This is a genomic window from Homoserinibacter gongjuensis (genome assembly GCF_030161875.1).
Lineage (GTDB): Bacteria > Actinomycetota > Actinomycetes > Actinomycetales > Microbacteriaceae > Homoserinibacter > Homoserinibacter gongjuensis.
In genome coordinates, this window is the sequence record NZ_BSVA01000001.1 from 2,364,524 (window position 1) to 2,595,209 (window position 230,686).

Annotated in this window: 189 protein-coding genes, 3 tRNA genes, 1 other RNA gene and 42 pseudogenes (2 of these 235 cut by a window edge); 154 read left to right on the top strand and 81 right to left on the bottom strand. The window is 70.4% G+C overall.

Annotation, left to right across the window (positions count from 1 at the left end):
* From thrB to prmC, 4 genes and pseudogenes are all read left to right on the top strand, one after another.
* A protein-coding gene (thrB, locus tag QQK29_RS12760) for a homoserine kinase (RefSeq protein WP_284300792.1) crosses the window boundary here: on the top strand, window positions 1-61 show its end. The gene continues 878 nt to the left of window position 1, outside the view; only the last 61 of its 939 coding nucleotides appear in the window; its start codon lies off the left edge, out of view; its stop codon occupies window positions 59-61.
* 54 nt (window positions 62-115) lie between these two features.
* Window positions 116-2,248 carry a transcription termination factor Rho gene (gene rho / locus QQK29_RS12765; RefSeq protein WP_431308697.1) on the top strand — a complete coding sequence of 711 codons (2,133 nt, stop codon included), beginning with the start codon at window positions 116-118 and terminating at the stop codon, window positions 2,246-2,248.
* A 3-nt stretch (window positions 2,249-2,251) separates the two neighbouring features.
* A pseudogene (prfA, locus tag QQK29_RS12770) lies at window positions 2,252-3,333 on the top strand (peptide chain release factor 1).
* A 39-nt stretch (window positions 3,334-3,372) separates the two neighbouring features.
* Window positions 3,373-4,220: pseudogene (gene prmC, locus QQK29_RS12775) on the top strand (peptide chain release factor N(5)-glutamine methyltransferase).
* Window positions 4,221-4,367: 147 nt separating this feature from the next.
* On the opposite strand, the pseudogene QQK29_RS18090 reads toward prmC, so the two are convergent.
* Window positions 4,368-4,841 (bottom strand): annotated as a pseudogene (locus QQK29_RS18090) (HAD family hydrolase); the annotation flags it as partial.
* Window positions 4,842-4,920: 79 nt separating this feature from the next.
* On the opposite strand from QQK29_RS18090, the pseudogene QQK29_RS12785 reads away from it, so the two are divergent.
* The 13 genes and pseudogenes from QQK29_RS12785 to QQK29_RS12845 all read left to right on the top strand — a co-directional run bounded on the left by QQK29_RS12785 (window position 4,921) and on the right by QQK29_RS12845 (window position 15,620).
* A pseudogene (locus QQK29_RS12785) lies at window positions 4,921-5,595 on the top strand (L-threonylcarbamoyladenylate synthase).
* The gene (locus tag QQK29_RS12790; protein ID WP_431308796.1) at window positions 5,592-6,893 is read left to right on the top strand and encodes an MraY family glycosyltransferase; all 1,302 of its coding nucleotides are present in this window, start codon (window positions 5,592-5,594) and stop codon (window positions 6,891-6,893) included. The pseudogene QQK29_RS12785 and the gene QQK29_RS12790 overlap by 4 nt, the downstream one beginning before the upstream one ends.
* Window positions 6,894-6,978: 85 nt before the next feature.
* Window positions 6,979-7,335 (top strand): Cg1360 family ATP-synthase-associated protein, encoded by a 357-nt coding sequence (locus QQK29_RS12795; protein WP_284300798.1) that lies wholly within the window; start codon window positions 6,979-6,981, stop codon window positions 7,333-7,335.
* 228 nt (window positions 7,336-7,563) lie between these two features.
* Window positions 7,564-8,256, top strand: coding sequence for a F0F1 ATP synthase subunit A (atpB, locus tag QQK29_RS12800; RefSeq protein WP_284300800.1), 693 nt, complete (start codon window positions 7,564-7,566; stop codon window positions 8,254-8,256).
* A gap of 62 nt (window positions 8,257-8,318) precedes the next feature.
* The gene (gene atpE / locus QQK29_RS12805; protein WP_284300801.1) at window positions 8,319-8,540 is read left to right on the top strand and encodes an ATP synthase F0 subunit C; all 222 of its coding nucleotides are present in this window, start codon (window positions 8,319-8,321) and stop codon (window positions 8,538-8,540) included.
* Between the two features lie 46 nt (window positions 8,541-8,586).
* On the top strand, window positions 8,587-9,141 hold the full coding sequence (locus QQK29_RS12810; RefSeq protein ID WP_284300802.1) for a F0F1 ATP synthase subunit B: 555 nt from the start codon (window positions 8,587-8,589) through the stop codon (window positions 9,139-9,141).
* Window positions 9,142-9,932: pseudogene (locus tag QQK29_RS12815) on the top strand (F0F1 ATP synthase subunit delta).
* Window positions 9,933-9,967: 35 nt separating this feature from the next.
* Window positions 9,968-11,599, top strand: a complete 1,632-nt coding sequence (gene atpA / locus QQK29_RS12820; RefSeq protein ID WP_284300804.1) for a F0F1 ATP synthase subunit alpha — start codon at window positions 9,968-9,970, stop codon at window positions 11,597-11,599.
* 53 nt (window positions 11,600-11,652) lie between these two features.
* Entirely contained in the window at window positions 11,653-12,552 is a 900-nt protein-coding gene (locus QQK29_RS12825; protein ID WP_284300806.1) for a F0F1 ATP synthase subunit gamma, read from the top strand.
* A gap of 20 nt (window positions 12,553-12,572) precedes the next feature.
* The gene (gene atpD / locus QQK29_RS12830) at window positions 12,573-14,039 is read left to right on the top strand and encodes a F0F1 ATP synthase subunit beta (protein WP_284300808.1); all 1,467 of its coding nucleotides are present in this window, start codon (window positions 12,573-12,575) and stop codon (window positions 14,037-14,039) included.
* Window positions 14,040-14,041: 2 nt separating this feature from the next.
* Window positions 14,042-14,298: pseudogene (locus QQK29_RS12835) on the top strand (F0F1 ATP synthase subunit epsilon).
* A 55-nt stretch (window positions 14,299-14,353) separates the two neighbouring features.
* Window positions 14,354-14,875 carry a P-loop nucleotide/nucleoside kinase family protein gene (locus tag QQK29_RS12840; RefSeq protein WP_284300810.1) on the top strand — a complete coding sequence of 174 codons (522 nt, stop codon included), beginning with the start codon at window positions 14,354-14,356 and terminating at the stop codon, window positions 14,873-14,875.
* A gap of 1 nt (window position 14,876) precedes the next feature.
* Window positions 14,877-15,620, top strand: a complete 744-nt coding sequence (locus QQK29_RS12845) for a YaaA family protein (RefSeq protein WP_284300812.1) — start codon at window positions 14,877-14,879, stop codon at window positions 15,618-15,620.
* Window positions 15,621-15,623: 3 nt separating this feature from the next.
* On the opposite strand, the pseudogene QQK29_RS12850 reads toward QQK29_RS12845, so the two are convergent.
* A pseudogene (locus QQK29_RS12850) lies at window positions 15,624-16,187 on the bottom strand (DNA-3-methyladenine glycosylase I); the annotation flags it as partial.
* A gap of 13 nt (window positions 16,188-16,200) precedes the next feature.
* Window positions 16,201-16,728 carry a methylated-DNA--[protein]-cysteine S-methyltransferase gene (locus QQK29_RS12855; RefSeq protein ID WP_284301973.1) on the bottom strand — a complete coding sequence of 176 codons (528 nt, stop codon included), beginning with the start codon at window positions 16,726-16,728 and terminating at the stop codon, window positions 16,201-16,203.
* A 149-nt stretch (window positions 16,729-16,877) separates the two neighbouring features.
* Here QQK29_RS12855 and QQK29_RS12860 point away from each other — a divergent pair.
* Window positions 16,878-17,839: pseudogene (locus QQK29_RS12860) on the top strand (aldo/keto reductase).
* A 6-nt stretch (window positions 17,840-17,845) separates the two neighbouring features.
* Here the strand turns inward: QQK29_RS12860 and QQK29_RS12865 are convergent.
* From QQK29_RS12865 to QQK29_RS12880, 4 genes are all read right to left on the bottom strand, one after another.
* The gene (locus QQK29_RS12865; protein WP_284300814.1) at window positions 17,846-18,397 is read right to left on the bottom strand and encodes a TspO/MBR family protein; all 552 of its coding nucleotides are present in this window, start codon (window positions 18,395-18,397) and stop codon (window positions 17,846-17,848) included.
* Window positions 18,398-18,471: 74 nt separating this feature from the next.
* Complete coding sequence (locus tag QQK29_RS12870) at window positions 18,472-19,839, bottom strand: NAD(P)/FAD-dependent oxidoreductase (protein ID WP_284300816.1); 1,368 nt, start codon at window positions 19,837-19,839, stop codon at window positions 18,472-18,474.
* Window positions 19,840-19,846: 7 nt separating this feature from the next.
* The gene (locus QQK29_RS12875; RefSeq protein ID WP_431308698.1) at window positions 19,847-21,244 is read right to left on the bottom strand and encodes an aspartate aminotransferase family protein; all 1,398 of its coding nucleotides are present in this window, start codon (window positions 21,242-21,244) and stop codon (window positions 19,847-19,849) included.
* A 13-nt stretch (window positions 21,245-21,257) separates the two neighbouring features.
* Window positions 21,258-21,725: an Lrp/AsnC family transcriptional regulator gene (locus QQK29_RS12880; RefSeq protein WP_284300819.1), complete on the bottom strand. Its 468-nt coding sequence runs from the start codon at window positions 21,723-21,725 to the stop codon at window positions 21,258-21,260.
* A 114-nt stretch (window positions 21,726-21,839) separates the two neighbouring features.
* Here QQK29_RS12880 and QQK29_RS12885 point away from each other — a divergent pair, with 114 nt between their 5' ends.
* From QQK29_RS12885 to QQK29_RS12945, 13 genes and pseudogenes are all read left to right on the top strand, one after another.
* The gene (locus QQK29_RS12885; RefSeq protein WP_284300821.1) at window positions 21,840-23,276 is read left to right on the top strand and encodes a gamma-aminobutyraldehyde dehydrogenase; all 1,437 of its coding nucleotides are present in this window, start codon (window positions 21,840-21,842) and stop codon (window positions 23,274-23,276) included.
* A gap of 207 nt (window positions 23,277-23,483) precedes the next feature.
* On the top strand, window positions 23,484-23,939 hold the full coding sequence (locus QQK29_RS12890) for a hypothetical protein (RefSeq protein WP_284300823.1): 456 nt from the start codon (window positions 23,484-23,486) through the stop codon (window positions 23,937-23,939).
* A gap of 174 nt (window positions 23,940-24,113) precedes the next feature.
* Window positions 24,114-25,007: a PP2C family protein-serine/threonine phosphatase gene (locus tag QQK29_RS12895; RefSeq protein WP_284300824.1), complete on the top strand. Its 894-nt coding sequence runs from the start codon at window positions 24,114-24,116 to the stop codon at window positions 25,005-25,007.
* The gene (locus QQK29_RS12900; RefSeq protein ID WP_284300827.1) at window positions 24,896-26,299 is read left to right on the top strand and encodes a serine/threonine-protein kinase; all 1,404 of its coding nucleotides are present in this window, start codon (window positions 24,896-24,898) and stop codon (window positions 26,297-26,299) included. Before QQK29_RS12895 ends, QQK29_RS12900 begins: the two co-directional genes overlap by 112 nt.
* 16 nt (window positions 26,300-26,315) lie before the next feature.
* On the top strand, window positions 26,316-30,029 hold the full coding sequence (locus tag QQK29_RS12905; RefSeq protein WP_284300829.1) for an Ig-like domain-containing protein: 3,714 nt from the start codon (window positions 26,316-26,318) through the stop codon (window positions 30,027-30,029).
* 309 nt (window positions 30,030-30,338) lie between these two features.
* Complete coding sequence (locus QQK29_RS12910; RefSeq protein ID WP_284300831.1) at window positions 30,339-31,742, top strand: fibronectin type III domain-containing protein; 1,404 nt, start codon at window positions 30,339-30,341, stop codon at window positions 31,740-31,742.
* Window positions 31,739-32,269, top strand: a complete 531-nt coding sequence (locus QQK29_RS12915) for a hypothetical protein (RefSeq protein ID WP_284300834.1) — start codon at window positions 31,739-31,741, stop codon at window positions 32,267-32,269. The genes QQK29_RS12910 and QQK29_RS12915 overlap by 4 nt, the downstream gene beginning before the upstream one ends.
* A 22-nt stretch (window positions 32,270-32,291) precedes the next feature.
* Window positions 32,292-33,262: pseudogene (locus QQK29_RS12920) on the top strand (AAA family ATPase).
* The gene (locus QQK29_RS12925) at window positions 33,259-34,638 is read left to right on the top strand and encodes a DUF58 domain-containing protein (RefSeq protein ID WP_284300836.1); all 1,380 of its coding nucleotides are present in this window, start codon (window positions 33,259-33,261) and stop codon (window positions 34,636-34,638) included. The pseudogene QQK29_RS12920 and the gene QQK29_RS12925 overlap by 4 nt, the downstream one beginning before the upstream one ends.
* Entirely contained in the window at window positions 34,635-35,486 is an 852-nt protein-coding gene (locus QQK29_RS12930) for a hypothetical protein (protein WP_284300838.1), read from the top strand. Before QQK29_RS12925 ends, QQK29_RS12930 begins: the two co-directional genes overlap by 4 nt.
* Entirely contained in the window at window positions 35,384-37,762 is a 2,379-nt protein-coding gene (locus tag QQK29_RS12935; RefSeq protein WP_284300840.1) for a transglutaminase domain-containing protein, read from the top strand. Before QQK29_RS12930 ends, QQK29_RS12935 begins: the two co-directional genes overlap by 103 nt.
* A 207-nt stretch (window positions 37,763-37,969) precedes the next feature.
* Entirely contained in the window at window positions 37,970-39,064 is a 1,095-nt protein-coding gene (locus tag QQK29_RS12940) for an FtsK/SpoIIIE domain-containing protein (protein WP_284300842.1), read from the top strand.
* Complete coding sequence (locus QQK29_RS12945) at window positions 39,048-40,589, top strand: FtsK/SpoIIIE domain-containing protein (protein ID WP_284300844.1); 1,542 nt, start codon at window positions 39,048-39,050, stop codon at window positions 40,587-40,589. The genes QQK29_RS12940 and QQK29_RS12945 overlap by 17 nt, the downstream gene beginning before the upstream one ends.
* Here the strand turns inward: QQK29_RS12945 and ald are convergent.
* A complete protein-coding gene (ald, locus tag QQK29_RS12950) occupies window positions 40,547-41,662 on the bottom strand; it encodes an alanine dehydrogenase (protein ID WP_284300846.1) in 1,116 nt (371 codons plus the stop codon). The genes QQK29_RS12945 and ald overlap by 43 nt on opposite strands.
* A 189-nt stretch (window positions 41,663-41,851) precedes the next feature.
* On the opposite strand from ald, the gene QQK29_RS12955 reads away from it, so the two are divergent.
* From QQK29_RS12955 to QQK29_RS12975, 5 genes and pseudogenes are all read left to right on the top strand, one after another.
* Window positions 41,852-43,060: an ABC transporter substrate-binding protein gene (locus QQK29_RS12955; protein ID WP_284300850.1), complete on the top strand. Its 1,209-nt coding sequence runs from the start codon at window positions 41,852-41,854 to the stop codon at window positions 43,058-43,060.
* A pseudogene (locus QQK29_RS12960) lies at window positions 43,060-44,255 on the top strand (ABC transporter ATP-binding protein). Before QQK29_RS12955 ends, QQK29_RS12960 begins: the two are co-directional and overlap by 1 nt.
* Before the next feature lies 1 nt (window position 44,256).
* The gene (locus tag QQK29_RS12965) at window positions 44,257-45,171 is read left to right on the top strand and encodes an ABC transporter permease (RefSeq protein ID WP_284300851.1); all 915 of its coding nucleotides are present in this window, start codon (window positions 44,257-44,259) and stop codon (window positions 45,169-45,171) included.
* Between the two features lie 5 nt (window positions 45,172-45,176).
* On the top strand, window positions 45,177-46,049 hold the full coding sequence (locus tag QQK29_RS12970; RefSeq protein ID WP_431308797.1) for an ABC transporter permease: 873 nt from the start codon (window positions 45,177-45,179) through the stop codon (window positions 46,047-46,049).
* A gap of 30 nt (window positions 46,050-46,079) precedes the next feature.
* Window positions 46,080-47,447 carry a transaminase gene (locus QQK29_RS12975; RefSeq protein WP_284300853.1) on the top strand — a complete coding sequence of 456 codons (1,368 nt, stop codon included), beginning with the start codon at window positions 46,080-46,082 and terminating at the stop codon, window positions 47,445-47,447.
* 7 nt (window positions 47,448-47,454) lie between these two features.
* Here QQK29_RS12975 and QQK29_RS12980 read toward each other — a convergent pair whose 3' ends face one another.
* Complete coding sequence (locus QQK29_RS12980) at window positions 47,455-48,378, bottom strand: asparaginase (RefSeq protein WP_284300855.1); 924 nt, start codon at window positions 48,376-48,378, stop codon at window positions 47,455-47,457.
* Complete coding sequence (gabT, locus tag QQK29_RS12985) at window positions 48,375-49,727, bottom strand: 4-aminobutyrate--2-oxoglutarate transaminase (protein WP_284300858.1); 1,353 nt, start codon at window positions 49,725-49,727, stop codon at window positions 48,375-48,377. The genes QQK29_RS12980 and gabT overlap by 4 nt, the downstream gene beginning before the upstream one ends.
* Before the next feature lie 80 nt (window positions 49,728-49,807).
* On the opposite strand from gabT, the gene QQK29_RS12990 reads away from it, so the two are divergent.
* On the top strand, window positions 49,808-50,296 hold the full coding sequence (locus tag QQK29_RS12990; RefSeq protein ID WP_284300860.1) for an OsmC family protein: 489 nt from the start codon (window positions 49,808-49,810) through the stop codon (window positions 50,294-50,296).
* Window positions 50,297-50,340: 44 nt separating this feature from the next.
* Here QQK29_RS12990 and QQK29_RS12995 read toward each other — a convergent pair whose 3' ends face one another.
* Both QQK29_RS12995 and QQK29_RS13000 read right to left on the bottom strand, forming a co-directional pair.
* Complete coding sequence (locus QQK29_RS12995) at window positions 50,341-51,414, bottom strand: coiled-coil domain-containing protein (RefSeq protein WP_284300862.1); 1,074 nt, start codon at window positions 51,412-51,414, stop codon at window positions 50,341-50,343.
* A 7-nt stretch (window positions 51,415-51,421) separates the two neighbouring features.
* Window positions 51,422-52,742, bottom strand: a pseudogene (locus QQK29_RS13000) (aminotransferase class III-fold pyridoxal phosphate-dependent enzyme).
* 141 nt (window positions 52,743-52,883) lie between these two features.
* On the opposite strand from QQK29_RS13000, the gene QQK29_RS13005 reads away from it, so the two are divergent.
* The 5 genes and pseudogenes from QQK29_RS13005 (at window position 52,884) to QQK29_RS13025 (ending at window position 58,034) form a co-directional block, all read left to right on the top strand.
* The gene (locus QQK29_RS13005) at window positions 52,884-53,834 is read left to right on the top strand and encodes an FKBP-type peptidyl-prolyl cis-trans isomerase (protein ID WP_284300864.1); all 951 of its coding nucleotides are present in this window, start codon (window positions 52,884-52,886) and stop codon (window positions 53,832-53,834) included.
* 41 nt (window positions 53,835-53,875) lie between these two features.
* Window positions 53,876-54,970, top strand: coding sequence for a 1-deoxy-D-xylulose-5-phosphate reductoisomerase (gene dxr / locus QQK29_RS13010; protein ID WP_284300866.1), 1,095 nt, complete (start codon window positions 53,876-53,878; stop codon window positions 54,968-54,970).
* Window positions 54,967-55,947, top strand: a complete 981-nt coding sequence (locus tag QQK29_RS13015) for a DUF2330 domain-containing protein (protein ID WP_284300868.1) — start codon at window positions 54,967-54,969, stop codon at window positions 55,945-55,947. Before dxr ends, QQK29_RS13015 begins: the two co-directional genes overlap by 4 nt.
* A 109-nt stretch (window positions 55,948-56,056) precedes the next feature.
* A pseudogene (locus QQK29_RS13020) lies at window positions 56,057-57,381 on the top strand (M50 family metallopeptidase).
* 41 nt (window positions 57,382-57,422) lie between these two features.
* Entirely contained in the window at window positions 57,423-58,034 is a 612-nt protein-coding gene (locus QQK29_RS13025) for a GNAT family N-acetyltransferase (RefSeq protein ID WP_284300870.1), read from the top strand.
* Here the strand turns inward: QQK29_RS13025 and QQK29_RS13030 are convergent.
* Genes QQK29_RS13030 through QQK29_RS13045 form a run of 4 tightly spaced genes read right to left on the bottom strand, consistent with a single transcriptional unit; the run spans window position 58,031 to window position 62,488 of the window.
* On the bottom strand, window positions 58,031-59,302 hold the full coding sequence (locus QQK29_RS13030) for a low temperature requirement protein A (protein WP_284300872.1): 1,272 nt from the start codon (window positions 59,300-59,302) through the stop codon (window positions 58,031-58,033). The two genes, QQK29_RS13025 and QQK29_RS13030, sit on opposite strands and share 4 nt — an antisense overlap.
* Window positions 59,299-61,248, bottom strand: coding sequence for a putative Ig domain-containing protein (locus tag QQK29_RS13035; protein WP_284300874.1), 1,950 nt, complete (start codon window positions 61,246-61,248; stop codon window positions 59,299-59,301). Before QQK29_RS13035 ends, QQK29_RS13030 begins: the two co-directional genes overlap by 4 nt.
* Complete coding sequence (locus tag QQK29_RS13040) at window positions 61,143-61,856, bottom strand: hypothetical protein (RefSeq protein ID WP_284300876.1); 714 nt, start codon at window positions 61,854-61,856, stop codon at window positions 61,143-61,145. The genes QQK29_RS13035 and QQK29_RS13040 overlap by 106 nt, the downstream gene beginning before the upstream one ends.
* Window positions 61,853-62,488 carry a hypothetical protein gene (locus QQK29_RS13045; protein WP_284300878.1) on the bottom strand — a complete coding sequence of 212 codons (636 nt, stop codon included), beginning with the start codon at window positions 62,486-62,488 and terminating at the stop codon, window positions 61,853-61,855. Before QQK29_RS13045 ends, QQK29_RS13040 begins: the two co-directional genes overlap by 4 nt.
* Window positions 62,489-62,558: 70 nt before the next feature.
* Between QQK29_RS13045 and ispG the strand changes: the two genes are divergently transcribed.
* The 6 genes and pseudogenes from ispG to QQK29_RS13070 all read left to right on the top strand — a co-directional run bounded on the left by ispG (window position 62,559) and on the right by QQK29_RS13070 (window position 69,485).
* Window positions 62,559-63,728: a flavodoxin-dependent (E)-4-hydroxy-3-methylbut-2-enyl-diphosphate synthase gene (gene ispG, locus QQK29_RS13050; protein ID WP_284300880.1), complete on the top strand. Its 1,170-nt coding sequence runs from the start codon at window positions 62,559-62,561 to the stop codon at window positions 63,726-63,728.
* A gap of 136 nt (window positions 63,729-63,864) precedes the next feature.
* Window positions 63,865-64,536 (top strand): acyl-CoA dehydrogenase, encoded by a 672-nt coding sequence (locus tag QQK29_RS13055; RefSeq protein WP_284300882.1) that lies wholly within the window; start codon window positions 63,865-63,867, stop codon window positions 64,534-64,536.
* A gap of 71 nt (window positions 64,537-64,607) precedes the next feature.
* The gene (locus tag QQK29_RS18755; protein WP_431308700.1) at window positions 64,608-65,285 is read left to right on the top strand and encodes a signal peptidase I; all 678 of its coding nucleotides are present in this window, start codon (window positions 64,608-64,610) and stop codon (window positions 65,283-65,285) included.
* A 560-nt stretch (window positions 65,286-65,845) separates the two neighbouring features.
* Complete coding sequence (locus QQK29_RS13060; protein WP_284300884.1) at window positions 65,846-66,874, top strand: choice-of-anchor G family protein; 1,029 nt, start codon at window positions 65,846-65,848, stop codon at window positions 66,872-66,874.
* On the top strand, window positions 66,802-67,665 hold the full coding sequence (locus QQK29_RS13065) for a hypothetical protein (RefSeq protein WP_284300886.1): 864 nt from the start codon (window positions 66,802-66,804) through the stop codon (window positions 67,663-67,665). Before QQK29_RS13060 ends, QQK29_RS13065 begins: the two co-directional genes overlap by 73 nt.
* 49 nt (window positions 67,666-67,714) lie before the next feature.
* Window positions 67,715-69,485 (top strand): annotated as a pseudogene (locus QQK29_RS13070) (proline--tRNA ligase).
* A 135-nt stretch (window positions 69,486-69,620) separates the two neighbouring features.
* On the opposite strand, the gene QQK29_RS13075 reads toward QQK29_RS13070, so the two are convergent.
* From QQK29_RS13075 to QQK29_RS13085, 3 genes are read right to left on the bottom strand one after another with little or no spacing between them, the layout of a single operon-like run.
* The gene (locus QQK29_RS13075; protein WP_284300888.1) at window positions 69,621-70,067 is read right to left on the bottom strand and encodes a hypothetical protein; all 447 of its coding nucleotides are present in this window, start codon (window positions 70,065-70,067) and stop codon (window positions 69,621-69,623) included.
* Window positions 70,064-71,062 carry a hypothetical protein gene (locus tag QQK29_RS13080; RefSeq protein WP_284300889.1) on the bottom strand — a complete coding sequence of 333 codons (999 nt, stop codon included), beginning with the start codon at window positions 71,060-71,062 and terminating at the stop codon, window positions 70,064-70,066. Before QQK29_RS13080 ends, QQK29_RS13075 begins: the two co-directional genes overlap by 4 nt.
* A 7-nt stretch (window positions 71,063-71,069) precedes the next feature.
* Window positions 71,070-71,621 carry an RNA polymerase sigma factor gene (locus QQK29_RS13085; protein ID WP_284300891.1) on the bottom strand — a complete coding sequence of 184 codons (552 nt, stop codon included), beginning with the start codon at window positions 71,619-71,621 and terminating at the stop codon, window positions 71,070-71,072.
* A 147-nt stretch (window positions 71,622-71,768) separates the two neighbouring features.
* On the opposite strand from QQK29_RS13085, the gene nusA reads away from it, so the two are divergent.
* From nusA to rbfA, 4 genes and pseudogenes are all read left to right on the top strand, one after another.
* Window positions 71,769-72,749, top strand: a complete 981-nt coding sequence (gene nusA, locus QQK29_RS13090; RefSeq protein WP_284300893.1) for a transcription termination factor NusA — start codon at window positions 71,769-71,771, stop codon at window positions 72,747-72,749.
* Window positions 72,750-72,818: 69 nt separating this feature from the next.
* Window positions 72,819-73,100 (top strand): YlxR family protein, encoded by a 282-nt coding sequence (locus QQK29_RS13095; protein WP_284300895.1) that lies wholly within the window; start codon window positions 72,819-72,821, stop codon window positions 73,098-73,100.
* A gap of 73 nt (window positions 73,101-73,173) precedes the next feature.
* Window positions 73,174-75,821, top strand: a pseudogene (gene infB, locus QQK29_RS13100) (translation initiation factor IF-2).
* A gap of 160 nt (window positions 75,822-75,981) precedes the next feature.
* The gene (rbfA, locus tag QQK29_RS13105) at window positions 75,982-76,425 is read left to right on the top strand and encodes a 30S ribosome-binding factor RbfA (protein ID WP_284300897.1); all 444 of its coding nucleotides are present in this window, start codon (window positions 75,982-75,984) and stop codon (window positions 76,423-76,425) included.
* A gap of 3 nt (window positions 76,426-76,428) precedes the next feature.
* On the opposite strand, the gene QQK29_RS13110 is transcribed toward rbfA, so the two are convergent.
* On the bottom strand, window positions 76,429-77,028 hold the full coding sequence (locus QQK29_RS13110; protein ID WP_284300898.1) for a sugar O-acetyltransferase: 600 nt from the start codon (window positions 77,026-77,028) through the stop codon (window positions 76,429-76,431).
* A 9-nt stretch (window positions 77,029-77,037) separates the two neighbouring features.
* Here QQK29_RS13110 and QQK29_RS13115 point away from each other — a divergent pair, with 9 nt between their 5' ends.
* Entirely contained in the window at window positions 77,038-78,150 is a 1,113-nt protein-coding gene (locus QQK29_RS13115; protein WP_431308701.1) for an LLM class flavin-dependent oxidoreductase, read from the top strand.
* A 29-nt stretch (window positions 78,151-78,179) separates the two neighbouring features.
* On the opposite strand, the gene QQK29_RS13120 is transcribed toward QQK29_RS13115, so the two are convergent.
* Both QQK29_RS13120 and QQK29_RS13125 read right to left on the bottom strand, forming a co-directional pair.
* Complete coding sequence (locus QQK29_RS13120; protein ID WP_284300902.1) at window positions 78,180-79,046, bottom strand: Fpg/Nei family DNA glycosylase; 867 nt, start codon at window positions 79,044-79,046, stop codon at window positions 78,180-78,182.
* A gap of 41 nt (window positions 79,047-79,087) precedes the next feature.
* Window positions 79,088-79,965: pseudogene (locus QQK29_RS13125) on the bottom strand (HhH-GPD family protein).
* A gap of 54 nt (window positions 79,966-80,019) precedes the next feature.
* Here QQK29_RS13125 and QQK29_RS13130 point away from each other — a divergent pair.
* A complete protein-coding gene (locus QQK29_RS13130; protein ID WP_284300905.1) occupies window positions 80,020-80,688 on the top strand; it encodes a nucleoside/nucleotide kinase family protein in 669 nt (222 codons plus the stop codon).
* Here QQK29_RS13130 and QQK29_RS13135 read toward each other — a convergent pair.
* Both QQK29_RS13135 and QQK29_RS18760 read right to left on the bottom strand, forming a co-directional pair.
* Window positions 80,592-81,272 (bottom strand): ketopantoate reductase family protein, encoded by a 681-nt coding sequence (locus QQK29_RS13135; protein WP_431308798.1) that lies wholly within the window; start codon window positions 81,270-81,272, stop codon window positions 80,592-80,594. The two genes, QQK29_RS13130 and QQK29_RS13135, sit on opposite strands and share 97 nt — an antisense overlap.
* A gap of 42 nt (window positions 81,273-81,314) precedes the next feature.
* Window positions 81,315-81,694 (bottom strand): annotated as a pseudogene (locus QQK29_RS18760) (2-dehydropantoate 2-reductase N-terminal domain-containing protein); the annotation flags it as partial.
* A gap of 96 nt (window positions 81,695-81,790) precedes the next feature.
* On the opposite strand from QQK29_RS18760, the gene QQK29_RS13145 reads away from it, so the two are divergent.
* The 7 genes from QQK29_RS13145 to QQK29_RS13175 all read left to right on the top strand — a co-directional run bounded on the left by QQK29_RS13145 (window position 81,791) and on the right by QQK29_RS13175 (window position 85,971).
* Window positions 81,791-82,189: a hypothetical protein gene (locus QQK29_RS13145; RefSeq protein WP_284300909.1), complete on the top strand. Its 399-nt coding sequence runs from the start codon at window positions 81,791-81,793 to the stop codon at window positions 82,187-82,189.
* A 58-nt stretch (window positions 82,190-82,247) separates the two neighbouring features.
* On the top strand, window positions 82,248-83,831 hold the full coding sequence (locus QQK29_RS13150) for a hypothetical protein (protein ID WP_284300911.1): 1,584 nt from the start codon (window positions 82,248-82,250) through the stop codon (window positions 83,829-83,831).
* Window positions 83,816-83,983, top strand: a complete 168-nt coding sequence (locus QQK29_RS13155; protein WP_284300913.1) for a response regulator transcription factor — start codon at window positions 83,816-83,818, stop codon at window positions 83,981-83,983. The genes QQK29_RS13150 and QQK29_RS13155 overlap by 16 nt, the downstream gene beginning before the upstream one ends.
* Window positions 83,984-84,144: 161 nt before the next feature.
* Window positions 84,145-84,348 carry a hypothetical protein gene (locus QQK29_RS13160; RefSeq protein WP_284300915.1) on the top strand — a complete coding sequence of 68 codons (204 nt, stop codon included), beginning with the start codon at window positions 84,145-84,147 and terminating at the stop codon, window positions 84,346-84,348.
* Window positions 84,324-85,325 (top strand): glycoside hydrolase family 18 protein, encoded by a 1,002-nt coding sequence (locus QQK29_RS13165; RefSeq protein WP_284300917.1) that lies wholly within the window; start codon window positions 84,324-84,326, stop codon window positions 85,323-85,325. The genes QQK29_RS13160 and QQK29_RS13165 overlap by 25 nt, the downstream gene beginning before the upstream one ends.
* Entirely contained in the window at window positions 85,259-85,780 is a 522-nt protein-coding gene (locus QQK29_RS13170) for a glycosyl hydrolase family 18 protein (protein WP_284300919.1), read from the top strand. Before QQK29_RS13165 ends, QQK29_RS13170 begins: the two co-directional genes overlap by 67 nt.
* Window positions 85,696-85,971 carry a carbohydrate-binding protein gene (locus QQK29_RS13175; RefSeq protein ID WP_284300922.1) on the top strand — a complete coding sequence of 92 codons (276 nt, stop codon included), beginning with the start codon at window positions 85,696-85,698 and terminating at the stop codon, window positions 85,969-85,971. Before QQK29_RS13170 ends, QQK29_RS13175 begins: the two co-directional genes overlap by 85 nt.
* Before the next feature lie 60 nt (window positions 85,972-86,031).
* Here the strand turns inward: QQK29_RS13175 and QQK29_RS13180 are convergent, their stop codons facing one another.
* The gene (locus QQK29_RS13180) at window positions 86,032-87,450 is read right to left on the bottom strand and encodes a DHA2 family efflux MFS transporter permease subunit (RefSeq protein ID WP_284300924.1); all 1,419 of its coding nucleotides are present in this window, start codon (window positions 87,448-87,450) and stop codon (window positions 86,032-86,034) included.
* Between the two features lie 141 nt (window positions 87,451-87,591).
* Between QQK29_RS13180 and QQK29_RS13185 the strand changes: the two genes are divergently transcribed.
* The 12 genes and pseudogenes from QQK29_RS13185 to QQK29_RS13240 form a co-directional block, all read left to right on the top strand.
* A complete protein-coding gene (locus tag QQK29_RS13185; RefSeq protein WP_284300926.1) occupies window positions 87,592-88,215 on the top strand; it encodes a TetR/AcrR family transcriptional regulator in 624 nt (207 codons plus the stop codon).
* Window positions 88,212-89,110: pseudogene (truB, locus tag QQK29_RS13190) on the top strand (tRNA pseudouridine(55) synthase TruB). The gene QQK29_RS13185 and the pseudogene truB overlap by 4 nt, the downstream one beginning before the upstream one ends.
* Window positions 89,107-89,475, top strand: coding sequence for a hypothetical protein (locus tag QQK29_RS13195; protein WP_284300928.1), 369 nt, complete (start codon window positions 89,107-89,109; stop codon window positions 89,473-89,475). Before truB ends, QQK29_RS13195 begins: the two are co-directional and overlap by 4 nt.
* A 64-nt stretch (window positions 89,476-89,539) precedes the next feature.
* Window positions 89,540-89,970 (top strand): annotated as a pseudogene (locus QQK29_RS13200) (hypothetical protein).
* Window positions 89,970-90,923 carry a bifunctional riboflavin kinase/FAD synthetase gene (locus QQK29_RS13205; protein ID WP_284300930.1) on the top strand — a complete coding sequence of 318 codons (954 nt, stop codon included), beginning with the start codon at window positions 89,970-89,972 and terminating at the stop codon, window positions 90,921-90,923. The pseudogene QQK29_RS13200 and the gene QQK29_RS13205 overlap by 1 nt, the downstream one beginning before the upstream one ends.
* A gap of 252 nt (window positions 90,924-91,175) precedes the next feature.
* Window positions 91,176-92,216 carry an MFS transporter gene (locus QQK29_RS13210; RefSeq protein ID WP_284300932.1) on the top strand — a complete coding sequence of 347 codons (1,041 nt, stop codon included), beginning with the start codon at window positions 91,176-91,178 and terminating at the stop codon, window positions 92,214-92,216.
* A gap of 47 nt (window positions 92,217-92,263) precedes the next feature.
* Window positions 92,264-92,704, top strand: a complete 441-nt coding sequence (locus tag QQK29_RS13215; RefSeq protein ID WP_284300934.1) for an SRPBCC family protein — start codon at window positions 92,264-92,266, stop codon at window positions 92,702-92,704.
* Window positions 92,705-92,806: 102 nt separating this feature from the next.
* On the top strand, window positions 92,807-93,745 hold the full coding sequence (locus tag QQK29_RS13220) for a sugar-binding transcriptional regulator (protein ID WP_284300936.1): 939 nt from the start codon (window positions 92,807-92,809) through the stop codon (window positions 93,743-93,745).
* Window positions 93,742-94,752 carry a deoxyribose-phosphate aldolase gene (deoC, locus tag QQK29_RS13225; RefSeq protein ID WP_284300938.1) on the top strand — a complete coding sequence of 337 codons (1,011 nt, stop codon included), beginning with the start codon at window positions 93,742-93,744 and terminating at the stop codon, window positions 94,750-94,752. Before QQK29_RS13220 ends, deoC begins: the two co-directional genes overlap by 4 nt.
* Before the next feature lie 65 nt (window positions 94,753-94,817).
* Entirely contained in the window at window positions 94,818-96,401 is a 1,584-nt protein-coding gene (locus QQK29_RS13230; protein WP_284300940.1) for an aldehyde dehydrogenase family protein, read from the top strand.
* Window positions 96,398-97,255, top strand: a complete 858-nt coding sequence (locus tag QQK29_RS13235; protein ID WP_284300944.1) for an aldehyde dehydrogenase family protein — start codon at window positions 96,398-96,400, stop codon at window positions 97,253-97,255. The genes QQK29_RS13230 and QQK29_RS13235 overlap by 4 nt, the downstream gene beginning before the upstream one ends.
* A gap of 343 nt (window positions 97,256-97,598) precedes the next feature.
* Window positions 97,599-98,315 (top strand): annotated as a pseudogene (locus tag QQK29_RS13240) (glycerophosphodiester phosphodiesterase); the annotation flags it as partial.
* A 33-nt stretch (window positions 98,316-98,348) separates the two neighbouring features.
* Here the strand turns inward: QQK29_RS13240 and QQK29_RS13245 are convergent.
* Both QQK29_RS13245 and QQK29_RS18100 read right to left on the bottom strand, forming a co-directional pair.
* Entirely contained in the window at window positions 98,349-99,170 is an 822-nt protein-coding gene (locus tag QQK29_RS13245; protein ID WP_348533872.1) for a peptidase dimerization domain-containing protein, read from the bottom strand.
* 11 nt (window positions 99,171-99,181) lie between these two features.
* Window positions 99,182-99,670: pseudogene (locus QQK29_RS18100) on the bottom strand (M20/M25/M40 family metallo-hydrolase); the annotation flags it as partial.
* An 86-nt stretch (window positions 99,671-99,756) separates the two neighbouring features.
* Here QQK29_RS18100 and QQK29_RS13255 point away from each other — a divergent pair.
* From QQK29_RS13255 to QQK29_RS13265, 3 genes are all read left to right on the top strand, one after another.
* A complete protein-coding gene (locus QQK29_RS13255) occupies window positions 99,757-100,122 on the top strand; it encodes a DUF6804 family protein (RefSeq protein WP_284300948.1) in 366 nt (121 codons plus the stop codon).
* Window positions 100,119-100,766: a hypothetical protein gene (locus QQK29_RS13260; RefSeq protein WP_284300950.1), complete on the top strand. Its 648-nt coding sequence runs from the start codon at window positions 100,119-100,121 to the stop codon at window positions 100,764-100,766. The genes QQK29_RS13255 and QQK29_RS13260 overlap by 4 nt, the downstream gene beginning before the upstream one ends.
* Window positions 100,767-101,315: 549 nt before the next feature.
* Window positions 101,316-101,870, top strand: a complete 555-nt coding sequence (locus QQK29_RS13265) for a hypothetical protein (protein ID WP_284300953.1) — start codon at window positions 101,316-101,318, stop codon at window positions 101,868-101,870.
* Here QQK29_RS13265 and QQK29_RS13270 read toward each other — a convergent pair.
* Window positions 101,824-102,909, bottom strand: coding sequence for a hypothetical protein (locus tag QQK29_RS13270; RefSeq protein WP_284300956.1), 1,086 nt, complete (start codon window positions 102,907-102,909; stop codon window positions 101,824-101,826). The two genes, QQK29_RS13265 and QQK29_RS13270, sit on opposite strands and share 47 nt — an antisense overlap.
* Before the next feature lie 407 nt (window positions 102,910-103,316).
* Here QQK29_RS13270 and QQK29_RS13275 point away from each other — a divergent pair, with 407 nt between their 5' ends.
* Window positions 103,317-105,443 (top strand): DEAD/DEAH box helicase, encoded by a 2,127-nt coding sequence (locus QQK29_RS13275; protein WP_284300958.1) that lies wholly within the window; start codon window positions 103,317-103,319, stop codon window positions 105,441-105,443.
* Window positions 105,444-106,353: 910 nt separating this feature from the next.
* On the opposite strand, the gene QQK29_RS13280 is transcribed toward QQK29_RS13275, so the two are convergent.
* Both QQK29_RS13280 and QQK29_RS13285 read right to left on the bottom strand, forming a co-directional pair.
* A complete protein-coding gene (locus QQK29_RS13280) occupies window positions 106,354-107,226 on the bottom strand; it encodes an aminodeoxychorismate lyase (RefSeq protein ID WP_284300960.1) in 873 nt (290 codons plus the stop codon).
* The gene (locus QQK29_RS13285; RefSeq protein WP_284300962.1) at window positions 107,223-107,549 is read right to left on the bottom strand and encodes a tryptophan synthase subunit alpha; all 327 of its coding nucleotides are present in this window, start codon (window positions 107,547-107,549) and stop codon (window positions 107,223-107,225) included. Before QQK29_RS13285 ends, QQK29_RS13280 begins: the two co-directional genes overlap by 4 nt.
* Before the next feature lie 56 nt (window positions 107,550-107,605).
* On the opposite strand from QQK29_RS13285, the gene QQK29_RS13290 reads away from it, so the two are divergent.
* From QQK29_RS13290 to QQK29_RS13300, 3 genes are read left to right on the top strand one after another with little or no spacing between them, the layout of a single operon-like run.
* Window positions 107,606-108,511 carry a DnaJ domain-containing protein gene (locus tag QQK29_RS13290; RefSeq protein WP_284300964.1) on the top strand — a complete coding sequence of 302 codons (906 nt, stop codon included), beginning with the start codon at window positions 107,606-107,608 and terminating at the stop codon, window positions 108,509-108,511.
* A gap of 48 nt (window positions 108,512-108,559) precedes the next feature.
* A complete protein-coding gene (locus QQK29_RS13295) occupies window positions 108,560-108,865 on the top strand; it encodes a hypothetical protein (RefSeq protein ID WP_284300966.1) in 306 nt (101 codons plus the stop codon).
* Window positions 108,808-109,464 (top strand): transglutaminase-like domain-containing protein, encoded by a 657-nt coding sequence (locus tag QQK29_RS13300; RefSeq protein ID WP_284300968.1) that lies wholly within the window; start codon window positions 108,808-108,810, stop codon window positions 109,462-109,464. The genes QQK29_RS13295 and QQK29_RS13300 overlap by 58 nt, the downstream gene beginning before the upstream one ends.
* Before the next feature lie 15 nt (window positions 109,465-109,479).
* Here QQK29_RS13300 and QQK29_RS13305 read toward each other — a convergent pair whose 3' ends face one another.
* A complete protein-coding gene (locus QQK29_RS13305) occupies window positions 109,480-109,638 on the bottom strand; it encodes a hypothetical protein (RefSeq protein WP_284300970.1) in 159 nt (52 codons plus the stop codon).
* A 484-nt stretch (window positions 109,639-110,122) separates the two neighbouring features.
* Between QQK29_RS13305 and QQK29_RS13310 the strand changes: the two genes are divergently transcribed.
* Window positions 110,123-110,353, top strand: coding sequence for a hypothetical protein (locus QQK29_RS13310; RefSeq protein WP_284302075.1), 231 nt, complete (start codon window positions 110,123-110,125; stop codon window positions 110,351-110,353).
* Between the two features lie 709 nt (window positions 110,354-111,062).
* On the opposite strand, the pseudogene QQK29_RS13315 reads toward QQK29_RS13310, so the two are convergent.
* The 4 genes and pseudogenes from QQK29_RS13315 to QQK29_RS13330 form a co-directional block, all read right to left on the bottom strand.
* A pseudogene (locus tag QQK29_RS13315) lies at window positions 111,063-111,170 on the bottom strand (DUF2510 domain-containing protein); the annotation flags it as partial.
* 118 nt (window positions 111,171-111,288) lie between these two features.
* Window positions 111,289-112,260 (bottom strand): DUF2510 domain-containing protein, encoded by a 972-nt coding sequence (locus QQK29_RS13320; RefSeq protein WP_284300971.1) that lies wholly within the window; start codon window positions 112,258-112,260, stop codon window positions 111,289-111,291.
* 140 nt (window positions 112,261-112,400) lie between these two features.
* Window positions 112,401-113,171 carry a DUF2510 domain-containing protein gene (locus tag QQK29_RS13325; protein WP_284300973.1) on the bottom strand — a complete coding sequence of 257 codons (771 nt, stop codon included), beginning with the start codon at window positions 113,169-113,171 and terminating at the stop codon, window positions 112,401-112,403.
* Between the two features lie 64 nt (window positions 113,172-113,235).
* Window positions 113,236-114,510: a DUF2510 domain-containing protein gene (locus QQK29_RS13330; protein ID WP_284300975.1), complete on the bottom strand. Its 1,275-nt coding sequence runs from the start codon at window positions 114,508-114,510 to the stop codon at window positions 113,236-113,238.
* 187 nt (window positions 114,511-114,697) lie between these two features.
* On the opposite strand from QQK29_RS13330, the pseudogene QQK29_RS13335 reads away from it, so the two are divergent.
* Window positions 114,698-117,245, top strand: a pseudogene (locus QQK29_RS13335) (DEAD/DEAH box helicase).
* Here the strand turns inward: QQK29_RS13335 and QQK29_RS13340 are convergent.
* Window positions 117,232-117,573, bottom strand: a complete 342-nt coding sequence (locus QQK29_RS13340; protein WP_284300977.1) for a hypothetical protein — start codon at window positions 117,571-117,573, stop codon at window positions 117,232-117,234. The pseudogene QQK29_RS13335 and the gene QQK29_RS13340 overlap by 14 nt on opposite strands.
* A 189-nt stretch (window positions 117,574-117,762) precedes the next feature.
* On the opposite strand from QQK29_RS13340, the gene QQK29_RS13345 reads away from it, so the two are divergent.
* The 3 genes from QQK29_RS13345 to QQK29_RS13355 all read left to right on the top strand — a co-directional run bounded on the left by QQK29_RS13345 (window position 117,763) and on the right by QQK29_RS13355 (window position 120,742).
* On the top strand, window positions 117,763-118,908 hold the full coding sequence (locus QQK29_RS13345; protein ID WP_284300978.1) for an inorganic phosphate transporter: 1,146 nt from the start codon (window positions 117,763-117,765) through the stop codon (window positions 118,906-118,908).
* Window positions 118,909-118,966: 58 nt separating this feature from the next.
* The gene (locus QQK29_RS13350) at window positions 118,967-119,122 is read left to right on the top strand and encodes a hypothetical protein (protein WP_284300979.1); all 156 of its coding nucleotides are present in this window, start codon (window positions 118,967-118,969) and stop codon (window positions 119,120-119,122) included.
* Between the two features lie 78 nt (window positions 119,123-119,200).
* Window positions 119,201-120,742 (top strand): aspartate ammonia-lyase, encoded by a 1,542-nt coding sequence (locus QQK29_RS13355; RefSeq protein WP_284300980.1) that lies wholly within the window; start codon window positions 119,201-119,203, stop codon window positions 120,740-120,742.
* A gap of 1 nt (window position 120,743) precedes the next feature.
* On the opposite strand, the gene QQK29_RS13360 is transcribed toward QQK29_RS13355, so the two are convergent.
* Window positions 120,744-120,905 carry a hypothetical protein gene (locus QQK29_RS13360; protein ID WP_284300981.1) on the bottom strand — a complete coding sequence of 54 codons (162 nt, stop codon included), beginning with the start codon at window positions 120,903-120,905 and terminating at the stop codon, window positions 120,744-120,746.
* 16 nt (window positions 120,906-120,921) lie between these two features.
* Window positions 120,922-123,328: pseudogene (locus tag QQK29_RS13365) on the bottom strand (ATP-dependent DNA ligase).
* A gap of 159 nt (window positions 123,329-123,487) precedes the next feature.
* On the opposite strand from QQK29_RS13365, the pseudogene ku reads away from it, so the two are divergent.
* Both ku and QQK29_RS13375 read left to right on the top strand, forming a co-directional pair.
* Window positions 123,488-124,395: pseudogene (ku, locus tag QQK29_RS13370) on the top strand (non-homologous end joining protein Ku).
* A 118-nt stretch (window positions 124,396-124,513) separates the two neighbouring features.
* Window positions 124,514-125,314 (top strand): CPBP family intramembrane glutamic endopeptidase, encoded by an 801-nt coding sequence (locus QQK29_RS13375; RefSeq protein ID WP_284300983.1) that lies wholly within the window; start codon window positions 124,514-124,516, stop codon window positions 125,312-125,314.
* A gap of 78 nt (window positions 125,315-125,392) precedes the next feature.
* On the opposite strand, the gene QQK29_RS13380 is transcribed toward QQK29_RS13375, so the two are convergent.
* From QQK29_RS13380 to QQK29_RS13390, 3 genes and pseudogenes are all read right to left on the bottom strand, one after another.
* Window positions 125,393-125,659 (bottom strand): DUF7218 family protein, encoded by a 267-nt coding sequence (locus QQK29_RS13380; RefSeq protein ID WP_284300985.1) that lies wholly within the window; start codon window positions 125,657-125,659, stop codon window positions 125,393-125,395.
* Window positions 125,659-126,542, bottom strand: a pseudogene (locus QQK29_RS13385) (SDR family oxidoreductase). Before QQK29_RS13385 ends, QQK29_RS13380 begins: the two are co-directional and overlap by 1 nt.
* 61 nt (window positions 126,543-126,603) lie before the next feature.
* Window positions 126,604-128,118: a DUF6328 family protein gene (locus QQK29_RS13390; RefSeq protein ID WP_284300987.1), complete on the bottom strand. Its 1,515-nt coding sequence runs from the start codon at window positions 128,116-128,118 to the stop codon at window positions 126,604-126,606.
* 43 nt (window positions 128,119-128,161) lie between these two features.
* Between QQK29_RS13390 and QQK29_RS13395 the strand changes: the two genes are divergently transcribed.
* Entirely contained in the window at window positions 128,162-129,052 is an 891-nt protein-coding gene (locus QQK29_RS13395; RefSeq protein WP_284300989.1) for an alpha/beta fold hydrolase, read from the top strand.
* A 6-nt stretch (window positions 129,053-129,058) separates the two neighbouring features.
* Here the strand turns inward: QQK29_RS13395 and QQK29_RS13400 are convergent, their stop codons facing one another.
* Together QQK29_RS13400 and QQK29_RS13405 are read right to left on the bottom strand one after the other, a co-directional pair.
* Complete coding sequence (locus QQK29_RS13400; protein WP_284300991.1) at window positions 129,059-129,826, bottom strand: glycosyltransferase family 2 protein; 768 nt, start codon at window positions 129,824-129,826, stop codon at window positions 129,059-129,061.
* Between the two features lie 11 nt (window positions 129,827-129,837).
* Window positions 129,838-131,294 (bottom strand): annotated as a pseudogene (locus tag QQK29_RS13405) (DNA-3-methyladenine glycosylase 2 family protein).
* Window positions 131,295-131,394: 100 nt separating this feature from the next.
* Between QQK29_RS13405 and QQK29_RS13410 the strand changes: the two are divergent.
* From QQK29_RS13410 to QQK29_RS13465, 12 genes and pseudogenes are all read left to right on the top strand, one after another.
* A pseudogene (locus QQK29_RS13410) lies at window positions 131,395-132,755 on the top strand (FAD-binding oxidoreductase).
* A 209-nt stretch (window positions 132,756-132,964) separates the two neighbouring features.
* Window positions 132,965-133,378, top strand: a complete 414-nt coding sequence (locus QQK29_RS13415) for a hypothetical protein (RefSeq protein WP_284300992.1) — start codon at window positions 132,965-132,967, stop codon at window positions 133,376-133,378.
* Window positions 133,379-133,412: 34 nt separating this feature from the next.
* On the top strand, window positions 133,413-133,952 hold the full coding sequence (locus QQK29_RS13420) for a hypothetical protein (RefSeq protein ID WP_284300994.1): 540 nt from the start codon (window positions 133,413-133,415) through the stop codon (window positions 133,950-133,952).
* 157 nt (window positions 133,953-134,109) lie between these two features.
* Window positions 134,110-134,796: an NUDIX hydrolase gene (locus QQK29_RS13425; RefSeq protein ID WP_284300996.1), complete on the top strand. Its 687-nt coding sequence runs from the start codon at window positions 134,110-134,112 to the stop codon at window positions 134,794-134,796.
* 38 nt (window positions 134,797-134,834) lie between these two features.
* The gene (gene nadA, locus QQK29_RS13430; RefSeq protein ID WP_284300998.1) at window positions 134,835-136,124 is read left to right on the top strand and encodes a quinolinate synthase NadA; all 1,290 of its coding nucleotides are present in this window, start codon (window positions 134,835-134,837) and stop codon (window positions 136,122-136,124) included.
* Window positions 136,124-137,704 carry an L-aspartate oxidase gene (gene nadB / locus QQK29_RS13435; protein ID WP_284301000.1) on the top strand — a complete coding sequence of 527 codons (1,581 nt, stop codon included), beginning with the start codon at window positions 136,124-136,126 and terminating at the stop codon, window positions 137,702-137,704. Before nadA ends, nadB begins: the two co-directional genes overlap by 1 nt.
* Window positions 137,701-138,548: pseudogene (gene nadC, locus QQK29_RS13440) on the top strand (carboxylating nicotinate-nucleotide diphosphorylase). Before nadB ends, nadC begins: the two are co-directional and overlap by 4 nt.
* Window positions 138,549-138,568: 20 nt before the next feature.
* A complete protein-coding gene (locus tag QQK29_RS13445) occupies window positions 138,569-139,711 on the top strand; it encodes a cysteine desulfurase family protein (protein ID WP_284301975.1) in 1,143 nt (380 codons plus the stop codon).
* A gap of 140 nt (window positions 139,712-139,851) precedes the next feature.
* Window positions 139,852-141,129, top strand: coding sequence for an ABC transporter substrate-binding protein (locus tag QQK29_RS13450; RefSeq protein ID WP_284301002.1), 1,278 nt, complete (start codon window positions 139,852-139,854; stop codon window positions 141,127-141,129).
* Between the two features lie 71 nt (window positions 141,130-141,200).
* A complete protein-coding gene (locus QQK29_RS13455) occupies window positions 141,201-142,085 on the top strand; it encodes a carbohydrate ABC transporter permease (RefSeq protein ID WP_284301004.1) in 885 nt (294 codons plus the stop codon).
* A 28-nt stretch (window positions 142,086-142,113) separates the two neighbouring features.
* On the top strand, window positions 142,114-142,473 hold the full coding sequence (locus tag QQK29_RS13460) for an ABC transporter permease family protein (protein WP_284301007.1): 360 nt from the start codon (window positions 142,114-142,116) through the stop codon (window positions 142,471-142,473).
* Window positions 142,458-142,934: a carbohydrate ABC transporter permease gene (locus QQK29_RS13465; RefSeq protein WP_284301009.1), complete on the top strand. Its 477-nt coding sequence runs from the start codon at window positions 142,458-142,460 to the stop codon at window positions 142,932-142,934. The genes QQK29_RS13460 and QQK29_RS13465 overlap by 16 nt, the downstream gene beginning before the upstream one ends.
* A gap of 14 nt (window positions 142,935-142,948) precedes the next feature.
* On the opposite strand, the gene QQK29_RS13470 is transcribed toward QQK29_RS13465, so the two are convergent.
* Entirely contained in the window at window positions 142,949-143,554 is a 606-nt protein-coding gene (locus QQK29_RS13470) for a GNAT family N-acetyltransferase (protein ID WP_284301011.1), read from the bottom strand.
* A gap of 23 nt (window positions 143,555-143,577) precedes the next feature.
* Here QQK29_RS13470 and QQK29_RS13475 point away from each other — a divergent pair, with 23 nt between their 5' ends.
* From QQK29_RS13475 to QQK29_RS13490, 4 genes and pseudogenes are all read left to right on the top strand, one after another.
* A complete protein-coding gene (locus QQK29_RS13475) occupies window positions 143,578-144,327 on the top strand; it encodes a BadF/BadG/BcrA/BcrD ATPase family protein (protein ID WP_284301012.1) in 750 nt (249 codons plus the stop codon).
* Window positions 144,328-144,407: 80 nt separating this feature from the next.
* Entirely contained in the window at window positions 144,408-144,539 is a 132-nt protein-coding gene (locus tag QQK29_RS13480; RefSeq protein ID WP_284301014.1) for a hypothetical protein, read from the top strand.
* Window positions 144,536-145,278 (top strand): annotated as a pseudogene (locus QQK29_RS13485) (sugar isomerase domain-containing protein). Before QQK29_RS13480 ends, QQK29_RS13485 begins: the two are co-directional and overlap by 4 nt.
* A complete protein-coding gene (locus QQK29_RS13490; RefSeq protein WP_284301015.1) occupies window positions 145,275-146,591 on the top strand; it encodes a protein O-GlcNAcase in 1,317 nt (438 codons plus the stop codon). The pseudogene QQK29_RS13485 and the gene QQK29_RS13490 overlap by 4 nt, the downstream one beginning before the upstream one ends.
* A gap of 9 nt (window positions 146,592-146,600) precedes the next feature.
* Here QQK29_RS13490 and QQK29_RS13495 read toward each other — a convergent pair whose 3' ends face one another.
* The 7 genes from QQK29_RS13495 to QQK29_RS13525 form a co-directional block, all read right to left on the bottom strand.
* The gene (locus QQK29_RS13495; RefSeq protein ID WP_284301017.1) at window positions 146,601-147,599 is read right to left on the bottom strand and encodes a Gfo/Idh/MocA family protein; all 999 of its coding nucleotides are present in this window, start codon (window positions 147,597-147,599) and stop codon (window positions 146,601-146,603) included.
* Window positions 147,596-148,591, bottom strand: coding sequence for a zinc-dependent alcohol dehydrogenase (locus QQK29_RS13500; protein ID WP_284301018.1), 996 nt, complete (start codon window positions 148,589-148,591; stop codon window positions 147,596-147,598). Before QQK29_RS13500 ends, QQK29_RS13495 begins: the two co-directional genes overlap by 4 nt.
* Window positions 148,588-149,472, bottom strand: a complete 885-nt coding sequence (locus QQK29_RS13505; RefSeq protein WP_284301019.1) for a Gfo/Idh/MocA family protein — start codon at window positions 149,470-149,472, stop codon at window positions 148,588-148,590. Before QQK29_RS13505 ends, QQK29_RS13500 begins: the two co-directional genes overlap by 4 nt.
* A complete protein-coding gene (locus tag QQK29_RS13510; protein WP_284301020.1) occupies window positions 149,469-150,485 on the bottom strand; it encodes an N-acetylglucosamine kinase in 1,017 nt (338 codons plus the stop codon). The genes QQK29_RS13505 and QQK29_RS13510 overlap by 4 nt, the downstream gene beginning before the upstream one ends.
* Window positions 150,473-151,762 carry a family 4 glycosyl hydrolase gene (locus tag QQK29_RS13515; RefSeq protein WP_284301021.1) on the bottom strand — a complete coding sequence of 430 codons (1,290 nt, stop codon included), beginning with the start codon at window positions 151,760-151,762 and terminating at the stop codon, window positions 150,473-150,475. The genes QQK29_RS13510 and QQK29_RS13515 overlap by 13 nt, the downstream gene beginning before the upstream one ends.
* A gap of 100 nt (window positions 151,763-151,862) precedes the next feature.
* A complete protein-coding gene (locus QQK29_RS13520) occupies window positions 151,863-152,942 on the bottom strand; it encodes an ROK family transcriptional regulator (protein ID WP_284301024.1) in 1,080 nt (359 codons plus the stop codon).
* Between the two features lie 64 nt (window positions 152,943-153,006).
* The gene (locus QQK29_RS13525; protein WP_284301026.1) at window positions 153,007-153,957 is read right to left on the bottom strand and encodes a LysR family transcriptional regulator; all 951 of its coding nucleotides are present in this window, start codon (window positions 153,955-153,957) and stop codon (window positions 153,007-153,009) included.
* A 75-nt stretch (window positions 153,958-154,032) separates the two neighbouring features.
* On the opposite strand from QQK29_RS13525, the gene QQK29_RS13530 reads away from it, so the two are divergent.
* From QQK29_RS13530 to QQK29_RS13545, 4 genes and pseudogenes are all read left to right on the top strand, one after another.
* Window positions 154,033-155,091 (top strand): aminotransferase class V-fold PLP-dependent enzyme, encoded by a 1,059-nt coding sequence (locus tag QQK29_RS13530; RefSeq protein ID WP_284301028.1) that lies wholly within the window; start codon window positions 154,033-154,035, stop codon window positions 155,089-155,091.
* A gap of 91 nt (window positions 155,092-155,182) precedes the next feature.
* Window positions 155,183-156,568 carry a glycine--tRNA ligase gene (locus QQK29_RS13535; RefSeq protein ID WP_284301030.1) on the top strand — a complete coding sequence of 462 codons (1,386 nt, stop codon included), beginning with the start codon at window positions 155,183-155,185 and terminating at the stop codon, window positions 156,566-156,568.
* Window positions 156,565-157,716, top strand: coding sequence for a CPBP family glutamic-type intramembrane protease (locus tag QQK29_RS13540; RefSeq protein ID WP_284301032.1), 1,152 nt, complete (start codon window positions 156,565-156,567; stop codon window positions 157,714-157,716). The genes QQK29_RS13535 and QQK29_RS13540 overlap by 4 nt, the downstream gene beginning before the upstream one ends.
* A 43-nt stretch (window positions 157,717-157,759) precedes the next feature.
* A pseudogene (locus QQK29_RS13545) lies at window positions 157,760-158,433 on the top strand (DsbA family oxidoreductase).
* Between the two features lie 207 nt (window positions 158,434-158,640).
* Here QQK29_RS13545 and QQK29_RS13550 read toward each other — a convergent pair.
* Window positions 158,641-159,132, bottom strand: a complete 492-nt coding sequence (locus tag QQK29_RS13550) for an aminoacyl-tRNA deacylase (RefSeq protein ID WP_284301034.1) — start codon at window positions 159,130-159,132, stop codon at window positions 158,641-158,643.
* 40 nt (window positions 159,133-159,172) lie between these two features.
* On the opposite strand from QQK29_RS13550, the pseudogene dusB reads away from it, so the two are divergent.
* From dusB to QQK29_RS13645, 17 genes and pseudogenes are all read left to right on the top strand, one after another.
* Window positions 159,173-160,330 (top strand): annotated as a pseudogene (dusB, locus tag QQK29_RS13555) (tRNA dihydrouridine synthase DusB).
* Between the two features lie 37 nt (window positions 160,331-160,367).
* Window positions 160,368-161,566: pseudogene (locus QQK29_RS13560) on the top strand (deoxyguanosinetriphosphate triphosphohydrolase).
* A 68-nt stretch (window positions 161,567-161,634) separates the two neighbouring features.
* Window positions 161,635-163,529 (top strand): annotated as a pseudogene (dnaG, locus tag QQK29_RS18765) (DNA primase).
* 200 nt (window positions 163,530-163,729) lie between these two features.
* The gene (locus QQK29_RS13580; RefSeq protein ID WP_284301036.1) at window positions 163,730-165,358 is read left to right on the top strand and encodes an ABC transporter substrate-binding protein; all 1,629 of its coding nucleotides are present in this window, start codon (window positions 163,730-163,732) and stop codon (window positions 165,356-165,358) included.
* A 145-nt stretch (window positions 165,359-165,503) separates the two neighbouring features.
* A complete protein-coding gene (locus tag QQK29_RS13585; protein WP_284301038.1) occupies window positions 165,504-166,532 on the top strand; it encodes an ABC transporter permease in 1,029 nt (342 codons plus the stop codon).
* On the top strand, window positions 166,532-167,551 hold the full coding sequence (locus tag QQK29_RS13590; protein WP_284301040.1) for an ABC transporter permease: 1,020 nt from the start codon (window positions 166,532-166,534) through the stop codon (window positions 167,549-167,551). The genes QQK29_RS13585 and QQK29_RS13590 overlap by 1 nt, the downstream gene beginning before the upstream one ends.
* Window positions 167,551-169,209, top strand: coding sequence for an ABC transporter ATP-binding protein (locus QQK29_RS13595; protein WP_284301042.1), 1,659 nt, complete (start codon window positions 167,551-167,553; stop codon window positions 169,207-169,209). The genes QQK29_RS13590 and QQK29_RS13595 overlap by 1 nt, the downstream gene beginning before the upstream one ends.
* Entirely contained in the window at window positions 169,206-170,003 is a 798-nt protein-coding gene (locus QQK29_RS13600) for an ATP-binding cassette domain-containing protein (RefSeq protein ID WP_284301044.1), read from the top strand. Before QQK29_RS13595 ends, QQK29_RS13600 begins: the two co-directional genes overlap by 4 nt.
* Window positions 170,000-170,983 (top strand): lactonase family protein, encoded by a 984-nt coding sequence (locus QQK29_RS13605; protein ID WP_284301046.1) that lies wholly within the window; start codon window positions 170,000-170,002, stop codon window positions 170,981-170,983. Before QQK29_RS13600 ends, QQK29_RS13605 begins: the two co-directional genes overlap by 4 nt.
* A 108-nt stretch (window positions 170,984-171,091) precedes the next feature.
* Window positions 171,092-171,167 (top strand) — tRNA-Asn (locus QQK29_RS13610).
* Between the two features lie 239 nt (window positions 171,168-171,406).
* Complete coding sequence (locus QQK29_RS13615) at window positions 171,407-172,183, top strand: histidine kinase dimerization/phosphoacceptor domain-containing protein (protein WP_284301048.1); 777 nt, start codon at window positions 171,407-171,409, stop codon at window positions 172,181-172,183.
* A gap of 13 nt (window positions 172,184-172,196) precedes the next feature.
* Window positions 172,197-172,472: a sensor histidine kinase gene (locus tag QQK29_RS13620; protein WP_284301050.1), complete on the top strand. Its 276-nt coding sequence runs from the start codon at window positions 172,197-172,199 to the stop codon at window positions 172,470-172,472.
* Window positions 172,469-173,140, top strand: coding sequence for a response regulator (locus QQK29_RS13625; protein ID WP_284301053.1), 672 nt, complete (start codon window positions 172,469-172,471; stop codon window positions 173,138-173,140). The genes QQK29_RS13620 and QQK29_RS13625 overlap by 4 nt, the downstream gene beginning before the upstream one ends.
* A 98-nt stretch (window positions 173,141-173,238) precedes the next feature.
* Window positions 173,239-173,568, top strand: a complete 330-nt coding sequence (locus QQK29_RS13630; protein ID WP_284301056.1) for an SHOCT domain-containing protein — start codon at window positions 173,239-173,241, stop codon at window positions 173,566-173,568.
* A 104-nt stretch (window positions 173,569-173,672) separates the two neighbouring features.
* Window positions 173,673-174,587, top strand: coding sequence for a sensor histidine kinase (locus QQK29_RS13635; RefSeq protein ID WP_284301057.1), 915 nt, complete (start codon window positions 173,673-173,675; stop codon window positions 174,585-174,587).
* Window positions 174,584-175,303: an AzlC family ABC transporter permease gene (locus tag QQK29_RS13640; RefSeq protein ID WP_431308703.1), complete on the top strand. Its 720-nt coding sequence runs from the start codon at window positions 174,584-174,586 to the stop codon at window positions 175,301-175,303. Before QQK29_RS13635 ends, QQK29_RS13640 begins: the two co-directional genes overlap by 4 nt.
* Window positions 175,300-175,614, top strand: coding sequence for an AzlD domain-containing protein (locus QQK29_RS13645; protein ID WP_284301059.1), 315 nt, complete (start codon window positions 175,300-175,302; stop codon window positions 175,612-175,614). Before QQK29_RS13640 ends, QQK29_RS13645 begins: the two co-directional genes overlap by 4 nt.
* 11 nt (window positions 175,615-175,625) lie before the next feature.
* Here the strand turns inward: QQK29_RS13645 and def are convergent, their stop codons facing one another.
* Window positions 175,626-176,192 (bottom strand): peptide deformylase, encoded by a 567-nt coding sequence (def, locus tag QQK29_RS13650; protein ID WP_284301061.1) that lies wholly within the window; start codon window positions 176,190-176,192, stop codon window positions 175,626-175,628.
* A gap of 231 nt (window positions 176,193-176,423) precedes the next feature.
* Between def and QQK29_RS13655 the strand changes: the two genes are divergently transcribed.
* The 5 genes from QQK29_RS13655 (at window position 176,424) to QQK29_RS13675 (ending at window position 180,526) form a co-directional block, all read left to right on the top strand.
* A complete protein-coding gene (locus tag QQK29_RS13655; protein ID WP_284301063.1) occupies window positions 176,424-177,227 on the top strand; it encodes a DMT family transporter in 804 nt (267 codons plus the stop codon).
* Window positions 177,228-177,303: 76 nt separating this feature from the next.
* Window positions 177,304-178,449, top strand: coding sequence for a glycosyltransferase (locus QQK29_RS13660; RefSeq protein ID WP_284301065.1), 1,146 nt, complete (start codon window positions 177,304-177,306; stop codon window positions 178,447-178,449).
* 62 nt (window positions 178,450-178,511) lie between these two features.
* Complete coding sequence (locus tag QQK29_RS13665; RefSeq protein ID WP_284301068.1) at window positions 178,512-179,732, top strand: hypothetical protein; 1,221 nt, start codon at window positions 178,512-178,514, stop codon at window positions 179,730-179,732.
* A gap of 61 nt (window positions 179,733-179,793) precedes the next feature.
* Window positions 179,794-180,462, top strand: a complete 669-nt coding sequence (locus QQK29_RS13670; protein ID WP_284301070.1) for a VOC family protein — start codon at window positions 179,794-179,796, stop codon at window positions 180,460-180,462.
* Window positions 180,453-180,526, top strand: a tRNA-Ile gene (locus tag QQK29_RS13675). Before QQK29_RS13670 ends, QQK29_RS13675 begins: the two co-directional genes overlap by 10 nt.
* A gap of 41 nt (window positions 180,527-180,567) precedes the next feature.
* Here QQK29_RS13675 and QQK29_RS13680 read toward each other — a convergent pair.
* A complete protein-coding gene (locus tag QQK29_RS13680) occupies window positions 180,568-180,822 on the bottom strand; it encodes a glutaredoxin family protein (RefSeq protein ID WP_284301071.1) in 255 nt (84 codons plus the stop codon).
* A gap of 156 nt (window positions 180,823-180,978) precedes the next feature.
* On the opposite strand from QQK29_RS13680, the gene QQK29_RS13685 reads away from it, so the two are divergent.
* From QQK29_RS13685 to QQK29_RS13695, 3 genes are all read left to right on the top strand, one after another.
* A complete protein-coding gene (locus QQK29_RS13685) occupies window positions 180,979-182,385 on the top strand; it encodes an RCC1 domain-containing protein (protein WP_284301073.1) in 1,407 nt (468 codons plus the stop codon).
* Entirely contained in the window at window positions 182,382-182,603 is a 222-nt protein-coding gene (locus QQK29_RS13690; protein ID WP_284301075.1) for a hypothetical protein, read from the top strand. The genes QQK29_RS13685 and QQK29_RS13690 overlap by 4 nt, the downstream gene beginning before the upstream one ends.
* Before the next feature lie 72 nt (window positions 182,604-182,675).
* A complete protein-coding gene (locus QQK29_RS13695) occupies window positions 182,676-183,515 on the top strand; it encodes a DUF1684 domain-containing protein (RefSeq protein WP_284301077.1) in 840 nt (279 codons plus the stop codon).
* Here the strand turns inward: QQK29_RS13695 and QQK29_RS13700 are convergent.
* Entirely contained in the window at window positions 183,487-183,927 is a 441-nt protein-coding gene (locus tag QQK29_RS13700) for a VanZ family protein (RefSeq protein ID WP_284301079.1), read from the bottom strand. The genes QQK29_RS13695 and QQK29_RS13700 overlap by 29 nt on opposite strands.
* A gap of 53 nt (window positions 183,928-183,980) precedes the next feature.
* Between QQK29_RS13700 and QQK29_RS13705 the strand changes: the two are divergent.
* From QQK29_RS13705 to QQK29_RS13715, 3 genes and pseudogenes are all read left to right on the top strand, one after another.
* Window positions 183,981-185,629, top strand: a pseudogene (locus tag QQK29_RS13705) (bifunctional 3'-5' exonuclease/DNA polymerase).
* 129 nt (window positions 185,630-185,758) lie between these two features.
* Window positions 185,759-186,249: pseudogene (locus QQK29_RS13710) on the top strand (DUF3145 domain-containing protein).
* Window positions 186,250-186,264: 15 nt separating this feature from the next.
* Window positions 186,265-186,423 carry a hypothetical protein gene (locus QQK29_RS13715; RefSeq protein WP_284301080.1) on the top strand — a complete coding sequence of 53 codons (159 nt, stop codon included), beginning with the start codon at window positions 186,265-186,267 and terminating at the stop codon, window positions 186,421-186,423.
* Here the strand turns inward: QQK29_RS13715 and fabF are convergent.
* The 6 genes and pseudogenes from fabF to aceE form a co-directional block, all read right to left on the bottom strand.
* Complete coding sequence (fabF, locus tag QQK29_RS13720; RefSeq protein WP_284301082.1) at window positions 186,420-187,655, bottom strand: beta-ketoacyl-ACP synthase II; 1,236 nt, start codon at window positions 187,653-187,655, stop codon at window positions 186,420-186,422. The two genes, QQK29_RS13715 and fabF, sit on opposite strands and share 4 nt — an antisense overlap.
* Window positions 187,656-187,743: 88 nt before the next feature.
* Entirely contained in the window at window positions 187,744-187,992 is a 249-nt protein-coding gene (locus tag QQK29_RS13725) for an acyl carrier protein (protein ID WP_284301084.1), read from the bottom strand.
* A gap of 41 nt (window positions 187,993-188,033) precedes the next feature.
* Window positions 188,034-189,050 carry a beta-ketoacyl-ACP synthase III gene (locus QQK29_RS13730; protein ID WP_431308799.1) on the bottom strand — a complete coding sequence of 339 codons (1,017 nt, stop codon included), beginning with the start codon at window positions 189,048-189,050 and terminating at the stop codon, window positions 188,034-188,036.
* A pseudogene (locus QQK29_RS13735) lies at window positions 189,031-189,958 on the bottom strand (ACP S-malonyltransferase). Before QQK29_RS13735 ends, QQK29_RS13730 begins: the two are co-directional and overlap by 20 nt.
* 198 nt (window positions 189,959-190,156) lie before the next feature.
* A pseudogene (locus tag QQK29_RS13740) lies at window positions 190,157-191,334 on the bottom strand (PucR family transcriptional regulator).
* 13 nt (window positions 191,335-191,347) lie between these two features.
* Window positions 191,348-194,069 (bottom strand): annotated as a pseudogene (gene aceE / locus QQK29_RS13745) (pyruvate dehydrogenase (acetyl-transferring), homodimeric type).
* A 121-nt stretch (window positions 194,070-194,190) separates the two neighbouring features.
* Between aceE and QQK29_RS13750 the strand changes: the two are divergent.
* Window positions 194,191-194,664: a peroxiredoxin gene (locus QQK29_RS13750; RefSeq protein WP_284301087.1), complete on the top strand. Its 474-nt coding sequence runs from the start codon at window positions 194,191-194,193 to the stop codon at window positions 194,662-194,664.
* Between the two features lie 27 nt (window positions 194,665-194,691).
* Here the strand turns inward: QQK29_RS13750 and QQK29_RS13755 are convergent, their stop codons facing one another.
* The gene (locus QQK29_RS13755; RefSeq protein ID WP_284301978.1) at window positions 194,692-195,270 is read right to left on the bottom strand and encodes an NAD(P)H-dependent oxidoreductase; all 579 of its coding nucleotides are present in this window, start codon (window positions 195,268-195,270) and stop codon (window positions 194,692-194,694) included.
* Window positions 195,271-195,313: 43 nt separating this feature from the next.
* A complete protein-coding gene (locus tag QQK29_RS13760) occupies window positions 195,314-196,402 on the bottom strand; it encodes an LLM class flavin-dependent oxidoreductase (protein WP_284301088.1) in 1,089 nt (362 codons plus the stop codon).
* A 242-nt stretch (window positions 196,403-196,644) separates the two neighbouring features.
* On the opposite strand from QQK29_RS13760, the gene QQK29_RS18770 reads away from it, so the two are divergent.
* The gene (locus QQK29_RS18770) at window positions 196,645-197,025 is read left to right on the top strand and encodes a MarR family winged helix-turn-helix transcriptional regulator (RefSeq protein WP_488803249.1); all 381 of its coding nucleotides are present in this window, start codon (window positions 196,645-196,647) and stop codon (window positions 197,023-197,025) included.
* Here the strand turns inward: QQK29_RS18770 and QQK29_RS13770 are convergent.
* Window positions 196,985-197,058: transfer RNA gene (locus QQK29_RS13770), tRNA-Val, on the bottom strand. The two genes, QQK29_RS18770 and QQK29_RS13770, sit on opposite strands and share 41 nt — an antisense overlap.
* Window positions 197,059-197,095: 37 nt before the next feature.
* On the opposite strand from QQK29_RS13770, the gene QQK29_RS13775 reads away from it, so the two are divergent.
* The 5 genes and pseudogenes from QQK29_RS13775 (at window position 197,096) to rnpB (ending at window position 202,878) form a co-directional block, all read left to right on the top strand.
* Window positions 197,096-198,013, top strand: coding sequence for a DMT family transporter (locus tag QQK29_RS13775; protein ID WP_284301093.1), 918 nt, complete (start codon window positions 197,096-197,098; stop codon window positions 198,011-198,013).
* Window positions 198,010-200,844 (top strand): purine-cytosine permease family protein, encoded by a 2,835-nt coding sequence (locus tag QQK29_RS13780; RefSeq protein ID WP_284301095.1) that lies wholly within the window; start codon window positions 198,010-198,012, stop codon window positions 200,842-200,844. The genes QQK29_RS13775 and QQK29_RS13780 overlap by 4 nt, the downstream gene beginning before the upstream one ends.
* A 4-nt stretch (window positions 200,845-200,848) precedes the next feature.
* Window positions 200,849-201,666: pseudogene (locus QQK29_RS13785) on the top strand (Nif3-like dinuclear metal center hexameric protein).
* Between the two features lie 37 nt (window positions 201,667-201,703).
* Window positions 201,704-202,444: a zinc ribbon domain-containing protein gene (locus tag QQK29_RS13790; protein WP_284301097.1), complete on the top strand. Its 741-nt coding sequence runs from the start codon at window positions 201,704-201,706 to the stop codon at window positions 202,442-202,444.
* A gap of 35 nt (window positions 202,445-202,479) precedes the next feature.
* Window positions 202,480-202,878, top strand: an RNA gene (rnpB, locus tag QQK29_RS13795) — RNase P RNA component class A.
* A 64-nt stretch (window positions 202,879-202,942) separates the two neighbouring features.
* Here the strand turns inward: rnpB and cspE are convergent.
* The 3 genes from cspE to map form a co-directional block, all read right to left on the bottom strand.
* Complete coding sequence (gene cspE / locus QQK29_RS13800) at window positions 202,943-203,146, bottom strand: transcription antiterminator/RNA stability regulator CspE (protein ID WP_284301098.1); 204 nt, start codon at window positions 203,144-203,146, stop codon at window positions 202,943-202,945.
* Window positions 203,147-203,242: 96 nt separating this feature from the next.
* Entirely contained in the window at window positions 203,243-204,022 is a 780-nt protein-coding gene (ppgK, locus tag QQK29_RS13805) for a polyphosphate--glucose phosphotransferase (protein ID WP_284301101.1), read from the bottom strand.
* A 25-nt stretch (window positions 204,023-204,047) separates the two neighbouring features.
* On the bottom strand, window positions 204,048-204,932 hold the full coding sequence (gene map, locus QQK29_RS13810; protein ID WP_284301102.1) for a type I methionyl aminopeptidase: 885 nt from the start codon (window positions 204,930-204,932) through the stop codon (window positions 204,048-204,050).
* 32 nt (window positions 204,933-204,964) lie between these two features.
* On the opposite strand from map, the gene QQK29_RS13815 reads away from it, so the two are divergent.
* From QQK29_RS13815 to QQK29_RS13830, 4 genes are all read left to right on the top strand, one after another.
* Window positions 204,965-205,135 carry a methionine aminopeptidase gene (locus tag QQK29_RS13815; protein WP_284301105.1) on the top strand — a complete coding sequence of 57 codons (171 nt, stop codon included), beginning with the start codon at window positions 204,965-204,967 and terminating at the stop codon, window positions 205,133-205,135.
* Window positions 205,136-205,340: 205 nt separating this feature from the next.
* Window positions 205,341-206,696: an extracellular solute-binding protein gene (locus tag QQK29_RS13820; protein ID WP_284301107.1), complete on the top strand. Its 1,356-nt coding sequence runs from the start codon at window positions 205,341-205,343 to the stop codon at window positions 206,694-206,696.
* Window positions 206,654-207,487 (top strand): carbohydrate ABC transporter permease, encoded by an 834-nt coding sequence (locus QQK29_RS13825; RefSeq protein WP_284301112.1) that lies wholly within the window; start codon window positions 206,654-206,656, stop codon window positions 207,485-207,487. Before QQK29_RS13820 ends, QQK29_RS13825 begins: the two co-directional genes overlap by 43 nt.
* 1 nt (window position 207,488) lies before the next feature.
* On the top strand, window positions 207,489-208,373 hold the full coding sequence (locus QQK29_RS13830) for a carbohydrate ABC transporter permease (RefSeq protein ID WP_284301114.1): 885 nt from the start codon (window positions 207,489-207,491) through the stop codon (window positions 208,371-208,373).
* Between the two features lie 538 nt (window positions 208,374-208,911).
* On the opposite strand, the gene QQK29_RS13835 is transcribed toward QQK29_RS13830, so the two are convergent.
* From QQK29_RS13835 to gdhA, 6 genes and pseudogenes are all read right to left on the bottom strand, one after another.
* Window positions 208,912-209,553, bottom strand: coding sequence for a GNAT family N-acetyltransferase (locus QQK29_RS13835; protein ID WP_284301116.1), 642 nt, complete (start codon window positions 209,551-209,553; stop codon window positions 208,912-208,914).
* Entirely contained in the window at window positions 209,519-209,893 is a 375-nt protein-coding gene (locus QQK29_RS18915) for a DUF72 domain-containing protein (protein ID WP_488803245.1), read from the bottom strand. Before QQK29_RS18915 ends, QQK29_RS13835 begins: the two co-directional genes overlap by 35 nt.
* A 140-nt stretch (window positions 209,894-210,033) precedes the next feature.
* A pseudogene (locus tag QQK29_RS18920) lies at window positions 210,034-210,333 on the bottom strand (DUF72 domain-containing protein); the annotation flags it as partial.
* A 49-nt stretch (window positions 210,334-210,382) separates the two neighbouring features.
* Window positions 210,383-211,197, bottom strand: a pseudogene (gene panB, locus QQK29_RS13845) (3-methyl-2-oxobutanoate hydroxymethyltransferase).
* Between the two features lie 9 nt (window positions 211,198-211,206).
* Window positions 211,207-211,887, bottom strand: coding sequence for a lysoplasmalogenase family protein (locus QQK29_RS13850; RefSeq protein ID WP_284301118.1), 681 nt, complete (start codon window positions 211,885-211,887; stop codon window positions 211,207-211,209).
* Window position 211,888: 1 nt separating this feature from the next.
* Window positions 211,889-213,232 carry an NADP-specific glutamate dehydrogenase gene (gene gdhA, locus QQK29_RS13855; protein WP_284301120.1) on the bottom strand — a complete coding sequence of 448 codons (1,344 nt, stop codon included), beginning with the start codon at window positions 213,230-213,232 and terminating at the stop codon, window positions 211,889-211,891.
* A gap of 247 nt (window positions 213,233-213,479) precedes the next feature.
* Between gdhA and QQK29_RS13860 the strand changes: the two are divergent.
* Both QQK29_RS13860 and QQK29_RS13865 read left to right on the top strand, forming a co-directional pair.
* Window positions 213,480-214,816 (top strand): annotated as a pseudogene (locus tag QQK29_RS13860) (glutamine synthetase family protein).
* A complete protein-coding gene (locus tag QQK29_RS13865) occupies window positions 214,813-217,728 on the top strand; it encodes a bifunctional [glutamine synthetase] adenylyltransferase/[glutamine synthetase]-adenylyl-L-tyrosine phosphorylase (RefSeq protein ID WP_284301979.1) in 2,916 nt (971 codons plus the stop codon). Before QQK29_RS13860 ends, QQK29_RS13865 begins: the two are co-directional and overlap by 4 nt.
* A gap of 60 nt (window positions 217,729-217,788) precedes the next feature.
* On the opposite strand, the gene glnA is transcribed toward QQK29_RS13865, so the two are convergent.
* The gene (gene glnA / locus QQK29_RS13870) at window positions 217,789-219,213 is read right to left on the bottom strand and encodes a type I glutamate--ammonia ligase (protein ID WP_284301980.1); all 1,425 of its coding nucleotides are present in this window, start codon (window positions 219,211-219,213) and stop codon (window positions 217,789-217,791) included.
* Window positions 219,214-219,355: 142 nt separating this feature from the next.
* Here glnA and QQK29_RS13875 point away from each other — a divergent pair, with 142 nt between their 5' ends.
* A complete protein-coding gene (locus QQK29_RS13875; protein WP_284301122.1) occupies window positions 219,356-219,778 on the top strand; it encodes an RDD family protein in 423 nt (140 codons plus the stop codon).
* Between the two features lie 184 nt (window positions 219,779-219,962).
* A complete protein-coding gene (locus QQK29_RS13880; protein ID WP_284301125.1) occupies window positions 219,963-220,835 on the top strand; it encodes a hypothetical protein in 873 nt (290 codons plus the stop codon).
* Window positions 220,836-220,841: 6 nt separating this feature from the next.
* Here QQK29_RS13880 and QQK29_RS13885 read toward each other — a convergent pair whose 3' ends face one another.
* From QQK29_RS13885 to QQK29_RS13900, 4 genes are all read right to left on the bottom strand, one after another.
* Window positions 220,842-221,540, bottom strand: a complete 699-nt coding sequence (locus tag QQK29_RS13885; RefSeq protein ID WP_284301127.1) for a DUF4191 domain-containing protein — start codon at window positions 221,538-221,540, stop codon at window positions 220,842-220,844.
* Window positions 221,541-221,560: 20 nt separating this feature from the next.
* Entirely contained in the window at window positions 221,561-222,550 is a 990-nt protein-coding gene (gene lipA / locus QQK29_RS13890; RefSeq protein WP_284301129.1) for a lipoyl synthase, read from the bottom strand.
* The gene (lipB, locus tag QQK29_RS13895; protein ID WP_284301131.1) at window positions 222,547-223,221 is read right to left on the bottom strand and encodes a lipoyl(octanoyl) transferase LipB; all 675 of its coding nucleotides are present in this window, start codon (window positions 223,219-223,221) and stop codon (window positions 222,547-222,549) included. Before lipB ends, lipA begins: the two co-directional genes overlap by 4 nt.
* Before the next feature lie 126 nt (window positions 223,222-223,347).
* Complete coding sequence (locus QQK29_RS13900) at window positions 223,348-223,710, bottom strand: hypothetical protein (protein WP_284301133.1); 363 nt, start codon at window positions 223,708-223,710, stop codon at window positions 223,348-223,350.
* 44 nt (window positions 223,711-223,754) lie between these two features.
* Here QQK29_RS13900 and QQK29_RS13905 point away from each other — a divergent pair, with 44 nt between their 5' ends.
* Window positions 223,755-224,720, top strand: a complete 966-nt coding sequence (locus tag QQK29_RS13905; RefSeq protein ID WP_284301135.1) for a hypothetical protein — start codon at window positions 223,755-223,757, stop codon at window positions 224,718-224,720.
* Here the strand turns inward: QQK29_RS13905 and sucB are convergent.
* The 3 genes from sucB to QQK29_RS13920 form a co-directional block, all read right to left on the bottom strand.
* Entirely contained in the window at window positions 224,717-226,297 is a 1,581-nt protein-coding gene (sucB, locus tag QQK29_RS13910; protein WP_284301138.1) for a 2-oxoglutarate dehydrogenase, E2 component, dihydrolipoamide succinyltransferase, read from the bottom strand. The genes QQK29_RS13905 and sucB overlap by 4 nt on opposite strands.
* A gap of 50 nt (window positions 226,298-226,347) precedes the next feature.
* A complete protein-coding gene (gene lpdA / locus QQK29_RS13915; RefSeq protein WP_284301142.1) occupies window positions 226,348-227,718 on the bottom strand; it encodes a dihydrolipoyl dehydrogenase in 1,371 nt (456 codons plus the stop codon).
* 98 nt (window positions 227,719-227,816) lie between these two features.
* Window positions 227,817-229,310 (bottom strand): leucyl aminopeptidase, encoded by a 1,494-nt coding sequence (locus tag QQK29_RS13920; protein WP_284301144.1) that lies wholly within the window; start codon window positions 229,308-229,310, stop codon window positions 227,817-227,819.
* Window positions 229,311-229,413: 103 nt separating this feature from the next.
* Between QQK29_RS13920 and QQK29_RS13925 the strand changes: the two genes are divergently transcribed.
* Both QQK29_RS13925 and QQK29_RS13930 read left to right on the top strand, forming a co-directional pair.
* Window positions 229,414-230,325 (top strand): proteasome assembly chaperone family protein, encoded by a 912-nt coding sequence (locus QQK29_RS13925; RefSeq protein ID WP_284301147.1) that lies wholly within the window; start codon window positions 229,414-229,416, stop codon window positions 230,323-230,325.
* A gap of 39 nt (window positions 230,326-230,364) precedes the next feature.
* Window positions 230,365-230,686, top strand: partial view of an MFS transporter gene (locus QQK29_RS13930; protein ID WP_284301149.1) — the start only. Its footprint extends 1,019 nt past the window's final position; the window shows 322 of its 1,341 coding nt (coding positions 1-322); its start codon is at window positions 230,365-230,367; its stop codon lies beyond the right edge, outside the window.

Here is a 230,686-nt window from a genome sequence, read left to right on the forward strand (position 1 = left end):
GCTCGCCGTCGACTTCCGGGGTGCTACAGTGGTGCTGCACTCAGACGACGCCGCAGCATAGCTGCCGCGAGGGTGCATTCCACTGGCACTCGCCGCTTGCGGTTTCCCGCATCTCATGCAACCCGAACCGCATCGCGCGGTGCCTCCAGCCCGGGAAGTTCTGTGCCCGGGGCGAAAGGACGATCCAGTCGTGACCGACACCACCATCCCCACCGACGCCGTGGGGGACCGCGCCGCTCTCAGCCGTCTGCGCCTTCCGGAGCTTCAGGCTCTCGCGAGCGCGCGCGGTATCAGCGGCGTTTCCCAGATGCGTAAAGGAGCTCTCGTGGACACTCTCTCCGAACTTCCTGCCACCGACGGCGACGCCGTGACCGATGCGGTCGACGCGCCCGCCAGCGAGCAGCCTGTCAGCGAGCAGCCTGCGGGCGAGCAGACCGCTGCGGCCGAGGCGGCCGATGCCGCGCCCGCCGAGCAGCCGAGCTCCGAACCCGCACCTGAGCAGCCGGAGCCCGAGCAGCGCGAGGTCGAGCAGCCGGCAGGTGAGCAGCCTGCGACGGAGCAGCCCGCTGCCCCCGAGCCCGCCGCCGAGCAGCCCGCTCGCGGCCGCCGCGGATCGCGCCGTGCAAGCGTTCCCTCCGCGGATGCCGCCGCCATCGCCGCCGCGCTCCCGGTTGCGGAGACCCCCGAGCAGCCGCAGCAGCGTCGCAGCGCCGCACAGCACGCCGCACAGGCCGAGCTCGGTCTCGAGCTCGACAAGCTCGTGCCCGCCGCCGAGAAGGAGGGCGAAGCCGAGACCGACGGCGAGACACAGCAGTCCGGTCGTCGCAACCGCAACCGCCGGGGTGGCCGTGGCGGTCAGAACGGCCAGCAGCAGAACGGCCAGCAGCAGGACGGCGGCGACGCCGAGGGCCAGGCTGGTCAGCAGCAGGGCGGCCAGCAGCAGGGCGGCCAGCAGCAGGGCGGCCAGCAGGGCAACCAGGAGCAGGGCGAGGGGCGTCGTGGGCGCAACCGTGACCGCAACCGGAACCGCCGCGGTGGCAACCTCGACGAGCTCGAGCCGGAGATCTCCGACGACGACGTGCTCATCCCGATCGCCGGCATCCTCGACGTGCTCGACAACTACGCGTTCGTGCGCACCACCGGCTACCTGCCCGGCCCCTCCGACGTCTACGTGTCGCTCGGCCAGGTCAAGAAGTACAACCTGCGCAAGGGCGACGCGGTCGTCGGCGCGATCCGTCAGCCGCGCGACGGCGATTCGGGCGGCGGACGCCAGAAGTACAACGCGATCGTCAAGATCGACTCCGTCAACGGGCAGAGCGTCGACGAGGCCGCGGGCCGCGTCGACTTCGGCAAGCTGACCCCGATCTACCCGAACGAGCGGCTGCGCCTCGAGACGACGCCCGAGAAGCTCTCGACGCGCATCATCGACCTCATCGCGCCCATCGGCAAGGGTCAGCGCGGCCTCATCGTCGCGCCGCCCAAGGCCGGCAAGACGCTCATCCTCCAGGCCATCGCCAAGGCGATCGCCGAGAACAACCCCGAGGTGCACATCATGGTGGTGCTCGTGGACGAGCGGCCCGAAGAGGTCACCGACATGCAGCGCTCGGTCAAGGGCGAGGTCATCGCGTCGACCTTCGATCGTCCCGCCGAAGACCACACGACGGTCGCGGAGCTCGCCATCGAGCGCGCCAAGCGCCTCGTCGAGCTCGGCAACGACGTCGTCGTGCTGCTCGATTCGATCACGCGTCTCGGCCGCGCGTACAACCTCGCCTCTCCGGCATCCGGACGCATCCTCTCGGGTGGCGTGGACGCATCCGCGCTCTACCCGCCGAAGCGCTTCTTCGGCGCCGCGCGCAACATCGAGGGCGGCGGCTCGCTGACGATCCTCGCGACCGCGCTCGTCGAGACCGGATCGAAGATGGACGAGGTGATCTTCGAGGAGTTCAAGGGCACCGGCAACATGGAGCTCCGGCTCTCGCGTGCCCTCGCCGACAAGCGCATCTTCCCGGCCGTCGACATCTACGCCTCGAGCACCCGACGCGAAGAGGAGCTGCTCTCGCCCGAGGAGGTCAAGATCACCTGGCGCCTGCGTCGTGCCCTCGCCGGTCTCGAACTGCAGCAGCAGCTCGAGGTCGTGCTCTCCAAGCTCAAGGAGACGGGCTCGAACGTCGAGTTCCTCGTGCAGATCCAGCAGTCGCTGCCGAGCGGCACGGGGAACGGCAACGGTCACGCGGCCCACAAGGGCTGATCGGTGTTCGAGTCGGTCCAGTCGCTGCTGGCCGAGCACGAGCAGCTCCAGCAGCAGCTCGCGGATCCTGCGATCCACGCGGATGCGGCGCGCGCGAAGAAGGTCAACCGGCGCTACGCCGAGCTGAGCCAGATCGTCGCGGCGCATACCGCGTGGCAGCAGGCGCAGTCCGACGCCTCGGCGGCGCGTGAGCTCGCGCGCGAGGACGACGCCTTCGCCGAGGAGGTTCCCGCCCTCGAGGATGCCGAGCACGCGGCCGAGGAGAAGCTGCGCCGCCTGCTCATCCCGCGCGATCCGGATGATGGCCGTGACGTGATCATGGAGATCAAGGGCGGCGAGGGCGGCGAGGAATCCGCCCTGTTCGCCGCGGATCTGCTGCGCATGTACCTGCACTATGCGGAGTCCCGCGGGTGGAAGACCGAGTTGCTCGAGCGCAACGAGTCCGACCTCGGGGGTACAAGGACGTTCAGGTGGCCATCAAGTCGAACGCCACCGATCCCGCCGACGGCGTGTGGGCGAGCCTCAAGTACGAGGGCGGCGTGCACCGCGTGCAGCGCGTGCCGGCGACTGAGTCGCAGGGCCGCATCCACACCTCCACGACGGGCGTGCTCGTGTTCCCCGAGGTCGACGCGCCCGAAGAGGTGCAGATCGACCCGAACGATCTGAAGATCGACGTGTACCGCTCGTCGGGTCCGGGCGGCCAGTCGGTCAACACGACCGATTCCGCCGTGCGCATCACCCACGTGCCCACGGGCATCGTCGTGTCGATGCAGAACGAGAAGTCGCAGCTGCAGAACCGGGAGGCCGGTATGCGCGTGCTGCGCGCGCGTCTGCTCGCCCGGCAGCAGGAGGAGCGGGATGCCGCTGCATCCGACCAGCGTCGCAGCCAGATCCGCTCCATGGACCGCTCCGAACGCATCCGCACCTACAACTTCCCCGAGAACCGGATCGCCGACCACCGCACGGGCTACAAGGCCTACAACCTCGACCAGGTGATGAACGGCGCCCTGCAGCCGATCCTCGACTCGTGCATCCAGATGGACGAAGAGGCGCGCCTCGCCGCCCTCGGTACCGAAGGTGGCTGAGGAAGCCGCGCCCCGCGCGACACGTCTCCGCACCCCACCATCGTCGAGCTCCGTGCCCTCGGCATCAACACGCTCGCCGACGCCGGCGTGCCGACGCCCGAGGTGGATGCCGAGCTGCTGCTCGCGCACGCGCTCGGGGTGAGCAGGGGGCAGCTGCAGGCCCGGGCCGTCACGGGCGCGACAGTGGCGGAGAGGGAGCGTGCCGCGTTCCTCACCGCCCTCGAGCGTCGCGCCGCCCGTGAGCCGCTGCAGCACATCACGGGGCTCGCGCCGTTCCGCTCGCTCGAGCTCGCGGTGGGCCCCGGGGTCTTCGTGCCGCGTCCCGAGACCGAGTTCGTCGCGCAGCTCGCCATCGACGCCCTGCTCGCGGTGCCGACGGCTCAGCCACTCGCCGTCGACCTCGGCACCGGCAGCGGCGCGATCGCCCTCGCTCTGGCGACGGAGGTGCCGCATGCGCAGGTCGTCGCCGTCGAGCGGTCGCCCGAGGCCCACGTCTGGGCGGAACGCAACGTACGAGCGTCGGGTGCCGACAACATCCGCCTCGTGCTCGGTGACCTCGCCGACGCCCTGCCCGAACTCGACGGCACGGTCGACGTCGTGGCCTCCAACCCGCCCTACATCCCCGACGAGGCCATCCCGCGCGATGTCGAGGTGCGGTTGCACGATCCCGCGGCCGCGCTCTACGGCGGCCCGGATGGACTCGACGTCGTGCGCGCCCTGTCGCGTCGCGCCCGTGCGCTGCTGAGGCCCGGGGAGCGCTCGTGATCGAACATGGCGAGCTGCAGGGCGCCGCGATGCGCGACCTGCTCACCTCCGATAGCTGGCGCGCCGTGGCGACGCACCGCGATCTGCTCGGTCGCGACCGGGTGACGACGGCCGTGCGCTGAGCTAGGCCGCCGCGCGCACCTCGGCGAACTCCTCGATCGCCGCGAGCAGTCCCTCGGCCGTGCCGTAGCGGTAGGTCGTGATGCCGAGGATGCCGCGGCCGCGACGTTCTCGGGCAGGTCGTCGACGAAGAAGGTGTCGGCGGCACTCGCGCCATAGTGCTCCAACACGCGCTCGAACACCACCGGATCGGGCTTCCGCGCCCCGTAGCGGCTCGTCGTGTAGAGGTGCTCGCCGAACAGCGGGGCGATCTCGGGCGCGATCTCCGCGAGGTTCTCCTCCAGCAACGGGCCGTTGTTGGTGAGCAGGCTCACCTGTCCGAGTTGCGCCGCCCGCCGCACCGCCTCGATCGCGTCCGGGCGGGCGCGCATCGCCGAGCGTCGGTTCGCCACCCAATCCTCGAGCGCGATCTCCCGCTCCAGGGCGGCGTTCTGCGCCGCGCGGTAGGCCGCGCCGTCCGCGAAGCCGCCCGCCTCGGCCGCCCCCTCTCCGCCCGCGTGCCACCAGCGGCGCCGCAGCTCGGCGAGGTCGTGCCCCGTGAGCTCGGTGAGACCGGCCATGCGGGCACGCCAGTCGTAGTCGTAGAGGACGTCGTCCATGTCGAAGAGGAAGAGCAGACTCATATCCCTCCATCCTCCCCGATGACGCGGTGAAAGCGCGGTGAGCCGTCTCTCGGCTCGACGCTCCTAGGATGGGAGGGCCATGGCGATCTACGACACCGGCGTCCCCGAACAACTTCTCACCGGGATGCGCCTCGCCCGCGGCGCCATCGGGCGCGGCGAGCTCGTCGTCATCCCCACCGACACGGTGTACGGTATCGCGGCGGATGCGTTCTCGCCCGAGGCCGTGCAGCGCCTGCTCGATGCCAAGGGGCGCGACCGCACGGCGCCGCCCCCGTGCTCGTGCCGGGCGCCCCGACGCTCGATGCGCTCGCCGACCCGGTCCCGGATGAGGTGCGGGCTCTCGTGGCCGAGTTCTGGCCGGGGGTCTCACCGTGATCCTCCGTGCGCGCGCCATGCTCGATTGGGATCTCGGGGAGACGCGCGGCACCGTCGCTTTGCGCATGCCGTCCGATCCGATCGCCCTCGAACTGCTCGCCGAGACCGGCCCACTCGCCGTATCGAGCGCCAACCGCACGGGGAGCCCGCCGCGCTGACGGCGGCCGACGCCGAAGCGATGCTCGGCGAGAGCGTCGCCGTCTATCTCGAGGCCGGAACCGCCGGAGGCGCGTACCCGGATGCCGCCGCGCACACGGGGTCGACGATCGTCGACGCGACGAACCTCGAGCATCCGGACGGCAAGCTGCGCATCGTGCGCCACGGGGTGATCCCCGACGCCGAGATCGTGCGCGTCGTCGGAGCCGATCGATGCGCCTGATCTTCTACATCGTGACCGCCGGCATCGCCGGGCTGGTCTCCTTCTCGTTCTCGCTCATCATCTGGAAACTCTCGACGCGGTTCCGGCTCTACCCGAAGATCCGGGCGCGCGACGTGCACACCCGTCCCACACCTCGGCTCGGCGGCGTCGCGATGTTCCTCGGGGTCGTGGTCGCGTTCGCGGTCGGCTCGTTCCTTCCGCCGCTCGCGATCGTCTACTCGCAGCCCGCGCACATCTGGGGCCTGCTGGGGTCGGCGCTCATGATCGTGCTGATCGGTGTCGCCGACGACATCTGGGACCTCGACTGGCTCACCAAGCTCGCGGGGCAGCTGCTCGCGGCGGCCCTGCTTGCCTGGAGCGGCATCCAGTTCCTGTCCTTCCCGCTGCCGAAGCTGTTCGGCGCCGGAGACGGATCGCGGTCGGTCATTGTGACGCTCGCGCCGTGGCAGTCGCTCGTCATCACCGTGATCGTCATCGTGCTCGTGATGAACGCCATCAACTTCATCGACGGGCTCGACGGTCTGGTCTCGGGCGTCGCGATCATCGCGAACGGCGTGTTCTCGGTGTACGTGTTCGCGATCTCGTCCGGACCCACCGGCCAGAGCGACTACTTCAACCTCGCGCAACTCATCTCGGCCGTGCTCATCGGTGCGTGCGTCGGGTTCCTGCCACTGAATTGGCATCCCGCCCGTCTCTTCATGGGTGACGCCGGCGCGCTGCTCGTGGGGTTGCTGATGGCCGCCTCGACGATCGCCGTGACAGGCCAGATCGACCCCAACCGCTTGGAGGAGACCGTCGGCAGCGCCCGTCAGCTCTTCCCGGCCCTCATCCCATTGCTGCTGCCGTTCGCGATCCTCGTGGTGCCGCTGCTCGACTTCGGCTTGGCCATCATCCGCCGCCTGCGCGCGGGCAAGTCGCCCTTCACCGCCGACCGCAAGCACCTGCACCACCGGCTGCTCGACATGGGCCACTCGCACCTGCACGCCGTGCTGATCCTGTACGCATGGACCGGCGCGGCCTCGATCGGCATGCTCCTGTTCCTGTTCATCGACACCTGGTGGGCCGCGCTCGCGACCGTTCTCGGCCTCGTGGTCTGCACGATCGTGACGCTCGCCCCGCTCAGCCGGCGCAAGGCCATCGAGTCGGTCGCGCAGAGCATGGACGCGGATGCCGCCGAGGCCGCCGTCGTCGCGCGTTTCGACCCGCTCGACGCCGCATCCGAACCGGATGCCGAACCGAGCGACAGCGCCGCCGCTGCCGCTCTCGACCTACTTCAGAAGAAGGAGGGCTCCGCATGAGCGCCCCTGCCCACAACCCGATCCTCGTCACCGCGCTGCGCTGGGGTGCCATCTTCGCGGCGGCTCTCGCGATCGTCGCCGGGGAGTGGGCCTCCTCGTGGGCGGCACGCCCGGCCTCTGGGGCGGCCTGCTCGGCTCGGTGCTCGCCTTCGCGTTCCTCGCCCTCACCGCAGGCAGCATGCTGCTCGGGCGGCGGCTCACCACCGACGATCCGAACAGCCCGTTGTTCTACGGGGTCGTGCTCGCGGTGTGGCTGGTCAAGCTCATCGTGTTCTTCCTCTTCATGTACTGGTTGCGCGATCAGCCGTGGCTGGATGCGTGGGTGTTCTTCTTCACGGTCATCGCCGCCGTCTTGGGCTCGCTCATCGTCGACGGCTTCGCGTTCGTGAAGGCCCGAACACCGATCGACGTCACGCTGCCCGACGACGAAAGTGCCGGGTAAGGACGTCCTGACCCGCCCCTCGGCCCTGATAGGCTGAGGGCAACCCCATTCACTCGCCGCGTGGTCGCACGCCCCGATCTTGGAGTCAGCGCTGCTAGCATCCGCCCTCACCCCCATGGCTCTCATCGACGACGACCATGGCAGCGGAGGCTTCCACGGACCGTCGCTGGGTGAGTTCTTCCCCCGGCGATCCTCTTCGAAGGCACGCCCTTCGAGCTCAACCGCATCATGCTCATCCGCATCGTCATCACGGTGCTGCTGATCGTCTGGCTTCTCATCGCCACCCGCCGGATGCGGATCGTCCCGTCGCGTGGTCAGGTCGCCAACGAGTTCATCCTCGGCTTCATCCGCAACAACATCGTGATCGAGACCCTCGGCGAGAAAGACGGCAAGCGGTTCATGGCGCCGCTGATGGCCATGTTCCTGCTCATCCTGGGTTTGAACCTCACGGGAACCGTGCCGTTCTTCAACATCGCGGGCACCTCGGTCATCGGTACCGCGCTCGTGCTCGCGATCGTCTCCTACGTGATGTTCATCTACGCGGGCATCAAGAAGTTCGGCATCAAGTACTTCAAGAACGCGTTGTTCCCGGCGGGTGTGCCGTGGCCGCTCTACGTGATCGTGACGCCCATCGAGTTCATCTCGACGTTCGTGCTCCGGCCGGTCACGCTCGTGTTGCGACTTCTCATGAACATGGTGGCCGGCCACCTGCTGCTCGTGCTGTGCTTCTCGGCGACCCACTTCTTCCTGCTCACGGTGCTGTTCACCGACGGCAACCTCCTCGGCCTGCTCGGTATCGGCACCTTCGCCTTCGGCGCCGCCTTCACCGTCTTCGAGATCCTGGTCGCTGTGCTGCAGGCCTATGTCTTCACCTTCCTCGCCGCCGTGTACATCCAGCTGTCGCTGGCGGAAGAGCACTGACCCGCCCCGCATCCGCCGGGCACAACCCTGCAAGATCCCTTCACAGAAAAGGAAAACATCCCGTGATCGTTGGATACCTCGCCCCTATCGCATTCGGCCTGGCCTCGATCGGCTCCGCCATCGGCGTGGGCATCGTCGTCGGCAAGACGATCGAGGCAGTCGCTCGTCAGCCTGAGCTGCAGGGTCGCCTGACCGGTCTGATGTTCCTCGGCATCGCGTTCACCGAGGCGCTCGCCTTCGTCGCGATCGCCACGGGCTTCATCCCGTTCACCGCCCCCGCCTGATCCGTCCGCATCTGCTGCTAGACAGCACTCACTGAAGGAGGTCGGGATGCTGCGTGCATTCTTCGACGTTCGTGCGGAGGAGCCACCCAACCCGCTCATCCCCGCGGATTACGACATCATCTACTCGTCGATCATCTTCGTCGCGCTGCTGATCGTCGTGGCGATCTTCGTCGTGCCGCGCATGAACCGCGCGCTCGACGCCCGCGCCGAGGCGATCGAGGGTGGTCTCAAGAAGGCTGAGGAGGCGCAGGCCGCTGCCAGCGCCGCCCGCGACGAGTACACCGCGCAGCTCGCGGAGGCGCGCGCCGAGGCGGCCCGTATCCGTGAGCAGGCGCGCACCGATGGGCAGGCGATCCTCGCCGAACTCAAGGAGCAGGCGCAGGCGGAGGCGGCGCGCATCGTCGCGAACGCCCAGACACAGATCGAGGCCGAGCGCTCCGCCGCTCTCGTCTCGCTGCGTTCGGAGGTCGGAAGCCTCGCGCTCGATCTCGCCTCCGGTGTCATCGGCGAGTCGCTCTCCGACGACAAGAAGGCCGCCGCCGTGGTCGACCGGTTCCTTGCGGATCTCGAGGCCGACGAGAAGGCGAAGGCGGGCAAGTAGATGGGATCGGCGTCACGCGAAGCACTCACGGCCGCGAAGCGCACGCTCGCGGCGGCTGGGGGCGTGTCCTCGCCACCGGTGAGCAGCTGCTCGCTGCGGGGCGGGCGATCGAGTCGTCGGGGCAGTTGCGCTCCGTGCTCGCCGACCCGGCCGTCGAGGCGGACCGCAAGGCGGGCCTGCTGAAGTCGATCTTCGGCACGCTCGACACGGCAGCCTCGCAGGTGCTCACGGGCGCCGTCTCGTCGCGCTGGTCGACGCCCGGTGAGCTCGTGGCCGGCATCGAGGAGCTCGGCATCCGCGCGATCGCGATCTCGGCCGGTCCTGATGCGGGCATCGAGAACGAGCTCTTCGCCTTCAGCAGCACGGTGTCGACCGATCACGAGCTCGAGCTCGCCGTCGGCAGCAAGCTCGGCGCTCCGGAGGCCAAGGCCGCCCTCGTCGACGCCCTGCTCGCCGGCAAGGTGCAGCCCGCGACCCTGGTGATCGTGCGGCACCTCGTGCAGAGCCCGCGCGGCCGCCGGATCGGGCAGCTGCTGTCCGGCGCGGCCGACATCGTCGCGGATGCCCAGGGCGCGATCGTGGCGACCGTCACGTCCGCCGTGCGGCCCGCACCCGCGCAACTGACGGCCCTCGAGAAGGCGCTGGCGACCCGCTACGGCCGCTCCTTGCGCATCAACCTCATCATCGACCCGACCATCGTCGGCGGCCTGCGCGTGCAGGTCGGCGACGACGTCATCGACGGAACCGTCGCGTCCCGCCTGGCCGACCTCCGCATCCGACTGGCCGGCTGACCCCGGCGCCCGACGCACCACTCCAAGGAAGAGACATGGCAGACATCACGATCAGCCCGGACGAGATCCGTTCCGCGCTCAAGGATTTCGTCGCCGGCTACGAGCCGGCCAAGACCACGACGACCGAGGTCGGCACCGTCATCGACGCGGCCGACGGCATCGCGCACGTCGAGGGGCTCCCGGGCGCCATGGCGAACGAGCTGCTCCGCTTCGACGACGGCACTCTCGGTCTCGCCCTCAACCTCGACGAGGACTCCATCGGTGTCATCGTGCTGGGTGAGTTCACGGGCATCGAAGAGGGCATGCCGGTCACCCGCACGGGCGAGGTGCTCTCCTCGCCGGTCGGTGACGGCTTCCTCGGTCGCGTCGTCGACCCGCTCGGCAACCCCATCGACGGTCTCGGTGAGATCGCGGCGGAGGGGCGTCGTGCCCTCGAGTTGCAGGCGCCCGGCGTGATGGCCCGCAAGTCGGTGCACGAGCCCATGCAGACCGGCATCAAGGCCATCGACGCGATGATCCCGATCGGCCGTGGCCAGCGTCAGCTCATCATCGGCGACCGCCAGACCGGCAAGACCGCGATCGCGATCGACACGATCATCAACCAGAAGGCCAACTGGGAGTCCGGCGACGTCGACAAGCAGGTGCGCTGCATCTACGTCGCGATCGGTCAGAAGGGCTCGACGATCGCGGCCGTGAAGGGCGCTCTCGAAGACGCCGGCGCGATGGAGTACACGACGATCGTCGCAGCTCCGGCATCCGACCCCGCGGGCTTCAAGTACCTCGCGCCCTACACCGGTTCGGCCATCGGCCAGCATTGGATGTACGGCGGCAAGCACGTGCTCATCATCTTCGACGACCTGTCGAAGCAGGCCGAGGCCTACCGCGCCGTGTCGCTGCTGCTGCGTCGCCCGCCGGGGCGCGAGGCCTACCCGGGCGACGTCTTCTACCTGCACTCGCGTCTGCTCGAGCGTTGCGCGAAGCTGTCGGACGAGCTCGGCGCCGGCTCGATGACGGGTCTGCCGATCATCGAGACCAAGGCGAACGACGTGTCGGCCTACATCCCGACCAACGTGATCTCGATCACCGACGGCCAGATCTTCCTGCAGTCCGACCTGTTCAACGCCAACCAGCGTCCCGCGGTCGACGTGGGCATCTCGGTGTCGCGCGTCGGCGGTGACGCCCAGGTCAAGTCGATCAAGAAGGTTTCGGGAACGCTCAAGCTCGAGCTGGCCCAGTACCGTGCGCTCGAGGCGTTCGCGCTCTTCGCATCCGACCTGGATGCCACGAGCCGTCGTCAGCTCGACCGCGGTGCGCGCCTGACCGAGCTGCTGCGCCAGCCGCAGTACTCGCCGTTCCCCGTCGAGCAGCAGGTCGTCTCGATCTGGGCCGGAACCAAGGGCAAGCTCGACACGATCCCCGTCGAAGACGTGCTGCGCTTCGAGGCGGAGCTGCTGGACCACCTCGGCCGCAACACGAAGATCCTCGACACCCTGCGTGAGACCAACGTGCTCGACGATGCCACCGAGGCGGAGCTCGAGAAGGCCGTGGACGCCTTCGTGCTCGAGTTCCAGCCCGGCGAGGGCGCTCCCGGTGTCGGCACCGAGGAGTTCGAGGCCACCGAGGTCGAGGACGTCAACCAGGAGCGCATCGTGAAGGGCAAGCGCTGATCCGCCTCGTCGGAACGCGCCCACAACGAACCCTCGACAGGAAGAGATAGGACATGGGAGCCCAGCTTCGGGTCTACCGGCAGAAGATCCGCTCTGCCCAGACGACCAAGAAGATCACCCGTGCCATGGAGCTGATCGCGGCGAGCCGCATCCAGAAGGCGCTCCAGCGCGTGTCGGCGTCCGCGCCGTACGCACGCGCCGTGACGCGTGCGGTCTCGGCGGTCGCGAGCTACTCCAACGTGGATCACGTGCTGACGACCGAGCCCGAGACGATCCGCCGCGCGGCGGTCGTCGTGTTCACCTCCGACCGCGGTCTCGCCGGTGCGTTCAACGCGAACGTGCTGCGCGAGAGCGAGGAGCTCACGACCCTGCTCACCGAGCAGGGCAAGGAGGTCGTGCACTACGTCGTCGGCCGCCGCGGAGTCGGGTACTTCAACTTCCGCCGGCGCACTCCGGAACGTTCGTGGATCGGCGACACCGATACGCCGAGCTTCGCGACCGCGCAGGAGATCGGCGAGGAGATCGTCGCGCGCTTCGTGCAGCCGACCGACGAGGGCGGGGTGGATGAGATCCACATCGTCTACAACCGCTTCGTCTCGATGCTCACGCAGGAGCCCGAGGTCGTGCGTCTCCTTCCGCTCGAGGTCGTGGAGGGCGTTGAGGACCCGGGTGACACCGAGATCTTCCCGCTCTACGAGTTCGAGCCTGAGCCCGAGGCGGTGCTCGACACGCTCCTGCCGGTGTACATCGAGTCGCGTATCTTCAACGCCCTCCTGCAGTCGGCCGCATCCAAGCAGGCCGCCACGCAGAAGGCGATGAAGTCCGCGAGCGACAACGCCGACAAGCTCATCCGCGACTACACCCGCCTCGCGAACAACGCGCGCCAGGCGGAGATCACCCAGCAGATTTCCGAGATCGTGGGCGGCGCAGACGCCCTCGGCTCGGCGAAGTAACGATCAAGAAAAGAGAGACCATGGCTACCGCTACCCAGAAGGCACAGGACACGTCGTCCGCCTCCGCCGGCGGCGTCGGGCGCATCGCACGCGTCACGGGCCCCGTCGTGGACATCGAGTTCCCGCACGACGCGCTCCCCGAGATCTACAACGCGCTCAAGACCGACATCACGATCGGCGACGAGACCACGACGATCACCCTCGAGGTCGCGCAGCACCTCGGTGACGACCTCGTGCGCGCCATCGCCCTCAAGCCCACCGACGGCCTCGTGCGTGGCCAGGAGGTGCGCGACACGGGCGCTGCGATCTCGGTTCCGGTCGGGGATGTCACCAAGGGTCGCGTCTTCAACGTCACGGGCGAGATCCTCAACGGCGAGCCCGGCGAGACGGTCGAGATCACCGAGCGCTGGCCCATCCACCGCAAGCCCCCGGCGTTCGACCAGCTCGAGTCGAAGACGCAGCTCTTCGAGACGGGCATCAAGGTCATCGACCTGCTGACCCCGTACGTGCAGGGTGGCAAGATCGGCCTCTTCGGCGGTGCGGGCGTCGGCAAGACGGTGCTGATCCAGGAGATGATCCAGCGCGTCGCCCAGGACCACGGCGGTGTGTCGGTGTTCGCCGGTGTCGGCGAGCGCACCCGTGAAGGCAACGACCTCATCCACGAGATGGAGGAGGCGGGCGTCTTCGACAAGACCGCCCTCGTCTTCGGTCAGATGGACGAGCCGCCGGGAACCCGCCTGCGTGTCGCGCTCTCGGCTCTCACGATGGCCGAGTACTTCCGCGACGTGCAGAAGCAGGACGTGCTGCTGTTCATCGACAACATCTTCCGCTTCACGCAGGCGGGCTCCGAGGTGTCGACGCTGCTCGGACGCATGCCCTCCGCGGTCGGCTACCAGCCGAACCTCGCCGACGAGATGGGCATCCTGCAGGAGCGCATCACCTCGACGCGTGGTCACTCGATCACCTCGCTGCAGGCGATCTACGTGCCCGCCGACGACTACACCGACCCGGCCCCGGCCACGACCTTCGCGCACCTCGACGCAACGACCGAGCTCTCGCGTGAGATCGCGTCGAAGGGTCTCTACCCGGCGGTTGACCCGCTGTCGTCGACCTCGCGCATCATGGACCCTCGCTACTTGGGTGAGGACCACTACCGGGTGGCCACCTCGGTGAAGGCGATCCTGCAGAAGAACAAGGAGCTCCAGGAGATCATCGCGATCCTCGGTGTCGACGAGCTCTCCGAGGAAGACAAGATCACCGTCTCGCGCGCCCGCCGCATCCAGCAGTTCCTGTCGCAGAACACCTACATGGCCAAGAAGTTCACGGGTGTCGAGGGTTCGACCGTGCCGCTGCGCGACACGATCGAGTCCTTCGACGCGATCGTGCGCGGCGACTTCGACCACGTCGCCGAGCAGGCGTTCTTCAACGTCGGGTCGATCTCGGATGTCGAGGAGCGCTGGGCTCAGCTGCAGAAGGAGAACGGCTGATCATGGCCCTCAACGTCGCCGTCGTGTCGGCGGAACGCGAGCTGTGGACGGGCGAGGCCACGCAGGTCATCGCCCGCACCACCGAGGGCGAGATCGGCATCCTGACCGGTCACGAGCCGGTGCTCGCGATCCTCGCGCCGGGGAGTCGCGGGTGACCGCGACCGACGGCACCGTCGTCACGGCGCGCGTCGGAGACGGTTTCCTCTCGGTGCAGGGCGACACGGTCACGATCGTCGCCGGTACCGCCGAACTGGTGTGAGCGCTTCCGTCGTCCGGGGGATGACCCCGGCGACGGAGCCTCGTAGAGTGGAGCCATGCTCATCGTGATGGCGGGGCTTCCCGCGGCAGGCAAGAGCACGATCGCCGAGGTCGTCGGCAACCGTATGGGCGTGCCCGTTGTGTCGGTCGACCCGATCGAGGCGGCCATCCTCTCGGCGGGGATCGACGCCGATCAGCCGACGGGACTCGCCGCCTACCTCGTGGCCGAGGCGTTCGCGGATGCGGTCATCTCGGGCGGAGCGAGCATCATCGTCGACGCCGTCAATGCGGTGGGACCTGCGCGCGAGCAGTGGCTCAAGCTCGCCGAGCGCCAGAAGGCCGAGATCCGCTTCATCGAGGTGATCTGCTCGGATGCGGAGCTCCACGAGAAGAGGCTCGCCGCACGTGCCGAACGGCTCGCAGCGGCGTCGCTTCCCGAGACCTTCGCGGTCGAGCAGAGTCTCGACGAGTGGGAGGACTGGACGGGTCCGAGCGGCGCGATCGCGCGCATCACCCTGGATTCGGTGGAACCGCTGGGCGTCAACGTGGAGCGCGCGCTCGCGTTCCTGCAACGCTGAGGTGCTGATCCTGCTGCCGCCCTCCGAGACCAAGCGGGAGGGCGGAACGGCCGACACACGGCTCGCGCTGCGTGAGCTCGGCTACCCGCAACTCACGTCCGCTCGCCGCACGGCGCTGGCAGCGCTCGAGGAACTGGCGCGGGATCCGGCGGCGTCTGCTGCGGCGCTCAAGCTCGGGCCGACGCAGGCGCACGAGGCGCAGCGCAACCGCCGCATCCGCCGGTCACCCGTTCTGCCCGCGCTCGATCGCTACGACGGCGTGTTGTACGACGCTCTCGATGCGCCGACTCTGACCCCCGCGGCACGTGCCTTCGCGCACGAGCATCTCGCGATCGCGTCGGCGCTGTTCGGTTTGACGCGCGCGCTCGATCCGATCCCCGCCTACCGGGTCTCGGCGGACTCGCGCCTTCCGGGCGTCGCCCTCAAGAAGTTGTGGTCACCCGCGGTGTCGGCGGTCGTGGCCCAGGAGACCGGCCTCGTGCTCGACCTGCGCTCGGAGGCGTACGCCGCCCTGGGGCCCGCGCCCGATCATCAACGGGCGGTGTTCGTGCGGGTCGTGAGCGAGGAGGGCGGCCGCAAGCGTGCCCTCAATCACTTCAACAAGGCAGGCAAGGGTCGTCTCACGCGCGCCCTGCTGCTCGCGGGCGTCGATCACCCGGATGTGGAGTCGTTGCTGTCGTGGGCGGAAGCCGCCGGCGTCCGTCTCGAGCGCGGCGCCCCGGGCGAACTCGATCTCGTGGTGTGACGCTCAGGCCGCGCGCCAGCATCCCACGACGTGGTCGTCGACAAGCCCCGCGGATTGCATGAGGGCGTACATCGTGGTCGGCCCCACGAAGCGGTAGCCGAGTTTCTTGAGTGCCGTGCTGAGCGCCGCGGCTTCGGCCGTGACCGCCGGGATATCGCCGAGCTCCGTCGGTCGCGCGCGGTGGCCCGACGGCGCGAACGACCAGATCACGCGATCGAGTTCGCCGGGGCGCTCGGCGAGCTGCTGCGTGACGCGGGCGTTCGAGATGGTCGCCTCGATCTTCGCCCGGTTGCGGATGATCCCCGTGTCGGCGAGCAGCCGTTCGATGTCCGCGTCGTCGAAGGATGCCACGGCGTCGATGTCGAAGTCGCGGAACGCCGCGCGGAAGGTCGGCCGGCGCCGGAGGATGGTGATCCAGGAGAGCCCCGCCTGAAACCCCTCGAGCGACAGCTTCTCGAAGAGCTCCCGATCGCCGTGCAGGGCATGCCCCCACTCCTCGTCGTGGTAGCGGCGGTACTCCGCGTCGTCGCCGACCCACCCGCAGCGTGCGGTGCCGTCGTCGCCGACGACGAGGAAGGCCTCACGCGGCGGGCTCCTCGCCCGGGATGTCGAGCGTCGGGTCGGGCCGCAGCCCGGTCGGCAGCTTGTGCGCGATGCCCTCGTGCTCGAGAAGCCACGACTTGGTGGGAATGCCCTCGCCCGCCGAATACCCGGTGATGACCCCTGCCGCGCCGAGCACCCGGTGGCACGGCACGATGATCGGCACCGGGTTCGCCCCGACGGCCCCGCCGATGGCGCGGCCGGCGTGCTCGCGCCCGGTGGCCATGCCGAGCTCGCCGTACGAGACGACCTCGCCCCATTGCAGCTCGACGAGCTGCTCCCAGACGGCCCGCTGGAACGGCGTACCCCGCTCGAGCGACACCGGCACGTCGAAGTCGCGGCGGTGGCCGGCGAAGTACTCCTCGAGCTGGCTCACCGCGCGATCGGTGACCGCGTCGGGGCGCTCGTCGAGCGCGTCGTGGGGCAGGGCGCCGTCGTGCTCGATCGCGAGCGACACGATCGCGGTGCCGTTGCCGACGACCTCGATGCGGCCGATGGGGCTCGGGATGCGGCGGAGCGCCGCGGGCTCGGGGAGAGGGGCGGAAGCGTCATGGCACGAGCGTAGCCCCGGCCCCCGACGCTCACCGGCGGGAATCGGACATTGCGAACCGAGGGGCCGCGGGCCGTGCTGTGCAGGACCGGACGTAGTCTCGAGGGATGGAGACGCGCACCCTGGGAACCTCGTCGTTGCGAGTATCGGTCGTCGGCCTCGGGTGCAACAACCTGGGTCGCCCCGGCACCCGCACGCAGACGCAGGATGGTGCGACCGAGGTCGTGCGGGCGGCCCTCGACGTGGGGGTCACCCTCTTCGACACGGCGGACATCTACGGCGCCGAATACGGCCTGAGCGAGCGGCTGCTCGGAGAGGCGCTGCGCGGGCGACGTGACGAGGCGATCATCGCCACGAAGTTCGGTCATCAGGACTACCCGTCGCCGTTCGCCGAGCTCGGTCCGCGTGGCGGTCGCCGCTACCTACGTGCCGCCGTCGACGCCTCGCTCTCACGCCTGCAGACCGACCACATCGACCTGTATCAATTGCACACCCCCGATCCGGAGACCCCGATCGGTGAGACGCTGCAGGCGCTCGACGAACTCGTGCGCGAGGGCAAGGTCCTCGCGATCGGCCACTCGAATCTCGACGCGACGCAACTGAGAGACGCCGACGACGCGGCCCACGACCTCGACACCGCACGGTTCGTCTCGGCGCAGAACGAGTACAGCCTGCTGGAACGCCAGGTGGAGGCCGAGCTGCTGCCCGCGGTGCGCGAGCGGGGCTCGGCTTCCTGCCCTACTTCCCGCTCGCGAACGGCCTGTTCACGGGCAAGTTCAGCCGGTCGGAGCGTCCCGCCGACACCCGCATCGCACGCCAGCGTCCGCACATCGCCGACAACGCGCCGTGGGACGCCATCGAGGCCTTCGAGCGCGTCGCGACCGCGCGCGGCATCGGCATCCTCGAGGCCACCTTCGGCTGGTTCCTCTCCCGACCCGAGCTCTCGAGTGTGATCGCCGGCGCGACGAGGCCCGAGCAGATCACCGCCAACGCGGCAGCCGGATCCGGATGGCGCCCCTCTGCCGAGGAGGTCGCCACGATCGACGCGCTGTTTCCGGGAGACGCTTGACAGCACTCAGGTCGCCGACGCCGCGACCCACACGTTGAGGCTCGAGGCGAAGATGAGCCAGGCGAGGTAGGGCACCAGCAGCACGGATGCCAGCCGGCTGATGGGCCAGAACCGCAAGATCGTGAAGATCACCGCGGCGATGAGCACGACGATGATGCTGAAGGCGAGCCACAGCGCGGTCACGCCGAGCACCGGGTAGAGCGCGAAGAAGACGGGTGTCCAGGCGGCGTTGAGGGCGAGCTGCACGATGTACGCCACGAGCGCCGGGCGCACCTCGCCGTCCTGCCGCCGACGCCAGACGAGCCACGCGGCGACCGCCATCATGAGGTACAGGGCCGTCCAGACCGGACCGAAGACGATGTCGGGCGGACTCCACGGAGCCGTGTCGGCATCCGCGTACCACCCCTCGACGTGCGACATCGTCGCAAGCGACCCGAGCAGGCCGATGCCCGTCGCGAAGGCGATGGAGGCCAGCAGCACGAAGATGGAGACCGCCGGGTGCGTGTTTCGACGGGCGTGGGCCCGGGGAGCGGTGTCGGTCGTCGTGGGGGCCGTCATGACTCCACGGTACGAAGCTGCCGCGCGGCCGAGCAGCCCCTTGACAGCGCCGCCCGGCGAGTTCGGCCGGGCTGTTAGTGCCCGATGAGCGGACCCATCGCACGCGCGACGAGCGAGCCGCGTCCGGTGAGACGCTGTTCGGCATCGGCGACGTTCATGGCTGCGAGACCGGCGTTCGCCCCGAGGAAGCGAAGCGGTTCGACCTCCCAGTCGGGCGATCGATGCCCCACCCACGGGAGGCGGGTCAGCTCGCTGTCGCCGCCGGTGAGCACATCGGCGAGCGTGCGGCCCGCGAGGTTCGTGGTGGAGAGGCCGTCGCCGACGTAGCCGCCTGCCCACGCGATGCGCGTCGCCGGGTCGTAGCGCACGGCGGCGTGCCAGTCGCGCGGCACCCCGAGCGGGCCGCCCCAGCGGTGGGTGACGGCGGCATCCCCGATCGCGGGAAACAGCTCGCCGAGCGTGCGCCGCAGATGCCTGAAGACGCGATCGACGCGGTCGTACTCGGCCCGGATGGCGCTGCCCCAGTGGTAGCGCGCGCCGCGACCGCCGAAGGCGAAACGGTCGTCTGCCGTGCGTTGACCGTAGACCAGCAGGTGGCGGTAGTCGCTGAAGGTGCGGCCGTGCGGAATGTCGACCTCGTCCCAGAAGGAGCTCGGCAACGGCTCGGTCGCGATCATGAGCGAGTACAGCGGCAGGATGCTGCGGTGCGTCTGGGGGAGTGCGGCGCCATAGCCTTCGATCGCGATGACAGCGCGATCGCACGTGACGACGCCGCGGTCGGTCTCGACGCGGCCCGGATCGACGCGCGTGACCGTCGTGCCCTCGGCGATGTGCACCCCGCGTGCCTCGAGCGCGCGGGCGAGACCGCGCACGAGCTTGGCGGGGTGCAGCCGCGCGCAGTTGGGGTCGAACACGGCGCCGTGAGAACCCGCTGCGGACGCGCGGTCCGGCTCCCACCATTCGAGCGGGTCGACGCCGTAGCTCTCGGCCTCGAGGAGGTCGGCGCGGGCGGCGCGCTCCTGCGCCGCCGAGCGCGCATAGACGACAGTGCCCGCACGCGCGTAGTCGCAGTCGATGCCCGCCTCGGCCGCCGCTCTGCCGACCTCGGCGACGGTATCGATCATCGCGCGCCGCATCGCGAGTGCGGCATCCCGGCCGTGCGCGGCCGCGAGCGAGGCCGTCGAGCGGGGGAACAGCGCACTGCACCACCCGCCATTGCGACCGGAGGCGCCGAAGCCCGCGGTCTCCTTCTCGAGCACGAGGATGCGCGCGCCGGGGTCGCGCTCGAGCAGGTACCAGGCCGTCCACAGGCCCGTCAGGCCGCCGCCGACGATCGCGACGTCGGCATCCGCGTCGCCCTCGAGAGGCGCCCGCTGAACGAGCGGGTCGCCCGCGCTCGCGACCGAGTCGTGCCAGTACGACAGCCCGCGGTAGTCGGTCACGCCGGTGCTACAGGCGCGTCCAGGCCTCGGTGAGTACCGAGCGCAAGGTGCCTTCGATCTCGTCGAACTCGGCCGGCCCGATCGTGAGCGGCGGTGCGAGCTGCACGACGGGGTCGCCTCGGTCGTCGGCGCGACAGTACAGCCCCGCGTCGAAGAGTGCCTTGGAGAGGAAGCCGCGGAGCAGTCGCTCGGACTCGTCGTCATCGAAGGTCTCGCGGGTCTTCTTGTCTTTCACGAGCTCGATGCCGAAGAAGTAGCCGTCCCCGCGCACGTCGCCGACGATCGGCAGATCGAGCAGCCGCTCGAGAGCCGCGCGGAACAGCGGCGAGTTCTGCTTGACGTGATCGGTGAGCCCCTCCTCCTCGAAGATCGCCAGGTTCTCGAGAGCGACGGCGCTCGAGACCGGGTGACCGCCGAAGGTGTAGCCGTGGTAGAACGCCGTCGAACCGTGACGGAAGGGCTCGTACAGCCGGTCGCTCACGATGCATGCGCCAATCGGCGAGTAGCCGCTCGTCATGCCCTTGGCGCACGTGATCATGTCGGGACGGATGTCGTACGTCGTCGAGGCGAACATGTCGCCGATGCGGCCGAATCCGGTGATGACCTCGTCGGCCACGAGCAGCACGTCGTACTTGTCGCAGATCTCGCGCACCCGCTGGAAGTATCCCGGCGGCGGCGGGAAGCATCCGCCGGAGTTCTGCACGGGCTCGAGGAAGACCGCGGCCACCGTCTCGGGGCCCTCGAAGTTGATCATCTCCTCGATGCGGTTCGCGGCCCACTGCCCGAATCCCTCGAGAGTCGTGCCTTCGTATCCGGCCTCAGCAGCGCGGTAGTAGTTGGTGTTCGGCACCCGGAAGCCACCCGGGGTCACGGGCTCGAACATCTCCTTCATCGCGGGGATGCCGGTGATCGCGAGGGCGCCCTGCGGGGTGCCGTGATAGGCGACGTAGCGCGAGATCACCTTGTGCTTGGTGCCGCGGCCCTGCAGCTTCCAGTAGTACTTGGCGAGCTTGAAGGCCGTCTCGACGGCCTCGCCGCCGCCGGTGGTGAAGAACACGCGGTTGAGGTCGCCCGGCGCGTAGTCGGCGAGGCGGTCGGCGAGCTCGATCGCCGAAGGGTGCGCGTACGACCACAGCGGGAAGAACGCGAGCTCTTCCGCCTGCCGCGCCGCGACCTCCGCGAGGCGGCGCCTGCCATGGCCCGCGTTGACGACGAAGAGCCCCGAGAGCCCGTCGAAGTACTGCTTGCCGTGCGAATCCCAGATGTGGTGGCCCTGGCCCCGCACGATGATCGGCGCGCCGTGCTCTTCGAGCACCGACTGGCGCGTGAAGTGCATCCACAGATGGTCTTTCGCCTTCTGCTGCAGCTCGGCCTCGCTCTGCGCGCTCAGCGCGCCTGCGGTCATGGTCATGATGCGATCACCTGGTTCCCCAGTTGTAGAGCTGCTTCTGCAGCTTCAGATAGACGAAGGTCTCGGTGGCCTCGACGCCGTCGATGCGGCGGATCCGCTCGTTGAGCAGCTCGATGAGCTCATCATCGTTCTCGCACACGATCTCGGCGAGGATGTCGAAGCTCCCCGCGGTGAGCACGACGTAGTCGACCGCCGTGATGTCGCTGAGCTTCTGCGCGATGACGCGGCTGTCGCCGGTGACGCGGATGCCGACCATGGCCTGGCGATAGAAACCCAGCTGCATCGGGTCGGTCACGGCGACGACCTGCATGACGCCCGCGTCGGTGAGCTTCTGCACCCGCTGGCGCACGGCCGCCTCCGACAGCCCGACGGCTTTGCCGATCTCGGCGTAGGAGCGGCGACCGTCTTCTTGCAGCTGTTCGATGATCGCCTTGGACACCTCGTCGAGGGCGATGGGGCGGCTGCGGGGCGTCATGCGCTCGATTCTCTCATCGAAGGCAGGTCTCGACAAGGGAATCCGCAATCTCGGGCGCGAATCGCGACGAAATCAGCAGTTCCGACCCTGCCGAGAAGAGGTTATGGTGGCCACATGGCCGAACGGATCCTGCGCAACTTCATCAATGGTGAGTACGTCGATGCCCGATCTGACGACAGCTTCGACGTCATCGACCCCGCGACCGAGCGGAGCTACGCGAGCTCGCCCGTGTCGGGAGAGGCGGATGTCGACGCCGCCTATGCCGCGGCATCCGCGGCCTTCGAGACGTGGGGTGAGTCGACCCCCGCCGAGCGCCAGCTGGCGCTGTTCCGCATCGCCGACAAGATGGAGGAGCGTGCCGAGGAGTTCGCCGACCTGGAGTCGCAGGACACCGGCAAACCGCGGGCGAGCCTCGTCGACGACGAGATCATGCTCTCGGTCGACCAGATCCGCTTCTTCGCGGGCGCCGCGCGCAACCTCGAGGGGCGGGCCACGGCCGAGTACATGGCCGACCACACGAGCTCGATCCGGCGCGAGCCGATCGGCGTCGTCGGCCAGGTGACGCCGTGGAACTACCCGCTCAACATGGCCGTGTGGAAGTTCGCGCCCGCGATCGCCGCCGGCAACACGAGCGTGCTCAAGCCCTCCGACACGACGCCCCAGTCGACGCTGCTGCTCGCCGAGATCGCGGCCGAGTTCCTGCCGCCCGGTGTGCTCAACGTCATCACGGGCGACCGCACCACGGGCGCGCGCATGATCGAGCATCCGACGCCGCAGATGGTGTCGATCACCGGCTCGGTGCGTGCTGGCATGGAGGTCGCGCGTGCGGCATCCTCCGACCTCAAGCGCGTGCATCTCGAGCTGGGCGGTAAGGCACCCGTCATCGTGTTCCCCGACGCCGACATGGCCAAGGCCGCGGAGGGCATCGCCGTCGCGGGCTACTTCAACGCCGGTCAGGACTGCACCGCCGCCACGCGCGTGCTCGTGCACCGCGACGCGCACGACGACTTCCTCGCAGCCATCACCGCGTACGTGAAGGAGAACGTGCGCACGGGCGCGCCGAGCGATCCCGACACCTTCTTCGGCCCCGTCAACAACTCCAACCAGCTCGAGCGCGTGCTGGGGATGCTGGGCTCGCTTCCCGCGCACGCCGAAGTCGTGACGGGCGGTGCGCGGCAGGACGGCGCCGGCTACTACATCCAGCCGACGATCGTCGACGCGCTGCGCCAGGACGACGACGCCATCCAGACCGAGATCTTCGGCCCGGTGATCACCGTGCAGACCTTCTCGGATGAGGCCGAGGCGCTCGCCTGGGCCAACGGCGTGCAGTACGGGCTCTCCTCGAGCGTGTGGACGCGTGACCACGCTCGTGCGATGCGCTTCGCGAAGCGGCTCGACTTCGGATGCGTGTGGATCAACACCCACATCCCGCTCGTGGCCGAGATGCCGCACGGCGGTTTCAAGCACTCCGGCTACGGCAAGGACCTGTCGATGTACGGCTTCGAGGACTACACGCGTGTGAAGCACGTCATGAGCTACATCGGCGAATAGCCGATGCAGCTCATGACCGGATGGTGCTGTATGAGCTACATCGGCGAATAGCCGATGCAGCTCATGACCGGATGGTGCTGTATGAGCTACATCGGCGAGTAGCCGAGCAGCCGAGTAGTCGGCTTTCTTCGCCTCACCCCCTCGGGGGATACGGGCTCCGCGCGTGGGCGCGGGAGAATGGACGTCCGACCGGGAGGGTGGACGCACGTGCACGACGATGCCGATGACACCATCCCGCACGCCGCGAAACCGTCGAGCGCTCGCACCGTCGTCGACGTCGACGAGGTCGAGGTCGCGCTCGGCGACACCGTCGTGCGCGAGAGCACCCCGCCGGTCAGGCGTCCCGTGGTGCCCGAGACCCCGCCGCTGCCGGCCGCGCTGCGGCCCCACCACCGGGTGCGGGTGGGCGCCGCCGACCCCATCGAACTCGATCGGCCCGTGCATATCGGCCGTCGTCCGCGGCCGGTGCGCGTGCCGGTGCCGGCCGCTCCGAGGCTCGTGACGGTTGCGAGCCCCGACGGCGGCATCTCCTCGACGCACCTCGAGTTGCGCGAGCAGGGGTCGCCGTCGTCGCGACCGATATGCGCACGCTCAACGGCAGTGAGGTACGCGTGCCCGGTTCGCCCGTGCGCACCCTGCTGCGCGGCGAATCGATCGTCGTGACACCGGGCACCCGCATCGACCTCGGCGAGGGTGTCGTCGTCGAGATCCTCGGGCCCGCGCGCCCGGTGCCGCGAGAGGAGCGCACGGCGTGACGCGGCATGGCGACGACGCCACGCGTCGCAGCTTCCCGGTTCCCGGCAGGCCGGGGAGCAGGTGACGCTCGCCTGGGCGGCCGTGAGCGATGTGGGCCGACGCCGGCAGGCGAATGAGGACAGCGTCATCGTGCAGCCTCCGGTCTTCGCGGTGGCCGATGGCATGGGCGGACATGCCGCGGGTGACCTCGCGAGCGCGGCCGTCGTCGACCGACTCCTCGCTCTCGCCGGACGCGACGACGTCGATCAGGGCGTCGTGGGCGATGTGCTGGTTCTCGCGGCGCACGACATCGACGATCTCGGGGAGCACCTGCCGCTCGGCGCCGGCACGACGGTGACCGGTGCGGTGCTCGACGTCGCCGGGGCCGAACCCGCGTTCGTGATCTTCAACGTGGGCGACAGCCGCGTCTACAGCTTCGTCGGCAATGAGCTCGCGCAGGTGACGCATGACCACTCGGTCGTGCAGGAGCTCGTCGACCAGGGGCTGCTCTCTGCCGCGGATGCCGAGACGCATCCGGAGTCCAACGTCGTGACGCGCGCCCTGGGTTTCCACGAGGCACCGCGCCCCGACTACTGGAGCGTGCCGCTGCGTGCCGGGATGCGGTTGCTGCTGTGCTCGGACGGCCTCACCAAGGAGCTGCCCGCCCCGCGCTTGCGACTGCACCTCGCCGCCCGGCTCTCGGCGGCCGAGACCGCATCCGCCCTCGTGGATGCCGCGTTGGCGGCGGGTGGCCGCGACAACATCACGGTCATCGTCATCGACGTGCTCGAGGCGCCGGGGCATACGGAGCGCTCTGTCTACAATGAAGACTCCACGGGGTCGAGGGGTAGGTCGTGGCACGACGTCTTCCCTCGCAACCCCCTGTGCTTCCGGGGTTCTCGTACGTGCACGTGCTGGGGTCGGGCGGCTTCGCCGACGTCTTCCTGTACGAGCAGAACATGCCCCGCCGTCAGGTCGCGGTCAAGGTCATGCTGAGCGAGGTCGTCAACGACCAGGTGCGCCAGATGTTCCAGGCCGAGGCGAACCTCATGGCGCAGCTGAGCGCGCATCCCTCGATCCTCACCGTCTATCAGGCGAGCGTGTCGAGCGACGGCCGGCCCTATCTCGTGATGGAGCTGTGCTCGGCCTCGCTCTCGGAGCGCTACCGCCGCGAGCCGATCCCGGTGCCCGAGGTGCTGCGCATCGCGATCAAGATCGGATCGGCCATCGAGACGGCGCACCGTGCGGGCGTCTTGCACCGCGACATCAAGCCCTCCAACATCCTGCAGACCGCCTACGGGCATCCGGTGCTCTCCGACTTCGGCATCGCGTCGACGCTGGGCTCCCAGAAGGACGAGAACTCGGTGGGGCTGTCGATCCCGTGGTCGGCGCCCGAGGTGCTGCTCGACGAGACGCCGGGTTCGATCGCGTCCGAGGTGTGGTCGCTCGCCGCCACGACCTACTCGCTGCTCGCGGGCCGCTCACCGTTCGAGGTGCCGGGCGGGGCGAACACCTCGAGCGATCTCATGGGACGCATCGCGCGCGCGAAGCCGCAGCCCATCGGGCGCCCGGATGTGCCGGCGAGCCTCGAGGCGGTGCTGCGCAAGGCGATGTCGCGTCGTCCGGAGCAGCGTCCGGCGAGCGCGCTCGAACTCGTGCGCGAACTGCAACTCGTCGAAGCCGAGCTCGGTCTACCGCAGACGGCGGCCGAGATCGCGATGGACGACTGGGCGCTCGGCACGGTCGCCGACCAGGAGGAACGCACGCGGCTGCGGCCGGTGAGCACCGGGTCCTCGCCCTCTCCGGTCGGCCGGCGTCGCCGTCGCCGTGCGGCGCGACCTGACGCGTATGCACCGGTCGGTACCGTGCGCGATCGCAGCGGACCCGACACCCCTTCTCGCACAGCACCCCCAAGGAGCCCACGACGGGCATCCGCCGCATCACCTGGATGCTCGCCGCCGCAGCCGGGCTCGTTACCGTGCTCGGCATCATCGCGCTCGTCGTGCTGCTGCGCACCGTGGGGGACGGCATCCCCGTGGTCACCGACATCCGCGCCGACGTCGGAGATCAGGGCCGGGTCGAGTTCAGCTGGCCCGACCCCGGCATCGCGGACGATGATCGGTACCAGCTCACGATCACCGAGGACGGCATCGCGTCGGTGCCGGCGCTGCAGGCCTCGACGCGCTTCGTGGTCGACGCCGATCCCGGCGACACAGTGTGTCTGTCGGTCGTGGTCAATCGCAACGGCACGGCGGGTGCGGCCAGCGCCGAGAAGTGCGTCGACGTGACCGGCGGGTGACACACATGCGCTCCTGGATCGCCTCCCACCGCTCGCTCGCCGCGACCGTCACGAGCAGTGTGCTCGTCGCGGCCCTCGTCGCCACCCTCGCGCTCGTGTCGTCGGGCTACACCGCGCAGCGGATGGACCTCACCGATCCCTCGGTGTGGGTGCTCGGCGGCGAGCATCAGGCGATCGGGCGCGCGAACACCCAGGTCTTCGAGCTCGACAGCGTGATCGAGGTCGATGCCGACGATCCCCGCATCGTGCAGTCGGGCTCGACCGTGCTGCTGGTCGACCAGGCGAGCGCGACTGTGCGCGACGTCGATCCGGCCACCGCGGTGCTCGGCGACGACATTGCCCTGCCGCCGCAACGTCCCCAATTGCTGTTGGCTGGTGACCGCATCGCGATCGTCGCGCAGGCGACGGGCGAGGTGTGGCTGCTGCCGCTGGCCGACCTCGGCTCCTTCGACGCCGCGACGCCTGCGACGCTGAGCCTCGGCGAGAACACCGTCGTGACCACCACCGAGACGGGCGCCCTGCTGGCCTACCTGCCCGAGGTCTCTCAGGTCTGGCGGGTGGAGCCCGACGCCGTCGAGGTCGGAGAGCGCTGGGATGTCGAGTGGGGTGCGGATGCCGCCTCCACGGATGCCGTGCAGCTCACCGCGGTCGGGGAGCGCTGGGCGGTGCTCGACACCACGACCCGTGAACTGGCCACGCCGTCCGGCGTGCGCGCGCTCGCCGGTGCGTTGGACGGCACCGGCGTGCGCCTGCAGGAGCCGGGGCCGGCGAACGCGCTTGTGCTCATCGCGCACTCCGCGGGTCTCGTCGGCGCCGACATGCTGGGCGGCGCTCCCGTGACGCTCGTCGACGACGCGGCGGGTGTCGCAGCCGCCCCCGTGGTGGTCGACGGATGCCGCTACGCGGCCTGGAGTTCGGGCGTCGGGTGGCGGGGCTGCAGCTCCGCCAGCCCCGTGCGGCTCGCGCTCCCGCAGATGCCCGGCAACCCGAACCTGCGTTTCGCCGCCAACGGCGGCCACGTCGCGCTGAACGACGTCGGTGGGGGATCCAGTTGGGCCGTCCAGGCCGACGGCGAGCTGATCGACAACTGGGACGACCTCATCACCGACGACGAGCAGCAGGTCGAACTGCCCGAGGCCGATGACGAGACGCCACCCGAGCTGGAGGAGCTGCAGAAGCCGCCGGTGGCCGTCGACGACCTCCTGGGCGCGCGCCCGGGACGGGCCACCGTGCTGCCGGTGCTGCTCAACGACTACGACCCGAACGGTGACGTGCTCGTCGTCACCCAGGTCGATGCGATCGATGAAGCGGTCGGGCGGGTCGACCTCGTCTCACGCAACCAACAGGTGCAGCTCACGCTGAGCGATACGGCATCCGGGGTCATCCGTTTCGGCTACACCATCAGCGACGGTCGGGGTGGCTCGGCGAGTGCCGTGATCACGGTCGAGGTGCGCAGCCCCGAGGAGAACTCGCCGCCGCGCCAGGTGCGCACTTCGACGGCGACGGTCGGGCAGGGTGACCGCGTCTCGACGCAGGTGAGCGGCGACTGGGTGGATCCCGACGGCGACGCGATCTACCTCACGGGAGCCGCCATCGCCGCACCCGACCAGGTGGCGTTCAAGCCCGACGGGGTCGTGGTGTTCGTCGACGGGGGCGAAGGCACGGGCATCAAGACGGTCGCCGTGACGATGTCCGACGGGCGCGACAGCACCAACGGCACGCTCCAGGTGACCGTCAAGCCCCGCGGTGAGGTGGAGATCCTCGTCGAGTCTTGGATCGCCCTCGCGAGCGCGGGCGAGGAGATCACCGTGCGCCCGCTGCAGCACGTGCGCGGCGGCAACGGACCCATCCGACTCGGCGGCGTGCCGCCCAAGGCGGGCACCTCGATCGTGGCGAGCTTCGAGGCGGGAACCTTCACCTTCCTCTCCGAGCAGGTCGGCACCCACTACGTCGAATTCACCGTGACGGATGGCACCCAGACCGCCACGGGCACCGTACGGATCGACGTCACCGCCCCGGCGGACGCCTCGACCCGGCCCATCACGGTGCCCAAGACGATATTCATGACGCCCAACAGCTCCCAGACGGTCGATCCGCCGTCGAGCGACATCGACCCCGCCGGCGGCGTGCTGGTCGTGACGGGGGTCATGAACATCCCGGCGACCTCCGGCATCCAGGCCGAGGTGCTCGATCAGCGTCGCGTGCGCGTGACGCTCACGCGACCGCTCGAGGATCCCGTCACCTTCAACTACCGCATCAGCAACGGACTCGCCGAGGCCGTCGGCACGATCACCGTCGTCGAGATCGCGACGCCGTTGCGCCTGCAGCCGCCGATCGCGACCGACGATCAGGTGACGGTGCGCGTGGGCGACGCTATCGACATCCCGGTGCTCGACAACGACGAGCAACCGGACGGCGAGGAGATCACGCTCGACCCCGAACTCGCCCAGCAGCTGCCCGCCGACGGGGGATTGCTCTTCGTCTCGGGCGACAGGTTGCGCTACCTGGCGCCCGAGACGGCGGGAAACTACACGGCGATCTACACGATCTCGGGAACCGACGGACAGCAGGCGCAGGCGCGGGTCGTGATCTCGGTGCGGGAACGCAACGCGGCGACCAACAACCCGCCGGTTCCGCGACCGGTGACGGCGCGCGTGCTCGCGGGGCAGACGGTGCGCATCGACATCCCCACGAGCGGGGTCGACCCGGACGGGGATGCCGTTCAGCTCGTCGGACAGGCGACGAACCCCGAGAAGGGCAACGTCGTCGAGGTGACGGGGAACACGATCGTCTACCGCGCGGGCGACTACTCCTCGGGCACCGACAGCTTCCAGTACATCGTGGTCGACGGCCTGGGCGCCCGCGCCACGGGAACCATTCGCGTCGGCATCTCGCCCGCGCTCGAGGGCGCGCGCAACCCCGTCGCCAACCTCGACTCGGTGCGGGTGCGTCCGGAGCGCACGGTATCCGTGCGCGCCCTGCTCAACGATTCGGATCCCGACGGCTCGCCCCTGCGCATCCGTCAGGTGGAGCCGAACGTGCCGGGGCTCGTGGCCGAGATCGTCGACGACGAGATCGTACGGATCACGCCGCCGTCCGAACCGGGCGACTACAGCGTGATCTACACGATCGAGAACCAGACCGGCGGAACGAGCTCCGCTTTCATCCGGGTGACCGTCGACCCGGCCGCCCCGCTGTCGCGGCCCACCGCGAGTGACGTCGTGCTGAGCGTCACCGACGTGCTCGACCGCACGACGATCGACGTCTCAGTGCTGGATCGGGTGTTCTTCGCCGACGGCGAGGTCGCCGACCTCGGCGTGCAACTGGTGCCCGGCTACGGCGACTCCGCCGAGGTGCTCCCGAACAAGCGGGTGCGGGTGACGATCGGCGACCGCAGCCAGATCATCCCGTTCGCCGTCGTGCACCCCGAGAACGCCGCGATCCGGGCCTACGCCTTCATCCGGGTGCCCGGCTACGACGACGCCCTCCCGCAGATCAACACGAAGGCGCCGCCGCTCAAGGTCGAGAGCGAGTCGACCCTGCGGATCGAACTCGCCGACTACGTCGTCGCACTGGGGGCTCGCGCGTACGGCTCACCGACTCGAGCACCGTGCGGGCGACGCATGCCAACGGGGCGAACCTCGTCGTCGACGAGGACACCCTGCAGTTCACCTCGGCCGACCGCTACTGGGGGCCGGCGTCCATCTCGTTCGAGGTGACGGATGGTGGAACGGCGGCCGACCCCGATGGGCACGTCACGACCCTCTCCTTGCCGATCGAGGTGACCGCGCGCGACAATCAACCCCCATCTTCACGGGAGGCATCATCGAGTTCGAGCCCGGTCAGGAGAAGGAGCTCGACCTCGTGAAGCTCACGAGGTATCCCTACGACGACGACATCGACGAGCTCGCGTACACCGTGCTCGACCCGCTTCCGTCCGGGTTCAGCTACCACGTGAACGGACAGCGCCTGCTGCTCAGGGCCGACCCGTCGGCCGTCAAGGAAGCTCCACGAGCATCACCCTCGCCGTGCGGGACGCGCTCAACGAAGGTCAGGCGGGGCGCGTCGAGCTGCGGGTCGTCCCCTCGACCAGGCCGCTCGCCCGGCCGGCGCCGGATGCCGCGATCGCCAAGCGCGGGCAGACCACCGTCGTGGACGTGCTCGCCAACGACGCCGCGACCAACCCGTTCCCGGAGGTGCCGCTGCGCGTCATGGCGATCCGCGGGCTCGAGGGCGGCGCCCTTCCTCCGGGCATCGCGATCTCGCCGAGCGCCGACCGCTCGCGGCTCTCGGTGACCGTCTCCGACACCGCGGAGCCCGTCGACGTGACGCTGCAATACCAGGTGGCTGACGCCACGGGCGACGTCGATCGCATGATGTGGGGCACCGTCACGCTCTCAGTGCAAGACGTGCCCGATCCCGTCACGGCGGTGCGGGTGACCGAGTTCGGCGACCGGATGCTGCGACTGGGCTGGGCGCCGGGGTTGTTCAACAACTCGCCCATCACCGAGTACCGGGTGACGCTGAGCGACACGGGCGGCACGATCCTGTCGACCACGAGCTGCACGATCACCGTGGGGTGCACGGTCACGACACCCGGCAACGGTCCGGACTTCGCCGTGCGGATCTCGGTGGTCGCGGTCAATGCAATCGGGGACTCCGACCCCGCGCAGTTGCCCGGAACCATCTGGTCGGATGTCATCCCGCCGCCGCCCGCCGGGGTCACCTCGACGCCGCTCGACCACGGTTTGCGCGTCGTGTGGCGCAAGCCCGCGACGACCTCCGGCACCCCGATCGACAGCTACGTCGTGTCGGTGGCCGGTCAGAGCGTGACCGTGACCGTCTCGGCCGACGACGCCGCAGGCACCGAGTACAGCAGGCAGATCACGAACGGCGCCATCGCCAACGGCACCGCTGTCGCCTATTCGGTGAGCGCCCGGAATAAGGCACCCAACTCCCTCGCCACCTGGAACGAGGCGGGCGGAAGCGGCACCCCGGCGGGCCCGCCGATCGTCACGGCCAGCCCGACGGCATCCGCATCCACGACCGATGGCACCACGGCGAGCGTCGCGTGGGCGGGTGCGTTCGCACCCAACGGCAAGGCGATCGGCACGTACTACGTCGCCCGTCACAACGGGAACGCGCCGAACTGCACCGTCTCTGGTGTCGAGTCCGGTTCGCCCGTCGTGTCGCCGCCGACCGGGCCGAACGTGCAGACGCTGCCGGCGAGCGCGACGAGCGCGACCTTCGGCGGCCTCTCGCCCAACACGAGCTACAACTTCACGGTCTACGCCTACAACGGGCAGGGGTGCACGGCGTCCGCGACCGTGACGGCGACCCCGCGGGCAGCGCCCGGTGTGGTGAGCGGTATCAACTTCGCCGGACCGCTGCCGAGCGGCGAGGAACCTGGGACTTCCGGCTCAACTCGATGACGATCGCCTCGGGCTCGGCCGACGCCGACGGGTTCCAGTACCGGCTCGCGGGCGGCACCACGGCGGGCTCGGAGTATTCGGGCACCCCGGGGATCGGCTTCCTCACCGCCGACGGCACGCACTACGGCAACGACATCGCGGTGCAGGTGAAGGCGTGCAAGCAGTATCCGGAGGTGCGTCTCTGCAGCCCCTCGTGGTCGTCGCCGTTCACGCTCGGACGGCCCGTGAGCGTGGAGCTCGTCGGGCTGCGCGCGGTCGAGGTGAGCCCGCCGCAGCTGCTGCCGCCGGCACCCGGCACCGGGTACTGGGTGTGGACCGGCGCGCCCGGGCAAGCCGCGGGCGGCGCGCCCGGCTACGACACCGTGTCGATCACGTGCGGGCCCGACGACGATCCCGCGACCACGACGCAGTGCGAAGTGGTCGGCGGTGGACTGCTCGGCGACCAGTACGCGGATCTCGTGGTCGTGGTGACCGCGAACGGTCAGAGCTATACGCGAACATACAACTGGGCAGACACCCCGCACTGACCCGACAGCGAAAGAGGAACTCATGACGATGACGCCCGAACAGGCGAGCGGCTTCCACGAGACGTTCGGCCGGCTCGTGTCCGGCGTCGAGCAGGTGCTGCTCGGGAAGACCTTCGTGGTGCGCCTCGGGTTCATCGCGCTGTTCAGCGAGGGCCACCTGCTTCTCGAGGACTTCCCGGGCACCGGCAAGACCTCGCTCGCGCGCGCGATCGCGCAGAGCGTCAAGGGCACGAGCAACCGCATCCAGTTCACGCCAGACCTGCTGCCCGGCGACATCACGGGCGTCAGCATCTTCGACCAGCGCTCGGGGCAGTTCGAGTTCCACGCGGGGCCGGTGTTCGCGAACGTCGTGCTCGCCGACGAGATCAACCGGGCGAGCCCGAAGACCCAGGCGGCGCTGCTGGAGGTCATGGAGGAAGGTCGCGTGACGGTCGACGGGTTCACGCACCCGGTCGATGCACCGTTCATGGTGATCGCGACGCAGAACCCCATCGAGCAGGCGGGCACCTATCGCCTCCCCGAGGCGCAGCTCGACCGCTTTCTGCTCAAGGCATCCATCGGGTACCCCGATCACGCGGCGACCGTGCGCATCCTCGAGGGCTCGGGGTGCGCGCGCACGACACCGTCATCCCGGCGGTCATCGACGCGGCGGAGGTGATCGAGCTCGCCGCGCTCGTGCGCACGGTGCACGTCGACCCCTCGATCAACGACTACGTGTCGCGCCTGGTCGAGGCCACGCGCTCGGCGGTCGAGGTGCGCCTCGGGGTGAGCGTTCGCGGTGCGCTCGCCCTCGTGCGGGCGGCCAAGACCCTCGCGGCGGCGAGCGGGCGGCACTACGTGGTGCCCGACGACATCAAGTCACTCGCCGAGCCCGTGCTCGCCCACCGCCTCGTGCTCGACCCCGAGGCCGAGTTCGAGGGCGTCACGCCGTCGAGCATCATCGCTCAACTGCTGCTCGAGACCCCGCCCCCGAGCGATCGGCAGGCCGTGTGAGCTCAGCCGGCCGTTCGACGCGCAGCGGGCGGGAGTCGTCCGCGCCCACCGACACCGCGGGCCTCGGGAGCACCCGGGCCCGCCTCGTCGGTGCGCGCACGGGCGTGCTCGCCGACGCGATCGTCGCGGTCGTGCGCGCGGCCCGCGCGGTGGGGCGTGCGTTCGGTCAGATCGCGGGCAGGCTCGGCAGCGTCATCACGCCGCTCGGCTGGGTCGTGATCGCGGCCATCCCGATCGCTCTCGCATCCGGGTACGCGCTCGGATGGCTCGAGCTCGTCGCGATCGGCTGGGGCGCGCTCGTGCTCTCGCTCGTCGCCGTGCTGTTCCTGCTCGGGCGGGCTCCGTACCGGATGTCGCTCGGGCTGCCGCATCGACGCGCGGTCGTGGGGCAGTCGGCGCGCGCGTCGCTCACGGTCGACAACGGGGGCCGACGCCGGATGCTGGGCGCCGTGCTCGAGGTGCCCGTCGGCGGCAGCATCGTCGAGCTCGCCCTTCCGGGACTGCGCCGTGGAGCGACGCATGAGGAGACGTTCTCGGTGCCGACCGAGCGCCGCGGCGTGATCCCGGTCGGCCCGGTGCGCACCGTGCGGGGAGATCCGCTCGGCCTCGTGCGTCGCGAACTCAGCTGGAGCGAACAACTCGAGCTCGTCGTGCACCCGCGCACCGTGAGCGTGCCGTCGACGAGCACGGGCCTCATCCGCGACCTCGAGGGTGCACCGACGCGTGATCTGACGGCGAGCGACGTCGCCTTCCATGCCCTGCGCGAGTACCAGACCGGCGACGACCGGCGCTACATCCACTGGAAGTCGACGGCGAAGACCGGCGTGCACATGGTGCGCCAGTTCGAGCAGACCCGCCGCAGCCACCTGGTGGTGGCTCTCAGCCTCTCGACGCACGACTTCGCGAGCGAGGCCGAGTTCGAGCTCGCGGTGAGCGTCACGGGGTCGCTCGGGGTGCGTGCCATTCGGGACGGGCGCACGGTGTCGGTCGTCGTGTCGACCATCACCCCCGAGTTCGCCAAGCGTCGCCTCTACGCCGTGCGACCGCTCGCGACCCACATGGCCGACCGCCTGCTCGACGACCTCGCCGTCGTCGACGCCTCGATCGGCGCATTGCCCCTGCGCGATATGGCACGCATCGTGTCGGATGGCACCCCCGGCATCTCTGTCGCGTTCCTGGTGTGCGGGTCGCGCACGCGCACGTCCGAGTTGCGGGCGGCTGCCGCGTCCTTCCCGCCGGATGTCGAGATCGTCGCGGTCGTCTGCGATCCGGATGCCGCTCCCGGCATGCGTCGCCTCGCGGGTCTCAACGTGCTCACGATCGGCTACCTCGAGGAGTTGCGCCTCGCTCTCTCGCGATCGGCGGCCGTCGCATGAGCACCCGCCGGCTGACCGCCTCGGCGCTCGGCGACATCGTGTCGCTGTGGATCATGATGGCCCTCGCGTCCGCGACCCTCTGGCCGATCTACCAGTCGAGTGCGTTCCTCGTGATGGCGGCATCCGCGGTGCTGCTGGGCACGCTCATCGCCGTGCTCGGCGCCGTGTTCCGCTGGCCGGCATGGGTCGTGCTGCTCGTGACCGTCGGTGCCTTCGCGCTCGTCGGGGTGCCGCTCGCGGTACCCGCCAAGGCGATCGGCGGCCTGCTGCCGAGCCTCGACGGCCTCGCCGACCTGTTCTCGGGCGTCGCGCTCGGATGGCGGCAGCTGCTCACCATCACCATCCCGGTGGGCGACTACCAGGCTCTCCTCGTGCCCGCGCTCGTACTCCTGCTCACCGCGACGGTCATCTCGGGCAGCATCGCCCTGCGGGTGCGCCTCGGCGAGCTCGCCGTGATCCCGCCGCTGGCCGTGTTCGTGCTCGGGATCATGTTCGGACCGCAACTCGTGCAGATGCCCGTTCCGCTCGGTATCGGGATCTTCGTCGCCACCGTCGGCTGGATCAGCTGGCGGCGATGGCGCCGCCGGCGCGCCGCAACCCGCACGCGGGAGCGGGATGCGGCATCCGCGGTACTCCGTCTCGGCGTCGGGACACGCACGTTCGTCGCCGCGGTGCTCGTCTTCGCGGTGGCCGGTGGGGCCTCGCTCGTGACAGCGACTGTGCTCACGCCGCGGGGGACCGCGAGGTGCTGCGCAACGTCGTGGCGCAGCCCTTCGACCCGCGCGACCATCCGAGTCCGCTCGCGGGCTTCCGACGCTACCTGCGCGATGACGAGGCCGACGAGGTGATGATGCGGATCACGGGACTCGCCTCGGGTGAGCGCGTGCGGATCGCGACCCTCGACAGCTACGACGGGGTCGTCTACTCCGTCGGAAGCGCCGCGGTGGACTCCGCCTCCGGCACCTTCGTGCGCGTTCCCTCACGGATCGACCAGTCGGCCGTGGGCAGCGAACGGGTCGAGCTCGACGTCGAGATCGTCGGTTACTCGGGCGTCTGGGTGCCGACCGTCGGCATGCTCGAGGAGATCCGCTTCGCGGGAGCAGATGCCACCGAGCTTGAAGACGGATTCGCCTTCAACGGCACGAGCGGCACGGCGGTCGAGCTGCACGGCATCCGTCCGGGCGACCGCTACCGCCTCGACGCCGTGCTGCCGGATGACCCGGGGCTCGACGCTCTCGCCGACGCGGTGCCCGGCTCGGCCGACGTGCCCCACATCGCCGACGCCCCCGAGGAGCTCGCGACGACGCTCGACGGGTACGTGCAGGGGATCCAGGGCGCCGGCGCCCAGCTCATCGCGGCCATCCAGGGTTTGCGGGCCGATGGCTACATCAGCCACGGGCTCGGGGAGGACGAGCCGCCGAGCCGATCCGGGCACTCGCTCGATCGCGTCGCCGAGCTCTTCGGCGACGGACGGATGATCGGCGACGCCGAGCAGTACGCCGTCGCCGGCGCGATCATGGCGACGCGGCTCGGGTTCCCGGCGCGCGTGGTGTTCGGCTTCGCGCCCGAAGCCGCGGGAGCGGGCGACGTGGTCGCGGTCCGGGGATCGGATGTGAGCGCCTGGATCGAGGTCGACACCGCGCAGTACGGTTGGGTCGCCGTCGATCCGGTTCCGCCCATCCGTCCGATCCCGGAGGAGGAGCCGCAGGACCCGACGCCGGTCTCCCGCCCGGAATCGATCGTGCCGCCGCCGCTGGACCGCCCGGAGACCCGAGAGGACCCGAGCGAGTCCGACACGAGCGCCGAGGAACCCGTCGTGCCCGACACGACCCTCGAGGTGCTGCTGCAGACGCTGCGCATCACGGGGCTCGTGCTGCTCGTGATCCTGCTCGCGCTCTCGCCGTTCCTGCTCGTCGTGGGCGCGAAGGCGCGTCGACGCTACCTGCGCCGCTCGGCCGACACGACGCGCGCGCGCATCCGCGGGGGCTGGGACGAGTTCAGCGATCTCGTGGTCGACCACGGGCTCGCGCCGCCGCCCGCGGCCACCCGCGCCGAGTTCGCCGCGGCCGTGGGTACGCTGCCCTCCCGCGTGCTCGCGGCGGTCGTCGACCGCGCCGTCTTCGCGCCCGATGCGCCGAGCGAGGCGGACGCCGAGCGCGTCTGGGTCGCGGTGGGCGAGCTGCGGCACTCCCTCGATGCGGGACGCACCCGCCGTGAGCGGCTGCGCTCGCTCATCTCGGTGCGATCGCTGGGGGTGGCGCGGTGCGCCAGCTCTTGCACCGTCCGAGGGGGCGCTCATGAACTGTCGCTACTGCGGGTCGCCGCTGCAGCCCGGGGCTCTGTTCTGCGTCGAGTGCGGACGCTCGGTCGCGGAGGCGCCCGCGCCGCCCTCGGCCCCGGTGCCCCCGCGCGCGCGACAGTCGCGCCCGGTGCTGCGCCCGCGACTGGGCCCGCCACGCCGGCGGGGCCCGCGCCTGCGCCGCCGTCGGTGGCCCCCGGTGCGTCACAGCCCGAGGTGTCCGCGTCCACGCACTGTCCGCAGTGCGGCGCGGCGATCGATCCGGTCGACATCTTCTGTGGCGAATGCGGCTTCGTGCTGTGCGCGATGACGGAGGTGGCAGAGCGTGGCGTGGCCAGCTCCGTCGCGGAGCCGCAGCCGCCGCCGGAGCCAGGGCCGATGCCCGAGTCGACGCCGCAGCCGCCGCAACCCTCCCCGCACGAGGTGCCCTCGGAATCCGCCGCCCGCCCGCCCGTGGAAGACATCGAGCGCACCCGGATGATGGCGTCGCGTGCGCGCGGCGAGCGGTACGTGCTGCAGTTCAGCACGGGGGAGAGCGTCGTGGTGGCGGGGAACGGCCTCATCGGACGCAACCCCGCGCCGGAGCCCGGCGAGTACGTCGACGAGCTCGTCGCGATCTTCGATGTCGGCAAGTCGGTGTCCAAGTCCCACGTGGAGTTCGGCCAGGAGTCCGGGCGGTTCTGGGTGAGCGACAGGTACTCGACCAACGGCACGGTCGTACGCCAGCCCGATACCGACCCCGTGCGCTGCGAACCCGGAAAGCGCTACATGATCGCGCGCGGAAGTCGTGTCGAGATCGGTGAGCAGTTCTTCATCGTGAGCTGAGGGCGTGGGGGAGGCTCGTTGGAGGCTCGTCCTCCCCAGCCGTGGCGCTCGCCGATGATCCCCGGATGCGGCCGATGCGCGTGCGAGGGGCATCGCGATCCGTTGCGATGGGGGCATGACACCCGCGCCCGAACGCATTCCGCTCCCGGTCGTCGCCGCCGCTCCGGCGCCGCGGGGAGTGCCGATCGTCGCGACGGTCGCCCCCTCGTGCTCGCCCTCGCGCTGTGGCTCATGACGTCGTCGGCGTATGCGCTGTTGTTCGCGCTGCTCGGGCCCGTCGTGGCTTTCGCCTCGGTGCTCGACTCCCGGCGGGCGGCTCGCCGCACGCGTCGCCGCGAGCTCGCTGCGGCGCGTGTGCGACTCGAGGAGCTCGAGGCCGGGCTCGCGCCGCGCCTCGCCGCGCGGGCGGACGCCCTCGCCGCCACCGCGCTCGCGCCTGTGGCGCTCGCGCTGGATGAGAGCGTGCGCGGGTGGTACCTCGGGCGCGGGGAGGTGCCATCGGGCATCGAGCTGCTCGCCGCGGAAGACGTGCCGGAACTCGCGTCCGAGATCGCGCGACTCCGCGAGCTCGCGAGCAGGCTGCGCGACGCGCCCGTCGTCGTGGAGGGGTTCGACAGCTTCGCCCTGTCGGGTGCCGAGCCCCTCGCGCGATCCTTCGCGAGGGGTCTCGTGCTGCAAGCGGTCGCCCGTTGCGCGCCGGGTACCGCGCGGGTGACCGTTCCCGACGGGGAGGAGTGGGCGCGGCAGCTGCCCGCCCGCTGTTCGGCGGGCCAGGCATGGGAGGTCGAGAGCGACGGTCGCCGCGTACTCGTCATCACCCGCGAGATCGCGGGCCGCGGGTTCGAGGTGAACCTCGGCCACGCGGGCGAGGAGCCGCGGTTCACGGGGGCAGCCTCGGGGTGGAGGCCGTGCTACCTGGCCGAGGTCGAGGCCGCCGAACTCGCGGGGCGTCTCGCTGAGCGTGCGATGCACAGCGGCTGGCGGCCTGCCGGCCCGATCCCCGAGGCGGTGGCACTGGAGGAGTTGCTCGCTGCCACGGATGCACCACCCACCGCCGCAGCGCTGGGAGAGGACGCAGCGGGTGCCGTGCTCGTCGACCTCGAGCGACACGGCCCGCACGCACTCGTCGCGGGCACGACGGGTGCGGGCAAGAGCGAACTGCTGGTCAGCTGGGTGCTCGCGCTCGCCGCTCGCCGGCCCCCGCCGAACTGGCGTTCCTGCTCGTGGACTTCAAGGAGGATCCTCGTTCGCGCCCCTCACTGCGCTGCCGCACGTCGCGGGTGTCGTGAGCGACCTCGATGAGGCCACGGCGACCCGGGCCGTCGAGAGCCTGCGCGCGGAACTGCGTCGCCGCGAGGCCGTGCTCGCGGCGCACGGAGTGCGCGATATCGAGGAGCTCACGCGAGGTGCGCTACCGCGGCTCGTGATCGTCGTCGACGAGTTCGCGGCGCTCGTCGCTCTCGACGCCGAGTTGCAGAGCGTGTTCGCCGATCTCGCGGCGCGCGGACGCTCGCTCGGCCTGCATCTCATCCTCGGCACGCAGCGACCCGCGGGCGTCGTCCGCGACGCCGTGCTCGCCAATATCACCGTGCGGGTGTGCCTGCGGGTACTGGAACCCGCGGAGAGCACGGCCATGGTGGGGGTTCCGGATGCGGCGGCGGTTCCGGCGGATCGGCGCGGTCGCGGGCTGCTGCGCGACGCCGCCGGGGCACGCGAGGTGCAGTTCGCCCGGGCCGAGCCCGGATGCGCCGAACGCATCGCGCAGCGCTGGGCAGGGTACCCCGTGCCGGAGGCGCGCCCCTGGCTGGATCCGCTCCCCGCCGAGATCGCGCTGCACCGGGTACCGAGCTCCGCGCAGGGCCTCGCGGTGGGACTCGTCGACCTTCCGGATCTGCAGCGGCGCGACCCGCTCGTCATCGACCCGTGGCAGGAAGGTGCCGTGCTCGTGGCGGGCGCCACGGCATCCGGACGCACTCACGCGCTCACGACGATCGCGGCGGCGGCAGCCGCGGCGGATGTCGAGGTGCGGTGGGTCGCACGAGGCGCCGCCGAGCTGTGGGCGGCCCTCTCCGAGCCATCGAGCGCCCGACGTGCGCTCATCGTCGCCGACGATCTCGATCTGGTGCTCGCGCGCAGCGACGCCGAGGAGCGCGCCGACCTCGCGGAGCTGCTGACGCGTGTCGCGCGCGAGGGACGGCGCACCGGAGCCGCACTCGTCGCAAGCGCCCGCGGCGGCGGCGTGCTGCAGGGCGCCGCGACGGCCTTCGAGCAGCGCGTGCTGCTGCGTCTGCCGACGCGCGAGGAGCACCTGCTCAACGGCGGGGAGACCCGGGGGTTCCGCGCCGACCGCCGCCCCGGATCCGCGACGTGGCGGGGGAGGGAGGCGCAGTTCGCGCTCGCGCCCGTCGCACCCGTGCCCTGGAGCGCCCCCGTGGCCGAGGCTCTTCTCGGCGAGGGGACGTGGGCGCTCGCGACGCCCCGGCCCGGTCGTTGGCTGAGCCGGCTCGCCGCCGCCGGGATCGCGGCAGCCGGTGTCGAGGAGCATCGTGCGGATGCCGCCGTGCTGGTCGGGGATGTCGATGCCTGGCTGCTGGAGCACCTCACGCTCGGACGGGTTCGTCGCAGCGGCCGCGTGCTGCTGCTCGGCTGTACGCGGTCCGAGTTGCGCACGTTGATGCGGCTGCGCGGCGCCGTGCCGCCGCTCGACGGCGATGACGACGAGGCATGGCTCGTGGAGGGTCCGGAGATCAGGCGGGTGCGCGTGCGTCTCGATGCGGAGGTGGCTCAGGCGAGCCCGAGCGGCGCCTCTTCGAACTCGAGGCCGTGAGCGCGCGCGACGGCCGAGTTCACCACGTGCCCGGCATGCACGTTGAGTCCGCGGGCGAGCGCGGCGTCGGTGCGCAGCGCCTCCCGCCAGCCGGCGTTCGCGATGGCGCGCACGTAGGGAAGCGTGGCGTTGGTGAGCGCGTAGGTCGAGGTGTTCGCGACCGCCCCCGGCATGTTCGCGACGCAATAGAAGAGCGAGCGATGCACCGTGAAGGTCGGGTCGGCGTGGGTGGTCGGGTGGGAGTCCTCGAAGCAGCCACCCTGATCGATGGCGATGTCGACCAGCACGCTGCCGGGCCGCATCCGCTCGACGAGCGCGTTCGTCACGAGCTTCGGAGCCTTCGCGCCCGGCACCAGCACTGACCCGATCACGAGATCCGCGTCGAGCACGGCACGCTCGATCTCGAAGCTGTTCGAGGCGATCGTGCGCACCCGGCCCATGTAGTGGGCGTCGAGCTCGCGCAGCCGCGCGATGTTGGTGTCGAGCACCGTCACCTGCGCCTCGAGACCGACCGCGACCGCAACGGCGTTGGAGCCCGCGACACCGCCGCCGAGCACGACGACGTGCGCCGCGCGCGTGCCGGGCACGCCGGGAACCAGCAGGCCGGGACCCCCGTGCGGGCGCATCATGACGTTCGCGCCGACGATCGGCGCGAGCCGTCCGGCCACCTCGCTCATCGGCGCGAGCAGCGGAAGCGCACCGGATGCCGATTGCACCGTCTCATAGGCGATCGCCGTCACGCCGCGGGCGATGAGCTCTCGCGTGAGCTCGCCCTCCGCGGCCAGATGCAGGAAGGTGAAGATGACGAGGCCCTCACGGAAGCGGCGGTACTCGCTCTCGATCGGCTCCTTCACCTTGATCACGAGCTCCGCCTCGCTCCAGGCCGCGTCGGCATCCGCCACGACCCGTGCCCCAGCCGAGCGGAAGTCGTCGTCGGTGATCGAGGACCCCAGCCCTGCGCCGCTCTGCACGAGAACCTCGTGCCCGGCGGCCGTGAGGTCGTGCACACCCGCGGGAGTGATCGCCACCCGGAACTCGTTGTTCTTGACCTCGCTCGGGACACCGACTCTCATGGCGTCAGGTTACCGGCGAATACAGAGGATTCCGAAGGAGATATCCGTCGACTTGTGCTGATTTCGTGAAATCTATGTTTCGAAATGGACGCTTTTGCCCGTGGCGGTCGTGACGAGCCCCGAGTTGTGCCAATATCAACCCACGGCATCGCCGCCGCATCCCGCGCACCCGTGAAGGAGAACCCTCAGATGTCCCGGTCTCTTCCCGAAGATCCGCTCATCCGCAGCCTCGTCATCCAGGCTCGTCGCGCACAGGTCAGCAGGCGCACGATGCTGCAGGGCGCCGGGATCGGTGCAGCGGCCCTCACCCTCGCGGCGTGCTCGAGCGGAGGCGATGACAGGCCCTCGCCCGCCACCGACAACTCGAAGAACGACCCGACGCTCACCTGGGCGAACTGGTCGCTGTATCTCGACGAGGATGACAACGGCAACCACCCGACCCTCGACAAGTTCCAGGACGCGACGGGCATCACGGTCGACTACCGCGTCGACATCGACGACAACAACTCGTACTACGCGAAGGTCAAGGACCAGCTCAAGCTCGGGCAGGACATCGGCGCCGACGTCGCGTGCCTCACCGACTGGATGGTGGCCCGCTGGATCCGGCTGGGCTACACGCAGGAGCTGGATGCGGCGAACATCCCCAACAAGAAGAATCTCGAGCCGAGCCTCGTCGACGTCGACTTCGACAAAGGACGCACCCACTCGCTGCCGTGGCAGGGCGGCTTCGCCGGAATCTGCTGGAACAAGGCGAAGATCCCCAACGGGCTCAAGTCGGTCAATGATCTGTGGAAGCCCGAGCTCAAGGGTCGCGTCGGCGTGCTGAGCGAGATGCGCGACACGATCGGGCTCATCATGCTGCAGAACGGCGTCGACATCTCGGGCGACTTCAGCAACGACGACTTCTCTGCGGCGATCGAGGTGTTCCGCAAGCAGGTCGAGGTGGGTCAGATCCGCAACATCAAGGGCAACTCCTACATCGACGACCTCGCCAACGAGGACACCCTCGCAGCGATCGTCTGGTCGGGCGACGTCACGACGCTCAACCTCGAGAACGGCGACCGCTGGGAGTTCGCGATCCCCGAGGCCGGCGGCACGATCTGGAACGACAACTTCCTCGTGCCGATCGGATCGCCCCGCAAGTCGAACGCCGAGAAGCTCATCGACTTCTACTACGACCCCGAGATCGCCGCCGAGGTCGCCGCGTGGGTGAACTACATCACGCCCGTGGTGGGTGCCCGTGAGGCCGCCGAGGCCATCGATCCCGAGCTCGTCGAGAACCAGCTCATCTTCCCGAACGAGGAGACCCTCTCGCAGGTCAAGCGATTCCGCTCGCTGACCCCCGCCGAGGAGCAGTCGTTCGGGAGCGAGTTCCAGTCGGTTCTGATCGGGGCCTGATGCCGGGGGCGTTCGACGAGTCGGGAGCCGACCTCGAACTGGTCGGCGTCACGAAGCGGTTTCCCGGCTTCACGGCGATCGAGAACCTCAATCTGATGGTTCCGGCGGGGTCGTTCTTCGCCCTGCTGGGACCGTCGGGATGCGGCAAGACCACCACGCTCCGCCTCGTCGCGGGGCTCGAGGAGCCGACCGCGGGTCGCATCCTCATCGGCGGAAAGGATGTCACCGCATCCAAGCCGCACCAGCGTCCCGTGAACACCGTCTTCCAGAGCTACGCGCTCTTCCCGCACATGTCGGTGCTCGCGAACGTCGAGTTCGGGCTCAAGCGCCGCGGCATGCAGAACTCGCGCGAGCTCGCCCACGAGGCGCTGCGCCTCGTGGAGCTCGACCACGTCGCGGGCCGTCGGCCGGCCCAACTCTCGGGCGGGCAGCAGCAGCGCGTCGCTCTCGCGCGCGCGGTCGTCAACCGTCCCGCGCTGCTCTTGCTCGACGAGCCCCTCGGAGCGCTCGACCTCAAGCTGCGGCGCCAGATGCAGCTCGAGCTCAAGTCGATCCAGGGGAGGTCGGCCTGACCTTCCTGCACGTGACCCATGACCAGGAGGAGGCCATGACGATGGCCGACACGGTCGCGGTCATGAACAAGGGGCGCATCGAGCAGATGGGTGCACCGGAGGAGCTCTACGAGTTGCCGCGTACGACCTTCGTCGCGAACTTCCTCGGCCAGTCCAACCTCTTCACGGGCGACGTCACCGCATCCGGCACGGACGCGATCACCGTCGACATTGCGGGCGCCGGCATCAAGGTGCCGCGCGAGCGCGCCCAGCGGCACGCGGGCGAGGTCACGATCGGCGTGCGGCCCGAGAAGCTCACCCTGCACACGAGCGCGCCCGAGCTCGGAGCCGGCCACAACGCACTCGGCCCCGGCATCGTCACGGATGTCTCGTTCACGGGCGTCAGCACGCAGTACCTCGTGCAGGTGCCTGGCCTGCCGCTCATCACGGTGTTCGCGCAGAACATGGCCTTCGGCCCGGTCGTCGAGCAGGGCGCCGAGGTGTGGGTCTCCTGGCGCGTCGAGCACGGATTCGGCCTCGCCGACGAGGCGGAGCCCGAGCCGCGGTTCGCCGACGACGACGACACGATGAGCATCGCGGTGCAGCGCAGGCAGCGCCTCGAGGACGAGCTGGACGAGGCCTGAGATGGCATTCGGCGCCTTCGCAAGCTCCGGACCCGACCTGTCAGGCGCCGCCCCGCGCCGCCGCAGCTACATCGCGATCATCCTGCTCGCCCCCGGCGTGCTCTACCTCGTCGCGACCTTCATCGCACCGCTCGTCTCCCTCGTGCTCACGAGCTTCAAGGAGCCGGGTGGCGACTTCGAGGTCGGCGAGTACGTGTACGCGTTCCGCTGGGAGAACTACCTCGAGGTGTTCGAGCGCTTCGGCGAGATCTTCCTGCGCACCTTCGGGTACTCGATCATCGCGACGATCATCGCGCTCGTGGTGAGCTATCCGCTCGCCTACTTCATCGGCGTGATCCTGCGGCCGTTCCCGCTCTGGCAGAGCCTCGTGCTCATCCTCGTGATCGCGCCGTTCTTCATCAGCTTCCTGCTGCGCACCCTGGCCTGGAAGTCGATCTTCGCCGACGAGGGGCCCGTCGTGTCCTTCCTGCAGACGGTCGGCGTGCTCGGCCCCGAGGACTACCTGAACGGAACGGCGTTCACGGTCGTGTTCGGTCTGACGTACAACTTCATCCCGTTCATGACGCTGCCGATCTACGCCTCGCTCGAGCGCCTCGACCTGCGCTATGTGGAGGCGGGTGACGACCTCTACGCCGGGGCGGGTGCCCGGTTCTGGCGCATCATCCTGCCGCTCTCGCTGCCGGGCGTCGTCTCGGGGACGCTGCTGACCTTCATCCCGGCATCGGGCGACTACATCAACGCGAGCAAGGACTTCCTGGGGTCCACGAACACGGTCATGGCGGGCAACGTCATCAACGACCTGTTCTTCCAGAGCTTCTACCCGATCTCGGCCGCCGTCGCGATCGTGCTCATGATCGCGATCCTCATCCCCGTCATCGCCTATGTGGCCAAGAGCGGATCGGAGGAACTGCTGTGAGCAGCATGCAGGAGGCGGCGGTGCTCGCGACCGCCGAGACCGCGCCGCAGCCGCGGCGACGCGGTCGCGACCGCTCGGGGCGTGGGGGCGCGGGCAACTGGGTCATCGGCGTCTTCTCGATCGTGGCGCTCGTGATCATGATGATCCCGATCGTGTACACGATCGTGTTCTCGTTCAACGACGCGCGTCGCACCAACATCGTCTGGCGCAGCTTCACCTTCGACAACTGGCTCTCAGTGTGCGACGACCCGCGGGTGTGCGAGTCCTTCGGCAACAGCATCATCGTGGGGGTCGTCGCCACCATCGCCGCGACGACGCTCGGCACCATGATCGCCATCGCGATCGTGCGCTACACCTTCCGGATGCGCACGCTCATCACGGTGCTGCTGTTCCTGCCCATGGCGACGCCGGAGGTCGTGCTCGGTTCCGGGCTCGGCTCGCAGTTCGTCAACATGGGCGTCGAGCGCGGGCTGTGGACGATCATCGTGGCGCACATCATGTTCTGCATCAGCTTCGTGGTCGTCACCGTGCGGGCACGCGTCGCGAGCCTCGACCCCTCGCTCGAGGAGGCGGGCCGCGACCTCTATGCGAGCCCGGCACAGGTGTTCTGGCGCGTGACGCTCCCGCTGCTCATGCCCGGCATCCTGGCGGCGGCGCTCTTGTGCTTCGCCCTCAGCTTCGACGACTTCATCATCACCAACTTCGTCTCGGGCAACGCCGAGACCTTCCCGAAGTTCGTGTACGTGGCCGCGAGCCGCGGCATCCCGCCGCAGTCGAACGTCATCGCGTCCGCCGTCTTCGTGTTCGCGATCGTGCTCGTCGTGGTCGCCCAGGTGTCGGCGGGGTTCCGTCGCCGCAAGATCGCCCGCGTCGGCTGACGTGACCGGCTGAATCGGGAGCCCGGGACGATGTACGACGACCGCGCGCGGTTGGCCACCCTCTGGGAGCAGGAGCTCGCGACTTTCCGCCGTCTGCACCCGCGCTCGGGCGAGCTCGCGGAACGCGCCCGCGCGCACCTGCCCGAGGGCGTCCCCATGCTGTGGATGGCGAAATGGCCGGGGGACTGGCCGGTGTACGTGGCGGACGCCGGCGGCGCGCACTTCACGTGCGTCGACGGGATCGACCACGTCGACCTGTGCCTCGGCGATACCGGAGCCATGGTCGGCCACGCGCCCGCCGCATCCGTGGCCGCGATCGCCGCCCAGCTCGCCCGCGGGTCGACCTTCATGCTGCCGACCGAGGATGCGGCCATCGCGGCGTCGCTGCTCGCCGAGCGTTTCGGGCTACCCGAGTGGCAGTTCACGCTCACGGCCACGGATGCCAACCGGCACGTGCTGCGCTATGCGCGGCAGGCCACGGGGCGACGCAAGGTGCTCGTGATCGACCACTGCTACCACGGCACCGTCGACGAGGCCTATGCCACGCTCGACGACGACGGACGCGTCGTCTCCCGTCGACGCAACATCGGGCCGCCCGTGCCGCTGGACGAGACGACGGTCGTCGTCGAGTTCGACGACGTCGCGGGACTCGAAGCGGCACTCGAGACAGGCGAGGTGGCCGCCGTGCTCGCCGAGCCGGCCATGACCAACATCGGCATCGTCTTGCCGCAGCCCGGATGGCACGAGGCCGTGCGGGCCGCATGTGACCGCACGGGCACGATCCTCGTGATCGACGAGACGCACACGCTGTGCGCGGGGCCCGGCGGCATGACGGCGCGCGACGGACTGCGCCCGGATGTCGTGGTGGTCGGCAAGACGATCGGCGGCGGCATCCCCGCGGCGGCGTGGGGCATGACCCGTGAACTCGCCGAGCGGGTGCGCGACAGCCTCGCCTGGCACGGCGAGGGCCGTGAGGATCTCGACGTCGGCGGGGTGGGTGGCACGCTCGCCGGCAACGCCGTCTCGATGGCCGGCATCCGGGCGACCCTCTCGGAGGTGCTCACGCCCGAGGTCTATCCCGGCATGATCGCCCGGGCCACCGAATGGACGGCCGGGGTGCAGGCGGCGATCGACGAGTTCGGGGCACCGTGGCAGGTGACCCAACTGGGGGCGCGCGCCGAGTACAGCTTCCGGCCCACGGCGCCCGTCAACGGGCGGGAGGCCGCAGACGCCGACGACTTCGCGCTGCAGCAGTACCTGCACCTGCACGCGCTCAACCGCGGCATCCTCATCACGCCGTTCCACAACATGGCGCTCATGTCGCCGGCCACCACCGCCGACGATGTCGAGCGGCACACCGTCGCGTTCCGTGAGGCGGTGGCGTCGCTGTACGCCTAGGCCCGCGTCAGAAGGCGACGCGCAGCGTCGTCGTCGCGGGCGCGATGGCGGCCGCGGTCTCCTCCGCCACCTCCCGCGGCAGCAGCCCCTCGCGCACCAGGAGCTCGAGGGCGACCGGAGTCGTCGCGCGATGCGCGCCGTCGAGGACCTTGACGGCGACGGCCTCACCTGCAGGGGTGACGAGAACCAGCACGCCCTCCGCCCCGAGCTTCGCGACGAGTCCCGTGCGCTCGATCGTGACGGTGTTGCTGCGCCCCGGGCCGTCGATCGCCCACGGATGGGCGCGGATCGCATCGCCCAGCACGGTGCCGCCGCGCGCGGTGTGCGACACCGCCCGCGCGAGGCCCACGAGACTCATCACGGGAACCGGGGCACCGCATCCGTCCACGCCCCAGTGCGCGGGCTGCTCACCCGACAGCTGCGCGGTGAGCTCGCGCACCTGCCGCTGCATCGGGTGATCGAGGTCGAGGTAGCTCTCGAGGGGCCAGCCGCGCTCCGCCGCTGCCGCGAGGAAGCCCGCGTGCTTTCCTGAGCAGTTCATCGTGATGCGCTGGGGTCCGGATGCCGCCCGCCGCGCCGCCGGATCGCTCGGCCAGTCGGCGGGGCACCGCAGCGCCGAGGCGTCGAGCCCTGCCCGAGCGAGCATGCGCTCGACGACAGCGACATGGGCGGGCGTGCCGGAGTGGCTCGCCGCCGAGAGCACGGTCTCTTCGGCATCGAACACGACGCCGAGCAACTCGACGGCGGCGGCCTGCACGAGCTTGAGGGTCGAACGCGGGTAGATGAGGGCGGTCGGATCGCCGAGAGCGCGCACGACGCGCCCCTCCGCATCGACCAGCACCGCCGCGCCGAGGTGCCGCGACTCGGGCCAGCCCGAGCGCTCCGCGATCGCGAGTTCGACGGAACTCGACGCCTCGAGGGCAGCGGTCACGCGGTCGCCGCTGCGAAGGCGTCGGAGAGCACATCCATCGCGTCGGCGAGCAGCTCGTCCGAGAGGGCGAGGCTTGGCAGGAAGCGCAGCACGTTGCCGTAGGTGCCGGCGGTGAGCAGCAGCACGCCGCGTTGCGCGGCCTCGGCGGCGATCGCGGCCACGAGGTCGGCGCGCGGTGCATGCGTGTCGGGATCGAGCAGCTCGATCGCGATCATCGCGCCGATACCGCGGATCTCGGCGATCACCGGATACCGCTGCTGGAGCGCCTCGAGCGCCGAGCGCAGGCCCGCTTCGATCCGGCTGGCCTCGGCGAGCATGCCATCACGCTCGATCCGCTCGAACACGGCGATCGCCGCGGCGCACGCGACCGGGTTCCCGCCGAAGGTGCCGCCGAGTCCACCGGGCTGGGAGGCATCCATGATCTCCGCACGCCCCGTGACGCCGGCGAGCGGCAGACCGCCCGCGATGCCCTTGGCCGAGAGCACGAGGTCGGGCACGAGGCCGAAGTGCTCCGAGGCGAACCAGGCGCCCGTGCGGGCCATGCCCGACTGGATCTCGTCGGCGATGAACACGATGCCGTTCGCCGTGCACCACTCCTGCAACGCGGGCAGGTAGCCGTCGGCGGGCACGATGAAGCCGCCCTCGCCCTGGATCGGTTCGACCACGAGGCAGGCGAGGTCGGATGCGCCCACCGTCTTCTCGAGGTAGGCGATGGTGCGCTGGGCGGCAGCGGCGCCGCTGAGCCCGTCGTGCAGCGGGTAGGAGTTCGGGGCGCGATAGACGTCGCCCGCGAAGGGGCCGAAGCCGGTCGCGTAGGGGGCGGCCTTGAAGTTCATGGCCATCGTGAGGTTGGTGCGGCCGTGATAGGCGTGCTCGAGCACCGCGACACCGGCGCGACCGGTGTGCTTGCGGGCGATCTTGACACCGTTCTCGACGGCCTCGGCTCCCGAGTTCACGAGCACGGTCTTCTTGGCGAAGTCGCCGGGAGTGTGCGCGGCGAGCAGCTCGGCGACGCGCACGTATTCCTCGTAGGGCGTGATCGTGAAGAGCGTGTGGGTGACGTCGGCGAGCTGGGCGGCGGCCGCGGCGACGACCGCGTCATCCGTGTGACCGATCGTCGTGACGCCGATGCCCGCGCCGAGATCGATGAACTGGTTGCCGTCGACGTCGACGAGGATCGCGCCGTGCGCGCGCTGGATGAACACCGGAAGCGCGCTCGAGACCCCGTCCGAGACGACCTGGCGTCGGCGCTCCTGCAGCTCGATCGACCGCGGGCCCGGAATCGCGGTCGCGAGGCGACGCTCGAGCGCGAGCGGCGCTACCGTTGAGGAGGTCAGCGTGTCGGTCATAGCAGCGATCCTACCTCGCGCACTCGAACCCCGGATGATGCTGATTCCGTAGCTGTGGCTTGCTTGGAGTAAGGATTCCCATGGATTTGCGCCATCATTACGCGGTATCAGTTGAATGGACAGGTAATCGCGGAACGGGCACCTCGGGCTACCGCGCCTACGGCCGCGACCACGTCGTGCGTTCCGAGGGCAAACTGCACGAGCTCGCCGGTTCGAGCGACCGTGCCTTCCACGGCGACCGGGAGCGCTGGAACCCCGAGGAGCTGCTGCTGGCCGCCCTCAGTCAGTGCCACCTGCTGAGCTACCTCCACGTCGCCGCGAGCCGGGGCATCGTCGTGACGGCCTACACCGACGACGCGACGGGCGAGATGGAGCAGACCGCAGACGGCGGCGGCCATTTCACCGAGGCGACGCTGCGGCCCGTCGTGACGATCGCGGCGGGTGACCCCGCCGATGCCCTCGAGGCGCACCATGAAGCGTCGCAGAAGTGCTTCATCGCTGCGTCGGTCAACTTCCCCGTACGTCACAAGCCCGTGATCCGGTTGGCCGACGACCCGCTGGGGGAGTAGACCGGCGGAATCCCGTCGGCTCGGCCACCGCGTGCGCGACCGTCTCAGTGCTTCGACGTGCGACTGTCGAGGTGGGAGAACAACTCCGCGCGCTCCGCGTCGAGCGCTTTGAGCTCCTCGAGCTTGGCGTTGTAGGCCTCGACATCGAGGTTGAGTTGCTTCCGGTCCGCCTCGAGGGTGTCGATGCGCTTCTGGAGCGCCGCGCGCTCGGAGTCGTACTGACTCTGCGACGGGATGCCGCCCGGCTTCGCGGCTCGGGTGTTGAAGTCTGCGATGTCCTCGTCGAGCTTCGCGATCGCGGCGTCGTACGCCGCGGATCGCGCCTCGAGGTCGTCGGACGTGGCCGCGAGCTCGGTCGAGAGCTGCTCGATACGGTCGGTGTAGCCCTCGAGCTGGGCCATCGAGTCGGCCGCGAACTCCACGATCCGGGCGCGATTGTGGAACACCTCGGCGTAGTGAGTCTCGAGCGCGCCGGGTAGCTCGGCGTAGGAGGTGCCCAGGCGCGAGTGCCACTCGTCGGCGCGCTGCCCAGCCGGGTATCCATCCACGATCCGGGCGTTCTCGTCGTCATCGGGCAGGGTGGCGACGTAGTCGGCCACGAGCTCGTCGATACGCGCCGTCTCGTCGGGGCCGAGCCGGTCGTAATAGGCGTGCAGCAACTCGTGCGCGGCGGTCGCCTCGATCGTGCCGGAGAGACGCTCGTCGGTCACCTCGTACACGTAGATGCGTTGCCCGCCGTAGCAGCCGAGCACGATGTCGCCCTCAAGCGGGCAGTGCTGCTGGAAGTCGTCGGCCCCGTCGAGCTGCGGGCGGCTCGCGAAGAAGATCCGGCGCCCCACCTCGGTGAGCTCGAGCTTCTCGGCGAGTGCATCGATCCGTTGCGGCGGCGGCTCCGTCCAGACGATCCACTGGTCGGCGTACGCCTGGCGCCGCTCGGCATCCCACGGGGCGGCGACGAGCACGGTCGCGATGACGGCGAGCAGCAGGCCGAGTGAGAACCAGCGGCTCCAGCGCGTGCGGTCGCGACGGGGACGCGTGGGCGGCGGATCGTCGATCCCGGTCAGCCGGAACGGGTCGACGGCGGGCTGGGGCGGAGATCCGGTGAGCTCGTGGGGCACGGCGGGCTCAGAGGGTCGCGAGGACTTCTTCGAGCACGCCGGCGGCCTCGTCGATCAGCTCGTCGCTGATCACGACGCTCGGCAGCAACCGCAGCACCGAGTCCCACGAGCCCGCGTCGAGCGCGATGACGCCGTTGGTCGTGGCGTGGCGCAACACGGTCGTGAGAGCCTCCGGATGCGGTGTGGTGGTACCGGGGTGTACGAGCTCGATGCCGAACATCGCGCCCTTTCCGCGCACCTCGCCGACGACGCCGAAGCGCTCGGGCCAGTCGCCGATGCGCGACGTGAGGGTGCGTTCGACACGCTGGGCCTCTCCGATGAGGTCGTCGCGTTCGATGATCTCGAAGACCTTGAGCGCCGCGGCCGTCGACACCGGGTTACCGCCGAAGGTGCCGCCGATGCCCCCGGCTGCACGGCATCCATGATATCGGCGCGTCCCGTGACGGCAGCGAGCGGCATCCCGCCCGCGATGCCCTTGGCGCTCGTGACGAGATCCGGAACGACCCCGTGGTGCTCGATCGAGTACCACGCACCCGTGCGGGCGATGCCCGCCTGGATCTCATCGGCCACGAAGACGATGCCGTTCTGCTCGCAGAAACGCTTGATCGCGGCGAAGTAGCCGGGAGCGGGGATGACGATGCCGCCGTCTCCCTGGATCGGCTCGGCGAAGAAGGCGGCGACCTCGGTGGCCCCGATGTGGGTCTGGATGTAGTCGATCGTCTTCGCGGCGGCCTCCTCACCCGTGAGCCCATCCCGGAAGGGATACGAGATCGGCACCGAGTACAGCTCGCCCGGGAACGGCCCCATCCCGGCACGTTCCGGCCAGGGGCGGTAGGTCATGGCCATCGTGAGGTTGGTGCGCCCGTGGAAGGCGTGGTCGAGGCTGACGATCGCGCGGCGGCCCGTGAAACGACGGGCGATCTTGACGGCGTTCTCGACCGCCTCCGCTCCGGAGTTCACCAGGATCGAGTGCTTCTCGAAGTCGCCGGGCGTGATCTCGGCGAGCTTCTCGGCGACGCGCACGTAGTTCTCGTACGGCGTCACGGTGAAGAGCGTGTGGGTGAGCTTCGCGGCCTGCTCGGCGACGGCCTGGGCGACCTCCGGATGGGCGTGGCCCACGGTCGTGACGCCGATGCCGCACCCGAGGTCGATGAGCTGGTTGCCGTCGACGTCGACGAGGATCGCCCCGAGCCGCGCTCCATGTAGATGTTCGCGAGAGTGCCCGCCCCGCGCGAGACGGATGCGATGCGACGCTCCTGCAGGGCGCGGGACTTCGGACCGGGGATCTCGGTGACGAGCTTGCGCTCCTGAGACACGCTGAAGGGCATGGATCGAGTGTAGGCGGCGGCCCCTGGGCGGTGGCTCCTGGCGACGGATGCGTCTGCGGACGACGCGCGGCGTGCACACCCCGCGCCAAGCTTGGGTGCGGGAGGATGGGGTGTTTCCGCCCGCATCCCGAGGAGTCCTCCGTGCCCCGCGCCCTTCCCCTCCTGACCGTCGCCGCCCTCGCGGTCGCCCTCGTGGGCTGCTCGAGCGCCCAACCCGACACGAACAGCACGCCAGACGGTGCGTCCGACGCGTGTGTCGGCGGCGGCGCCGCCTCGGATGCGGTCACGGTCACCGGCGACTTCGGAACCGCGCCGACCGTGTCGTTCGATGCGCCGATGACGGTCGACGCGACGCAGCGCACCGTCGCGATCGAGGGCACGGGCGACGCGATCACCCGCGGCGCCACCGCGAGCCTGCAGTTCACGCTCTACAACGGCACCACGGGCGATGTGCTCACCCAGACCGACTACACGAGCGACGCCGAGACGATCGCGGTCGACGGCCTGCTTCCCGGCCTGGAGTCGACCCTCATCTGCTCGACCGTGGGCTCGCGCGTGGTGGGCGTCGTGCCTCCGGCCGAGGGCTTCGGCGATGCGGGAAGCCAGCAGCTCGGCGTGGAGGGCGGACAGGCGCTCGTCTTCGTGCTCGACGTGATCGACATCATCCCCTCGGCCGCCGATGCGATGACCGAATGGACCACCGACGTCCCGAAGGTCGTGCGCGCCGACGACGGCACGCCGACCATCACCCTGCCCGAGACCGACCCGCCCGCCGACCTCATGCTCACCGTGCTCACCGAGGGTGACGGAGCGGTCGTGGGCGACGGCGACAGCGTCACCGTCGACTACCTCGGCATGAGCTGGGACACGGGCGAGGTGTTCGACGAGAGCTTCAGTAAGTCGCCCGCGACCTTCGCGACGACCGGCGTCGTGCCGGGCTTCGGGGCGGCGCTCGTCGGGCAGAAGGTCGGCTCGACCGTGCTCGTGACGATTCCCCCGATCTACGCCTACGGCACCGACCCGAACGCCGCGCAACTCGGCGGGCAGACCCTCGTGTTCCTCATCGACATCAAGGACTCCGCGGCGAGCTGATGTCGCCCGGCCCGGGCCGCACGCCTCGCTAGGCTCGGCCCATGAGCCGTCGCCGCGTTCTCGTCCTCGGATCCACCGGATCCATCGGTACCCAGGCTCTCGAGGTGATCGCTGCGAATCCGCAGCGCTTCGAACTCGTGGGGCTCACCGCGGGCAGGAACGCGGATGCCCTCGCCCGGCAGGCGAGCGAGACCGGGGTCACGCGCACGGCCCTCGGCATCGACGAGACCGTCGCCCTGATCCGCGAGGGGATCGCGGATGTGGTGCTCAACGGCATCTCGGGCTCGGTGGGCCTCGCAGCCACCCTCGCGGCCCTCGAGAGCGGCGCGACGCTCGCGCTCGCCAACAAGGAGAGCCTGATCGTCGGCGGCGAGCTCGTACTCGCCGCGGCGGCGCCGGGGCAGATCGTGCCCGTCGACTCCGAGCACTCCGCGCTCGCGCAGGCGCTCCGGTCCGGGCGGCACGGCGAGGTGCGTCGACTCGTCGTCACCGCATCCGGCGGGCCGTTCCGCGGGCGCACGCGCGAGCAGCTGGCCGAGGTGCAGCCTGCCGAGGCGCTCGCCCATCCCACCTGGGACATGGGCCGCGTCGTCACGACGAACTCCGCGACCCTCGTCAACAAGGGCCTCGAGGTGATCGAGGCGCACCTGCTGTTCGGCATCCCCTACGACCGCATCGAGGTCGTGGTGCACCCGCAGTCGATCGTGCACTCGATGGTCGAGTTCGTCGACGGCTCGACGATCGCGCAGGCCTCGCCGCCCGACATGCGCCTGCCGATCTCGCTCGGCCTCGATTGGCCGCACCGTGTGCCGGGAGTCGGGGTCCCGCTCGACTGGACGCGCGCGCAGCAGTGGACCTTCGAACCCCTGGATGACGCGACCTTCCCTGCCGTCGCGCTCGCGCGGCGCGTCGGAGAGCTCGGCGGCACCTTCCCTGCCGTCTACAACGCGGCGAACGAACAGGCCGTCGAGGCATTCCATGCCCACCGGGTGCCGTTCCTCGGCATCGTCGAGACCGTTCGGCGGGTCGTCGACGCCCACGAGCCCGGGCCTGCCACTCTCGAGGGAGTGCTCGCCGCCGAGTCATGGGCTCGCGACGAGGCCGATCGCCTGCTGGCAGGAGGGGTCAACGGATGACGAAACGCCTGACCGCCGGAGTCGCGGCGTCCGCGATGCTCGCCGCGTGCCTCACGGCGCTCGGCCTCGCGACACCCGCCGCAGCGTGTGCGTGCGGTGCACCGACCCCGCCCGGCGGCACGGTCGTCTCGGTCGGCGAGGAGCATGCGCTCGTGACCTTCGACGGCACGAACGAACGCATCGACATGGTGCTCGACATGCTCGCCGACGGCGCCGACACAGGTCTCGTGGTGCCCACTCCCACGCCCGCGACGGTGAGTCTCGGCGAATCGTCGATCTTCGACGCCCTCGACGAGCAGACGGCACCGATCGTGGAGACGGTCGAGGACTGGTGGGGTTCGCCGGGCGACGGCTCGGCCGCCGGCGGCGCTCCGGAGGTGCTCTCGGAGGTGGATCTCGGGCCGATCCAGGCGGTGACGCTCGCCGCATCCGATGCCGCGGGCCTGCAGACCTGGCTCACCTCGAACGGCTACGCCATCGACCCAGTCGTGCAGACCCTGTTCGCGGACTACATCGCACGCGGGTGGTCGTTCGCGGCGCTCAAGCTCACGGGAGAGGAACCGCTCGACGGTGCGCTGGATCCGGTGCGGTTCGAGTTCGCCACGACCGAGATGGTCTACCCGCTGTTGCTGTCGCAGGCGGCCACCACCCCGCAGACGGTGCGGCTGTACCTGTTCGGCGACGACGGCATGCAGGCGACCTTCCCCGACGGCACGGTCGCGGGATCCGTCGCATGGGCGGGCCCCGTCGACAGGGCCGGTCTTGTGCAGTTCGGTCCGTACCTCACGGTCGTCGAGGCGTACTTCGCCGATCCCGCCACCCAGATCACCGGCGATCTGACGATCACCTCGACGGGGAGCGCGCCGACTACACGCCCATCGAGACGCGGACCAAGTACGTGCAGATCGGCGGCCTCCCGCTCGGCGTCGCGATCGCGGCGGCCGCAACGGTCTTCGGCATCATGCTGCTCATCGTGATCGTGGGCGGCATCGTGCACCGTCGTACCGAGCGACGCCGCCGACGCGCCTGGTGAGCCCACAGCCGCGCCTGGGCATGCTCCCAGCGCCGGTGCCCTAGCCTGGCGCCGTGGAAACCGTGCTGCTCTACGTGCTCGGCATCGTCGTGGTGGTGGTGGGCCTCGCGCTCTCGATCGGTCTCCACGAGCTCGGCCACCTGATCCCCGCGAAGCGATTCGGGGTCAAGGTCGGGCAGTACATGATCGGCTTCGGCCCGACGCTCTTCTCGCGCAAGCGCGGCGAGACGGAGTACGGGGTGAAGGCCATCCCGCTCGGTGGCTACATCTCGATGGCGGGCATGTATCCGCCCGAGCGCGCGGGTGGTGAGGCGCGCACGGCGAGCACCGGGTTCCTCGACACCCTCGTGCAGGACGCGCGCGACCAGTCGGCCGAGACGATCGCGCCGGGCGACGAAGACCGCGTCTTCTACAAGCTCCCGGTGTGGAAGCGGATCGTGATCATGCTCGGTGGGCCGACCATGAACCTGCTCATCGCGATCGTGCTCTATGCGGTCGTGCTGTGCGGTTTCGGCGTCTACCAGGCCTCGACGACGCTCGGCGTGGTGAACGAGTGCGTCGTGACGGATGCCTCGCAGACCGAGTGCACGGCATCCGATCCGGCGGCCCCGGCGGCGGCCGCGGGGCTGCGACCCGGCGATCGCCTCATCTCGATCGCGGGCACCCCGGTGACGAGCTGGGACCAGGGCAGCGAGCTCATCCGTGCGCACCCGGACGAGGAGGTCGCCTTCGTCGTGGAGCGCGACGGCGCCGAACTGACGCTCGACGTGACGCCGAAGCTCACCGAGCGGCCCGTTTTCGATGCGAGCGGTCAGCCCGTGCTGGATGCCGACGGGCAGCCCGTCACCCAGGCCGTCGGGTTCATCGGGGTGGGGCCCGCATCCGAGAAGGTGCAGCAGCCCGTCACGGCGGTGCTGCCGGCGGTGTGGGACAACACCGTCGCGGTCGGCAAGATCATCGTGACGCTGCCGCAGCGGCTCGTGCAGGTCGCGCAAGCGGCGTTCGGGGAGACGAGCGCGATCCGAACGGACCGATCAGCGTCGTCGGGGTAGGACGGCTCGCCGGTGAGATCACCGCGCTCGACGCCGCACCCGTTGCAGACCGGGCCGCGAGCCTCATCCAGATGCTCGCCGCGCTCAACGTGGCTCTCTTCGTCTTCAACCTCATCCCTCTGCTGCCGCTCGATGGGGGACACGTCGCGGGAGCGCTGTGGGAGGCGATCCGGCGCCGCATCGCGAAGCTCGCAGGAAAGGCCGATCCCGGACCGGTCGACATCGCACGGCTTGTTCCCGTGACGCTGGTGATCGTGGCGATCCTCGGGATCTCGAGCGCTCTGCTGATCTACGCCGACATCGTCAACCCCGTCACGCTGCAGTAGCGCGCCGCACCGCTGTCGGCGGGAGCTGGCAGGATGACGTCATGTCGGAGACGATGATGGCGGAACTCCGCGTGCTGCCCGCGAACGAGGTGAGTTGGGAGCAGCTGCAGACCGTGTTCGGGCAGCGCGGCGATGCCGCGGGCTGCCAGTGTCAGTGGTTCCTGGTGCGGGATCACGAGTTCGCGGCGATGCCGCACGAGCAGAAGCAGGCGCGCCTGCGCGAGCAGACCGCGTGCGGGCACCCGAACGCCGCCACGACGAGCGGCATCGTCGCCTTCCTCGGCGACGAACCAGTGGGGTGGTGCGCCGTCGAGCCCCGCTCGCACTACGTGCGCCTCGCGCGTACGCGCGTGCCGTGGGCGGGGCGTGAGGAAGACCCGGCCGACGACGGGGTCTGGGCGATCGTGTGCTTCGCGGTGCGCACCGGTTTCCGTCGGCAGGGCGTGAGCACCGCGCTCGCGATCGCGGCCGTCGAGCACGCTCGAGCCAACGGTGCGCGTGCCGTCGAGGGCTACCCCAAGCAGCTCGCGCCCGGCAAGCAGGAGATCTGGGGTGAGCTCTACGTCGGCACGCCGAGCATGTTCGAGGCGGCGGGAATGCAGGTCGTCTCGCAGCCCACGCTGCGCCGCGTCGTGATGCGGCGGGAGTTCTAGGCTCCGGCGCCCGGCGCGTCGTCGGCGAGCAGCAGAGCGAGGCGCGCCGCCTGATGGCGGTGTCCGATCGTCTCGTAGCCCACGATCACCACGACGGGGGCGGCCACGACGAGGCTCAGCCACACGGCGAGCGGTGCCCCGGCCGAGGCGACGAACATCGAGGTCCCCAGAATCGCGACGGCGCCGACGATCAGCACCACGTGGAACGGGTCGAAGGTTCCGATGAGCAGCGAGTAGAGCGCGAAGAAGGCCAGCAGCAGCACGATCACGGGAATCGCGACGGCCGAGGCGATCGCGAGCGCCGAGAGCTGTGCTTCGCCCTCGGTCGCCATCGCCGCGACATCGAGACCCGCTCCGGTGGCCACGAGGGCGCCGAACACGACGAGGTGCCCGTATCCCCAGACGAAGCCGCGCCCCCGGAAACGGGCGAGCAGCACGCCCGACGGCATCATGTAGTACGTCCACCACAGGGCGAAGGCGAGTGCGGTGCCGGCGAAGCCCACGATGCCCGCGTCGACGGTCCAGCCCGACTCCTGCACGATCGCGCTGATGGTCGATGCCGTGCCCAGGATCACCTCGCCGAGCGTGATGATCGTGAGCAGCGAATACCGCTCCGCGATGTGGTGCGGATGCCACGGCGTGCTCGTGAAGCGCCGTTCGGCCACGATGGGGCCCGCGGTCTCGATGAGGTAGAGCGGCACGGCGGCGAGCAACCCCGCGACCAGCGGCGGGTGCCCGAGGCCGAGCGCGATCCATCCGCACTGGGCGAGCGCGAGCGACACGATGAAGGTGAGCGCCGTGCGTCGGTGAACGCGATCCTGTACGGCCACGCGGATCCAGAGGGCGAGCATGCCGAGCCGCATCACCACATAGCCGAGCACGACGACGCCGGGCTCCAGCCGCCCCTCCTCGATGCCCGCGAACACCTCAGGCACGCCGAGGCTCAGGATGAGCACCCCCACCATCTGCACGAGGGTCATGAGCCGCACGAACCAGTCGTCGGTGTCGAAGGCCGACGCCCACCACGAGTAGTTGATCCACGCCCAGCTCACCGCGAACGTCGCGAAGGCGAAGGCGAGCAGGCCGCTCGCGGTATGCCCCATCGCGATCGTGTGCGCCAACTGCACCGAGGTGGCGCCGAAGGCGATGACGAAGGTCAGGTCGTAGAGCAGCTCGAGCGGGCTCGCCGCGCGATGCGACTCATCCGGGTCCCGTCCCACCGCGGGACGGAGCCGGTGATGCAGAGGCGCGGAGACGCTGCCGGTCACCTCGTGAGAGTAGCGCGCCGGCGTCGTCCCGTGGCCGCGAGCACGAGACCGATTGCGAGGAGCAGCCCCGCCAGGGTGAGGTCGCCCGCGGGCGCGGCACCCGTGCTGGCGAGCCCGGATCCCGCGGCAGCGAGCACCGTGAACCCTGCGGACGCAGTGGCGCCCGATGCCGCGATGACCACGATCGAGTGGCTGCCGGGGTCGACATCCGTGGGGATCGTCACCGAGCCGTCGATCGCGCCGGCGAGGTCCGCTGTGAAGGTGGCCAGCAGTCGCGGCGTCGAATGCAGTTCGACGTTGACGCTCTCGCCCGGCTGGAACCCGGTTGCCTGCACGTGCACGGCGCTGCCTGCGTTGCCGCTCCCCGGCGAGACCTGGATGACGGGCGCGGCGCGCACGGTGAGCTCGAGGTCGATCGGGGCGGGGTCCAGGCCGATGCCGTTCTGGGCCGAGATGGTGACCGTGAAGGTGCCTGAGGTCGTCGGCACGCCGGTGATGTGGTCGTCCGCGCCGAGCGTCAGCCCCGCGGGCAGGCCCGTGGCGAGCAGGGTCGGAGCGGGGTAGCCGGCTGCCGTCACGGCGATGTCGAGGGCGACGTCGACGGGTACCGAGACGGGAGCAAGCGCGGTCAGGGTCGCGGGAACCGTGACCGTGAGCACGAAGGCCTCGCTCACGGCGGCACCGACGCCGTTGTCCGCCTGCACGGTGACCTGGTACGTGCCCCCGGCGGCCGTGGGTGTGCCGCTCAGCACGAGCTGTCCGCCTGTTCCCGCGATGGTGAGTCCGGCGGGAAGCCCTGTCGCCGTGATCGCGGGGGCGGGGTATCCGGCGTAGCTTCCGATCGTGTCACCCGCGATCGCGACGCCCTGCTGGGCATCGCGGTCCCCGACGGGAGTGAGCGTTGCAGGCGCCGTCACCACGACCGAGACGGACGCGGTGGCGCTGCCTGTCGTGTTGGTGGCTGTCACCGTGAACGGGCCGAACTGACCCGAGACACCCACCGGCGGCGTGGCCGAGAACACGCCCGTCGTCGCGTCGAAGTCGAGCCACGCGGGTAGCGCGGCCGGCGGGGTCAGCGTCGGCAGTTCGTGACCGCTCCACTCGAGTTCGAGGGTCGCGCTCGACCCGGCCTGCACCGTGAGTTCGGGAGCGGCATCCGCGAACGCGGGTGCGGCGAGGGCGCTGATCGTGAGCAGGTGCACGGCGTCGGCGCCGATGCCGTTCGAGGCGACGATGCGCAGCTGCACGGTGCCCGCGGTACTCGGCGTGCCCACGATCCGCAGGGTGCCCGCCGTCGAAGCGTCGACCGACAGTCCGGCGGGAAGCGACGGGGTGCCGCCGCCCAGGTCGGTGACGGTGAAGGTGGGCACCGGGTAGCCGTCGGCGACGACCTCGGCACCGGTGAGAGCCGTGCCGACCGTGGTCGAGGCGCTCGCCGGCCCGGTCACGAGCGGCTCGGCATCCACGACCCACGACCAGGTGGCCTGGCTCGTGCCGATCGCGTTGGTCGCCGTGAAGGTGGCGACGCCGGATGCCGCGGCTACGTCGGCGGGGCGACCGGGCGTGCCGGTCACTGACCACGTGGTCCCGTTGAGGATGACGCCGAGACCGCTCGGGAGACCCGTCGCTGTGACCGAGCTCGGCGCGCCCGCCGTGACGAGCTCGAGCGATTGCGCCGTGCCGGCGACCACGTGCGAAGCGCTCGGTGCCGTCACCCCGGGCAGGTCGCCGACGAGGATCGTGACGTGCTCGGTCGAGCTGCCGAACTCGTTCGTCGCGGTGATGGCGACATCGGCGCTGACATTGGTCGTCGGCGTTCCCGACACGACGCCCGCCGCGGTCATCGTGAGCCCGGCGGGAAGCCCGGTGGCCGAGAACGTCGGCGCCGGGTAGCCCGTCGCGACCACCGAGAACGGGGTGATCGCCTCGTCGCGCACGAGAGCCATCGCAGCCGGCGGCGTGACGACGGGCACCTGCCCGACGCGGAGGAGCGCGCGAAGGCGGCGCTCGACCACTCGGTGCCGACGGTCGTGGCGATCGAGTAGTCTCCCGCCGTGGTCGGCGTGCCGGTGAGCACGACCGAGCCACCCGACATCGCGATCGTCGTGCCGGGCGGCAGGCCGGTGGTCGGCCCGAGGATGCCGGCGGCGGGTGTCGACGACGCCGTGCCGAGCGTGAGCGGACCCGCCTGGCCGACGAGGGTCGTGTTCGTCGCGTAGCCGACCGTCACGGGTGAGGGCACGACAACCCGCAGTGTGCGATCCGCCGTGAGGCTGTTGGCGACATCGGCGTGCACGTCGATGCTCGTGTCGACGTACGCCGTGCCCGGGTTGCCGCTCAGCACGAGGGACGTGCCGCCGCTCGTGGCGGACGTCGTGACCGTCATCCAGGCGGGCTTGCCGGTGACCGACACATCGGGTGCCGGGTTGCCGGTGACGGTGATGGTGTGGGTCGTGGTCGTCGACGGCGGGAAGGCGTAGGTGCCGGGGCCGCCGATCGACGGGGCCTCATAGCTGGGTTCGCCGACGTTCGTGCCGATGCCCTCGAAGGTCACCGAGATGTCTTGGTGGTTGGCGGGCGTCGAGATGATGAGCGTGATGCTCTTGACCTGGTGGCGGTCGAAGCCCGGGGGAAGGCGAAGACGGCGACGTCTCCGGGGGACTCGGGTGCGTAGCGGATCGTGAGCCAGTCGCCCGCGGGGCCGCCGTTTCGCGTCAGACCGTAGGCGCCCGCGACCTTGCCGTTGATGTCGACGGCCTCGACGCCGAAGGTCACGGCCGAGGGCTGGTTGGGGACGACGTCGCGGTAGCGGAGGTCGACGCGGTCGGCGCCGCCCTGCTCGAGATCGACCGAGGTGGGCGCGGTCCAGCGGACCTTCGCGGACGCATGGTTGCATCCGAGCGCATCGTGCGCGCCGACGTCGACGCGCATCGTGCCGCTCGCGATGGTGAGGTTGGTGCTCCCCGTGACGTCGCAGTTACCGGCCTGCGGCACGAGCTCGCGCGTGCCCATCGAGTTGCCGGCGAAGTCATCGACGCTGAAGCCGATGTCGTCGGCGACCGCGCTGAACGGCGTCGCGAGCACCGCACCGCCGACGGCGAGCGCGAGAGCGAGAAGTGATGCCGTGGCGCGGCGCGTACGAGACGTGGTGGTGCGCATGAAGTCCTCGTTCGGGTAGCGGGACATGAGAGTCTCGCAGAGCGTACCGCGCCGGGGCACCCCGGCATCCCCCAGGAAGCCGTCCTAAGCTGGGCGTGTGCCAGCCGTGAACATCGGGTTGCCCCGTTCAGCCGACCGAGGGGCTCCCGCCGAGGTGCTCGCCCCGCGTCGCAAGTCCCGCCAGATCAAGGTCGGCAAGGTGCTCGTGGGCGGCGACGCGCCCGTGAGCGTGCAATCGATGACGACGACGCCCACCACGAACATCAACGCGACGCTGCAGCAGATCGCCGAGCTCACGGCATCCGGATGCGACATCGTGCGCGTCGCGGTGCCGAGCCAGGACGACGCGGACGTGCTGCACATCATCGCGAAGAAGAGCCAGATCCCGGTGATCGCCGACATCCACTTCCAGCCGAAGTACGTCTTCCAGGCGATCGACGCGGGCTGCGCGGCGGTGCGCGTGAACCCGGGCAACATCCGCAAGTTCGACGACCAGGTCGGGGCGATCGCGAAGGCGGCGCAGGCCGCAGGCGTGAGCCTCCGCATCGGGGTGAACGCGGGCTCCCTCGACCCGCGCCTGCTGGAGAAGTACGGCAAGGCCACCCCCGAGGCGCTCGTCGAGAGCGCGGTCTGGGAGGCGAGCCTGTTCGAGGAGCACGACTTCCACGACTTCAAGATCTCCGTCAAGCACAACGACCCGATCGTGATGGTCAAGGCGTACCGGATGCTCGCCGAGCGCGGCGATTGGCCGCTCCACCTCGGCGTCACCGAAGCCGGCCCCGCGTTCCAGGGCACCATCAAGTCGGCGACGGCGTTCGGCATCCTGCTCTCCGAGGGCATCGGCGACACCATCCGCGTCTCGCTCTCGGCGCCGCCCGCCGAGGAGGTCAAGGTGGGGCTGCAGATCCTGCAGTCGCTCAACCTGCGCGAGCGCAAGCTCGAGATCGTGTCGTGCCCCTCGTGCGGACGCGCCCAGGTCGATGTCTACACGCTGGCCGACTCGGTCACCGAGGGGCTGCAGGGCATGACCGTGCCGCTGCGCGTCGCCGTCATGGGATGCGTCGTGAACGGTCCCGGTGAGGCGCGTGAGGCCGATCTCGGGGTCGCCTCCGGCAACGGCAAGGGGCAGATCTTCGTGAAGGGCGAGGTCATCAAGACCGTCCCCGAGTCGGAGATCGTGGCGACCCTCATCGCCGAGGCGCAGCGCATTGCCGACGAGATGGGTGCCGACGCGCCCGTCGGGGAGCCCGTCGTCGTCACGAGCTGACGCGCTCCAGCTGTCGTCGGCGGCCCCAACGGGGGTAGAACGCTCTGAGCACCCAAGCCATGATGGGCACAAAGGATCAGGGCGACGGAGCCCGTTCCGACCTTCGCTCTGGTCCCTGACGATCAGGAGACGACTCATGGGCGGAATTCGGGTCGAGGCGCGGCGTGCGCGCTCTCGGAACAAGGCACTGGCGATCGCGGCCGGCGGGATCGTGCTTGCGGCGGGCATCACGGTTCCCTCGCTCGCAGCGTGGACCGACATCGAGTGGGTGACGGGCGGCGCCGGCAATGACGCGGGCGTGACGGCGTCGACGTTCGAGGTCGAGCAGTTCGCGGCGGGGGATGCCGACTGGGGTCACTACGAGACCGAGGCAGGAGCCAACGTCGTCGACTTCTCGGCGCAGGCCGCGGCACTGAGCCCCGGGGACACCGTCTATGGGTACGTGCGGCTGCGCACGGTCGCCGGTTCGCTCGGCGGTTCGCTCACCCTCGCGGCCGATACCGCCGTGGTGGCCGACACGCTCTCCGCGGCGCTCAGCTATGGAGCACGCGTGATGGATGACACCACCGGATGCACGGCAGCGGCCTACGCGACGACCGGAACCGAGTTGCAGGCCGTCGGGTCGGCACTGAGCGCGAGCAGTGGCAGCACGTTCTCACTCGCCGCGGCGGCCGATGCCTCGACGCCCGGCACCGAGCAGGTCGTCTGCTTTGCCCTGACGTTCCCCAGTGCCTTCGCGGACGACACGGCGCTGCAGGGCGACACCGTCGCGCCGGTCTGGCACTTCGACGCGGTCTCGGTGTCCTGACCACGCGGCAGCTCGTGCTCGTGAGACGCCCACTCGGTGGGCGGATGCCGGAGGTGACCCCGGAGGCGGGCATGCCTGCCCATCGGTGGGCAGGCATCGCGCAGAGCGTCCTCATCGCGCTTGCAGGCGCGGCGGGGCTGCTCGCGCTGCTCGCCGCCGCCGCGCCTCTCGTGGGGTTCCAGCTCGTACGCCTCGCGACCGGCTCGATGTCGCCGGACCTTCCCGCCGGGTCGGTGCTGGTGGCACAGGACGTCGACGCCCGTGAGATCCGACCGGGCGACGTCGTGACCGTCATGCGTGCCGACGGCAGCCCGGTGACGCACCGCGCGGTCGAGGTGACGCCTGCGGGAGCCGGCGCGCGATTGGTGCTGAAGGGTGATGCCAACGATCAGGTCGACCCCGCGCCCTACGTGGCCACCCGCGTGGGGCGGGTCGTCGCGGGCGTGCCATTCGGGGAGCGGTATTCGACCTGCTCGGCGGCAGGCTGGCGGTGCCGGTGCTCGCGGGCCTCGCGGGCTTGCTCGTCGTGTGGGCCTGGTGGCCGGAGCCCCGCAGCCCTGCTCATCGCGCCGGCGTGCCGCTGGCTCGCTCCGACGAGGGGGTCCGCGGATGAGACGGGTGGTGTTCGGGGGACTCGCAAGCGTCGCGCTCGCGGTGCTCGCGTCGTTCGCGGTCGCGCAGCCGGCTGCCGCAGACATCGTCGACGACGGGGCGCCCGGCCTGCTCACGATCGACGCCGAGCCCCGTGAACTGCAGCTCGATCTGGACCCGGGAGATCACGGCGAGTGGCTGCTCACCCTGCGGTTGGACGCGGAGTCACCGGGGCAGCTCGATCTGCGCATCATGAGCAGTGGAGTGCTCGTCTCCGACCGCGCGGGGCTCCTGATCGGTATCGAGGAGTGCTCCGTGCCGTGGCTGCCGCCCGTGGGACCGGTGGCGGATGCGAGCTGCCCCGGTGCCGCATCCGTGCTCGTGCCCGTGACACCGTTCATCGATATCGCGCCGAGCGAGATCATCGACCTGGGCACCCTCGCCGCCGACGGGGAGCGTTACCTGCGTGCGACGATCGCGTTCCCCGAGCCGGCGCCCGGCGAGCTGCAGGGCGGGGACGCACGGTTCGCGTTGGGATTCGCCGCGGCGGGAGACGTCGAGGAGGTCGACGGTTCCGGGCCGGATGACGGCATGCCCCCGACCGGCGCGAGCGCGGCGATCCCGCTCGCGCTCGCGGCACTGCTGGCCATTCTGGGCATCGCGCTGCGGGTGGCCACTCGATCACGCGGCCGTCGGGTCGCCAGAGGGGCTGATCGGGATGCGTCGCACGCCCCGCCGCCTCGCTGCGAGCACCGCTGTCCTGGCGCTCGGCGCGGGACTCGTGGTCTCCACGACGGTGCCGAGCTCTGCCGCATGGACGGATGTCGAGTACGACCGCACCGACCTCACGGCCCTCGACTGCACGCTCGAGAATCTCGGAACCAGCACGGCATCCGGAACCGTCATGGGCGGCACCCTGCTCGGCCTCGACCTCGGCACCGTCTCCGAAGTGCGGGGGCTGCGTGTGACCGACGACGGCACGGGAGCGAGCGCCGACCCCGATTCCGCGACGGAGGTTCCGGCGAGCGGCGGCGACGCCTACCAGAACCCGCTCGTCGCCTCTGCCGCGTTCGGCGCGATCAACCTCGACCTCGGCGAGGTGCTGCGTGTGCCCCTCGCGACCGAGGCGGGTGCCTACGGCCAATATGCCCGTGCGAGCGACGACGCCTCGTCGGCGGCGGCGTCCGGAAGCATCACCCAGGGCGGGGGCATCGACTTCGACGCGATCTCGGCGCCGCCGGAGGAACGGCCGCGGTTCGGAACCATCGAGCTCGGCACCCTGCTCACCAGCGCGCTCGGCGAGAGCCTCTCGGACGCCGTCGCACAACAGCTCACGGATGCACGCCTCGGTATCGGGGCGATCGCATCCGCCGCGTCGCTCGCGGGGTGCGACGCGGCATGGGCGCGATCGGTGGATGACGCGCTCCTGCGCGACTACGCGATCGCCGGTCTCGACCTCGAACTCGACTCGCCGCTCACCGCCCAGCTCACGACGGGGGTGTCGTCTGCCGTCACGTCGCTCGAGGCGGCGCTCGCCGGGCTCACGGCCGATCAGGACCTGCGTGACGCGCTCGCCGGCGCCGTGCTCGGGCCGGACGGCCTCGGTCCGCTGCTCACGGGCCTGGGCGTCGGCACGCCGACGATCTCGCTTCTGGTGACGGCGGACTTCTCCTCGTGTCGCAGTTGGGCGACGACACGATCACCGACGACGAGGGCATCGTCGCGATCGATCTCGCCACCGGAGTGATCACCGTCGACCTCGAGAGCCTGTTCGGCGCCACCTACGGCCAGGACGATCTCAACGGCCTGCCGCCGAACACCGAACTGCTCATCGACGGGGAGGTGCTCTCGACGTTGCTCACCGCGGTGGGCGACGCGCTCGACGACTGGACGGCATCTGTCGTCGACCGTCTCGACGCCGCGCTCGACCTGGTGCGGGTGCAGTTCTCGCTCTCGGTACCGCTCACACTGCTCGGTAACACCCTCGGAACCCTGACCGTCTCGACCGACGCGAGCCTGGCAGCGCTCGCCGCAGGAACGGCGGTCGTGACCGCGGGGTTCGCCCAGACCCCGGGGCTGTGTTCGATCGTGGTGATCGGGCCCACGCTGTGCGGCGCGGTCACCACGCTCCTCACCGGTCTCACCCCGGCGGTGCTCGCCGCACTCGGCCCCGGCATCGCCGCGATCCTCACGACGTCGCTCGACGGGGTCGCGGCCCCCGCTCTGACGACTCTCGGTTCGACCGCGGCGGCAACGGCATCCGGAGTCGTCGTGCTGCTGGGAGACAGCCTCGGCGGGCTTTTCGGGTCGGCGGGCCTCATGGGCCTGCTCGTCAACGTGCAGAACGATCCCACGGCACCCGGCGCCGGTGCCGAGCCCGCGTCGTGGTCGGCGCTGCCGGCGCCCGACTGGGCGTATCCCGCCTCGACCGGGGTCTTCGACGTCGCGGCGCTGCAGCTGAGCGTGGTGGGCGCCGTTCAGGCGATCGAGCTCGATCTGGCACGGTCCTCCGTCGGCGAGAACGTCGTCACGGGGTGACCGGGTCCTTCGACACCGAGCGGTGAGGGGGCGCCGATACAGTAATCGGGTGCCCACCCTTCTGTCTCAGCTCTTCGTCCGCACCCTGAAGGAAGACCCCGCCGACGCCGAGGCCACCAGCCACAAGCTGCTCGTGCGCGCCGGGTACATCCGTCGGCAGGCGCCGGGAGTGTTCGCCTGGCTGCCGCTGGGGCTGCGTGTGCGCGCCAAGATCGAGCGCGTCATCCGTGAGGAGATGGCGGCCGCAGGTGCGCAGGAGGTGCTATTCCCCGCGCTGCTGCCGCGTGAGCCCTACGAGGCGACCGGACGCTGGGAGGAGTACGGCGAGAACATCTTCCGGCTGCAGGATCGCAAGGGCGCCGACTATCTCCTCGCGCCCACGCACGAAGAGGTCTTCACCCTGCTCGTGAAGGATCTCTACTCGAGCTACAAGGACCTTCCGCTCACGATCTTCCAGATCCAGGACAAGTATCGCGACGAGGCCCGCCCGCGCGCGGGGCTGCTGCGGGGACGCGAGTTCTCGATGAAGGACGCGTACTCCTTCGACTACACCGATGCGGGACTCGACGTCTCCTACCAGGCGCAGCGGGACGCCTACGAGCGCATCTTCGCGCGCCTCGGGCTCGACTACGTCATCGTGCAGGCCGACGCCGGTGCCATGGGTGGTTCCCGGTCCGAGGAGTTCCTGCACCCCACCCCGATCGGCGAGGACACCTTCGTGCGGTCGGCGGGCGGCTACGCCGCGAACGTCGAGGCGTTCACGACGATCGCCCCCGAGGCGCTGCCTCTCGACGGGCAGCCGGACGCGGTCGTGCACGACACCCCCGACACGCCGACGATCGCGACCTTGGTGGATGTCGCCAATGCGTCGCACGCGCGCGAGGACCGCCCCTGGACGGCTGCCGACACGCTCAAGAACGTCGTGCTCGCCCTCACCCATCTCGACGGCACTCGCGAGCTCGTGGTCGTCGCGCTCCCGGGGATCGCGAGGTCGACATGAAGCGCGCCGAGGTCGCGTTCGCGCCCGCCGACGTCGAGCCTGCGACCGAAGCCGACTTCGACAGGAATGCGGCGCTCGTCAAGGGCTACATCGGACCGTGGTCGCCCACGGGACCGGTGCTGGGCGAGGAATCGGCATCCGGCATCCGCTACCTCGGGGACCCTCGCGTGGTGGACGGCACTTCGTGGATCACCGGCGCGAACGTCTCGGGCAAGCACGTGTTCGGGCTGCTCGCGGGACGGGACTTCACCTTCGATGGCACCGTCGAGATCGCCGAGGTGCGCGCGGGAGACCCCGCCCCCGACGGCTCCGGCCCGGTCGAGCTCGCGCGCGGCATGGAGATCGGCCACGTCTTCCAGCTCGGACGCAAGTACGCCGAGGCGCTCGACCTGAAGGTGCTCGACGAGAACGGCAAGCTCGTGACCGTCACGATGGGGTCGTACGGGATCGGCGTCACGCGCATTCTCGCGGCGATCGCCGAAGCGACGGCCGACGAGCGGGGCCTGCTGTGGCCGCGCGGGATCGCCCCTTCGACGTGCATGTCGTCGCCACGGGCAAGGACCAGGTGGCGTTCGAACTCGGTGCGCGCCTCGCCGGCGAGCTCGAGGCGGAGCGCTTCGAGGTGCTCTACGACGACCGCCCGAAGGTGTCGCCCGGCGTCAAGTTCGGCGACGCGGAACTGCTCGGCGTGCCGACGGTCGTGATCGTGGGCCGAGGGGCGGCGGATGGTGTGGTCGAGCTCTGGGATCGGCGCAGCAACGAGCGCACCGAGGTTCCCGCATCCGAGCTCGTGGAGCGCTTCCGCTCCTCGCTCGGCTGAGGCGGCGGCGGCCCGTGCCGAGGGCCTCCTGTGCCGCGCTGGCTCGGCGAGGTGCCTGAGAATCGTGCGAGTTGGTCGAATCCACCCGGCGGAAACGACCAACTCGCACGATTCTCGGGCCTTGGGACTCGGCCGCTACTGGGCCTCCTCCGCGGGCAGGATCTCGGCGGTCATCGGCTCGGGGAGCTGGATGACGCCCTCGACGAGTGAGATCACCGCGGTCCAGAAGCCCTGCTCGGGCTGCTCGTAGGCGTAGCCGGGAACGAGCCAGGCGTTGCCGTCGACATCCCAGACGAGCAGCAGGGTCGCGTCCGCCCGATCGAGCGTGACCGTGACGGTCTCGGGCTCAGGCAGCTGCTCGGGGTCGGGCAACGGCTCGGGAAGGATCGTCGGTTCGCCGTCGGGGTTGGCCGGGGCGGGCTCGATCGTGCCGGGCGCACCCGGTTCGCTCGACACGCCATCGCCCGTGCCGGCGTCGGGCGCCGTGGTGCCGCCGTCGGCAGGCGCACCGGTCTCGCCGTCCGACGACACCGCGTCGTCGGGGTTGCCTTGGCGGGCGAGGCTGTCGGCCGCGAACATCACGGCGCCACCCGAGTAGTCGGCACCCGGGGCGCCGAACCAACGACCGTCCTCCAGGCGTTCGACCGCGGATGCGGGGAGACCGTGTCGTAGCCGCCGCGCTCGACGACCTCGACGGCATGCCCGCTCGCCCAGGAGATGCGACCGAGAGGCGACCATCCGACGCTCCACTCGAGCGCGGTGGCGACACCGTCGACTTCGAGGCTCGCCGACGCGTAGGTCTGTGAGGGGTCGGCGGTCACGCGGATGTCGGCGGGCGCCACGTCGAGGCCGGTCGCGGCGAAGAGCGCGGTGGCGAGGTCACGCGCCTCTGCCTCGCTCGGGGCCTTCGACTGCGCGGCGGGAATCTCCGGCACCCGGCAGTCGGGGTAGCTGATCTCGACCCCGTCGTCGCCTGTGGTGGTGACGTCGTCGCACACGGGCTCGGGGTAGGCGGTCGGGTCGTTGTACCACCAGTCGCCGGCGCCCGTCCATGACAGGGTGAGCGACGGCGCACTGCCGTCCTCGGGCCCCACGACGTAGCTCGGATACTCGGGTGTCGAGTAGCTCGATTCGGTCGCGTCTCCATCGAGCCCGAGTGCGGCGGCCGCGCCCCGCGCGACGTCGCGCGGCTCACCGGAGCGACGCAGTTCGTACACGCTGCCGCGACCCCCGTCGGTCGACAGGCCTGCGCCCGCCTGATAGTCGTAGTCGACCCACAGGGCCATGCGCGCGTCCGCCGCCATCGTGGAGGCCTCGGCGCCCCCGCCGCCCCCACCCGCTGCCGTGAACAGCGGCGCAGGCGTCGCGAACGGGTTGCCGATGACGAGCGCGGTGACCGAGACGGCCGCAAGCGCCGTCACGCCGACGCCGGCGCCGCGCGCCACGCGGCCGCGACGCACGAGACGCGGTGCACGACGATCGGGCGCACCCGCGACGAGTGCGGGATCGAGTTCGGGAGCGGAGGCGTGCGCCGCTGCGTCACGCAGTCGGGCGAGAGGGTCGAGATCGTGATCCATACCCTGTCTATGTCGCGGGGGCCTCGGATCTTTCACCGGCATCCGGAATGTCGGAAGAACGTCGCGACGTCGTGGCACGCGTGGCCTCGAGCGCGTCGGCCAGCGCCTTCTTGGCCCGGTGCAGACGCACGCTCACGGCATTCGCGCTCACCTCCAGGGCGATGGCGGCCTCGGCCACCGGCACCTCCTCGAGCACGACGAGGGCGAGCACCTCGCGATGTCGCGCGGAAAGCGTGCGCCACGCGGCGGCGAGTTCCGGATCCGTATCGAACAGGGCGTCGGCGGCCGGGGCCGAGTCGGGGGTGGCGAGCACGCCGAGCAGGGTGCGTCGCATCGCGATCCGCCTGCGGTGGTTGGAGACCTGGTACGAGGCGATGCGGTACAGCCACGGCAGCTCCTCGCCCGAGGTCACGGAGGTGCGCTTGCGCCACGCGATCGCGAACACGTCGGCCGCCAGGTCCTCGACGTCGTCGCGCGCGACGCGACGCGCGAGATAGGCGCTGATGGCGGGAAGATGCCGTCGGTACACGGCCTCGAACTCGGCGCGCGCGTCGGGCATGACATCAGTGTGACCGATGCGGGCATCCGCGTCGTCCCAACGTTCCCGAGTGTTCGATCGTCCGGTGCCTCTTGTGCCCCGCTCGGGTAGAGTTGGCGGTTGCGGCGCGCACGTGGTGCCGCAGAGATCTGAATATCGGAGGCTGACGTGGACATCGACCTCGCCGTGTTGCGGCTCATGGAGCGGGAGCGGGAGATCCCCTTCGACGAACTGGTTCAGATCATCGAGCAGGCCATCCTGACGGCGTACCTCAAGCACACCGGCAAGACGCCCGAGTCGGGCGCGCGCGCGGAGCTCGACCGGAAGAGCGGCCACGTGGCGATCTACGTGCCCGAGCTCGACGACGAGGGCGAGGTCATCGGCGAGGCCGTCGACAGCCCCGACGACTTCGGTCGCATCGCCGCCTTCGCCGCGAAGCAGGTCATCAATCAGCGTCTGCGCGACATCGGCGACGACAAGGTGCTCGGCGAGTTCCGCGGCAAGGAGGGCGACATCGTCGCCGGCGTCATCCAGCAGGGCCCGAACCCGCGGATGGTGCACATCGACCTCGGTTCGGTCGAGGCGATCCTGCCGCCCGAGGAGCAGGTGCCGGGCGAGGACTACGCGCATGGCAACCGCATCCGCGTCTACGTCACGAGCGTCGCGAAGGGACTCAAGGGCCCCTCGATCACGGTGAGCCGCACGCATCCGGGTCTCGTGCGCAAGCTCTTCGCCCTCGAGGTGCCCGAGATCGCCTCGGGAGTCGTCGAGATCGCCTCGCTCGCGCGCGAGGCGGGCCACCGCACGAAGATCGCGGTGCGCGCGACCCAGCCCGGCGTCAACGCCAAGGGCGCCTGCATCGGCGAGCTGGGCGCGCGGGTGCGCTCGGTCACGAGCGAACTGGGCGAGGAGAAGATCGACATCGTCGACTGGTCCGACGACCTCGCCACGTTCGTGTCGAACGCCTTGAGCCCCGCCAAGGTCACGAGCGCCTTCGTCGTCGACGCGGGCCTCAAGGCCGTGCGCGCGCTCGTTCCCGACTACCAGCTCTCGCTCGCGATCGGCAAGGAGGGCCAGAACGCCCGTCTCGCCGCGAAGCTCACGGGTGCCCGCATCGACATCCAGCCCGACTCCGTGATGGAGTCCTGAGCCCGTACATCGCGGGAATTCGCCGAAGCAGGGGGCCCGAGCAGGACGCACGCGAGCGGAGGGAGTAGAGTGGACGCCGTCAGAACCTGCCTGGGTTGTCGGCAGCGCGCTCCCCGAACCTCACTCGTGAGGGTCGTCGCGTGCGACGGACGGGTCGCGGTGGATGCCGCGGCACGCCTCCCGGGGCGCGGCGCGTGGGTCCATCCGGACCCCGGATGCGTCGCCTCCGCCGTCCGGAGACGTGCTTTCGGGCGCGCACTCCGCCAGGAAGGTCCGCTCGACGCGAGCGAACTGACGAACCTCTATCCAGTAGTCCCTGAAGAACAGGCTGAACGGCACATGGACAAGTAATGAGCGGCTCGAAATGAGACCCCTCCACCCATAACGTCCGCTCCTGCCTGGAGCGGAACCAGACAGGAGAATTGTGGCCAACCCCCGCGTGCACGAGATCGCAGCAGAACTCGGCATCGAATCCAACATCGCCCTTGACAAGCTCAAGGAGATGGGCGAGTACGTGAAGTCCGCGTCCTCGTCGATCGCGCCTCCGGTGGCGCGTCGCCTCAAGCAGCAGCTCGAGGCCGACGGCGTCGCCAAGCCCCAGGCCGCCGCCAAGCCGGCTGCCAAGCCCGCACCGAAGCCCGCGGCCGCCAAGCCGGCGCCGGCTCCGACACCCGTGGCTCCCGCCGAGCCCGCGGCCCCCGAGGCGCCCGCCGCCCCGGCCGCCGAGCGACCCGCCGCGTCGGCGCCTGCGCCCGCGGCCCCGCGTCCGGCAGGGCCCCGTCCCGGCGCACCGCGTCCGGGTAACAACCCCTACGCGCCCAGTCAGGGCATGCAGCGCCCCGGTGCCCCGCGCCCGGGCAACAACCCGTTCTCGTCGACGCAGGGCATGCCTCGCCCCGGTGGGGGCGCCATCCCGCGTCCCGCCGCGCCGCGTCCCGGCGCACCCCGTCCGGGCGCGCCGCGTCCCGGCGCACCTCGTCCCGGTGCACCGTTCCAGCAGCGTCCGGGCGGCCCCGGTCGCCCGGGGGTGGCGGAGGCGGGTTCGCCGGTCGTCCCGGTGGTGGCGGCGGATACGCCGGTCGCCCCGGTGGGGGTGGCCGCGGACGTGGTCCCGGTGGCGGCACCGCTGGCGCCTTCGGCAAGGGCGGCGGCAAGTCCAAGGCTCGCAAGTCGAAGCGCACGAAGCGCGCAGAGTTCGAGATGCGGGAGGCCCCGCAGCTCGGTGGCGTCAGCATCCCGCGCGGCGACGGAAGCCGCACCATTCGTCTGCGTCGTGGCGCGTCGATCAGCGACCTGGCCGACAAGCTCGAGACGCTGACCAACTTCTCGGTGCAGCCCGGTGCGCTCGTCACCGCGCTCTTCCACCTCGGGGAGATGGCGACGGCGACCGAGTCGCTCGACGAGGCGACGTTCCAGATCCTCGGTGAGGAGCTCGGGTACAAGATCCAGATCGTGAGCCCGGAGGACGAAGACAAGGAGCTCCTCGAGGGCTTCGGTCTCGACCTCGAGCAGGAGCTCGAGGACGAGGACGACTCCGACCTCGAGATCCGTCCGCCGGTGGTCACGGTCATGGGTCACGTCGACCACGGAAAGACCAAGCTGCTCGACGCGATCCGCAAGGCGAACGTCGTTGCGGGCGAGGCCGGTGGCATCACGCAGCACATCGGCGCCTACCAGGTGTGGACCGAGCACGACGGCATCGAGCGTGCGATCACCTTCATCGACACCCCGGGTCACGAGGCGTTCACCGCCATGCGTGCCCGTGGCGCCCAGGTGACCGACCTCGCGATCCTCGTGGTCGCCGCCGACGACGGCATCATGCCGCAGACGGTGGAGGCTCTCAACCACGCGCAGGCCGCCGGTGTGCCGATCGTGGTCGCGGTCAACAAGGTCGACAAGGAGGGGGCCAACCCCGCTAAGGTGCGGCAGCAGCTCACCGAGTTCGGTCTCGTCGCCGAGGAGTACGGCGGCGACACGATGTTCGTCGACGTATCGGCCCTCAACAACGTCGGTATCGACGAGCTGTTGGATGCCGTGCTGCTCACCGCGGATGCCGGGCTCGATCTGCGCGCCAACCCCAACAAGGACGCGCGCGGTGTCGCCATCGAGGCGAAGCTCGACAAGGGCCGCGGTGCGGTGGCGACCGTGCTCATCCAGTCGGGAACGCTGCGGGTGGGAGATGCGATCGTGGCGGGAACCGCCTACGGCCGCGTGCGTGCCATGCACGACGAGAACGGCGAAGCGGTCGAGGAGGCCGCTCCGTCGCGCCCCGTGCAGGTGCAGGGTCTCTCGTCGGTGCCGCGTGCCGGTGACACCTTCCTCGTGACCGAGGAGGACCGCACCGCGCGGCAGATCGCCGAGAAGCGCGAAGCCGTCGAGCGCAACGCCCAGCTGGCCAAGGCCCGCAAGCGCATCTCGCTCGAGGACTTCACCCGTGCACTCGAAGAGGGCAAGGTCGATTCGCTCAACCTCATCATCAAGGGTGACGTCTCCGGTGCCGTCGAGGCGCTCGAGGAGTCGCTGCTCAAGATCGAGGTCGACGACTCGGTTCAGCTGCGCATCCTGCACCGCGGTGTGGGCGCCATCACCGAGTCCGACATCGACCTGGCGACGATCGACAACGCGATCGTCATCGGCTTCAACGTCCGTCCGGATGTCAAGGCCCGCGAGCGCGCCGCGCGCGAGGGCATCGACGTGCGCTTCTACTCGGTGATCTACTCCGCGCTCGACGACATCGAGTCCTCGCTCAAGGGCATGCTCAAGCCCGAGTACGAAGAGGTGCAGTCGGGTGTCGCCGAGATCCGCGAGGTGTTCCGCTCCTCCAAGTTCGGCAACATCGCGGGTGTCATCGTGCGCAGCGGAACAATCACGCGCAACGCGAAGGCACGCGTCATCCGCGACGGCGTCGTGGTGGGCGACAACCTCGCCATCGAGTCGCTGCGCCGGTTCAAGGACGACGTCACCGAGGTCAAGACGGACTTCGAGGCCGGTATCGGCCTCGGCAGGTTCAACGACATCCAGATCGGTGACGAGATCGAGACGATCGAGCTGGTCGAGAAGCCGCGCGGCTAGGTCCGCGATCAACGGGAGCTCGGGGACGGATGTCCCTCCCGAGTCGAGAGAGCGGGGACCCCTACCCCGATCGACTCGGGAGGGACATCCGACCCCGGCTCCCTGAGCAACCTGTTTGGCCGCGCTTGCGACCAGTTCAGCTGAAAGGCAGGAGAAGGCCATGGGTGAGAACCCTCGGGCGGCCAAGGTCGCCGATCGCATCCGCGAGATCATCGCGCAGCGCCTCGAGCGCGGCATCCGCGACCCACGGCTCGGTTTCGTGACCATCACGGATGTGCGGGTCACGGGCGATCTGCAGCACGCGAGCGTCTTCTACACGGTCTACGGCACCGACGAGGAGCGCGCGGATTCCGCGGCCGCCCTCAAGGCGGCCACCGGGATGCTGCGCACCGAGGTCGGCCGCAACCTGAGTCTGCGCCTCACGCCGTCGCTCGAGTTCATCGCCGACGCGATTCCCGAGAACGCGGCCGCGATCGACGCGTTGCTGCGCGAGGCGACCGAACGTGACAACGAGGCGCGCGCGCTCGCGGCGAACGCCCAGTACGCCGGCGACGAGGATCCGTACGTCAAGCCGCGTGAGTTCGAGGACGACGACGAGGACTGAGGCTCAGACCTCCGACATCCGCGGCCTCAGATCGTCGTCGGTGATCGCGCGCACCACGCGGCAGGGAACGCCGACGGCGACCGACATCGGCGGGATGTCGCGGCTCACGACGCTGCCTGCCCCGATCACCGAGCCGTAGCCGATGCGTACGCCCGGAAGCACCACGACGTTGCTCCCGATCCACACGCGGTCTTCGATCACGATCGGTTCGGAGAAGCGACGGAAGTCCTCACGGAGCGCGGGGTGCACGGGGTGCCCGGTGGTCGCGAGCGTCACCTGAGGCGCGATCATCACGCCGTCTCCGATGCGGATGTCGACGTCGTCGATGAAGGTCAGGTTGACGTTGCCGAAGAAGTCGTCGCCGATGTGCACGTTGCTGCCGAAGGCCGCGTGGAAGGGTGACAGCAGCACGGCGCGCTCACCGAGGGACCCGAAGATCCGCTCGAGCACCTGGCGTCTGCGTTCAGGCTCTGCCGGTGAGATCGCGTTGTAGGCGAACACGAGCTCGGCGCGCCGCAACGGGTCACGGAAGGCCGCGTCCGTTTCCGTGTAGAGCAGACCGGAACGGATGCGTTCGAGCACGTCTTCCTCGCGAGTGGTCACGCACCCATCATGCTGCGTCGCGCGGGAGGGAATCGCGCTCGACTGCGCCGTGTTGATGTCAGAGTGACCCTTGCGCTCTCCGTTCTCGACCTCGTTCCCGTTCGGAGCAACCAGAGCTCCGCGGATGCCGTCGCCGCCTCGCTCTCGCTCGCTCAGCGGGCCGACGAGCTCGGCTTCACTCGATACTGGTTCGCCGAGCACCACAACATGCCCTCGGTGGCATCCACCACCCCGCCCGTGTTCATCGCGGCGGTCGCGGCGCGCACGAGCCGCATCCGGGTGGGCTCAGGTGGCGTCATGTTGCCGAACCACGCGCCGCTCGTCGTCGCCGAGCAGTTCGCGGCTCTCGAGGCCCTCGCTCCCGGCCGTGTCGATCTGGGCATCGGGCGTGCGCCGGGCTCGGACCCGGTGATCTCGGCCCTGCTGCGGGCGAGCGGTCCGACGAGCGAGGTCGACCGTTTCGAGGAGCACCTCGGCGACATCCGCGCGCTCGCGGGCGAGGGGGCGACCGTCACGGTCAACACGGTCGACGGCCTCCGCGACTACGAGGTGCGTGCGACACCGGCGGCGGTCGGCATTCCGGAGCTGTGGCTGCTCGGGTCGAGCGACTACTCGGCGCACCTCGCCGCCAAGCGCGGGTTGCCGTACGTGTTCGCTCACCACTTCTCCGGCGAGGGCACCGAGCGCGCGCTCGACATCTACCGTCGCGAGTTCCAGCCCTCCGAGTCACTCGCCGCCCCGCGCACCTTCCTGACGCTCAACGTCGTGGTCGCCGACACCGTCGAGGAGGCGCACGCGCGGGCGCTTCCCATGCTGCAGAGCATGGCCCGCCTGCGCACGGGTAAGCCCATGCGGGCGCTCGACACGGTGGAGGCTGCCAAACGCGACGAGCTCGACACGTCAGGTCGCCACGTGGTCGACGCGATGCTCGAACGCTGGGTCGTCGACGCCCCGGATGCCGCGGTCACGCGGGTGCGCGAGCTCGCGTCGCGCTTCGGCGTCGACGAGGTCATGGTGTCGCCCGTCGCGGGCGCGCGCGAGGCCGAGCCGGTCGACCGCTCGCCCGGGCGCGAGCGCACCTTGGAGCTGTTGGCTGAACGGGTGACCCCGCCGGCTGCGTGAGGATCCGCGCCGCGGTTGGTCGCATCCCGTCACGTGAGGAGTCGGTCGAGCACGCGGTCGCTGAGCTTCTTGCCACCCGTTTGACACGTAGGGCAGTACTGGAAGGTGCGGTCGGCGAAGATCACCTGCTGGATGCGATCGCCGCACACGGGGCACGGCTCGCCGAAGCGCCCGTGCACGCGCAGGTTCGCCTTCTTCTCGGCCTTGAGCTCGGTGGCCGCGACGCTCTCGGTGCGCGCGACCGCATCCCGGAGCGTGGTGCGGAGCGCTGCGTAGAGCGCCGCCGAGTCCTCGTCGCCCATCGCCGCGGGCTTGTAGGGCGACATCCGGGCGAGGTGCAGGATCTCATCCGAGTAGGCGTTGCCGACTCCGGCGATCACCGACTGGTCGCGCAGCACGCCCTTCAGCTGCGCGCGACCCTGCCCCGCGAGAATCGCGCGGAAGCGCTCGAGCGTGAAGTCGTCGGCGAGGGGGTCGGGACCGAGTCGGGCGATCCCCGGTACCTCGGCGGGGTCGCGCACGAGGTGGATGGCGAGACTCTTCTTGCTGCCGGCCTCGGTGACATCGAACCCCGCACCGTCGTCGCGCAGCACGAGCCGCGCCGCGAGCGGCCCCGACCCCGGACGACCGGAGGATTTCGGCTCGCCGGCACGCCAGCGCACCCACCCGGCCCGGGCCAGATGCATCACGAGGTGCACGCCGCTGTCGGTTGCGAGGTCGAGGAACTTGCCGTGCCGCGTGACGGAGCTGACGGTTTCACCCGCGAGCGCGTCGAGCGGCGGGTCGTAGCTCTTGAGGGCGGGAAAGGCGACCACCTGCAGCCGATCGATCACGCGGCCACGGAGCCTCGCATCCAGATCGGATGCGAGCGCGTGCACCTCGGGCAGCTCCGGCATGCGCCCAGTGTGCCGCAGCCGACCGACGTCGCGCCGGGACGTCAGCTCGACGGCAGGGCGTACCCGCCGTCGACGGCCTCGGCGAGACCGTCGGCGAGCAGTCCCGCGAGCGCGCGCTCGCGCTGATCCGGATCCGGCCAGAGCTCGGCGATGCGCGCGGCCGACACGGGCAGCTCTTCGGCCCGCAGCTCGCGCAGGATGCGGCCGCGCACCTCGCGATCCGAGCCCGCGTAGGGCTTCTGCCGAGGCGCCGCCGGGCCGGTGTAGGCCGGGTAGCCCGCCGCGCGCCACGCGCACAGCTCGGCGAGGGGGCACCGCTCGCAGGCCGGTGTGCGCGCCGTGCAGACGGTCTGGCCGAACTCCATCATCCCGGCGTTGGTGAGGCGCGCGGTCGGAGCGTCGGCGGGTAGCAGCGACTCCATGAGCGCGTGCTCCTCGCGCGTGCGTGCGGGGCCGGGCTCACCCACGCCGCGAACGGCCCGCGCGAGCACGCGCCGCACGTTGACGTCGACGACGGGCACTCGTACTCCGTAGGCGAAGGCCGCGACGGCACGTGCGGTGTACGGGCCGACCCCGGAAGCGCGAGCAGCTCGTCGACATCCGCGGGCACCACGCCGCCGTGCCGTTCGGTGATCGCGACGGACGCCGCATGCAGGTTGAGCGCGCGCCGCGGATAGCCCAGGCGGTCCCAGGCACGCACGGCCTCACCCGGCGGCTCCGACGCGAGCAGCGCGGGCGTCGGCCACCGCGCGAGCCACTCCTCGAGCCGCGGGATGACACGCGCCACGGGCGTCTGCTGCAGCATGAACTCCGACACGAGCACGCCCCAGGCCGGGAAGTCCGCAGCACGCCAGGGGAGTGGACGGTGCCCCGCCGCGAACCAGGAGGCGACGCGCTCGCCCACGCCCTCACCGCCCATCCTCTCAGCGTATGCGGCAGCAAGCGAGGCGAGCCGCAGGCGTAGGCTGACGCCATGGCGAGATGGGCACCTCTGCGTCGCGACGTCATCGCGGCGACGGTCGACGAGATCCTGGGCAACTACCGGCGCGGCCGCATCGCGATCGGTGTCGACGGTCGAACCGCCTCGGGCAAGTCGATGTTCGCCGACGATCTGGCCCGCGAGTTCGAGCGCCGTGGCTACGCGACCGCGCGTGCCTCGCTGGATGACTTCCTGCGGCCGGCTGAGGAGCGCTACGCCCGGGGTCGGTACTCACCCGAGGGGTACTACCGCGATGCCTACGCCTACGACGTCTTCCGGCGGGTGCTCATCGAGCCGTTCCGCTTGGGCGGTTCTGCGGCGTTCGTGACGGCCGCCCACGACCGGGTGCGCGACACCCCCATCGAGCCGAAGTGGCGCACCGGTCCCGAGGACATCTTCCTCATCGTCGACGGCGGCTTCCTCGACCGGCAGGAGTTGCGCGGCGTCTGGAACTACGCGATCTGGCTCGACGCCGACGCGGAGGTGCGCGCCGAGCGGCTTCGGTCGCGCGACGGCATCGAACCCGACTCCGAGCTCGCGGCCCGCTACGAGCGCGCGCATGATCTCTACGAGCGCGACGCGCACCCGCGGGAGGCGGCGATCGCACTCATCGACAACACCGATCCGGAGCATCCGCGGCGCATCTTCGCCGACGCCTGCTGACCCGGGAGCGGCTCAGACGCGGATGCGGCGAGCCACCTCGGCGGGGAGAGGAACGCTGCCGTGCGCTCCACCTCGTGCACGAGCTCGACGATGGCGGCGTTGACGGGCGCGGTCAGACCGTGCGCGGCGGCCTCCTGGACGACGGCGCCGTTGAGGAAGTCGATCTCGGTGAGCTGACCGCGTCGGATGCTCTGCAGGGTCGAGCCGGGGTTGGGTACGGTTCCCATCCGGCGTGCGAGCAGACGGGGGAACTGTGCTCCGAGTGCGAGGGGCAGGGCCCCGATGAGGCCGAGCACGCTCCCCGAGACACCCTGCACGGTGCCGAAGCGCACGCCGATCCGACGGGCCACGCGCACCGTCTCGCGCATGCTCGCCGTCATGATGCGCCGCAGAGCGCGGTCGGCGATCACCTCCTGCACGCTCAGCCCGGTGATCGCCGGCAGGGCGTTGACGTGGTTGATGAGCAACTTGGTCCACTGGGCGCCGTCGATGTCGTCGGTCACCTCCACCGGCAGGGCCTCGCCGATCACGTGCGCGATGCGCTGCAGCAGGGCGTCATCGGTGCCGGGACCGGCGCCGAGCACGACCGGGTTGGGGCCCGTGACGGTGATGTGCCCGGGCTCGAGGTAGGAGGCGGCGAAGAGGGCGAGCGCTCCGAGCAGCGGAGCGTCGGGGAGCTCGCGGCGCGCGACGTCGAGTCCGCCGAGCCCGTTCTGCACGACGACGAGCGGCACGTCCTCGAGACGGGTGGCGTTCGCCGCGAGGGCCGTCGCCGCATCCTGAGCCTTGGTCGCCAGGATCGCGAGCTCGGGTCGTTGGTCGAGCGTCGGGTGGGCCGCGACGTGCACGTGGTGCTCCCCCATCCTCCGTCGAGCGTCAGCCCCTTCGCCTGGATGACGGCGAGATGCTCTCCTCGCGCGGTGACCTCGACTTCGTGCCCATGGGCGGCGAGCAGGGCCGCGAAGGTGCCGCCCACCGCTCCGGCTCCGATGACCCCGATACGCATAGAGCGAGCCTACGAGGATCGGCGCCCGGCCAACTCCGGATGTATTTGTAAAGCGTGCTAACATACCGGCGCGACCGACCCGTGAGCGGAGCTTCGATGACGAAGAGCATGTCCCGGCCATCCCGTCACGCGCTCGCCGCGCCCGAGAACACCTCGCGCGTCGAGGACGCGCTTCGGATCGTCGACTTGCTGCACGAAGCAGGGCTCCCGGTGGCGCCCGCCGTCGCGGCGCGCCTCGCGCACGACCTCGCCGGTGACGAGGCCGCGATCCTGCAGACCGCGAACTGGATGACGGACGCCCAGCGGCGTGGGGTGCAGGCGCTGCCTGACCCGCTGCCCCTGCTCGATCAGGTCGAGAGTTCGGTCGGCGACGCCCGGCTCGAACCGTGGGAATTCGAGGTGCTCATCGCCGCAGCGGTCTGCCTCGAGAACCGAACCGAGCTGCTGCTCGAGGTGGCGGGTCGCCCTATCGGCGACCTCGTGGCGGGGGAGTGAGCAGGCATCTGCGGCTCGTAGCAGGTCACTTCGCCTTCGCGGATCCCCGGATGCGCGTGTGGGTGCACGGCAGCGCCTCCTCGCGCAGCGCACGGCGGTGCACGCCCGGCTCGCCGACCTCCACGCCCGCCATGACGAGCGCGACCTGGCCATCTGGCATCGCGCCCTGTGCACGCTCGAAGGCGACCCTCGGCTCGTCGCTCCGCTGCTCGAGTTCGCACACTCGGTGCTCGCCTCGGGGGATGCCGTGCGCGCTCACGCGATCGCGCGAGAGGCGGCGAGCCACGCCGTCGACGACGACGCGCGGGCGGAAGCTGCGTGGCTCACGGGCCTGGCAGCGCTCGCGGCAGGGCTCGTCGAGGATGCTGCTCGCACCCTCAGCACGGTCTTCGACGCGAGCGATGTACGGCTGCGCGTGCAGGCGCTCGGGGCCCACCTGGCCGCCACGACGTGGCAGACCGGCGCCGTCCCCGAGGGGGAGCTCGACGCGGCGCTCGCGCCCGCGGAACGTCAGGGCGCTGCGGCGGCGCGGGCGCTCGCGCTCGCGGCAGCCCTCCTCGCGGAACGGGGAGAGACGGAGTCCGCCGGGCGCTGGTGCGCTCGTGCGCGTGACGCGGATCGCGGCGGCGCGGCATCGGGGTTCGCGCGAGCGTGGTGTGCCGTGCACGCCGGCGCCGTCGAGGACGTGCGCGGCGACGGTTCGGTGCTCGGCGCGATCGCCGACGCGCTCGCGCTCGGCTTGCGGGGTGAGACGGGGGCGGGGCTGCGACGCCTCGGTCCGCGCGCTCCGGCGCCCGTCGAGCCGCGCGACGACACCATCCGCGGCCTCGAGCGTTCCCCGGTGGCGCGCGCGTATCGTGCGGTCGCGGCCACGCTGCTCTTGCTGTGGAGCGGTGACGTCCGCGGCGCGCATGAGGAACTGCAGCGTGCCGCGATCGAACTGCCCATCGCGATCCCTTTCGCCGGGCTCGCCCTCACGCTCGCACGGCGGATCGAGCTCGCCGTCGAGGGCGATACGGGCCCTCTGACATGGTCGATCGGGTGCGCCGTCCCGCACGCGGCACGCGGGGACGCGCTGCTGGACGCGGCGATCGCCGACTTGCTCGCCGATCGTGTCGACGAGGCTTCGATGCGTGCGGCCCTGCACCACGAGCTCGGCGCGGCCCCGGATGTGCTGTGGGTTCCCGGCATCGACGAAGTCGGCCCGCTCGACACCGTCGCCCAGGGCCTCGACGGTCACCTGCCGCCCGACGCCGCTCGTGGCTGCCGCGTGCGCGCCCTCGCGCGCAGTGCCGATCGTGCCGAAGAACTCGAGGAGGCGGCCGAGATCGCGCGTCGTCTCGTCTCGCCGTTCGAGAGGGGGCGCGCGGAGTCCGCGATCGGCGCGGCATGGGCAGCCCTGGGGAGCCCGACCTCGCACGTCGGCACCTCGTCGTCGCCGAGAGCCTGCTGGACGAGGCGGGTGCCACCGCGTGGAGCGCACTCGCACGGATGCGACGCGAGCATCTCGCTGCCGAGGGTGCGGCTGGATCGCACGGCGTCCGGTTCGGCGGCGGCACGGCATCCGCCGCAGCTGACTTCTCGGGCGAACCCTGGCGCGAGGTTCTCACCGAGCGCGAGCTCGAGGTGGCCCTGCTCGTGATCGAGGGGGCCAGCAACCGCGAGATCGCCGAGCGGCTCTACCTGTCGGTGCGCACGGTCGAGGTGCACGTCGGTCGGATCCTCGCGAAGCTCGAGGTGCGCTCGCGCGTCGAGCTCACGGTGCTCGCGCACCGCATCGGGCTCTCTGCGTAGCGGGGTGGCGCTGCGTACGTGGTTCCACGTACGGCGGTCGCGCTCCCACGGCTGATCATGTGGATCGTGCGGACGCGCGAGACGGCATCCCGGTCGTAGCGTGGCGCCACCTGGCGCGACGACGCTCCGGTCGCCGCGCCGACCTGAAGACAAGGATCGACATGACGAGAACGAGATTCCGCACGCGCGGCATCATCGCCGCGCTCGCGACGGGTGCGATGGTGGCGACGCTTGCAGGAGTGACGTCGGGCTCCGCCATGGCGGCTCCGGAAGCGGCATCCGCCGCCCAGGAGAGCGCCGTGAACGGGTACCGCAACGTCGGGTACTTCGCGCAATGGGGGTGTACGCCCGCGGTTACAAGCTGAGCCAGCTCGACCGCTCGGGCGGCGCCGACGACCTCACGCACATCAACTACGCGTTCGGCAACATCCACTACCAGAGCCTCGAGTGCTTCATCGCCAACAAGGCGCAGGGCACGGGGCCGAACGGCTCCGACGGCGCAGGCGATGCCTGGGCCGACTTCGGCATGGGCTACTCGGCGGCCGACTCCGTCTCCGGTGTCGCCGACGCCTGGGACCAGCCGCTTGCCGGGTCGTTCAACCAGCTCAAGCAGCTCAAGGCGAAGCATCCGGGACTCAAGGCCCTGATCTCGATCGGCGGCTGGACCTGGTCGAAGAACTTCTCGGCGGCGGCCGCCACGGACGCCTCCCGCAAGAAGCTCGTGTCGAGCTGCATCGACCTCTACATCAAGGGCAACCTGCCCGTGATCGACGGACGCGGAGGCGCAGGTGCTGCAGCCGGCGTGTTCGACGGGATCGACATCGACTGGGAGTGGCCCGGATCGCCGAACGGCAATGTCGGCAACATCGTCGACGAGGCCAACGACCGCAACAACTTCCGCCTGCTGCTGAAGGAGTTCCGCACGCAACTCGACGCGCTCGGCGCCCAGACGGGCAAGCACTACCTGCTCTCGGCGTTCCTGCCGGCCAACCCGGTCGACATCGCCGCCGGCGGCTGGAACGACCCCGAGATCTTCGACTACCTCGACTACGGCAACGTGCAGGGCTACGACCTGCACGGGGCATGGGACACCTCGCGCACCGGGCATCAGGCGAACCTCTATGACGACCCCGCCAACACGCTGCCCGCCGACAAGCGCTTCAGCGTCGACAAGGCCGTCAAGCAGTACGTGAACGCGGGGATCGACCCGGTGCAGCTCGGTATCGGTCTTGCCGCCTATGGACGCGGATGGTCGGGGGTCGCGTCGTCGACTCCGTGGTCGTCGGCGTCGGGTGCCGCCCCGGCACCTACGAGGCGGGCATCGAGGACTACTACAAGCTGAAGTCGGTCGGCACGGAGTACTACAGCTCCTCGGTCGGCGCCGCCTGGCGCTACGACGGATCGCGCTGGTGGAGCTACGACAACACGCAGACCGCGCACCAGAAGGCGCAGTACGTGCTCGACAACGGGCTCGGCGGCACGATGTGGTGGTCGCTCGACGGCGACCGCAACAACGAGCTCGTCTCGGCCGCGGCCGACACGCTGCGCAACGGGGTGCCCGGTGAGGGCGATCCGACCGATCCGACCGATCCGACCGATCCGACCGATCCGACCGATCCGACCGATCCCACTGACCCGACCGATCCGACCGACCCGGGGACTGCACCTCGGCGGCCTGGAGCTCGAGCGCCGTCTACACGGGTGGTGCGACGGTGTCGTACGACGGCTCGGAGTACCGCGCTCTGTGGTGGACGCAGGGCGAGACGCCCGGCAGCGCCCAGGTGTGGGTGCTCGTGAGCGCGTGCGGTGACGACGGCTCCGACCCGGGCGACCCGGGCGACCCGGGAACGGCTCCCGCGTGGAGCTCGACCGCGGTGTACACCGCGGGTGACCTGGTGAGCTACCAGGGCGTGACCTACAAGGCGCTGTGGTGGACCCAGGGCGACGTGCCCGGCACCGCGCAGTGGGGGCCGTGGGCGCAGCAGTAAGCAGTTCGCACGATGACGCGCGGGCGTCCCGGGAGGCCGGGGCGCCCGCGCTGTCGTGTCTCAGCTCGCGATGAGCTCGGGGGCCGCGTTCCCCGTGGCGCCGGCAGGGGCGGCCGCTCGGCGTGCGAGGCGTCCCGCGGGCAGCAGCAGGGCGGCGAGCGCGGTCGCGGCGACCACCGCGGCGCCGGTCGCGACGGCCGGCACCGCCGCATCCACGTATCCGGTCGCGGTGAGCTCGCCCCCGGCTCCCGTGAACACCGCCGTCAAGACGGCGATGCCGAGGGCGATGCCGATCTCGCGGATCGTCGAATTGGTGCCGGATGCCTTGGCCGTGTCCGCGGGCACGATGTGCGCCAACACCGCGGTCGAGGATGGGGCGAAGACGAGTCCCATGCCGATGCCCGCGAGGATGAACGCGCCGACGAGGTCGACGTACGGAACATCGGCCGACATCGTGAGAGCGAGCCAGGCGAGCGCCGTCGACTGCAGCACGAGTCCGCTCACGATGAGCAGGCGCGTTCCCACCCGCGGTGCGATCGCCCCGGCGAGCGGCGCCACGAACATGGGCGCGAGCGTCCAGGGCATCGTGAGAACACCCGCCTCGAGGGGCGAGTATCCCTGCACGATCTGCAGGAACTGGATGAGGATGAAGACCGATCCGAACATGCCGAAGCTGAATCCGAGGCCCACGACGTTCGCGATCGTGAACGATCTGTCGCGGAACAGCCGGAGCGGCAGCAGCGGGGCCGAGGTGCGTCGCTGCCAGAGCACGAACAGCACGAGCAGCACGGCGCCTCCGATGAGACCCGTGAGCACCTCGGCGCTCTCCCAGCCCGCGTCGTTGCCGCGCACGATGCCCCACACGAGCCCCAGCACCCCGAGGCCCGCGAGCACGACGCCGAGCACATCCGCGCGGAGGCGCTCGCCGAAGGGGTTCGGCAGGAGCGCGAGCACGAGCGGCACGGCGACGACGCCGATCGGCACGTTGAGCCAGAAGATCGCGTTCCAGTTCCAGCCCTCGACGACGGCGCCCCCGACGAGGGGCCCGACCGCGACGGCGAGACCGGCCATACCACCCCAGACGCCGATCGCGAGGGGCCGTCGGTGCGCGGGCACCGCTCCCGCCAGCAGGGAGAGCGAGAGCGGCATGATGGCGGCGCCGCCCAGCCCCTGGACGGCGCGCGCGATGATGAGCTGCGTCGGATCGGCAGCGAGAGCGGCGGCCGTCGAGGCGAGCGTGAAGAGCGCGATCCCGATCCCGAACACGGTGCGACGGCCGTAACGGTCGCCGAGCGCGACGGCCATCAGGATGAAGCTCGCGAACACGAGGGTGAAGGCGTTCATGAACCATTGCAGTTCCTCGATGCTCGCACCCAGATCGAGTCGGATCGCGGGCAGCGCGTTCGTCATGACGAGGTTGTCGAGGGTGGCCATGAACATCGGCAGGCCGGTGGCGATCAGCACGAGACCGAACGGCACGCGGCGCGCCGGGCGGGTCGCGGCATCCGGAGTGGGGGAGTGGACATGATGGCTCCGTGGGTCGATGGCGATCGGTTGTGGTAATCGGATGATAACTAGCGGTGACATTAGTTATCGCTTGATAACATGTCAAGCATGAAGATGACGGTGCCCGAAACGACGGGCACGCGCATGCGTGCCGACGAGCGTCGGGCGCTCGTGCTCGAGGCCGCGACGCAGGTCTTCGGAGAGCGCGGGTATCACGGGGCCACGACGGACGCCGTCGCGCGCGCGGCGGGCGTCAGCCAGCCGTACGTCGTGCGCATGTTCGGCAGCAAGGAGGCGCTGTTCATCGCGGTGCTCGACCGTGCGCTCGACCGCCTCATGGATACCTTCGCCGCGGCTGTCGAGCAGACTGACGCGGCCGTGGCGGCAGGCGACACCGAGACGGTGACGCACTGCATCGCGCAGAACTACGTCGGACTGCTGGGTGACCGGGGGTTGCTGTTGAGCCTCATGCAGGCCTTCATGCTGGGCGCCGACCCCGTGATCGGCCCCGCCGCGCGCGCGGGGATGCGTCGCGTCTACGAGTTCCTGCGCGCGAACGCCGGCATGGGTCCGGGCGAGGCGCACGAGTTCCTCGCCATGGGCATGATGCTCAACACCCTTGTGGGGCTGCGCATGGCCGACGACTACGAGCGCGAGCCCGCCGTGCGCGAACTGCTCGACGAGGCGCTGCCCACCAAACTGGACTTCCTGCTCTCGCTGCGGGACGCGGAGTCGTGACGAGCGGCATCCTGCTCGTCGACAAGCCGCAGGGCGTGACGAGCCACGACGTCGTGGCGCGCGCCCGTCGACTGCTCGGCACGCGCAAGGTCGGGCACGCCGGCACCCTCGATCCGATGGCGACCGGCCTGTTGCTGCTCGGCGTCGACAGCGCGACGCGCCTGCTCACCTACCTCGTCGGGCTCGACAAGGAGTACTTCGCCACCATCCGGCTCGGGGTCGCGACCGACACCGACGACGCCGAGGGCGAGCTCGTCGCGACGGCCGACGCCTCGGGGGTCTCGGATGCGGCCGTCGCGGCCGGCGTCCTCGCGCTCACCGGTGCGATCCGGCAGGTGCCGTCGACCTTCAGCGCCATCAAGGTCGACGGCCGACGCGCCTACGACCGGGCGCGCGCGGGGAGGCGGTCGAGCTCGCCGCGCGGAACGTGACGATCCACGCCTTCGAACTGCTGGCATCCCGCCGAGAGGGCGCCGTCGTCGACCTCGATGTGCGGGTCGCGTGCAGCTCGGGCACCTATGTCCGCGCGCTGGCCCGCGACCTCGGTGCGGGACTCGGCGTCGGCGGCCACCTCACTGCGCTGCGGCGCACCCGGGTCGGCCCGTTCGGTGTCGCGGATGCCGTGCAGCTGCCCGACCCGCGCGAGCATCCGGATGCCGCGGCTCCCGCGCTGCTCGACGCCGCGGACGTCGCCGCCCAGCTGTTCCCCGTCGTACGCCTCGATGCCGACCAGACGCGCAATCTGGCGCACGGCAAGCGCGTCGAGCTCGCGGAGCCCGACGTGGACCTCGCCGCCGCCCTGACCCCGGAGGGCCGACTCGCGGCCCTCATCGAGTTGCGGCGCGGTCGCGCCCGCGTGCTGCTCGGCCTGCCCACCTCGGAGGTGCTCCCGTGATCCTGCCGTTCACGCTCGTGCAACTCGCACTCGCCTGCCTCGTCGGGCTCGTGTGCGTCGTGCTGGGCCTCATCGGCCGCAAGCCGAACGACGTGACCGTGCTCGCGCTCGGCGTCGTCGAGGTGCTGCTGCTCGCGCAGATCGTCGCCGCCATCCTCGCTCCGGGCCTCGGCAACCCGCCGAGCGGCAGTCCGCTCGAGTTCTGGCTCTATCTCGTGTCGGCCGCGATCATCCCGCCGCTCGCGATCGTCTGGGCGCTCGTGGAGCGCACGCGCTGGTCGAATGTCGTGCTCGGCGCGGCCGCGTTCGCGGTCGCGGTGATGCTCTGGCGGATGGAGCAGATCTGGACCGTTCAGGGCATGTGACCCGGGCTCCGTGCATCGCGCGCGAGCCGGTCGGCACGGGCGCCGCACAGTAGTCTTGAGCACGATGTCTGCCCCATCCCGCCCCCGCGCGTCCGGCATCGGCCGCGTGCTCGTCGCCGTCTACGGTGTGCTGGCGATCGCCGCGCTCGGCCGCTCGACGTTCCAGATCATCGACCGCTTCGACGAGGCGCCCATCGCCTTCAGCCTGTCGGCCGTCGCGGCCGTGGTCTACGTGCTGGCGACCATCGCCCTCGCCGCAGGCTGGGACCGGCTCGCCTGGGTGACCGTGAGCTTCGAGCTCGCGGGGGTGCTGCTCGTGGGTGCGCTCTCGGTCTTCGCCCCCAGGTGCTCGGCCTCGACTCGGTGAACCCGTTCGGGCGTGAAGCGACGGTCTGGAGCGTCTTCGGCGCGGGCTACCTCTTCGTGCCGCTCGTGCTCCCGGTGCTCGGCATCCTGTGGCTGCGCTCGCGCACACGTGCCACGGTCGGGAACTGATGGAGTTCTTCGCCGGCATCGAGACGGTGCCCGCAGGGTTCGGACCGAGTGCCGTCACGATCGGCAAGTTCGACGGTGTGCACACGGGGCACCGTGCCGTGCTCGCGCGCCTGCGGCAGCTTGCGGCGGCGCGCGGGCTGACGTCGGCCGTGGTGACCTTCGATCGCCACCCGCTCGAGCTGCTGGCTCCCGCGTTCTGCCCGAGTGCCCTCGTGAGCAACGACCAGAAACGCGAACTGCTCGCGGCATCCGGCATCGATGCGACGCTCATGTTGACCTTCGATCAGCAGCTGGCAGACCTGGAGCCCGACGAGTTCGTACGCCGCGTGCTCGTCGAGGCGCTCGATGCGCGGGTCGTGCTCGCGGGCAGCGACTTCCGCTTCGGGCGGAAAGGGGCAGGCGACACCGCCGTTCTGCGCGAACTCGGCGCCCAGCACGGATTCGAGGTCGTGCTCATCGACGACGTGCGCACCGGCGAGGGGCAGGGCGCCGAACGGCGTGCGAGTTCGACGTGGGTGCGCGAAGCCCTCGGATTCGGGCGGGTGGAGGAGGCGGCGCGCGTGCTCGGGCGCCTGCCCACCGTGCGTTCGACGGTCATCGCGGGCGAGCGTCGGGGACGCGAGCTCGGGTATCCGACGGCCAATCTCGACCCCGCGCGTCTCGAAGGCTTCCTCCCCGCCGATGGCGTCTACGCCGCGTGGGCGACGGTCGACGGCGCGCGGTATCCGGCGGCGGTGTCGATCGGCAACAACCCGACCTTCGACGGCGTGCCACAGCACCAGGCCGAGGCCCACCTGCTCGATGTCGATCTCGACCTCTACGGGCGCACGATCGAGCTCGCCTTCGTCGCCCGGCTGCGGGGCATGACGCGATTCGACGGTCTCGACGCCCTCATCGCGGCCATCAGCTCGGATGCGGACGCGGCACGCCGCATCCTCGCGGAGAGTGCATGACGATCCGCTCCCTCTGGGCGGGTCGTGCTCTGGCGCTCCTCGGCGTGCTGCTGGTGGCGCTCAGCCTGCGCACGCCGGTGGCGGCGATGTCGCCGATCCTCGACAGGATCGGCTCGGAGATCCCCTCGATGCCTTCGTGCTCGGGCTCATCGCCGCGGCACCGCCGCTCGCGTTCGCGGCGAGCAGTGTCGTCGCGCCGCTCGTCGCCCGCCGACTCGGTCTCGAACCGGCTCTCGTCGCCTCCTCCTGGCGATGATGCTCGGGCACCTGTTCCGCGCCGTCGCGCCCGAGCAGGTGACGCTCGTGCTCGGCACGGTTCTGGCCTTGCTGGGAGTCGGCATCGGCAACGTGCTGCTGCCGCCCATCGTGCGTCGGTACTTCCCCGATCGCGTGGGGCTCATCACCTCGCTGTATGCGACCCTCATGTCGGTGTCGACGGCGGTGCCGGCGCTCGTCGCCGTGCCGGTCGCCGATACCGCGGGATGGCGTGTGTCGCTCGCGATGTGGCTGCTCGTCTCGCTCGTGGCCGCGGTGCCGTGGGTCGGCATCCTGCTCCGACGCCGCCCCGGATGGCATGCCGGATCGGCCCGCTCCGTGGAGCCGGAGCGCACGGGGCCCATCGAGCTCGGCGCGATCGAGCTGGGCGACGTGCAGTCGGCCGGGGCTACGGCCGCCCTCGCGCGGCGTGCGGTGCCCGCGCGACGCGGGCGGCGGATGCTGCGCTCTCCCACGGCCTGGGCAATCAGTGTCACCTTCGGATCGGCGAGCCTCGGCGCCTACGCGTGCATCGCCTGGCTCCCTCAGCTGCTCGTGGATCGCGCGGGGGTCAGCGAGGCGGATGCGGGAGCCCTGCTCGCCCTCTATGCGTTCATGGGGTTCCCTGCCGGGCTTCTCGTGCCGGTGCTCGTCGCGCGTTTCCCGCGGGGCGCCACCTGGATGGCGCTGCTCGGCGCGGTGTTCTTCGTCGTGGGCTATGTCGGCCTGCTCGTGGCGCCCGCGGCGGCTCCCGCGGCCTGGGTCGCGAGCGCAGGGCTCGGGCCGATGCTGTTCCCGCTCGCACTCGTGCTCATCAACCTGCGATCGGCCGCGCCCGGCACCACGATCGCGCTCTCGGGCTTCGTGCAGACCGCGGGGTACATCCTCGCGGCGATCGGGCCGTTCGTCGTCGGCTTGCTGCACGACGCGACGAGCGCCTGGACAGTGCCCCTCGTCTTCATGCTCGCGGTCGTCGTGCTGGTCGTGCCGGCAGCGGGGATCCTCGCGCGCGGACGCACGGTCGACAGCGAACTCTGAGCTCGGGATGCGGGTGCGTGTCGGGCGCGACGCGTACCGTTGACCTCGTGGACGCGATCCGGATCGCACGCGAGCTGGACCTCCCGCGCGGCATCGTGTGGGAGGCACTCGTCGACGCCGATCTCGTGAGCGGGTGGCTGCATCCGGTGCACCGCCTGGTCACGGGTACGAGCCCCGTCGAGTTCCGCGAGCCCGACGACCCCGCGGCGCCGGCGGTGCTCGAGGTCATCTCGCCCTCGTTCGGCGACGTGCGCATCGCGCTCATCCGCCTCGACGGGGGTACGCGCGGCGAATCGACGCGACTCGAACTGAGCGTGAGCGATGAGTGGGGCCGCCGCTCGGAGCGCGAGGCGCTGTGGGCGCTGCGTCTCGAGCAGTTGCACGCGCTCCTCCGCGGCCACCCCGTCGACTGGGGGAGTTGGCCGCGGCGGCACCGGGCGGCGGATGCCGAGGCGCGCGCAGAGGCCGCGTTGCGTCCCGCGCGCTGATCGCGCATCCGTGCCGCGGCATCCCCCCGACTGCTCATGTGAGCACACACGCACGCGGATGTTGTCGCGTCGCGGCGGCCGGGCTACCGTCGAGGGGGAGACATGATGGACGACGAACTGCTCGCTGTCCGCGTTGCGGAGCTCTATTACGACGAGAACAAGACGCAGGACGAGATCGGGGGCCTGCTCGGCATCTCGCGCTGGAAGGCCGGCCGCCTGCTCGCGCAGGCGCGCGAGAGCGGCATCGTGCGCATCGAGATCGTGCATCCGCGGGCCCGGCGCCTCGCGATGGAGCGCGCCCTGCGCGACAGCTTCGGCCTCGCCGACGCGGTGGTGGTGCCGACTCCCGAGAACGAGCTCGGCGTGCAGGCGCGCGTCGCCCAGGCCGCCGCCGACTTCCTCACGAGCCTGCGGCCGGTGCCGCGCGTGCTCGGGGTGAGTTGGGGCCGCACCCTCACCGACGTCTCCGAGCGGATGCCGGAGGGCTGGGCGACGGGCGTCACGGTCGTGCAGATCAACGGTGGTGTGAGCCTCAACCGGCGCCCCGGAACGGCCTCGACCCTCGCCTCGACGATCGCGCAGCGCGCGAACGGGCACGCGATCCTGCTGCCGAGCCCCGCGATCCTCGAGCGCCTCGCCACCAAGAAGGCCATCGAATCCGACCGCACCGTCGCGGCCGTGCTGGAGCGCGCGGTCGAGGCCAATGCGTACCTCTACAGCGCGGGAGTCGTCGATGCGAACTCGGCGCACGTCGAGAGCGGCTACCTGCGCCCCGACGACATGGAGGAGCTCGCCCGCCGCGGTGCCATCGGCGACGTCGTGGGCCGCTACATCGACGCCAACGGCAATATCGTCGATCCGGCGCTCGACGAGCGCACGCTCGGCATCTCCCTCGACACCCTGCGGTCGGCCGCGATGGCGATCCTCGTCGTCGCGGGCACCGCCAAGCACGACATCGCGCGAGCGGTGGTGACGAGCGGCCTGTGTACCGTGCTCATCACCGACGAGGCCACCGCCCGCGCCCTCCTGGAGGACTCATGACCATGCAGACCACAGCTCTTGCTCCCGCCGAGCGCGCCGTGCGGCTTCTCGGCGGAGACCTCACCGAGCGCAGCCTCCGGCAGTACCTCGAAGGCCTCTCGGGCGTCGACGCGGTCGGCCTCGAGCAGCGCGCGGAGGGGCTCGCCACGCGATCGATCAAGACGAGCTCGAAGGCGTGGGCCCTCGATCGCATCATCGAGCTCATCGACCTGACGACCCTCGAGGGCGCCGACACCCCGGGCAAGGTGCGCTCGCTCGTGGCCAAGGCCATCACGCCGGATGCCACCGACCCCTCCACTCCGCGCGTCGCCGCGGTCTGCGTCTACGGCGACATGGTGCCCGCCGCCGTCGAGGCACTCGGTGCCGCCCACGGCGATCCGGATGACGGCCTCGTCTCGGTCGCGGCGGTCGCCACCGCGTTCCCCTCGGGGCGCGCCTCGCTCGCCGTCAAGCTCGCCGACACCCGCGACGCCGTCGCGGCCGGCGCCGACGAGATCGACATGGTGATCGATCGCGGTGCGTTCCTCGCCGGCAACTACGGTCGGGTGTTCGAGCAGATCGTGGCCGTCAAGGAGGCCTGCCGCCGCGACGACGGCACCTTCGCGAGCCTCAAGGTGATCCTCGAGACGGGCGAGCTGAACACTTACGACAACGTGCGCCGCGCATCCTGGCTCTCGATCCTCGCGGGCGGCGACTTCATCAAGACCTCGACCGGAAAGGTCGCACCCGCGGCGACCCTGCCGGTCACCTTGCTCATGCTCGAGGCGGTGCGCGACTGGCACCGGCTCACGGGCGAGTACGTGGGGGTCAAGCCCGCGGGCGGCATCCGTGCCTCGAAGGATGCCGTGCGCTACCTCGTGACGGTCGCCGAGACGGTGGGCGAGCAGTGGCTGCAGCCGCACCTGTTCCGCTTCGGCGCGTCGAGCCTGCTCAACGACGTGCTCCTGCAGCGCCAGAAGCTCCGCACCGGCCACTACTCCGGCCCCGACTACGTGACGATCGACTGACGCCAGCCGTTGGTTGAGTAGCCGCGAAGCGGCGTATCGAAACCCCCACAAAGGACACGATTCATATGAAGGACATCCAGCCCTCCGGCCGCGGCTTCCTCGACTACGCCCCGGCGCCCGAGTCGACCGCGATCCTGCACCTCCGGGACTCCTACGGCCTCTTCATCGACGGCGAGTTCCGCGACGGGCGTGGCGGCTCCTTCGCCACCATCTCGCCCGCTACCGAGAAGCGCATCGCCGAGATCGCCATCGCCTCGGATGCGGATGTCGACGACGCCGTCGCCGCCGCGCGCCGCGCCCACAGTACGGTCTGGTCGAAGCTGTCGGGCGCCGATCGCGGCAAGTACCTGTTCCGCATCGCACGGCTCGTGCAGGAGCGTGCGCGCGAGCTCGCGGTCGCCGAGTCGCTCGACAACGGCAAGCCCATCAAGGAGAGCCGCGACACCGACGTGCCGCTCGTGGCCGCCTGGTTCTTCTACTACGCGGGGTGGGCCGACAAGCTGGATTACGCGGGGCTCGGTGCCAACCCGCGTGCCCTGGGCGTGGCCGCTCAGGTCATCCCGTGGAACTTTCCGCTGCTCATGCTCGCGTGGAAGATCGCGCCCGCCCTCGCCGCCGGCAACACCGTCGTGTTGAAGCCTGCCGAGACCACCTCGCTCTCCGCGCTGCTGTTCGCCGAGATCCTGCAGCAGGCCGACCTCCCGGCGGGCGTCGTGAACATCGTCACCGGCACCGGTGCGACGGGCGCCGCGCTCGTGCGGCATCCGGATGTCGACAAGGTCGCCTTCACGGGCTCGACCGCGGTGGGCCGCGAGATCGCCAAGGCCGTTGCGGGCACCCACAAGAAGGTCACCCTCGAACTCGGCGGCAAGGCCGCTAACATCGTCTTCGACGACGCGCCCATCGACCAGGCGGTCGAGGGCATCGTCAACGGCATCTTCTTCAATCAGGGTCATGTGTGCTGCGCCGGCAGCCGGCTGCTCGTGCAGGAGTCGATCCACGACGAGGTCGTCGACCGCCTCAAGCAGCGCCTCACGACGCTGCGGCTCGGCGACCCGCTCGACAAGAACACCGACATCGGCGCGATCAACTCGGCCGAGCAGCTCGAGCGCATCCGCACCCTGAGCGACCTCGGCGAGCAGGAGGGCGCCGAGCGCTGGACGGCGCCGTGCGAGATCCCCGAGAACGGTTTCTGGTTCGCGCCGACGATCTTCACGAATGTGCAGACGTCGTCGACGATCGCGCGCGAGGAGATCTTCGGCCCGGTGCTCTCGGTGCTGACCTTCCGCACGCCTGCCGAGGCGATCGCCAAGGCCAACAACACGCCCTACGGCCTCTCGGCGGGCATCTGGAGCGACAAGGGCTCGAAGATCCTCGCGGTCGCCGACAAGCTGCGTGCGGGTGTCATCTGGGCCAACACGTTCAACCGTTTCGACCCCGCTTCGCCGTTCGGCGGCTACAAGGAGTCGGGTTACGGCCGCGAGGGTGGCCGTCACGGCCTCTCCGCCTACCTGCAGCCCGGTCGCGTCGAGGTGGCTGAGGAGCCCGCGAAGCGTCGGTCGGGCGCCGGTCGCGTCGAGGTGGCTGAGGAGCCCGCGAAGCGGGCGTCTCGAAGCCGCCGCCCCGCCAAGAAGGGAGAGTCCAAGTGACCCGCCTCACGATCCCCAAGACCTACAAGCTCTACATCGGCGGCAAGTTCCCCCGCAGCGAGTCGGGCCGCAGCTACGAGGTGCGTGCCGCCGACGGTGCGTTCCTCGCGAACGCCTCGCTGGCATCCCGCAAGGACGCCCGCGACGCGGTCGTCGCCGCGCGCGCGGCGGTGTCCGGCTGGGCGGGGGCGACCGCCTACAACCGCGGCCAGGTGCTCTACCGGGTTGCGGAGGTGCTCGAGGGGCGCCGTGAGCAGTTCGCGCAGGAGATCGCGGCGTCGGAGGGGGTCTCGGTCGCCGATGCTCGACGTCAGGTCGACGCGGCGATCGACACCTGGGTCTGGTACGCCGGATGGGCCGACAAGTTCGTGCAGGTCGCCGGCGCCGGAAACCCCGTCGCGGGGCCGTTCTTCAACCTCTCGGTGCCCGAGCCGACGGGTGTCGTCGCCGTCGTCGCGCCGCAGGGCGAGGCGAGCCTGCTCGGCCTCGTGCGCGTGGTCGCGCCCGCACTCGTCGCGGGCAACGCCGTTGTCGTGGTGCCGGACGAGGCGCACCCGCTCTCGGCGATCAGCCTCGCCGAGGTGCTCGCGACGAGCGACCTGCCCGGCGGCGTGGTCAACGTGCTCACCGGCTCGCCGGCCGAGCTCGCGCCGTGGCTCGCGTCGCATGCCGACGTCAACGCGCTCGATCTCGCGGGAGCGGGGCAGCTCGAGTGGGTCGACCTCGATATCTCGGCAGCCGACACGCTCAAGCGCGTGCTGCGCCCCGAGCCGGGGGTTCCCGCCGCGAGCCTCGATCGCGTGTTGGCATACACCGAGACCAAGACGGTCTGGCACACCAAGTCGCTCATCTGACGGCGCTGGTTTCGAGACGCGGCTGCGCCGCTCCTCACCCCGCGGGCACCTGAGCGAGTCGAGGAGCGAAACCAAGCGACGCGTCTCGAGACCCGTCCTGTCTAGGTAACAGAACCATAACGTTCGTGTTACAGTCGGGTCACTTCGCAACCCAGCGGGGAACCCGAGTCGGAAGCAGACGTGTCGATGGTGACGCATCCTGTGCGGCGGACCTTCGCATCCGCGGTGGTCACGCTCGCCCTCGTCGCCGTGCTGCTGCTCGTACCGGATGCCGTGAGCGTCTACGCGACCAACATGATGGGGTCGCTGCGCGCACCGGGGAGCCGGCCTTCATCGCCGGTCACCGGGGGATCGGGCGCACGCACCCGAGAACACGATGGCGGCCTTCGAGGCGGCCTTCGCATCCGGTCTCGAGTTCGTCGAGACCGACGTGCAGCTCACCGCCGACGGCGTGGCCGTGCTCATGCACGACGAGACCGTCGATCGCACGACGAACGGCACCGGCGCCGTCGCCGACCTCACGCTCGCCGAGATCCGGGCGCTCGACGCGGGCTCCTGGTACGCGCCCGAGTTCGCGGGCACCCAGGTGCCGCTGTTCGACGAGTTCGCCGACGCGCTCATGGGAACGCGCAAGAAGGCGCTCGTCGAGCTCAAGGGGTACTGGTCGCCCGAGGGCGTCCGCACCGTGCTGGATGCCATCTACCTGCGCGGGGTGCAGAACCGCATCGTCTTCGCGAGCTTCAACCTCAGCACGATCGCGCACCTCGCTCACACGGCCCCCGCCATCCCGCGCGTCATCATCAAGCGCGACCTGCCGGATGACCCCGTGGCCCTCGTGAGCTACTACGAGGCGATCGCCATCCTGACCACCCCGACCTCGCTCGAGATGGACCCGGATGCCGTCGAGCGCATGCACGCGGCGGGCTTCGGGGTGCTCGTGTACACGCTCAACAGCGAGAAGCGCTGGTCGGAGGCGCTCGCCTACGGCGTCGACGGCATCGTGACCGACAAGCCCTCCAAGCTCGACGGCTGGATCGCGAAGACCGCGCCCGGCACCTGACCGTCCTCCACGACAGGATGGGTCGGGATCCGCCTACAGCCGCCCGACGAGGGCGTCGAAGAACGCGACGGCGCGCGCGTAGCTCGACACCCGGATGCGTTCGTCGATGCCGTGGATCGACTGCAGCTCCTCCTGTCGCAGGTCGAACGGCAGGAAGCGGTAGACGTTGTCGGAGATGCGCGCGAAGTGCCGCGAGTCACTCGCCTGCAGCATGACGTACGGGGCGACCGCCGCATCCGGGAAGACCTCGACGATGCTCGCCGAGATCGCACCCCACGCGGGCCCGGATGCGGGGGAAACGGGGGCGGGGTCTGCGCCGTGGATGAGGCGTACCTGCACCGCCGGGTCGTCGACGACGCGCTCGATGTCGGCGAGGGCCGTCTGCACGGTCTCGCCGGGCAGGATCCGCACGTTGAGGGTCGCGCTCGCGCGCTCCGGGATGACGTTCATGCTCGAGGAGCCCCGCAGCTGAGTCACGGCCCGGGTCGTGCGGGTCATCGCCGCGAGCTGCGGACTCGTTCGGGCGAGGGTCCTCGCGAGGGGGCCGCCGAAGGTGCGCGCGTGCCGCAGCATCCAGCCGCGGATGCCGCCCATCCGCGCCCCGAGCGCCTCCAGGAGCCCGATCGTGGGTTCGATGAGGTGCGGGGCCTGGGGTTGGTTCTCGAGCCGGAGGACGGCGCGTGCGAGCACGGCCGTCGATCCGCCGGGCAGCGGGATGGCGGCGTGACCCCCGGCGTCTCGACCACGAGCTCGACGTTCATCATGCCCTTCTCGGTCACGCCGACCACGGCTGTCGGTCCGAGACCCGGCAGCAACGCATCCATGACCGCGCCGCCCTCGTCGATCACGAGCCACGGGCGCACGCCGCGATCCGCGAGCAACGTCACGATGGCATCCGCGCCGGTGCCTCCCGATTCCTCGTCGTGACCGAAGGCGAGATAGACGTCGCCCCGCGGGGTGAAGCCCGCCGCGAGGCGCGACTCGACGGCCTCGAGGATCGCGGCGAGGGCCGCTTTGTCATCGAGCGCACCGCGCGCCCAGACCGCGGCCTCCTCGCCCTCGCCGACGAGCGCGGCGTCGAAAGGCGGATGCGTCCAGCGGTCGGGGTCGTCGACCGTCACGACGTCCTGGTGGGCCATGAGCACGGATGCTGCCGCAGCGTCCGCTCCCGGCCAGCGGAACAGCAGACTGCGTCCGGCGACGAGTTCGCGCTCCAGGCGCTCGTGCACGAGCGGGAAGCTGCGCTCGAGCGCGGCCTGGAACCCGGCGGACGCCTCGGCACCCCCGGAGGCGCCGTCGTGCGAATAGGTGGGGAACCGCAGCAGTTCGCGGAAGCGTTCGAGGGCGTCGCTCATGTCTGCATCCTAGGGAGCGCGCGGGCACGGGCAGCACGAGCGTGCCCGAGCACGCGACGTCGGCCGGTGGTCGATAGCCTTACGGGGTGAGTTCTCCGCGTCCCGCATCGCGCTACGGCGACCGCGGCTTCATCCGTCCCGCCCTCGCGCCCGGTCTCATCGCCGGCGTCGTGCTGTTCGTGGGCATCGCGCTCATCGGCGACGTCGGCTTCACCTACACCAGCTGGGGCGTCGCGGTGCTGGCGCTCATCGTGCTCGTGTTCGCGATCCGGGGGCGACAGTGGTGGTGGCTGCCGGTGTTCGCAGGCGTCGGCGTGCTGTGGAACCCGGTGGTGCCCTTCGGGTTCGAGGGTCCGCTGTGGCTGGGTGCTCAGTACCTCGCGATCCTCGCGTTCGTGGTGGCCGGAGTGCTCATCAAGGTGCCGACGGGAGACCAGGGAACCCGTCGATGACGGATTCCGGCCCCGCACCCGCCGCGGTTTCGCGACGGCGACGTCCTGGTCGTGCGACGGTCATCACGGGTGCCGTCGTGCTCGCCGTCGCCGCGGGCACCCTCGTCGCGATCCCGCTCGGCGGATGGGACACGGTCGAGCTCGAGAGCGCCGTCATCCCGCAGCTCGACGTGGGCGAGACCTACCTCGGCACCCACTACACGGTGCGCGTCGAGGAGGCCTGGGTGGGGGAGGTGCTGCCGGATGACTACGACACCCCCGAAGACGGCAGAACTTTCGTGGTCGTCCGCGCCATGCTGCGCAACGAGTGGCGGGAGGCCGACACGCAGTCGCGCACGGTCATGACCTTCGACGCGCTGGACGGGCTGGAGAGCTTCGAACGCTCCGCGCTCGTTCGGGCCGCGGCGGATGGCACCTACCTCACCGCGATGCCGCCGGGCGTCGACATGGAGGTGCTGCTGCGCTGGGAGGTGCCCACCGGATCCGTCTCGGCGGGCGAGCCGATCACCCTCGGGGTGATCGATGGGCGACCGGATCGCGCGATCCTGTTCAGCGGCACCGCGTGGCGGGACGAGCGGGTGGTCGTGCAGACGACGGTCGTGCCGCGGCCCTCGTCGGAGCTGGAGTACGCGTGGCAGTCCTGACGAAACCGCTCGCGATCGTCGGTGCGCTCCTGCTCGTGACGCTCGCATTCGTGGCTGCGCGCACCGAGCCGCAGGAGGAGCTCGGCTTCGCTCCGTTCGCCGTGCGAGTGCCGCTCGGCGAGGTCGGCGAGGGGCGCGGACTGCAGGGCGCCGTCGACGACGCGGTGCTCGCCGACACGGTGCACCTGGACGACTGGACGGGCCAGACGGCGGGCACCTGGCTCGTCGTGCGCGCCCGCATGGCGACGACCGAGAACCCCTCGCTCGCCTACGCGATGTTGCACGTCGGCGACCGCACCTGGGTCGCGAGCAATCGCCCCGGGAGCGACGCCATGCACGCAGCCGTGCTCGATCCCGGCCTGCCGTTCGCCGGCTCGTTCGTCTTCGAGATCCCCGCCGACCTCGTCGACGAGCCCGCTGCCCGGCACGCGATCGTGCGGCTCGCCGACGACGGCGACACGCGGCTCATCACCGTGATCGAGACGGAGCTCGACCTGACGGCTCTCGCGCACGAGACGGAGTTCGAGATCGCGCCGAGGAGCGGACAGCGTGGTGACCGAGCGGGTGGGCTGGTGGCGACGCTCGCGGTGGGCGCTGCTCTCCTTGCTCGTGCTGGTTCCCGCCGCGGTCGTCGCAGCGCTCAGCATCGATGCGGTCGATTACCTCGGCTCGCGGCCGAGCGTGGTGACGACCGTCGAGCCCGGGCAGCGCGCCGACTTGAGCGGGGCGCAGCTGCGCGTCGTCGACAGCTGGATGGCACCGTGGGACTCGCCGGCGGGCGAGCGTTATGCGGTGCCGGAGGGAACCGCACTGGTTTCGGTGACCCTCGAACTCGACGCCGGCGCGGCATCCGAGGAGTTCCGCTGCTCGGTCAAACTCGTCGAACCCGACCGCGACCGCCGATGGACCCCGGGATACACCGACACCGACTACTTCCCGGGCAGGGACCTTCCCGACGACGTGCCGACGGGATGCTCGTGGGCCGAGGTGCCGTTCCCCTTCGAGGTGACCTTCCTCATCCCCGAGGATGCCGCCGACGCGGTCGTGATCGAGGCGTTCACGCCCGATCAGCTGCCGCGGGCCTTCCACCTTCGTCTGTCGTGACCTGTTCGGCGCGGCCGTCGTCGTCGGATGCTGCGGCCGGCACGATCGAGCGCCGCAGCGCGGTGTCGTAGGCCGCGGCCACGAGCGTCAGCTGCAGCGGGATGACGAGGGCCACGACGAGGAGGTCGATCGGGTCGTCGATCGCCGTCCAGAACAGGAACTCGTGCGGACCGAGGGCGCGCATGAGGCCGATCGCGAGCCATTCGCCCGCGGCATGCACGATGGCGTAGCTCGCCAGGAAGCCGCCGAGGGCGAGGGGACCCGCCGACCAGATGATCCGCAGCGACCCGGCGATCGGCAGCCAGCGCTCCTGGAAGCCCCCGGTGGCCGTCGTCAGCAGCGCGCGGAGGCGCCGGGGCAGTCGCGACCAGCGCTGCGTCACCGCCGCACGAGCACGCGCGACGCGCACGTTCGCCGTCGTGCCCGTGCGCGTCGCGATCCCCGCGTACACGATGGCGGCGAGGGCCACCCAGGCGAGCGGCTGGAAGACGACGTCGCCGAGCTCCGTGACAAGCCAGGAGAGCGCATCCCCGACCCAGCGGAACCAGGGCTGCTCGTCGCGCCACGTGGCGACGACGTCGACGATCGGGGCGAACATCCGTCGCGTGGCGAACCAGCCGGGCACGCCGGAGAGCAGTTCGCGGACGATGAGCAGGGCGACGAGCACCCATACCGCCTCGAGGTAGGCGGCCACGACGCTCGTCCAGCCGGGAAGGCGCTCCGCGAACCGCTGCAGCAGCCAGCGGGCGACGAAGGCGACCACGACGAGCCCGATCGACCATACGTCGACCACGACGTCGAGGGCACGGATCGACTGCCCGCCCCAGACATCCGCCTGGTCGAGCGCCGCGGCGGCGTAGTCGCGCGAGTCCTCGGAGATCATGCCCCACGCCGCATAGATCACAAAGAAGGGGAGGATGGCGGCCGAGATCGCCGCTCCCCAGCGACGCAGGAACCGCATCCGGCGTCCCGCCTCCGGTGGTGCTTCGGCATCGGCGACGGTCGGAAGGGCGGCGCGCAGCACGAGGAACATCGCCACGTAGCTCGCGAGTCGCGCGATGACCGCCAGGGGAGGATGAGCTGCCCCACGATCGGCAGCTCGTTGCCCACCGAGGCGGCCACGCGCAGCAGCAGGAGGCGCGCCGTCCACCCCAGCAGGAACCAGGCGAGCAATGCCGGCCAGCACCGCGCGTAGGCACGGGCGGCGGTCGTCAGCACACCGCAACCCTAACGGCCCGGCTGCGTCACGATGTCTCCGCATGTCGGATGCGCACCCGGGAGCCGTGGGTACGCTAGACTGAATGCGCCCACCGCCCCGCCGGCCAAGCCGGATCAGGGGAGTCGCGGGGGCGATCTGCACCGAGAATCCGATCCGGCGCACCGCCGGATCACACGTAGCCGCGACGCACTCCGTCGCGATGGGGTGAACAGCCCTCGAGGAGAACGATGGCCACATCCGGCCAGAAGACCCGTACCGGTACGAAGTCGGGCGCCAAGACGGCGCAGCGGCGGCGTGCCCACCAGGACGAGACGGGCATCATCCCCGTGCTCGCACGCGTCGTGCGCGGCATCGAGAACGCCGCCGAGCGCGGCAAGGTCAACGCGTCCAATCGCGTGCGCTACCGCGTCGTCGCGGTGCTCGCGCGGGAGGAGCGTGCCCGCATCAAGGCGGATGCGACCCTCGGCGACGCCGAACGCGCCAAGGAGCTGACGCGGCTCGACGGCATCGCGACGATCATGGCCAAGACGGCCGCGCGCGACGCGAGCCTCATCCAGCTGCTGACCGACACCGCGCCCCTGAGCCCGGCCGCCCAGGAGGTGCGCCGCGCCCTGCTCATCGAGGCGGGCACACCGCTGGCCCCCGAAGACCTCGTGGTGGTGACCGAGCCGGAAGCCAAGCCCGTCGTCGAGGAACGCCAGGTGGTGCCGCAGTCGGTGCGGCAGTACCAGATGTCGAACCCCTTCCTGGCGCCGGATTTCAGCGCGTATCAGAAGCCGGCGCCCGTCACACGGGGCCGTCTCGACAACTGGGAGCTCATCGAGCCGCTGTTCCGCTCCTTCGAGATGGGGGCGGGCGGCAGCGCCGCGACGATGGACCTCCCCGAGGCGCGTTCGCTCGCGACGCCGGGCGGGCTCGAGCTCATGCGTCACCAGGCCCGCTTCGTGGAATCGGCCCGTGAGGGTCACCGCAGCTACCTGCTCGCCGATGAGCCGGGCCTCGGCAAGACGGCCCAGGCACTGCTCGCGGCCGACGTCGCGAACGCCTACCCGCTGCTCGTCGTCGTGCCGAACGTCGTCAAGGTCAACTGGTCGCGCGAGGTCGAGAAGTGGACTCCGCATCGCACCTCGACGGTCGTGCACGGCGACGGCGACGACATCGACGCCTTCGCCGACATCGTGATCGTGAACTACGAGGTGCTCGACCGGCACGTCGCGTGGCTGTCGCGCCGCGGATTCCGCGGCATGATCGTCGACGAAGCGCACTTCATCAAGAACAAGGACTCGCAGCGCTCGAAGAACGTGCAGGCGCTGTCGAAGTCGATCCGCCAGCAGACGCCCGACCCGCTGCTCATCGCGCTCACCGGAACGCCTCTCATCAACCAGATCGAGGACTTCCGCATGATCTGGCAGTTCCTCGGCTGGATCGACGAGAAGAAGCCCCTCCCCGGCCTCATGGCGGCGCTCGAGGAGACCGAGCTCACCCCGGTCGATCCGGGGTTCTTCTCGGCCGCTCGTCGGGTCGTGATCGAGATGGGCATGGTGCGCCGCAAGAAGGTCGACGTGGCCGCCGACATCCCGGCTCGCCGCATCGCCGACATCCCCGTGGAGCTCGACGGAGAAGCGGGGCGGTCGATCCGCGAGGCCGAGCGTGCACTCATCGCGCGACTGCTCGAGCGGTACCGCCGGCTGCGGGCGGCGCGCCCGGATGCCGATACGGCGGATCTCATCCGTCTCGTCGCGGCGGCCGAGCTCGAGGAATCGAAGCAGGGCGGCAGCTCGGGCGACAACGTCTTCACCATGGTGCGGCGGATCGGTCAGGCCAAGGCCACACCGGCGGCGGACTACACGGTCAACCTCGCACGCAACGTCGGCAAGGTGGTCTTCTTCGCCAAGCACATCGACGTCATGGATGCGGCGGAGGAGTACTTCGCCAAGGCCGGCCTGAAGACCATCTCGATCCGCGGCGACCAGACCTCCAAGGCGCGTCAGGCCGAGATCGATGCCTTCCAGAACGACCCGGAGGTCGCGGTCGCGGTCTGCTCGCTGACCGCGGCGGGCGTCGGCGTGAACCTGCAGGCCGCGTCGAACGTCGTGCTCGCGGAGCTCAGCTGGACCAACGCCGAGCAGACGCAGGCGATCGACCGTGTGCACCGCATCGGTCAGGAGCTGCCCGTGACGGCGTGGCGCATCATCGCTGCGCAGACGATCGACGGCCGCATCGCCGAGCTCATCGATTCGAAGGCGGGCCTCGCGGCCCGCGCCCTCGATGGGGAGACCGCCGAGGCGGCGGAGGGCTCCGTACAGCTCGAGGCGCTCGTGGCGTTGCTGAGCGACGCCGTCCGGGAGCTCTGAACACTCAACCATCTAGCGAGACTTCACGTCTTGCATGCCGGTGAGGCATGAGTATTCTCGTCTTCACCGGATGGCACGGATCCCCTCGGGGGTCGGCCAGAAGGTGACAGAAAGGCCCTCGGGGCTCGACGAACCTCGGTGTTTCGGCACCGGTGGAACGCGGCGACCGGGGGCCTTTCGTCGTGCGCGGCGCGCGCATCGTGCCACGCCCGGCGGTCACCCGTCAGTCCCCCGCACTGGGGGAGAGCGCGGGGTCGATCGCCGCCTATCGTGATGACTGCACTAGTTGGGGGACTAGCAGGCGGCGGTGATCCTGTCATCATCGCGATTCCGATACGGGGGTATGGGGAATCGCGGACAGCATCACCGCCGCCAGTATTTAACGGCTCGATCGCGACCGGGAACCTTCAACCATCTCGTCAGACTTCACCCCTTGCGTGCCACCGGCGACTGAGTAATCTCTAGTCAACCGATGAGGCGCGAACCCGACGCAGACGGAGAGATTCGAAGCAGAGGGCTCGCAATCGCACGGGGCGGTGATCTTCACGTGTCATCCGGGTCAGCCCGGCGGATGCGAGGAGTGGCCCTCAGGGAACACGGAGCGTGAGTTCCGTCCAGGGGGCAGCACCGGTGGAAGGGATGACATCCCGCAGCCGACGACGGCGGGCCGCATGGCTCGTCGGGACCGGAGGCGGGGAGGATTCCGCGGAGCGCGAGCCCCGCGGGGGAGATTCCGACCACGGGAGCCGTCTCGGACGCGCATGGTTCGCCACGCACGACCGAGCTGCCGCCCAGCGCGATGAACGCCCGCACCGAGAGCTCACGGGCGCGGCGGCCTCACCGACACAGAAGGGCCCCGGAGTAGCTGACCGGGGGCCCTTCGTCGTGGGCGGGCCCGACCTGTTGCGCCTCAGCTCGTGCGCGCGTCGAGCGCGGCGTTCAGCCGGCCGGTGAGTTCGCCGTCGACGGCACGGTGCCGACCATCGACCGAGCGCACGGGCGCGACATGCCGCACGCTCGAGACGAGCCATGCCGCGTCGGCGCTCTCGAGGTCATCGGGGGTGAGCAGTTCGTAGCCCGTGGCGTAGCCGGCGCTCTCCGCCCAGGTGAAGAGATCGGCTTGAGTCGTGCCGGCGAGGATGCCGAGGTCGACGCGCGGCGTCACGAGGCGGGAGCCGAGGCGCAGCAGCAGGCTCGACGTGGGGCCCTCGAGCAGGTAGCCGTCGCTCGAGACGAACAGCACGTCGTCGGCGCCTCGGCGAGCCGCCTCGCGCTGCGCGGCACGGTTCACGGCGTAGCTCAGCGTCTTGGCGCCCGCGAGCAGCCAGGGCGCGGTCTGCGGCACATCGTGCCGGTAGCCGCGATCGAGCAGCACGACGCGGATGCCATCGGTGCGTTCGCGGGTGAAGTCGGGGGATGCGGTGCCGAGCACCCAGCCCGTCGGCACGCCACTGCCTTCGACACCGCGCGTCAGCACGAACTTGATCGACCCGGACGTGACCCCCTGCGAGGTGAGCGAGGCCGCGACCGCGCGTACCGCATCCCGCCAGATCTCGACGTCGGGGCGCGGCAGCTCGAGCATGGCGGCGGATTGCACGAAACGCGCGAGGTGCGCTTCGAGCGCCTGCACGTTCCCGTGCACGAGGCTCGCGGTCTCGAAGACCCCGTCGCCGCGCGTGGGGCCGAGGTCGTCGACGCGCAGGACCGGGGTGGCCGCGTCCCCCAGCCGTGAGCCGGTCGCGACGCCGGCCTCGTCGAACTCGATGATCGCGACGATGCTCATGCGGTGCGTCCTCGGGTGCGTTCGGTGTCGAGCAGCGTCCAGACGGTCGAGCTGAGTGCGGGGTAGGCGAGCGCGATCTGCCGCAGCATCCGGTAGTCGACCTCCACGCTCGGGCGCCGCTCGTTGTCGGCGCGGATGAGCTCGGCACGCAGGGTCAGCACGACGAGTTCGTCGACCGTCGGCAGTTCCTGCATGAAGTCCCACGGATCCTCGCCGGAGCGCAACCGCTCGAACACGACGGTCGTGAGCTCGTCGCTCGCCTCGGCACGCAGCACCTCGAGACTCGCGCGCCGACGCACGCCGGTCTCGTCTCGAGGATTCACCCCTTGAGCCTACGGTGCGACACGAGCAGGAGCCGGTACGCCGTACCATCGAATGCGTGCCCGACAGCCCGCTCGCCTCGTCTCCGTACGAGGTGCTCGGGGTGTCGGCGACCGCGAGTGACGACGAGCTGCGCCGTGCGTACCGCAGGAGGCTGCGGGAGACGCATCCGGATGCCGGAGGTCGCGTCACCGAGTTCCACGCCGTACAGGGCGCCTGGGAGCTTCTGGGCACGGCCGAGGCACGTGCCGCCTACGACGCGCGGGGGCTGAGGGGCACGGCGAGCGCGCCTCCTGCCTACGCCCCGCCGGCACCGCGCCCCCGCACGAACTCGCGGCCCCAGGCCCGCTCGAGCGGCCACCCGGGTGGCTGGTACCGCGAGCGCTACCTCGACGAACTGCGCGAATGGGTGGGCCGTGGCGTCGAGGTGCCCGACCCCTACGACGCGGCGCTCGTGCGCTCGGCACCTCGCCAGGTCAAGCACCTGCTGGCGGCGGCCATCGCCGAGGAGCGCTCGGCGCGCGAACTCGCGGGTCTCGGTATCGGCTACAGCCTGTGGCACGACGTCGACACCTCGGCGGGCAAGATCGACCACATCGTGCTCGGGCCCACCGGTCTGTGGGCGCTGCTGAGCGAGGACTGGGGCGGCGAGGTGCGCGTGAAGGGCTCGGAGCTCATCGGGCAGGCCGTCGCCGGTGACCGGCCCGTGCACGCGCTCTCGGCGCGCGCTCGGGCCTTCGGGCGGGCGGCGCGCGTGAAGTTCTCGGGCATCGGCATCGTCGTGCCGGATGCCGACGCGCCCGTCGTCGCCGACCTCGGCTCCGTGCGCGGGTCGCGCGCGCTGCTGATCCCGCAGCTCCAGTTGGCGCATGTGATCCGCACCGGCATCCCGGGAGTCGGCACGGGCGGCACGGACCTGTTCGAGCTGCGGTCCCGCATCCAGGGCGCCGTGCGATTCGTCTGAGCACCCGCGTGGTCGACACTCGGGCGGTCGGTGACGCATGATGCCTGCATGGATGCGGAACGCGAGCGCGCTCGGCGGCACACGGCCTACAGCGACCCCGGCGCCTGGCGCGAGCGGTGGACGGCGCTCCCCGTCGACGCGGATGTCGCGGCAGCCACCGAGTTGGTGCGCAACCTGGTGTACCACTACCGCGCCGACGGCATCGAGGTGCCGCCCGAGCGACGCAGCGACATCGACAGCCGCTGGGTTGCGCGCATCCTCGAGCTCGACGCGGCGCGGCATCCGGAGCCCTCGACGTGCCGCGCGAACCTGCCGAGCGCGTGGCCGGGTGCTGCCGTGACTACACGCTGCTGACGGTGTCGGTCTTGCGCGAGCGCGGGCTGCCCGCGCGCAGCCGGGTGGGGTTCGCGGGCTACCTCGCCGAGGGATACCACTACGACCACGTCGTTGTCGAGGTGCACGACGGGGCGCGCTGGGTGCGTGTCGACGCGCAGTTCGAGCCGGGGTGGCTGCCGTTCGACACGTGCGACCTGCCGCGTGGCGGCCTCGAGGGGTTCGCGACAGCGGCGGAGGTCTGGCTCGCATTGCGTTCGGGGGAGGCGGATGAGCGCACCTTCGGGGTGCATCCGGGTTCTCCGTTCGCGGGCACCTCGTTCGTCTTCGACTACGTGATCCGCGACATCGCGCACCGAAGCGGCGACGAGCTGCTGCTCTGGGACGTGTGGGGCGCGATGCACGGGGAAGCGGCGGTGCAGGAGGCCGAGGCACGGTGGATGGATGAGCTCGCTCGGCTGGTCGTGGCTGCCGATGCGCAGGATGCGGCTGCGGTCCAGGAGCTCGCGCGTCGCTACGCGCGCGACGATCGTCTCAATCCTCGGGGGCGGGTGGTGCAGGCCAGCCCGTACGGGCTCCCGGATGTCGAGGTCGACCTCGACGCGTGCGCACCGGCGTGAGGCCTGCGCGGCGATTCAGGCGCGATGCACGGGCGCGCCGAAGTCGCCGTGGCCGTCGGGCGTCAGGTCGAGCGCGCGAGCGGTCGACGGCGCCGTGCCGAGCGGACCGCCGTCCGAGGTGAGCGGCACGGGCTGCGGGCCGGTCGTGGGGGCCGCCGAGTTGCCCGACGACATGAGACCGAGGGCGGCGAGATAGGCGGCATTGGTTCCTGCGCCGTTGTCCGACGCGGATGCGTCGTCAGATCGGGGGCTGCGACACCGGCGGCACCGTCGCCGGAGGCGCCATCGTGGGGTGAGACGCGTCGGGGGCCGGCGCGGGGGCCGGCGCTGACGGTGCCGCAGCGTTCGAGGACGCTCCTCCGCCCAGCGAGGCGGGAAGCGCGAGGATCGTGGGTGCCGGGGTGAATCCGGGGATGGCGGGCGCTGACGGACCCGCCTCGAGCTCGAGGGCGGGGGCGGCGGGCGCGGGAGCCGACGCGTACAGCGAAGGCGAGGGAGCCGAGGAGTAGGCCGAGGGCAGCTGCGACGGCTCAGGCGCCGCACCGGGCAGGCTCGGCGCGGAAGCGAGCGAGGGCGGAGCCGCCGGCGGGGAGCGGATGCGAGACTCGCGGCAGAGGTTGCCGCCGCGGGCTCGGTTGCGGGCGGCAGCACGTTCGGCGTGACGCTCGGTGCCGGTGCGGAGGCAGGCGCGGACGACTGGCGCGCGAGCAGCTCGGGCGGCACGGTCGGCACCCGGGGTGCGGCGGGCGGTGCGGCGGGCGCGGGGCCGTCGACGCGGGCCGCAGGCTGGGGTGCCGCGGCGGGAACCACGGACGGGGACGCCGCAGGGGGCGCGACCGCGGCGGCACCGCTCGGCTCCTGCAGGCTCGGCGCGGGCTGCGAAAGGTAGGCGGGCTCTGCGTGGGCGACCGTCGGAGCATTCGGTACGGCAGGCGTGCTCGGCACCGGCGGGGTGTTCGGTTGCTGCACGGTCTCGGCGCGAGGGGCCGGCGCCGACGCGAACGCGGGCTGGCTCGCCTGAGGGGAGCGGCCGGCGCGACGCTCGGGGCCACGCGCTGCTCGGGCACAGGCGGCGCGAGGCGCTGCGAGGCGTGCGGGGCCTGCTGCACGGGCGCTTGCTGTACGGGCGTTTGCTGCACGGGCGCTTGCTGTGCGGGAGCCTGCTGCACGGGTGGCTGGACCGGAGCAACGGGTTGCTGCGCCGCGGGGTTCGCAGCTGCGGGCTCGGCCGGTGCAGTGGTAGCCGCCGGAACGCTCTGCTCGTAGACGACGGTGCGGTGCACCTCAGGTGTCGGCTGCACGGCCGGCGGCGGGGCGACGGGCTGCGGCTGAGCGACCGGCTGCTGTGCGACGGGCTGCTGTGCGGCGGGCTGCGCTACGGCCGGCTGCGTCGGCTGCTGCGCGCCGGGGTGCTGCTGCTGCGCGACCGGCTGCGGCTGCGCGACCGGCTGTTGAACGACCGGTTGCTGCGCGACGGGCTCCTGCACGACGGGCTCGTGAACCACGGGCTGCTGCACGACGGGCTCGGGTGCCGACTGCGCCGCGGGAACCGCGGCCGCCGCGGGCGGCACGACCGGAGCGGGCATCGGCGGAGGAGGCGGGATCGGCGTCGTGTACGCCGTCCAGGCACGCCCGTCCCACCAGCGCTGCATGTTCGCATTGCTGGGGTCGGGATACCATGCCGCTCTCGGCGACACGCCCATCATGTCCGACACGTCAAGCCCCCACTTGTGTCCGTGATGCGTCTGAGCCTATGCGTCGATGGGGTCGCTGCTCAGTCCCCCGTTCGGGTGAGGCAGCGCCTCGCGGGCGAGGAACGCCGGATCAGGGGAGCTTGGGCAGGTGCCACTTACGGCCCTGCTCGTCGACTTGCTGGTCGGGAACGCCGGCCTGAGCAGCCTCCGCCTTGGCCTTGGCTGCGGCCGCGCGTGCGGCGGCCACCGAGACGGGACGCGCGTCGTCAGTCGCGGCGAGGTTGACGAGGGCGGGGGCCGCTTCGGGTTCGGCGGGCGCTTCGGGTTCGGTGGGCGCGGAGGCCGAGGCCTTCTTGGCTGCGGTCTTCGCCGCGAACGCGGCACGGGCCTGAGCCACCGAGGTGAAGCGCTCCTCGCCGCCGCCGGCCGCCGGAGGTGCGGGTGAAGCGGCCGGGGCGGCGGGAGTCGTGGTGCTCGCGGTCGCCTCGACGGCCGCGAGGCCCGCCGCGGCCTGCGCGGCGATCTGCGCGGCGGCGGCAGCAGCGGCGGCAGCCTTCTCGGCCTGAGCTGCGGCGAAGGCCGCGCGCGCGGCGGCGACGGACTGGGTGTCGTCGACGGCGGGCAGGGGAGGAGCGGGGGTCGTGGACGCAAGCGGGGCAGCGGCATCCGGAAGCGGAGTCTCGGCGGCGGGCACCTCGGCGGCGGGCGCAGGCGCCGGCGGAGCGGTCGCGACACCGGCGGCCGTGGGCGGCGGGGGAGCGGCGGCGATGCCGGCGGTGCCGGCGGCAGGCGCGGGAGCGGCAGCGAGCGCGGCGGCGATCTGGGCCGGGTCTCCTGCGGCTTGCGCAGGCGCCGCGGGCGTCGGGGATGCGACAGGCGCGGGGGCCGCGGCGACGGGCTCGGGCTGCACGGGAGCCGTGGTCGGCGGCGCCTCAGGAACGTAGGCGGTCGCGGGGTCGGGCATCGGCAGGCTCTGGGGCACTTGCGCCGGGCGCGGTCGGGTATGCGAGGTCCACCCGAGCCCGTCCCACCAACGCAGCGAATCCGTGTCGGTCGGGTCCGGATACCAGGCGGCGACCGGTGCGGCGGCACTGAGGCTCACGAGTTCCTCCCCTCGAGCTGCAGCTTCCCCTTCAGCTGCTGACAGGGAGTCTAGGGAAGCCCGTCAGGGCGCCTGCAGCCCCGTTGGGGTAACCCCGCATATGGGGTAGACAGCGCGGTCAAGCCGGCCGCGCCCCGCGCTCACTTGATGGCGAAGGCGTAGCTGTAGTCGCCCGCATCCGAGTCGATGCTGACCCACAGCACCTTGTGCGAGCCGTCGGTGAGGGTCACATCGCAGCTGTAGATCGCCCCCACGGTCGTGGTGTCGGCGATAGGCGGGCACGAGACAGCGCTCGCCTGCCCACTGCTGACGAGAGCGTCGCGCACCTCGGATTGGATGCCGACAGCCGTCTGCACGTTGCCGAGCGCGCCGCCGAACCAGGCGGCAACCGGCAACCCGATGAGCCCGACCATGAGCAGCGCCCAGGCGACGAGCTGCCCCCAGCTGCGCGCGAGACGCAGCGCACGGATGACGAGGTAGACGGGCGCGGTGAGCAGCGCCGCGAGGGCCGGCGGCGGAGTGTGCTCCCAGCGCGCCAGCTTGCGTCGGTCGAGCAGCGCGAACGCGACGGTGGCGAGGTAGGTCACGACGAGCGCCGCGACCAGCCACAGCACGTTGGGCGACACGTACAGCCAGGCCCACGCGGCGACCAGCAGGGTCACCGCGAGCAGGGCGGGGGTGAACGAGACGATCCAGCTCTCGGCCGTCGAGGTCGTGCGGATGCGGGTGCGCGCCCGCACGGCCGCGGGGCCGGCGAACGACTGCTCGAGCTCGGCGGAGTCGTCGCCGAGCTCGGGCTTGGCCTGCGTGTGGTCGGTCCAGTTGATGCCGTTCCACCAGCGCACCTGTGCGGGGTCGGACGGATCCTCGTACCATCCGGCGGGCACGACGCGTGTCGCCTGATCGGTCACGCGGACCACCTCCTGTGCGGTTCTGTCGGGTTGAGCGGGGTCGGGACCGACCCGGTGCGGATCGTCATCGGTTGGTGGCGTAGAGGCCCCAGTCGTCGACCCGCCATTCGATCCAGCCGTTCTTGCGCTGGAGGCTGACCTGCACGTTGGAGACCTTGGTGGACGTGACCGCCGTGCAGATCATCGTGTCGCCGACGAGCAGCGGCGGGACGTCGGGGCAAGTGGCCTTGATGCCGCGCGAGCCGATCGCCGAGGCCTGATCCGAGATCGACTGCTCGGCCTCGTTCGAGAACACGCCCGGCGCGAGGGCCATGACGATGCCGGGGATGGCGACGGCCGAGCCGATGAGCACGATCGTGAGCGCCGACCAGGTCAGGAACGGACGGAGGCCGCGGCCGGTCTCGCGAACGACGTTCGACATCCGCGCGATGAGGTAGACGGGCGCCCCGAGGAACGCCCAGTCCCAGTTGGCGGTGCGGGTGTGCCCCATGCGACCCAGCAGCACCCGGTCGACGATCGCGAGGATCACCGTGGCGATGTAGGAGCCCAGCAGGATGATGCCTGCGAAGAGCGCCGAGTCGCGTCCGGCGTTGCCTGCCACGAGGAACATGAGCGCCAGCACGAGCATGATCACCGGCATGAGCGCGATGATCCACACGGGTCCGGTGTTGACCGAGAGGCCGTTCTCGGCCATGACGGCGCGACGGGTGAGCGGCTGGGATGCGTCGTGCTCGGCCAGCACCGTCGGCGTGTAGCTGAAGTTGCTGAAGGCGGCGGGGTCGAAGTTCGTGGTCGTGAAGGTGCCGGCACCCGCAGCGGCGTTCGGGTCGACCTGGAAGGTCGGCACCGAATCGAACACCGGTCCGGGGCTGAAGGCCGGACGGCTCGCGGCGGGCTGCTGCGCCTCGGACGGGTCGATCGGCACACCGAGCAGGTCGTCGTAGCTCGTGTCGAGAAGGAAGGGCGCGCTCGTGGGCGCGTTCTCGATGGGGTTCTCCTGGGCGTACTTGAGACCGGGCGAGACCTCGTCCTCGGCACGCAGCTGCGCTGCGGGGGCCGCCTCGAGCGAGAGCACGGGGTCGGCGACGGCGAACGCCGGGTCGGCGGCCGGCTTCCCGGCATCCGCATCGGTGTGCAGCTCCTCGCGCGGCTGGGCGCTCAGGAAGTCGTCATCGTCGGCGTACGCCAGCTTCGCCGTGACGGTCTCCTGGGCGACCATCGGCTGGCGCGCGTCGGAGGTGTGCTCGGTCCACGCGTGGTTGTCCCACCAGCGAAGCTGGGGAAGTCCGAGCGGATCGGGGTACCACCCCGCCGGCACATGGCCTTCCTCTTCCGCCATGAGATACCTTCCTCACTGCGTTCTCCAGAGGGCAGCCTTCGGATCGCTTCCCCTGACAGAACGACTCGTTCGTCGTCGGACATGATATGGGCGCGCGTAGACCCGCCGATAGATACGACCCTCCCCCAAGCCTGGGGACAAGCCCGAGAGCGCGGACCGACGCCTCGCCGTGCGGCAGACTCGTGAGATGCCCTCCGACACGCTGCCGAATCGCCTGCCGCAGCCGTGGGACCCGGATGCGTTCCTCGCCGTTTTCGACGCGTGGACGCGCGAACGCGGGCTCGCCCTGTACCCGGCGCAGGAGGAAGCGGTGCTCGAGCTCGTGCTCGATCGCCACCTCGTGCTCAGCACCCCGACCGGCACCGGCAAGTCGCTCGTCGCGGTCGCGGCGCACGCCGTCGCCCTCGCGCAGGGCAGACGCTCGTATTACACGGCACCGCTCAAGGCTCTCGTGAGCGAGAAGTTCTTCGACCTCGTGGCGATCTTCGGCGCCGAGAACGTGGGCATGGTGACGGGCGACTCGAGCGTCAATCCCGACGCGCCGATCGTGTGCTGCACGGCCGAGATCCTCGCCAACATCGCGTTGCGGCGCGGAGCGGATGCGGACGTCGACTCGGTCGTCATGGACGAGTTCCACTTCTACGCCGATCCCGACCGCGGCTGGGCCTGGCAGGTTCCGCTGCTCGAGCTGCCGCGCGCGCGGTTCGTGCTCATGTCGGCGACGCTCGGCGACGTGACGACGATCGCCGGCGATCTCGAACGTCGGACCGGTCGGGAGGTCGCGCGCGTGACGGGGGTCGAGCGCCCCGTTCCGTTGCACTACCGCTACGCCGTCACGCCCGTGCAGGAGCTCGTCGAAGGGCTCCTCGCCGAGGGTCTCGCGCCCGTCTACATCGTGCACTTCTCGCAGGCCGCCGCAGTCGAACGCGCCCAGGCGCTCGCGAGCGTTCGCGTCGCGAGCCGCGAGCAGCGGGATGCGATCGCGGCCGCGATCGGCGGCTTCCGGTTCTCGGCGGGCTTCGGCGCCACCTTGAGCCGCCTCGTGCGTGCGGGTATCGGCGTGCACCACGCGGGGATGCTGCCCCGCTATCGCCGCCTCGTCGAGCAACTGGCCCAGCAGGGCTTGCTGCGGGTGGTGTGCGGAACCGACACGCTCGGGGTCGGCATCAACGTGCCGATCCGCACCGTGCTGCTCACCGGCCTCACCAAGTTCGACGGCACGCGGATGCGGCAGCTCACCGCGCGCGAGTTCCATCAGGTCGCGGGTCGTGCGGGTCGCGCCGGCTTCGACACGGCAGGCGAGGTCGTGGCGCTCGCCCCGGAGCACGAGATCGAGAACGCGCGTGCCGCGGCGAAGGCAGGCGACGACCCGAAGGCCAAGCGCAAGCTCGTGAAGAAGCGGGCTCCCGACGGCTTCGTCAGTTGGGGCCCGGCGAGCTTCGAGCGACTCATCGCCGCCGACCCGGAGCCGCTCGCGAGTTCGCTGCGCATGACGGCGGCCATGATGTTGCAACTGCTGTCGCGTCCCGGAGCGGATGCCGCGGCATCCGAGCCCGGGAGCGCCTTCCGCGTCGTGCGGGAGCTGGTCACCGACAACCACGAGCCGCCTGCGCGCCGCGCCGCGCTCGCCCGGCGGGCGATCGCCCTGTATCGCACGCTCCGTACGGCAGGCGTCGTGGAGCAGCTCGGCGGGGGTTCGACGGAACCGCCCGCATCCGGCTGACCCTCGAGCTGCAGCCCGACTTCGCGCTCAACCAGCCGTTGTCGCCCTTCGCTCTCGCGGCGCTCGAGTTGCTCGACACCGACGATCCCCACTACCCGCTGGACGCCCTGAGCGTCATCGAGTCGACGCTCGACGACCCGCGCCCGATCCTCTCCCAGCAGCAGTTCCGAGCGCGGGGTGAAGCGGTCGCGGCGATGAAGGCCGAGGGCATCGAGTACGAGCAGCGCATGGACCTGCTCGAGGAGATCACCTGGCCCCGCCCGCTCCACGAGCTGCTCGAGCAGGCCTACGAGACCTTCGCCTCGAGTCAGCCGTGGATCCGCGATTTCGAACTGCGGCCGAAGTCGGTGGTGCGCGACCTGTTCGAGCGGGCCATGTCGTTCGCGGAATATGTCGCCTTCTACCAGCTGGGTCGCAGCGAGGGCCTCGTGTTGCGCTACCTGAGCGACGCCTATCGGGCGGTGCGCCAGACCGTGCCGGACGAGGCGAAGACCGAGGAGCTGCGCGATCTCATCGAATGGCTCGGTGAACTTGTGCGCCAGGTCGACTCGAGCCTGCTCGACGAGTGGGTGGCGCTGACCGCGGGGGCGCCACCCGCCGCCACGGGGTCGGGCGGCCCGGCGGCGCCACCGAGACGGTGCCGCCGCCTCCGCCGGACGTCACGACGAACGCGCGCGCCTTCCACGTGCTCGTGCGCAACGAGGTGTGGCGACGGGTTCAGCTCGCGGCCCTGCAGCGTGACGACGAGCTCGTCGCGCTGGACCCGGATGCCGAGTGGCCGCTCGCGCTGGACGCCTACTACGCGGAACACGATGCGATCGGCGTCGGACCGGACGCGCGTTCGGCGGCGCGGGTCATCATCCGGCAGCTTCCCGACCGCTGGGAGGTGCGTCAGATCATCGACGATCCCGCCGGTCACCACGACTGGGGGATCGATGCGCAGGTCGACCTCGCGGCGTCGCGCGAGGCGGGCGCCGCGGTCGTGCGGGTCGCGGGGCTCAACCGCCTGTGAGCGGGCCCGCGTCGTCGTCGTCTTCGTCGTCGCGTACGCGTGCGCTCGGGCGCCGCGAGTAGTCGACGTCGGTCTCGCGCGAGCGTTGCGGGCCGGGAAGCGCGCGCACGAGCCACGCGATAGCGGGAATGATCGCGCTCACCAGGGCGACGACGCCGATGATCGCGAACACCGTGGCGATCACGGGGCTCGCCCGTTCCGTGCAGGGGCTGTCGGCGTCGAGGCAGCCGTTCGCGGCCGAGGTCGAGATGTCGACCACGGCGAAACTGATCGCTGCCACGACGATCGCGATGATGGCGATCGTGCCCAGCGCCCTGCGGGAGCGCACGCGCGTTTCTCCTACCGGTTCCGACCCCTCGATCCGGATGCTAGAGGGCACCGCCCACGACACGTCATCCCCCTTCCGGGGGTTTCTCGAGCTGTCTGCCACCCATCCGGGGAGAGAGGCGGCGCCTGGGCCGGCAGCGCGCCGCCCACGAGTTGCCCGAGGTGCGGCGGCATGTTTTGATTACCCGCAGTGGACCCCCTAATTCTGGTCGCGCTCGTCATCGCGCTGGCCCTGTTCTTCGACTTCACCAACGGCTTCCATGACACGGCCAATGCGATGGCGACACCCATCGCGACGGGCGCCATCAAGCCGAAGGTCGCTGTGGCGTTGGCGGCGGTGCTCAACCTCGTGGGGGCGTTCCTCAGCACGGAGGTCGCCAAGACCATCTCGGGCGGCCTGATCCGCGAGGGCGAGGGCGGGGTGCAGATCGGCCCCGAGCTGATCCTGGCCGGGCTCATCGGGGCGATCGTGTGGAACCTCGTGACATGGCTGCTGGGGCTGCCCTCGTCGTCGAGCCACGCCCTCTTCGGCGGGCTCATCGGGGCCGCGATCGTCGGCGCGGGCTTCGCCGTCATCAACGGCTCGGTGCTCGTCTCGAAGATCCTGATCCCCGCGGTGCTGGCGCCCCTCACGGCGGGGTTCGTGTCGTACATCGCGACCAAGATCGCCTACGCCGTCACGCGCAAACGGCAACGCAATGGCTTCAAGCGCGGGCAGGTGTTCACCGCGAGCCTCGTCTCGCTCGCACACGGCACCAACGACGCGCAGAAGACGATGGGCGTCATCACCCTCGCGCTCATCGCTGCCGGTTTCCAGACGGGCAGCACGGGGCCGGAGTTCTGGGTGATCGCGGCGTGCGCCTTCGCGATCGCCGCCGGCACCTACTCGGGTGGCTGGCGCATCATCCGCACCATGGGTCGCGGCATCACCGAGGTCGAACCCGCGCAGGGCTTCTCGGCCGAGGCGGCCACGACCGCGACGATCCTCGCCTCCACCCACCTCGGCTTCGCCCTCTCCACGACGCAGGTCGCATCCGGCGGCGTCATCGGAACCGGGCTCGGGCGCAAGGGCGCCTCGGTGCGCTGGCGCACCGCCGGCCGGATCGCGCTCGGCTGGCTCATCACGATCCCGGCAGCGGGCGTCGTGGGCGCCGCGGCGGCGCTGCTGGTGGGCCTCGGGCCCGGCGGCATCATCACCGCAGTCGTGCTCGCGGTGCTCGCCATCACGGGCATCTTCCTCTGGTCGCGTCGCTCGCGCGTCGACCACCGCAACCTGCACCAACCCGAGCCGGGCGTTTTCGTGCGACCGAAGAAGAAGCGGAAGGCGCGCCGATGATCGACTGGCTGGCATTCCTGACGGTCTTCGTGGCCTCCTCGTCGCGGCCTGCATCACCGTGACGCTGTTCTCGCTCGGCCTGCGCTTCGGCGACGGGGAGGCGGCGTGGCGGCGTCCCGTCTCGATCGCGATGTTCACGGTGTGCGGCGTCGTCGTGCTCTTCGGCCTGTACCTCATCGTGGGCGACCACCTGCTGGAACTCGTCGGGCTCTGAGCCCTCTGAGCGGCGGACGGCCTCGCCGTGATCGGGTCCGCCGTAGACTCGCATCACACTCATCGAAGGAGATGCGCGATGCCCGACACAACCGGCATGACCGCCTCCGAGCAGTTGTTCGTCGACGGTGAAGCCCACCTGACGACCGGCCCCGACGGGGCCCGCGACCTGCTCTCAGGCACCGGACCCACTCGCACGGAGACCGACTCGCTCGGCGACTTCGAGATCCCGGCGGAGGTGTACTGGGGCGTTCATACCGCGCGCGCGCTCGTGAACTTCCCCATCACGCGCCGCGCGATCTCGAACTACCCCGACCTCATCCGTGCGCTCGCCCGCGTCAAGCAGGCGGCGGCCCGAGCCAACAAGGAGCTCGGGGTGCTGGATGCCACCAAGGCCGATGTGATCGACCGGGTGTGCGAGCGGATCGCGAACGGCGAACTGCACGACCAGTTCGTGGTGGGCGTCATCCAGGGCGGTGCAGGCACGAGCACCAACATGAACATCAACGAGGTGATCGCGAACGCGGGCCTCGAGGAGCTCGGCTTCGCCAAGGGTGACTACGCGCACCTGCATCCGATCGACGACGTCAACCGCAGCCAGTCGACCAACGACGTCTATCCCACGGCCATCAAGCTCGCGATGGTGTTCAGCCTCACCCGTCTGCTCGAGGAGCACCAGAACCTCACCGCGAGCTTCCGTGCCAAGGGTCGCGAGTTCTCCCACGTGCTCAAGGTCGGGCGCACCCAACTTCAAGACGCCGTGCCGATGACGCTCGGCCAGGAGTTCGCGGGGTTCGCCACGACCCTCGCCGAGGACTACGACCGCCTCACCGAGGTCAAGCCCTGGCTCAACGAGATCAACCTCGGCGCCACGGCGATCGGCACCGGCATCACCGCCGACCCGCGGTACGCCGAGTCGGTGCGGCACCACCTCGAGGAGCTCACCGGCATCCCGCAGGAGACGGCGCCCGACCTCATCGAGGCCACGGCCGACGCGGGCATCTTCATGACGCTCTCGGGCACGCTCAAGCGGGCCGCGGTCAAGCTCTCCAAGATCTGCAACGACCTGCGGTTGCTCTCCTCGGGTCCGCAGGCGGGGCTCGGCGAGATCCACCTGCCGGCGATGCAGGCGGGGTCGTCGATCATGCCAGGCAAGGTCAACCCCGTGATCCCCGAGGTCGTGAACCAGGTCGCCTTCAGCGTCATCGGCGCGGATGCCACGGTCACCGCGGCAGCAGAGGGCGGCCAATTGCAGCTCAATGCGTTCGAGCCCGTGATCGCGCACTCGCTGCTGCAGTCGCTCGCGTGGATGACCAACGCCTGCCGCACGCTGCGCGTCAACTGCATCGACGGCATCACGGCGAACGAGGCCCGGCTCGCCGGCCAGGTCGCCTCGAGTGTCGGCGTCGTGACGGCGCTCACGCCCTACATCGGCTACACCGAGGCGGCGACGCTCGCCCACGTGGCGCTCACCACGAACGCCTCCATCGCCGACCTCGTGGTGGGGCGCGGCCTCATGTCGGCCGACGAGGTCGCACGGGTGCTCGCGCCCGAACGCCTCTCAGGCATCGTGCCCGTGACGGGCGCGATCCCGGTGGTCGTGGGCAAGGTCGTGGAGTAGCTCAGACCGGCCGCTCGTCGTCGAGCGGCACGTCGTCGTCCTCGTCCTCCTCGACCTGCTCGTCCGGGTCGAGGGTGGGCGGGGGCGACGGCTCCTCCTCGTCGAGAGGGACGGGGCGCTCGTCCTCGGGGTTCGGCTCGTAGTCGATCGTGTCGCGGTCCATGCGTGCTCTCCTTCCCTCATCCCACCGTGCCTGATTCCATTGTGCGCTCCCACCGCACCTCGGTGGGGGACTTGTCGAAACGCCAGCCACGCCAGACCGGATGCCGCAGGCGTCCGTCCCCGGTCGCCTCGCTGTACTCGACCTCTCCGACGAGCTCGGGTCGCACCCAGTGGGCATCGCGCGCGTCGGCACGCGGAACGCCCTCGATCTCCGCGGCGTCGGTCACGATGGCGTCGAGGCGCTTTCGTGCGGCGGTGAGATCGCGGTCGCTGAAGCCGGTTCCGACGCGACCGGCATAGCGCAACGCACCGTCGGCATCCGGGATCGCCAACAGCAGCGAGCCGATCGTGTCGGCCCGCACACCGTTGCCGGGGCGCCAGCCCGCCACGACGACCTCCTGCGCGCGGGTGTGGCGGAACTTCAGCCAATCGCGGCTGCGCCGCCCTTCGCGATACGGCGAATCGGCACGCTTGGCCATGACGCCCTCGAGCCCGAGTTCGCGGCTCGTCGCGAGCGCGGCCTCGAGATCGTCGCCCGCCTCCGGGGGCACGCGGATGAGGTCGTTCTCGCGCACGAGACGCTCGAGGCGCGCACGGCGCTCGGTGTAGGGCAGCGAGGTGAGCGAGCGCCCGCCCTCCTCGAGCACATCGAACACGTAGTACTCGACGCCGACGGCCTTGCGCGCGCGCTCGACATCGCGCGGGTTGGTGAGTCCGGCACGCTGCTGGATGCGCCCGAAGCGCGGCACGCCGCCCTCGTCGGGGGCCACGATCTCGCCGTCGAGCACCACGTCACCGCGCACGGCTTCGGCGAGCACCGCGAGCTCGGGGAAGGTCGGCGTGAGGTCGAGACCGTTGCGCGAGGTGAAGGTCACCTCGTCGCCGGCGACGCGCGCGACGGCGCGGAAGCCGTCCCACTTCATCTCGAAGCGCCATCCGTCACGGTCGCGGAGTTCGGAGGGCTCTGCCGCGGTTGCGAGCATGGGGTGCACGGTGCCGGCGCTCCGGGTGCGCGTGCCGACGACCGTCTTGCCGCGGCGCAGACCTCGGCCCGGCGAGGTGCTCGGCGGCTTGCGATACGGCTCGCTGCCGTCGTGCTCCGGATGCGGCGTCTGGTCTTTCATGAGATGGATGAGCCACTGCGGCTTGTCGTCGTCGCCCCCGGTGCGGATGAGCGCGAGCCGGTGCGAGCCGTGCTGATGCCCGTGGATGGTCACGATGACCTCCTGGCCCTCGCGCCACTTCTCGAGGTCGTAGGTGCCGGAATCCCAGATGGTCACGGTGCCCGCCCCGTACTCGCCCTTCGGGATGGTGCCCTCGAAGGAGCCGTAGGCGAGCGGATGATCCTCGGTCTGTACCGCGAGGTGGTTGACACCCGGGTCGGTCGGCAACCCCTTCGGCAGCGCCCACGACACGAGCACGCCGTCGCGCTCCAGTCGGAAGTCGTGGTGCAGGCGCGTGGCGTGGTGCTCCTGGATCACGAAGCTCGGCGCGGAACCGGATGCGGCATCCGCCTGCTCACCCATCGGCTCCGGGGTCTTGGCGGCATCTCGCATCGAGCGGTAGGTGCCGAGCCGTTCGTCGACGTCATTTCCGAGGTGGATGGCTCGCCGAGAGTTCGGCGAGCGGGTCTCCTTTCGCGCTCAGGCGCTCGAGCACCTCGTGATACTCGAGGTGGCGCAGGTTCGGCGAGCTGAGCTCCCGCCAGGTGCGAGGAGCAGCGACGGTGGGGCGCAGCCTGCCGCGTAGCGAGTAGGGCACGATCGTCGTCTTGCTGCCGTTGTTCTGGCTCCAGTCGAGCAGCACCTTGCCGCCCCGCAGCGCCTTCTTCATGTCGCTCACCACGAGGTCGGGGTGGTCGGCCTCGAGCGCGCGGGCGAGTTCCTTCGCTACCGCCGAGACCTCATCGCTCGACTGGGTTCCGTCGAGTGCGGCGTAGAGGTGGATGCCCTTGCTGCCGCTCGTGACGGGCATCGGGTCGAGCCCCATGTCACCGAGGATCTCGCGCACGAGCTTGGCCACCTCGACGCACTCGGGCAGTCCCGCGCCCTCGCCGGGGTCGAGGTCGAGCACCATGCGGTCGGGGTTGCGACGGGTTCCGCCCCGCCCGAAGCGCCACTGCGGAACGTGGATCTCGAGCGCGTTCTGCTGCGCGATCCACACGAGGGTGGCGAGGTCGTTGACGAGCGGGTAGGTGTTGACGTGATCGCTGTGCTGGATCTCGCGACGCGGAACCCAGCTGGGCGCGGAATCCGGCAGGTTCTTCTCGAAGAACACCTGCCCGGCCTTCTCGGCCGTCCCCACCCCCGAGACCCAGCGCTTGCGGGTCGCCGGACGGTCCTTCGCGTGCGGGATGAGGTAGTCGGCCACGCGCGTGTAGTAGTCGATGACGTCGGCCTTGGTGGTGCCCGTCTCGGGGTACATCACCTTGTCGAGGTGGGTGATACGCAGCCGGTGGCCGCCGACGCTCACGTACTGTTCGGCGCTTCGATCGCTCGGGGGACCATCCGGGCACCCTAACCCGCGTGATCCCGCCCGGACAACGGGGTTCACACTGTCCACATTCCACGCGAGAATGACGGGATGCGCTCCATCTGGAAGGGCTCGCTCAGCTTCGGCCTCGTGAACGTGCCGATCAAGCTGTACTCGGCGACCGAGGACCACGACGTTCCGCTGCACCAGGTGCACGACAAGGACGGCGGACGCATCCGCTACAAGCGCGTGTGCGAGATCGACGGCGAGACCGTCGACTACGAGCACATCGCCAAGGCCTACGTCGACGGCGAGCAGACGGTCATCCTGACGCCCGACGACTTCGCGGCCCTTCCCGTGGAGCGCTCGCGCGACATCGATGTCGTGGAGTTCGTGCCGACCACTCAGATCGATCCGATCATGCTCGACAAGAGCTACTACCTGGCGCCCGACTCTAAGTCGACGAAGGCGTACGTGCTGCTCATGCGCACGCTCGAGGAGTCGGATCGCACCGCGATCGTGAAGTTCGCCCTGCGGCAGAAGACCCGCCTCGCTGCGCTGCGCGTGCGTGACGGCGTGCTGACCCTGCAGACGCTGTTGTGGGACGACGAGGTGCGCGAGGCGCGGTTCCCCGAGCTCGACGAGTCGCCCAAGATCACGGATGCCGAACTGAAGATGTCGCGGCAGCTCGTCGAGAGCTTCGCGTCCGACTTCACGCCCGAGAAGTTCACCGACGACTACCAGGAGCAACTGCGCACCCTCGTCGAGGCGAAGCTCGAACAGGGCGACGCCCTCGACACCGAGGCGACCTTCGGCCGCGAGACCGAGGGAGGCGGCGAGGTGCTCGACCTCATGGAGGCGCTCAAGCGCTCGGTCGAGAAGCGCCGTGGGGAGACGCCCCGGCGGCGAAGGTACCCGCCAAGAAGGCCGCCGCGAAGAAGGCGCCCGCGAAGAAGGCACCCGCGAAGAAGAGGCCTGCCGCCAAGAAGCCTGCCGCGAAGAAGACGAAGTCGGCGTAGCCGGAGGCTTCGAGACGCGTCCGCTTCGCGGGCGCTCCTCAGCCACCTCCACGGGGATCCGGTGGTTGAGGAGGCGCCGAAGGCGGCGTCTCGAAACCACCACTGACATGCTGGCTCTGTGTCACCCACTCCTTGGAGCCGCCGCGCGCTCATTCCCGCGGCGGGCGTCGCGGCATCCGCGCTCGTGCTCTTCGGGTTCCAGCTGCCGGGCTGGGGTCACCTGCTGCTGGTCGCCGCGGTCGGCCTCGGCTGGTGGATGGATCGCGAGCTCGGCGCCGATCTCACCCTCATCGGCGTCGGCATCGCGATCGTGTCGTCGACCTCAGTCGAAGCGGATGTCGAATGGGGCTCGTTCTTCCGCATCGGCACCGTGCTCGCGCTCGCGGTGACCGTGCCGTTCCTGCTCGATCGGTTCCTGCTGAAGCGCCGCGCCATCCGCTTTCCGTGGCGTAGCCGCCAGAAGAAGACGCGGCTCGAACTCGCCTATCTCTTCGCCGTGCCGTTCTTGGGCTGGCTCATCCTGCCGTTCTACTTCATCCGGTCCGGGGCATACCAGAACTGGCCGCACATCACCGACCTGTCGGAGCTCGGCCGCTTCTTCGTGGGCGTCAACGCGGTGGGCACCTGGGACGAGCTGTTCTTCATCTGCACGTGCTTCGCGCTGCTCAGGCGCCACTTCCCGGTGCTGCCGGCGAACCTCATCCAGGCCGTGATCTTCGTCTCGTTCCTGTGGGAGCTGGGTTACCGGGCGTGGGGCCCGCTGCTCACCTTCCCGTTCGCGCTGCTGCAGGGGTACCTGTTCGCACGTACCCGCTCGCTCGGCTACGTGCTGATCGTGCACCTGCTGTTCGACGCGATCGTGTTCCTCGCGATCGTGCACGCGCACAATCCCGGCTGGATCCCGATCTTCATCTACTGAGGTGGGACCGTATTCGCGGGATTTCGATACGCGGCTACGCCGCTACTCAATCAGCGGGTGGCGCGATTCCGCCGCTGATCAGTGGTTGCGCAGCAGGTCGATGAGTTCCGACTTCTTCTTGTCGGAGTACCCGTGCAATCCCAGCTCCTTGGCACGCGAACGCAGTTCGCCGACGGTGCGGTCGTCGTAGTCCTCCGCCTTGCCGCCCTTGCGGCCGACGGCCTTCGTGCCTCGAGCCGCCGCGGCGTTGGAGATGCGCGCTGCCTTCTCCTTGCTCGCGCCGTCCTTGCGCAGTTCCTCGTACATCTCCGGCTTCTTGAGGGAGTTGTTCCGCGATCCAGGCATCAGAGCCCCTTTCCGCCCGTGACGGGCACGATCGCCCCGGAGACGTAGGAGGCCTCAGGGGACGCGAGGAAGACGTAGGCCGGAGCGAGCTCGGCGGGCTGCCCGGCTCGTCCGAGGGGCGTGTCCTGACCGAACTCGGGCAACGAGTCCGGCCAGCTCGTGGCCGGGATGAGGGGGTCCAGATCGGCCCGGGGGCCACGGCGTTGACGCGGATACCGCGCTCGCCGAGCTCCTGGGCGAGTGCCCGCGTGAACGCGACCTGCGCGGCCTTCGTCATGGCGTAGTCGATGAGCTTCGGCGACGGGTTGAACGCCTGGATCGACGAGGTCGTGATGATCGACGCCCCCGGCTTCAGATGCGGGATCGCGGCACGGGCGATCCACATCGGGGCGAAGAGGTTGGTGTCGAAGACCCGCTCGATCTCGGCGGTCGGGATGTTCTCGAGGCCGTCACGGTTCTCCTGGTAGCCGGCGTTGAGCACGAGGATGTCGAGTCCGCCGAGTTCGCTCACCGTGCGTTCCACGAGCTGCGCGCACTGGTCCTCGCTGCGCACGTCGCCGGGCATCCGCACGGCGACTCGGCCGGCTTTCTCGATCCACTGCGCGGTGTCGCGCGCGTCGTCCTCCTCCTCGGGGAGGTAGGAGATGGCCACGTCCGCCCCCTCACGCGCGTAGGCGATGGCGACGGCGCGGCCGATGCCCGAATCGCCTCCCGTGATGAGGGCGCGCATCCCTGCCAACCGCCCGGATCCGCGGTAGCTCTCCTCGCCATGGTCGGGCGTGGGATCGGTGCGGCCGGTGAGGCCGGGCTGTTCCTGTTCCTGCCGGGGGAACGCCTCGGTGCGGTACCGCGTCACGGGGTTGCTCAGGGTATCGTCGCTCATGCCCCCAGCACACCCGCGCGCGGGTGCGGCCTCAAGGGGTTCCGTGCGGAGAGACCTCGTGCTACTCGTCCGTGTCGTGTTCCTGACGGGCCGCCTCCAGGATGCGCCGCGACGCCGAGACGTCCTCGTGACGTTGGCGCGCGATCCAGTGATCGCGCGTGACATCGCGCACGGGCATCTGAATCGCCTCGGTCGCGTCGATACCGCGCGCGAGCTGACGCAGGCGAACGAACTCGGCGTCGAGCTCGGCGCCCGCCACGAGCGCGAGGTTGGTGAGATAGCCCCAGAGCAACGCGACGAGCAGGGTGCCGATCGAGCCGTAGAGCGCCCCGTAGGCGCCGATGAGCACCACGTAGAGCGCGTAGCCTGCCGTGCCGAGAGCCCACGTCGAGAGGGCGAAGACGGTGCCGACGCTCGCCCACACGATACGGGCGTGGCGCACGTTGGGGGTCAGCGTGTAGAGCACCGCCACGAAGATCACCGCGAGCACGAGCACGAGAGGCCACCGGGCGATGGCCCAGACGGTCGTGATTACGGGCGCAAGGCCACGACGGCCGAGGATGTCGTCGGCCGCTTCGGGCGTCGCGAGCAGGGCGAACAGCATCAGGGTCGCCACGACCACGAGCACCGCGGCGACGAGCAGCATCCGACCGCGGAACGTCCAGAACGGCCGGCCCTCCTGCACCTCGTAGACGGCGTTGACTGCGCGCCCGAACGCCGTCGCGTATCCGGATGCGGTCCACAGCAGCAGCACGAGCGCGGCGGTGAGCGCGAGCCCGGCGTTCGAGAGGCTCAGCAGCTCGCCGAAGGCGTCGGCAAGGGATGCGGCGACATCCTCGGGCAGCAGCGTGTTGGCGATCGCCAGCAGATCGCTCACGGCGCGCTTGCGGTCTCCCGCGAGAGCGAACGCGGATGCCACGGCCAGCGCCGCAGGAAACGCTGCGAGGGTCGTGAAGAAGGTGAGCGCCGCCGCCGCATCGATGCCGCGATGCCGCACGAAGCCGTGCCAGGCGCGCCGCACGGCGAGCCGCCAGCTGCCGCGGGGCAGCCGCGCGGTGGGCCGCTCTGCCTGGGAGTCCATCACTCGTGCCGCCGCGTGCGGATCCGGTGCATCGCGGGCAGCGCGAACCACGCGAGTGCGCCGAGCCCGAGCACCGCGACTCCCGCGACGATCCCCGGCGGTGCCCAGGACCATGTCGAAGATCAGCAGAGCGGTTCCCGCGAGGGTCAGCAGCACGGCGGCCAGCGTCACGATGAGCAGCCGATTCCCGGTCTCGACGAGCTGCTTCTTGGCGCGCTGGCGGAAGAGCGCGCGGTGCATGCTCACGGGTGTGAGCGCGAGCAGGGTGGCGAGTGCTGCCATGCAGACGAGCACGAGGTACACGACGATCTCGTAGCCCGTGAGTTCGTCGAAGCGCTGCTGGAACGCGATCGCCAGAAGGAAGCCCGTGAGGATCTGGGTGCCGGTCTGCACGACGCGCAATTCCTGGAGGATCTCGCCCCAATTGCGATCGAGTCGCTCGTTCTCGGTCTCGTCGCGGCCGTCCGCCGGTGCAGCGTCATCGTCACGCGCCATGCGCTCACCCTAGGACAGCGACACGACCGTTATGGTGTGTCGCGTGGTAGCCCGAGGTCAGCCCTTCGACGACGCGGTCGAACGCGACGCGGCGATCGGCGAGACCGACTGGGCAGCTCCCCTTCCCGGCGCGGTGTCGTCCGTGTTCCCGGCACCGAGTGGACCGCTTGCGCTCGTCTCGCTGGGGGATCCCACGCATCCGCGCGTCGTGCTCGTGCCGGGGGCCACCGGATCCAAAGAGGACTTCGCCCTCATGCTGCCGCTGCTGGCCGGCGCGGGCTACTTCGTGCAGGCCTACGACCTCGCGGGCAACTACGAGTCCGCCGAGGCCGGGCCGCCGCCCGGCGGCCGCTACGACTACGAGCTCTTCGTCGACGACCTCGTCGCCCTGCTCGCGGCGGGGACGCCGGCGCATCTGCTGGGCTACTCGTTCGCAGGCATCGTGGCGCAGCTCGTGACCGCCCGGCGCCCCGAGCTCGTGCGCAGCCTCACGCTGCTCACCACGCCGCCCGATCCGGGCAACTCCTATCGCCACGTCAAGCGCATCGGCTGGCTCTCGCCCGCGATCGGCCCGCGCGCGGGCGCGGCGCTCATGCTGTGGGGCATCCGCTCGAACCTCAACAAGGTGGGCCCCTCTCGCCTCGCGTTCGTGCGCTCGCGCTTCGCCCTCACCCGGCGCAGCTGCATCGATGACATCGTCGACCTCATGAAGCACGCCCCGGATGTCGCACCCGCGGTGCGTGCCACCGGCACGCGATGCCTCGTCGCCACGAGCGAGCATGATCTCTGGCCCGTTGCTCGGTACGCCGCCCTCGCCGAGCGCCTCGGCGCGCGGATCGCCGTCTACCGCACGGGCCACAGCCCGTGTGAGACGACTCCGCATCAGCTCGTGCGTGACATGCTGCGCCTCTTCGAGGAGACCGACGCGGGCTGAGTCGCGTCAGGAGGCGCGGCGCATGCGTTCGGGTGGCTCCTGCGCGGCACGCCAGCGACGACGGGCCGCCCGACGGGCCCACGGCGCATCCTCCGGCCAGTGGTTGCGCAGGGTCGGCACGACCCAGCTCACCCGACGCTTGAGGCCCGAGAAGGTCGCAAAGGGGCGAGCCGAGATGGCGACGCGCCAGTTCGGGTCGTAGGCGACCTCCATCCACGGCTTGATGTGGAGGCTGAGGTCGAGATCGTCGTGGATCTCGCGCTGGGTGCGATGCACCTCGCCGGAGAGCTCGCGCCAGACCTCGCGCCGCATCACGAAGTTGGAGCCGAAGATCGGCGGATGCCCGAGATACGGGGTGAGTGAGACGAGCATGCCGCCGAGGTAGACGACGCGACCCAAGGTGTGCACGACGGGGGTGGAACCGTAGAAGTTCCCGATGCCGGTGAGCACCGAGAGGTGCGGTTCGTGCTCGAAGCGTTCCACGGCGTGAGCGATCCAGTCCGGTGGCGGCACGCTGTCGGCGTCGAGGCGTGCGATGAGCTCGCTCGTCGCGGCGTCGTACCCCGCGGATGCCGCCTGGGGGATTCCCGGCACCGGCTCGGGCACGACGCGCGCGCCGGCGGCCCGGGCCACGAGGGCCGTGGAGTCCGTGCTCCCGTTGTCGACGACGATGATCTCGTCGGCGGGCCGGGACTGCCGTGCGAGGGCCGCCAGGCACACCTCGAGCATCTCCGCGTCGTCGCGCGCAGGGATCACCACCGAGACCGTCGTCATGGCGTCACACACTACGCCCGACGGGGCACCGTGCGTGCGGGCCGCGCGCGCCACAGGTGCAATGCCGCGTAACTGCGCCACGGCGACCAGCTCCGGGCGGCCCGCACGAGCCCCGCGCGATCGCCCGCGATCCCGAGGGCGGCCGCGCTCTGCCGGATGACGAGGTCGTCGACGGGCAGCACGTCGGGAGCACCGAGCGCGCGCATCGCAAGGTAATCGGCGGTCCACGGACCGATCCCGCGTTGGGCCAGCAGGGCGGCACGGAACTCGGCGAGCGGCATGCCGATGTCGAGCACGAGGCTCCCGTCGGCAAGGGCCTCCGCGACTCCGACGATCGCCTCGATCCGGCTCACCGGACCGCGCAGCACCTCGCGACCGTGGGTCGCGATCGCCTCGACACTCGGGAAGACGCCGTCGCCGAGGTCGGCGACGAGGCGCCCGAGGGCGGTGCGGGCCGCAGCGACCGAGATCTGCTGGCCCACGAGGGTGCGGAACAGGGCCTCGACGGGGTCGAACGAGCCCGCGATGCGGATGCCCGGCGCGGCCGTCACGAGCGGGGCGAGCACGGGATCGGCCGAGAGCGCCGCGTCGATCGCCACGGCATCCGCGTCGAGATCGAAGGCACGGCGGATGCGGGACACCGCGGTTCCGATGTCGGCGAGCCTGCTGAGGCGCACCGTGGCCGTGAGGCCGCCGTCGCTCGCATCCGCGCGCACCTCGAGCTGGGCAGGGCCGCCGGGCAGCAGCACGGGGCGGGCGAAGTGATCCTCGTCGCCGTGCTCGAGGCCGGGGATGGCATGGTCGGCGAAGAACCGGAAGAGCCCGGTGTGATCCAGGGGGCGCGCGCCGCGAGGCGCAGCGACAGGGTGCCCGGGAGGAACGACTCGGCGGACGACGGCGGAGGTGTGACGCCCGCGCGGCCGCGGCGGCTGAGGGCGCGCAGTTCGCTCGGGGTCGCACGATAGATCTCGGCGATGGTGTCGTTGAACTGGCGCAGGCTCCCGAAGCCCGCGGCGAACGCGACGCCGGCGATCGACAGCTCGGTGGAGGCGAGCAGCGTGCGCGCGGTCTGCGCTCGGTGGGCACGGGCGAGCGCGAGCGGGCCGGCCCCCAACTCGGCGGTCAGCACGCGCGTCAGGTGCCTGCTCGAGTAGCCGAGCCGCTGAGCGAGGCCCTCGACCCCTTCGCGCTCGACGACGCCGTCCTGAACGAGCCGCATGGCACGCGCGGCGAGGTCGTCGCGAAGATTCCAGTCCGGGGAGCCGGGGATCGCATCCGGCTGGCAGCGTTTGCAGGCGCGGAGCCCCGCCTCGTGCGCGGCGGCGGCGGTGCGGTAGAACGTCACGTTCCCGGGCTTGGGGGTGACCGCCGGGCAGCTCGGACGGCAGTAGATGCCGGTGGTGCGCACCCCCGCGATGAACTGGCCGTCGAAGCGCGCATCGCGCGACGCGAGCGCGCGGTAACGCATCTCGAACAGCCCGGTATCGTCGCTCACGGCTCCACCCTCGCACGAGCCGCCGACGCGGACTCGCGGTTTTCCGACATGACCGCGGCGATACGCTCGGACGGTGCTGGATGAGCTGCGGGCGGAACTCGGGGACGTGCTCGTGACGGATCGCGCGACACTCGACGCGCTGCGCGCCGACAAGTCGGGGCAGCGCTCCGGGTCCGCGCCGCTCGCCCTCGTCGAGGCGCGGGAGATCGCCCACGTGCAGGCCGCGCTGCGCTGGGCCGGCGCCCACGGGGTGCCCGTCGTGCCGCGCGGCGCGGGCACCGGCCTCGCGGGCGGTGCGATCGCCGCGTCCGGCGAACTCGTGGTCTCGACCGCGCGCATGACGCGCATCCTGCGGATCGACGCCGCCGACGAACTCGCCGTCGTCGAGGCGGGCGTGCTGAACGGCGACCTCAACGCGGCGCTCGCCCCGCACGGCCTCTGGTACGCGCCGGACCCCGCGAGCCGGGCGATCTCGACGATCGGCGGCAACATCGCCACCAACGCCGGCGGCCTCATGTGCGTCAAGTACGGGGTGACGCGCGAAGCCGTGCTCGGCCTCACGGTCGTGCTCGCGGATGGCCGCGTGATCCGCACGGGGCACCGCACCGTCAAGGGCGTCACCGGGTACGACCTCACGGCGCTCCTCATCGGTTCCGAGGGCACACTCGGAGTCGTCGTCGAGGCCACCCTGCGTCTGCGGCCCTCGAACGCGGTGGCATCTCGACGATCAGCGCGGCGTTTCCGGATGTCGAGGCCGCGGCGCGCGCGTCGTCCGCGATCACCGCGGCCGGCATCCGTCCCGCGGCGCTCGAACTCCTGGATGCCTCGGCGCTCGAGGCGATCGGCGAACTGCTCGGGCGGGAACTCGGCGGGCGCGGAGCTCAGCTGTTGATTCAGACCGACGGGCCGGGCGCTGTCGCCGAAGCGGATGCCGCGCTCGCGATCGTGCACGCCCACGGCGGCAGCGCAGAACTCGCGGCAGATGCCGAGGTGGGGGAGCAGCTGTTCGCGATCCGCCGCGCCTTCCACCCGGCCATGGAGCGCCGCGGCACCGTGCTCATCGAAGACGTCGCGGTGCCGCGCAGTGCGCTTGCCGACATGTTCGCGGCGATCACGCGCATCGAGCGCGAGCACGGCATCCCGATCCCGACGGTCGCGCATGCCGGTGACGGCAACCTGCATCCGAACTTCGTCTTCCAGCCGGACCCCGCCGACCCCGACGCCGTGCCGGAGCGCGTGTGGGCCGCGGCCGACGATCTCTTCCGCGAGTGCCTCCGCCTGGGCGGCACACTCACCGGGGAGCACGGCGTCGGTCTGCTGAAACGCCGCTGGCTGCGCGACGAGCTCGGCGACGATTCGTACGAGCTGCAGCGACGCATCAAGCAGGTCTTCGACCCGCAGGGAATCCTCAACCCCGGAAAGCTGTTCGTGTAGTTCGGAGCCCGCATACAGCCCGTGCACGGGAATGTTCCGGACACGAGGTCTGTTGTGAATGGAGACATGACTACCCGAATCGCCATCCCGCGCCCGACCACGGGCGTCCTCCGCCTGCGCCCGACCCTCCGGGGCCGGGGCTTCGTCGTCGGCACCGTGGATGCCGCCGGCCCTGACACGAACGGCTTCGCGCCGCGCGATCGCGTCGCGTGGCGCGACTCGGGGAGGAGCTCGGCGAACTGCTGCTGCGCCCCCAACGTGACGTGCTCGGGGTGCCGCGTTGGATCACCGACGAGCAGGTCGTCTCGTACCTCGGCCCCGGCCTCGTGGCGCGTGCCCTCGTGCGCACGCGTCCGTTCAGCCGGGGCGACGGCGTGCGCGTCGTCTCTGCCGATCCGTTGGTCGCCGACATGACCGCGGCGTGGGCTCGCTCGCTCGGTGCGCGCATCGTCGAGCGCGAGGGTGCCCTCTCGATCCACGACGATCTGCGCGTGCGCCGGGCGATGCTCAAGGGGCACGGCCGGCTCGCCGAGGCCGCGGTCGAGGTGTTCCAGGCGATCCGCCGCGGGGTGTTCGACGAGGTCGACCCCATCCCGAGTGCGGCGGCACGCGTCGCGGCCTAGTCGCAAGCCGGTGCGCGCGTCCTAGGCTGGGCGCATGACGTTCCTGCCGCTGTCATCGGATGCGGAGCTCACGGCCGACGCGCTCGCGGCGGCCGAACGACAGGTCGAGCAGCACGGTGGGCGCATCAGCAATACGATGCGCACGCTGCTCGGCCACGTGCCGAGCTTCGACGCCTACATGGGCTGGTACACGCTCAAGGACGAGCTCGAGCCCTACATCGGCGAACGTGCGGTGTCGCTCTTCGCCTACGCGATCTCGGATGCCAGCGGATGCGTCGTGTGCTCCGCTTCGTTCCGTCGCGTGCTCGTGGAGTCGGGGGATGATCCCGACAGCCCCGAGGTCACCGAGAGCGAGCAGCTGCTGCTCGACTGGGGGCGACTGCTCGCCACGCCGCCGCGCGATCTGCCGACGGAGTTCCGCGCGCGTCTCGAGCAGGCCTTCTCACCGAAGCTGCGCCTCATGCTCGTGGCGTTCGCGGGGCAGACCGTCGCGATGAACGTCTTCGCCACGGCCGGTCAGATTCCCCTCGACGAGTCTCTCGCGCCCTACGCCGGCGACCACCCCTCCCGGTAAGCGGCAAACGCTGTAGCGCCTGGCCCCGCGCGCCGCTCATTCCTGTCGCGGGTGGCGAAACGCTACAGCGTTTGTGCGAGACCGTCAGTTGGGGTCATGGTTACCCGAAGTGCTATGATTTGTTCTGGTCACTCTGACCTTTACAGAAAGCCCCCTCATGAGCGCAGCCATCGACCTCGCGGTGTCGACCGTGATCTTCGCGCTGCGACCGGATGCTGCCGGTCACCTGGTGCTCTCGATCCCTCTCGTTCGCCGCACGCGCGACCCCTTCGAAGGGCGCTGGGCGCTGCCCGGCGGTGCAGCCGATGCCGCGGAGAGTCTCGCCGACACGGCCGCACGCAAGCTCGCCGAGACCACCGGTCTGTCACCCGCCTACCTCGAGCAGCTGTACTGCTTCGGCGAGCCCGACCGTTCGCCCTCCGGTCGTGTCGTCTCGGTCGTCTACTGGGCTCTCGTGCGCACTGACGAGGCTGAGCTCGCCGCCGAGGGCGAGAACGTCGCCTGGTTCGAGGCCGACGAGCTGCCCCAACTCGCCTTCGATCACAACCTCATCGTCGGCTACGCGCTCTGGCGCCTGCGTACCAAGCTGGAGTACTCGCGCATCGCGCACGCCTTCCTCGGGCCCACCTTCACGCTCGCCGAGCTGCGCCAGGTGCACGAGATCGTGCTGCAGAAGCCGCTCGATCCGGCGAACTTCCGTCGCCAGATCGAGGCGAGTCGCGCCGTCGTGCCGACCGGGCAGCACGTCACGGGCGGTCGCCACCGTCCGCCGCGGCTGTACCGCTACGACGCGTCCGTGCAGCTCGTCGACAACGGGCCCCTGACCTCGGCCGGCATCCGCTGACCGCCTCCCCACCCGAGAGCCGAGAGAGAAGAAAGATCGTGGCATCCGTCGATTCGACCATCCAGCTGATCCGCACCACGGGGCGGGATGCCTCGGGCAAACGCGCCTCGGCGTGCAGCCCCGCGCTCGCCCAAGCACCGTGGGAGTTCGACGGCGTGACGCAATATGGGCCGGGCTCCTCGATGGGGGATGTGATCCCGGCCGGATCGCCGCGGCAGGGCGGGTTGCCGGTGGAGTACCAGCGCGCGTCGGCCGACGAGCTGCACGAGCGCATCCTGGCCGCCAAGGCGGCCCTCGGTGACCGCGTCGTCGTGCTGGGGCACTTCTACCAGCGTGACGAGGTCGTGCAGTACGCCGACTTCCTGGGGGACTCCTTCCAGCTTGCCAACGCCGCGCAGACGGTGCCGAACGCCGAGGCGATCGTGTTCTGCGGCGTGCACTTCATGGCCGAGACGGCCGACATCCTGGCGAAGCCCGATCAGGCCGTGATCCTGCCGAATCTGGCGGCCGGCTGCTCGATGGCCGACATGGCCGACATCGACTCCGTCGAGGAGTGCTGGGAGCAGCTCGAGGCCCTCTACGGAACCGAGCCGGATGCCGACGGGCGTGCGCCGGTGATCCCCGTCACGTACATGAACTCCTCGGCCGCTCTCAAGGCGTTCTGCGGTCGTCACGGAGGCATCGTGTGCACGAGCTCGAACGCCGAGACCGTGCTCGAGTGGGCCTTCGAGCGCGGGCAGCGCGTGCTGTTCTTCCCCGACCAGCACCTCGGCCGCAACACCGCCAAGAAGATGGGCGTGCCGCTCGAGGCGATGCCCATGTGGAACCCCCGCAAGCCGCTCGGCGGCAACGCGGGCGACGACCTGCTCGATGCGCAGGTGATCCTGTGGCACGGCTTCTGCTCGGTGCACAAGCGGTTCACCGTGGAGCAGGTGGAGCAGGCGCGCGCCGAGTTCCCCGGGGTCCGGGTGATCGTGCACCCCGAGTGCCCCATGCCCGTCGTCGACGTGGCCGACGAGTCGGGTTCGACCGACTACATCCGCAAGGCGGTCGAGGCCGCCACCGAGCCGACCACCTTCGCGATCGGCACCGAGATCAACATGGTCAACCGCCTCGCTGCCGAGCACCCCGAGCACACGATCTTCTGCCTCGACCCCGTGGTGTGCCCGTGCTCGACGATGTACCGCATCCACCCGGGCTACCTCGCGTGGGTGCTCGAGGGTTTGGTGGCCGGCGAGACGCTCAACCGCATCCAGGTTCCGGATGAGGTGGCCGGCTATGCGCGCATCGCTCTGCAGCGCATGCTCGACGCGAAGCCGAAGAGCTGATGCGCGTCGTCGTGGTCGGAACCGGCATCGCCGGACTCATCGCGGCCTACCGGGCGAGCGCTCGGCACGACGTCGTGCTCGTCACCAAGGCGGAGCTCGCCGAGTCGAACACGAAATACGCCCAGGGCGGGATCGCCGCCGCGCTCTTCCCCGACGACTCTGCCGCGTCCCACATCGCCGACACGCTGAGCGCGGGCGCGGGGCTGTGCGACCCGGCGGCTGTCGAGGTGCTGTGCACCGAGGGGCCGCAGCGTGTTCGCGACCTCATCGCGCTGGGCGTCGAGTTCGACCGCGACGCCTCAGGCGAGCTGTCGCGCGGCCATGAAGCGGCGCACTCGGCCCGTCGCGTGATCCACGCGGGCGGGGATGCGACGGGGCTGGCGATCGAGGTCGCCCTGCTGCGCGCCGTGCGGGCCATCGCCGTCGAGGTGCACGAGCACACCTTCATGCGCGAGATCCTGGTGCGTGAGGGGCGGGTCGTCGGCATCGAGGCGGTCGGGCCGACCGGTGCGGCGCTGCGCATCGATGCGGATGCCGTGGTGCTCGCCTCGGGCGGCGCGGGTCAGCTTTACCGCCACACGACGAACCCCGCGGTGACGACGGGCGACGGCATCGCCGCGGCGTGGCGCGCCGGAGCCGAGCTCGCCGATGTCGAGTTCTACCAGTTCCACCCGACGGCCCTCGCGGTGCCCGGCAGCCCGCTCGTGTCGGAGGCCGTACGGGGCGAGGGGGCCGTGCTGCTCGACGAGACCGGCCGGCGCTTCATGTTCGACGTGCATCCGGATGGCGAGCTGGCCCCTCGCGACGTCGTCGCGCGAGGCATCGCCGCGGCGATGGCCCGGCAGGGCGGGAAACCCGTGCTGCTCGATGCGACGGGACTCGAACGTGAGAAGGGCGCGGGGTTCCTCGCCGAGCGCTTCCCCAGCATCACGCGGGTGACGCTCGAGAACGGCTTCGACTGGACGCGCGAGCCCGTGCCCGTCACTCCCGCCGCCCACTACTGGATGGGCGGGGTGCGCACCGATCTGCACGGTCGCACGAGCCTGCCCGGCCTCTACGCTGTCGGCGAGGCGGCATGCACGGGGGTGCACGGCGCCAATCGGCTGGCGTCGAACTCGCTGCTCGAGTCGCTCGTCTTCGCGTGGCGGGCGGTGGATGCGCTCGAGTCGGTCGAGGAGCGGTCGGCGCAGCCGCGCGCGTCTCGAGACCACGTGTCGACCGTGCTGCGAGCTGGTTTCGAGACGCCGCCTGCGGTGGCTCCTCAACCAGCGGTGTGCCCCACCCGGGCCGACATCCAGAACCTCATGTGGGCGGCCGTGGGCCTCGAGCGCGACGCGACGACACTGCGCGCGGCTCTCGACACCCTCGCGGGCTGGACGGTCGAGGGCAGCTCGGTGCCGTCTCTCGAGGAGCGCAATCTGCTCGACCTCGCCCGGCTCGTGGCGCGCGCCGCCCTCGTGCGCGAGGAGTCGCGCGGCGCGCACGATCGCATTGACGTTCCCGAGACCCGCGAGGAGTGGCGGCACTCGCTCGTGTGGACCCTGCAACCCGCCGTCATCGCCCAGGAGGTGCCCGCATGAGCGCGCAGATCGACGACATCATCCGGCGGGCCCTCGCCGAAGACGCGCCGTGGGGCGACGTCACGAGCGAGGCGTTCCTGCCCGCCGGAGCCACGGCATCCGCCGCGCTCGTGGCGCGCGAGCCGGGCGTGCTCTCGGGCGGCGAGGTGTTCGCGCGCGTCTTCGAGCTCGTCGACGACGCGACGACCGTCGAGCTCGGCCTCGACGACGGCGAGCCGTTCGCACCGGGTGCGGTGCTCGCGCGCGTCGACGGCACGGCGCGTGGCGTGCTGCGCGCCGAGCGGATCGCCCTCAACCTCGTGCAGCGGATGAGCGGCATCGCCACGCTGACGGCGCGCTACGTCGAGGCGGTCGCGGGAACCGGGGCGCGCATCGTCGACACCCGCAAGACCACGCCGGGGCTGCGCATCCTCGAGCGACAGGCCGTGCGTGACGGTGGCGGCCACAACCACCGCTTCTCGCTCTCAGACGCCGTCATGGCCAAGGACAACCATCTCGCGGTGCTCGCGGCGTCCGGTGTGCCGATCGGCGAGGCGATCCGCCGCGCTCGGGCGGGGCTCGGCCACACCGTGCATCTCGAGGTGGAGGTCGACCGCATCGAGCAGATCGAGGAGGTCGTGTCGGCAGGCGTCGACACGATCATGCTCGACAACTTCACCCCCGATGAGCTGCGCGAAGGTCTCGCGATCGTCGCGGGCCGCGCGATCGTCGAGGCGTCCGGGGAGTGAATCTCGACACAGTGCGGTCGATCGCTGAAACCGGTGTCGATGTGATCTCGGTGGGTGCGCTCACCCACAGCGTGCGCGCTCTCGACCTCGGCCTCGACGTCGCGGTGGCCGGCTGACAGGCCCCGCCGTGGACGAGCTGCTCTACCTCGACACCGCCGCGACCACGCCCGTGCGCCGCGAGGTGCTCGAGGCGATGTGGCCGTATCTCACGGGCGAGTTCGGCAACCCCTCGAGCCATCACCAGCTCGGCGAACGCGCCGCCCACGCGGTGCAGGCGGCGCGTGCCACGGTGGCGGAGCAGCTCGGATGCCGCCCCTCCGAGGTCGTCTTCACCTCCGGCGGCACCGAGGCCGACAACCTCGCGATCAAGGGCATCGCCCTCGGTGATCCGCGCGGGCGTCATCTCGTGACGACACGGATCGAGCACGAGGCGGTGCGGGAGTCCGCGGACTACCTGAAGCGCCTGCACGGCTTCGACGTGACCGAGCTGCCGGTCGACGGCGAGGGGCGGGTGTCGCCCGAGGATCTGGAGCGGGCGCTGCGCCCCGACACGACGCTCGTGAGCATCCAGCACGCCAACAACGAGATCGGCACGGTGCAGCCCATCCGCGAGCTCGTCGCGGTGGCGCGAGCCGCCGGTGTGCCGATGCACAGCGACGCCGTGCAGTCGGCCGACGCTCTCGAGGTCGGGCTGGCATCGCTCGGTGTCGATGCGGTGAGCATCGCCGGGCACAAGCTCGGCGCGCCCAAGGGGACCGGCGCCCTCGCAGTGCGCGGCTCTCTGCCTCTCGAGCCGCTGCTGCACGGCGGCGGCCAGGAGCGCGGTCGCCGTTCGGGCACCGAGAACGTCGCGGGCGTCGTGGGGCTCGCCACGGCGCTCGCGCTCACCTCTCTCGAGCGAGGCCAGAAGGCCCGCGTGAGCGAGGCGCGCGACGTGATCATCGACGGGGTGCTCGCACGCGTGCCGGGCGCCGTGCTGACGGGATCGCGTGAGCATCGGCTGCCGGCCAACGCCTCCTTCTGCTTCCCGGGGACGAGCGGCGAGGCCGTGCTGCTCGAGCTCGAGGGTCGCGGCATCGTGTGCTCCTCGGGCTCGGCATGCGCGGCAGGCAGCGATGAGCCCTCTCCCGTGCTGCTGGCGCTCGGCATCGCGCCCGAGGTCGCTCAGACGGCCGTGCGGTTCACCTTGCCCGCCGAGATCACGCTCACGCAGGCGGACTCGATCGTCGACCGGGTGGTCGACGCCGTCGCGGCGGTGGGCGGTCTGCGCGCGCGCTGAGCGGACCGCGGCCTTCGGCGGCGAAGGTATCGACTCGGTTGCGATACGGCGCCGCGCCTGTCTCCAGCATTGACAGAACCGGTCCGACTAGGATCTACTCGTCTAGATAGGAAACTTTACTAACTTTGGAAGGTGACCACATGCGCAACGTCGCTCATGTCCGTCCGCTGCTGGCCTCCGCAACCGCTCTCGTGGTCGTGGCCGGCCTCGCCGCGTGCGCCCCGGGAAGTGACGACCCGAACGCGGTGACGATCCGTGTCGCGATGGGCTCCTCAGGAGACGCCGTCGACAACAACTTCGAGGTGCTCAAGGAGCAGTACGAGGACAGGTACCCCGGCCGCACCGTCGAGATCGTCATCCAGGAAGACGACGTCTACCAGACGACCGGCCTCGCCACCCTGCTCTCGAGCCGCGAGGCGCCCGACGCCTACTTCGAGTGGTCGGGGGCCCGGATGGCCGGCCACGTCGCCGACGGCGACGGCGCCGACATCAGCGAGGCCCTCGCAGGACCGCTCTTCGAGGGCCGCTTCGACGAAGGTGCCTTCAACAACATGGACGTCGACGGCAGCGGGATCTACATGGTGCCGTGGACCGGCGACGTCACGAACGTCGTCTGGTACGACGTCGACGTCTTCGACGAGCTCGGGATCGACGTGCCCGAGACGTGGGACGACTACCTCGCGGCCAACAAGAAGATGCTCTCGGCCGGCTACGTGCCGCTCGTCGAGGGGAACAAGGACCAGTGGCCGGTGGGCAGCATCGCCTCGCACATCGTGTCGCGCATGATCGGCGAGGATGCCTACGCCGCCGTCATCAACGGCGAGACGCCCATGAACTCGCCCGAGATGGTCGGCGCCTTCGAGAAGATCGCCGAGCTCGCCCCCTACGTCAACCCGAGCATCAACGCGCTCGCCGACGACGAGGCGATGACGCAGTTCTTCCTGCAGCGTGCCGCGACCCACCAGATCGGAAGCTGGCTCATGGCGGATGCCGTGGAGAACGCCGACGGCCTGAACTTCTCGTACTTCAACCTCCCCGCCTTCGAGGACGGCAAGGGCGCGCAGGACAGCGTGCTCGGCGTCTCGACGGGCTTCATGGTGAACGCGAAGTCGGACCACATCGACGAGACCCTCGAGTTCCTCGCGCTCGTCGCCTCGTCGGAGGGCACCAAGATGTGGGCGGAGTCAGGACTGGTGCCGCTCGCCAACGATCCCTTCGAGGGTGTCGACGCCGACGAGCGCACGGTCGCTCTCGCCGAGCTGCTCACGAACGCGGGTGAGCTCGTCGTGCCCGCCGACAACTACGCGGACCTCGAGATCGCAGAGCTCTTCTACGGGGCGGCAGCATCCGTGATCGGCGGCACCGCGAGCCCGCAGGAGGCGCTCGACACCGCGCAGGCGCGCATCGACGCCCGCTGAGCTGAGCGACGACCCCCAGCGCGTGGGGCGGATCACGCGATCCGCCCCACGCGGCAACCGAGGAGCATCCTGTGAGACCCACCCGCGCCTGGTCGCCCTACCTCCTGGTGGCGCCGGCGATCCTCATCTTCGCCTTCGTCGTGCTCGTGCCCGTCGTCGCGAACACCGCCTTGAGCTTCGCCTCGTGGAGCGGCACCGACACGCTGCGCTTCGTCGGCTTCGACAACTTCCTGCGCGCCTTCCGCGATGACATCTATCTGCGGGCGTACGGCAACACCTTCGGCTACATCGCGCTCACGCTCGTGCTCGAGGTGCTCGTGGGCCTGCTGCTGGCGGGGCTCGTGACGATGTCGAACCGGCGCACCGCCTTCTACCGCGTCGCGTTCTTCGTGCCGGTGACCTTGCCCATGATCGCCATCGCGGTGCTCTGGGGCTTCGTCTACAGCGACGACATCGGGCTCATCAACTCGGGCCTCCGCGCCGTGGGGCTCGACGGGCTCGCGCGCGTGTGGCTTGGCGACCCCGCGACCGCGCTCATCGCGGTGAGCGTCGTGTCGGGCTGGATCTATGCCGGCTTCTACATGGCGATCTTCTATGCGGCGCTGCAGCGCATCCCGCAGAACCTCGTCGAGGCGGCTCGCCTCGACGGCGCGAGCCAGCTGCGGATCTTCTTCAGCGTCAAGGTGCCGATGATCCGCCCCATGATCGAGGTCGCCGTGCTGCTGTGCGTGACCGGCGGCTTCCAGAGCTTCGATCTGTTCTATGTCATGACCAACGGCGGTCCGGACCACGCGACCGAGATCATCACGACCTACCTCGTGCAGGTGGTGTTCGTGTACCGCGACCTGGGATACGGCGCCGCGCTCTCGACGATCATGACGATCGTCGTGGTCGCGCTCGGGCTGTTCCTCGTGAAGATGCGGGCCAAGGACGGGAGCGAGCGCATTGAGTACTGATCGCACCCGGACCTCCGGCGGCGCCCTGGTGGGCATCGTCGGGAGCCGCACGCTCTACCACGCCGTCATGGTCGTGCTCTCGCTCGTCTATGTCGTGCCGCTGGGCTGGATGGTGATGTCGTCGTTCAAGACGAAGCGCGAGATCTTCGACGCGCCGTTCGCCCTGCCCTCGGATCCCGACTTCGGCAACTGGGCCAAGGCGTGGGAGCGCGGTGACCTCGGCGGCTACATCCTCAACAGCCTGTTCACGACCGTCACCTCGGTGACGATCATCCTCATCGCGAGCCTCGCCGCCGCCTACGCCTTCAGCCGGCTGCGGTTCCGGGGAGTGCGCTCCTGCTCGCGCCGTTCGTGCTCGGTCTGCTGCTGCCCGTGCAGTCATACCTGACGGCGCAGGCGCGTCTGTTCGACGCCGTGTACCTGCTCGACACCCGCTGGGTGCTCGTCGTCTCGTACGCCGGGCTCGGGCTCTCGCTCGCGGTCTTCCTGTTCAAGGGATACCTCGACTCGATGCCACGGGAGATCTTCGAGGCGGCGCGCATGGACGGAGCGGGCGACTTCCGCACGCTCGTGCAGATCGTGCTGCCGCTCATGGCTCCCGGCATCTCGACGGTCGCGGTGTTCTCGATCCTGTCGACCTGGAACGAGTTCCTGCTCGCCCTGCTGTACGTCACGAGCGACGACCTGCGTACCATCCCGGCCGGTCTGCTGGCGTTCATCGGCAAGTACGCCACCGACTATCCGATGCTGTTCGCCGCGCTCTCGATGATCACGCTGCCCGTGATCGCCGTGTACACGGTGTTCCACAAGCAGATCATCGCGGGGGTCACCGAGGGCTCGGTGCAGTGATCCGCAGGGCGAGGTCAGAGCGTCCGCACCATGACGAGCTCGTCACGCGTCGAGCCCGCCTCGCTGGGAGCGAAGCCGAGATGCTCGTAGAACCCGATCGCCCGCTCGTTGCGGCGGGCCACGCCGAGGTGCACCCCTGGCGCGCCCGCCGCAGCGAGGGCGTCGAGCAGGGTGCGCAGCATCGCGCCGCCGCGCCCGCCGCCCTGCACCTCGGGCGCGAGGTCGATGTGCAGATGCGCGGGGTAGGCGGCGACGAGCTCGTCGGGACGGCGCTCGGGTGCGTGGATGAGCTCGACGACCTCGCGGTCGTGCGGGTTCGCGGGGAGCGCGTCGAGCGGATGCCGCGCGCGCAGCTCGGGCCACCAGCTCTCGTCGAGCACGCTCTCGAAGGCGCGCGTGTCGGCGACCCCGAGCACGTAGGCGCGCGCCACGTCCGCCTCGTCGGCGTACACCCAGGCCAGCTCGGGCGAGAAGCGCAGGTACGGGCCGACGAACACGCCGCCGAGCAGTCGCGGGTCGTCATAGAGAGCCGTGGCGTCTTGTCCGTCGTCGCCCGTGCGCAGGCACACCTCGTAGAGCGCTTCCTCGTCGCCGGGGCGGAAGGGACGGATGCCGACCATGCCCCGAGCCTAGGGTGTGCAGCATGAGCGGCGTCGCGGTGGCGGTCGACGGCGGGCAGTCCGGCATTCGGATGCGCGTCGGCGGGCACGAGGGCGTGCTGCGGGCGGAGGGACTCGGCCGGCTCGAGGAGCAGGTCGCGGGCGGTCTGCTGCGCCGCATCCGCGTGTGCCTCGCGGAGCTGCCCACCGCAGCCCCGGTGATCGAGCGCATGACGCTCGGGCTGACCGTCGTGCCCGCCGACGAGGAAGCTCGAGTCGCGCTCGCGCGTGAGCTCGCGACGGTGCTCGGCATCGCACGCGTCGACATCGCGGGCGACGAGCTGACAGCCCACGCGGGCGCCTTCGGCGGCGGCGCGGGCGTCGTGCTCACGGTCGGCACCGGCATCGCCTGCCTCGGCCTCGACCCCGCCACGGGCGCGTTCCGCCGCGTCGACGGCGACGGCTTCCTGCTCGGCGACGCCGGATCCGGATTCTGGCTCGGCAGTCGCGGGGTCGAGGCCGTGCTGCGGGCCCGCGACGGACGCGGTGCCGCGACCGCGCTCGAGGCCGCGTGCGACGCCCGCTACGGCGCGCATCCGGATCTCGCGGCCTGGCTGCACGGGCGGCGCCGTGCCGTCGCGGAGATCGCGCGATTCGCGATCGACGTGCAGGAGGCGGCCGGGGAGGAGATCCGGTCGCGGCGGAGCTGGTGGCCGCCGCGGCGGAGGAGCTCGTCGCGACCGCGGGTGCGGCGGCGGCGGCGCTCGACGCGCATCCGTGCCCTCTCGCGCTGAGCGGGCGCGTCGTCTCCCCGGGCAGCGCCCTGCGCGCAGCGCTCGAGGCCCGACTCGCCGGCGACGGCGCGCTGGTCTGCGTGGCAGCGCAGGGCGACCCGCTCGACGGCGCCTGGGCCATCGCGGAGGGGCGCCTGGGCGAGGCGTACTCCGACCATCTGAGCACCTGGATCCTGAACAGCGAGAGCCTGAACAGCGGGAGGCTGACATGACCGAAGCGGTCGCGCGGGGATACCTCGCGCACACGGCGGAGCTCCTCGGGCGTCTCGCCGACGAGCAGGGAGCCGCGATCTCGGCAGCTGCGGAGGCGGTCGCGCGCACCCTCGTCGCCGACGGGCTCGTGCACGTCTTCGGCTCGGGCCACTCGCACCTGCTCGCCCTCGAGGGCTTCTATCGCGCCGGCGGCCTCGCGGCCATCGACCCGATCCTGCTCGAGTCGCTCATGCTGCACGGCAACGCGGCGCTGTCGACCGTGATCGAGCGCAGCGAGGACTCGGCGCGGGCATCCTCGCCGACCTCGATCCGGGCGCCGACGACTGCCTCATCGTGATCTCGAACTCGGGTGGCAATCGGGTGGCGGTCGAGCTCGCGGCCGCCGCGCGCGAACGCGGGATGCCCGTGATCGCGATCGTGAGCGCCGCCCACGCGGGCTCCGCCCAGGCCGTGCAGGCCGACAAGCCGAGCCTTCTGGAGGTGGCCGACATCGTCATCGACAACCTCGGTGAGGCGGGGGATGCCTCCGTGAGGGTCGAGGGCATCCCGGCGCGTATGGGGCCCACCTCGACCGTCGTCGGCGCCGCCATCATCCACGCCATCTCGGCCGAGGCGGCCGCGCGCGCGGTCGCGGCGGGCACGCCGCCCGCGGTGTTCGCCTCGAGCAACGTGGCCGGTGGCGACGAGCGCAATGCGGCGGCGATCGCGCGCTACCGCGGCCGGGTGAGGTCGCTGTGAGCGGACTCGCGATCCGCGGCGTTGTCGAGGGCTTCTACGGCCGTCCCTGGACGGTGGAGCAGCGGCATGACATGGTCGCGTTCATCGCCGAGTTCGGCATGAACGCCTATGTCTACTCGCCGAAGGACGACCCCTATACCCGTCGCCGCTGGCGCGAGCCGTATCCGGATGCCGAGGCCGCGGAGCTGCGCGAGCTCGCCACGGTCGCGCGCGAGGCGGGCGTGGCCCTCTGGTACGGCGTGTCGCCGGGGCTCTCGATGCGCTATTCGGAGCCCGGCGATGTCGAAGCCGTGCACGCCAAGCTCGCGGGCGTGCGCGCGCTCGGGGCGACGGATGCCGCGCTGTTCCTCGACGACATCCCGGGGCGGCTGCAGCATCCGGGCGACGTCGCGGAGTTCCCCGACCTCGTGGCCGCCCAGCTGCACCTCGTGGGGCAGGTCGAGCAGCGGCTCGCCACGGAGGCAGGCGGCGCGCGGTTCGCGGTGTGCCCGACCGACTACTGGGGGCACGGTGACGAGCCCTACATCACGGCCCTCGGCAGCGGGCTCGCGGACGGCACCGCGCTGTTCTGGACCGGCCGCGCCATCTGCTCGCCGGAACTCACCGCCTCCGAGGCCGAGCTGTTCGCGCGCTCGACCGGACGTCGCCCGCTGTACTGGGACAACTTCCCGGTCAACGACGTCGCCATGACCCACGAGCTGCACATCGGCCCCTACCTCGGCCGTGACCCGGGACTCGCCGGCACGGCCGCGGGCATCGTCGCCAACCCGATGCCGCTCGCCGAGGCCTCGAAGATCGGCATCGCGAGCGTCGCGGACTTCTGCCGCGATCCGCACGCCTTCGACCCGGAGGCCAGCTGGGAGGCCGCGCTGCGCCGGGTGGCGGGTTCGCGTGACGCGGAGCCGTTCCGGGAGTTCGCCGACGCCGTGCGAGGCTCCGCGCTCTGCACGGACGATGCGCCGCGGTTCGCCGCCCGCCTCGAGCGCTTCGCCTTCGACTACCAGTTCGGCACGCCGGCGGATGCCGTGGCCGACCTCCGCCTGCACCTCGCCCACCTCTCGGGCGTGGCCGAGCGCATGGGGCGGCTCGAGAACCGGGCGCTGGCCGGCGAGATCGCGCCGTGGGTCGCGCAGTACGCCCGCGGCGTCGAGGCCGTGGATGCGGCGGTCGCGGCGCTCGAGCCGCAGGCGGCGGGGAGCCGCCGCAGCTGCACGGCTCGGCGCGCGACGCCGTCGCGGCGCGGCTGGACGGCCTGCGGGCCGCACGGCTGCGGGTCTTCGGCGATCTGGTCGACATGTTCCTCTCCGACCTGATCGGCGAGTTCAGCGTGCGCTGAGCTCCACCCGTCGCCGCTCGCGCCAGGAGAGCGTCGCTGCGTCGAGCACCTCGGCCTGGCGCACCGCGTCGTCGGGCGGCAGCAGCAGCTCGGCCTCACCACGCACGGCGGCGTCGAAGCGCGCGATCTGGCGCTCGTAGTGGTCGGCGCGCGGCGTCTCGATGCGACGGGTGCCGTCGGCATCCGTGAGGAGCAGCACGTGGTCGTCGGGGCCGCGCAGGAAGGCGCTCGGCACCTCGATGCGCCCGCGCGACCCGATGACCATCACGGTGTCGAGGTCGGCGCTCCACATGCCGAGCTGCGCGGTGGCTGCGACGCCGCCCGGGAACTCCAGCAGCAGCGCCGTGCTCATGTCGATGCCGCCGTGCGGCTCGGAGACAGCGGCGTGGGCGGTGACGGCCTCCGGTTCGGCGCCCGTCAGCGTCCGGGCCACGTGCACGGCGTAGCAGCCGACGTCGTAGATCGCCCCGCTGCCCGGCGCGCCCTGGAAGCCCGAGTGCTCGAGCTCGTCGGAGGCGTCGAAGGTGAAGACCACGTGGATGCCGCGCAGCTCGCCGATGGCGCCCTCGGTGAAAAGCTCGCGGAGGCGCGTGTAGCGCGGGTGATGCAGGTACATGAAGGCCTCGGAGAGCAGCACGCCCGCGTCCTCGGCCGCGGCGACCAGGGCGCGCGCCTCCTCGGCGGTCACCGCGAGCGGCTTCTCGCACAGCACGTGCTTGCCGGCGCCGATGGCGCGATGCACCCACTCGGCGTGCTGCGCGTTCGGCGTCGGCACGTAGACGGCCTCGACGCGCGTGTCGGAGAGCAGGGCGTCGTAGCCCGCGTAGCCCACGCCGCCCCATTCCTCGGCCGCCCGGCGGGCGCGTTCGGGATCGCGGCTCGCGAGGCCCGCGAGCTCGGCCGTCTCGCTCGCGAGGATCGCCGGAACCGTCGCGGCGTTGATGCCCGCCACCGAGCCCACGCCCCAGCGCACCGGGGCGGTCATCGCGCGCCCCAGCGGATCAGCACCCCGAGCTCGCGCCCGCGGTAGGCCTGCAACTCGCGGTAGAGCTCGGGGATTGCGGCGTCGTCGACCTCGCGGGTCAGGAGGGGCGCCGGATCCATCCGGCCGGCGCGCACGAGCTCGAGGAAGAGATCGAGCATCACCCGCACGCTCCAGGGATCGGACGGCGTCGCGATCTCGGCGGCGGTGCCCGCGTGGATGCCGATCACCGAGATGCCGTCGGCGACGATGCGCGGTCCGAGCGTCTGCAGGCTCGGCCGCGGGGCGTCGCCCACGAGCACGAGGCGCCCGAGCGGGCGGGCGAGCTCGGATGCGGGGGCCAGCACCGCGGGATGCCCAGTCACCTCGAACACCACGTCCGCCGTTCCCGCGAGCCGTGCGACTGCCTCCTCGGCACCGATGCTCAGCACCTCGTCGGCGCCTCCCGCACGGGCGAGCTCGAGCCGGGTGGCATCCGGGTCGATCGCCACGATGCGGCGCGCACCCGCGACGCGCAGGTAGCGCACGAGCAGTTGGCCGAGGAGACCCGCGCCGACCACGACGGCCACCTCGCCGAATACGAGGCCCGAGCGGCGCACGGCCCACTGGGTCGTGACGGCGAGCGAGCTCCAGACCGCCTGCTCATCGCTCACCCCGGCGGGGAGCGCCGTGGCCTCGGCGGCGTCGATCACGAAGGCGGAGGCGTGGGGCGTGAAGGAGAACACGCGATCGCCGGGGCGGATGCCGTCCACGCCGGCGCCCACCTCCTCGACGCGCGACACCATCGAGTAGCCGGGCGAGAACGGATAGCGCACCCAGTCCGCCCAGAAGGTGCGCTGGTCGAACTCACCGCGCAGGCAGGCGAGCTCGGTGCCGGTGCTCACGAGGGAGGCGAGCGCGCGGCAGCGGAGCTGCCCCGGCCCGGGGCTCGCGAGCTCGATGTCGTCGATGACGACCTCGCCGGCGCGCGGGAATCGCACGGCGCGGGCGGTCATCGTCGGATCCGGTCCTGCGCGAGGGCGCTCACCTCGACGATGCGCGTGCCGAAGCGCACGTCGTAGTCGTGGTGCCGTTCGCCCGTGCGGATCAGCTCTGCGAGCTCCTCGTAGGCGGTCGCGAACGACGCGCGCGAGTCGACATCGTCGACGGGCAGCTCGAGGCGCCCGGAGTCGCCCCAGACGAGCGTCGAGAAGCCGTCCGCGGCATCCGGCGCCCGCAGCGTCATGCTGCAGCTGGAGGTGCGGCCGCCCTCGTGCGCGAAGACGACGTGCATCATGTCGTCCTCGTAGACGGCCGAGAGCACGTCGACGATGGGGCCGACGGTACACCATAGCGCGGCGACGGCGTGCGGGCCGACGTCCCAGATGGGCAGCTCCTCATGGCGCCACGGGGTGTTGAAGGGGTTGTCGTCGCTGAGGGCCGAACCCAGCCAGAGGCCGGCGCCGCCCGTCCAGTGCCGTCCGGCACGGGTCTCGTCGACGATCGCGCGCATCCGGGGGTCGTACATCATCGTGAACATCACGACGGTCGCGACGTCGTGCGCCTCGGCGGCCTCGACGAGGCGATGGGCGGCGGCGGGGTCGAGCGCGACGGGCTTCTCGAGCGCCACGTGCTTGCCCGCCTGGACGGCGCGCAGCGCCAACTCCGACTGCACATGCGGCGGGATCGCGAAGGTGACGGCGTCGACCTGGGCCAGAAAGGCGTCGAAGTCGTCGCCCGCGTGCCGTGCATCGTGGCGCGCCGCCAGTTCGGCGGCACGCGAGGCATCACGCCCCCAGACGGCCGTGAGCTCCCACGATGGCGCATCGCCGACCGCGGCTGCGTGCGTGACGTCGGCCCAGTATCCGGTGCCGGCGAGTCCCATGCGCAGCGTCATCGCCGCACCTCCTGCGGGGTGTCGAGGGTGGCCCGCAGCCGTTCGCGGCGGGCGGGCGGGGAGCCGCGCTCTCCGGTGTGCGCATCGAGGTGCTCGAGGCCGAGAAGCGCCGAGCCGACGATCGGCGCGTCGTCGACGACCGAGACGACGGCGCGCGGCGCGGCGGCGGCGATGCCCGCGAGCACGGGCTCGAGGAGGGCGGGATGGCGGCTCGTGAGCATGCCGCCGCCGAGCACGACGTCGACGGGCTCGTCGAGCGCGTCGATGCGGCGGAGGGTCGTGGTCGCCAGCAGCGCGATCTCCTCGGCCTGGCGCTGCACGATCTCGGCGGCGACGGCGTCGTCCGCGTCGACCGCGGCGAAGAGCAGCGGCACGAGCTCATGCATCCGGTCTCGGTCGATGGTGCCGAGGTGCATGCCGGTCGCGACCTCGGCGGCGGTCGCGCACCCGAAGTGCCGGGCGGCGAGACCGCTAAGGAGAGTCGCCGGGCCGCGGCCGTCCTCGTCGCGGCTCGCGTACCAGAGCACCTCCTTGCCGATCGCGAAGCCGCCGCCCCAGTCGCCGGTGATGCGGCCGAGCGCCGGGTAGCGCACATGCCGCCCGTCGCGCGCGATGCCGACGGCGTTGATGCCGCCGCCGCAGACCACCGCGACGCCCGCGGTGGCGTCGGTGCCGGTGCGCAGCATGGCGAAGGTGTCGTTGTGCACCTCGACGCGCTCGCCCCAGCCGTACGTCGCGATCGCCTCGGCGATCGCGTCCTCCTCCTCCGGCAGGTCGGCGTTCGCCAGGTAGCCCGCCACGACGTCGACCCGCGTGAGCCCGGCGGCCGCGAGCACCTCCCTGACGGCAGGTGCCACGGTCGCGACCGCGGGGCCCGCGCCGATGATGTGCGGGGCGAACGGCCCCGACCGTGCACGCGCCACGACCGTGCCGTCGGAGGTCACGAGCAGCACGTCGGTCTTGCTGTTGCCGCCGTCGAGGGCGAGCAGGTGCGGTCCGTTCAGCGCGCCCACGGCAGCCACTCCTGGTTCTCGGCGATGAGCCGGTCGGCGAGCGCCTGCGCGGTCGCGTACTGCCCGACGAGCGGATGCGCGAGCAGCGCCCGCACCACGCGGTCACGGCCGCCATGCAGCGCCGCCTCGACGCCGAGCTGCTCGTAGCGCGCGACGTGCGCGATGAGACCTGCGGCGAGCGGTGGCACAGCGGGAACCGGATGCGGGCGGATGCCGTCGGGCCCCACCGACGCCCGCACCTCGATGACGGCCTCGTCGTCGAGGAACGGCAGGATGCCGCGGTTGCGCACGTTCACGATGTGGTCGCGCGCCGCGCCCGTGCCGAGCAGGCTCGCCAGCAGGCCGACCGCGGCATCCGAGTAGTAGGCGCCGCCGCGCCCGCGCAGCTCCGGGGGCGTGTGGTCGAGCGCCGGGTCGGCGTAGAGCTCGAGCAGCTCGGCCTCGAGCGCCGCGACCTGTGTGGCGCGCGAGGGCCGGTCGGCGGCGAGTGCCACGAGCTCGTCGTGCTCGAGGTAGTAGCGCAGGTAGTAGGAGGGGATGAAGCGCTCGGAGCGCAGCAGGGGGAGCGGCAGCTCGGTCTCGGCGACGAGTGCATCGCCGTGCTCGTCGATGAGCCGGTCGAGTACCTCGGTGGGCGTGCCGTCGTCGTTCCGGATGCGCGCCCCGAGCTCCCAGCTCAGGTGGTTGAGGCCGGCGTGGTCGAGCTCGATCCGCTCGGGCTCGACGCCGAGCCGCTCGGCGAAGAGCCGCTCGAAGCCGATAGCGACGTTGCACAGGCCGACCGCGCGGTGCCCGTCGTCGAGCAGCGCGCGCGTCACCATGCCGACGGGGTTGGTGAAGTCGACGATCCAGGCCTCGGGGTTGACAGCGCGCACCCGGCGCGCGATGTCGAGCACGATGGGGATCGTGCGGAGCGCCTTGGCGAGTCCGCCGGCACCGGTCGTCTCCTGCCCGATGCAGCCGCACTCGAGCGGCCAGCTCTCATCGCGGCCGCGGGCCGCCTGTCCGCCGACGCGCAGCTGCACGAGCACGGCATCCACGCCGGTTGCGGCGGCCTCGAGGTCGTCGGTGGTCGTGACGCGGCACGTGCTGCCGGCGGCGGCGAGGATGCGCGAGGTGAGTCCCGCGACGACCTCGATGCGCACGGCGTCGGGGTCGACGAGCACGAGCTCCTCGACCGGGAGGCTCTCGCCGAGCCGGGCGATGCCGTCGGCGAGCTCGGGCGTGTAGGTGGATCCGCCGCCCACGACGGCGAGGCGGATGCGTCGCGCGGTCACGTCGTGAAGACCCGGTCGCGCGCGACCCCGAGGCTCAGGAGCATCGCGCCGTCGAGGATCGGCGAGTCGGTCGCCACGGTCACGGCGAGCGGCGGTGCCGTCAGCACGAGGGCGTCGAGCTGGCGCGCGACCTCGGCGCGCAGCCGCTCTCCGCCGAGCTGGGCGAGCTCGCCCGCGAGCACGAGGCGCGCGGGATCGAGCAGGGCGATGACGGATGCGAGTGCGAGTGCGTAGCGACGCGAGAGCTCGACGAGAGCGGCTGACGCGGAGGGATCCTCGAGCAGCATCCGCATCGCCTCGGCGGAGGTGTGCGCCTCGTGCCCGGCCTCGGCGGCGAGCGCGCAGAGTGCGGCCGTGCCCACCTGGCGCTCGAGCGCGCCGTCCGCGCGGCTCTGCTCGTCGAGCACGGCACCGGGGAGAGGAGGAACGCCGCCTCGCCGGCTGCGCCGCGACTCCCGCGATAGAGCGATCCGTCGATCATGATCGCCCCGCCGATGCCGTCGTCGAGCCAGAACAGGAAGAAGCTCTCGGCGTCGTCGCTCGCCGCGTTTCGCTCGGCGATCGCGGCGAGGTTGACGTCGTTCTCGATCGACACGGATGCGGCGGGGAACAGCCGACGCAGCTCGGCGCCGACCGCGGGTTGCTGCCAGCCCGGCAGGTGGTCGACGTACCAGAGAGCGTCGGAGTCGCTGTCGTACGATCCCGGAACGCTGATGACGATGGCGTCGAGCTGTGCGGGCGCGATCCCGGCCTCGGCGCAGCTCGATGCGATGATCGTGGCGGCGCTGCTGGGCCCGCTGTCGTTCGGGTCGGTCTCGCGCTCCTGCTCGACGACGACCGTGCCGGTGATGTCGGAGATGCGCACCCGCGCGCGTCCGCGGCGCACGTCGACGGCTGCCGCGTGTCCTGCCGAGGGCACGATGCGGTAGAGCTGCGGCGCGCGGCCGCCAGGGCCGGTGTCGCCGAAGCCGCTGGGACGCACGAGACCGCTCTCTTCGAGTCGCTGCAGCAGCTGGGAGGCCGTGGGCTTCGACAGCCCGGTCAGGGCGTGCACGTCGCTGCGGCTGAGCGTTCCGTGCTCGATGAGCAGCTCGAGCACGACGCGGTTGTTGAGGCTGCGCAGCAGCCCGGGCTGCGCCGGCCCCGGGCTGCGTCCGTCGCCGGACGCTGAGGCGTTCACCACGATCCTCCCGCGTAGTTAGGAAACTTTACTATCTCGACGGTAGTGGCCCGGGATGGGGGTGTCAACGTCCCGGTTGCCGGTACGCCGCGAGGCCCCAGTCGGCTCCCTCGAGAGCGATCACCGCATCCAGCACCGCGGCGATCGACGGCACACGTCGCGAGCCGTGCTGCACGGCCACCTGAATGGAGCGGTCGCTCGACGGTGCGGTCGCGCGCACGACGGCACCCTCGGGTGGAACCGCTGTCGCGAGCGCGAGCCGCGGGAGCAGCGCGATCCCGAGGCCCGCCGCAACGAGGTTCAGCACCGCGACGGCGTTGTCGGTCTCGAGCTCGATGTCGGGTTCGACGCCGACCGCCTCGCACGCGGCGAGCAGGTGTCCGCGGCAGAGCGGGCATCCGGCGATCCAGCGCTCCTCGCCCAGCAGGGCGAGCTCGACGGCGCCGCCGTCGACAGCGAGCGCATGGTGCTCGGGCAGCGCGATGACGACCGGCTCCGTGAACAGCGGCACCGTCTCGACGGGGCCCTCCGACTCGCGGTGCGGGTCGGCGCGGTCGCCCGGATACGCGAAGGTGATCGCGAGATCGACGAGCCCTTCGCGCAGCATCGTGAGCGCCTCGGGCGGCTCGGCCTCGACGTAGCTCACGGCGAGCCCCGGATGCGCGTCGCGCACGGTGCCGAGCAGGCGCGGCACGATCGTCGACGAGGCGGTGGGGAACGCCGCGATGCGCACGGTTCCCGTGCCGAGGCCCACGAGCTCGGCGAGCTCGCCGCGTGCCGCGTCGAGGGCCTGCCCGATCGACTGCGCGTGCCGGGCGAGCACCATGCCGGGCTCGGTGAGGCGGATGCCGCGCCCCGCCCGCACGACGAGCGGCACGCCGAGGCGCTGCTCCGCGCGGCGCAGGTGCTGGCTCACGGCGGGCTGGCTGTAGCCGAGCGCGCGTGCCGCGGCGCTGATCGAGCCGTGCTCGGCGATCGCACGCACGATGCGCACCGACTGCAGATCGAGCTCCATTCCATAACCGTAGCGAATGGATGACATGCGAGACATGACCTTGTGCGATAGATCTGTTCATCGCACGCTGGAGTGGTGAGCACTCTGACAGCGCCGTCACGCCCGCTCGCCGCCGCGATCGCCGAGTTCGGTGAGCCGCGCGGCTATGTCGCGACCGCATCCATCGGCATCCCACCTCGTCGCAGCGTCGAGGCGCTGCGGGCTGACCTCGACGCCTGGTCGCGCGCCGACCGCGACCCGCAGGGGTACGACGCCATCGTCGACCGCACCCGACGCTCCTACGCCCGGCTCGTCGGCCTCGACGCCGGCCGCGTCGCGATCGGCTCGCAGACCTCGGTGCAGGCGTCGCTCGTCGCGTCGGCGGTGCCCGACGGCGCCGAGGTGCTCGTGGCCGAGCGCGACTTCTCATCGTTGCTCGTGCCGTTCGCGCAACGGCCGGGAGCCAAGCTCCGCGCGGTGCCCGTCGAGGCTCTCGCTGAGAGCGTCACCGACGAGACGTTCCTGGTCGTGTTCTCGCTCGTGCAATCGGCGACGGGATACGTCGCGGATGCCGCCGCCATTCGCGAGGCCGCCGCGCGTCACGGCGCCCTCACCTTCTGCGACACGACGCAGGCGACGGGCGTGCTGACGGTCGCGGCGGGCGACTTCGACATCACGGTGTGCCACGCCTACAAGTGGCTGTGCTCGCCGCGCGGTGTGAGCTTCCTGACGGTGGGCGAGAACGCGGATGCCGTGCTGCGCCCCGCGCAGGGCGGCTGGTACGCGGGCGACGAGGTGTGGCAGAGCTGCTACGGCACCGAAATCACCCTCGCGCCCGACGCGCGTCGCTTCGACGTCTCGCCCGCGTGGCAGGCGTGGGTGGGTGCCGAGGCGTCGATCGGCATGTTCGCCGAGCTCGACATCGCCGAGATCTGGCAGCGGGCCGCGGGGCTCGGTGAGCTGCTGTGCCACGAGCTCGGGCTTCCGCAGCAGCACCAGGCGATCGTGTCGTGGCCCGACCCCGACGGCTCGCAGCTCGAACGCATGAGCGCGGCCGGCATCCGCATCTCGGGTCGCGCCGGGCGTGCGCGGGCGTCGTTCCACCTGTGGAACACCGAAGACGACGTCGCCGCGATCGTGCGCGCCGTGCACTGAGCCGGTCCGGGCCCGCGGCTCGGTAGGCTGGACGTTCCGTACCCCGTGTGACCGCGCAAGCCGGCGCGGCCCGATCATCAGGAGCTCCTCCGTGGCGACGCCCAACACCCTCGACCAGGTCATCTCTCTCGCGAAGCGTCGTGGCTTCGTCTTCCAAGCGGGTGAGATCTATGGCGGGTCCCGCTCCGCCTGGGACTACGGCCCCCTCGGCACCGCGCTCAAGGAGAACATCAAGCGCGAGTGGTGGAAGTTCATGGTGCAGCGCCGCGACGACATCGTGGGCATCGACTCCTCCGTGATCCTGCCGCGTCAGGTGTGGGAGGCATCCGGTCACGTCGAGGTCTTCAGCGACCCGCTCATCGAGTGCCTGCATTGCCACAAGCGCTACCGCGAAGACCACCTGCTGGAGGCCTACGAGGAGAAGAAGGGCCGCGTGCCCGAGAACGGCCTCGCCGACATCGTCTGCGAGAACTGCGGCACGCGCGGCCAGTGGACCGAGCCGCGCGCGTTCTCCGGCCTGCTCAAGACCTACCTCGGCCCCGTCGACGACGAAGAGGGGCTCAACTACTTGCGGCCCGAGACCGCCCAGGGCATCTTCGTGAACTTCGCGAACGTGCTCTCGAGCGCCCGTATGAAGCCCCCGTTCGGCATCGCCCAGATCGGCAAGAGCTTCCGCAACGAGATCACGCCCGGCAACTTCATCTTCCGCACGCGCGAGTTCGAGCAGATGGAGATGGAGTACTTCGTGCAGCCGGGCACCGACGAGGAGTGGCACCAGTACTGGATCGACGCCTCCTTCGGCTGGTACACCGGGCTCGGCATCCGCGAAGACAACCTGCGTCTCTACGAGCACCCCAAGGAGAAGCTGAGCCACTACTCGAAGCGCACCGTCGACGTCGAGTACCGCTTCAACTTCGCCTCGGGCGAGTGGGGCGAGCTCATGGGAATCGCCAACCGCACGGACTTCGACCTGAAGACGCACTCGGAGCACTCGGGCAAGGACCTCTCGTACTTCGACCAGACCACGGGCGAGCGCTGGGTTCCGTACGTGATCGAGCCGGCGTTCGGGCTCACCCGCGCACTGATGGCGTTCCTCATCGACGCGTACCATGAAGACGAGGCGCCGAACGCGAAGGGTGGGGTCGACACGCGCACCGTGCTGCGGCTCGACCGGCGCCTCGCGCCCGTCAAGGTCGCGGTGCTGCCGCTCTCGCGCAACGAGCAGCTCTCGCCGGTGGCCCGCGAGCTCGCGGCCGACCTGCGTGAGGACTGGATGATCGAGTTCGACGACGCGGGGGCCATCGGGCGCCGCTACCGCCGTCAGGACGAGATCGGCACGCCCTTCGCGGTGACCGTCGACTTCGACACCCTCGACGACAAGGCCGTCACGGTGCGGGAACGCGACAGCATGGCGCAGGAGCGCGTGTCGCTCGACCGGCTGCACGGTTACCTCGCCGAGCGGCTGCGCGGCGCGTGACCTGGCAGCAGGGCGGCCCGCAGGCCGACGGCAATCCGCAGGGCGGCTACCCGCAGGGCGGCTACCCGCAGAGCGGCTACCCGCCGGCGGGCCATCCCCAAGGCGGCTACATTCCGCCTGAGGCATGGAATGGCGCGCCCGCTTATCCGGGGATGATCCTTCCGCCGCCCGTGGAAGACCCGACGCCCTACCATCGTCTGTTCCGCACGGCCCGCGCCTACGCGTGGTGGCGCCCGCTCGTCGCCGTCGCCGTCTTCGTGGCGTTCTTCCTCGTCACGCAGGTCGTCGTTGCGATCGGGTGGGTCATCGTGATCATCGCCTCGGGGGCGAACCTCACGGACTTCACCTCGATACCCGCCGTGATGGGGCAGCTCACCGACGTCTCGAATCCGGTGAGTCTCGTGCTGCTGCTCGGGAGCGTCGCGATCATGCTCCCGCTCGTGCCGCTCGCCATGCTGTGCGCGGGGCTGCGCCCCGTGAGCCTCCGGCACTCGGTTGCCTTCCGCATCCGGTGGCGCTGGATGCTGTGGTGCACGATCCCCGCGCTCGTGATCACGATCCTCAGCACCGGGCTGTCGTTCCTCGGCCCGCTCTTCGGCGTGCCCATCGAGCCGGTTCCCGTGGATGCGGGCCGGTTCACGCTGCTCGCGGTGCTCATCATCGCGCTCGTGCCGCTGCAGTCGGCGGCCGAGGAGTACGTGTTCCGCGGCCTCGTCATGCAGACCATCGGCGCCTGGGTGAAGAACCCCTGGGTCGGCATCATCGTGTCGACCGTGATCTTCACGGTCGGGCACACGCAGTACGAGATCTGGGGTCTGCTGAGCGTCGGTGTCATGGGGCTCGGCTTCGCGATCGTCGTGTGGCGCACGGGCGGGCTCGAGGCCGGGATCGCGTTCCACGTCGTGAACAACGTGGTCGCGCTCCTGCTGCTCGCGAGCGGCTCGCTCGGCACGACCATCATGAGTTCGGAGGGCAGCGACCCGCTCGCACCGCTCGTGCAGGCCGTGTTCACGGCCGGTTTCGTGCTGTGGGTGGAGCTCGCCGCCCGTCGCCAGGGCATCTCGCGGGAACGTCCGCTGCCTCCGGCGGAGGTGTTCACGTCACCGCCTCCGCCCGCCTCGCCGCTGCCGCCGACGCACACCGTGTGATCCGTCGGGAATGCCCACGGCATCCGCTTCGTTGACACATCACATGGCAGACCCCATCAAGATCGACATCTGGTCCGATATCGCGTGCCCGTGGTGCTTCATCGGCAAGCGCCGTTTCGAGGCGGGCGCGGCTGAGGCCGGCGTGCCGGTCGAGATCGAGTACCACTCGTTCGAGCTCTCGCCCGATACCCCCGTCGACTTCGAGGGCAGCGAGTTCGAGTTCCTCGCCCAACACAAGGGCATCCCGGTCGACACGGCGAAGCAGATGATCGAGCGGGTCACCGGCATCGCCGACAGCGTGGGCCTGCACTACGACTACGACGCGCTGCAGCACACCAACACGGTCAAGGCGCACCAGCTGCTGCACTACGCGAAGCTGCGCGGGCGCCAGCTCGAGATGAAGGAGCGCCTGCTCTCGGCGTACTTCGAGCAGGGTCGCCACGTCGGCCGCATCGAGGATCTCGCCGACCTCGCAGCCGAGCTCGGTTTCGACCGCGATGACGTCATCCGCTCGCTCGAGGCCGACGAGCACCTCGCCGATGTGCGCGAAGACCAGGCCGTCGCCCAGGACTTCGGCATCCAGGGGTGCCGTTCTTCGTCATCGACCGTAAGTACGGCGTGTCCGGTGCGCAGGAGCCGGCGACGTTCGCCGAGGTGCTGCGTCAGGTGGCCGCCGAGAAGGACGCTGAGAAGGCGGATGCCGAGGTCGCGTCGTGAGCGGGCTCATTCCGCTCGGCGACCCCGACGCGGTCGCGTGTGAGGGCGACGTGTGCGAGGTGCCGGCACGTCCGCCTCAGCACACGTCAGCTGGTTGAGGAGGCGCGCAGCGCCGTCGCGAAACCACCGTGCCCGTGCCCCGCGGTGGTGGCTTCGAGACGCGCCCGCTGCGCGGTCGCTCCTCAGCCAGCTCGAGGGGATGCGCCTCTACTCGGCGGTGGGGCGGGTGGGCGCCGGCTCCGAGATGTCGGCGACCGTCGCGCCGAACCCGGCGATGAGGGCGTCGGCGTCCACGAACAGGCTCGCCCCGTGCTCGCCTGCCCCCATCGAGACGCGCCGACCGACGATCCGCTCGTCGACGTAGACGGGCCACGCCGTGCTGGATCCAAGCGGCGTGATCGTGCCGCGCTCGTAACCTGTCGCCTCGAGCGCGACCGCGGCATCCGGCAACTGCAGCTTGTTGACGCCCACGAGTGCGCGGAGCTTCGGCCAGGAGATCACGCGGTCGCCCGGGATCTCGGCGAAGAGGAACGTGCCGTCGCTGCGCTTCACCACGAGCGACTTGACGATGTCGGCGGCCGTGATCCCGAGCAGCGCCGCAGCCTCCTCGAGCGACGCTGCCGCAGGCCGGTCGATGACCTCGATCTCGATGCCGCGGGCGGCCGCATCCGCCGCGACGCGTTCGCGTCCTGCGCCCATGTCCGGTCTCCTCACGGGGTGATCTGAAAGAATCGAGGGGATGTCCACCCTATTCGCGCCCCCGGCCCCCGCGCTCGAGATCGGCCCGCTGCGTCTCGACGTGCCGGTCGTGCTCGCGCCCATGGCGGGCATCACCAACACCGCGTTCCGGCGCCTGTGCCGCGAGTACGGTGCGGGGCTCTACGTCTCCGAGATGATCACGAGCCGTGCGCTCGTCGAGCGCACCCCGAGTCGATGCGCCTCATCAAGCATCACGAGTCCGAGACGCCGCGCTCCATCCAGCTCTACGGCGTCGACCCCGCCACGATGCGCGAAGCCGTCACGATGCTCGTGGCCGAGGATCGCGCCGACCACATCGACCTCAACTTCGGCTGCCCGGTGCCGAAGGTCACCCGCAAGGGCGGGGAGCGGCGCTTCCTGGAAGCTCGACCTGTTCCGCGGCATCGTCGAGGCGGCCGTGCAGGCGGCGGGCCCGCTGCCGCTCACCGTCAAGATGCGCAAGGGCATCGACGCCGACCACCTGACCTACCTCGAGGCGGGTCGCATCGCCGAGGGCGCCGGCGCCGCGGCCGTCGCCCTGCACGCCCGTACGGCGGCCGACTTCTACTCCGGACACGCCGACTGGGACGCCATCGCGACCCTCAAGCAGACCGTCACGAGCATCCCGGTGCTCGGCAACGGCGACATCTGGAGCGCCGCGGATGCCGTACGCATGGTCGAGCAGACCGGATGCGACGGCGTCGTGGTCGGGCGAGGCTGCCTCGGGCGACCATGGTTGTTCGGCGATCTCGCGGCGGCGTTCAGCGGTGGCGACACCAAAGCCGAACCCACTCTCGGCGAGGTCGCCTTCGCCTTCCGCCGTCACGCCGAGCTGCTCATCGACTTCTTCGACGGCGACGAGACGCGGGCGTGCCGCGACATCCGCAAGCACGTGGCCTGGTACTTCAAGGGTTACGCGGTCGGCGGCGAACTGCGTGCGGCGCTCGCCCAGTCCTCGAGCCTCGCCGAGATCGACGAGCTGCTCGGCCGCCTCGACCCCGACCAGCCGTACCCCGGCGCGGACGCCGAGGGGCAGCGCGGACGCGCCGGAACCCCCAAGCAGCCGGCCCTCCCCGAGCACTGGCTCGAGTCCCGCGAGCTGCACGACACGCACCGCACGCAGCTCACCGAGGGCGAAGGCGACACGAGCGGTGGGTGAGCTTCCGCCGGGCTACAGCGCCGCCGACGCCGAGCGGATGCTGCCGGAGCAGCACTCCACCCGCCGCAGCGATTTCGCGCGCGACCGGGCCCGCATCCTGCATTCGAGCGCGCTGCGCCGACTCGCCGTCAAGACCCAGGTGCTGAGCCCGACCGCCGGCCTCGACTTCGCCCGCAACCGGCTCACCCACTCGCTCGAGGTCGCCCAGGTCGGTCGCGAGCTCGCGGCGAACCTCGGCCTCGACCCCGACGTCGTCGACACGGCGTGCCTCGCGCACGACCTCGGGCATCCGCCCTACGGCCACAACGGCGAGCGCGCGCTCAACGACTGGGCGGCCGACATCGGCGGCTTCGAGGGCAACGCGCAGACGCTGCGCCTGCTCACGCGGCTCGAGCCGAAGGTCTTCGACGCCGACGGCCGCGCCTACGGCCTCAACCTCACGCGTGCGAGCCTCGATGCGAGCTGCAAGTACCCCTGGCCGGAGCAGGAGGGCATCCCCGACCCCTCTGGCCGCAGCAAGTTCGGCTTCTACGCGGATGACACCCCCGCCTTCGCCTGGTTGCGCGCCGGTGCGCCGCCGCGCGTGCGGTGCATCGAGGCGCAGGTCATGGATCTCTCCGACGACATCGCCTACTCCGTGCACGACTTCGAAGACGCGATCATCACGGGCTACCTCGACGTGCGAGCCCTGTCGGCCCGCGTCGATCACGATGACCTCGTGGAGAGCATGGTGGAGTGGATCGGGGAGAGCTCGATCACGACACCCTCATCGCGGCCTTCGACCGTCTCGACAGCCTGCCCGACTGGATCGAGGACTGGGACGGCTCGCGCCGCGCCCAGGCGCGTCTGAAGAACCTCACCTCGCAGCTCATCGGGCGCTTCGCCCGGCGTGCCGTGCGCGCCACCCGCGAGGCGTACGCACAGGATGCGCTCGCGCGCTTCGGAGCGGATGTCGTGGTACCGATCGAGACGCAGGCCGAGATCGCGGTGCTGAAGGGCATCGTCGCCGCGAACGTCATGTCGACGAACGCCCGCAAGCCGATCTACGAACGACAGCGCGGCATCCTCAAGGAGCTCGCCGACGCACTCTGGGACGACCCCTCGCACCTCGACGCGGGCTTCGCCACCGACTTCGCGGCGGCCGCCGACGACACGGCCCGCAAGCGCGTCATCGTCGATCAGGTCGCCTCGCTCACCGACCCCTCAGCCAATGCCTGGCACGAGCGGTACGCCTGACCCCGCGCTCTCCACACCGCGAACCGCGCGCCCGGCCGCCGAGGCCGCCGCGACCCTAGAATCAGGGCATGGCCGGTCTCATTCGTCGAAGCGATATCGACGAGGTCCGGTCCCGCATCAACATCGCCGACATCGTGGGCGACTACGTGACCCTCAAATCGGCCGGTGTCGGCTCGCTCAAGGGTCTCTGCCCGTTCCACGAGGAGCGCAGTCCGAGCTTCCACGTGCGTCCAGGCGTCGGTCGCTACCACTGCTTCGGATGCGGCGAAGACGGTGACGTCTTCACCTTCCTGCAGCGCATGGATCACGTGAGCTTCCAGGAGGCCGTGGAGCGCATGGCGGCGCGCGCCGGAATCGAGCTGCACTACGAGGACGGGGCAGCCGCGCCCTCCGATCACGGCACCCGCGCGCGTCTGCTGGCGGCGAATGCCGCCGCCGAGCAGTTCTTCCGTGCCCAGCTCGCCGAGCCGGGGGCCCAGCCCGGTCGCGACTTCCTCGGGGGCCGGGGCTTCGACCAGGCCGCGGCCGAGCGCTTCGGCGTGGGCTACGCCCCCAAGTCGTTCGACGCCCTCAAGAACGCCCTCCTGAAGGAGGGGTTCAGCCAGGACGATCTCGTCGCCGCGGGCCTGCTCTCCACCGGTGACCGCGGCAACTCCTACGACCGCTTCCGGGGCCGCGTGATCTGGCCGATCCGCGACGTGACGGGGCAGACCGTCGGCTTCGGCGCCCGCAAGCTGTTCGACGACGATCAGGGCCCCAAGTACCTCAACACCCCCGAGACGCTCGTCTTCCACAAGTCGCAGGTGCTCTACGGACTCGATCTCGCGCGCCGCGACATCGCCAAGGGCAAGCAGGTCGTGATCGTCGAGGGCTACACGGATGTCATGGCCTGCCACCTCGCGGGCGTCACGACCGCGGTCGCCACCTGCGGCACGGCGTTCGGTGTCGATCACATCAAGGTCGTGCGCCGCGTGCTCGGCGACCACGCCAACACGGATGTCTCGCAGACCGGCGAGGTGGTGTTCACCTTCGACCCGGATGAGGCGGGCCAGCGCGCCGCGAGTCGCGCCTTCGCGGAGGAGCAGCGCTTCGCAGCTCAGACCTTCGTGGCCGTTCCCCCGAAGGGCTCGACCCCTGCGACCTGCGCATCCACCGGGGCGACGACGCGGTGCGCAAGCTCGTGGCCGACCGCAAGCCGATGTTCGAGTTCATGGTGCGCCGCCGACTCGCCGGACACGACCTCGAGACGGTCGAGGGGCGGGTGGCGGCCCTGCGCGCGGCCGCGCCGGTGGTGGCCGGCATCCGCGATCCCGCGCTGCGGGGCGGCTACGTGCGCAACCTCGCGGGGTGGCTCGGCATGGACCCCGGCGAGGTCGGCCGTGCCGTCACGAGTGCCGGCAACAGCGCGCGCCGCGCCGATCCGCGCACCGAGGCCGACACCCGGGGAGGAGACCGGTCGCACCGAGAACCCGGTTCAGGAGCGACCACGGCAGGCGAGCCTCACCGAGCTGCCGACGGATCCGGTGACGCGCATGGAGCGCGACGCGCTCATGGCGATCCTGCAGTTCCCCCAGGCGGTGGGCCCGGCACTCGTGGCCAAGGCCGTCGAGTCGCGCTTCACCAACCAGACGCTCGCGATCGTGCGCGATGCGATCCGCGGGCAGCTCGACGCCCTCGAGTCGCCCGAGTGGCTGCAGCGCGTGGGCGAGGAGGTGCCGCAGGGCTTCGAGTCGCTCGTCACGCAGCTCGGCGTCGCGCCCATCCCCGAGCGTGAGGAGCAGATCGCGACGTACTGCCGTGGAGTCGTCACCTCGCTCGTCGATCGCGACCTGCTGCGGCGCAAGGGGAGCTGCTGGGTGCCATGCAGCGCGCCCGTGCCGAAGGCGATCACGAACGTGAGTTGTCGCTCAGCCGCGCCTCGGCGGCGCTCGAGAGCGAGAGGCGCGAGCTGCGCGGCGAGTGATTTCCTGCGCGGATGCCGCAGCTTCGTGCGTGAGGCGCTCATCCGCGCACGATCCATGCGCGGTGCGTTGCAATGGCGTAAACAATCGGGCCACTGCACACCTCGTGGCCGCTCGGGCCGTCACCGCTGTGATAAACCTGAACGTTGGGCGGCTGCGGCTGCCCACACCCTTCACATCCCAAGGAATGAGGTCCACGGACATGGTTTCCGTCACTCACAAGACCCGCGTGCTCGCCGCGTTGACGATCCCCGTCACCGCCGCTCTCGTGCTCGCGGGTTGCGCATCGGACTCCGGCGGCAACGGCGGCGACTCCGAAGGCAGCAGCATCATCGTCGGCACCACCGACAAGGTCACCTTCCTCGACCCGGCCGGTTCGTACGACAACGGCTCGTTCGCCGTCATGAACCAGGTCTTCCCGTTCCTGCTGAACTCGCCGCAGGGCACGGCGGATGTCGAGCCCGACATCGCCGAGTCCGCCGAGTTCAACGAGGACGGCGACTACGTCGTCACCCTCAAGTCGGGCCTCAAGTTCGCCAACGGCAACGAGCTGACCTCGTCGGATGTCAAGTTCAGCTTCGACCGCGTCGTCGCGATCAACGCGGAGAACGGCCCGTGGGCCCTGCTCGGCAACCTCGACACCGTCGAGACCCCGGATGACACCACGGTGATCTTCCACCTCAAGAACGGCAACGACCAGACGTTCCCGCAGGTGCTCTCGAGCCCGGCCGGTCCGATCGTCGACGAGGAGACCTTCTCGGCCGACGAGGTCACGAGCGACGACGAGATCGTCAAGGGCGAGGGCTTCGCCGGTCCGTACACGATCGAGAGCTACAAGCTCAACGAGCTCGTCACCTTCGCACCGAACCCCGAGTACAAGGGTGTTCTGGGTGCTCCGAAGAACGACGACGTCACGCTCAAGTACTACGCCGACTCGTCGAACCTCAAGCTCGACGTGCAGGAGGGCAACATCGACGTGGCCTACCGCAGCCTGTCGGCCACCGACATCGCCGACCTGGGCAAGCAGGACTCGGTGAAGATCGTCGACGGCCCCGGTGGCGAGCTGCGCTACATCGTGTTCAACTTCGACACGATGCCGTACGGCGCCAAGACGGGCGAGGCCGACCCGGCGAAGGCTCTCGCCGTGCGCCAGGCGATCGCGGATGTGGTCGACCGCGCCGAGATCGCGACCCAGGTCTACAAGGACACCTACACCCCGGTGTACTCCTTCGTGCCCCAGGGCCTGACGGGCGCCACCGAGGTGCTCAAGGACCTCTACGGCGACGGCGACGGTGGCCCCGACGTCGACAAGGCGAAGGCGACCCTCGAGGCGGCCGGCGTGACCGTGCCCGTCGAGCTGAACCTGCAGTACAACCCCGACCACTACGGTGAGTCGTCGGCCGACGAGTACGCGCTCGTGAAGGACCAGCTCGACTCGAGCGGGCTCTTCACGGTCAACCTCGGCTCGACCGAGTGGACCCAGTACTCGAAGGACCGCACGGCGGACGTCTACCCGCTGTACCAGCTCGGATGGTTCCCGGACTACTCCGACGCCGACAACTACCTGACGCCGTTCTTCGCGACCGACAACTTCCTGTTGAACCACTACAGCAACGCAGAGGTCGACGCGGAGATCTCCGAGCAGCAGACCGAGGTCGACGCCGACAAGCGTCAGGCGCTCATCGAGGACATCCAGGCCAAGGTGGCCGCCGACCTGTCGACCCTGCCGCTGCTGCAGGGCGCGCAGGTGGCCGTCGTCGGCAAGGACATCTCGGGCGCCCAGCTCGATGGTTCGTTCAAGTTCCGCTTCGGTAGCCTGACCAAGGGCTGAGCGAAGCCGAACACGTCCGCACAGAGAACGGGGCGGCCACTCGCTGGCCGCCCCGTTTCTCGTGGCATCGAGGAGAATCTGACGACATGACGACCGTCACAGCGCCGGAAGCGCCCCCGGCGCAACCCCTGCGGCCCGGAAACGGGTGCGGGGCGGCGGGTTCTGGCGCTACCTGCTGGTGCGCTTCCTGCTGATCATCCCGACGATCTTCATCCTCGTCACGCTCGTGTTCTTCCTCATGCGCCTCACGGGCGATCCGATCACGGCGTCGCTCGGCGACCGCCTCACGCCCGATCAGCTCGCCCAGCGCATCCACGACGCCGGCTACGACCGCCCGATCCTCGTGCAGTATCTCGAGTACCTCGGCAACGTCTTCACCGGCAACTTCGGCAGCTCGATCACCGACGGCCGACCCATCAGCGAGATCCTCTTCACCTACGGCTCGGCGACCCTCGAGCTCGTCATCTACTCGCTCATCGTCGCGTTCATCGTGGGCATCCCGCTCGGCATGGTCGCCGCCTACTTCCGCGACCGCTGGGGCGACGCGGGGCTGCGCGTCTTCGCGATCCTCAGCTACGCGACCCCGGTGTTCTTCGCGGGTCTCGTGCTCAAGCTCATCTTCTCGGTGTGGTTGAAGGTGCTCCCGGTCGCCGGGCGCGCCTCCACGCGTACCGAGATCAAGATCCAGGGGCTCGACAGTCAGACGGGCATCTACTTCATCGACGCCCTGCGCACGGGAAGCTCCGCGGCGGTCGCCGACGTGCTCGCGCACGCGGTGCTCCCGGCGCTCACGCTCGGCCTGCTGACCGCGGGCGTCTTCCTGCGTCTCGTGCGCACGAACGTCATCGGCACTCTCTCGCGGGACTACGTGGATGCGGCGCGCTCGCGTGGCGTCGGCGAGTACCGGCTCGTGCGCAAGCACGCGCTCAAGCCCGCACTCGTGCCGATCATCACGGTCATCGGGTTGCAGATCGCGTTGCTGCTCGGCGGCGCGGTGCTCACCGAGACGACCTTCGAATGGAAGGGCCTCGGCTTCCAGCTGGCCGACTACCTCGCCAAGCGCGACTTCGTCGCGGTGCAGGGCATCGTCGCCCTGCTCGCCGTCATCGTCGCGGTCACCAACTTCATCGTCGACATCGTCGCGGCGATCCTCGATCCGCGGGTGAGGTACTGATGAGCGACACGACCTCCGTTCCCACCGTGCAGGTGCGGCCGCCGTGGTGGCACCGCCTGCCGATCATCCAGCAGCTGCGGCAGAGCGTCGGCCTGCAGCGCGGGATGCTCGTCGCGGGCCTCGTGATCACCGGCATCTTCGTGGTCGTCGCGATCTTCGCGCCTCTGCTCGCCCCCTACGGGTTCAACCAGCTCCGCGGCCCGGACGGCCTCTTCGGGGCCCAGCAGCCGCCGAGTGCCGACCACCTGCTCGGCACGACGGTCGGGGGCTACGACGTGCTCTCCCGGGTGATCTGGGGTGCGCAGACGGCGCTGCTCGTGATCCTCGTCGCGATCGTGCTCTCGGTGTTCCTCGGTATCGCGCTCGGCCTGCTGTCCGGGTACATCGGCGGATGGTTCGACCGCATCACGATCGTCATCGCGGACGCCATCTACGCGTTCCCGAGCCTGCTGCTCGCGATCGTCGCGGCGATCGTCATCTCGGGCGGCCAGTCGAGCCTGTGGGGTGGCATCTTCGCCGCGGCGGTCTCGATCACAGTGGTGTTCATCCCGCAGTACCTGCGCGTGGTGCGCGCCGAGGTGCTGCGCGTGAAGTCGGAGGCCTTCGTCGAGTCGGCGAAGGTCGTGGGAGCCAGCAACGCGCGCATCATGTTCCGCCACGTGCTGCGCAACTCCACGCGCACGCTGCCGCTCATCCTGACGCTCAACAGCTCCGAGGCGATCCTCACGCTCGCCGGCCTCGGCTTCCTGGGCTTCGGCATCGAGCCGAGCGCCGCGGCGGAGTGGGGCTACGACCTCAACAAGTCGCTCTCGGATGTCACGAGCGGCATCTGGTGGACCTCGATCTTCCCGGGTCTGGCCATCGTGCTCGTGGTGCTGGGCGTCACGCTCATCGGCGAGAGCCTCAACGACCTCGCCGACCCACGGCTGCGTGCCCGGCGCAAGCCGGCCGAGACGCCCGGCCAGGCGGTGGCTGCCGAGCAGCCCGCCGCTCGCGAAGAACTGGGAGAGGTGCTCTGATGGCGCGCACACAACCGGCCGTCGACATCCGGGACCTGCGGATCACCTTCGACACCGACGGCGGCACCGTTCAGGCGGTGCGCGGCGTCGACCTCGAGGTGCAGCCGGGTGAGGTGCTCGCGATCGTGGGCGAGTCCGGCTCCGGCAAGACCGTGACGGCGCGCAGCATCCTGCGTCTGCTGCCCGAGACGGCGACCGTGAAGGGTGCCGTCATGGTCGGCCCCGAGAACGTCGTGACGCTCGATCAGCGGCGCCTGCGGCAGCTGCGGGGCACGGCCGCGGCGATGATCTTCCAGGAGCCCTCGACGGCGCTCAACCCGGTGTACACGGTCGGATGGCAGCTTGCCGAGGGGCTGCGCGCTCACGGCAAGTACACCAAGAAGCAGGCCCGGGCGCACGCGATCGAGATGCTGCGGCGGGTGGGCATCCCCGAGCCGGACCGCCGTGTCGACGACTACCCGCACCAGTTCTCCGGCGGACAGAAGCAGCGCATCGTGATCGCGATGGCGCTCGCCCTCGATGCCTCGGTGCTCATCGCCGACGAGCCGACCACCGCGCTCGATGTGACCGTGCAGGCCGAGATCCTCGATCTGCTGCGTCACCTCCGCGACGAGTTCGGCACCGCGATCGTGCTCATCACGCACAACATGGGCGTCGTCGCCGATCTCGCCGACCGCGTCGCGGTCATGTACCAGGGCGAGATCGTCGAGACCGCGCCCGTGCGCGAGCTGTTCGCGGCGCCGGCGCATCCCTACACGCGCAAGTTGCTCGCCGCCGTGCCGCGCGTCGAGCTCGTCGAGCGCGTCGCCCCGCCGGAGGCGGCCACCGAGGCGGTCGTGGAGGCGAGCGGGCTCGAGATCGAGTACCCGGGGCGCCTGGGGCGCAAGGGCTTCCGGGCGGTGCACGGTGTGGATCTCCGGGTCGGTGCCGGCGAGGTCGTCGGCCTCGTGGGGGAGTCGGGTTCGGGCAAGACGACCATCGGGCGGGCGATCGCCGGCCTCACCGCGGTGACCGGTGGTTCGCTGCGGGTGCTCGGCACCGAGATGCGCGGGGTCAAGGAGCGTGAGTTCCGCCCGAAGCGTCGAGAACTGGGATTCGTGTTCCAAGACCCGGCCACGAGCTTCAACCCGCTGCTCACGATCGCCCAGTGCGTGGCCGAGCCGCTCGTCGTGCACGGCGTGGCGTCATCGCCCGCCGACGCGCGCGACCGCGTCGACGAACTGCTCGACGCTGTGCAGCTCAGCGGCGGCTACGGCGACCGCTTCCCCCACGAGCTCTCGGGCGGTCAGCGGCAGCGGGCGAGCCTGGCGCGTGCCCTCGCGCTCGACCCCAAGCTGCTCATCGCCGACGAGCCCACGAGCGCCCTCGACGTCTCGGTGCAGGCGCGCGTCCTCGAGCTCTTCGAGGAGCTGCAGGAGCGCTTCGGGTTCGCCTCGCTGTTCATCACGCACGACCTCGCTGTGGTCGACCGCATCGCCCACCGCGTTGTCGTGCTGCATCGGGGCGAGATCGCCGAGGAAGGCACGGCGGCCGAGGTGCTGGGAGCGCCGCGCGACCCGTACACACAGCGGCTGCTGGCATCCCTGCCGGTTCCCGACCCGGTGGAGCAGGCGGAGCGCCGCGCCGCGTTCGTCGCTCTGGGAGGCAGCGCGTCATGAATCGCGGGCCGGTCACGGATGCGGCGGTGCTCGCCGACGATCTGACGCTCGTGTACCCGGGAGACGACGCCCCCGCGATCAACGGGGTGTCGTTCCGGGTCGCGCAGGGTGAGACGCTCGGGCTCGTGGGCGAGGCGGGATCGGGTAAGTCGACCCTCGCACGGGCGATCGCCGCGCAGTCCGCGCCGGGGGAGCGCGAGGCGCCGCAGCTCGCCGGTGGCGGTCTCACCGTGCTCGGGGTCGACCTGCGCGCGGCACGGCAGCGCACTCGCGATCGGCTCGCGCTGCGCATCGGCTATCTGCCGCAGGATGGCGGGTCGTCGCTGCAGCCGCATCTGACCGTCGGCGAGAACGTGGCCGAGCCGATCTTCCTGCGCGACAAGCACTTCGATCGCGTGGAGGCCGGAACGGCGGTCGCGATGCTCGTCGACGCCGTGCGGCTTCCGCTCTCGGTGATGGAGAAGTTCCCGCACGAGCTGAGCCGCGGCCAGCGGCAGCGCATCGCCCTCGCCCGCTCGCTCGTGCTCGAGCCCGAGCTGCTCGTGGCCGACGATCCCACGATGGGTGTCGACGTGCTCGTGCGCGGACCGATCCTTCAGGTGGTGGCCGAGCTGCAGAAGGAGCTCGGTTTCAGCGCCCTCATCGTCGGGCACGACCTGCGCGAGCTGCGCACGATTGTCGACCGCATCGCGGTGCTGCACGCCGGCCTCATCGTCGGGTACGGCACGGTCGACGACGTGCTGGCGAACCCCCTGCACAGCTACGTGCGCACCCTCGCGAGTCTGCAATCATGACCGCGCTGCTCGTGGGCGGGTACGGCCCGGACATGGGCGGTACGGCCGCGGGCATCGCGACGGCGGCATCCGCACCCCGCGGGCTCGTGCTGGGCGACGGGCCCGAGTGCGCATCGCCCTCCTGGCTCGCCGTGCGCGGCGAGCGGATGGTCGCGACCCTCGAGGGCGAGGGAGCTCTCGCCTGGTTCCGCCGCGAGGGCGAGGTGTGGCGTGCGGATGGGGTGACCGCGCTCGGCGGTTCGTACCCGTGTCACGCGGCGTTCCTCGACGACGACACGGTCGCGGTCGCCTGCTATGGCGATGGCGCGATCGTGGTGGCCCGTCACGGCGAGCAGCTGCCGGCCCAGCGCATCGACGGATCGGGTTCCGGTCCGTTGCCCGCGCAGGAGGGACCGCATGCCCACCATGTGCACGTGCTGCCCGACGGTCGCGTGCTCACCCTCGACCTGGGAACCGACCGGCTGCACGTTCACGAACGCGGCACGGATGGGCTGCTCAGCCGCGTCGATTCGCTCGCGCTCCCGGCGGGGACGGGTCCGCGCGACCTGCACGCGCTGCCCTCGGCCGAGCTCGCGCTGCTCGGGGAGTGGAGCTGCGAGGTGCTCGTGCTCGACCCTGCCGGCCGCGAGTTCGAGATCATGCAGATCCTGACGCTTCCGGGCGCGACGCCCGGCCAGGACCAGGCCGCTGCGCTCGGGGTCTCGGTCGATGGGCGCTTCCTCTACGCGGGCATCCGGGGCGCCGATCGCATCGCCGTCATCGCGCTCGACGATGACGGTCTGCGCCCCGTCGACTCGGTTCCGAGCGGCGGGCGCACGCCGCGTCACCTGCTTGTCGACGGCGAGCTGCTGCACGTGGCCAATCAGCTCTCGAACGCCATCGCGACCTTCCGGATCGGTGCCGACGGCATCCCGATTCCGCTCGCGACGACGGCCACGCCGTCACCCACCTGTGTCATCCGCGCCGTCACCGGTGGTTGAGGCGCGACCGGTGACGCCGGACGCGTCTCGAAACCGCCCCGAGCAGAGCCCGCCGCGTGCATTTGCGCCCGTCAACCTTTGCTAAGCTAGCGAGGCTGTTCGCAGCGATCCTCGGTAGCTCAATTGGCAGAGCAATCGGCTGTTAACCGATAGGTTCTTGGTTCGAGTCCAAGCCGGGGAGCCACATCTCCTACTCCCGCGGGAGTACCCGATCGCCTCCCCGGGCGGATGCCGCAGCCGCACGCCCCCGCGTAGCATGGCGCCATGCCCGGGCCGTCGATGCATCCTGCCGGCCCGCCGTGGTCGCACGGCCGGTGGGGTGATGGCACCTGGGGTGGCGGACCGTGGGCGCTTCGCGACCCGGATGAGCGTCCGCGCGGCTCTCGCACCTTGCGACTCTGGGTTCCTGTGGTCATCAGCGCGATGGTGCAGCTGACCGGCGCTGCCTGGATCGTACGCACCTCGCAACCGGACCCGGCGACGGCGGCGTTCACGATCGGGCTGGGTGCGGTCGGCCCCATCCTTCTGATCGGCGCTCGGCGTTTTCCCGGACCCGTCGCCGCCCTCGTCGCCGCGGCGACCCTTGCCGGCTTGCTGCTGAGCTCCTCGGGCGGCCCGGTGCCGATCGCCCTCGCCTTCGCCCTCGCCGGCGCGGTCGTGCGGGGCGCGCGACTGTGGGCCTGGATCTCGCTCGGTGGTGCCTGGGCTGTCGCCCTCGTCGTGCTCGCTCTGGGGGTGCCCGTCGACTGGCCGCCGCCCCGCGTCGTCGGCACGACGTTCGGCCTCGTGGTCGCCATGGGACTCGGCGAGTTGATGCGCACGCGCCGCGAACGCGTCAGCGCCTTCCGCGCCGCGGCGGCTCGTCGGCGACAGTCCGCCGCCGAAGAGGAACGCATCCGCATCGCCCGCGAGCTGCACGATGTGCTCGCGCACTCCCTCAGCCAGATCAACGTGCAGGCCGGGGTCGGACTGCACCTCGCCGACACCCAGCCCGAGAAGGCCGCCGAGGCCCTCGCGGCGATCAAGCACGTGAGCAAGACCGCGCTCGACGATGTGCGCACCGTGCTGGGCGTGCTCCGCGAGGGGAGCGGATGCGCCGCTCGCTCCTCAGCCCGATCTCGCCCAGCTCGCGACGCTGGTAACGGCCACGAGCATTCCGGGTGCCGAGATCGAGTTCGACGATCGCACGGGCGACGGTGAGGTGCCGGCTCCCGTGAGCGCCGCCGCGTATCGGATCGTGCAGGAGTCGCTCACGAACGTCGCACGGCACGGCGTCGGAGTCACGAGGGTGGAGGTGCGAGTCACCCGCGCGCCCGACGGCATCCGCGTCGAGGTGCGCGACGACGGACGTGTCGCGCCGTTCGAACCGGGTCGCGGCTTGCTCGGCATGCGCGAGCGCGTCGAGCAGCTCGGCGGGGTGTTCCAGACCGCGACCGAGGGCGGTTTCCTCGTGACCGCCGAGTTGCCCATCGAAAGAAGCCCCGCGTGATCCGCGTCGCGATCGCCGACGATCAGCAACTCATCCGGGCGGGCTTCCGCAGTCTGCTCGAGGCGGAGTCCGACCTGCTCGTGGTCGGCGAGGCGGCCACCGGCCGTGACGCGGTCGCACTCGCGCGGCGGGAGAGGCCCGACGTGCTGCTCATGGACATCCGGATGCCCGACGGCGACGGTCTCTGGGCGACCGAGCGGATCGTCTCGGATGCCGCGCTCGACGGCGTGCACGTCGTGGTCGTGACGACCTTCGAACTCGACGAGTACGTCGCCCACGCGATCCGCGCCGGGGCGAGCGGCTTCCTCGTGAAAGACACCGAGCCGGTCGAACTGATCCGCGCGGTGCATGTGGTCGCGGACGGCGACGCGCTGCTGAGCCCGAGCGTCACCCGCACGCTCCTCACGCGGGTCGCGAGCGGCCTCAGCGCGCCGCCCGACGCATCCCGACTCGCGGGTCTCACCGAGCGTGAACGCGAGGTGCTCGCCCTCGTGGGTCGCGGGCTCACCAATGAGGAGATCGGCGCCGAGCTCTTCCTCAGTCCGCTGACCGCCAAGACTCACGTGTCGCGCATCATGGCCAAACTCGCGGCGCGCGACCGGGTGCAGCTCGTCATCGTGGCGTACGAGACGGGCCTCGTGACCCCGGGCGTCGTCCCGGGGGAGTAGCCGAACGACACCGCCGGGCGGATTCGCGCGCGCACTCGGAGGCGGAGTCTGGGATGCGACGGCCCCACCGCGGGGCCGACTCGGAAAGGACTCCCGACATGTTCACCACGATCGCCCTCGCGACCGCTCCGTTGCACCCCGCCTGGGGCTGGGGACCCGGCTTCTGGATCGTGCCCGCCATCTTCTGGCTGCTCATCATCGGCCTCATCATCACGCTCGTCGCCACGCGTCGGCGCCGCTGGGCACGCGCCGGCTGGGGTGGACCGTGGGGTCCGCACGGCGTCGGTCCGTGGGCCTCGGCCCAGGCCGCGCACAACGCCGAGACGGTGCTGGCCGAGCGTTTCGCGCGCGGTGACATCGACGAGGTCGAGTACCGCGCACGGCTCGAGGTGCTGCGCAGCCAGCAGCCTCAGCCTCCGCAGGGCTGACCGCCGCGCGATACCTCGACGGGGGACGGCCGCACCTGGCCGTCCCCCGTTCCATTAGCATCGTGACGACCCCGTACCGCCGGCGCGGGGAGGGGGAGTGCGAGATGGACGCCTGGCTCGATGCCAACGCGACGACGCTCGTCGTGGTGCTGGCTGCCGCATCCGCCGCCCTCCTCTTGCTTGCGGTCGTGCTGCTCGCCCTGTGGCGGCACAGCCGACGAGCGGCACGCCGTGCGGTGCGCGAGCGGGCCGCAGCCCAGCGTGAGCGGCTCGACCTCGAGCTGCAGCTGGCCGAGCAGGGCAGCAGGCTCACGATGGTGCGCGAGCTGCACGAGATCGCCGTGCACTCGGTGTCGGTGATCGCCACCCAGGCGGAGGGCGCCCAGTACGCCGCCAGCCAGGATCCCTCGGCGGCCACCCGCAGCGCCGCGGCCATCGCGGCTGCCGCACGCGAGACGCTGGCCGATCTGCGGCGCGTCATGACCGTGGCGCGCGGCGGCGAGGTGGATGCCGATGAGCAGCCCGGCCTCGCGAACGTGCAGGAGCTCTTCCGGGTGATGCGGGATGCGGGGCTCGGCGTGGACTTCACCGAGACGGGCAGCTCGCACGAGCTGCGGCACGGCGCGGAGCTCGCGGTCTACCGCATCCTGCAGGAGGCGCTCTCGAACTCGCTCGACCACGGCGGCCCCGGCACGACGGCCACCGTCGCGTTCACCTGGACCGACGACGGTCTCAAGGTGCTCGTCGAGGACGACGGCACCCGGGCCGCGGCGATCCGCAACGGTCTCGACCCGTACGCCGAAGCACAGAAGCAGGGTTACACGGTCGACGACGACCTCGCGGCCCTCACCCAGGCGCCGAACGGCCGCGGCATGACCGAGATGCGCGAGCGCACCGAGCTCTTCGGCGGTGTGTTCGAGGCGCACCCCGTGCCGGGCGTCGGGTTCACGGTGCAGGCGGTCTTCCCCTCGCTGCGGTATCACAACGGCGTGCACGGCGTGCCGCTGGACCGTCGGTGACCGCCCCCGAACGCACGCCGCACGCCCCGGATGCCGTCGGCGCCACCGCGGCTGCCGTGCGCGCCGCGCTCGGTGTGGGTCTCGCGGTCTCGGCGTACGGCGTCTCGTTCGGCGCCCTCGCCGTGGCCTCCGGGCTCGACATCTGGCAGACGTGCGTGCTGAGCCTGCTCATGTTCTCGGGCGGGTCGCAGTTCGCCCTCATCGGCGTTCTCGCCACGGGCGGGGTCGCCGCCGGACCGGCCGCGATCGCGAGCGCGACGCTGCTCGGCATCCGCAACGGCCTCTACTCGATGCGGATGTCGCCCATCATCGGCGGACCGTGGTGGCGGCGCGTGCTCGCCGGGCACTGGACGATCGACGAGACGACGGCGGTGGGCACCGCCCAGCCGACCCTGCGCGGACAGCGCGTGGGCTTCTGGGTGACCGGCGCCGTGATCTACCTCGGCTGGAACCTCACGACGCTCGCCGGTGCACTCCTTGGAGACCTCGTGGGCGATGTGCGCATGTACGGCCTGGATGCTGCGGCGGCTGCCGCGTTCCTCGGCCTGCTGTGGCCGCGACTCACCTCGAAGCAGCCGGTGGCCGTCGCCGTCGCGGCGGTGGTCGTGGCGGCCGTGCTCGTGCCCTGGCTGCCGCCGGGGCTGCCCGTGCTCGCCGCCGCGGTCGTGGCGATCGTAGTGGGCGTCACCAATGTGCTGGGACGGCGGACGACGTGACCGTGTGGCACATCGTGCTCATCGCCTCGATCGCCGTGCTGGGGCTCAAGCTCGTCGGCTACGCGGTGCCGCCGAGCGTGCTCGAGCGCCCGACGCCGGCGCGCGTGGCGAACCTGCTCACGGTCGCCCTGCTCGCGGCCCTCACCGCGACCCAGACGCTCGAGAGGTCGGGCGAGATCGTGCTGGATGCGCGGGTGCCGGCGATCGTGCTCGCAGCGGCGCTGTTCGCGCTGCGGGTGCCGTTCATCCTCGTGGTGCTCGCGGCAGCCGCCTGCGCGGCTCTCGTGCGCCTGCTGGGCTGGATGTCGTAGCCGCGTCCGCCTCAGTCTTCGAGGTGATCGCGCCCCGGCAGCCAGCTCTTGTCGGGCACACCCCACTTGTGACGGCGGATGGCGCGTTGCGCGAGCCGCGCCTGGCCCTCGGCGAGCCGGTCGGCGTAGAGCACGCCGTCGAGGTGGTCGAACTCGTGCTGGAAGATGCGGGCGAGCCACCCCGTCGCGAGGATCTCGTACGGTTTCCCATCGAGATCGACCGCGCGCAGCAGCGCGGTGTGCGAGCGCAGCAGCGGGAAACGTTCGCCGGGGATCGAGAGGCACCCCTCGGCATCCTCGTCGATGTCGGCCTCGCCGATCGGCGGGGGAGAGACGAGCAGTTGGGGATTGATGGCCGTGCCGCGGTGCAACACGCCCTCCTCGTCGCGCCAGTTATACACGAACAACCGCAGCGGGATGCCGACCTGCGGTGCCGCGAGGCCGACGCCGGGCGCCGCCGACATGGTGTCCTCCATGTCGTGCACGAGGGCCGAGAGGCCCTCGTCGATCTCCTCCACCTCTTCGGCGCGCGCGTGCAGCACGGGATCTCCGGTGATCCGGATGGGGAGTACGGCCATTCGCTCAGGATATCGGGGCGGAGACGGGTAGATTCGACGGGTGCTCGACGTGATCCCCACCAACGAGGACGTCGAGGCGTTCGTGAATTCGATTCCGTGGCTCGGCATCCTCATCGCCGTGATCGGAGCCGTGTTCCTCTCGCTCGGCGCACAGCTGCAACATCGCGGCGTGGAGAAGGTGGAGGCCGCGCACGGCTCGGGGAGAAGGCGGGTCTCTCGGGTGGGCAGTTCGTGCGCCTGCTGGCTCGCCCGAGCTGGCTCTTCGGCACGATCATGCTGGGTCTGGCGATCGTCTTCCAGCTCACGGCCCTGCGCTTCGCCCCGATCATCGTCGTGCAGCCCATCGGCATCGTCGCGCTCGTGCTCACGGCGCTGCTCAACGCGCGGGTCTCGCATGTGAAGCTGCAGCGTCCCGCGATCACGGCGATCCTGATGTGCGTCATCGGCATCGGCGTGTTCGTCACCGTCGCCGCCTTCTACGCCACCGAGCACGCGCTCGAAGAGACCCAGCTCGTGATCGTGCTCGCGATCCTCGGCGTCGTGCTCCTGCTGCTCGGCGCCGCGTTCGCGTTCTTCCGCAAGCGGCTCAACGCCATGTTCTACATCGCGGCGGGCGGGGTGCTCTACGGATTCGTGGCGTCGATCGCCAAGGTCATCATCAACCGGGTCTCGCTGGGCAACTTCGACCCCCTCACGGTCGTGGGCGGGGTCGCCCTGCTGCTCGCCCTGGCGCTCGGCTTCTACTTCGTGCAGACGGCGTACTCGGTGGGCGCCCCCGACCTCGTGATCGCCGGACTCACCGTCATCGACCCGCTCGTCGCTGTCGCGATCGGCATCTTCGTGCTGGGCGAGGCATCCGCGACCCCCTGTGGGCGCTGGTCGTGTGGTTCCTGGCGGGTTCCGTGGCGATTCTGGGCGTGTTCCGCCTCGCCAAGCACCACCCGCAGACCCACCGGCGGGATCAGCCGGGCGAGCTCGCTTCCCTGCGGTAGTTTGGTGGAGTTGATTTCCGCCGACCGAGGACTGATCGAGTGACCGACGGACCGTCGTCGAACCCCCTGCCGAACGCCGCCTCACCCTTCTGATCGGATGCGACACCTTCGCTCCCGATGTGAACGGTGCCGCGACGTTCAGCCGCAACCTCGCGGCGGGCCTCGCCAGCCGCGGCCATGACGTGCACGTCATGGCGCCCGCCCAGAAGGGCCGCGTGGGCGTGTTCACCGAGGTTCACGAGGGCGTGCCGCTCACCGTGCACCGCATCTACTCGTGGCGGTGGCTGCCGCATCCGTGGCTGCGCTTCATGCTGCCGTGGCGCGTCAAGGCCAACGCCGAACGCATCGTGCGAGAGCTCAAGCCGGATGCCATCCACTTCCAGTCGCACATCGTGGTCGGCCGGGGCCTCGCGACCTCGGCCGTGAAGCACGGCATCCAGCTCGTCGGCACCAACCACACGATGCCCGAGAACATCCTGCAGCACGTCGCGATCCTGCCGAGGTTCACGCTCGATTGGCTCGCAGCCATCCAGTGGCGTTCGGCCCGCAAGTGGTTCGAGAAGGCGGATGCCATCACCACCCCCACCCGGCGTGCGGCCGACTTCTTCGAGCGCGGCACAGGCCTCACCGGCGTGCACGCGATCTCCTGCGGCATCGACACGAGCTTCTACACAGCCGACCTTTCGCCGCGCACCGACAACGTCATCGTGTTCCTCGGCCGCCTCGACGAGGAGAAGTACATCCACGAGGCCATCGAGGCGCTCGTGCGTTTGCAGGACCTCGACGCGAAGCTCGTGATCATCGGCGACGGGGAAGTGCGTCCGCGGCTGGAGGCCCGGGCACGCGAGCTCGGCCTCGCGGATCGCGTGCGCTTCACCGGGCGTGTCTCCGACGAGGAGTTGCGGCGCGAGCTCACCGAGGCGAACGTCTTCGCGATGCCGTCACGCGCCGAGCTGCAGTCGATCTCGACGATGGAGGCCCTCGCATCCGGTCTTCCCGTCGTCGCCGCGGATGCCATGGCGCTTCCGCATCTCGTGCATCCGGGCGTCAACGGCTATCTCTACCAGCCGGGCGACATCGAGGCGTTCGCGGGGTACCTGCGCACGATCCTCACGGCCGCACCCGATGAGCTCGACCGCCTTCGCCGCGGGGCCCTTCGCACCGTGGAGGCCCACGACATCCAGCGCACCCTCGACATCTTCGAGGCGCTGTACCGCGGCGAGGAGGTCGTCGACCCCGACACCGAGGGGGAGCTCGCGCGGTGAGCGCGGCACCCGCCACCGAACGCACCCTCCAACCGGCGGCGTGGCGGCGTGCCCTCGGTCCCATGGCCGTCGCGGTCATCCTGCTGAGCGTCGTGCTGCAGGAGCCGGTTGCGGGCCTCCTGCCACCCGACACACCGCGCTGGGCCCTGTTCCTGGCGATCGCCGTGCCGATCGTGGCCGCGGTGGCGATCGGCCTCTCGATCGCCTACCCGCGGGTGCGGGTCGGGGCGGATGGCGCGCTCGTGGTGCGGGCACGCCGCGTCGCGCCGTCGGAGGTCGTGGGGATCCGCCGCTCGGTCTCGAGCGGGGGCAACGCCGGCTACCTCGTCTACACCCTCGAGACGTCGAACGGCGGCGGCATCCGGGTGCTCGTCGCCGGGGCACCGATTCGTGGTCTCGGGATCGCCGAGTTGGGGGTGCTGCGCGAGGTGATCGCTGCGTCGGCGATTCCGGTCGGCGCCGACCCGAGCGAGCTCGAGCGCTCGTTCTTCGCCGCGAATCTGCTGGCGAGCGGGCGACGCATCGAGGCCGACCGTCGGCTCGTGCTGCGGGAGCTGGACGGGCTGCGGGGTGCACCGCATCGATCGGATGCGGAACCCGCGGTGTCGGAACAGGTCGCGGTGCCGCCCATGTCGGCGTCCCCATCCGCTGACGCCACCCTCCAGGACGACCGTGAAGCTGAGCGGCAGCTCTCCGGCGCGGCAGGAACGCGCATCTTCCGCCGGGTGGCCCTGGGGCTGTTCGCCCTCGCGTGCCTCGCCGCGGCCGTGCTGCTCATCGTGCTCGTGGTCATGGAGTCGCTCGGCACCGATTTCGGTGCCGCTGACGAGGACCCGTTGACCGCGACGATGTCGTTCGCCATCCTCGCGGCGCTGCTCACCGGCATCCTGTGGGCCATCGCGGCCGACCTCGACGACGCCCGCCGCCGTGCGCTCTCACGGGAATGGCTGGCTGCGGCACCCGCCGAGCAACTGGCGCGCGGCCTTCCGACACCGTTCCATGCTGCGTGGATGCGGGCGCCGGGCGGGCGGATGGCAGGGCTCGCGCTCCTCGTGCTCGGCATGGTGGCACTGCTGGCCGTGATCGGGGGCCCGGTGGCCCTCGCCGGATCGTACGCGGCGCCGGCCGTCGGCATCGTCGCGACGATGGTCGGCGTGGTGCTCGGCGGGGTCGCGCTCTGGCTGTGGTTCGCCCGCCGCCGGGCGTATGCACGTCGTGTGGAGTGGCTCCTGGAGATTGCCGGCCCTCGCGTGCGCGAGGGCGACGAGCCGCTCGCAGGCTGACCGGCTCAGTTCGTCAGCTTTCGAGAAGCGTCGGATGCGGCGGGCTCATTACCGTTGCCGCATGGTCTCCATCACATCTCTCGCCCTCGAGGTCGCCGACGCGGCGGCCGCATCCCGTTTCTATGCCGACGCCTTCGGTGCGCCCGTGCCGCTGCAGTTCCGAGTCTCGGATGCGCCGACCTCCGGCTTCCGCGGTTTCACGATCTCGCTGACCGTCGCCCAGCCGGCGAACGTGCACGCTCTCTACGACGCGGCGATCGCCGCCGGCGCCACCGCGCTCAAGCCCGTGGCGAAGTCGCTGTGGGGCCACGGCGGCACCTTCCGGGCTCCGGATGGCGCGATCTGGAACATCGCCACCTCCGCCAAGAAGGACTCCGCCCCGGGCGCCCGGGAGTGGGAGCACGTGGTGCTGCTGCTCGGCGTCGACGACGTCGCGGCAAGCAAGCGCTTCTACACCGAGCGCGGCATGACGGTCGGCAAGAGCTTCGGCAGCTACGTCGACTTCGACCTGCCGGGCAGCCCCGTCGGCTTCGGACTCTACAAGCGGCGTGCCCTCGCCAAGTCGGCGGGCGTGCCCGAAGACGGCAGCGGCTCGCATCGGCTCGTGATCGCGGGCGACCTCGGCGCAGCCACCGACCCCGACGGCTTCACCTGGGAACCGGTCGACGCATCCGTCTCGGCGTTAACGGCGCCGCCCCGCGCAGCCGGTAGCGTTGTCGCGGGGCGGTAGCTCAGCCGGTTAGAGCAGCGGACTCATAATCCGTCGGTCACGGGTTCAAGTCCCGTCCGCCCTACTCAGATCGCTCAGCAGCGAGACTCAGACCACCACTCGGCCTCAGAGCAGTGACAGCTCGCGGAGCTTCGCCTCGACGGCCGGGTTCGTCGGCTCCACCTGGTGGGTGCCGTCGGGGTAGACGACGACCGGGATGTTGGTGCGCCCCGAGATGCCGCGCGCCTTCTCGGCCGCCTCCGCATCCGCTTCGACATCGATGTACATGTACTCGACGCCGAGCCCATCGAGCTGGGCCTTCGTGCGGCGGCAATCGTGGCACCAGTCGGCGCCGTACATCGTGAGGGAGGTGACGGGCATCTTTCCAGCGTAGGCGCGCGCAGTCGAGGCTGCTGGGTCGACCCCCAGCGGATGCATACCCCCAAGTCGGGGGAATGTGTCCAGGTACATACACGGATGCATGTAATATTCGTTCGCCGGATTGGTTCGAATGCCGCTGGCGGGATGGAGATGGTCATGCGACGTCGGATGACGGTGACGGCCCTGTGCGCCACCGCGATCGTGCTTGTTCTTCCCACCGCGGCATCCGCGGCCGGGGAGGTCACGCCGACAAGCGGTCCCCTCGCGGGTGGCACAGTGGTGAGCGTCGTGTCTCCGGCGGGTCTTGACTCGGTGATCGGAGGCGGGCTGTACTCGCTCGGCTTCCTGCCCGACGGCAGCCTCTACGCGTGGGGTGCTGATGGGTCGGAACAGCTGGGGGATGGCCCCGGCCAGGTGGACAGGTTCGCACCCGTTCGCGTTGCCGCGCCCGTCGGCGTCACCTTTGACAGCATCGGCGCAGGCGGCACTCACGTGGTGGCCCTCGGCTCGGATGGCGCCACCTACGCGTGGGGCAACGACGGGTCGGGACAGCAGGGCAATGGGCCGGGAGTGAACGGCCAGGCGACGCCCTCGCTCGTCATGACGCCCCCGGGCGTCAGCTTCACGAGCGTCGCGGCGGGTGCTGCGGCCGCGTACGCGATCGGTTCCGATGGGAACGCCTATGCCTGGGGAGCCAACTCCCTCGGTCAGCTCGGAGACGGAAGCACCGACCCCACCCAGTCGTCGCCGGTGCCGATTGCCACCCCGCCGGGCGTCACCTTCCGCGAGGTGTCGGGTGGCGCGGCGCATGCGCTCGCTCTCGACACGAACGGGAACGCCTACGCGTGGGGCTCCAACTTCTACGGCCAGCTCGGCACGGGAGTGACCGGTGGGGTGGAACGCACCCCGCTGCCGGTGGTCATGCCCGTCGGGGTGACCTTCACGAGCGTGTCGGCCGGTGACTACCACTCGCTCGCACTCGGCTCCGACGGCAACGTGTACGCGTGGGGGCTCGACATGTTCGGCGGGCTCGGTGACGACGCCGCGCTCGTGGATCAGTCGGCGCCCGTCATGGTCGCCGCTCCGCCGGGAGTGTCGTTCGTCGCCATCTCCGCCGGGGCCATGCACTCCGTGGCGCTCGCGAGCGACGGCACGGCATACGCCTGGGGTCGCGACGACGGAGGACAGCTCGGAGACGACCCCGCCTTCGCGAACCAGCCGACGCCGCGCGCGGTCGCGATGCCGTCCGGCGTGAGTGTCATCTCGCTCTCTGCAGGGCTGGACCACACCCTCGCCGTCGGATCGGATGGTGCCACCTACAGCTGGGGCTGGGTCTCGTTCGGAAGGCTCGGGCGAGACGCCGGCGGTGTGAACCAGCCCGTGCCCGGGCAATTGGCCGCACCGCAGGTGACGGCCGTCTCCTTCGACGGGGTCGACGGCACCGACCTGGCATTCGACGCCGTATCTGGAAGCTGGACGGTCACGACGCCCCCGGGGCGACGGCCGGGGCGGTCGACGTCGTCGTGCAATGGAACTTCAGCGGAGAACCGCAGCCGCCGGTGACCTACCCGACGGCCTTCCTCTACGTGGCGCCGAACGTGCCGCAGAACCCTCAGAACCCGCAGAACCCGCAGAACTCGCAGAGCCCGCCGGCCGTGCCGAACACGCCGAGCAGGCTCGCCGCGACAGGGTTCGAGACCGTGGGATGGGCATCGATCGCTGCGCTCTCGCTCGCACTCGGGGTGGGCGCCCTCCTGCTGCGGCGCCGGTCGCCGGAGTGAACGGAGGCGAGACCTCGAAATACCTCCGTGTCCCGCGTGGTTGCATCAGGGGATTCGAGCAGGATGGACAGCATGACCGACACCGCCCCCGCAACGACCCCGCAGACCCCCGAGGAGCAGTTCGCCTACTTCCATTCGCGCCGCGAGCTCGCCGTCGTGCAGCCGCAGGGCAGCCTCGCACTCACCACGACCCAGGTGATCGACACCGAGCAGACCGTGTGGGGCGTGCCCGGGCGGTGGGCCCCGCGAACCGACGGCGGATCCGGGGTGCTGCTCACGGCATCCGCATCGGACGGGATCGAGGTCGACGGCGAGACGGTCGACGGCACGGTCGAGGTGCGCGGCAAGGACGACCCCAACCCCTCGAGTATCCGCTTCAGCGACACGGTGAGCGGCTTCGTCATCGCCCAGGAGGGCGGGCTCTATGCGGTGCGCATCTTCGACGCCCAGTCGGAGGCGATCGAGGCGTTCGGCTCGATCGACGCCTTCCCCTACGACCCGTCGTGGGTCGTCACCGCCGACTGGTCAGTGAACCCGGAGGGCACGACCCTCGGCTTCGAGCACCTCAAGGACGACGGCCAGACCCGTGAGGAGGTGCTGCCGGGCCGCATCACGTTCACGCGCGACGGCGTCGAGTACGACCTCGCGGCGTTCAAGTCCGGGCGCGCGCTGCAGCTCGTGTTCGCGGATGCCACCAACGGCGAGAGCACCTACAGCGTCGGCCGGTTCCTGTTCGTGGCGCCGAACGCCGACGGCACCATCACGCTCGACTTCAACCGCGCCGTGCTGCCCCCGTGCGCGTTCAGCTACGCGTTCAACTGCCCGTTGCCGCCCAAGCAGAACCGCTTCCCCTTCGCGATCGAGGCGGGGGAGAAGCTGCCGCTCACGAAGGACGGCTCGCCGCTGCACTGAGCGTGCTCGCCCGGGCGGCGCGCGCCCGGCGCACCGCGGCGACGAGCATCGCCCCCAGCAGTGCGCCCGCCGTGTTGGCGATGACATCGGACACCGTCGCGAAGCGAGTGGGCAGGAAGAGCTGCACGCCCTCGATGATGCCGCTCGTCACGAGGCCCGCGAGCGTGGCAGACCACACCCGCATCCAGCGGTAGGCGGCGAGCGCCAGCACGCCGAACGGCACGAACATCGCGACGTTCGCGGCGACCTCGAGCACGACGAAGGTGGGGCCGTACGGCTGGTCGATCACGCTCGCGACCCAGCGCGCCACGATCTGCGCGATGCCGACACCCTCGGTGGGCTGCGGTGACCACACGACGAACCCCACCGCCACGAGATAGGCGGCGAACAGGATCCGCAACAGCAGGCGCATCGGTCCACCCTAGTCAGGCGGGCGGAGTCGGTCGTGCGCGGGAGGATAGAGGCGTGTACGTCGCCGTGAGCTCGCCCGGGCCCGGGGTGGTCGACGTCGTGACGCTCGACGCGGATGCCGCCGACGTCGCCCGCGAGCGCATCCCCGAGGCCGGGTTCGCCGACTGGGTGGCAGCGCACGAGCCTGAGCATCCGCGCTGGGTGTGGGCCGACACGAAGCGCTGGTATCCGCGACTGCTCGCGGCAGGGGTGCGCGTCGAGCGCTGCATCGACCTGCGGATGTGTCGCGTGATCCTGCGGAATGCGGTCGCCTCGTCGGGCACGCAGCTCGCGCGTGCCCGGCGCGACCGCTGGGACGCGACCTCGCACGCGACGACACTCGCATCCGATGCCCTGTTCGAGCTCGAACCGCCCGAGCCCGATGACGACCCGGCCCTCGAGCTGCGGCGGCAGCGCGAGGCCATCGCCGAGAGCAGCGCGCCGGGCCGCTTGGCCCTCTTGGTGGCCGCCGACAGCGTCGGGGCGCTCGTGGCCACCGAGCTCGAGTTCGCGGGCCTGCCCTGGGACGCCGCGCGTCACGACCACATCCTCACCGAGCTGCTCGGGGAGCGCACTCCGGCAGCTCGCCCCGCCAAGATGGAGCAGCTCGTCGCCGAGATCCGCACCGCGCTCGACGATTCGCGCGTCAATCCCGATTCGCCGCCGGTGCTGCTCAAGAGCCTGCAGCGTGCCGGACTGCGCGTGGGCAGCACGAGTCGCTGGGAGCTCAAGGGCGTCGATCACCCGGTCGTCGCGCCGCTGCTCGCGTACAAGAAACTCGCGCGCCTCTATACCGCGAATGGATGGGCGTGGCTCGCGGAGTGGGTGCACGGCGGCCGATTCCGCCCCGTCTACGTTCCGGCCGGGGTAGTGACCGGTCGGTGGGCATCCGACGGCGGTGGTGCCTTGCAGCTGCCGCAGCAGGTGCGTGGTGCGGTGGTCGCCGACCCCGGATGGAAGCTCGTGGTGGCGGATGCTGCACAGCTCGAACCGCGGGTGCTCGCGGCGATGTCGGGCGACGCAGCCATGGCCCGTGCTGGACGCGCGCACGACATGTACCAGGGCATGGTCGAGGCGGGCGCCGTGGAGACGCGATCCCAGGCGAAGTACGGCATGCTGGGCGCCATCTACGGGGGCACGACGGGGGAGTCGGGGCGCATGCGCCCGCGCATCGAGCGCGCCTTCCCGCGCGCCATGGCCTTCGTCGAGGCCGCCGCCCGCCGGGGGAATCGGGCGAGGTCGTGAGCACCTGGCTCGGCCGCAGTTCGCCGCCCGGGCGCGACGCCGCGTACGACGAGACCGTCAGCGAGGCCGAGCGCGCCCGGGCGCGCAGCGACGGGCGCGCGTGGGGCCGCTTCACCCGCAACTTCGTCGTGCAGGGCACGGCTGCCGAGTGGGCATTGTGCTGGATGGGCGCCCTCCGCCGGATGCTGTGGCAGCTCGGCGGGGGTGACACCGCATCCGTGCCCCTCACCGCGCGACCTCATCTCGTGTTCTTCCTGCATGACGAGCTCATCGTGCACACGCCTGAGGATCTCGCGGATGCCGTCGCTGACGCGATGCGGGCGGCCGCCGCCGAGGCGGGGCGCATCCTGTTCGGCCAGGCGCCCGTCGAGTTTCCGGTCACGATCGCGATCGTCGACAGCTACGCCGACGCGAAGTAGCCGACTCTCGAACCACATGCTTGTGATTTCGGGGCCCGACCGGGCATAATGGCCCCAAGCAACAGCGAACGTACGTCAGGTCGATGGGGAAGTCGCATCTGACGAACGGAGAGAAAAGTGGCTGCTGCGATGTCGCGCGGAGTGGTGTACGTCCACTCCGCTCCTCGTGCTCTCTGCCCGCATGTCGAATGGGCCGCGGGCCGTTCCCTCGGGCGCGCCGTGAACTTCGACTGGCGGCCCCAGCCGGTGCTGCCCGGTGCCCAGCGCACCGAGTACGTGTGGGAGGGCCCCCGCGGCACGGGTGCCGTGCTCGCGTCGGCCCTGCGCGGCTGGGAGCACCTGCGGTACGAGGTCACCGAGGATGCAGGCCTCGGCACAGACGGCGGGCGCTGGATGCACACCCCGACCTCGGGATCTTCTTCGCGCAGACCGACACCGCAGGCAACATGGTGGTGCCGGAGGATCGCATCCGCGCGGCCATGGAGACCGCGGGGTCAGACGCCTTCGAGCTGCACCGCGAACTGCGGCTCGCCCTCGGCCAGGCGTGGGATGACGAACTCGAGCCGTTCCGCTACGCCAGCGAGGACTCTCCCGTGATCTGGCTTCACAAGGTCGGTTAGCAAAGGAGCGACACCATGCTGAAGACGAGCGACATCGACCTGCGCGCGCTCCTGGACGAGCTCGAGGAGCCGCTCATCCACGTCGACGAGGTCGTCGACGCCATCGAGATCGTCGAGTCGGACGACGACTTCGACGGGATCTGCACGCAGCACGAGAGCTGCCGCATCATCTAGACCGAGCGGAACGCGATCACCGAGTTGTGGCCGCCGAACCCGAACGAGTTCGAGATCGCGAGCTGTGCGCCATCTCCGAGCGCACGCGGCGAGGTCACGACATCCAGGGGGATCTCCGGGTCCTGTTCGGTGAGGTTGATCGTCGGCGGAGCCAGACGCTGCTGCACCGCGAGGATCGCGAAGATGGCCTCGAGCGCACCCGTGCCGCCGAGCAGGTGGCCCGTGGACGCCTTGGTAGCCGACACCGGGATGTCGTGCACGCGTTCGCCGAAGACCGCCAGCAGCGCCTTGTACTCGGCGATGTCGCCGACGGGCGTGCTCGTGGCGTGAGCGTTGATGTGGGTGACCTCGTCGGGAGAGGCGCCCGCCTGCAGGAGCGCGGCGCGCACCGCACGTGAGGCGCCCCAGCCCTCGGGGTCGGGCGCGGTGATGTGGTACGAGTCGCTCGTGACCCCACCGCCGGCGAGTTCGGCGTAGATCTTCGCGCCGCGCGCCTTCGCGTGCTCCTCGGTTTCGAGCACGATCGTCGCCGCGCCCTCGCCCATGACGAAGCCGTCACGGGTGCGGTCGTAGGGCCGCGACGCGGTCGCGGGGGAGTCGTTGCGCTTGGAGAGGGCCTGCATCGAGGAGAACGCGGCGATCGTGATGCCGTGGATGGCGGACTCGGTTCCGCCCGCGATGACCACATCGGCATAGCCCTGCTGGAGGTGGTCGTAGGCGTTGGCGATGGCCTCGGTGCTGGAGGCGCACGCCGACACATCGGTGCGCGCGAAGGCGCGAGCACCGAGGTGCATGCTGACGGCGGCGGCCGCGGCGTTGGGCATGAGCATCGGCACCGTCATGGGCAGCACGCGACGCGGGCCCTTCTCCTTGAGGGTGTCCCACGCATCCAGCAGCGTCCAGAGGCCACCGATGCCGGTCGAGTACTCGACGCCGAGCCGTTCGGGGTCGATCTCGGGCGCACCGGCATCTGCCCACGCCTCACGCGACGCGATCAGGGCGAACTGGCTCATCGGGTCGAGTCGCTTGATCTCCTGGCGCTCGAGCACCTCATCCGGGCGTACCTTCGCCTCGGCCGCGAAGGTCACCGGCAGCTCCAGTTCGCTCACCCAGCCGTGGGTGAGCGTGGCGGCGCCTGACTCGCCTGCGAGCAGAGCATTCCAGGTGTCGGGGGCGGTGCCGCCGAGCGGCGACGACGTGCCGATGCCCGTGACGACGATCTTCTTGGTCATTCGAATACTCCGAGGGATGGTGAATGGATGCCGAAAGCCGGCGGGACGCGAACGGGCGGAGGCTACCGGCGCCTCCGCCCGCTATCGCTCAGTTCTGCGCGTTGACGATGTAGGTGACGGCGTCGCCGACGGTCTTGAGGTTCTTGACCTCTTCGTCGGGGATCTTCACGTCGAACTTCTCCTCGGCGTTCACGACGATGGTCATCATCGAGATCGAGTCGATGTCGAGGTCGTCGGTGAAGGACTTGTCGAGCTCGACGGTGTCCGCCGCGATACCGGTCTCATCGTTGATGAGCTCGGCCAGGCCGGCGAGGACTTCTTCGGTGGACAGTGCCATTTCGTTTTTCTCCTAGGGGTGTCGAGTGACCGGGGACAAGTTTAGGGGAGGCGCACGACCTGAGCTCCGAAGACGAGGCCCGCGCCGAAGCCGATCTGCAGAGCGAGTCCGCCGGACAGCTCGGGATTCTCCTCGAGCAGACGGTGGGTCGCGAGCGGGATCGACGCGGCGGAGGTGTTGCCGGTGGTCTCGATGTCACGGGCGATCGCGACGTGCTCGGGCAGCTTGAGCTGCTTGGCGAGCTCGTCGATGATGCGCATGTTGGCCTGGTGCGGGATGAAGGCCGCGAGGTCGTCGGCGCTCACGCCCGCCTCCTCGAGTGTCTGACGGGCGACCTTGGCCATCTCCCAGACGGCCCAGCGGAACACGGTCTGCCCGTCCTGGCGCATCGTGGGCCACGGCTTCACCTTGTCGAGGTACTCCTCGAACGTCGCGTTCATGCCCACGGCATCCCACTTCGAGCCATCGGAGCCCCACACCGTCTTCGAGACACCCGGCTCGTCGGAGGGTCCGAGCAGGGCAGCCCCCGCCCCATCGCCGAGCAGGAACGAGATCGAACGGTCTTCCGGGTGCACGTACTGCGAGAGCTTCTCGGCGCCGACGACGATCACGTACTCGGCCGCTCCCGCACGGATGAGGGCGTCGGCCTGAGCGATCCCGTAGGTGTAGCCGGCGCATGCGGCGCTGATGTCGTAGGCGGCTGCGGGGCTCACCCCGATGCGCTCGGCGAGGAGCGTCGACATCGACGGTGTGACCGCGACGTTGCTGATGGTCGAGACGAGCACGGCCCCGACGCGCGAGGGGTCGATGCCCGAGGTCTCGAGCGCCTCGCGGGCGGCCGTCTCGGCGAGGTCGATCGCGTTGAGACCCTTGGATGCGCGCTTGCGCGTGATGATGCCGGTGCGCTGGCGGATCCACTCGTCGCTCGAGTTGATGGGGCCCACGAGGTCGTCATTGGGCACCACGAGGTCACCGCGGGCGGCGCCGAGCGAGATGATGCGGCTGCCGGGGATCCCGCTGCCTGCTTGAGGTGGATGGTCACGCGGCGGTCTCCTGATCGATGAGGGCGTGGGCTGCGGGGATGTCGTCGGGCGTCTTGACGGCGACCGTCGGCAGCCCCTTGAGGGCGCGCTTGGCGAGTCCGACGAGAGCACCCGCGGGAGAGAGTTCGATGAGGCCGGTGACACCGGCCGAGCTGAAGGACTCCATGACGCGGTCCCACCGCACGGGGAAGCGATCTGGCCCACGAGCAGGTCGAGGAAGCGCGCGCCGTCGTCGACGGTCGAGCCGTCGCGGTTGGTCCAGATCCGCAGCGTCGGAGCGGCGGTCGCCATGCCGGATGCGACCTCGCGCATGGTGTCGACGGCGGGCTCCATGAAGCGCGTGTGGAAGGCGCCCGCGACCTGCAGCGGGATCACCCGCGCACCCGCGGGCGGGTTGGCCTGAAGCGTGGCCAGGGCGTGCAACTCGCCCGCGACGACGATCTGACCTCCGCCGTTCATGTTCGCGGGCGACAGACCGAGGGGCTCGAGCGCCGTGAGGAGGTCGTCCTCATGAGCGCCGATGACGGCGCTCATGCCGGTCTCGGTGCGCGCAGCAGCATCCGCCATCGCCCGGCCACGGGCCGCGACGAAACGCATCGCGTCGGCTTCACCCAGGATGCCGGCGCCTGCGGCTGCGGCCACCTCGCCGACCGAGTGCCCTGCGATGCCGGCGATCCTGTCGCGGCGCCCTCCGTCGAGCACGGCGGCGAGGAGATGAGCGAGGCGCCGACGATGAGCGGCTGCGCCACCGCGGTGTCGCGGATGGTGTCGGCATCCGACGCGGTTCCGTGGCGACCCAAGTCGACACCCGCGGCGTCGGAGAGCTCCTCGAGATGCGTCGCGAAACGCGACTCGGCGAGCCAGGGGTCGAGGAATCCGGGTGTTTGCGAGCCCTGCCCGGGCGCGACGATCACGACAGTCACCCGTCCATCCTGCCAAGCTCACGGCCCACGGGTGGCATACACGGCACGAGAAATCCGGGCAGACGTTGGCGGACCACCACAACGCGCGGGTTCACACCGCGAGCAGCACCTCACGGTGCCTGGCCCGCGCATCGGCGATCCGCACGGATTCTCTCGAGCTGCGGTCATCGCGCCGTGACGCAACCGAGGAGGAGCGGACTACTCGGCCTTCTTGCCGGTGTCGGCGATCGAGCCGATGATGAGCGCCGTCTGCAGGATGAGGGCCTCGCGGGCTCCCGTCGCATCCCAGCCGATGATCTCGCTGATGCGCTTGAGGCGGTAGCGCACGGTGTTGGCGTGCACGAAGAGCTCGCGAGCCGTCGCCTCGAGTGAACGGCCGTTGTCGAGGTAGGCCCACAGCGTCTGCAGGAGTTCGTTCGAATGGGCCTTGAGCGGCTCGTAGATGCGCGCGATGAGTGTCGCGCGGGCGAGCGGATCGCCGGCGAGAGCGCGCTCGGGAAGCAGATCGTCGGCCAGCACGGGGCGAGGTGCGTTGCGCCACGACCGGGCGACGGCGAAGCCCGCCAGCGCCGCCCGCGCACTGCGCGCCGCGTCCACGAGCGACGGAACCTCGTGGCCGAGCACGAGGTGACCCGTTCCGAACCCGGACTCCAGCTGACGCGCGATCTCGATGAAGCTGAGCGCCGCGCGCGGCTCCTCGTCGTCCTTCGGGTCGACGCGGCCGATCACGAGCACGAGGCGGCTTCCTGCACGCCGATGAGCACATCCGCATCGAGGTGACGCGCGGTGCGCCGCAGCTGGTCGACGTCGAGCATGCGCGGGGCGGTGCCGACGAGCACGGCGACCGCGCCGTGGCCGTTCCACCCGAGCGCGGCGACGCGGCTCGGCAGTTCGCTGTCGTACTCGCCCGTCAGAATGGAGTCCACGACGAGCGCTTCCAAGCGCGCATCCCACAGGCCGCGGGCTTCGGCGGCGCGCGCGTAGACATCCGCTGCCGCGAACGCGATCTCGCGCGAGTACAGGAGGATCGCCTCGCGCAACTCGTCGCTCGAGCTCGTGACCCGCTCCTCCACGACCTCGACCGTCACCCGGATGAGTTGCAGCGTCTGCTGCAGGCTCACCGAGCGCAGCAGCTCGCGCGGGGCAGCCCCGAACACGTCTGCCGCGATCCACGGTGTCGAGCTCGGGTCGTCGTACCAGGAGATGAACGAGGTGATGCCGGCCTGCGCGACCAGTCCGACGGCGCTGCGCCGCCCCGGCGGCATCTCGCGATACCAGGGGAGCGTGTCGTCGAGACGCTTGAGCGTGGTGGTCGACAACTCGCCTGACAGCGTGCGCAGCCAGGCGAGCGTCTGCGCCTTCGTCCTCTCGGGCACGGGCGGCGGCGGCTTAGCTCTCGCCGCCCGCCGTGCCGGTGGTGCCCGCGGTCACGTCGTGCAGCTTGTACTTGTCGATCGCCTGCAGCACGTAGGCCGGGTCGACCTGGCCACGGCGAGCGAGCGACTGGAGCGTGCGCACCACGATCGACGGGCCGTCGATCTTGAAGAAGCGCCGCGCCGCGGCACGGGTGTCGCTGAAGCCGAAGCCGTCGGCTCCGAGCGTCGCGAACTCGCCGGGCACCCAGGCACGGATCTGGTCGGGAACGGCGTGCATGTAGTCGCTCACCGCCACGAACGGCCCCTCCGACCCGCTGAGCTTCTGCCACACGTACGGAACCTGTGGCTGCTTGGTGGGGTTGAGGAAGTTGTGCTCGTCGGCGGCGAGGCCGTCGCGGCGCAGCTCGTTCCACGAGGTGACGCTCCAGACATCCGCGGCGACACCCCAGTCCTTGGCGAGCAGTTCCTGCGCCTCAAGCGCCCACGGCACCGCGACGCCGGATGCGAGCAGCTGCGCCTTGGGACCGCCGATGGTGGCGTCCTTGAGCTTGTAGATGCCGCGCAACAGTCCGTCGACATCGAGGCCCTCCGGCTCGGCGGGCTGAACGTGGGGCTCGTTGTAGACGGTCAGGTAGTACATGACGTTCGGGTCAGGGTGCTGACCGCCGTACATGCGCTCGAGGCCGGCCCGCACGATGTGTCCGAGCTCGTAGCCGTAGGCCGGGTCGTAGGCCACAACCGCGGGGTTGGTCGACGCCAGCAGCGGCGAGTGGCCGTCGGCGTGCTGGAGGCCCTCTCCGGTCAGCGTCGTGCGGCCCGCTGTCGCCCCGACGATGAAGCCGCGCGCCATCTGGTCGCCCGCCGCCCACATCCCGTCACCGGTGCGCTGGAAGCCGAACATCGAGTAGAACACGTACACCGGGATGAGCGGTTCACCGTGAGTGGAGTACGAGGTGCCGGCCGCGGTGAACGCCGCGAACGCGCCCGCCTCGTTGATGCCGACGTGGACGATCTGCCCCTTCTCGCTCTCCTTGTAGGCGAGGAGGAGTTCCCGGTCGACCGAGGTGTAGTGCTGCCCGTTCGGGTTGTAGATCTTGGCCGTCGGGAAGTACGCATCCATACCGAAGGTGCGCGCCTCATCCGGGATGATCGGCACGATGCGCTCACCGAGGCCCGGGGTGCGCAGGAGATCCTTCAGCAGTCGCGCGAACGCCATGGTCGTGGCGATCTCCTGCTTGCCGGAGCCGCGCTTGACGACGTCGTAGGCCGAGGCCTCGGGCAGGTTGAGGTCGACGTACTTGGTGCGACGCTCGGGCAGGTAGCCGCCGAGCTCCCGGCGGCGCTCCTGCAGGTACTGGATCGCCGGGTCGTTCTCGCCCGGGTGGTAGAACGGCGGCAGGTACGGGTTCTCCTCGAGCTGGGCATCCGTGATCGGGATGCGCAGCTCGTCGCGGAACTGCTTGAGGTTGTCGAGCGTGAGCTTCTTCATCTGGTGGGTCGCGTTGCGGCCCTCGAAGCTCTTGCCGAGGCCGTAGCCCTTGATCGTCTTCGCGAGGATGACGGTCGGCTGGCCGGTGTGCTCGACCGCGGCCTTGAACGCCGCGTAGATCTTGCGATAGTCGTGGCCGCCGCGCTTGAGGTTCCAGATCTGCTCGTCCGAGAAGCCCTCGACGAGCTTGAGAGCCTCGGGGTCGCGACCGAAGAAGTTCTCGCGCACGTAGGCGCCGTCCTCGGCCTTGTAGGTCTGGTAGTCACCGTCGGGCGTCTCGTTCATGACGCGTACGAGGGCGCCGTTGTCACGGGCGAGCAGGTCATCCCACTCGCGGCCCCAGATCACCTTGATGACGTTCCAGCCGGCACCGCGGAAGAAGCTCTCGAGCTCCTGGATGATCTTGCCGTTACCGCGCACCGGGCCGTCGAGTCGCTGCAGGTTGCAGTTGATGACGAAGGTCAGGTTGTCGAGCTTCTCGTTCGTGGCCCACTGCAGCGCGCCGCGGCTCTCGACCTCATCCATCTCGCCGTCGCCGAGGAAGGCCCAGACGTGGCTTTCGCTGCGGTCGACGATGCCGCGGTTGGTGAGGTACTTGTTGTTCTGTGCCTGCCAGATCGCGTTGAGGGGTCCGAGGCCCATCGACACGGTCGGGAACTGCCAGAACTCCGGCATGAGACGCGGATGCGGGTACGAGCTCAGCGCGTGCGGGGCACGCGACTTCTCCTGACGGAAGCCGTCGAGGTCCTGCTCGCTGAGGCGCCCCTCGAGGTACGCGCGCGTACATGCCGGGGGAGGCGTGCCCCTGATAGAAGATCTGGTCGCCACCGGACGGGTGGTCCTGGCCGCGGAAGAACCAGTTGTGGCCGACCTCGTAGAGCGACGCACTCGACGCGTAGGTCGAGATGTGACCGCCCACGGCGATGTCGGGCCGCTGGGCCCGGTGCACCGTGATCGCCGCGTTCCAGCGGATCCAGCGGCGGTACTGGCGCTCGAGCTCCTCGTCACCGGGGAAGGCGGGTTCGTTCTCCGGGGCGATCGTGTTGATGTAGTCGGTGGTCGGCACCATGGGCACACCCAGGTGCAGATCCTTCGACCGCTTGAGCAGGTTCAGCATGATCTCTCGACCGCGCTGGTGTCCCTTGTCTGCGACGAGCGCGTCGAGGGACTCCTGCCACTCGGCGGTCTCCTCCGGGTCCTGGTCGGCGTTGTTCACCGAGTACGGATCCTGGTCGTTCACCGTCACGCTTGACCTCTTCCTGATCGTGTCGTGGCCATCGTCCAGTCTAGGCCCGCAGCGGTGTCCACTTCCCGCACCCGCGACGCGTCCCGGCGCGTTGACGGATCGCGGCGTATGATCGCTGCTCGTGGCTCTCGAGAACGACACGCAGGCTCCGGACTTCGACCTGCCGAATCAGTACGGCGAGCACATCCGCCTGAGCGACTTCCGCGGGCGGAAGCCCGTGGCGCTCGTCTTCTTCCCCCTCGCCTTCTCCAGCACATGCACGGGCGAGCTGTGCGCACTGCGCGACAACCTCGCGCTCTTCAAGGAGCACGGCGTCGAGCTCATCGGCATCTCGGTCGACTCGAAGGCGACCCTTCGTGCCTGGGCCGAGCAGGAGGGCTACGACTTCACGCTGCTCGCCGACTTCTGGCCGCACGGCGCGGTCGCCAAGGAGTACGGCGTGTTCCTCGAGCAGAAGGGCTTCGCGAACCGCGCGACCTTCGTGATCGACACCAAGGGCATCATCCGGGCGTCGTTCATCACGGCCCCCGGCCAGGCGCGCTCGGTGGAGGAGTACCGCGCGGCGCTCGACGAGGTGCTCCCGGTCTCGGTCTGATGCCGATCGGGCGCGCCCGGCCGTGAGTCATGCCGGCGAGGCGCGTTCTTCGAGCACGGATGCGACGTCGGCGATGGCGAGTTCGACGCGACCGTAGACCCGCGGGTTGAGCAGCACGGTGCCATCGAAGTCTCCCGACGAGGCGAAGACCGCCACGGGCAGGGTCATCGCCTGGAAGAACCCGAAGAGCGGTCGGAGCACGTGCTCGAGCACGAGCGCGTGGTGGTCGCCGCCCCCGGTCGCGAGCAGGAGCACGGGCGTGTTCGCGAGGGCGTACTGATCCACGAGATCGAAGAAGTGCTTGAACATGCCGGTGTAGGAGCCGCGGAAGACGGGCGTGGCGGCGATCACCAGATCCGCGTTCTCGACATCCCGCAGCGCCGTCTCGACGCTGGGCTCGATACCCTCCCGATCGAGCGCGCCGGTGAAGCCCGCACCGAGACGGTAGACGTCGACGCGCGTGTCGGCGACCCGGATGCCGCGCCGTCCGAGCACGTCACGCAGGGTCTGGAGTGCGACATCCGCGAGCCCCATCGTCTTGGACTTCTCACTCGGGCTTCCGTTGACGACCGCGACGCGCAGGGTGCGGGTCGGGGAGTCTCGGATGCCGGCTCACGTGTGCCGGCGGAGTCGCGTACGACGGTGTCGGTCATGCTGCGCTCTGGGAGAGGGCAGCCACTTCCCGACGCACGACGGGAGCCACCTCGGTGCCGAGCAGTTCGATGGCGGCCAGCACATCCGCCTGGGGCATGCCTCCGAACCCGATCTGGATGAGCGCGCGATCGAGCCCGTAGAACTCGTGGTAGTCCATGAGCTTGTCGATCACCTCCTGCGTGCTGCCGACCAGGAGACCGGCCGCGGGAGAGCTCTGTGCGTCGAACGCCTGACGGGGCAGATCGAAGCCCTGCCCACGTTGGTGGTTGTTGTCGCGCATGCCGCGCGCGAAGTACGGGTACATGGTGTCGCGCGCGGCCTGGCTCGTGCGCGCGATGTAGCCGTGCACGTTGATGCTCGTGCGCAGGGTCGCCGGGTCGTGTCCCGCCTGCTCGGCAGCCGTGCGATACAGCTCGACGGTCTGCTCGTGCAGGGTGAGCGGCCCGAGCAGCAGGGCCATGGCCATCGGCAGACCGAGGCGTCCCGTGCTGACCGCCGAGGCCGCCGAACCTCCGACCGCGACCCAGACCGGCAGCTCCTCCTGCACGGCACGGGGTCCGACGTCCGCCTGCTCGAGAGCGGGTCGCAGCCGTCCCGACCAGGAGATCGGGTTCTGGGCGCGGATTGCGAGGAGGAGGTCGAGCTTCTCGCGGAACAGGTCGGCGTAGTCGGCGAGGTCGTAGCCGAAGAGCGGGAAGGACTCGACGTACGAGCCGCGACCCGCGATGATCTCGGCCCGGCCGTTCGAGAGCTGGTCGAGTGTCGCGAATTGCTCCCACACCCGCACCGGGTCGTCCGAGCTGAGCACCGTGACCGAGCTCGTCAGCCGGATCCTCTCGGTCGCGGCGGCTGCGGCGGCGAGCACGACGGCCGGAGCGGAGCCGACGAAGTCGGTGCGGTGGTGCTCGCCGATCGCGAAGAGATCGAGGCCGGCCTGGTCGGCGACGCGTGCCTGCTCGATGGTCTCTCGTGCGCGCTGCTGCGCCGTCGGCATGGCGCCCGTGAGCGGGTCCTGCGTGAGCTCGACGAAGCTCATGTGCCCCAGTTCGAAGCTGGGACGGCTGGGGGTGGTGATCTCGGTCATCGCTGTGCTCTCCTTCTGGGCCCGCGGAGGAGTGTGCGGGTCCGGGGGCTATAACACTGTCTGCGCAGACAACTATTCCCGATGATGTAATCGGTCGGCGACGGCAGTCGGCGTCATAGGCTCACCCCATGGCTGCACCCCGGTTGACGCAACTCGAAGACGACGCCTGGCAGGGGTTCCTCCGCACGCATGACCAGATCTGGAGAGACGTCGAGGCGGGGCTGGCAGCGCTCGGCGTGAGCATGGCCGAGTACAGCGTTCTGGCGCTCCTCGCCCGCGCGGGCGCGAACGGGATGCGGATGTCCGACCTGGCTCGGGAGCGGCTGATGTCGACGGGCGGCTTCACCCGTCTCGCCGATCGGCTCGAGCGCCGCGGCCTCATGGAGCGACGTCCCGCGGACGACGACAAGCGCGGTCTCCTGGCGGTGCTCACTCCCGCCGGGCGCGCGTTGCTGAGAGACGCGTGGCGTCGGCAGCATTCCGACCTGCGTCGACTCTTCTTCGACCGCTTGGATGACGACGACCTGCGCGACCTCGCGCGGATCTGGAACAAGCTCCAGCACGAGGCGGCGGTCACGGCGGTGGGCCCTGAGGGACTCGAACCCCCGACATCCACGGTGTAAACGTGGCGCTCTAACCAACTGAGCTAAGAGCCCGTGCCCTCGATCCTACCGGCGACATAGGCTCGCCCTCATGCAACCTCGTCGGGGCTCGGCCGTGCTCGCGATCGTCATCGCCTCGCTGCTCTGGGGCACCACGGGAACGGCAGCGGCCTTTCTGCCGGATGCGGTGAGCCCCCTGGCAACGGGGGCGGCCACGATGGGCGTCGGCGGCATGTTGCTCCTCGTCACGGCGCCGCGGCTGAGCGTCGCCGTGCTGCGCGGCCCGGCGCGCGGATGGATCGCGGCGGGCGCCATCGGGGTCTTCGTCTACCCGCTCGCCTTCTACACGGGCATGGATCTGGCGGGGGTCGCGATCGGCAACGTCGTCGCCCTCGGCAGCGGCCCGGTCGTGACTGCTCTGCTCGAGTGGCTGTTCGAACGACGTCCGTTGACGGTGCGCTGGGTCGTCGCGACGGCCCTCGCGATCGGCGGGGTGGCCATGCTCGCGTTCGCGCGGCATCCGGGTGACGCGGCGGATGGGCGCGTGCTGCCGGGCGTGCTGGCAGGGCTTCTCGCGGGCCTCGCATATGGGCTGTACACCTACGCCTCCGCGCGGGCGATCGCGGCGGGCGGCACGTCGCGGGGCACGATGGGGGCGATGTTCGGCAGCGGTGCCGTGTTGCTGCTTCCCGTGCTCGCACTGACGGGTGCCCCGCTGCTTGCCGATGCGAGCGCGCTCGGGATCGCGGCGTATCTCGCGGTCGGTCCGATGTTCATCGCCTATCTGCTCGTCGGTGTCGCCCTGCGCACGCTGCGATCATCGATGGTCACCACGATCGCGCTGCTCGAGCCGCTCGTGGCCACGGTGCTCGCCGTCGCGGTCGTGGGGGAGCGTCTCGAACCGGTGGCGTGGGTCGGGCTGCTCGCCATTCTCGGAGGAATCGCCGTGCTCGTCTCGGCCCGGCCTCCTGGGCGCGCGCGAGGTGCCGCCCTAGACTTCCACGCATGAGCGAGGTGCCGGGCCAGGAACCCCCGCGCGACGAGGCGGAGCAGCGCTCCGCACCGAGCGCGTATCCGCCGCCCTACGTGGCGCCGTCGAACGCGTCGGCATCCGGTGCGAACGACGACGAGTTGGCCGCCGCTCTCGCGGCACAGCGGGCCATGTACACCGGCCCGATCACGATTCCCGTGGCCAACTCCGACCCGATCTTCCGCCCTGACCCGGCCGAGGTGCAGCCCGATCTGCCGCCTCCCTTGCCGGTTCCGCCGCCGCCTCCCGCACCGGAGTACGTCGCTCCCGACGAGGTCGCCTCCGATCCGGAGCCCACCGACCTCGGTTTGCCCGACGACATAGCCGCTCCGTCGGTGATGCCTCCGCCGGTTGTCGCGGATGCGACGCCGTTCGCGGAGCCCGTCGCGCCGCCCCCGCTCGGCGCGTCGCAGTTCGAGGCTCCGCCCGCACCATCGCTCGGCTCGACGCCGTTCGAGTCGGAGCCCACCTTCGACTCGGGGACGCCGACAGACGCGGCGCTTCCGGATGATGAGCTCAGCCGGACGGTCGAGCACGAGGCAGCCGCCAGTTCCACACTCGATGCGATCCTGCTGCTCGAGAACGAGTTGCGCCGGCGACAGGGACTCGATCCGGTCGTCGATGCGCCCGAGCCGCCACCCGGCGTGGGAGCGGCGTTCGGGGCGGACGCCTGGGGCGGCGCAGAGGCGGCATCGCCCGCGACGTCACTGCCGGGATGGACGGAAGCGCCCGATCCGTCACGAGAGGGTGAGGTCGCGGAGTCCGCGTCGGCTCCCGCTGCGTTCGAGGAACCTGTCGCGCTCGACGAGCCCGTCGCGTCCGCTGAGGAGCAGACCGACGGAACGGCTTCGGGCGACGAGGCCTGGCTGACCGCCCCGCCGCCGAGCTTCGCGCCTCCGCCGCTCGTCGAACCGCCGGCCGCTCCCGAGGTGGGAACGATCGACCCGGCCTCGCTGACCCCTCCGCCCGTGTCGGAGCTTCCGGCACCCGTGCTTCCTCCGCCCGTGACGACCGTCGACGGTCCCGACGGGCCGGTGGACGTCACGCAACTGCCCCCACCCACCGCGGCAGCAGCCGTCGATGTTCCCGTCGCCGGGTTCGAAGACGCACCACCGCCAGATGTCGCAGCACTTCCGTTCGCGCCCCCGCCCGCGGAGGCGTTCGTCGTGCCCGACGCCGCGGGTGACCCGGAGGCCGAGGGGATCGACGACCTCGATCGCGCGGACCTCGCCGCGCCGATCCCCGTTGATGACGCGGGGGTCGCATCCGTGATTCCCGCTCCCGCGTCCACCGCGACGATGGTCGCCGTCGGCGAACCCGTCGTGCCGGCTGAACCGAGCGATCCGCCCGCAATGGCCGTCGAGACGGCCGCACTCGAGCCGACCCCGCTCGAGCGACGTGCCGGTCACGCTGCCCGGTTGTTCTGGCTGTGGTTCGCGGCCAACTCCTCGATCGTCATGATCGCCGTGTCGGCCACCCTGTTCACCTTCGGCATGAGCCTGCGCCAGGTGCTCGTCGCGGTCGTCGCGGGTGTGGGCCTCTCCGCGCTGCCACTGGGACTCGGGTCGCTCGCCGGCAAGTGGAGCGGTCAGCCCACGATGGTGGTGTCGCGCGCGACCTTCGGACTCGTCGGCAACATCCTGCCCGCCGTGCTCGCCGTGATCGGCCGGGTGCTCTGGGGTGCGGTGCTGCTCTGGCTGCTCGCCGTGACCGCCGCCGCCGTGCTGACCCCCGGCCAGACCGGTCTCGGGGTCACCGCCCTGATCTCGCTCGCCATCGGAGCCGTGCTCGCGGGCATCGTCGCCGTGCTCGGCTACGGGCTGCTGCATCGAGTGCAACGCGTGCTGGGCATCCTGTCGACCGTGCTCGTGGTGGCCACGATCGTGGTGACCGCGCCGCACGTCGACATCGCGACCGCCCTCCGCACCGACGATGGGCCGTGGCTGCTCGCGGTCGGGGGTGCCGTGCTCGTCTTCAGCGTCGTCGGACTTGCCTGGGCCCAGTCGAGCTCGGATCTCGCCCGCTACCAGAAGACCGTGGGATCCGGTGCCGCGAACATGCTGTGGGGATCCTTCGGCGTGATCGTGCCGACCCTCGCGATCCTCTCGTGGGGAGCGGTGCTCGCCGCGTCCGACCCGGAGTTGGCCGACGGTCTGGCACGGGCTCCGCTCGCGACGCTCGTCGGTATCGTGCCGGAGGGGCTCGGACTGCCCGTGCTCGCGGCTGCCGGCTTCGGGCTCGTCTCGGGCGCGATCGTCACGATCTACTCGGGCGGCCTCGCACTCGTCGCGGCGGGCGCGCGCCTGCCGCGGTCGCTCGCGACCACGGTCGCCGCCGTGCTCGTCACGCTCTTCGGAGTCGGACTGCTGCTGCTCGGCAGCGACACCCGCGCCCTCGTGACCGACGTCGCCACGACGATCGCCGTGCCCGTCGCGGCCTGGACGGGCATCTTCGCGAGCGAGATGATGATCCGCCTGCGTCGTTTCCACACGCCCTCCCTGCTCGCCACAGGCGGCGTCTATCCCGCGGTCCGCTGGACCAACGTGGTGGGCCTCGTCGTGATCTCGGCGATCGGCTTCGGCCTCGTCAGTGCACACCTCGGCGGCTTCACCTGGGAGGGCTTCCTCTACGCGCCGTTCGGCATCGATCCGGATTCGATTCTCGCCGCGAGCGATATCGGGGTGCTCGTCGCGCTTGCTCTCGGACTGCTGCTGCCCATCGTGTCGGGGGTGCCGTCGATCCGCCGCCAGGAGCGGGATCGGGATGAGATGGAGGGAGTGAAGCCCGCCGCGAGTCCGCTCGTAGACTGAGGCCGTGGCTCCCTCTCTCGCGCACGTCATCGAGACCGCGCACGCCCTCTGGCCACTCGCCGGAGCGGAGTCGTGGGACGCCCCCGGCCTGATCGTGGGCGATCCGCTCGCCGAGGTCTCCGCGATCCATCTGGCCGTCGACGCCGTCGTCGAGACCGCCGAGGAGGCGGTCGACGCGGGCGCACAGCTGCTGCTCGTGCATCACCCGCTGCTGCTGCGCGGCGTGACCTCGGTCGCCGAAGACCGTTACAAGGGCGCCGTGATCGCACGCCTGATCCGCGGGGATGCGCACTCCTCGCCGCGCACACCAACGCCGACATCGTGGCCGAGGGCACCTCCGCCGTGCTGGCCCGGGCGCTCGGCCTGCGTGACACGCGACCGATCGTGCCGGCTGCGACCGATTCGAGCCAGGGTCTCGGCCGGGTGGGCACGCTCCCCGAGGGCGTGACGCTCGGCGAGGTCGCGCGCGGGCTGCAGAGCGTGCTCCCGGCGACCGCGCAAGGGATCCGCGGCGCGGGTGACTACCACGCCGAGGTGCGGCGGGTCGCGCTGTGCGCGGGAGCGGGGGACTCACTGCTCACGCACCCCGAGGTGCTCGCCTCCGACGTGTACATCACGAGCGACCTCCGGCATCATCCGGCGTCCGAGGCGCGCGAGAACGCGCGCGTGGCGGGCGGCCCCGCCCTGCTGGACGTGTCGCACTGGGCGGCCGAATGGCTCTGGCTCGACGCGGCCGCCGACGCGCTGCGTGCTGCTCTGCCCGAGGTCACGGTGACCGTGAGCGAGTTGCGCACCGACCCCTGGGATTTCGCGCTCGTCTAGAGCGATCCGCATCCGACCCCGACAGAACGGAAACCGCATGGCCCTGAAGGCCGCTCCCGAAGACCAGGCGCTGCTGCTCGAGCTGCAGGACCTCGACACCCGCGTGCAGCGACTCGACAACCAGCTGCGGAATCTGCCCGAGACGGCGCAGCTCGCCGAGCTCGAGCGCGAGGCGCTGGCGCTGCGGCGCACCCTCGCCGAGCAGACCGGCACCCTCGAGGATGCCCAGGCCGAACTCGGCCGGGTGGAGTCGGATGTCGCGGTCGTCGAGGCGCGGATGACGCGCGACCGCGAGCGGCTGCAGGGCACCTCCTCGGTCAAGGACGTGCAGGCGCTCGAGCAGGAGCTCGCCGCGCTCGCGCGCCGTCGCGACGAGCTCGAGGAGATCCAGCTCGTCGTGATGGAGCGCGTCGAGGAGCACGAGACGAGCCTCTCCGCCACGCGCGCCGCGCTGGCGGAGCTCGACAGCCGGGTCGCTGCCACCACCGCCGCGCGCGACGAGGGCGCCGCATCGCTGCAGCGGGAACGCGCCGCCACCGCCACCGATCGTCAGACCATCGCCGCTCGCGTGCCCACCGAGCTGCTGGCGCTCTACGAGAAGCAGCGTGAACGCTACGGGGTGGGCGCGTCGCATCTGCGCGGCGGGGTGTCGAGTGCGAGCGGCGTGGCCCTCAACGCGACCGATCTGGGCGCGGTTCGCGCGGCGGCCCCGGATGACGTGCTGCTGTGTCCGGACTCGAACGCGATCCTCGTGCGCACGGCGGAGTCCGGGATCTGATCCCCACCCGCGTGCGGCTATCCTGAGGGGGCGAACGGGCCGGCCAGACGGTCGCGTCGCGTGCCCGCGCGTCTTGACGACGCGTGCACGCGCCGAGGAACGTCCGGGCTCCACAGAGCAGGGCGGTGGGTAACACCCACCCGGAGTGATCCGCGAGAAAGTGCAACAGAGAGTAGACCGCCACGGCGCGCTCGTCGCGTCGGGGTAAGGGTGAAACGGTGGTGTAAGAGACCACCAGGGGCCCGAGTGATCGGGCTCGCTGGGTAAACCTCGCCCGGAGCAAGGTCAGACAGATGCCGCCGAGGTTGCTCGCCGAGGCATCGGGTAGACCGCTGGAGGGCTGCGGCAACGTAGTCCCGAGAGAGATGGCCGTCCGTCTCCCGCGTCACGGCGCGGGAGGTCGACAGAACCCGGCGTATCGGCCGACCCGTTCGTCTCACAGATGAGGAAGCGCCCCCGGACTGGTCCGGAGGCGCTTCCTCATGGTGGAGTGTGTCGTCAGGCGAGCCGGATGTTGGCGGCCTGGGGACCCTTCTGGCCCTCCGCGACCTCGAACTCAACGCGCTGACCCTCTTCGAGAGTGCGGTAACCCTTGGCCTCGATGGCCGAGTAGTGCGCGAAGACGTCCTGAGCGCCGTCGTCGGGGGTGATGAAGCCGAATCCCTTTTCGGCGTTGAACCACTTCACGGTTCCACTAGGCATGTGACTGCTTTCTTCTGGTGCATGCGCCCCTTGATCTGGGGCGTTAGCTCAACCTAATACAACGCGGCGCCGGGGTGGAGAGGGTGACGCGAGATTTCACAGAACTGAAATCTGGCTGTTTCGGTGCCCGGGCTGCGTTGCGAGCCACGCGGCGCCGAGGATGCCCGCATTGTTGCGCTGGGTTGCCGGCACGATCGGGGTTTCGAGCGTGAGCAGCGGCAGGAAGTCGTCGTGGCTCTTGGAGACGCCACCACCCACGATGAACAGCTCGGGCGAGAACAGGAACTCGACGTGCGCGTAGAAGCGCTGGAGGCGCTTCGCCCAGGCCTTCCAATCGAGGTCGTCGCGCTCCTTCGCCGAGAAGGCGGCACGCGTCTCCGCGTCCTCGCCCTTGATCTCGAGGTGGCCGAGCTCGGTATTCGGGATCAGCACGCCGTCGTAGAGGAACGCGCTGCCGATCCCCGTGCCGAGGGTGGTCATGATGACGAGGCCGTCGACGCCGCGGGCGGCACCGAACCGCGCCTCGGCGACGCCCGCGGCATCCGCGTCGTTGACGAAGTGGATGTCGCGCTGCAGTGCCTGCTCGAAGAGCTCTTCGGCCGCGAGCCCGATCCAGCGCTGGGAGACGTTGGCGGCCGACATCGTGCGCCCCTGGCGGATGATCGCCGGAAAGCAGACGCCCACGGGCACCCCTGCGGCGGCCGGGCCGAAGCCCGCGACCATCTCGGAGACGACGGCGAGCACGGCATCCGGTTCCCCGCCTTCGGGCGTCGGTACTTTGACGCGCTCTCCGGCGAGCGCGCCGCGCTCGGTGTCGACCAGCGCCCCCTTGATGCCGGTTCCTCCGATGTCGATTCCGACGGCGAGTGCGGTCATGTCTCCTCCGGATGCGTCGTGCCGGTCAGGGCAGGGTCAGGATGTCGGCGCCCGTCTCGGTGACGACGAGCGTGTGTTCGAACTGCGCGGTGAGGCTGCGATCGCGGGTGACGACGGTCCATCCGTCGGCCCACTCATCCCAGTCGCTCGTGCCCGGCTTCTCGGGCGTGCCGAGCGTCAGCATGGGCTCGATCGTGAACACCATGCCGACCTCCATCACGGTGTCGTAGCCGGGGGCGGCGTCGTAGTGCGGAACGACGAGGCCCGTGTGGAACGCCCGTCCGACCCCGTGGCCGGTGTAGTCGCGCACCACGCCGTAGCCGAACCGACGGGCGTAGCTCTCGATCGCGCGACCGATGACGTTGATCTCGCGGCCAGGCGCGACCGCCTTGATGCCCCGGGCGAGCGCCTCGCGCGTGCGCTCGACGAGCTCGCGCGCCTCCGCAGCGACCTCGCCGACGAGAAAGGTCGCGTTGAGGTCCCCGTGCATCCCGTCGTGGTAGGCGGTGATGTCGATGTTGACGATGTCGCCGTCTGCGAGCTCGGTGTCGTCGGGGATGCCGTGGCAGATCACCTCGTTGACCGAGGTGCAACTGGATTTCGGGAAGCCCCGGTAGCCGAGCGTCGACGGATAGGCGTCGTGGGCCACGAGGTAGTCATGCGCGATCGCGTCGAGTTCCTCGGTGGTGATGCCCGGGCGGATCGCGGCGCGCACCGCATCGACCGCCTGCGCGGCGATCCGACCGCTCGTGCGGATGCGTTCGATCTCGTCGGGGGTGTAGACGTCTGAGCCGGTGAACGGGCGCGGGCCGGGCCGCCCGACGTACTCGGGGCGGGGGATGGATGCGGGCACGTCGCGCCGCGCAGACACCTGACCGGCGACGAGGTGACCGGCGGCGTCGCGAGGCATAGGGTCAAGAGTACCGAGCGGACGGAGGCGGCATGGCCCAGTGGTGGTACAACAACAAGACGGGCGAGGTCGAAGAGGGCCCCCAGTCGCTGGGTGTCGATCGTGACGGGCCGTTCGCGAGCCGCGAGGAGGCGCTGCGGGCACCCGAGATCGCCGCCGAGCGGGCCCGCGCGTGGGCCGCCGAAGACGAAGCGGAGCGCTGAGGCTTTTCGCGGGCGTGGTCGCGCTCTCATCCCCGTGTTCCCGGGAGCGCTTCCGAGAATGCGCGGTCCCGGGTTTGTCAGGACGGTGAACTAATTTCCCGGAAACCCTTGACCCTCGCTACGGGGGCTCGTAGATTGCCTCCGCGACGGGCGGCCGACGACGGCCCACGACGGGTGGGTCGGTCGGCGTCCAGACGGAGGGACCATGAAGAGCACCACCCGGGCGGGGGCGATCGTGGCGATGGGCACCGTTGCCCTGACGCTGGCATCCTGCGGATTCGGCGGGGGAGGTGGGGGCACCGGCGACTCCGATGGCATGACGCTCGACCTGCTGGTGCCGAGCTACTCCGACCAGACCCAGGGGCTGTGGGAGGACGTGATCGATGGCTTCGAGGACGCCAACCCCGACATCGACGTCAAGCTCGAGGTGCAGTCGTGGGACAACCTCGAGTCGGTGATCTCGACCAAGGTGCAGAGCGGTGAGGCCCCCGACATCTACAACGGCGGTCCGTTCGCCGGCTTCGCCTCCGACGACCTGCTCTATGCGGCCGAGGACGTGACCTCGCCCGAGACGCTGAGCGACTTCCAGGATTCGTTCCTCGCCAACGAGCAGCTCGACGGCACCACCTACGCCCTGCCGTTCATCGCATCCGCGCGCGCGCTCTTCGTGAACAACGCGCTGCTCGAACAGGCCGGAGTGGCCACGCCCCCGACCACCTGGGACGAGCTGCTCGACGCCGCGACCAAGATCTCCGCACTCGGCAACGGCATCGCCGGCTACGGCATGCCGCTCGGATCGGAAGAGGCACAGGCCGAGGCCGCCGTCTGGCTGTGGGGCGGTGGGGGCACGTTCGGCGACGAGTCCGCGATCACGATCGACGACCCGGCTAACCTGCCCGGCGCCGAGCAGATCAAGAAGATGATCGACGCGGGCGCCACCCAGGCCGACCCGGGCTCGACCGACCGCTCGCCGCTCATGGACATCTTCATCCAGGGCAAGATCGGCATGCAGGTCGGCCTCCCGCCCACGGTGGGACAGATCGCCGAGAACAACCCCGACCTCGACTACTCGATCGTGCCGATCCCGACGAACGACGGCTCGCCCTTCACGCTCGGCGTCGCCGACCAGCTCATGGCGTTCCAGAACGACGGCGACAAGCAGGACGCGATCACCAAGTTCTTCGACTACTTCTACTCGGCCGACGTGTACGTGCCGTGGGTGAAGGCGGAGGGCTTCCTTCCGGTGACGAAGTCGGGTGCTGAGCAGCTCGCGGGGGGAGGCGCTCGCGCCGTTCCTCGAGGTGCTCCCGGACGCCCAGTTCTATCCGAGCACGAATCCGAAGTGGTCGGCGGCCGACTCGGCCTTCAAGGCGCTCTTCGGTCAGATCCAGTCCAAGTCCGCGCAGGATGTCCTCACCGAGATCCAGACCCAGGTCGACGCAGGCTGATCGCGTGCGGAGTTCGCACGCCGGCGGGCCGCGGGCATCGCTCGCGGCCCTGCCGTGGCTCGCACCGGCGGTGCTGCTCATCCTGGGGGTGGTGCTGTTCCCTGCGGGGGTGATGGTCTACAACTCGACCCGCGACATCTCCATCTCCGGGGTCGACAAGGGCTCCGCCGGGTTCGCCAACTACGTGGAGGTGTTCTCCTTCCCGTACTTCTGGCCGATCCTGGGCCGCACGGTCGTGTGGGTCGTGGTCGTCGTCGGGGTCACCGTCGTGCTCTCGCTCGGCATCGCGCAGATCCTCGACAAGGCGTTCCCGGGCAGACGGCTCGTGCGGATGGTCGTGATCATCCCGTGGGCGGCCTCGGTCGTGATGACGACGATGGTCGTGTACTACGGGCTCGAGCCCTACTTCGGCATCATCAACCGGTTCCTCGTCGACGTCGGACTCGTCGACACCCCGGAGGGCTACGGCTGGACGCGCAACGCCGAGACCGCCTTCGCCTGGGCAGTGATCGTGGCCATCTTCGTGTCGTTGCCCTTCACGACCTACACGATCCTGGCGGGCCTCGCGACGATCCCGACCGAGACCCTCGAGGCCGCGAAGGTCGACGGCGCGAGCCCCGCGCGCAGCTATCTCACGGTCGTGCTGCCGCAACTGCGCGGGGCACTCTCGGTGGCGGTGCTCATCAACATCATCAACGTGTTCAACTCGCTGCCGATCCTCAAGGTGATGACGGGATCGATCCCGGGATACGACGCCGACACCGTGATGACGATGATCTTCAAGTACATCCAGAACCAGCACAAGGTCGATGTGGCGAGCGCCCTCTCGGTCGTCGCGTTCGTGATCGTGCTCGTCATCGTCGCGGTCTACGTGCGCGTCGTGCGCCCGATGCGGGAGGTGTGAGGTGACCTCCGCGACCGCGTCGCGCAGCATCCGGCGCCGACGCTACACGAGCGATCAGGTGCCGCTCGGTCGCGTGCTGCTGCGGATGCTGGGCGGTCTGGTCGTGCTCGTCGTGTTCGTGCTGCCCTACACGATCATGTTCTTCGGCTCGGTCAAGACGAAGGCGCAGATCCGTTCGGTGGAGCCCACCTACTTTCCGCGGGAGTGGCACTGGGAGAACTACCTGACGATGTGGTCGACGCCCGAGACACCGCTCGTGCAGAACCTCATCTCGACGATCGTGATCGCGAGCTGCGCCACGGTGCTCGCGCTCCTCGTGGCGGTGCCCGCCGCCTACTACACGGCGCGGTTCCGGTTCCCCGGGCGGTTCGCCTTCCTCGCGCTCGTCATCACGACGCAGATGCTGCAGCCGGCGGTGCTCACCTCGGGCCTGTTCCGGCAGTTCGTGGCGCTCGGGATGCACGACACCTGGGCGGCGATGATCCTGACGAACGCCGCGTTCAATCTCGCCTTCACGGTCTGGATCCTGCACTCGTTCTTCGCCTCGATCCCTCGCGAGATCGACGAGGCGGCGCAGCTCGACGGGGCAGGGCGCCTCGCGACCCTGTTCCGCATCAACCTGCCACTGGTCTGGCCCGGGCTCGTGACGGCGATCGTCTTCACCTTCGTCGCCGCGTGGAACGAGTTCGCGGCGTCGCTCGTGATCCTGTCGACGGCCGGCAATCAACCGCTCTCGGTGGCACTCACGAAGTTCGTGGGGCAGTACGAGACCTCGTGGCAGTACGTGTTCGGCATCTCGATCGTGGCGATCGTTCCGGTCGTGGTGCTCTTCATGCTCATCGAGAAGCGGCTCGTGGGCGGCCTCGCGACGGGTGGGGTGAAATAACCACGGGCTGCGCGGCACACGATCGTGCCGCGCAGCCCGTGGCCCGGCGGGATGGCTCAGCTGGACTGGTCGAGCGCGATGGCGAGTTCACGGGCGTCGGAGCCGACGGTGAGGTACTTCGGCTCACGCACGAGCGTGGGCACGTAGTCGCGATACTCCTGCGGCTGCGCAGCGAGGAAGGCCCGCTCGGCGTGTAGGCCACCAGCAGGCAGACGCCGCTCGTGTCGACATCGCCGTCATCGTCGATCGCGTACTCGAGATCGCGGATCGCCGCGATGTCGTCGGCGTCGAACGCCGCGACGAGCTCGTCGATCCCGGTGTGGAAGTAGCGGAAGCCTTCGACGACCTTCTCACCCGTGGGCTTGTGGATCAGGTCGGTGAAGACGAGCAGGCGCTTCTTGGTCTCGAAGGTGTCGGTCTGGGCTTTCAGCCAGTCGGTCAGGGGAGGTAGTCGGTCATCGGCTGCCTTCTGTGTGGTGGACGTGGGAGCGCTCTCACGAGCGCCACGAGAATAGCGCAGATTCCGGTCGCGTCGCGCTCAGGCTGGAGGAAGTCCGCCCTGCCGCCATTCGCGCGCGAGGATCGCGTAGTCGAGTTCGTCGCCCCAGCGGCCCTTGTACCACTCGCTTTCGACGAGCCGTGCCTCGAGCCGCATGCCGAGCCGCTCCGCCAGCCGCGCGGATGCCGTGTTTTCGGCGTCGATACGCGCCACGACGCGCCGCACCCCGTAGATGCGGAATGCCGCGTCGACGAGTGCACGGCAGGCTTCTGTCGCATAGCCGCGGCCCGTGACATCCGGGCGGATGACCCAGCCGATCTCGACCGTGCCGTTCGCGGCGTCCAGGTGGAACAGCACGAGGTCGCCGATGAGCTCGCCGTCGTCGCGTCGCACGATGGCGACCGGCACACCGCCGTTCTCGCCCTCGAGCGAGGTCGAGCCGAAGACGCGGCCGATGCGTGCGCGGATGTCGCCGGCCGTCTGCGGAGGGAACGGGAGGAAACGGCAGACGTCCGGATCGCCGCGGTACACCGTCATCGCCTCGACGTCGTCGTCGGTGAGGGGACGCAGGGTGAGGCGGTCGGTCTCGAGCAGCAGCTCGGCGGGCGCCGGGGAAGCACGAACGGCGAGGGCGCGGCGGGATCGATCATCTGGCCAATCGTGCCACGAGCGACATCGCATCGAACGGAGCGCGCACCTTGACGTCGTTGTCGAAGTAGACGTACACGTCGCGGTCGTGGTCGAGGTGGTCGCGCGTCCACTCCTCCCAGTCGTCGAGCGCCGCGTCGTCGTAGCCCGAGGTGTACAGCTCCTTGTCGCCGTGCAGGCGCGCGTAGGCGAAATCGGCGGTCACCCAGTCGAGCCGCGGCCAGCGTCCCTCGTTGTCGCCCAGCACGACGGCCACGTTCGCCGCGGCGGCCTGGTCGGCGAACTCCTGGTCGTCGAAGCTGTGAGCCCGCGGTTCGATCGCGTGGCGCAGCGGGCGCGGCTCGTCGATCTCGAGCAGTTCCTTGCCCCGCATCCGCTCGCCGCGGCCGCGCGCCAGCTCCAGCGCCCGCTCCGTGTCGTGGGGAAGGAGAGCGAGCAGCCGCTCGATGAGCTCGGGGTCGTAGTCGAGGTTGGGGGCAGCTGCCAGAGCAGGGGGCCGAGCTTCGGTCCGAGCCCGAGCAGGCCGGATGCGAGGAAGTTCGCGAACGGCTCCGCGACGTCGTCGAGGCGGCGGATGTGCGTGATGAAGCGCGGCACCTTCACGGCGAAGACGAAGTCGTCGGGCGTCTCCTCGCGCCACTTGCGCCAGCTCGCGGGCTTCTGCAGCGAGTAGAACGACCCGTTGAGCTCGATCGAGGTGACGCGCTCGGATGCGTAACTCAGCTCGTCGGCCTGCCGCAGGCCCTTCGGGTAGAACGCGCCGCGCCACGGCGCATACGTCCACCCCGACATCCCCACGCGTGCGGTCGCCATCCGTCCATCCTGACCCTGCGATCGCTCGTCGTCCACCGACGGACGTCAGCTAGTCGTTGTACGAGTTCTCGGGGCCGGGGTACACGCCGGAAGCGACATCGGCCGTCCAGGCGCGCGCCGCATCCGTGAGCACCTCGGCGAGATTCGCGTACTGCTTCACGAACTTGGGGATGCGCCCGGTCGTGAGCCCCGCCCAGTCGGTCCAGACGAGCAGTTGCCCGTCGGTGTGGGGGCCGGCGCCGACGGAGATCGTGGGGATCGTGAGCGCTTCGGTCACGCGTCGCGCCGCCTCGGCCGGCACCATCTCGAGCACGACGGCGAACGCGCCGGCATCCTCGACTGCTCGTGCGTCGGCGAGCAGCTGTTCGACACCCGACCCGCGACCCTGGATCACGTGACCACCGAGCTGATGCTCACTCTGCGGCGTGAACCCGATGTGCGCCATCACGGGGATGCCGGCCGACACGATGCGGCGGATCTGTTCGGCCGAGCGCACGCCTCCTCGAGCTTGACCGCGTGGGCGCCGGTCTCCTTCATGAAGCGGAAGGCGGTGTGGAGGGCTTCGTCGGTGCTGGTTTCGTACGACCCGAACGGCATGTCCGCCACGACGAACGCCCGCTTGACCGCGCCCGCGACCGCCCGCGTGAGGGGGATGAGCTCGTCGACGGTGACCGGCAGCGTCGTGTCGTAGCCGAAGACGTTGTTGCCGGCGGAGTCGCCCACCAGGAGGAAGTCGATGCCGGCACGATCGAAGATCGCCGCCGTGAGCTGGTCGTAGCTCGTGAGGCCGGTGATCTTGATGCCGTTGGCCTTCGCGTTCTGGAAATGCCGGGTGCGGACCTTCTTGACGACCTCGTCTGCCATTGGGTCAGTCTAGGCGGCGGCGACCGACGCGCGAGGCGACCGGGGGATCCGCGGCACCGCGGTGCGCAGCACACCGATCACGATCACCAGCTGGGCGGCGAGGTACAGGCCCATGATGAGTGTGTCTTCTGGCGGAGTCTGGAACAGCGGCGTGAAGATGCGGAAGGCGAGCAGCGAATCGCTTGCGACGAACAGGGCGCCGCCGATCGTCGTGAAGACGTTGCCGCGGGTGGCGGATGCGGCCATGAGCGCGAGCGCGGCTCCGTAGAGCGCGACGGCGGGCCAGGTCTCGTCGAGATACGGCCAGAGCGCGAGCAGCAACCCCGCGAACCACGGCACCAGGCCGATCGCCCACCACGACGGACGCCGACGGAAGCCCACATGGAAGACCGTGATGTAGGCGAGGTGCGCCGCGAGGAAGAAGCTCAATCCCACGAGGAAGAACGGCAGCATGACGTCGCCGAGCCAGGAGAGCGTCAGCGCCGTCACGAGCAGGGCGAGCACAGAGGTGCGCAGACGCAGGCGACCGGCCAGGATCACGATCACGACCCCGAGCAGCAGCGCGGGCATCGTGAGCCCCTTGGTGGCCCGATCGAGTTCGACGAGTCCCGCCAGCTTCACTGCGAGGTGGAAGATCGACACCGCCAGAAACGGCGCGAACCCTCCCAGCAGCAGCGGGACTCGCGGCATCTCAGATCAGACCCTGTGCGAGCATCGCATCCGCGACTCGCACGAAGCCGGCCGCGTTCGCACCGAGCACGTAGTCACCCGGGCGGCCGTACCGCTCGGATGCCGCGAACGCTGCGTCGTGCACGTTGCTCATGATGTCACGAAGGCGCGCCTCGCTGTCGTCGAAACCCCAGCGCTGACGCGAGGCGTTCTGGCTCATCTCGAGCGCCGAGGTGGCCACGCCGCCCGCGTTCGCGGCCTTGCCGGGCGCGAACAGCACGCCGGCCTCCTGGAAGGCCGTGACGGCCTCCGGGGTGCTGGGCATGTTGGCGCCCTCGCTCACGGCGATGACGCCGCCCGCGATGAGAGCGGCCGCATCGTCACCGTCGAGCTCGTTCTGGGTCGCGGACGGGATCGCGACGTCGCCCGACACCTCCCAGACGCGGCGGTCCGGCACGAACCGCGCCGAGCTGCGGCGTTCGGCGTACTCGGAGATGCGCACGCGCTCAACCTCCTTGAGCTGCTTGAGCAGCTCGAGGTCGATTCCCGCCTCGTCGACGATGTAGCCCGAGGAGTCGGATGCCGTGAGCGCCTTGGCGCCGAGCTGGTGCAGTTTCTCGATCGCGTAGATCGCGACATTGCCCGAGCCCGACACGATCGCCGTGCGCCCCTCGAGTCCCTCGCCGCGACGCGCGAGCATCTCCTGCAGGAAGAAGACGGCGCCATAGCCCGTCGCCTCGGTGCGCACCTCGGCGCCGCCCCACTGCACGCCCTTGCCGGTGAACATCCCCGACTCGTGGCGGTTGGTGATCTTGCGGTACTGGCCGAACAGGTACCCGATCTCGCGTGCGCCCACGCCGATGTCGCCCGCGGGAACGTCGGTGTGCTCGCCGAGGTGGCGGTAGAGCTCGGTCATGAAGCTCTGCGAGAAGCGCTCGATCTCGCGGTCGCTGCGGCCGTGCGGGTCGAAGTCGCTGCCGCCCTTGGCCCCGCCGATGCCCTGGCCGGTGAGGGCGTTCTTGAGGATCTGCTCGAAACCGAGGAACTTGATGATGCCGAGGTTGACGCTCGGGTGAAAGCGCAAGCCGCCCTTGTAGGGGCCGAGCGCGGAGTTGAACTGCACACGGAATCCGCGGTTCACCTGCACCGAACCCGAGTCGTCGACCCACGGGACGCGGAACATGATCTGCCGCTCGGGTTCGACGAGTCGCTCGAGGATCCCTGCCTCGAGGTATTCGGGATGCTGCTCGAGCACCGGTCCGATCGACTCGAGCACCTCGTGGAGCGCCTGGTGGAATTCGGGTTCGCCCGCGTTGCGGGAAACGGCGGTGCGGAAGACGTTGTCGATGTAAGCCTGAACGTGCACGTGTCGAAAGAGCTTTCTGCCGTGGAACGGCGTGGTGCTGATGTGGCCGAAGGGGCCGGACCTCTGCGAAGACGGCGGTCACGACGGAACGCCGCACCCGAGGTCGTCGGGTCGATGGCATCCTGCCGGCGCTTCACTGCGGAGCGGCCGACGAGGCGGGTGACGAAATCGACCGTGACGGCATCGTATCGGAGGGAGGCGCCGCTAGCCTAAGACGAGACCGTGACGCAGTGACGAGAGGACCCGGATGGACAAGCAGCGAGACTTCGTTCTGCGCACGATCGAGGAGCGCGGAGTGAAGTTCGTCCGCCTCTGGTTCACGGATGTCGTGGGCACCCTGAAGTCGGTGGCACTGGCCCCGGCGGAGGTCGAGGGGGCGTTCACCGAGGGCGTCGGGATCGACGGATCCGCGATCGAGGGGCTCACGCGCGCCTTCGAGGCCGACGTGCTCGCGCATCCGGATCCGACGACGTTCCAGATCCTGCCGTGGCGCGGGGAGGTCGACCCGACCGCGCGCATGTTCTGCGACATCTCGACGCCCGACGGGCAGCCCGCCGTGGCCGACCCGCGCAACGTGCTCAAGCGAGCGCTCGAGAAGGCGGCCGATCGCGGCTTCACCTTCTACACGCATCCCGAGATCGAGTTCTACCTGCTCAAGTCGAGCAAGCTGCGCAAGGGCCGCCCCGTTCCGGTCGACTCCGCCGGCTACTTCGACAACGTGCCCGGGGGACTGCGCACGACTTCCGTCGTCGCAGCGTGCGGATGCTCGAAGACCTGGGCATCTCGGTCGAGTTCAGCCACCATGAGGCGGGCCCCGGCCAGAACGAGATCGACCTGCGCTATGCCGACGCGCTCACCACGGCCGACAACATCATGACCTTCCGCACCGTCGTGAAGGAGGTCGCGATCGAGCAGGGCGTCTACGCGACGTTCATGCCGAAGCCGTTCTCGGAGCATCCCGGTTCCGGCATGCACACGCACGTCTCGCTCTTCGAGGGGGACGCGAACGCCTTCTTCGACGCGGGTGGGGAGTACCAGCTCTCGCAGATCGGGCGGCAGTTCGTGGCGGGCCTGTTGACCCACGCCCCGGAGATCACAGCGGTGACCAACCAGTTCGTCAACTCCTACAAGCGGCTGTGGGGCGGTGACGAGGCGCCCAGCTATGTCACGTGGGGCCACAACAACCGCTCTGCCCTCGTGCGCGTGCCGTTGTACAAGCCCGGCAAGGGGCAGAGCGCCCGTGTCGAGTACCGCGGCATCGACTCGGCGGCCAACCCCTACTTGTCGTACGCACTCCTGCTTGCGGCGGGGCTCAAGGGCATCGAGGAGGGTTACGAACTCCCGCCCGAGGCCGACTCCGACGTCTTCAACATGACGAACGCCGAGCGGCGGGCGCTCGGCTATCAGGCGCTGCCCTCGAGCCTCGACAGGGCGCTGCTCATCATGGAGGAGTCGGAGCTCGTGGCCGAGACACTGGGGGAGCAGGTCTTCAACTACGTGCTGCTCAACAAGCGGCGCGAGTGGGCCGGCTACCGATCCCAGGTGACGCCGTTCGAGCTGGAAGCGAACCTGGAGGCGCTCTGAGCCCCCGGGCGATCACTCTCACGGAGCTCGCCCGGCTGGGCTTCGCCGAGCTCGGGAGTGCTGCCGCTGCTCTTCCGGAGGTTCCGGATGCGGTGCTTCCGCTGTTCTCGTACGCCGCGGACCCCGACCAGGCGCTCCGCGAGCTCGTCGAGCTGCGCGAACGGGACGCGGCCGCGACCGACGCCGTGCTCGCCCACGAGGATGCCGCGCGGCGTCTGATCGAGGTGCTGGGCGCATCCGAGGGGCTCGCGGTGTTCCTGAAGCGACACCCCGCGGAGCTCGCGGTGCTGACCGAACCGATGGAGTCGCCCGCACCCGCGGCGAGCTACCGGGCGGCGTTGCTCGCGGCCGTCCAGGGGCTCACGGGTGAGGACGGCGCGAACGCCCTCCGCCGCACGTATCGCCGGGAGCTGGTGCGGCTCGCGGCGTGGGACCTCGACCAGCCCGAGCCGATCGACACGCTGCCGCAGGTGGCGGCGGCCCTCGCCGATCTCGCCGGGGCCGCCCTGGATGCCGCCCTCGCCGTCGCACGTTCCGGTTCGCGCTTCCCCGCCGACGAGGTTGCCGCAACGCAGCTCGCGATCATCGGCATGGGCAAGGCCGGCGCGCGCGAGCTCAACTACCTGAGCGATGTCGACGTGATCTTCGTCGCCGCGGGTGACGGCATCTCGGACGCGCGCGCCGTGGAGATCGCGACGCGCCTCGCCGTCGACACCATGAACGCCATCCACGAACTCGCGCTCGAGCCCCCGCTGTGGGAGGTCGACGCGAATCTGCGACCAGAGGGCAAGGACGGCGCGCTCGTGCGCACCCTGGACTCGCACCTCGCCTATTACGACCGCTGGGCGAAGAGCTGGGAGTTCCAGGCGCTGCTGAAGGCCCGGGCACTCGCGGGTGACCTCGAGCTGGGGGAGCGCTTCGTGGCGGGCGTCGCCCCGAAGGTCTGGTCGGCGTCGTCTCGCGAGGGCTTCGTGGAGTCCGTGCAGCGGATGCGCGAGCGCGTGCTCGCGCACATCCCGCGCGACGAGGTCGACGTGCAGCTCAAGCTCGGGCCGGGCGGCCTGCGCGATGTGGAGTTCACGATCCAGCTGCTGCAGCTCGTTCACGGTCAGGTCGACGGGGAGATCCGGCAGCGCTCGACACTCGACGCGCTCGACGCACTCGCCGAGCGCGGGTACATCGGCCGCGTCGAGGCCGCCGAATTCGGGCGCGACTACCGCTTCCTGCGCCTGCTCGAGCACCGCATCCAGCTGTCCCGATTGCGTCGCACCCACCTCATGCCGCGCAGCGAGGCGGAGCAGCGCGCCGTCGCGCGCGGCAGCCGGGTGGCGTCCACCGCCTCGGAGCTCATCGACACCTGGCACGGGGTGCAGCAGAGTGTGCGCGGGCTGCACGAGCGGTTGTTCTACCGTCCGCTGCTCTCGGCCGTCGCGTCGCTGCCGGAGGAGGGCTTCGCGCTCACGAGCGAGCAGGCCGAGGCGCGGCTCGCCGCGATCGGCTTCCTCGACCCGGGAGGCGCGCTGCGGCACATCGCGGCCCTCACGGGCGGTGTGTCGCGACGTGCGGCGATCCAGCGCGCTCTGTTGCCCGTCATGCTGCGGTGGCTCGCGGAGGGGGCGGATCCCGACTACGGGCTGCTCGCGTTCCGCCGGCTCTCGGAGGATCTGGGTGAGACTCACTGGTTCCTGCGGATGTTGCGCGACTCATCCGGCGTCGCCGAACGACTCACGCACGTGCTGTCGGGGTCGCGCTACATCGGCGGCCTGTTCGAGCGCATCCCCGAAGCGGCCGCCTGGCTCGAGAACGACGCCGAGCTGCAGCCGCGACCGCTTCCGGAGCTGCTCGACGAGACGGAGGCGACCATCGCGCGCTACGCGGGCGACGCGGATGCGGCGGCCAAGGCGTTGCGCACAGCTCGCCGCCGCGAGGTGCTGCGTCTCTCGCTCGCGGCGATGGTCGGCCTCGTGTCGGTCGAGGATCTCGGGGTGGCCCTGTCGGATGTGACGACGGCGATCCTCACGGGCGCGCTGCGGTTGGCGCGCCGCGGTTCCGATGAGCTCGAGTTCGGCATCATCGCGATGGGTCGCTATGGCGGGGCCGAGCTCGGGTTCGGCAGCGACGCCGACATCATGTACGTCTACCGGGGCACGAGCGGCGACGCCGACGCGGCGCAGAAGCGCGCCGAGCAGATCGTGCACGAGATCAAGCGCCTCACCGACGACGTGCGGCTGCCACTCGATCTCGACCTGGGCTTGCGCCCGGAGGGCAAGAACGGCGCGATCGTGCGCTCGCTCGAGAGCTATCGCGCCTACTACGCCCGCTGGTCGCTCACCTGGGAGGCGCAGGCGCTGCTCCGGGCGCGCGGCGTCGCGGGCGACGAGGCGCTGCTCGACGACTTCACGACGATGGCCGACGGCATCCGCTTTCCCGCGTCGATCGGTCCGGATGCGGTGCGCGAGGTCAAGCGCATCAAGGCGCGCGTCGAGTCGGAGCGGCTACCCCAGGGCGCCGACCCGGCGCGGCACCTCAAGCTCGGTCGCGGTTCCCTGTCGGATGTCGAGTGGCTCGTGCAGCTCTGGCAGCTCGAGCACGCCCACGACGTGCCGGCCCTGCGTACGACCTCCACGCTGCGCGCCCTCGCCGCTGCCGTCGACACAGGGCTCGTCACGGAACCGGATGCGGAACGCCTGCGCGCGGCCTGGCTCATCGCATCCCGCGCCCGTTCCGCGATGACGCTCTGGACCGCGAAGACCGCCGACGTGCTGCCCACCGACCGCCGCGCCCTGGAGGGCGTCGCGCGCCTCATGGAGTACCCGCCGCACTCCGCGAGCCGCCTCGACGACGACTACCTGCGCACGACCCGCCGTTCCCGCCAGGTGTTCGAGCGTCTCTTCTACGGCTCGCGCCTCTGAGAACGGCGTCAGGGCCGCCTTCCGAAGAAGACGGCCCTGACAGCGACGTTGGCGAGGGGCTTACACCCCGAAGTACAGCTCGTACTCGAAGGGGTGCGGGCGCTGGGCGAAGGGGAGGAGCTCCTTCTCGCGCTTGTAGGCGATCCAGGTGTCGATGAGGTCCTGGGTGAACACGCCGCCCTCGAGGAGGTAGTCGTGGTCGGACTCGAGGGCGCGCAGGGCCTCCTCGAGCGAGCCCGGCAGCTGCGGGATGTTGCGGGCTTCCTCGGGCGGCAGCTCGTAGAGGTCCTTGTCGACGGGCTCGTGGGGCTCGATCTTGTTCTTGATGCCGTCGATGCCGGCCATGAGCTGCACCGCGAACGCGAGGTACGGGTTGCCCGATGCGTCGGGCGCGCGGAACTCGATGCGCTTCGCCTTCGGGTTGGTGCCCGTGATCGGGATGCGGATCGCGGCCGAGCGGTTACCGGCCGAGTACACCAGGTTGACCGGCGCCTCGAACCCGGGGATGAGCCGGCGGTACGAGTTGACGGTCGGGTTGGTGAACGCCGAGATCGACGCCGCGTGCTTCAGGATGCCGCCGATGTACCAGCGCGCGATGTCGGAGAGGCCGCCGTAGCCCTGCTCGTCGTAGAACAGCGGCTTGCCCTCGTTCCACAGCGACTGGTGGGTGTGCATGCCCGAACCGTTGTCGCCCATGAGCGGCTTCGGCATGAAGGTCGCCGTCTTGCCCCACTCGAGCGCCGTGTTCTTGACGATGTACTTGAACTTCAGGATGTCATCCGCCGAGTGCACCATCGTGTCGAACTTGTAGTTGATCTCGCCCTGGCCGGCGGTGCCCACCTCGTGGTGGCTGCGCTCGACCTCGAGCCCGACCTCCATGAGCTTGAGCACGATGTCATCGCGGAGGTCGGCGTGCTGGTCGACCGGGGTGACGGGGAAGTAGCCGCCCTTGAAGGGGGTCTTGTTGGCGAGGTTGCCGCCCTCTTCCTCGCGCCCCGAGTTCCAGGCGGCCTCCGAGGAGTCCACCTCGTAGTACGACTTGTTCTGCTTCACCTCGTAGCGCACGTCGTCGAAGATGTAGAACTCCGCCTCGGGGGCGAAGAACGCCGTGTCGGCGATCCCGGTCGAGGCGAGGTACTTCTCGGCCTTCTTGGCCACCTGGCGCGGGTCGCGCCCGTAGACCTCGCCCGTGCGGGGGTTGTAGATGTCGAAGATGATGACGAGCGTGCGCTCGGTGCGGAACGGGTCGACGTACGCCGTGGAGATGTCGGGGATGAGCTGCAGGTCCGACTCGTGGATCGATTGGAAGCCGCGGATCGACGAGCCGTCGAAGAGCTGGCCGACCGTGAAGAAGTCCTCGTCGACGGTCGAGGCGGGGATGTTGAAGTGCTGCTGGATGCCCGGCAGGTCGGTGAAGCGGATGTCGAGGAACTTGACATCCGTGTCCTTGATGAACTTCAGCACCTCAGACGAGTCGCTGAACAGAGGCTTGGACATAGGGGAATACTCCAGGGGCGTGGAACGGGTCGGCTGCGGGTGCAGACGATGCGAGGTTAGGGCGACGGCATTTCCCGACGGTGACCGGTTTGTTTCCGGCATGTTACGCGGTGCTGCCTAGAGTGAGGGGGTGAGTTCTCCCGCCGCCGACCCCGTCGAGAACCGCTGGCCGGGAGAGAGGCTCGGGTTGCCCGAGTCGGGACCGCGCTCGATCGGGCGCCTGGGACGGCGTCTCATCGCGATCGTGATCGATTGGGGTGTCGCCTACCTGCTGTCGTGGGCGTTCTTTCCGACGCAGTTGGGCACCGACCCGTTCATCACGCTCGGCATCTTCGCGGCCCTGCAATATCTCTTCCTCATCGTCGTGAATGGCAGCCTCGGCCATCTTCTCGTCCGGCTCCGCGTGGTGCCGCTCGCGGGCGGCTACCTGGGTCTGTGGCGACCGCTTGTGCGCACGCTGCTGCTGTGTCTCGGCATCCCCGCGCTCATCTGGGATCGCGACCAGCGCGGCCTCCACGACAAGGCGGCAGGCACCGTCCTCGTGCGCGTCTGAGTTCCCCGATCGGCGAGCCTTGACCTGAGAAGGGCTCGGCGGGAGACTGTGCTCAAAGGACGCCACCCGAGACGTCTCCACTCCGGAATCCGGAATGCGAGGTGGCAGGGTGACGGCAGTCGGACATCACGGTCACCCGGCGCCTCTCTGGCCACCGGATGCGGCACCCGCGCACCACGGCGTCGTGACCGCACGCCACGTCGCGCTCGTGCTGGCGAGCTTCGCGCTGCTCATCGGCGCCTTCGCGCGCCCGATCGACGCGCCCACCTGGACGGTGCCGACGACTGTGCGGGATTCGGCACCGGGTGAGCAACTCGTGCGCGCCAGCGCGGTGGCGAAGCTGCGCGTGCTCGAGCAGGCGAGATCGGCGGCGCAGCTCGTGTGGGACGACTCCGCCGACCGCGTGCTCGACGAGTCGCCACGCGTGAAGCTGCATGCGGCCATCACCCGTGCCACGCAGGTCGCCGAGCGCGTCCGCACGAGCGTCGTCTGGCCGGGAACCACCCTCGAAGCGACAGTCGCAGCGAATGCGGTGGCACTCGATCACGCGAGCGTTGCGCTTGCCTCCGCCGTGAGCGGCGTCGACGACGCCGTCACGGCCTGGGAGGCCGAGCAGGCACGACTCGCCGCCGAGGCGGAGGCGGCACGGCAGGCGGCCGCAGCTGCCGCGGCGGCGGCACGGCACGCGGGCGCGCCGCGCGCCGCTCCGGCCGGGGTCGCCGGTGTGCACATCGAGAGCATCTGGACCTCGGGCGGCCAGTCCGAGATCGACGCGTGCCGCGGATCCGTCAACGTCGCGGCGGTTGCGAGCTACCTCGGTGCAGGCTTCTACGCGGCCGAGCACTGGTCGTGCGGTGGTTCGGCATGGCGCGGCATCGGAACCGGTTCGCTCGTCGAGTTCGCCGGTTACGGCACCTATCGCGTCGCCGGTCTCGTCGGCGGTCTCAGCTACGGCGTCGACGCATCCGTACTCCCCGCCGGATATGCCGGCTACTACCAGACCTGCATCGGCGGCAGCTCGTCGAACATGACGGTGTGGCTGCTGACCCGGGCCTGACGGTGATCAGCGCGGACGCGGCGCGCGCATCCGCATCGGGTCGATACCCCCGGGGATCTTGAACCCCTTGACCTTCGCGACCGAGGTGAGGCGCTTCTCGACCTGGATGACCTCGGCCTTGGTGAGCTTGCGCGGGAGGCGATTGAGCTTGCCGGAGATCTTGTGCAGCGGCACGGCATCCGTGTCGGGGCCGACGTAGATCAGGTGCAGCGGCACGTTCGGCAGCAGTCGCGCCACGGCCACCCGCTCCTTCTCGAGCATGGGCTGGGTGCGGGAGCGCGGCCCCTCGCCGATCAGGACGACGCCGGGGCGGCCGACGGCGCGATACACCGCATCCTTGGTGCGCGGGCTGAAGGCGATGGGCTCCTCGTTGCCGATCCAGGAGCGGCGCAGGCCGTTCTTGAGCACGGCCCCGACGGCGCCCGGCTGACCCGCGATCTGCGAGTACGCGGCACGTTCGGCCCGGCGCCCGAGGATCACGAGCACGAGCAGCAGCCCCGCCATGACGCCCGTGACGATGTAGAGGATCCAGGCGATCACGTTGTCGCCGAAGAACACCGAGAGCACGATGGCGATCGCGATCGGGATGAGGAAGGCGAGGATCAGATACCAGGTGATGTGGGGATCCGACCGACGGGTCATCTGGAAGACCTGCCACATCTGCTTGATGCGGCCGGGCTCCTTCTCGGATGTGCTGCGTGCCATGGCTTCCAGCCTAGGGTCTCCTAGGACACCGCCTGCGCGAACCCGAGTTCGCTGTCGGCGAGATGCGCCAGGTGCTCCGGGATGTCGCGGCCCTTCGCGAGCATCGACCGCGCCCACAGGCGGCCGGCGCGGTAGCTCGAGCGCACCAGGGGACCGGCGAGCACCCCGAGGAAGCCGAGCTCCTCGGCCTCCTCCTTGATCTCGACGAACTCCTCAGGCCGAACCCAACGCGCGACCGGCAGGTGGCGGGGAGAGGGGCGCAGGTACTGGGTCACGGTGATGATGTCGCAGCCCGCGTCGCGCAGCTCGCGAAGGGCGTGACTGATCTCGTGCCGCTCCTCGCCCATCCCCAGGATGAGGTTCGACTTCGTGATGAGTCCCGCCTCGTGGGCCGCGGTGATCACGCCGAGCGAGCGGTCGTAGCGGAACGCCGGGCGGATGCGTTTGAAGATGCGCGGAACCGTCTCGACGTTGTGCGCGAACACCTCAGGTCGGCTCGAGAACACCTCGCCGAGCAGCTCGGGGTTGCCGGAGAAGTCCGTCGCCAGGATCTCGACGCCCGTGCCCGGATTGGCGGCGTGGATGGCACGCACCGTCTCGGCATGCAACCAGGCTCCCTCGTCAGGCAGGTCGTCGCGGGCGACTCCCGTGACCGTCGCGTAGCGCAGGCCCATCCGCTGCACCGATTCGGCGACGCGGCGCGGCTCGTCGGTGTCATAGGCGGCGGGCTTGCCCGTGTCGATCTGGCAGAAGTCGCAACGCCTGGTGCACTGGCTCCCGCCGATGAGGAACGTCGCTTCGCGGTCCTCCCAGCACTCGTAGATGTTGGGGCACCCCGCTTCCTGGCACACGGTGTGCAGGTCCTCGCTCTTCACGAGCGACTGCAGCGCCGTGAACTCGGGCCCCATCTTGGCGCGGGTCTTGATCCACTCCGGCTTGCGCTCGATCGGGGTCTGGGCATTGCGTACCTCGAGGCGCAGCAGCTTGCGGCCCTCGGGAGGCGTGCTCATGCCGGTACCGCCACATCGTGCGTGGCGCGCGCGGCGAGACTGCCGGCGAGCGCGTTCTCGAAACGGCGGATGACATCCGGCACGACATCGCGCGGTGTCACCTGCCGCCCGAGCTCACGGCTCATCGTCGTGACGCCGGCGTCGCGGATGCCGCACGCGATGATCGAGCGATAGGGCACGAGATCGTTGCTGCAGTTCAGCGCGAAGCCGTGCATGGTGACCCCGTCGGCGACACGGATGCCGATGGCGGCGATCTTGTCGGCAGGGGCTCCCGGCCGATCGATCCACACCCCGCTGCGTCCCTCGACGCGCACGCCGGAGATGCCGTGGTCGGCGAGCACGTCGATCAGCAGGTCCTCGAGGCGTCGCACATAGGCGACCACGTCGATCGGGTCGGCGAGCCGCACGATGGGATAGCCCACGAGCTGTCCGGGGCCGTGCCAGGTGATCTTGCCGCCACGATCGACGTCGATGACGGGCGTGCCGTCAGCGGGCCTCTCGTGCGGTTCGGTCCGCTTGCCGGCGGTATAGACGGGCGGGTGCTCCAGAAGAAGCACGGTATCGGGCGCCCGGCCACTCGCGACGTCGGCGTGCAGAGCACGCTGGCGTTCGAGGGCCGTCGAATACGACACGGAATTGGCGCTTAGTCCCGCGTCGACATAGTCGACCACCCGTCAACCCTAACCCGTCCGATCCTCCCCAACCGACCGTTCGGGGTGGTGTTACCGATTCTCGGCGGATGCCGCCCGGGCCGGCGCACCGCGTCGCACGATCGTGGGGTGAGCATCGTGCGCGAGTTACCGGGGATCCGCATCGTCCGTCCGCTCGGAGGCGACGCGCACCGCGAGCGTTGGCTCGTGCGGCTGGAGGGCGAACGACCGCGGCCCGCCGTGCTCGTGCGGCCTCTCGACACGGTCGGGGCCCGCATGGTGCGCGCCGAGGCCGTCGCACTGGATCGAGCTCGGGGTGCCGGAATCGTCTCGCTCGTGGATGTCGTCGATGATCGGATGGGCGCCGCCGTGCTGCGCGACCATTGCGTCGGTCCGCGCCTGGCGACCCTGCTCGCCGAACGCGAGCAGTGGGATGCCGGCGAGGTCGTCGCCGTGCTGCGCCCCGTCGTGGAGGCGGTCGCGCGGCTGCACGCGGCGGGCGTCGCGCACGCTGAGCTGAGCGCCGCCGCGGTCGTCGTGGCCGAGACCGGGGAGTGCTCGTCGATCTCGGGCACGCCGAGCTGTTCGCGCCGGGTTCGCCTGAGGCCGTGCTGGCGCGGCTCGGCGCCGTGGCCCGCGATCGGGATGCCGTGCGTGCCCTCGCCGGCGACGTACTGCAGCGGGTGGCCGGCTCGCGGGCGCGAGCGGCGCACGTGCTCGCCGACGCGATCGAAGAGACCCCCGCCGCGGCGCTCGTCGCCACCCTTGGAGATGGCCTCGTCGACCTCGCGGCGGCCGTGCCCGTTGCACGTCTCGACCCGCCGTCGCTCGACCCGTCAGCCCGCCAGTCTCAGGCGATGCGACTCGTTCCCGTCGTGCAGGACGAGGTCACGGCCGAGCCCGAGGCCGATTCCACGGTGCGATCCCAGCGATACGCGGCGGTGTCGGCGCGGGTATCGGCGAGGGCGCGTGCCCTGCGCGCTCGCCTCGACGCCCTTCCGACCGCCCGGCGCCGCCTCGTGGTCGCGGGTGGGGCGGCCGTCGCCGCCGGGGCGGTGCTCCTGGCCCTTCCGACCGCCGCAGACGCGCAGGGATCGCGGCCGGCCGGCGAGCTGCGTCCGGCCGCGGCCTCCCCAGAGGTGACCGAGCCCCCTCCCGCTGAGCCCCGCGAGACCGCGACCGATGTCGTGATCGCGGGCGATGATCCGGTCGCCGCCGCGCTCGCGCTGCTCGAGAGACGTGCTGGCTGCTTCGCCGAGCTCTCGGTGCTGTGCCTGGAGCACGTCGATCAGCAGGGTTCCTCGGCGTTGACGGCCGATCGCGCCGCCATACAGCAGCTGCGCGACGGCGACGAGGCCGACTACGCCACGGCGGAGGCCGACGCCGCGCGGCTCGTGGAGCGACTGGGTGACAGCGCGCTCGTGGAGGTCGGCCCGCAAACGGCTCCGGCCTCGCTGCTGCTGATGAGAAGCGAGGCCGGATGGCGTATTCGCGACTGGGTCGCGAGCGGAATCGACTAGATGCCGAGCGATCCGCGGAAGTCGCCCGCCTCGAGGCGCGCCTTGACGGCACCCAGGAAGCGTGCCGCATCCGCACCGTCGACGATGCGGTGGTCGTACGACAGGGCGAGGTAGACGGTCGAGCGCACGGCGATCGCGTCGGTTCCGCTGTCGCTCACCACGACGGGCTTCTTGGTCACGACACCGGTGCCGAGGATCGCGACCTGCGGCAGGAACACGAGCGGCGTGTCGAACAACGCGCCACGCGATCCGGTGTTGGTGAGGGTGAAGGTGCCGCCGGCGAGCTCGTCGGGCTTCAGCTTGTTGTCGCGCGTGCGCTCGGCGAGGTCGGCGATCTCCTTCGCGAGAGCGGCGATGTCGAGCTCGCCCGCGTCGCGGATCACCGGGGTGAGCAGACCGCGCTCGGTGTCCACCGCGATCGAGAGGTTCTCGGTGTCGGGGTAGACGATGTTGTCGCCGTCGACCGTCGCGTTGATGATCGGGAAGGTGCGCAGCGCCTCGGCGGCCGCCAGGGCGAAGAAGGGCAGGAACGAGAGCTTCGTGCCCGTCTTGGCCAGGAAGTCGTCCTTCACCTCGTTGCGCAGCGCCGCGACCTTCGTGACGTCGGCCTCGACGACCGTGGTGAGCTGGGCGGTCGTGGTCATCGAGACGACGGCGCGCTCGGCGACGACCTTGCGCAGACGCGTCATCGGCACGGTCGTGCCGCGCAGCGGCGAGACCTCAGCGGCGGGCGCGGGAGCGGCGGGTGCCTCGGATGCAGGAGCCGCGGCAGCCGGCGCGCTCGTCTCGGCGGCGGCGAGCACATCCTGCTTGCGGATGCGGCCTCCGACGCCGGTGCCCGACACCGTGTCGAGCTCGACACCCTTCTCGGTGGCGAGCTTGCGCACGATGGGGGTGACGTAGCCGACGCGGGACGACGGGGCGGCGGCCGCGGCGGCAGGTGCTTCCGCTGCGGGCGCGGGCGCCTCAGCAGCGGGGGCCGCGGGTGCCTCAGCAGCGGGAGCAGCGGCAGGAGCCTCGGCGGCAGGGGCGGCAGCTGCTTCCGGTGCCGGCTGGGTCGCCGGCGCCTCAGCTGCCGGAGCGGGCGCCTCGGCAGCAGGAGCCGGCGCCTCGGCGGCCGGAGCGGCTTCCGCGGCCGGAGCCGGTGCCGCCTCGGCGGCAGGCGTCGGAGCGGGAGCGGGCTCAGCCGCAGGAGCCTGGGCCGCAGGAGCCTCGGCCGCAGGAACTGCTTCGGCTGCGGGGGCCTCAGCAGCGGGAGCTGCTTCGGCAGCGGGGGCCTCAGCAGCGGGAGCCGCCTCGGCGGCCGGCGCCTCGGGAGCGGCGGCCTCGCCGCCACCCGAGCCGTCGCCGATGCGCACGAGCGGTGCACCGACCTCGACGGTCTCGTCTTCGGCCACCAGGATCTCCTCGACCACCCCGGCGACGGGGGAGGGGATCTCCGTGTCGACCTTGTCGGTCGAGACCTCCAGCAGAGGCTCGTCGACCTCCACGCGGTCGCCGACCTTCTTCAGCCAGCGGGTCACCGTACCTTCCGTGACGCTCTCGCCGAGCGCCGGGAGGCTGACGGATTCGCTCATCGGTGCTGCTCCTTGTTCAAAGCCGTGTCGTTCTAGCTTAGCTGTGGCGCTCAGACGTGAAGGGGCTTCCCGGCAAGAGCCAGGAAGGTCTCACCGAGAGCCTCGTTCTGCGTCGGGTGGGCGTGGATGTAGGGGGCGATGTCCTCGGGGTACGCCTCCCAGTCGACGACGAGCTGCGACTCGCCGATGAGCTCACCGACGCGAGCTCCGATCATGTGCACACCCACGATGGGGCCGTCGTTGACGCGCACGGCCTTGACGATTCCCGAGGTGCCGATGATGTGGCTTTTGCCGTTTCCGGCGAGGTTGTACTCGAACGCGGTGATGTTCTCGGCGCCGTACTTCTCGGCGGCCTTGGCCTCCGTGAGACCGACCGAGGCGACCTCGGGGTCGGAGTAGGTCACCTTGGGGATGTTGACGTCCTCGACCATGATCGGATCGAGGCCCGCGAGCACCTCGGCCACGAAGATGCCCTGCTGGAAGCCGCGGTGCGCGAGCTGCAGGCCCGGCACGATGTCGCCGACAGCGTAGACGCCGGGCACGGTGGTCTGCAGCTTGTCGTCGACCACCACGAAGCCGCGGTCGAGCTGCACGCCGACCTCTTCGTATCCGAGGTTCGCGGTCAGCGGGCCGCGACCGACGGCGACGAGCAGGAGGTCGGCCTCTACGGTCTCGCCGTTCTCGAGCGTCACGACGACGCCCGACTCGTTCTGAGTCACGCCCGAGAAGCGCACGCCGAGCTTGTACTCGATGCCGCGACGGCGGAAGGCCCGCTCGAAGTGCTTCGAGATCGACTCGTCCTCGTTGGGCACGAGGTGCGGCAGCGCCTCGATGATCGTGACGTCAGCACCCCAGCTCTTCCAGACGCTCGAGAACTCGACGCCGATCACGCCGCCGCCGAGCACGGCCACCTTCTTCGGCACGAAGTCGAGGGCGAGGGCCTGCTCGGAGGTGATGACGCGTCCGCCGATCTCGAGGCCGGGGAGCGTGCGCGAGTAGGAACCGGTCGCGAGGATGACGTTGGTGCCTCGGATGGTCTGGTCGCCCACCTGCACCGTGTTCGGCGAGGTGAGGCGGCCGGCGCCCTCGATGGTCGTGATGCCGCGACCCTTGATGTGCGCCTGGAGGCCCTTGTACTTGCCCGCGACGATGCCCTCGCGGTAGCTCGTGACGGCGGCGATGTCGATGCCGCCGAACTGGGTGGTCACCCCGTACTTGGCCGACTCGCGTGCGACATCCGCGACTTCGGCGGAGTGCAGGAGGGCCTTCGTGGGGATACAGCCGACGTGGAGGCAGGTGCCGCCGACCTTGTCCTTTTCGATGAGGGCCACGGACTTGCCGAGCTGGGCGTAGCGGAGGGCAGCGGCGTAGCCACCGCTTCCCGCTCCCAGGACGACGAGGTCGAAGGTCTGCTCGGACACTGGAGAAACTCCCTTGCGCTTCACGTGTCGGAAACCCCGCGTCATCGGTGGTGTCGCGGAGCGGAATCGGCAAGGCGTTCCTTGCCTCCACGACCCTACTACGGCTGTGCGAGCTCCGCCGTCAGCGCGAGGAGCGTTCGCACGGCCACGGCGCTGGGCCCCTTGCCTACGGCGCCGTAGGGCGATCCCGAGTTGTAGGCGGGTCCGGCGATGTCGAGATGAGCCCATCCGATGCGCGCACCGGGACCCTCGCCGCCCGCCTCGCCGACGAAGGCGCGCAGGAAGTGCCCGGCTACGAGCATGCCGCCCGCGGTGTGCCCGGGCTTCGCATTGGCGAGGTCGGCGACGTCGGAGTCGAGCACCGAACGCAACTCCGCGGGAAGCGGCATCGCCCACATCGATTCATCGGAGGCCTGCGCGGCGGCGAGCACCCGGTCGACGGCGGGTGCATCGCCCATGACCCCGGCCGTGCGCTCGCCCAGTGCCACCCGGGCGGCCCCGGTGAGGGTCGCGACGTCGACGAGCAGGTCGGGGCGCTCGGTCGCGGCTGCGGCCAGCCCGTCGGCAAGCACCAGGCGACCTTCGGCATCCGTGTTGGTGACTTCGACGGTCGTGCCGTTCCACATCCGCAGCACGTCGCCCGGACGCACGGCACTGCCCGAGGGCATGTTCTCGGCCAGGCAGAGCCACGCGGACACCCGCACGGGGAGTGCGCGTCGCGCGGCATCGAGCACGACCGCGAGCGCGGTCGCGGCACCCGTCATGTCGTACTTCATCGTGGGCATCGAGGCAGGCGGCTTGAGCGAGAGCCCGCCCGAGTCGAAGGTGATGCCCTTGCCGATGATCGCGAGGTGCCGCTCTGCCCCGTCGGGTGCATAGCGCACGACGGCGAGGCGGGGCCCGCGCGTCGACCCGCTGCCGACGCCGAGGATGCCTCCGTAGCCCTCGGCCGCCAGGCGCTCTTCGTCGAGCACGTCGATCTCCACCGGGAGGCCTTCGGCGAGTGAGTGCACGCGCTCGACGAAGGTCGCGGGGTAGAGGTCGGATGCCGGCTCGTTGACGAGGTCGCGCACGAGATGCGTCGCGAGGGCGGTAGCCCCGGCCGCAGCCACGATCCGTTGACCGTCCAGCGCGTCCGGCGCGTGCAGGGCGATGTCGCTCACCGGCTGCTTGGCGCTCAGCTCGGACCCCGTGCGATAGGCGAGATAGGCGTAGGCACCGCTCGCGGCCGACTCGAGCACGACGGTGGCCTCCGCTTCGTCCGTGACGGGCAGGGCGAGCACGATCGAGGCGAGCCCGGCACTCGAGCGCCCGACCGTACCGGCGGCCGAGCGGAGCGCGGAACGCGACGCTTCGGCGCCGAGGCCGACGAAGGCGACGGGGGAGCGCCATCCCGCGGGAACGGGGCCTCGGCGGAACTCGTCGGCTGCGCCCGTCACCCCGAGCGGGATGAGCAGGGCCGCGAGCTCCTCGGGTGCGTCCTCGAGCGCGATGACCGGCCCGTCGGGGCCTCGTCGCACCCCGACGACGACGAGCGACGCGGAGAGTCGAGAGAGCGGCAGGGAGGTCACGGAGAGAGCGGGCACGGCCATGGCGCCAGGCTAGTCGCCGTCGGAGCGACGTGTTCGCTGTCAGCATGACGCCGCGGGCCTCCGCCTCCGGCGACGCGTGGGGGCGGCTCGTACACTCGAAGACATGGATCCGAACCCGCTGTATGAGGTCGTCGGCGACGTCTCCGACGTTCCGCCCGGGCTGCATCTCGTGGCCGGGCTGACGGGCTTCACCGACTCCGGATCCGCCGTCGCCCAGATCACCGAGCTGATGCGGGGCCTGCCGGTCGCGCGCGAGCTCGTGGTGTTCGACAACGACCAGCTGCTCGACTACCGCGCCCGCCGCCCGGTCATGTTCTTCGACGAGGACCACCTGTCGGAGTACGAGCCCGCCCGGCTGTCGCTCTCGCTCATCGAGGACGAGCTGCACCGCCCGTTCCTGCTGCTCACCGGCTACGAGCCCGACTTCCGCTGGGAGGGCTTCACGCGCGCCATCCTCGAGCTCGTCGACCTCTTCCAGGTGTCGGACACGACCTGGATCAACGCGATCCCGATGCCGACCCCGCACACCCGCGCGATCGGCGTGACGGTGAGCGGCAATCGCCCCGACCTCGCGGACGCGTACTCCGTCTGGCGCCCGCGCACGCAGGTACCGGGGAACGCCCTGCACCTGCTCGAGTACCGCATGCAGGAAGTCGGGCATCCGATCGCCGGCTTCGTGCTGCTCGTGCCCCACTACCTGGCCGACACCGAGTACCCGCTCGCCGCCGTGGCCGCGCTCGAGTCGATCAGCGCCGCGACGGGCCTCATCTTCCCGACCGACGAGCTGCGTCAAGAGGGTCGCGAGTTCACCCAGAAGGTCGAGGAGCAGGTCGCGGGCAACCCCGAGCTCGAGCGGCTCGTGCACACGCTCGAGGAGCGTCACGACAGCTACATGCAGGAGAATCCGCTGCCCTCGCCGCTCGTCGACGAAGACGGGGAACTGCCGAGCGCCGACACCATCGCGGCCGAGCTGGAGCGATTCCTCGCCTCGCGCCGCGACGAACCCCGCGCGTAGCGCCCGTCGCGCAGGCCCGCGCGCGCGTAGCCTGAACGCGTGAACTCCGCGCGCTCCTGGGTCGTCTTCGCCGGGGCCGCTTTCGCGTATCTCGTGGGCGTCATGCAGCGCACCTCGTTCGGCGTCGCGGGTGTGGATGCGACGGATCGTTTCGAGGTCAACGCCGCCGCGATCTCGGTGGTCGCAGTGGTGCAGATCGTGGTCTACGCCGTGCTGCAGATCCCGGTGGGGGTGCTCGCCGACCGCTTCGGCGCGCCGCCGCTCATCATCGTGGGGGCGGTGACGATGGCGGTCGGGCAGGGACTCCTGGCGCTGTCGGGCGGCATCGGATTCGCGCTCGTGGCACGTGTGCTGGTCGGAG

Bases quoted from the DNA above. Each gene is read 5' to 3' on its own strand.
- rho (WP_431308697.1), top strand. From the start codon at position 116: ATGCAACCCGAACCGCATCGCGCGGTGCCTCCAGCCCGGGAAGTTCTG.
- atpB (WP_284300800.1), top strand. From the start codon at position 7,564: ATGCTCATCCGCATCGTCATCACGGTGCTGCTGATCGTCTGGCTTCTC.
- QQK29_RS12810 (WP_284300802.1), top strand. From the start codon at position 8,587: ATGCTGCGTGCATTCTTCGACGTTCGTGCGGAGGAGCCACCCAACCCG.
- atpA (WP_284300804.1), top strand. From the start codon at position 9,968: ATGGCAGACATCACGATCAGCCCGGACGAGATCCGTTCCGCGCTCAAG.
- QQK29_RS12825 (WP_284300806.1), top strand. From the start codon at position 11,653: ATGGGAGCCCAGCTTCGGGTCTACCGGCAGAAGATCCGCTCTGCCCAG.
- atpD (WP_284300808.1), top strand. From the start codon at position 12,573: ATGGCTACCGCTACCCAGAAGGCACAGGACACGTCGTCCGCCTCCGCC.
- QQK29_RS12840 (WP_284300810.1), top strand. From the start codon at position 14,354: ATGCTCATCGTGATGGCGGGGCTTCCCGCGGCAGGCAAGAGCACGATC.
- QQK29_RS12865 (WP_284300814.1), bottom strand. From the start codon at position 18,397: ATGACGGCCCCCACGACGACCGACACCGCTCCCCGGGCCCACGCCCGT.
- QQK29_RS12875 (WP_431308698.1), bottom strand. From the start codon at position 21,244: ATGACCGCAGGCGCGCTGAGCGCGCAGAGCGAGGCCGAGCTGCAGCAG.
- QQK29_RS12880 (WP_284300819.1), bottom strand. From the start codon at position 21,725: ATGACGCCCCGCAGCCGCCCCATCGCCCTCGACGAGGTGTCCAAGGCG.
- QQK29_RS12885 (WP_284300821.1), top strand. From the start codon at position 21,840: ATGGCCGAACGGATCCTGCGCAACTTCATCAATGGTGAGTACGTCGAT.
- QQK29_RS12905 (WP_284300829.1), top strand. From the start codon at position 26,316: ATGCGCTCCTGGATCGCCTCCCACCGCTCGCTCGCCGCGACCGTCACG.
- QQK29_RS12915 (WP_284300834.1), top strand. From the start codon at position 31,739: ATGACGATCGCCTCGGGCTCGGCCGACGCCGACGGGTTCCAGTACCGG.
- QQK29_RS12930 (WP_284300838.1), top strand. From the start codon at position 34,635: ATGAGCACCCGCCGGCTGACCGCCTCGGCGCTCGGCGACATCGTGTCG.
- ald (WP_284300846.1), bottom strand. From the start codon at position 41,662: ATGAGAGTCGGTGTCCCGAGCGAGGTCAAGAACAACGAGTTCCGGGTG.
- QQK29_RS12955 (WP_284300850.1), top strand. From the start codon at position 41,852: ATGTCCCGGTCTCTTCCCGAAGATCCGCTCATCCGCAGCCTCGTCATC.
- QQK29_RS12965 (WP_284300851.1), top strand. From the start codon at position 44,257: ATGGCATTCGGCGCCTTCGCAAGCTCCGGACCCGACCTGTCAGGCGCC.
- QQK29_RS12970 (WP_431308797.1), top strand. From the start codon at position 45,177: ATGCAGGAGGCGGCGGTGCTCGCGACCGCCGAGACCGCGCCGCAGCCG.
- QQK29_RS12975 (WP_284300853.1), top strand. From the start codon at position 46,080: ATGTACGACGACCGCGCGCGGTTGGCCACCCTCTGGGAGCAGGAGCTC.
- gabT (WP_284300858.1), bottom strand. From the start codon at position 49,727: ATGACCGACACGCTGACCTCCTCAACGGTAGCGCCGCTCGCGCTCGAG.
- QQK29_RS12990 (WP_284300860.1), top strand. From the start codon at position 49,808: ATGGATTTGCGCCATCATTACGCGGTATCAGTTGAATGGACAGGTAAT.
- dxr (WP_284300866.1), top strand. From the start codon at position 53,876: ATGAGCCGTCGCCGCGTTCTCGTCCTCGGATCCACCGGATCCATCGGT.
- QQK29_RS13015 (WP_284300868.1), top strand. From the start codon at position 54,967: ATGACGAAACGCCTGACCGCCGGAGTCGCGGCGTCCGCGATGCTCGCC.
- QQK29_RS13025 (WP_284300870.1), top strand. From the start codon at position 57,423: ATGTCGGAGACGATGATGGCGGAACTCCGCGTGCTGCCCGCGAACGAG.
- QQK29_RS13035 (WP_284300874.1), bottom strand. From the start codon at position 61,248: ATGGCTCTCGTGCGCGACGAGGCGATCACCCCGTTCTCGGTGGTCGCG.
- QQK29_RS13045 (WP_284300878.1), bottom strand. From the start codon at position 62,488: ATGTCCCGCTACCCGAACGAGGACTTCATGCGCACCACCACGTCTCGT.
- QQK29_RS13055 (WP_284300882.1), top strand. From the start codon at position 63,865: ATGGGCGGAATTCGGGTCGAGGCGCGGCGTGCGCGCTCTCGGAACAAG.
- QQK29_RS18755 (WP_431308700.1), top strand. From the start codon at position 64,608: ATGCCTGCCCATCGGTGGGCAGGCATCGCGCAGAGCGTCCTCATCGCG.
- QQK29_RS13060 (WP_284300884.1), top strand. From the start codon at position 65,846: ATGCGTCGCACGCCCCGCCGCCTCGCTGCGAGCACCGCTGTCCTGGCG.
- QQK29_RS13080 (WP_284300889.1), bottom strand. From the start codon at position 71,062: ATGGATCACGATCTCGACCCTCTCGCCCGACTGCGTGACGCAGCGGCG.
- QQK29_RS13085 (WP_284300891.1), bottom strand. From the start codon at position 71,621: ATGCCCGACGCGCGCGCCGAGTTCGAGGCCGTGTACCGACGGCATCTT.
- rbfA (WP_284300897.1), top strand. From the start codon at position 75,982: ATGGGTGAGAACCCTCGGGCGGCCAAGGTCGCCGATCGCATCCGCGAG.
- QQK29_RS13115 (WP_431308701.1), top strand. From the start codon at position 77,038: ATGCTGCGTCGCGCGGGAGGGAATCGCGCTCGACTGCGCCGTGTTGAT.
- QQK29_RS13120 (WP_284300902.1), bottom strand. From the start codon at position 79,046: ATGCCGGAGCTGCCCGAGGTGCACGCGCTCGCATCCGATCTGGATGCG.
- QQK29_RS13130 (WP_284300905.1), top strand. From the start codon at position 80,020: ATGGCGAGATGGGCACCTCTGCGTCGCGACGTCATCGCGGCGACGGTC.
- QQK29_RS13145 (WP_284300909.1), top strand. From the start codon at position 81,791: ATGACGAAGAGCATGTCCCGGCCATCCCGTCACGCGCTCGCCGCGCCC.
- QQK29_RS13160 (WP_284300915.1), top strand. From the start codon at position 84,145: ATGACGAGAACGAGATTCCGCACGCGCGGCATCATCGCCGCGCTCGCG.
- QQK29_RS13185 (WP_284300926.1), top strand. From the start codon at position 87,592: ATGACGGTGCCCGAAACGACGGGCACGCGCATGCGTGCCGACGAGCGT.
- QQK29_RS13205 (WP_284300930.1), top strand. From the start codon at position 89,970: ATGGAGTTCTTCGCCGGCATCGAGACGGTGCCCGCAGGGTTCGGACCG.
- QQK29_RS13210 (WP_284300932.1), top strand. From the start codon at position 91,176: ATGATGCTCGGGCACCTGTTCCGCGCCGTCGCGCCCGAGCAGGTGACG.
- QQK29_RS13220 (WP_284300936.1), top strand. From the start codon at position 92,807: ATGATGGACGACGAACTGCTCGCTGTCCGCGTTGCGGAGCTCTATTAC.
- deoC (WP_284300938.1), top strand. From the start codon at position 93,742: ATGACCATGCAGACCACAGCTCTTGCTCCCGCCGAGCGCGCCGTGCGG.
- QQK29_RS13230 (WP_284300940.1), top strand. From the start codon at position 94,818: ATGAAGGACATCCAGCCCTCCGGCCGCGGCTTCCTCGACTACGCCCCG.
- QQK29_RS13260 (WP_284300950.1), top strand. From the start codon at position 100,119: ATGACGGATTCCGGCCCCGCACCCGCCGCGGTTTCGCGACGGCGACGT.
- QQK29_RS13275 (WP_284300958.1), top strand. From the start codon at position 103,317: ATGGCCACATCCGGCCAGAAGACCCGTACCGGTACGAAGTCGGGCGCC.
- QQK29_RS13280 (WP_284300960.1), bottom strand. From the start codon at position 107,226: ATGAGCATCGTCGCGATCATCGAGTTCGACGAGGCCGGCGTCGCGACC.
- QQK29_RS13295 (WP_284300966.1), top strand. From the start codon at position 108,560: ATGGATGCGGAACGCGAGCGCGCTCGGCGGCACACGGCCTACAGCGAC.
- QQK29_RS13305 (WP_284300970.1), bottom strand. From the start codon at position 109,638: ATGTCGTCGGGCAACTCGGCGGCCCCCACGACCGGCCCGCAGCCCGTG.
- QQK29_RS13330 (WP_284300975.1), bottom strand. From the start codon at position 114,510: ATGGCGGAAGAGGAAGGCCATGTGCCGGCGGGGTGGTACCCCGATCCG.
- QQK29_RS13355 (WP_284300980.1), top strand. From the start codon at position 119,201: ATGCCCGACACAACCGGCATGACCGCCTCCGAGCAGTTGTTCGTCGAC.
- QQK29_RS13360 (WP_284300981.1), bottom strand. From the start codon at position 120,905: ATGGACCGCGACACGATCGACTACGAGCCGAACCCCGAGGACGAGCGC.
- QQK29_RS13380 (WP_284300985.1), bottom strand. From the start codon at position 125,659: ATGCCTGGATCGCGGAACAACTCCCTCAAGAAGCCGGAGATGTACGAG.
- QQK29_RS13390 (WP_284300987.1), bottom strand. From the start codon at position 128,118: ATGGCGCGTGACGATGACGCTGCACCGGCGGACGGCCGCGACGAGACC.
- QQK29_RS13400 (WP_284300991.1), bottom strand. From the start codon at position 129,826: ATGACGACGGTCTCGGTGGTGATCCCTGCGCGCGACGACGCGGAGATG.
- QQK29_RS13420 (WP_284300994.1), top strand. From the start codon at position 133,413: ATGACGTTCCTGCCGCTGTCATCGGATGCGGAGCTCACGGCCGACGCG.
- QQK29_RS13425 (WP_284300996.1), top strand. From the start codon at position 134,110: ATGAGCGCAGCCATCGACCTCGCGGTGTCGACCGTGATCTTCGCGCTG.
- nadB (WP_284301000.1), top strand. From the start codon at position 136,124: ATGCGCGTCGTCGTGGTCGGAACCGGCATCGCCGGACTCATCGCGGCC.
- QQK29_RS13450 (WP_284301002.1), top strand. From the start codon at position 139,852: ATGCGCAACGTCGCTCATGTCCGTCCGCTGCTGGCCTCCGCAACCGCT.
- QQK29_RS13470 (WP_284301011.1), bottom strand. From the start codon at position 143,554: ATGGTCGGCATCCGTCCCTTCCGCCCCGGCGACGAGGAAGCGCTCTAC.
- QQK29_RS13475 (WP_284301012.1), top strand. From the start codon at position 143,578: ATGAGCGGCGTCGCGGTGGCGGTCGACGGCGGGCAGTCCGGCATTCGG.
- QQK29_RS13495 (WP_284301017.1), bottom strand. From the start codon at position 147,599: ATGACCGCCCCGGTGCGCTGGGGCGTGGGCTCGGTGGCGGGCATCAAC.
- QQK29_RS13500 (WP_284301018.1), bottom strand. From the start codon at position 148,591: ATGACCGCCCGCGCCGTGCGATTCCCGCGCGCCGGCGAGGTCGTCATC.
- QQK29_RS13505 (WP_284301019.1), bottom strand. From the start codon at position 149,472: ATGACGCTGCGCATGGGACTCGCCGGCACCGGATACTGGGCCGACGTC.
- QQK29_RS13525 (WP_284301026.1), bottom strand. From the start codon at position 153,957: ATGGAGCTCGATCTGCAGTCGGTGCGCATCGTGCGTGCGATCGCCGAG.
- QQK29_RS13550 (WP_284301034.1), bottom strand. From the start codon at position 159,132: ATGGGCGCAGGACGCGAACGCGTCGCGGCGGATGCGGCCGCCCGCGGC.
- QQK29_RS13580 (WP_284301036.1), top strand. From the start codon at position 163,730: ATGGTTTCCGTCACTCACAAGACCCGCGTGCTCGCCGCGTTGACGATC.
- QQK29_RS13590 (WP_284301040.1), top strand. From the start codon at position 166,532: ATGAGCGACACGACCTCCGTTCCCACCGTGCAGGTGCGGCCGCCGTGG.
- QQK29_RS13595 (WP_284301042.1), top strand. From the start codon at position 167,551: ATGGCGCGCACACAACCGGCCGTCGACATCCGGGACCTGCGGATCACC.
- QQK29_RS13600 (WP_284301044.1), top strand. From the start codon at position 169,206: ATGAATCGCGGGCCGGTCACGGATGCGGCGGTGCTCGCCGACGATCTG.
- QQK29_RS13605 (WP_284301046.1), top strand. From the start codon at position 170,000: ATGACCGCGCTGCTCGTGGGCGGGTACGGCCCGGACATGGGCGGTACG.
- QQK29_RS13615 (WP_284301048.1), top strand. From the start codon at position 171,407: ATGGTGCAGCTGACCGGCGCTGCCTGGATCGTACGCACCTCGCAACCG.
- QQK29_RS13630 (WP_284301056.1), top strand. From the start codon at position 173,239: ATGTTCACCACGATCGCCCTCGCGACCGCTCCGTTGCACCCCGCCTGG.
- QQK29_RS13635 (WP_284301057.1), top strand. From the start codon at position 173,673: ATGGACGCCTGGCTCGATGCCAACGCGACGACGCTCGTCGTGGTGCTG.
- def (WP_284301061.1), bottom strand. From the start codon at position 176,192: ATGGCCGTACTCCCCATCCGGATCACCGGAGATCCCGTGCTGCACGCG.
- QQK29_RS13665 (WP_284301068.1), top strand. From the start codon at position 178,512: ATGGCCGTCGCGGTCATCCTGCTGAGCGTCGTGCTGCAGGAGCCGGTT.
- QQK29_RS13670 (WP_284301070.1), top strand. From the start codon at position 179,794: ATGGTCTCCATCACATCTCTCGCCCTCGAGGTCGCCGACGCGGCGGCC.
- QQK29_RS13680 (WP_284301071.1), bottom strand. From the start codon at position 180,822: ATGCCCGTCACCTCCCTCACGATGTACGGCGCCGACTGGTGCCACGAT.
- QQK29_RS13685 (WP_284301073.1), top strand. From the start codon at position 180,979: ATGCGACGTCGGATGACGGTGACGGCCCTGTGCGCCACCGCGATCGTG.
- QQK29_RS13695 (WP_284301077.1), top strand. From the start codon at position 182,676: ATGACCGACACCGCCCCCGCAACGACCCCGCAGACCCCCGAGGAGCAG.
- QQK29_RS13700 (WP_284301079.1), bottom strand. From the start codon at position 183,927: ATGCGCCTGCTGTTGCGGATCCTGTTCGCCGCCTATCTCGTGGCGGTG.
- QQK29_RS13715 (WP_284301080.1), top strand. From the start codon at position 186,265: ATGCTGAAGACGAGCGACATCGACCTGCGCGCGCTCCTGGACGAGCTC.
- fabF (WP_284301082.1), bottom strand. From the start codon at position 187,655: ATGACCAAGAAGATCGTCGTCACGGGCATCGGCACGTCGTCGCCGCTC.
- QQK29_RS13725 (WP_284301084.1), bottom strand. From the start codon at position 187,992: ATGGCACTGTCCACCGAAGAAGTCCTCGCCGGCCTGGCCGAGCTCATC.
- QQK29_RS13760 (WP_284301088.1), bottom strand. From the start codon at position 196,402: ATGACCGAGATCACCACCCCCAGCCGTCCCAGCTTCGAACTGGGGCAC.
- QQK29_RS18770 (WP_488803249.1), top strand. From the start codon at position 196,645: ATGGCCGAGTACAGCGTTCTGGCGCTCCTCGCCCGCGCGGGCGCGAAC.
- QQK29_RS13775 (WP_284301093.1), top strand. From the start codon at position 197,096: ATGCAACCTCGTCGGGGCTCGGCCGTGCTCGCGATCGTCATCGCCTCG.
- QQK29_RS13780 (WP_284301095.1), top strand. From the start codon at position 198,010: ATGAGCGAGGTGCCGGGCCAGGAACCCCCGCGCGACGAGGCGGAGCAG.
- QQK29_RS13790 (WP_284301097.1), top strand. From the start codon at position 201,704: ATGGCCCTGAAGGCCGCTCCCGAAGACCAGGCGCTGCTGCTCGAGCTG.
- cspE (WP_284301098.1), bottom strand. From the start codon at position 203,146: ATGCCTAGTGGAACCGTGAAGTGGTTCAACGCCGAAAAGGGATTCGGC.
- ppgK (WP_284301101.1), bottom strand. From the start codon at position 204,022: ATGACCGCACTCGCCGTCGGAATCGACATCGGAGGAACCGGCATCAAG.
- map (WP_284301102.1), bottom strand. From the start codon at position 204,932: ATGCCTCGCGACGCCGCCGGTCACCTCGTCGCCGGTCAGGTGTCTGCG.
- QQK29_RS13815 (WP_284301105.1), top strand. From the start codon at position 204,965: ATGGCCCAGTGGTGGTACAACAACAAGACGGGCGAGGTCGAAGAGGGC.
- QQK29_RS13820 (WP_284301107.1), top strand. From the start codon at position 205,341: ATGAAGAGCACCACCCGGGCGGGGGCGATCGTGGCGATGGGCACCGTT.
- QQK29_RS13835 (WP_284301116.1), bottom strand. From the start codon at position 209,553: ATGCGATGTCGCTCGTGGCACGATTGGCCAGATGATCGATCCCGCCGC.
- QQK29_RS18915 (WP_488803245.1), bottom strand. From the start codon at position 209,893: ATGCGGGGCAAGGAACTGCTCGAGATCGACGAGCCGCGCCCGCTGCGC.
- QQK29_RS13850 (WP_284301118.1), bottom strand. From the start codon at position 211,887: ATGCCGCGAGTCCCGCTGCTGCTGGGAGGGTTCGCGCCGTTTCTGGCG.
- QQK29_RS13885 (WP_284301127.1), bottom strand. From the start codon at position 221,540: ATGGCACGCAGCACATCCGAGAAGGAGCCCGGCCGCATCAAGCAGATG.
- lipA (WP_284301129.1), bottom strand. From the start codon at position 222,550: ATGAGCACGCCTCCCGAGGGCCGCAAGCTGCTGCGCCTCGAGGTACGC.
- sucB (WP_284301138.1), bottom strand. From the start codon at position 226,297: ATGAGCGAATCCGTCAGCCTCCCGGCGCTCGGCGAGAGCGTCACGGAA.
- QQK29_RS13920 (WP_284301144.1), bottom strand. From the start codon at position 229,310: ATGGCCGTGCCCGCTCTCTCCGTGACCTCCCTGCCGCTCTCTCGACTC.
- QQK29_RS13925 (WP_284301147.1), top strand. From the start codon at position 229,414: ATGGATCCGAACCCGCTGTATGAGGTCGTCGGCGACGTCTCCGACGTT.